Origin of the sequence: Nocardioides eburneus (genome assembly GCF_040838215.1) — a bacterium.
Lineage (GTDB): Bacteria > Actinomycetota > Actinomycetes > Propionibacteriales > Nocardioidaceae > Nocardioides > Nocardioides eburneus.
Window position 1 is genome coordinate 1 of sequence record NZ_JBFPJR010000001.1, and the last position, 218,478, is coordinate 218,478.

At 71.5% G+C, this 218,478-nt stretch carries 211 protein-coding genes, 4 tRNA genes and 2 pseudogenes; 74 read left to right on the top strand and 143 right to left on the bottom strand.

Annotated elements, in window-relative coordinates; all coding sequences use genetic code 11:
* Nucleotides 1-130: 130 nt before the first annotated feature.
* Nucleotides 131-925 (bottom strand): crotonase/enoyl-CoA hydratase family protein, encoded by a 795-nt coding sequence (locus AB3X52_RS00005; RefSeq protein WP_367990493.1) that lies wholly within the window; start codon nt 923-925, stop codon nt 131-133.
* A 29-nt stretch (nt 926-954) separates the two neighbouring features.
* Here AB3X52_RS00005 and pgm point away from each other — a divergent pair, with 29 nt between their 5' ends.
* The 4 genes from pgm (at nt 955) to AB3X52_RS00025 (ending at nt 5,597) form a co-directional block, all read left to right on the top strand.
* A complete protein-coding gene (pgm, locus tag AB3X52_RS00010) occupies nt 955-2,595 on the top strand; it encodes a phosphoglucomutase (alpha-D-glucose-1,6-bisphosphate-dependent) (protein WP_367990495.1) in 1,641 nt (546 codons plus the stop codon).
* A 95-nt stretch (nt 2,596-2,690) separates the two neighbouring features.
* Nucleotides 2,691-4,067, top strand: a complete 1,377-nt coding sequence (locus AB3X52_RS00015; RefSeq protein WP_367990497.1) for an MFS transporter — start codon at nt 2,691-2,693, stop codon at nt 4,065-4,067.
* Nucleotides 4,068-4,107: 40 nt separating this feature from the next.
* Nucleotides 4,108-4,851 carry an ArsR/SmtB family transcription factor gene (locus tag AB3X52_RS00020; protein WP_367990499.1) on the top strand — a complete coding sequence of 248 codons (744 nt, stop codon included), beginning with the start codon at nt 4,108-4,110 and terminating at the stop codon, nt 4,849-4,851.
* Nucleotides 4,852-4,874: 23 nt separating this feature from the next.
* On the top strand, nt 4,875-5,597 hold the full coding sequence (locus AB3X52_RS00025; RefSeq protein ID WP_367990501.1) for a Type 1 glutamine amidotransferase-like domain-containing protein: 723 nt from the start codon (nt 4,875-4,877) through the stop codon (nt 5,595-5,597).
* 41 nt (nt 5,598-5,638) lie between these two features.
* On the opposite strand, the gene AB3X52_RS00030 is transcribed toward AB3X52_RS00025, so the two are convergent.
* The 9 genes from AB3X52_RS00030 to AB3X52_RS00070 all read right to left on the bottom strand — a co-directional run bounded on the left by AB3X52_RS00030 (nt 5,639) and on the right by AB3X52_RS00070 (nt 17,216).
* Nucleotides 5,639-6,436: an ABC transporter ATP-binding protein gene (locus AB3X52_RS00030; protein WP_367990503.1), complete on the bottom strand. Its 798-nt coding sequence runs from the start codon at nt 6,434-6,436 to the stop codon at nt 5,639-5,641.
* Nucleotides 6,436-8,313, bottom strand: a complete 1,878-nt coding sequence (locus AB3X52_RS00035) for a branched-chain amino acid ABC transporter ATP-binding protein/permease (RefSeq protein WP_367990505.1) — start codon at nt 8,311-8,313, stop codon at nt 6,436-6,438. The genes AB3X52_RS00030 and AB3X52_RS00035 overlap by 1 nt, the downstream gene beginning before the upstream one ends.
* The gene (locus AB3X52_RS00040) at nt 8,310-9,194 is read right to left on the bottom strand and encodes a branched-chain amino acid ABC transporter permease (protein WP_367990507.1); all 885 of its coding nucleotides are present in this window, start codon (nt 9,192-9,194) and stop codon (nt 8,310-8,312) included. Before AB3X52_RS00040 ends, AB3X52_RS00035 begins: the two co-directional genes overlap by 4 nt.
* Nucleotides 9,191-10,414 carry an amino acid ABC transporter substrate-binding protein gene (locus AB3X52_RS00045; protein WP_367990509.1) on the bottom strand — a complete coding sequence of 408 codons (1,224 nt, stop codon included), beginning with the start codon at nt 10,412-10,414 and terminating at the stop codon, nt 9,191-9,193. Before AB3X52_RS00045 ends, AB3X52_RS00040 begins: the two co-directional genes overlap by 4 nt.
* A 189-nt stretch (nt 10,415-10,603) precedes the next feature.
* The gene (locus tag AB3X52_RS00050) at nt 10,604-12,949 is read right to left on the bottom strand and encodes an alpha-ketoacid dehydrogenase subunit alpha/beta (protein ID WP_367990511.1); all 2,346 of its coding nucleotides are present in this window, start codon (nt 12,947-12,949) and stop codon (nt 10,604-10,606) included.
* On the bottom strand, nt 12,942-13,493 hold the full coding sequence (locus tag AB3X52_RS00055) for a VOC family protein (protein WP_367990513.1): 552 nt from the start codon (nt 13,491-13,493) through the stop codon (nt 12,942-12,944). The genes AB3X52_RS00050 and AB3X52_RS00055 overlap by 8 nt, the downstream gene beginning before the upstream one ends.
* A gap of 18 nt (nt 13,494-13,511) precedes the next feature.
* Nucleotides 13,512-14,966 (bottom strand): NAD-dependent succinate-semialdehyde dehydrogenase, encoded by a 1,455-nt coding sequence (locus tag AB3X52_RS00060; RefSeq protein WP_367990515.1) that lies wholly within the window; start codon nt 14,964-14,966, stop codon nt 13,512-13,514.
* Nucleotides 14,967-14,982: 16 nt separating this feature from the next.
* Nucleotides 14,983-16,227: a M24 family metallopeptidase gene (locus tag AB3X52_RS00065; protein ID WP_367990517.1), complete on the bottom strand. Its 1,245-nt coding sequence runs from the start codon at nt 16,225-16,227 to the stop codon at nt 14,983-14,985.
* Nucleotides 16,227-17,216: an NAD(P)-dependent oxidoreductase gene (locus AB3X52_RS00070; RefSeq protein WP_367990519.1), complete on the bottom strand. Its 990-nt coding sequence runs from the start codon at nt 17,214-17,216 to the stop codon at nt 16,227-16,229. The genes AB3X52_RS00065 and AB3X52_RS00070 overlap by 1 nt, the downstream gene beginning before the upstream one ends.
* Nucleotides 17,217-17,358: 142 nt before the next feature.
* Here AB3X52_RS00070 and AB3X52_RS00075 point away from each other — a divergent pair, with 142 nt between their 5' ends.
* Nucleotides 17,359-18,375: a LacI family DNA-binding transcriptional regulator gene (locus AB3X52_RS00075; RefSeq protein WP_367990521.1), complete on the top strand. Its 1,017-nt coding sequence runs from the start codon at nt 17,359-17,361 to the stop codon at nt 18,373-18,375.
* Between the two features lie 6 nt (nt 18,376-18,381).
* Here the strand turns inward: AB3X52_RS00075 and AB3X52_RS00080 are convergent, their stop codons facing one another.
* Nucleotides 18,382-19,605, bottom strand: a complete 1,224-nt coding sequence (locus tag AB3X52_RS00080; protein ID WP_367990523.1) for a fatty acid desaturase family protein — start codon at nt 19,603-19,605, stop codon at nt 18,382-18,384.
* Between the two features lie 92 nt (nt 19,606-19,697).
* Complete coding sequence (locus AB3X52_RS00085; RefSeq protein WP_367990525.1) at nt 19,698-20,891, bottom strand: ferredoxin reductase; 1,194 nt, start codon at nt 20,889-20,891, stop codon at nt 19,698-19,700.
* Between the two features lie 96 nt (nt 20,892-20,987).
* Here AB3X52_RS00085 and AB3X52_RS00090 point away from each other — a divergent pair, with 96 nt between their 5' ends.
* Nucleotides 20,988-22,151, top strand: a complete 1,164-nt coding sequence (locus AB3X52_RS00090; RefSeq protein WP_367990527.1) for a PucR family transcriptional regulator — start codon at nt 20,988-20,990, stop codon at nt 22,149-22,151.
* Nucleotides 22,152-22,359: 208 nt separating this feature from the next.
* Here AB3X52_RS00090 and nagB read toward each other — a convergent pair whose 3' ends face one another.
* From nagB to AB3X52_RS00110, 4 genes are read right to left on the bottom strand one after another with little or no spacing between them, the layout of a single operon-like run.
* On the bottom strand, nt 22,360-23,157 hold the full coding sequence (gene nagB, locus AB3X52_RS00095; protein WP_367990529.1) for a glucosamine-6-phosphate deaminase: 798 nt from the start codon (nt 23,155-23,157) through the stop codon (nt 22,360-22,362).
* Nucleotides 23,158-23,166: 9 nt separating this feature from the next.
* Nucleotides 23,167-24,087, bottom strand: a complete 921-nt coding sequence (locus AB3X52_RS00100) for an ROK family protein (protein ID WP_367990531.1) — start codon at nt 24,085-24,087, stop codon at nt 23,167-23,169.
* Nucleotides 24,084-25,565, bottom strand: a complete 1,482-nt coding sequence (locus AB3X52_RS00105) for a glycoside hydrolase family 3 N-terminal domain-containing protein (protein WP_367990533.1) — start codon at nt 25,563-25,565, stop codon at nt 24,084-24,086. Before AB3X52_RS00105 ends, AB3X52_RS00100 begins: the two co-directional genes overlap by 4 nt.
* 39 nt (nt 25,566-25,604) lie before the next feature.
* The gene (locus AB3X52_RS00110) at nt 25,605-26,603 is read right to left on the bottom strand and encodes a cation diffusion facilitator family transporter (protein ID WP_367990535.1); all 999 of its coding nucleotides are present in this window, start codon (nt 26,601-26,603) and stop codon (nt 25,605-25,607) included.
* 84 nt (nt 26,604-26,687) lie between these two features.
* Between AB3X52_RS00110 and AB3X52_RS00115 the strand changes: the two genes are divergently transcribed.
* On the top strand, nt 26,688-27,575 hold the full coding sequence (locus AB3X52_RS00115; protein ID WP_367990537.1) for an SGNH/GDSL hydrolase family protein: 888 nt from the start codon (nt 26,688-26,690) through the stop codon (nt 27,573-27,575).
* 171 nt (nt 27,576-27,746) lie between these two features.
* On the opposite strand, the gene AB3X52_RS00120 is transcribed toward AB3X52_RS00115, so the two are convergent.
* Together AB3X52_RS00120 and AB3X52_RS00125 are read right to left on the bottom strand one after the other, a co-directional pair.
* On the bottom strand, nt 27,747-28,271 hold the full coding sequence (locus AB3X52_RS00120; RefSeq protein WP_367990539.1) for an RNA polymerase sigma factor: 525 nt from the start codon (nt 28,269-28,271) through the stop codon (nt 27,747-27,749).
* Nucleotides 28,272-28,276: 5 nt separating this feature from the next.
* On the bottom strand, nt 28,277-29,101 hold the full coding sequence (locus AB3X52_RS00125) for a hypothetical protein (protein WP_367990541.1): 825 nt from the start codon (nt 29,099-29,101) through the stop codon (nt 28,277-28,279).
* Between the two features lie 381 nt (nt 29,102-29,482).
* On the opposite strand from AB3X52_RS00125, the gene AB3X52_RS00130 reads away from it, so the two are divergent.
* The 3 genes from AB3X52_RS00130 (at nt 29,483) to AB3X52_RS00140 (ending at nt 31,488) form a co-directional block, all read left to right on the top strand.
* Entirely contained in the window at nt 29,483-30,709 is a 1,227-nt protein-coding gene (locus tag AB3X52_RS00130) for an HNH endonuclease signature motif containing protein (RefSeq protein ID WP_367990543.1), read from the top strand.
* A 202-nt stretch (nt 30,710-30,911) separates the two neighbouring features.
* Nucleotides 30,912-31,106, top strand: a complete 195-nt coding sequence (locus AB3X52_RS00135; protein ID WP_367990545.1) for a helix-turn-helix transcriptional regulator — start codon at nt 30,912-30,914, stop codon at nt 31,104-31,106.
* Nucleotides 31,093-31,488, top strand: coding sequence for a hypothetical protein (locus AB3X52_RS00140; RefSeq protein WP_367990547.1), 396 nt, complete (start codon nt 31,093-31,095; stop codon nt 31,486-31,488). The genes AB3X52_RS00135 and AB3X52_RS00140 overlap by 14 nt, the downstream gene beginning before the upstream one ends.
* A 223-nt stretch (nt 31,489-31,711) precedes the next feature.
* Here AB3X52_RS00140 and AB3X52_RS00145 read toward each other — a convergent pair whose 3' ends face one another.
* Nucleotides 31,712-33,253: an amidohydrolase gene (locus tag AB3X52_RS00145; protein WP_367990549.1), complete on the bottom strand. Its 1,542-nt coding sequence runs from the start codon at nt 33,251-33,253 to the stop codon at nt 31,712-31,714.
* A 45-nt stretch (nt 33,254-33,298) separates the two neighbouring features.
* Nucleotides 33,299-35,095, bottom strand: a complete 1,797-nt coding sequence (locus AB3X52_RS00150) for an ABC-F family ATP-binding cassette domain-containing protein (RefSeq protein WP_367990551.1) — start codon at nt 35,093-35,095, stop codon at nt 33,299-33,301.
* An 87-nt stretch (nt 35,096-35,182) separates the two neighbouring features.
* Here AB3X52_RS00150 and AB3X52_RS00155 point away from each other — a divergent pair, with 87 nt between their 5' ends.
* Entirely contained in the window at nt 35,183-35,860 is a 678-nt protein-coding gene (locus tag AB3X52_RS00155; RefSeq protein ID WP_367990553.1) for a hypothetical protein, read from the top strand.
* 94 nt (nt 35,861-35,954) lie between these two features.
* Here AB3X52_RS00155 and AB3X52_RS00160 read toward each other — a convergent pair whose 3' ends face one another.
* Nucleotides 35,955-37,661 (bottom strand): serine/threonine-protein kinase, encoded by a 1,707-nt coding sequence (locus AB3X52_RS00160; RefSeq protein WP_367990849.1) that lies wholly within the window; start codon nt 37,659-37,661, stop codon nt 35,955-35,957.
* Nucleotides 37,662-37,789: 128 nt separating this feature from the next.
* Between AB3X52_RS00160 and AB3X52_RS00165 the strand changes: the two genes are divergently transcribed.
* The 3 genes from AB3X52_RS00165 to AB3X52_RS00175 all read left to right on the top strand — a co-directional run bounded on the left by AB3X52_RS00165 (nt 37,790) and on the right by AB3X52_RS00175 (nt 40,338).
* Entirely contained in the window at nt 37,790-38,365 is a 576-nt protein-coding gene (locus tag AB3X52_RS00165; RefSeq protein WP_367990555.1) for an RNA polymerase sigma factor, read from the top strand.
* A gap of 73 nt (nt 38,366-38,438) precedes the next feature.
* The gene (locus AB3X52_RS00170) at nt 38,439-39,947 is read left to right on the top strand and encodes a carboxyl transferase domain-containing protein (RefSeq protein ID WP_367990557.1); all 1,509 of its coding nucleotides are present in this window, start codon (nt 38,439-38,441) and stop codon (nt 39,945-39,947) included.
* 100 nt (nt 39,948-40,047) lie between these two features.
* Nucleotides 40,048-40,338, top strand: a complete 291-nt coding sequence (locus tag AB3X52_RS00175; protein ID WP_367990559.1) for an EthD family reductase — start codon at nt 40,048-40,050, stop codon at nt 40,336-40,338.
* Nucleotides 40,339-40,403: 65 nt separating this feature from the next.
* Here the strand turns inward: AB3X52_RS00175 and AB3X52_RS00180 are convergent, their stop codons facing one another.
* Genes AB3X52_RS00180 through pdhA form a run of 3 tightly spaced genes read right to left on the bottom strand, consistent with a single transcriptional unit; the run spans nt 40,404 to nt 44,105 of the window.
* Complete coding sequence (locus tag AB3X52_RS00180; protein ID WP_367990561.1) at nt 40,404-41,900, bottom strand: dihydrolipoamide acetyltransferase family protein; 1,497 nt, start codon at nt 41,898-41,900, stop codon at nt 40,404-40,406.
* An 11-nt stretch (nt 41,901-41,911) separates the two neighbouring features.
* Entirely contained in the window at nt 41,912-42,955 is a 1,044-nt protein-coding gene (locus AB3X52_RS00185) for an alpha-ketoacid dehydrogenase subunit beta (protein ID WP_367990563.1), read from the bottom strand.
* 1 nt (nt 42,956) lies between these two features.
* The gene (gene pdhA, locus AB3X52_RS00190) at nt 42,957-44,105 is read right to left on the bottom strand and encodes a pyruvate dehydrogenase (acetyl-transferring) E1 component subunit alpha (protein WP_367990565.1); all 1,149 of its coding nucleotides are present in this window, start codon (nt 44,103-44,105) and stop codon (nt 42,957-42,959) included.
* A 327-nt stretch (nt 44,106-44,432) separates the two neighbouring features.
* Between pdhA and AB3X52_RS00195 the strand changes: the two genes are divergently transcribed.
* On the top strand, nt 44,433-45,629 hold the full coding sequence (locus AB3X52_RS00195) for a glycoside hydrolase family protein (RefSeq protein ID WP_367990567.1): 1,197 nt from the start codon (nt 44,433-44,435) through the stop codon (nt 45,627-45,629).
* Between the two features lie 223 nt (nt 45,630-45,852).
* Here the strand turns inward: AB3X52_RS00195 and AB3X52_RS00200 are convergent, their stop codons facing one another.
* From AB3X52_RS00200 to AB3X52_RS00215, 4 genes are all read right to left on the bottom strand, one after another.
* On the bottom strand, nt 45,853-46,833 hold the full coding sequence (locus tag AB3X52_RS00200) for a glutathione S-transferase family protein (protein WP_367990569.1): 981 nt from the start codon (nt 46,831-46,833) through the stop codon (nt 45,853-45,855).
* A 46-nt stretch (nt 46,834-46,879) separates the two neighbouring features.
* On the bottom strand, nt 46,880-47,338 hold the full coding sequence (locus AB3X52_RS00205; RefSeq protein ID WP_367990571.1) for a hypothetical protein: 459 nt from the start codon (nt 47,336-47,338) through the stop codon (nt 46,880-46,882).
* Nucleotides 47,339-47,483: 145 nt separating this feature from the next.
* Nucleotides 47,484-48,584: a histidinol-phosphate transaminase gene (locus AB3X52_RS00210; RefSeq protein WP_367990573.1), complete on the bottom strand. Its 1,101-nt coding sequence runs from the start codon at nt 48,582-48,584 to the stop codon at nt 47,484-47,486.
* A 5-nt stretch (nt 48,585-48,589) separates the two neighbouring features.
* The gene (locus AB3X52_RS00215; protein ID WP_367990575.1) at nt 48,590-49,501 is read right to left on the bottom strand and encodes a dimethylarginine dimethylaminohydrolase family protein; all 912 of its coding nucleotides are present in this window, start codon (nt 49,499-49,501) and stop codon (nt 48,590-48,592) included.
* 113 nt (nt 49,502-49,614) lie between these two features.
* Here AB3X52_RS00215 and AB3X52_RS00220 point away from each other — a divergent pair, with 113 nt between their 5' ends.
* From AB3X52_RS00220 to AB3X52_RS00240, 5 genes are all read left to right on the top strand, one after another.
* A complete protein-coding gene (locus AB3X52_RS00220) occupies nt 49,615-50,295 on the top strand; it encodes a GntR family transcriptional regulator (RefSeq protein ID WP_367990577.1) in 681 nt (226 codons plus the stop codon).
* A 60-nt stretch (nt 50,296-50,355) separates the two neighbouring features.
* On the top strand, nt 50,356-50,745 hold the full coding sequence (locus AB3X52_RS00225) for a phage holin family protein (protein WP_367990579.1): 390 nt from the start codon (nt 50,356-50,358) through the stop codon (nt 50,743-50,745).
* Entirely contained in the window at nt 50,742-51,230 is a 489-nt protein-coding gene (locus AB3X52_RS00230) for a low molecular weight protein-tyrosine-phosphatase (protein ID WP_367990581.1), read from the top strand. Before AB3X52_RS00225 ends, AB3X52_RS00230 begins: the two co-directional genes overlap by 4 nt.
* Nucleotides 51,227-52,084, top strand: a complete 858-nt coding sequence (locus AB3X52_RS00235; protein ID WP_367990583.1) for a fructosamine kinase family protein — start codon at nt 51,227-51,229, stop codon at nt 52,082-52,084. Before AB3X52_RS00230 ends, AB3X52_RS00235 begins: the two co-directional genes overlap by 4 nt.
* Nucleotides 52,085-52,160: 76 nt before the next feature.
* Complete coding sequence (locus tag AB3X52_RS00240; protein ID WP_367990585.1) at nt 52,161-53,423, top strand: MFS transporter; 1,263 nt, start codon at nt 52,161-52,163, stop codon at nt 53,421-53,423.
* On the opposite strand, the gene AB3X52_RS00245 is transcribed toward AB3X52_RS00240, so the two are convergent.
* Entirely contained in the window at nt 53,407-55,275 is a 1,869-nt protein-coding gene (locus AB3X52_RS00245; protein WP_367990587.1) for an acyltransferase family protein, read from the bottom strand. The genes AB3X52_RS00240 and AB3X52_RS00245 overlap by 17 nt on opposite strands.
* A gap of 172 nt (nt 55,276-55,447) precedes the next feature.
* Between AB3X52_RS00245 and AB3X52_RS00250 the strand changes: the two genes are divergently transcribed.
* On the top strand, nt 55,448-55,930 hold the full coding sequence (locus tag AB3X52_RS00250; RefSeq protein ID WP_367990589.1) for an acyl-CoA thioesterase: 483 nt from the start codon (nt 55,448-55,450) through the stop codon (nt 55,928-55,930).
* A 51-nt stretch (nt 55,931-55,981) separates the two neighbouring features.
* Here the strand turns inward: AB3X52_RS00250 and AB3X52_RS00255 are convergent.
* The 3 genes from AB3X52_RS00255 to AB3X52_RS00265 form a co-directional block, all read right to left on the bottom strand.
* A tRNA-Ser gene (locus AB3X52_RS00255) sits at nt 55,982-56,069 on the bottom strand.
* Nucleotides 56,070-56,159: 90 nt separating this feature from the next.
* Nucleotides 56,160-56,597 carry a nucleoside deaminase gene (locus AB3X52_RS00260; RefSeq protein ID WP_367990850.1) on the bottom strand — a complete coding sequence of 146 codons (438 nt, stop codon included), beginning with the start codon at nt 56,595-56,597 and terminating at the stop codon, nt 56,160-56,162.
* A gap of 26 nt (nt 56,598-56,623) precedes the next feature.
* Nucleotides 56,624-57,118, bottom strand: a complete 495-nt coding sequence (locus tag AB3X52_RS00265) for a tRNA adenosine deaminase-associated protein (RefSeq protein ID WP_367990591.1) — start codon at nt 57,116-57,118, stop codon at nt 56,624-56,626.
* 177 nt (nt 57,119-57,295) lie between these two features.
* Here AB3X52_RS00265 and upp point away from each other — a divergent pair, with 177 nt between their 5' ends.
* The gene (gene upp, locus AB3X52_RS00270) at nt 57,296-57,937 is read left to right on the top strand and encodes a uracil phosphoribosyltransferase (protein ID WP_367990593.1); all 642 of its coding nucleotides are present in this window, start codon (nt 57,296-57,298) and stop codon (nt 57,935-57,937) included.
* Nucleotides 57,938-57,969: 32 nt separating this feature from the next.
* Here the strand turns inward: upp and thpR are convergent, their stop codons facing one another.
* From thpR to AB3X52_RS00295, 5 genes are all read right to left on the bottom strand, one after another.
* The gene (thpR, locus tag AB3X52_RS00275) at nt 57,970-58,524 is read right to left on the bottom strand and encodes an RNA 2',3'-cyclic phosphodiesterase (RefSeq protein WP_367990595.1); all 555 of its coding nucleotides are present in this window, start codon (nt 58,522-58,524) and stop codon (nt 57,970-57,972) included.
* Between the two features lie 11 nt (nt 58,525-58,535).
* Nucleotides 58,536-59,267 (bottom strand): VIT1/CCC1 transporter family protein, encoded by a 732-nt coding sequence (locus AB3X52_RS00280; protein WP_367990597.1) that lies wholly within the window; start codon nt 59,265-59,267, stop codon nt 58,536-58,538.
* A gap of 125 nt (nt 59,268-59,392) precedes the next feature.
* Nucleotides 59,393-60,538, bottom strand: coding sequence for an acyl-CoA dehydrogenase family protein (locus AB3X52_RS00285; RefSeq protein WP_367990599.1), 1,146 nt, complete (start codon nt 60,536-60,538; stop codon nt 59,393-59,395).
* Nucleotides 60,539-60,559: 21 nt separating this feature from the next.
* Complete coding sequence (locus tag AB3X52_RS00290) at nt 60,560-62,074, bottom strand: MDR family MFS transporter (protein ID WP_367990601.1); 1,515 nt, start codon at nt 62,072-62,074, stop codon at nt 60,560-60,562.
* 60 nt (nt 62,075-62,134) lie between these two features.
* Nucleotides 62,135-64,006, bottom strand: a complete 1,872-nt coding sequence (locus tag AB3X52_RS00295; protein ID WP_367990603.1) for a sulfatase family protein — start codon at nt 64,004-64,006, stop codon at nt 62,135-62,137.
* A 238-nt stretch (nt 64,007-64,244) separates the two neighbouring features.
* On the opposite strand from AB3X52_RS00295, the gene glgX reads away from it, so the two are divergent.
* The 3 genes from glgX to treZ are packed head-to-tail and all read left to right on the top strand — an operon-like array spanning nt 64,245 to nt 70,628.
* A complete protein-coding gene (gene glgX / locus AB3X52_RS00300; RefSeq protein ID WP_367990605.1) occupies nt 64,245-66,434 on the top strand; it encodes a glycogen debranching protein GlgX in 2,190 nt (729 codons plus the stop codon).
* Nucleotides 66,435-66,450: 16 nt separating this feature from the next.
* Nucleotides 66,451-68,847 carry a malto-oligosyltrehalose synthase gene (gene treY / locus AB3X52_RS00305; protein WP_367990607.1) on the top strand — a complete coding sequence of 799 codons (2,397 nt, stop codon included), beginning with the start codon at nt 66,451-66,453 and terminating at the stop codon, nt 68,845-68,847.
* Entirely contained in the window at nt 68,844-70,628 is a 1,785-nt protein-coding gene (gene treZ, locus AB3X52_RS00310) for a malto-oligosyltrehalose trehalohydrolase (RefSeq protein ID WP_367990609.1), read from the top strand. The genes treY and treZ overlap by 4 nt, the downstream gene beginning before the upstream one ends.
* 45 nt (nt 70,629-70,673) lie before the next feature.
* On the opposite strand, the gene AB3X52_RS00315 is transcribed toward treZ, so the two are convergent.
* Both AB3X52_RS00315 and AB3X52_RS00320 read right to left on the bottom strand, forming a co-directional pair.
* The gene (locus AB3X52_RS00315; RefSeq protein WP_367990611.1) at nt 70,674-71,426 is read right to left on the bottom strand and encodes a hypothetical protein; all 753 of its coding nucleotides are present in this window, start codon (nt 71,424-71,426) and stop codon (nt 70,674-70,676) included.
* Nucleotides 71,427-71,446: 20 nt separating this feature from the next.
* Entirely contained in the window at nt 71,447-72,133 is a 687-nt protein-coding gene (locus AB3X52_RS00320; RefSeq protein ID WP_367990613.1) for an NAD-dependent deacylase, read from the bottom strand.
* A gap of 63 nt (nt 72,134-72,196) precedes the next feature.
* On the opposite strand from AB3X52_RS00320, the gene AB3X52_RS00325 reads away from it, so the two are divergent.
* Entirely contained in the window at nt 72,197-73,726 is a 1,530-nt protein-coding gene (locus AB3X52_RS00325; RefSeq protein ID WP_367990615.1) for an FAD-binding oxidoreductase, read from the top strand.
* A 24-nt stretch (nt 73,727-73,750) separates the two neighbouring features.
* Here the strand turns inward: AB3X52_RS00325 and AB3X52_RS00330 are convergent, their stop codons facing one another.
* The 3 genes and pseudogenes from AB3X52_RS00330 to AB3X52_RS00340 form a co-directional block, all read right to left on the bottom strand.
* On the bottom strand, nt 73,751-74,359 hold the full coding sequence (locus tag AB3X52_RS00330; protein WP_367990617.1) for a PepSY domain-containing protein: 609 nt from the start codon (nt 74,357-74,359) through the stop codon (nt 73,751-73,753).
* A 430-nt stretch (nt 74,360-74,789) separates the two neighbouring features.
* Nucleotides 74,790-74,957: pseudogene (locus AB3X52_RS00335) on the bottom strand (IS256 family transposase); the annotation flags it as partial.
* A gap of 308 nt (nt 74,958-75,265) precedes the next feature.
* Complete coding sequence (locus tag AB3X52_RS00340) at nt 75,266-75,409, bottom strand: hypothetical protein (RefSeq protein WP_367990619.1); 144 nt, start codon at nt 75,407-75,409, stop codon at nt 75,266-75,268.
* Between the two features lie 85 nt (nt 75,410-75,494).
* Between AB3X52_RS00340 and AB3X52_RS00345 the strand changes: the two genes are divergently transcribed.
* The 4 genes from AB3X52_RS00345 (at nt 75,495) to AB3X52_RS00360 (ending at nt 79,049) form a co-directional block, all read left to right on the top strand.
* Nucleotides 75,495-76,352, top strand: coding sequence for a restriction endonuclease (locus AB3X52_RS00345; RefSeq protein WP_367990621.1), 858 nt, complete (start codon nt 75,495-75,497; stop codon nt 76,350-76,352).
* A 67-nt stretch (nt 76,353-76,419) separates the two neighbouring features.
* Nucleotides 76,420-77,043: a hypothetical protein gene (locus tag AB3X52_RS00350; RefSeq protein ID WP_367990623.1), complete on the top strand. Its 624-nt coding sequence runs from the start codon at nt 76,420-76,422 to the stop codon at nt 77,041-77,043.
* Nucleotides 77,044-77,087: 44 nt separating this feature from the next.
* Nucleotides 77,088-77,966 carry a hypothetical protein gene (locus AB3X52_RS00355; RefSeq protein WP_367990625.1) on the top strand — a complete coding sequence of 293 codons (879 nt, stop codon included), beginning with the start codon at nt 77,088-77,090 and terminating at the stop codon, nt 77,964-77,966.
* 288 nt (nt 77,967-78,254) lie between these two features.
* A complete protein-coding gene (locus AB3X52_RS00360) occupies nt 78,255-79,049 on the top strand; it encodes a DUF8611 domain-containing protein (protein ID WP_367990627.1) in 795 nt (264 codons plus the stop codon).
* Nucleotides 79,050-79,067: 18 nt separating this feature from the next.
* On the opposite strand, the gene AB3X52_RS00365 is transcribed toward AB3X52_RS00360, so the two are convergent.
* Both AB3X52_RS00365 and AB3X52_RS00370 read right to left on the bottom strand, forming a co-directional pair.
* Nucleotides 79,068-79,793: a hypothetical protein gene (locus tag AB3X52_RS00365; RefSeq protein WP_367990629.1), complete on the bottom strand. Its 726-nt coding sequence runs from the start codon at nt 79,791-79,793 to the stop codon at nt 79,068-79,070.
* Nucleotides 79,794-80,124: 331 nt separating this feature from the next.
* Nucleotides 80,125-80,253, bottom strand: coding sequence for a hypothetical protein (locus AB3X52_RS00370; RefSeq protein ID WP_367990631.1), 129 nt, complete (start codon nt 80,251-80,253; stop codon nt 80,125-80,127).
* A 177-nt stretch (nt 80,254-80,430) separates the two neighbouring features.
* On the opposite strand from AB3X52_RS00370, the gene AB3X52_RS00375 reads away from it, so the two are divergent.
* Nucleotides 80,431-81,234 carry a hypothetical protein gene (locus AB3X52_RS00375; protein WP_367990633.1) on the top strand — a complete coding sequence of 268 codons (804 nt, stop codon included), beginning with the start codon at nt 80,431-80,433 and terminating at the stop codon, nt 81,232-81,234.
* Between the two features lie 167 nt (nt 81,235-81,401).
* On the opposite strand, the gene AB3X52_RS00380 is transcribed toward AB3X52_RS00375, so the two are convergent.
* The 9 genes from AB3X52_RS00380 to AB3X52_RS00420 all read right to left on the bottom strand — a co-directional run bounded on the left by AB3X52_RS00380 (nt 81,402) and on the right by AB3X52_RS00420 (nt 86,514).
* Nucleotides 81,402-81,581 carry a hypothetical protein gene (locus tag AB3X52_RS00380; RefSeq protein WP_367990635.1) on the bottom strand — a complete coding sequence of 60 codons (180 nt, stop codon included), beginning with the start codon at nt 81,579-81,581 and terminating at the stop codon, nt 81,402-81,404.
* A gap of 376 nt (nt 81,582-81,957) precedes the next feature.
* Nucleotides 81,958-82,188: a hypothetical protein gene (locus tag AB3X52_RS00385; protein ID WP_367990637.1), complete on the bottom strand. Its 231-nt coding sequence runs from the start codon at nt 82,186-82,188 to the stop codon at nt 81,958-81,960.
* A gap of 449 nt (nt 82,189-82,637) precedes the next feature.
* Nucleotides 82,638-82,973: a HepT-like ribonuclease domain-containing protein gene (locus AB3X52_RS00390; protein WP_367990639.1), complete on the bottom strand. Its 336-nt coding sequence runs from the start codon at nt 82,971-82,973 to the stop codon at nt 82,638-82,640.
* Nucleotides 82,970-83,410, bottom strand: coding sequence for a helix-turn-helix domain-containing protein (locus AB3X52_RS00395; RefSeq protein ID WP_367990641.1), 441 nt, complete (start codon nt 83,408-83,410; stop codon nt 82,970-82,972). The genes AB3X52_RS00390 and AB3X52_RS00395 overlap by 4 nt, the downstream gene beginning before the upstream one ends.
* Nucleotides 83,411-83,618: 208 nt before the next feature.
* Nucleotides 83,619-83,909: a hypothetical protein gene (locus AB3X52_RS00400; RefSeq protein WP_367990643.1), complete on the bottom strand. Its 291-nt coding sequence runs from the start codon at nt 83,907-83,909 to the stop codon at nt 83,619-83,621.
* A gap of 5 nt (nt 83,910-83,914) precedes the next feature.
* Nucleotides 83,915-84,418 (bottom strand): hypothetical protein, encoded by a 504-nt coding sequence (locus AB3X52_RS00405; RefSeq protein WP_367990645.1) that lies wholly within the window; start codon nt 84,416-84,418, stop codon nt 83,915-83,917.
* A gap of 119 nt (nt 84,419-84,537) precedes the next feature.
* A complete protein-coding gene (locus AB3X52_RS00410) occupies nt 84,538-85,362 on the bottom strand; it encodes a nucleotidyl transferase AbiEii/AbiGii toxin family protein (RefSeq protein ID WP_367990647.1) in 825 nt (274 codons plus the stop codon).
* A complete protein-coding gene (locus AB3X52_RS00415; RefSeq protein ID WP_367990649.1) occupies nt 85,359-85,901 on the bottom strand; it encodes a type IV toxin-antitoxin system AbiEi family antitoxin domain-containing protein in 543 nt (180 codons plus the stop codon). Before AB3X52_RS00415 ends, AB3X52_RS00410 begins: the two co-directional genes overlap by 4 nt.
* Before the next feature lie 40 nt (nt 85,902-85,941).
* Nucleotides 85,942-86,514 (bottom strand): hypothetical protein, encoded by a 573-nt coding sequence (locus tag AB3X52_RS00420; RefSeq protein WP_367990651.1) that lies wholly within the window; start codon nt 86,512-86,514, stop codon nt 85,942-85,944.
* A 61-nt stretch (nt 86,515-86,575) separates the two neighbouring features.
* On the opposite strand from AB3X52_RS00420, the gene AB3X52_RS00425 reads away from it, so the two are divergent.
* On the top strand, nt 86,576-87,193 hold the full coding sequence (locus AB3X52_RS00425) for a tyrosine-type recombinase/integrase (RefSeq protein ID WP_367990653.1): 618 nt from the start codon (nt 86,576-86,578) through the stop codon (nt 87,191-87,193).
* Nucleotides 87,194-87,220: 27 nt separating this feature from the next.
* Here AB3X52_RS00425 and AB3X52_RS00430 read toward each other — a convergent pair whose 3' ends face one another.
* Complete coding sequence (locus AB3X52_RS00430; RefSeq protein ID WP_367990655.1) at nt 87,221-88,168, bottom strand: 1,4-dihydroxy-2-naphthoyl-CoA synthase; 948 nt, start codon at nt 88,166-88,168, stop codon at nt 87,221-87,223.
* Between the two features lie 123 nt (nt 88,169-88,291).
* Here AB3X52_RS00430 and AB3X52_RS00435 point away from each other — a divergent pair, with 123 nt between their 5' ends.
* Nucleotides 88,292-88,753: a nitroreductase family deazaflavin-dependent oxidoreductase gene (locus AB3X52_RS00435; protein WP_367990657.1), complete on the top strand. Its 462-nt coding sequence runs from the start codon at nt 88,292-88,294 to the stop codon at nt 88,751-88,753.
* A 122-nt stretch (nt 88,754-88,875) separates the two neighbouring features.
* On the top strand, nt 88,876-89,484 hold the full coding sequence (locus tag AB3X52_RS00440; protein WP_367990659.1) for an ACT domain-containing protein: 609 nt from the start codon (nt 88,876-88,878) through the stop codon (nt 89,482-89,484).
* Between the two features lie 83 nt (nt 89,485-89,567).
* Here the strand turns inward: AB3X52_RS00440 and recD are convergent, their stop codons facing one another.
* The 9 genes from recD to AB3X52_RS00485 all read right to left on the bottom strand — a co-directional run bounded on the left by recD (nt 89,568) and on the right by AB3X52_RS00485 (nt 105,643).
* Nucleotides 89,568-91,352 carry an exodeoxyribonuclease V subunit alpha gene (gene recD / locus AB3X52_RS00445; RefSeq protein WP_367990661.1) on the bottom strand — a complete coding sequence of 595 codons (1,785 nt, stop codon included), beginning with the start codon at nt 91,350-91,352 and terminating at the stop codon, nt 89,568-89,570.
* Nucleotides 91,349-94,678, bottom strand: a complete 3,330-nt coding sequence (locus AB3X52_RS00450; protein WP_367990663.1) for a UvrD-helicase domain-containing protein — start codon at nt 94,676-94,678, stop codon at nt 91,349-91,351. Before AB3X52_RS00450 ends, recD begins: the two co-directional genes overlap by 4 nt.
* Before the next feature lies 1 nt (nt 94,679).
* Nucleotides 94,680-98,045, bottom strand: a complete 3,366-nt coding sequence (gene recC / locus AB3X52_RS00455) for an exodeoxyribonuclease V subunit gamma (RefSeq protein WP_367990665.1) — start codon at nt 98,043-98,045, stop codon at nt 94,680-94,682.
* Nucleotides 98,046-98,143: 98 nt separating this feature from the next.
* Complete coding sequence (locus tag AB3X52_RS00460; RefSeq protein WP_367990667.1) at nt 98,144-99,316, bottom strand: PQQ-dependent sugar dehydrogenase; 1,173 nt, start codon at nt 99,314-99,316, stop codon at nt 98,144-98,146.
* A 60-nt stretch (nt 99,317-99,376) separates the two neighbouring features.
* A complete protein-coding gene (locus AB3X52_RS00465) occupies nt 99,377-99,889 on the bottom strand; it encodes a PGPGW domain-containing protein (protein ID WP_367990669.1) in 513 nt (170 codons plus the stop codon).
* Nucleotides 99,890-99,948: 59 nt separating this feature from the next.
* Complete coding sequence (locus AB3X52_RS00470) at nt 99,949-100,938, bottom strand: TerC family protein (RefSeq protein ID WP_367990671.1); 990 nt, start codon at nt 100,936-100,938, stop codon at nt 99,949-99,951.
* Between the two features lie 185 nt (nt 100,939-101,123).
* Nucleotides 101,124-102,494: an LLM class flavin-dependent oxidoreductase gene (locus AB3X52_RS00475; protein WP_367990673.1), complete on the bottom strand. Its 1,371-nt coding sequence runs from the start codon at nt 102,492-102,494 to the stop codon at nt 101,124-101,126.
* Between the two features lie 349 nt (nt 102,495-102,843).
* Complete coding sequence (locus AB3X52_RS00480) at nt 102,844-103,650, bottom strand: PHP domain-containing protein (RefSeq protein ID WP_367990675.1); 807 nt, start codon at nt 103,648-103,650, stop codon at nt 102,844-102,846.
* A 148-nt stretch (nt 103,651-103,798) separates the two neighbouring features.
* Complete coding sequence (locus AB3X52_RS00485; RefSeq protein WP_367990677.1) at nt 103,799-105,643, bottom strand: phosphoenolpyruvate carboxykinase (GTP); 1,845 nt, start codon at nt 105,641-105,643, stop codon at nt 103,799-103,801.
* 149 nt (nt 105,644-105,792) lie between these two features.
* On the opposite strand from AB3X52_RS00485, the gene AB3X52_RS00490 reads away from it, so the two are divergent.
* From AB3X52_RS00490 to argJ, 5 genes are all read left to right on the top strand, one after another.
* Nucleotides 105,793-106,128 (top strand): ArsR/SmtB family transcription factor, encoded by a 336-nt coding sequence (locus AB3X52_RS00490; RefSeq protein WP_367990679.1) that lies wholly within the window; start codon nt 105,793-105,795, stop codon nt 106,126-106,128.
* 165 nt (nt 106,129-106,293) lie between these two features.
* Nucleotides 106,294-107,049, top strand: a complete 756-nt coding sequence (locus AB3X52_RS00495; protein ID WP_367990681.1) for a (Fe-S)-binding protein — start codon at nt 106,294-106,296, stop codon at nt 107,047-107,049.
* Between the two features lie 22 nt (nt 107,050-107,071).
* A complete protein-coding gene (locus AB3X52_RS00500) occupies nt 107,072-108,541 on the top strand; it encodes a LutB/LldF family L-lactate oxidation iron-sulfur protein (protein WP_367990683.1) in 1,470 nt (489 codons plus the stop codon).
* The gene (locus AB3X52_RS00505; RefSeq protein ID WP_367990686.1) at nt 108,538-109,179 is read left to right on the top strand and encodes a LutC/YkgG family protein; all 642 of its coding nucleotides are present in this window, start codon (nt 108,538-108,540) and stop codon (nt 109,177-109,179) included. The genes AB3X52_RS00500 and AB3X52_RS00505 overlap by 4 nt, the downstream gene beginning before the upstream one ends.
* A 184-nt stretch (nt 109,180-109,363) precedes the next feature.
* Nucleotides 109,364-110,518: a bifunctional glutamate N-acetyltransferase/amino-acid acetyltransferase ArgJ gene (gene argJ, locus AB3X52_RS00510; RefSeq protein ID WP_367990688.1), complete on the top strand. Its 1,155-nt coding sequence runs from the start codon at nt 109,364-109,366 to the stop codon at nt 110,516-110,518.
* A gap of 110 nt (nt 110,519-110,628) precedes the next feature.
* Here argJ and mftE read toward each other — a convergent pair whose 3' ends face one another.
* From mftE to AB3X52_RS00575, 13 genes are all read right to left on the bottom strand, one after another.
* Nucleotides 110,629-111,339 carry a mycofactocin biosynthesis peptidyl-dipeptidase MftE gene (gene mftE / locus AB3X52_RS00515; protein ID WP_367990690.1) on the bottom strand — a complete coding sequence of 237 codons (711 nt, stop codon included), beginning with the start codon at nt 111,337-111,339 and terminating at the stop codon, nt 110,629-110,631.
* 13 nt (nt 111,340-111,352) lie between these two features.
* Complete coding sequence (locus tag AB3X52_RS00520; protein ID WP_367990692.1) at nt 111,353-112,438, bottom strand: ABC transporter ATP-binding protein; 1,086 nt, start codon at nt 112,436-112,438, stop codon at nt 111,353-111,355.
* Nucleotides 112,435-113,646 carry an ABC transporter ATP-binding protein gene (locus AB3X52_RS00525; protein WP_367990694.1) on the bottom strand — a complete coding sequence of 404 codons (1,212 nt, stop codon included), beginning with the start codon at nt 113,644-113,646 and terminating at the stop codon, nt 112,435-112,437. Before AB3X52_RS00525 ends, AB3X52_RS00520 begins: the two co-directional genes overlap by 4 nt.
* The gene (locus AB3X52_RS00530; protein WP_367990696.1) at nt 113,643-114,524 is read right to left on the bottom strand and encodes an ABC transporter permease; all 882 of its coding nucleotides are present in this window, start codon (nt 114,522-114,524) and stop codon (nt 113,643-113,645) included. Before AB3X52_RS00530 ends, AB3X52_RS00525 begins: the two co-directional genes overlap by 4 nt.
* A complete protein-coding gene (locus AB3X52_RS00535; RefSeq protein WP_367990698.1) occupies nt 114,511-115,542 on the bottom strand; it encodes an ABC transporter permease in 1,032 nt (343 codons plus the stop codon). Before AB3X52_RS00535 ends, AB3X52_RS00530 begins: the two co-directional genes overlap by 14 nt.
* The gene (locus AB3X52_RS00540) at nt 115,539-117,182 is read right to left on the bottom strand and encodes an ABC transporter substrate-binding protein (protein ID WP_367990700.1); all 1,644 of its coding nucleotides are present in this window, start codon (nt 117,180-117,182) and stop codon (nt 115,539-115,541) included. Before AB3X52_RS00540 ends, AB3X52_RS00535 begins: the two co-directional genes overlap by 4 nt.
* A gap of 299 nt (nt 117,183-117,481) precedes the next feature.
* Nucleotides 117,482-118,495, bottom strand: a complete 1,014-nt coding sequence (locus tag AB3X52_RS00545) for an amidohydrolase family protein (RefSeq protein ID WP_367990702.1) — start codon at nt 118,493-118,495, stop codon at nt 117,482-117,484.
* 11 nt (nt 118,496-118,506) lie between these two features.
* On the bottom strand, nt 118,507-119,613 hold the full coding sequence (locus AB3X52_RS00550; RefSeq protein ID WP_367990704.1) for a zinc-dependent alcohol dehydrogenase: 1,107 nt from the start codon (nt 119,611-119,613) through the stop codon (nt 118,507-118,509).
* Entirely contained in the window at nt 119,610-120,662 is a 1,053-nt protein-coding gene (locus AB3X52_RS00555; protein WP_367990706.1) for a hypothetical protein, read from the bottom strand. The genes AB3X52_RS00550 and AB3X52_RS00555 overlap by 4 nt, the downstream gene beginning before the upstream one ends.
* Before the next feature lie 23 nt (nt 120,663-120,685).
* On the bottom strand, nt 120,686-121,258 hold the full coding sequence (locus AB3X52_RS00560) for a UGSC family (seleno)protein (RefSeq protein WP_367990708.1): 573 nt from the start codon (nt 121,256-121,258) through the stop codon (nt 120,686-120,688).
* A gap of 22 nt (nt 121,259-121,280) precedes the next feature.
* Nucleotides 121,281-122,405, bottom strand: coding sequence for an NDMA-dependent alcohol dehydrogenase (locus AB3X52_RS00565; RefSeq protein WP_367990710.1), 1,125 nt, complete (start codon nt 122,403-122,405; stop codon nt 121,281-121,283).
* Nucleotides 122,406-122,441: 36 nt separating this feature from the next.
* Nucleotides 122,442-123,965, bottom strand: a complete 1,524-nt coding sequence (locus AB3X52_RS00570; RefSeq protein ID WP_367990712.1) for an aldehyde dehydrogenase family protein — start codon at nt 123,963-123,965, stop codon at nt 122,442-122,444.
* A gap of 14 nt (nt 123,966-123,979) precedes the next feature.
* Nucleotides 123,980-125,095, bottom strand: a complete 1,116-nt coding sequence (locus AB3X52_RS00575) for an NDMA-dependent alcohol dehydrogenase (protein WP_367990714.1) — start codon at nt 125,093-125,095, stop codon at nt 123,980-123,982.
* Nucleotides 125,096-125,446: 351 nt separating this feature from the next.
* Here AB3X52_RS00575 and AB3X52_RS00580 point away from each other — a divergent pair, with 351 nt between their 5' ends.
* The 9 genes from AB3X52_RS00580 (at nt 125,447) to AB3X52_RS00620 (ending at nt 133,736) form a co-directional block, all read left to right on the top strand.
* Entirely contained in the window at nt 125,447-126,805 is a 1,359-nt protein-coding gene (locus AB3X52_RS00580) for an ABC transporter substrate-binding protein (RefSeq protein WP_367990716.1), read from the top strand.
* Nucleotides 126,806-126,809: 4 nt separating this feature from the next.
* Nucleotides 126,810-127,589, top strand: coding sequence for an ABC transporter ATP-binding protein (locus tag AB3X52_RS00585; RefSeq protein ID WP_367990718.1), 780 nt, complete (start codon nt 126,810-126,812; stop codon nt 127,587-127,589).
* Nucleotides 127,586-128,344, top strand: a complete 759-nt coding sequence (locus AB3X52_RS00590; protein WP_367990720.1) for an ABC transporter ATP-binding protein — start codon at nt 127,586-127,588, stop codon at nt 128,342-128,344. Before AB3X52_RS00585 ends, AB3X52_RS00590 begins: the two co-directional genes overlap by 4 nt.
* Nucleotides 128,331-129,206, top strand: coding sequence for a branched-chain amino acid ABC transporter permease (locus AB3X52_RS00595; RefSeq protein WP_367990722.1), 876 nt, complete (start codon nt 128,331-128,333; stop codon nt 129,204-129,206). The genes AB3X52_RS00590 and AB3X52_RS00595 overlap by 14 nt, the downstream gene beginning before the upstream one ends.
* Complete coding sequence (locus AB3X52_RS00600) at nt 129,203-130,261, top strand: branched-chain amino acid ABC transporter permease (protein ID WP_367990724.1); 1,059 nt, start codon at nt 129,203-129,205, stop codon at nt 130,259-130,261. Before AB3X52_RS00595 ends, AB3X52_RS00600 begins: the two co-directional genes overlap by 4 nt.
* A 179-nt stretch (nt 130,262-130,440) precedes the next feature.
* Nucleotides 130,441-131,193 carry a CoA transferase subunit A gene (locus AB3X52_RS00605; RefSeq protein ID WP_367990726.1) on the top strand — a complete coding sequence of 251 codons (753 nt, stop codon included), beginning with the start codon at nt 130,441-130,443 and terminating at the stop codon, nt 131,191-131,193.
* Nucleotides 131,193-131,888, top strand: a complete 696-nt coding sequence (locus AB3X52_RS00610) for a 3-oxoacid CoA-transferase subunit B (RefSeq protein WP_367990728.1) — start codon at nt 131,193-131,195, stop codon at nt 131,886-131,888. The genes AB3X52_RS00605 and AB3X52_RS00610 overlap by 1 nt, the downstream gene beginning before the upstream one ends.
* The gene (locus tag AB3X52_RS00615) at nt 131,885-132,811 is read left to right on the top strand and encodes an amidohydrolase family protein (protein ID WP_367990730.1); all 927 of its coding nucleotides are present in this window, start codon (nt 131,885-131,887) and stop codon (nt 132,809-132,811) included. The genes AB3X52_RS00610 and AB3X52_RS00615 overlap by 4 nt, the downstream gene beginning before the upstream one ends.
* 1 nt (nt 132,812) lies before the next feature.
* Nucleotides 132,813-133,736, top strand: a complete 924-nt coding sequence (locus AB3X52_RS00620) for an SDR family NAD(P)-dependent oxidoreductase (RefSeq protein WP_367990732.1) — start codon at nt 132,813-132,815, stop codon at nt 133,734-133,736.
* 158 nt (nt 133,737-133,894) lie between these two features.
* Here the strand turns inward: AB3X52_RS00620 and AB3X52_RS00625 are convergent, their stop codons facing one another.
* Genes AB3X52_RS00625 through AB3X52_RS00640 form a run of 4 tightly spaced genes read right to left on the bottom strand, consistent with a single transcriptional unit; the run spans nt 133,895 to nt 136,729 of the window.
* The gene (locus AB3X52_RS00625; RefSeq protein ID WP_367990734.1) at nt 133,895-134,137 is read right to left on the bottom strand and encodes a hypothetical protein; all 243 of its coding nucleotides are present in this window, start codon (nt 134,135-134,137) and stop codon (nt 133,895-133,897) included.
* Nucleotides 134,134-135,024: an SDR family NAD(P)-dependent oxidoreductase gene (locus tag AB3X52_RS00630; RefSeq protein WP_367990736.1), complete on the bottom strand. Its 891-nt coding sequence runs from the start codon at nt 135,022-135,024 to the stop codon at nt 134,134-134,136. Before AB3X52_RS00630 ends, AB3X52_RS00625 begins: the two co-directional genes overlap by 4 nt.
* A complete protein-coding gene (locus tag AB3X52_RS00635; protein ID WP_367990738.1) occupies nt 135,021-136,151 on the bottom strand; it encodes a hypothetical protein in 1,131 nt (376 codons plus the stop codon). The genes AB3X52_RS00630 and AB3X52_RS00635 overlap by 4 nt, the downstream gene beginning before the upstream one ends.
* Entirely contained in the window at nt 136,148-136,729 is a 582-nt protein-coding gene (locus AB3X52_RS00640; protein WP_367990740.1) for a UGSC family (seleno)protein, read from the bottom strand. The genes AB3X52_RS00635 and AB3X52_RS00640 overlap by 4 nt, the downstream gene beginning before the upstream one ends.
* A 316-nt stretch (nt 136,730-137,045) precedes the next feature.
* Between AB3X52_RS00640 and AB3X52_RS00645 the strand changes: the two genes are divergently transcribed.
* Nucleotides 137,046-137,834, top strand: a complete 789-nt coding sequence (locus AB3X52_RS00645; RefSeq protein ID WP_367990742.1) for an IclR family transcriptional regulator — start codon at nt 137,046-137,048, stop codon at nt 137,832-137,834.
* Between the two features lie 259 nt (nt 137,835-138,093).
* Here the strand turns inward: AB3X52_RS00645 and AB3X52_RS00650 are convergent, their stop codons facing one another.
* On the bottom strand, nt 138,094-139,440 hold the full coding sequence (locus AB3X52_RS00650) for an MFS transporter (RefSeq protein ID WP_367990744.1): 1,347 nt from the start codon (nt 139,438-139,440) through the stop codon (nt 138,094-138,096).
* A gap of 204 nt (nt 139,441-139,644) precedes the next feature.
* Between AB3X52_RS00650 and AB3X52_RS00655 the strand changes: the two genes are divergently transcribed.
* The gene (locus AB3X52_RS00655) at nt 139,645-141,105 is read left to right on the top strand and encodes an aldehyde dehydrogenase family protein (RefSeq protein WP_367990747.1); all 1,461 of its coding nucleotides are present in this window, start codon (nt 139,645-139,647) and stop codon (nt 141,103-141,105) included.
* Nucleotides 141,106-141,176: 71 nt separating this feature from the next.
* Here the strand turns inward: AB3X52_RS00655 and AB3X52_RS00660 are convergent, their stop codons facing one another.
* Nucleotides 141,177-141,983 (bottom strand): hypothetical protein, encoded by an 807-nt coding sequence (locus AB3X52_RS00660; protein ID WP_367990749.1) that lies wholly within the window; start codon nt 141,981-141,983, stop codon nt 141,177-141,179.
* 91 nt (nt 141,984-142,074) lie between these two features.
* Between AB3X52_RS00660 and AB3X52_RS00665 the strand changes: the two genes are divergently transcribed.
* From AB3X52_RS00665 to AB3X52_RS00675, 3 genes are read left to right on the top strand one after another with little or no spacing between them, the layout of a single operon-like run.
* Nucleotides 142,075-142,728: a DedA family protein gene (locus AB3X52_RS00665; protein WP_367990751.1), complete on the top strand. Its 654-nt coding sequence runs from the start codon at nt 142,075-142,077 to the stop codon at nt 142,726-142,728.
* Nucleotides 142,729-142,771: 43 nt separating this feature from the next.
* Nucleotides 142,772-143,461, top strand: coding sequence for a response regulator transcription factor (locus AB3X52_RS00670; RefSeq protein ID WP_367990753.1), 690 nt, complete (start codon nt 142,772-142,774; stop codon nt 143,459-143,461).
* Entirely contained in the window at nt 143,458-144,906 is a 1,449-nt protein-coding gene (locus AB3X52_RS00675) for an ATP-binding protein (RefSeq protein ID WP_367990756.1), read from the top strand. Before AB3X52_RS00670 ends, AB3X52_RS00675 begins: the two co-directional genes overlap by 4 nt.
* Nucleotides 144,907-144,923: 17 nt before the next feature.
* Here AB3X52_RS00675 and AB3X52_RS00680 read toward each other — a convergent pair whose 3' ends face one another.
* From AB3X52_RS00680 to AB3X52_RS00695, 4 genes are read right to left on the bottom strand one after another with little or no spacing between them, the layout of a single operon-like run.
* Complete coding sequence (locus AB3X52_RS00680; protein WP_367990758.1) at nt 144,924-145,880, bottom strand: catechol 2,3-dioxygenase; 957 nt, start codon at nt 145,878-145,880, stop codon at nt 144,924-144,926.
* Nucleotide 145,881: 1 nt separating this feature from the next.
* Nucleotides 145,882-146,961: a 4-oxalomesaconate tautomerase gene (locus tag AB3X52_RS00685; RefSeq protein ID WP_367990761.1), complete on the bottom strand. Its 1,080-nt coding sequence runs from the start codon at nt 146,959-146,961 to the stop codon at nt 145,882-145,884.
* Entirely contained in the window at nt 146,961-147,668 is a 708-nt protein-coding gene (locus tag AB3X52_RS00690) for a 4-carboxy-4-hydroxy-2-oxoadipate aldolase/oxaloacetate decarboxylase (protein ID WP_367990763.1), read from the bottom strand. Before AB3X52_RS00690 ends, AB3X52_RS00685 begins: the two co-directional genes overlap by 1 nt.
* Before the next feature lie 19 nt (nt 147,669-147,687).
* On the bottom strand, nt 147,688-148,416 hold the full coding sequence (locus tag AB3X52_RS00695; protein WP_367990765.1) for a PIG-L deacetylase family protein: 729 nt from the start codon (nt 148,414-148,416) through the stop codon (nt 147,688-147,690).
* A 231-nt stretch (nt 148,417-148,647) separates the two neighbouring features.
* Between AB3X52_RS00695 and AB3X52_RS00700 the strand changes: the two genes are divergently transcribed.
* Entirely contained in the window at nt 148,648-149,301 is a 654-nt protein-coding gene (locus tag AB3X52_RS00700; RefSeq protein ID WP_367990767.1) for a GntR family transcriptional regulator, read from the top strand.
* A gap of 50 nt (nt 149,302-149,351) precedes the next feature.
* Here AB3X52_RS00700 and AB3X52_RS00705 read toward each other — a convergent pair whose 3' ends face one another.
* The 3 genes from AB3X52_RS00705 to AB3X52_RS00715 form a co-directional block, all read right to left on the bottom strand.
* Nucleotides 149,352-150,617 carry a Bcr/CflA family efflux MFS transporter gene (locus AB3X52_RS00705; protein WP_367990769.1) on the bottom strand — a complete coding sequence of 422 codons (1,266 nt, stop codon included), beginning with the start codon at nt 150,615-150,617 and terminating at the stop codon, nt 149,352-149,354.
* Nucleotides 150,614-151,429, bottom strand: coding sequence for a DUF1932 domain-containing protein (locus AB3X52_RS00710; RefSeq protein ID WP_367990771.1), 816 nt, complete (start codon nt 151,427-151,429; stop codon nt 150,614-150,616). Before AB3X52_RS00710 ends, AB3X52_RS00705 begins: the two co-directional genes overlap by 4 nt.
* Before the next feature lie 100 nt (nt 151,430-151,529).
* Entirely contained in the window at nt 151,530-152,303 is a 774-nt protein-coding gene (locus tag AB3X52_RS00715; protein WP_367990773.1) for an IclR family transcriptional regulator, read from the bottom strand.
* Nucleotides 152,304-152,413: 110 nt separating this feature from the next.
* On the opposite strand from AB3X52_RS00715, the gene AB3X52_RS00720 reads away from it, so the two are divergent.
* The 4 genes and pseudogenes from AB3X52_RS00720 to AB3X52_RS00735 form a co-directional block, all read left to right on the top strand.
* Complete coding sequence (locus AB3X52_RS00720; RefSeq protein WP_367990775.1) at nt 152,414-153,550, top strand: cupin domain-containing protein; 1,137 nt, start codon at nt 152,414-152,416, stop codon at nt 153,548-153,550.
* A complete protein-coding gene (locus AB3X52_RS00725) occupies nt 153,550-154,392 on the top strand; it encodes a fumarylacetoacetate hydrolase family protein (protein WP_367990777.1) in 843 nt (280 codons plus the stop codon). The genes AB3X52_RS00720 and AB3X52_RS00725 overlap by 1 nt, the downstream gene beginning before the upstream one ends.
* A 1-nt stretch (nt 154,393) precedes the next feature.
* Entirely contained in the window at nt 154,394-155,020 is a 627-nt protein-coding gene (locus tag AB3X52_RS00730; protein WP_367990779.1) for a maleylpyruvate isomerase family mycothiol-dependent enzyme, read from the top strand.
* Nucleotides 155,021-155,029: 9 nt separating this feature from the next.
* Nucleotides 155,030-156,109 (top strand): annotated as a pseudogene (locus AB3X52_RS00735) (FAD-dependent oxidoreductase); the annotation flags it as partial.
* 248 nt (nt 156,110-156,357) lie between these two features.
* On the opposite strand, the gene AB3X52_RS00740 reads toward AB3X52_RS00735, so the two are convergent.
* The 13 genes from AB3X52_RS00740 to AB3X52_RS00800 all read right to left on the bottom strand — a co-directional run bounded on the left by AB3X52_RS00740 (nt 156,358) and on the right by AB3X52_RS00800 (nt 170,175).
* The gene (locus AB3X52_RS00740; protein WP_367990781.1) at nt 156,358-156,711 is read right to left on the bottom strand and encodes an arsenate reductase family protein; all 354 of its coding nucleotides are present in this window, start codon (nt 156,709-156,711) and stop codon (nt 156,358-156,360) included.
* A 46-nt stretch (nt 156,712-156,757) separates the two neighbouring features.
* Nucleotides 156,758-157,558: an alpha/beta hydrolase family protein gene (locus AB3X52_RS00745; RefSeq protein ID WP_367990783.1), complete on the bottom strand. Its 801-nt coding sequence runs from the start codon at nt 157,556-157,558 to the stop codon at nt 156,758-156,760.
* 175 nt (nt 157,559-157,733) lie between these two features.
* Nucleotides 157,734-159,458 (bottom strand): CocE/NonD family hydrolase, encoded by a 1,725-nt coding sequence (locus AB3X52_RS00750; RefSeq protein ID WP_367990785.1) that lies wholly within the window; start codon nt 159,456-159,458, stop codon nt 157,734-157,736.
* On the bottom strand, nt 159,451-160,374 hold the full coding sequence (locus tag AB3X52_RS00755) for an MBL fold metallo-hydrolase (RefSeq protein WP_367990851.1): 924 nt from the start codon (nt 160,372-160,374) through the stop codon (nt 159,451-159,453). The genes AB3X52_RS00750 and AB3X52_RS00755 overlap by 8 nt, the downstream gene beginning before the upstream one ends.
* 2 nt (nt 160,375-160,376) lie before the next feature.
* Nucleotides 160,377-161,270: an alpha/beta hydrolase gene (locus AB3X52_RS00760; protein WP_367990787.1), complete on the bottom strand. Its 894-nt coding sequence runs from the start codon at nt 161,268-161,270 to the stop codon at nt 160,377-160,379.
* A gap of 6 nt (nt 161,271-161,276) precedes the next feature.
* Nucleotides 161,277-162,389 (bottom strand): FAD-dependent oxidoreductase, encoded by a 1,113-nt coding sequence (locus AB3X52_RS00765; RefSeq protein WP_367990789.1) that lies wholly within the window; start codon nt 162,387-162,389, stop codon nt 161,277-161,279.
* A gap of 23 nt (nt 162,390-162,412) precedes the next feature.
* Complete coding sequence (locus AB3X52_RS00770) at nt 162,413-163,411, bottom strand: phosphotriesterase family protein (protein WP_367990790.1); 999 nt, start codon at nt 163,409-163,411, stop codon at nt 162,413-162,415.
* A gap of 3 nt (nt 163,412-163,414) precedes the next feature.
* Nucleotides 163,415-164,365, bottom strand: coding sequence for a phosphotriesterase family protein (locus AB3X52_RS00775; protein WP_367990791.1), 951 nt, complete (start codon nt 164,363-164,365; stop codon nt 163,415-163,417).
* A gap of 103 nt (nt 164,366-164,468) precedes the next feature.
* On the bottom strand, nt 164,469-165,254 hold the full coding sequence (locus tag AB3X52_RS00780; protein WP_367990792.1) for a GntR family transcriptional regulator: 786 nt from the start codon (nt 165,252-165,254) through the stop codon (nt 164,469-164,471).
* Nucleotides 165,255-165,348: 94 nt separating this feature from the next.
* Nucleotides 165,349-166,467 (bottom strand): ABC transporter substrate-binding protein, encoded by a 1,119-nt coding sequence (locus AB3X52_RS00785; protein WP_367990793.1) that lies wholly within the window; start codon nt 166,465-166,467, stop codon nt 165,349-165,351.
* Between the two features lie 35 nt (nt 166,468-166,502).
* Nucleotides 166,503-167,366 carry an ABC transporter permease gene (locus tag AB3X52_RS00790; RefSeq protein WP_367990794.1) on the bottom strand — a complete coding sequence of 288 codons (864 nt, stop codon included), beginning with the start codon at nt 167,364-167,366 and terminating at the stop codon, nt 166,503-166,505.
* Between the two features lie 2 nt (nt 167,367-167,368).
* On the bottom strand, nt 167,369-168,187 hold the full coding sequence (locus AB3X52_RS00795; protein ID WP_367990795.1) for an ABC transporter ATP-binding protein: 819 nt from the start codon (nt 168,185-168,187) through the stop codon (nt 167,369-167,371).
* A 269-nt stretch (nt 168,188-168,456) separates the two neighbouring features.
* Nucleotides 168,457-170,175, bottom strand: coding sequence for an MFS transporter (locus AB3X52_RS00800; RefSeq protein WP_367990796.1), 1,719 nt, complete (start codon nt 170,173-170,175; stop codon nt 168,457-168,459).
* Nucleotides 170,176-170,382: 207 nt separating this feature from the next.
* Between AB3X52_RS00800 and AB3X52_RS00805 the strand changes: the two genes are divergently transcribed.
* The gene (locus tag AB3X52_RS00805) at nt 170,383-170,991 is read left to right on the top strand and encodes a TetR/AcrR family transcriptional regulator (protein WP_367990797.1); all 609 of its coding nucleotides are present in this window, start codon (nt 170,383-170,385) and stop codon (nt 170,989-170,991) included.
* A 21-nt stretch (nt 170,992-171,012) separates the two neighbouring features.
* On the opposite strand, the gene AB3X52_RS00810 is transcribed toward AB3X52_RS00805, so the two are convergent.
* Genes AB3X52_RS00810 through AB3X52_RS00825 form a run of 4 tightly spaced genes read right to left on the bottom strand, consistent with a single transcriptional unit; the run spans nt 171,013 to nt 174,457 of the window.
* Nucleotides 171,013-171,936, bottom strand: a complete 924-nt coding sequence (locus AB3X52_RS00810) for a LysR family transcriptional regulator (RefSeq protein ID WP_367990798.1) — start codon at nt 171,934-171,936, stop codon at nt 171,013-171,015.
* A gap of 15 nt (nt 171,937-171,951) precedes the next feature.
* On the bottom strand, nt 171,952-173,085 hold the full coding sequence (locus AB3X52_RS00815; RefSeq protein ID WP_367990799.1) for an NAD(P)/FAD-dependent oxidoreductase: 1,134 nt from the start codon (nt 173,083-173,085) through the stop codon (nt 171,952-171,954).
* On the bottom strand, nt 173,082-173,270 hold the full coding sequence (locus AB3X52_RS00820) for a ferredoxin (RefSeq protein WP_367990800.1): 189 nt from the start codon (nt 173,268-173,270) through the stop codon (nt 173,082-173,084). Before AB3X52_RS00820 ends, AB3X52_RS00815 begins: the two co-directional genes overlap by 4 nt.
* The gene (locus tag AB3X52_RS00825; protein ID WP_367990801.1) at nt 173,267-174,457 is read right to left on the bottom strand and encodes a cytochrome P450; all 1,191 of its coding nucleotides are present in this window, start codon (nt 174,455-174,457) and stop codon (nt 173,267-173,269) included. The genes AB3X52_RS00820 and AB3X52_RS00825 overlap by 4 nt, the downstream gene beginning before the upstream one ends.
* Nucleotides 174,458-174,615: 158 nt before the next feature.
* Here AB3X52_RS00825 and AB3X52_RS00830 point away from each other — a divergent pair, with 158 nt between their 5' ends.
* On the top strand, nt 174,616-176,001 hold the full coding sequence (locus AB3X52_RS00830) for an NAD-dependent malic enzyme (protein WP_367990802.1): 1,386 nt from the start codon (nt 174,616-174,618) through the stop codon (nt 175,999-176,001).
* Between the two features lie 58 nt (nt 176,002-176,059).
* Here AB3X52_RS00830 and AB3X52_RS00835 read toward each other — a convergent pair whose 3' ends face one another.
* From AB3X52_RS00835 to AB3X52_RS00845, 3 genes are all read right to left on the bottom strand, one after another.
* A complete protein-coding gene (locus AB3X52_RS00835; RefSeq protein WP_367990803.1) occupies nt 176,060-176,869 on the bottom strand; it encodes an IclR family transcriptional regulator in 810 nt (269 codons plus the stop codon).
* Nucleotides 176,870-176,966: 97 nt separating this feature from the next.
* Entirely contained in the window at nt 176,967-178,136 is a 1,170-nt protein-coding gene (locus AB3X52_RS00840; protein WP_367990804.1) for an enolase C-terminal domain-like protein, read from the bottom strand.
* A 140-nt stretch (nt 178,137-178,276) separates the two neighbouring features.
* Nucleotides 178,277-178,349, bottom strand: a tRNA-Arg gene (locus AB3X52_RS00845).
* Between the two features lie 191 nt (nt 178,350-178,540).
* On the opposite strand from AB3X52_RS00845, the gene AB3X52_RS00850 reads away from it, so the two are divergent.
* Nucleotides 178,541-179,551 (top strand): LuxR family transcriptional regulator, encoded by a 1,011-nt coding sequence (locus AB3X52_RS00850; RefSeq protein WP_367990805.1) that lies wholly within the window; start codon nt 178,541-178,543, stop codon nt 179,549-179,551.
* Between the two features lie 79 nt (nt 179,552-179,630).
* On the opposite strand, the gene AB3X52_RS00855 is transcribed toward AB3X52_RS00850, so the two are convergent.
* The 7 genes from AB3X52_RS00855 to AB3X52_RS00885 form a co-directional block, all read right to left on the bottom strand.
* On the bottom strand, nt 179,631-179,768 hold the full coding sequence (locus tag AB3X52_RS00855; RefSeq protein ID WP_367990806.1) for a hypothetical protein: 138 nt from the start codon (nt 179,766-179,768) through the stop codon (nt 179,631-179,633).
* A gap of 312 nt (nt 179,769-180,080) precedes the next feature.
* Complete coding sequence (locus AB3X52_RS00860) at nt 180,081-180,650, bottom strand: hypothetical protein (RefSeq protein WP_367990807.1); 570 nt, start codon at nt 180,648-180,650, stop codon at nt 180,081-180,083.
* A gap of 111 nt (nt 180,651-180,761) precedes the next feature.
* A complete protein-coding gene (locus AB3X52_RS00865; protein WP_367990808.1) occupies nt 180,762-181,064 on the bottom strand; it encodes a hypothetical protein in 303 nt (100 codons plus the stop codon).
* Nucleotides 181,065-181,265: 201 nt separating this feature from the next.
* The gene (locus AB3X52_RS00870) at nt 181,266-181,745 is read right to left on the bottom strand and encodes a hypothetical protein (protein ID WP_367990809.1); all 480 of its coding nucleotides are present in this window, start codon (nt 181,743-181,745) and stop codon (nt 181,266-181,268) included.
* 59 nt (nt 181,746-181,804) lie between these two features.
* On the bottom strand, nt 181,805-182,155 hold the full coding sequence (locus AB3X52_RS00875) for a hypothetical protein (protein ID WP_367990810.1): 351 nt from the start codon (nt 182,153-182,155) through the stop codon (nt 181,805-181,807).
* A gap of 173 nt (nt 182,156-182,328) precedes the next feature.
* Nucleotides 182,329-182,422: transfer RNA gene (locus AB3X52_RS00880), tRNA-Ser, on the bottom strand.
* A 90-nt stretch (nt 182,423-182,512) separates the two neighbouring features.
* Nucleotides 182,513-183,001 (bottom strand): hypothetical protein, encoded by a 489-nt coding sequence (locus AB3X52_RS00885; protein WP_367990811.1) that lies wholly within the window; start codon nt 182,999-183,001, stop codon nt 182,513-182,515.
* Between the two features lie 100 nt (nt 183,002-183,101).
* On the opposite strand from AB3X52_RS00885, the gene AB3X52_RS00890 reads away from it, so the two are divergent.
* Nucleotides 183,102-183,482, top strand: a complete 381-nt coding sequence (locus tag AB3X52_RS00890; RefSeq protein WP_367990812.1) for a hypothetical protein — start codon at nt 183,102-183,104, stop codon at nt 183,480-183,482.
* Nucleotides 183,483-183,581: 99 nt separating this feature from the next.
* Nucleotides 183,582-183,669, top strand: a tRNA-Ser gene (locus AB3X52_RS00895).
* Nucleotides 183,670-183,873: 204 nt separating this feature from the next.
* Here AB3X52_RS00895 and AB3X52_RS00900 read toward each other — a convergent pair.
* The 3 genes from AB3X52_RS00900 to AB3X52_RS00910 form a co-directional block, all read right to left on the bottom strand.
* Nucleotides 183,874-184,104 carry a biotin/lipoyl-binding carrier protein gene (locus AB3X52_RS00900; RefSeq protein WP_367990813.1) on the bottom strand — a complete coding sequence of 77 codons (231 nt, stop codon included), beginning with the start codon at nt 184,102-184,104 and terminating at the stop codon, nt 183,874-183,876.
* Nucleotides 184,105-184,283: 179 nt separating this feature from the next.
* Nucleotides 184,284-185,642, bottom strand: a complete 1,359-nt coding sequence (locus AB3X52_RS00905; RefSeq protein WP_367990814.1) for a hypothetical protein — start codon at nt 185,640-185,642, stop codon at nt 184,284-184,286.
* An 11-nt stretch (nt 185,643-185,653) separates the two neighbouring features.
* Nucleotides 185,654-186,439, bottom strand: a complete 786-nt coding sequence (locus AB3X52_RS00910; RefSeq protein WP_367990815.1) for a carbon-nitrogen hydrolase family protein — start codon at nt 186,437-186,439, stop codon at nt 185,654-185,656.
* Nucleotides 186,440-186,488: 49 nt separating this feature from the next.
* Here AB3X52_RS00910 and mobA point away from each other — a divergent pair, with 49 nt between their 5' ends.
* Genes mobA through AB3X52_RS00930 form a run of 4 tightly spaced genes read left to right on the top strand, consistent with a single transcriptional unit; the run spans nt 186,489 to nt 189,044 of the window.
* The gene (gene mobA / locus AB3X52_RS00915) at nt 186,489-187,067 is read left to right on the top strand and encodes a molybdenum cofactor guanylyltransferase (protein ID WP_367990816.1); all 579 of its coding nucleotides are present in this window, start codon (nt 186,489-186,491) and stop codon (nt 187,065-187,067) included.
* Entirely contained in the window at nt 187,068-187,421 is a 354-nt protein-coding gene (locus AB3X52_RS00920) for a DUF6457 domain-containing protein (protein ID WP_367990817.1), read from the top strand.
* Nucleotides 187,422-187,453: 32 nt separating this feature from the next.
* Entirely contained in the window at nt 187,454-188,437 is a 984-nt protein-coding gene (locus AB3X52_RS00925; RefSeq protein ID WP_367990818.1) for an NAD(P)H-quinone oxidoreductase, read from the top strand.
* A 22-nt stretch (nt 188,438-188,459) separates the two neighbouring features.
* Complete coding sequence (locus AB3X52_RS00930; RefSeq protein ID WP_367990819.1) at nt 188,460-189,044, top strand: bacterial proteasome activator family protein; 585 nt, start codon at nt 188,460-188,462, stop codon at nt 189,042-189,044.
* 36 nt (nt 189,045-189,080) lie between these two features.
* On the opposite strand, the gene AB3X52_RS00935 is transcribed toward AB3X52_RS00930, so the two are convergent.
* Together AB3X52_RS00935 and AB3X52_RS00940 are read right to left on the bottom strand one after the other, a co-directional pair.
* A complete protein-coding gene (locus AB3X52_RS00935; protein WP_367990820.1) occupies nt 189,081-190,238 on the bottom strand; it encodes a zinc-binding dehydrogenase in 1,158 nt (385 codons plus the stop codon).
* Nucleotides 190,235-191,140 carry an alpha/beta fold hydrolase gene (locus AB3X52_RS00940; RefSeq protein WP_367990821.1) on the bottom strand — a complete coding sequence of 302 codons (906 nt, stop codon included), beginning with the start codon at nt 191,138-191,140 and terminating at the stop codon, nt 190,235-190,237. The genes AB3X52_RS00935 and AB3X52_RS00940 overlap by 4 nt, the downstream gene beginning before the upstream one ends.
* Before the next feature lie 45 nt (nt 191,141-191,185).
* Here AB3X52_RS00940 and AB3X52_RS00945 point away from each other — a divergent pair, with 45 nt between their 5' ends.
* Together AB3X52_RS00945 and AB3X52_RS00950 are read left to right on the top strand one after the other, a co-directional pair.
* The gene (locus AB3X52_RS00945) at nt 191,186-191,608 is read left to right on the top strand and encodes a VOC family protein (protein ID WP_367990822.1); all 423 of its coding nucleotides are present in this window, start codon (nt 191,186-191,188) and stop codon (nt 191,606-191,608) included.
* 78 nt (nt 191,609-191,686) lie between these two features.
* Nucleotides 191,687-191,947, top strand: coding sequence for a hypothetical protein (locus tag AB3X52_RS00950; RefSeq protein ID WP_367990823.1), 261 nt, complete (start codon nt 191,687-191,689; stop codon nt 191,945-191,947).
* A 167-nt stretch (nt 191,948-192,114) separates the two neighbouring features.
* Here AB3X52_RS00950 and AB3X52_RS00955 read toward each other — a convergent pair whose 3' ends face one another.
* Entirely contained in the window at nt 192,115-192,756 is a 642-nt protein-coding gene (locus AB3X52_RS00955) for a LysE family translocator (RefSeq protein WP_367990824.1), read from the bottom strand.
* Between the two features lie 193 nt (nt 192,757-192,949).
* Between AB3X52_RS00955 and AB3X52_RS00960 the strand changes: the two genes are divergently transcribed.
* Nucleotides 192,950-193,588 (top strand): hypothetical protein, encoded by a 639-nt coding sequence (locus tag AB3X52_RS00960; protein WP_367990825.1) that lies wholly within the window; start codon nt 192,950-192,952, stop codon nt 193,586-193,588.
* A 247-nt stretch (nt 193,589-193,835) separates the two neighbouring features.
* Here AB3X52_RS00960 and AB3X52_RS00965 read toward each other — a convergent pair whose 3' ends face one another.
* On the bottom strand, nt 193,836-194,465 hold the full coding sequence (locus AB3X52_RS00965) for an NUDIX hydrolase (RefSeq protein ID WP_367990826.1): 630 nt from the start codon (nt 194,463-194,465) through the stop codon (nt 193,836-193,838).
* A gap of 8 nt (nt 194,466-194,473) precedes the next feature.
* On the bottom strand, nt 194,474-195,721 hold the full coding sequence (gene lhgO / locus AB3X52_RS00970; protein ID WP_367990827.1) for an L-2-hydroxyglutarate oxidase: 1,248 nt from the start codon (nt 195,719-195,721) through the stop codon (nt 194,474-194,476).
* A 286-nt stretch (nt 195,722-196,007) separates the two neighbouring features.
* Between lhgO and AB3X52_RS00975 the strand changes: the two genes are divergently transcribed.
* On the top strand, nt 196,008-196,568 hold the full coding sequence (locus AB3X52_RS00975; protein ID WP_367990828.1) for a TetR/AcrR family transcriptional regulator: 561 nt from the start codon (nt 196,008-196,010) through the stop codon (nt 196,566-196,568).
* Between the two features lie 84 nt (nt 196,569-196,652).
* On the opposite strand, the gene AB3X52_RS00980 is transcribed toward AB3X52_RS00975, so the two are convergent.
* Nucleotides 196,653-197,336 carry a histidine phosphatase family protein gene (locus AB3X52_RS00980; protein ID WP_367990829.1) on the bottom strand — a complete coding sequence of 228 codons (684 nt, stop codon included), beginning with the start codon at nt 197,334-197,336 and terminating at the stop codon, nt 196,653-196,655.
* 170 nt (nt 197,337-197,506) lie between these two features.
* On the opposite strand from AB3X52_RS00980, the gene AB3X52_RS00985 reads away from it, so the two are divergent.
* The gene (locus AB3X52_RS00985; protein ID WP_367990830.1) at nt 197,507-198,508 is read left to right on the top strand and encodes a helix-turn-helix transcriptional regulator; all 1,002 of its coding nucleotides are present in this window, start codon (nt 197,507-197,509) and stop codon (nt 198,506-198,508) included.
* On the opposite strand, the gene AB3X52_RS00990 is transcribed toward AB3X52_RS00985, so the two are convergent.
* Nucleotides 198,463-199,866 (bottom strand): cytochrome P450, encoded by a 1,404-nt coding sequence (locus AB3X52_RS00990; RefSeq protein WP_367990831.1) that lies wholly within the window; start codon nt 199,864-199,866, stop codon nt 198,463-198,465. The two genes, AB3X52_RS00985 and AB3X52_RS00990, sit on opposite strands and share 46 nt — an antisense overlap.
* Before the next feature lie 145 nt (nt 199,867-200,011).
* Entirely contained in the window at nt 200,012-200,239 is a 228-nt protein-coding gene (locus AB3X52_RS00995) for a hypothetical protein (RefSeq protein WP_367990832.1), read from the bottom strand.
* Between the two features lie 113 nt (nt 200,240-200,352).
* On the opposite strand from AB3X52_RS00995, the gene AB3X52_RS01000 reads away from it, so the two are divergent.
* Together AB3X52_RS01000 and AB3X52_RS01005 are read left to right on the top strand one after the other, a co-directional pair.
* Nucleotides 200,353-201,180, top strand: a complete 828-nt coding sequence (locus AB3X52_RS01000) for an alpha/beta hydrolase family protein (protein ID WP_367990833.1) — start codon at nt 200,353-200,355, stop codon at nt 201,178-201,180.
* 55 nt (nt 201,181-201,235) lie between these two features.
* A complete protein-coding gene (locus AB3X52_RS01005) occupies nt 201,236-201,592 on the top strand; it encodes a TraR/DksA family transcriptional regulator (RefSeq protein WP_367990834.1) in 357 nt (118 codons plus the stop codon).
* Here AB3X52_RS01005 and AB3X52_RS01010 read toward each other — a convergent pair.
* The 16 genes from AB3X52_RS01010 to AB3X52_RS01090 all read right to left on the bottom strand — a co-directional run.
* A complete protein-coding gene (locus tag AB3X52_RS01010; RefSeq protein WP_367990835.1) occupies nt 201,578-202,630 on the bottom strand; it encodes a phosphotransferase in 1,053 nt (350 codons plus the stop codon). The genes AB3X52_RS01005 and AB3X52_RS01010 overlap by 15 nt on opposite strands.
* Nucleotides 202,631-202,637: 7 nt before the next feature.
* On the bottom strand, nt 202,638-204,059 hold the full coding sequence (locus AB3X52_RS01015) for an MFS transporter (protein WP_367990836.1): 1,422 nt from the start codon (nt 204,057-204,059) through the stop codon (nt 202,638-202,640).
* Nucleotides 204,060-204,123: 64 nt separating this feature from the next.
* Entirely contained in the window at nt 204,124-205,008 is an 885-nt protein-coding gene (locus AB3X52_RS01020) for an LLM class flavin-dependent oxidoreductase (RefSeq protein WP_367990837.1), read from the bottom strand.
* 70 nt (nt 205,009-205,078) lie between these two features.
* Complete coding sequence (locus AB3X52_RS01025; RefSeq protein WP_367990838.1) at nt 205,079-205,237, bottom strand: hypothetical protein; 159 nt, start codon at nt 205,235-205,237, stop codon at nt 205,079-205,081.
* 186 nt (nt 205,238-205,423) lie between these two features.
* On the bottom strand, nt 205,424-206,839 hold the full coding sequence (locus AB3X52_RS01030; RefSeq protein ID WP_367990839.1) for a phospholipase D-like domain-containing protein: 1,416 nt from the start codon (nt 206,837-206,839) through the stop codon (nt 205,424-205,426).
* Nucleotides 206,840-207,001: 162 nt separating this feature from the next.
* A complete protein-coding gene (locus AB3X52_RS01035) occupies nt 207,002-207,553 on the bottom strand; it encodes a hypothetical protein (protein WP_367990840.1) in 552 nt (183 codons plus the stop codon).
* A complete protein-coding gene (locus AB3X52_RS01040; RefSeq protein WP_367990841.1) occupies nt 207,550-208,197 on the bottom strand; it encodes an Rv1363c family protein in 648 nt (215 codons plus the stop codon). The genes AB3X52_RS01035 and AB3X52_RS01040 overlap by 4 nt, the downstream gene beginning before the upstream one ends.
* Entirely contained in the window at nt 208,194-209,372 is a 1,179-nt protein-coding gene (locus AB3X52_RS01045; RefSeq protein ID WP_367990842.1) for an MlaD family protein, read from the bottom strand. Before AB3X52_RS01045 ends, AB3X52_RS01040 begins: the two co-directional genes overlap by 4 nt.
* Before the next feature lie 4 nt (nt 209,373-209,376).
* Entirely contained in the window at nt 209,377-210,849 is a 1,473-nt protein-coding gene (locus AB3X52_RS01050) for an MCE family protein (protein WP_367990843.1), read from the bottom strand.
* Entirely contained in the window at nt 210,846-211,889 is a 1,044-nt protein-coding gene (locus AB3X52_RS01055; RefSeq protein WP_367990844.1) for an MCE family protein, read from the bottom strand. The genes AB3X52_RS01050 and AB3X52_RS01055 overlap by 4 nt, the downstream gene beginning before the upstream one ends.
* Nucleotides 211,886-212,911 carry an MCE family protein gene (locus AB3X52_RS01060; RefSeq protein ID WP_367990845.1) on the bottom strand — a complete coding sequence of 342 codons (1,026 nt, stop codon included), beginning with the start codon at nt 212,909-212,911 and terminating at the stop codon, nt 211,886-211,888. Before AB3X52_RS01060 ends, AB3X52_RS01055 begins: the two co-directional genes overlap by 4 nt.
* 1 nt (nt 212,912) lies before the next feature.
* Nucleotides 212,913-213,920 carry an MCE family protein gene (locus AB3X52_RS01065; protein ID WP_367990846.1) on the bottom strand — a complete coding sequence of 336 codons (1,008 nt, stop codon included), beginning with the start codon at nt 213,918-213,920 and terminating at the stop codon, nt 212,913-212,915.
* Complete coding sequence (locus AB3X52_RS01070) at nt 213,917-215,221, bottom strand: MCE family protein (RefSeq protein ID WP_367990847.1); 1,305 nt, start codon at nt 215,219-215,221, stop codon at nt 213,917-213,919. Before AB3X52_RS01070 ends, AB3X52_RS01065 begins: the two co-directional genes overlap by 4 nt.
* Nucleotides 215,218-216,102 carry an MlaE family ABC transporter permease gene (locus AB3X52_RS01075; RefSeq protein ID WP_437440519.1) on the bottom strand — a complete coding sequence of 295 codons (885 nt, stop codon included), beginning with the start codon at nt 216,100-216,102 and terminating at the stop codon, nt 215,218-215,220. The genes AB3X52_RS01070 and AB3X52_RS01075 overlap by 4 nt, the downstream gene beginning before the upstream one ends.
* A 1-nt stretch (nt 216,103) precedes the next feature.
* Nucleotides 216,104-217,873: an ABC transporter permease gene (locus tag AB3X52_RS19395; RefSeq protein WP_437440520.1), complete on the bottom strand. Its 1,770-nt coding sequence runs from the start codon at nt 217,871-217,873 to the stop codon at nt 216,104-216,106.
* Nucleotides 217,874-218,109: 236 nt separating this feature from the next.
* A partial coding sequence (locus tag AB3X52_RS01090; RefSeq protein WP_367990848.1) for a hypothetical protein occupies nt 218,110-218,478 on the bottom strand: 369 nt, incomplete at its 5' end.

Genomic DNA, 218,478 nt, shown 5'->3' on the forward strand with positions numbered 1-218,478 from the left:
GGTACGTGTGGGAGCGCCACAACCGACATCTCGCGTGGATGAAACCGACATCTCGACCCGTCCGAACCGACATCTCGCGCGGGTGGGGGTCAGCGGGTGGGGGTCAGCGGGTGGGGGTCAGCGGGTGGGGTCAGCGGGCGCGCGGCTTGTAGGCCGGGGTCTCGCGCTTGAAGGCCGCCTTCTGGGCGATCTTGACGTTGGCGCCGGCGAGCAGGAAGACCTGCTCGAGGCGCTCGCGCGCGAAGGTGGCGCGGGGCGAGCGGTGCCAGGTGGAGTTGAAGAGCCGCTTGGCGGAGGCGAGGGCGTCGGGCGACTTGGTGGCCAGCTCGTGGGCGAAGGCCGTCGCGGCGGCCACGGGGTCGGAGGTGACCTCGGTGACGAGGCCGAGGTCGTGCGCCTCCTTGCCGCTGAGCATCGCCGCGGTCATGGTGAGTCGCTTGGCCTGGTCGATGCCGACGACCTCCGCGAGTGAGCGGATGCCGGTCATGTCGGGGATGATGCCCCACTTGCCCTCGAGGACGGACCAGGTGGAGTCGGGCGCCGCGAACCGGAAGTCGGCACCCAGGGCGATCTGGACGCCGCCGCCGAGGCAGTGACCGGAGACGGCCGCGATCACGGGCGCCGGCACGCGCCGCCAGGCCCAGGCCGCCTCCTGGAAGGTGTTGGTGCCCCGCCACGGCCGCGGCACGAAGGCCGTCCACATCCGGCGCGGCTGCTTCATCACCGAGGCGAAGTCGAGCCCGGCGCAGAACGAGTCGCCCGCGCCCGCGAGCACCACGGCCCGCACCGTCCGGTCGGCCCGCAGCCGGTGGGCGGTCTCGGCCAGCTCGGCGAGGAGGTCGAGCGTCAGCGCGTTGAGCTTGTCGGGCCGGTTGAGGCGGACCTGCGCGATGCCGTCGATGATCTCAGTGGTGACGAGGGACATGGCGTCAGCGTATTGGCAGGATGGGGGACATGGCCGACCCCCGCGCAGGAACCCCCGCCACCTCGGACGACCTCGTCGACGTGCCCCACCTCGTCACGTCCTACTACGCACTCGAGCCGGATCCGGAGGATCCGGCCCAGCAGGTCGTGTTCGGGACGAGCGGCCACCGCGGTTCCTCGCTCAACGCTGCCTTCAACGAGACCCACATCCTCGCGACGACGCAGGCGATCTGCGACTATCGCCGCGAGCAGGGGTACGACGGCCCGCTGTTCCTCGGCCGCGACACCCACGGGCTCTCGGAGCCGGCCTGGACCACCGCGCTCGAGGTCCTGATCGCGAACGACGTGGCGGTGCTCGTCGATGACCGCAACGGCTACACCCCGACCCCCGCGGTGAGCCATGCGATCCTCCGCGCCAACCGGGGCCGGACGACGGGCCCCGGTCTGGCCGACGGCATCGTCGTCACCCCGTCGCACAACCCACCGACCGACGGCGGCTTCAAATACAACCCGCCCCACGGCGGCCCCGCGGACAGCGACGCCACGCAGGTCATCGCCGCCCGCGCCAACGACCTGATCGCGGCCGGCCTCGACGGGGTGAAGCGGGTCCCGTTCGCCCGCGCGCGAAGCCGGGTGGCGTCGTACGACTTCCTGGGGACGTACGTCGACGACCTCCCCCACGTGGTGGACCTCGACGCGATCCGGAGTGCCGGCGTACGGATCGGCGCGGACCCGCTGGGGGGCGCGAGCGTCGCCTACTGGCACGAGATCGCCGAGCGGCACCGGCTCGACCTGACCGTCGTCAACCCGTCCGTCGACCCGACCTGGCGCTTCATGACGCTCGACTGGGACGCGAAGATCCGGATGGACTGCTCGAGCCCCTACGCGATGGCGAGCCTCATCGACAAGCGCGCCGACTACGCGATCGCGACGGGCAACGACGCCGACTCCGACCGGCACGGCATCGTCACCCCCGACGCCGGTCTGATGAACCCCAACCACTTCCTCGCGGTCGCCATCGACCACCTCTTCGGCGGCGCCCGCCCGGACTGGCCAGCCACGGCCCGGATCGGCAAGACGCTGGTGTCGAGCTCGATGATCGATCGGGTCGCGCAGGCCGTCGGCAAGCCCCTGGTCGAGGTGCCGGTCGGCTTCAAGTGGTTCGTCCCCGGCCTGATCGACGGCAGCTTCGGCTTCGGCGGCGAGGAGTCGGCCGGCGCGTCGTTCCTGCGTTTCGACGGCACGGTGTGGACCACCGACAAGGACGGCATCATCCTCGCGCTGCTGGCCTCGGAGATCCTGACGCGCACCGGCAAGACGCCGAGCCAGCGCTACGCCGAGCTGGTGGCGCAGTTCGGCGACCCCTCCTACGCCCGGATCGACGCGCCGGCGTCCCGCGAGGAGAAGGCCAAGCTGGCGGCCCTCTCCCCCGACGACGTGACCGCGACGGATCTCGCCGGCGAGCCGATCACCGCCAAGCTCACCGAGGCGCCCGGCAACGGCGCCGCGATCGGCGGGCTGAAGGTGACCACGGAGTCGGCGTGGTTCGCCGCGCGACCGAGCGGCACCGAGGACGTCTACAAGATCTACGCCGAGTCCTTCCAGGGTCCCGACCACCTCGCGCAGGTGCAGGAAGAGGCCAAGGCGGTCGTCTCCGCGGCGCTGGGCTGAGGTTGTGAGTGTCAGCGCGGGCCATCGGCCTCGCTGACACTCACAACCCGCACGATTCGTCCGGCGCCGAACCGTTCCGGCACGACGATGGAGACATGCCCGAGGACCTGATCGACGACGTATGCCCGGAGTCGACGATGGCGCCACCACTGCGGACGCTGACGTTGGTCGCGCTCTCGCTCACCTTCGGTCTCGTGCAGCTGGACGCGACCATCGTCAACGTCGCGCTGCCGACGTTGCGCACCGATCTCGGCGGCGGCGTGGACGCGGCCCAGTGGGCCGTCGACGGGTACGCCGTCCCGTTCGCGGCGCTGCTGCTGTCCGCGGGCGCCGTCGGCGACCGGTGGGGACATCGCCGGTCCTGCGTCGCCGGCTTCGCGCTGTTCGGCGCGGCCTCGGTCGGCGCGGCCCTAGCGAGCGGCTGGACCATGCTCATCGCGGCCCGCATCGCCCAGGGCGTGGGCGCCGCCGCGATGCTGCCGGCCTCGCTGGCGATCATCACCCGGCTCTACCCGGACAGCAGGGAACGCTCCCGGGCGCTCGGCCTCTGGGGCGGCGTCGCAACCCTGGGCTTCGCCTCCGGACCGCTCCTCGGTGGACTGCTCATCACCCACCTCGGCTGGCCGGCCATCTTCTGGGTCAACCTCCCCGTCGCCGCGGTCGTGGGCGGCACCATCGCCGTGCTCGCACCCGCCGACGAGCCCACGGCCCGCCGACTCGACCCGCGCGGCACCCTGCTCGGCGTGGTGGCGCTCGCCGCCGTGACCGCCGGCTTCATCGAGGGCGGCCAGGCACGGCTTCCCCTGACCGTCGTCCTGCTCGCCGGAGGCGTCGTCGCGGGCGGGCTGTTCGCACGGTCCGAGCACCGTGCCGCAGAGCCGCTGGTCCCGGCGGCGCTGGTCGGCTCGGCCACGTTCCGGTGGGCCCTCGCGACCGGCTTCGCCTTCAACTTCGCGATGTACGGGGCCCTCCTGTGCGTCTCGCTGGCCCTGCAGGGGCCCTACGGCTTCTCCGCGCTGGCCGGCGGTCTCGCCGTTCTTCCGATGGCGGTCGTGGTGAGCGTCGGAGCGACCGCCAGCGGGCACCTGGCGGCGGCGCTCGGGCCGCGGCTCCCGATGCTCGCCGGCTTCTCCTGCGCCGGCGTCGGTGCGCTCGTCATCGCGATCGGCGCGCTGGCGTCCTCACCCACCACGATCATCGTGGGCCTCGCCGCCGTGGGGCTCTGCTCCCTGGCGATGCCCGCGATGACCTCGGTCGCGCTCGACACCGCACCGTCTGGGCACGCCGGCCTGGCCGGCGGCTCCCTCAACACGGCGCGACAGGTCGGTGGCGCCGTGGGCGTCGCACTCCTGGGCGCCGTGCTCAACGTCGGCGGCGACCGTGCCGGCTTCGCGCTCGCACTCCTCCTCGCCGCGGGGACGTGCGCGGCCGCGCTGCTGAGTACGGTGAAGGCGACCGGAGACGAGGCATGATCACCGCAGTGACCACCGGAACGACCACAGGAGCGCGACGATGAGCGGGGACGCCGACCTCGCCCGGGTCGCCGAGTTGATGGCCGACCGGGCGCGCAGCCGAATCCTGCTGGCGCTCACCTCCGGCAGAGAGCTGTCCGCCAGCCTGCTGGCGGACGAGGCGGGCGTGAGCCGGTCGACCGCCAGCGCCCACCTGCGCAAGCTGACCGAAGGAGGGCTGATCGCCGTCCGTGCCGACGGCAAGAACCGCCACTACCGCCTCGCCGGCCCGGCCGTGTCCGAGGTCCTCGAACGCCTCATGGAGCTCGCCCCGCCCGAGCCGATCACCTCCCTGCGGGCGAGCACGCGCGCCAGCCAGATGCGCCGGGCGCGCTCCTGCTACGACCACCTGGCCGGCCAACTGGGGGTCGGCATCATGCGGAGCATGCTCGAGCGCGGGTTCCTCCTCGGTGGGGACGGCGGGTTCCACCCGGGCGGCGAGGGCGCGGACCGGCCCGCGGCGTACGGGCGCGACCTCGACTACGAGCTGACCGGCAGCGGTCGCGACTTCCTCGACGACGTCGGCGTACGGCTGCCTGGGGGCCGACGGCCGCTGGTCCGCTACTGCGTCGACTGGACCGAGACCCGGCACCACCTCGCCGGTCAGGTCGGCCGCGGCCTCCACGACCGGTTCCTCGAGGCCGGCTGGGTCGAGCAGCGGGCGTCCAGCCGCGCGGTCCGGGTCACCTCGGCCGGTGCCGCAGCGCTCGACCGGCTCTTCGGGCTGGTCGTGGAGCCGGGCTGAGACGGGCGGCTAACCTCGCGCCCATGCTCCTCGGCACCGGCACGGTCCTCACCCTCGGCGGCGGTGGCTTCTCGATGCCCGAGGTGCACGGCGCCGACGTCTCGCCCCTGGACGCCTTCCTGCTCTCGCTCACCGGCAAGAAGCGACCGAAGGTCTGCTTCGTCGGCACGGCCAGCGGCGACTCGGCGAGCTACGCGCGGCGCTTCCTCGACGCGTTCGCGGGCCGGGCCGAGGCCAGTGTGCTCACCCTGTTCGGCCAGGCCGACTTCCCCTTCACGCCGCCCGAGCATCTGCTCACCCAGGACGTCGTGTACGTCGGCGGCGGCTCGACCGCCAACCTGCTCGCGATCTGGCGGCTGCACGGGCTGCCGGAGATCCTGCGGCGCGCCGCCGCGGACGGCACGGTCCTCGCCGGCATCTCGGCCGGCATGAACTGCTGGTTCGAGGGCTCCTCCACCGACTCGTTCGGTCCCCTCGCCGCGCTCCGCGACGGGCTGGGGTTCCTGCCCGGCTCCGCGTGCCCGCACTACTTCGGCGAGGCCGACCGCCGGGCGGCGTACCACCGCATGGTCGCGACCGGCGAGCTTCCCGACGGCCACGCCGTCGACGACGGCGTTGCGCTGCTCTGGCGCGACGGCGAGCTCGTCGAGGCGATCAGCGAGCGCCCCGACGGGAGGGCGTTCCGGGTGGCGCGCACCGGCAGCCGCGTCGTGGAGACACCGCTGCCGGTGCGCGAGCTCAGGTGAATGAGTGACCTCTCGACGGGAACGGGTGACCTCTCGGCGGTTCACTCCCCCTTGCGCGGCTCGGGAGCGTGGGCACCGAAGTACATCGCGGCCAACTCGGGATCGTTGATGATCGAGGCGGCGTCGCGCTGGGTGACGACCTTGCCGCTCTCCATGACGATCCCGTCGGTGGCCATCCGCATGCCGAAGCGGACATTCTGCTCGACGATGAGGATCGTCTTGCCCGACTTCTGCAGGACCATCACCGACTCGTGCAGCGTCTGCAGTGACTTCGGATCGAGCCCGAGGGAAGGCTCGTCGAGGAGCAGGAGGACCGGGTCGAGCATCAACGACCGGGCGAACTCCACCATCCGGCGCTGACCGCCCGACAGGTTGCCGGCGCTGTCGTGCGCCCGCTGCGCCACGATGGGGAAGAGGTCGGCGACCATGTCGAACCGCTGCCGCACCAGTGCCCGCTGCCGCCGGATGATGTAGGCGCCGAGCAGGACGTTCTCCCGGACGGTCATGGTCGGGAAGAGCGCGTTGGCCTGCGGCACCTGGGAGATTCCGCGGCGGAGGATCTCGTCGGGGCCGATCCGGTGGACCGGCTCGCCGTCGAGGTGGATCTCGCCCAGCCGTGGGCTGAGCAGCCCGCTGACCGTCTTGAGCACGGTGGACTTGCCGGCGCCGTTGGGCCCGACGATGCAGGCCACCGATCCCTTGGGGACGACGATGTCGACCCCCTGGAGGACGTCGCCGCCGCCGTACCCGGCCACGACACCGGAGATGCGCAGCATCTCGGGGGCGGTCGCCGTCGCGGTGTCGCCGGCGGGGGTGGAGGCGGTCTTCGGTGTGGTCATCACAGCGTCACCTTCGGTTCGGGGGCGGACTCCGGCTCGAGCAGGAAGTCGTCGCCGAGGTAGGCGTCGATCACGGCCGGGTCGGCCTGGATCTCGGCCGGGGTGCCGGTCGCCATCGTCCGCCCGCGGGAGAGCACGTGGACCGGGTCGCAGAGCCCCAGGACGAACGGCATGTTGTGCTCGACGATCAGGAAGGTCTTCCCGTAGGAGTTGAGCTCGCGGATCATCTCGCCCATCCGATCGATGAGGACCGGGTTGATGCCGCCGGCCGGCTCGTCGAGCAGGATCAGCCGCGGGTCGAGCATGAGCACCTGGGCAAGCTCGACCATCTTCTGCTGGCCGTAGGAGAGCGCCCTGGCCTTCTGGTCGCGATAGGCGCGCATCCCGACGTACTCCAGGAGCTCCTCAGCGGCCTTCGCCTCCGGGCCGCTCACCGCGATCCGGCCGAGCTGCTCGAGCGAGAACGAGCGCTGGGCCGCCACGACGTTCTCCAGGACCGTGAGGTCTCCGAAGAGCCTCGTGATCTGGAAGGTCCGGCCGAGCCCGCGGTGGGCGCGGGCCCAGGACGGCAGGCCGTCGATCCGCTCGCCGGCGAGCCACACCTCGCCGCTGTCGGCGTGGATGGTGTCGTCGATGAGGTTGAACAGCGTGGTCTTCCCCGAGCCGTTGGGGCCGATCAGACCGGTGATGGAGCCCTCGGGTACGACGAGGGAGGCGCCGTCCACCGCAGCGAGCCCGCCGAACGACTTCGTGAGCCCCTTCACCTCGAGCAGCGGCTTCGCCTGCGCGGCCGGCTCCCGCTCGACCACGGTGAGGCTCGCGGTGAGCGAGGCCAGGCTGCCGCCGGTGCCGATCCGGGCGCCGGAGAGACCCGCACGGCCACGGTTGCGGACCTTGTCGATGAGCTCCTCGATCGCCGGCAGGATGCCCTGCGGCAGGAAGACCACGACCGCGATCAGCAGGCCCCCGAAGAGGAAGAGCCGGGTGTTGCCGCCGCCGAGGTTGTTGTTGGCGATCTCGTTGAGCGGCTCGATGATGAACGCGCCCAGCACCGGGCCCCACAGGCTCGCCTTGCCGCCGATGAGCAGCGCCAGCACGATCTGGACGCTCAGCAGGATGCTGAACATGCCGCGCGGGTCGATGAAGGTGAGGTAGTAGCCGTAGACCGCGCCGGCCATGCCGACGAAGAACGAGCTGGCGACGAACGCGATCACCTTCTCCACCGGCAGGTTGATGCCGATGGTCGCAGCCTTGGTCTCGTCCTCGCGGATCGCGATGAGACCCATGCCGAGCTTCGTCCGCCGGATCCACCAGGCCATCAGCAGCTGCAGCCCGAGGATCGCGACCAGGGCGTAGTGGAAGGGCCAGTTGAGCATGTCGCTGCTCCACGACGGCAGCGGCAGCGTCAGTCCGGCGGTCCCGCCGGTCAGCGAGGACCAGTTGACCGCGATCACCTGGACCAGGAAGAGGAACGCGACCGTGATGATCACGAACGACGGGCCGCGCGAGCGGAGCGAGACCAGCCCGAGCACCAGGGCGAGGAGACCGCCGACCACACCGGCGAGCGGCACCCACCACCACGGGCTCACGCCGGGCACCCGGGTCGCGAGCACACCGATCGTGTAGCCGCCGACGCCGATGAAGGCGCCCTGGCCGAGGGAGATGTAGCCGGCATAGCCGGCGATGATCGACAGCCCGCTCGCCCCGACGGCGAAGACCAGGCTGAGGATGATCATGTTCTGGTAGTAGCGGTCGTCGCTCAGCAGCGGGAAGAGCACCAGCAGGAGCCCGGCCAGCGCCGCGAGGCCGCGGCCGGCCCAGCGGACCGGGTCGGAGGACGTCGTACGCGTCTTGACGGAGGTCGTCGCGGTCGTCATGCCGTCACCGCGTCCTCTCGGAGACGGGCGCCCAGCAGGCCCTGCGGCCGGAAGAGCAGCACCGCGAAGACGATCGCGTAGGGCACCGCGGTGGCCCACTCCGGCGAGACGTACGCCGAGGTGAGCACCTCGGCCAGGCCGAAGATCACCGCGCCGAGGACCGCGCCGTTGAGGCTTCCGAGGCCGCCGAGGACGACGATCGCGAGCATCCGGGCGATCCACTGGTAGTGGGAGCCCGGCACGAACGGATAGAGCACGCCGGTGATCGAGCCGCCGGCGCCGGCCGCGGCGATCCCGAGCCCGAAGACGGCAGCGGCCACGGCACTGACCTTGATGCCGACGAGCTCGGCCGAGGCGGGGTTGGCTGCGGCCGCCCGGATCGCCCGGCCGAGCCAGGTCTTGGTCAGCACGAGCCACAGCGCGACCAGCACCACGATCGCCAGCAGGCCGCCGTAGAGCTGCGCCTTGGGGACGAAGATCGCCCCGATGGTGAAGGACTCGTCGGCGTACGACGGCCGGATCGCCGTCGAGCTGTTGCCCCAGATCTCCCCCATCGCGCCCTCGAGCACCAGCGCGAGACCGAAGGTGAGCAGGACCGTCGAGGACATCGGAGCGGTCCGGATCGGCCGCACCAGCAGGTGGTAGGTCACCCAGCCCAGCGCGAAGACGATGACCATCGTCAGCACCGTGGCGAGGAGCGGGTCGATGCCGAGCGCGTCCCAGAGCGTGTAGGTGATGAACGCTGCCAGCACGAGGAACGCGCCGTGGGCGATGTTGATCACCCGCATCACCCCGAAGATCAGGCTCAGACCGGCCGCGGCGAGGGCGTAGACCCCACCGAGGAGGAGGCCGAGGACGAGGTTCTGGACGAGCTCGCTCACTGGGCACCGCCCGGGGTCCAGGCCGGCTTGATCTTGGCGGTCGCGGCACCCTCCGGGAGCACGATCCGGGCCTGGCCGCCCTGCCACTGGCCGATCAGGTAGGAGCCGATCGGGGCACCGGTGTCGTCCCACTTGAGCGGGCCGAGGATGGTCTGCACGGTGTGGCCGCGCAGCCAGTCGGCGAGCTTGGTCTGGTCGTCGGCGCTGCCGACCCCCGCGACCGCGGCCTGGAGCACCTGGCCGGCGGCGTACGCGTCGGCGGCGTCCTCCGCCGGCAGCTCGCCGTACTTCTTCTTGAAGGCCGCGACGAAGTCGGTGTTGCCCGGCGTCTTGGCCTGCGGTGAGTAGCTGACCGCGAAGGTGACGCCCTCGGTGTTCTTCGCGCCGATGCCCTTGGCGTACTGCTCGCCGAAGGAGGGCGCATTGGTCTCGAAGTACATCTTCGGAGTGAACCCGGCCTTCAACATCGCGCGGGTCAGGCCCACGCCGTCCTCGAACTGCGCGCCGTGGAAGACGAGGTCGGGCTTGACGTTCTTGATGGCCGCGGCGATCGTGTCGAAGTTCTTCGTGTCGATCGCGTAGGTCTGCTTGTAGACCGTCTTGACGCCCGCCTTCTCCAGCGCCTTCCGCGCCCCCTCGACCACCGGCGCGGCGAACGGATCGTCGAGCGTGGGGTACGCCGCCGTCTTGGGCCGCTCGTCGGCCGGCAGCGACGCGATGTACTCGGCATACGGGATGCCCTGCTGGTCGGAGACCGCCTGCTGGGAGAAGAAGAGGTACTTGAAGCCGCGGCTGAACATCTCGGGCGACCCGCCGGCGGGCTCGACGTAGAGCATCTGGTTCTTCTCCGCGACCGCCGAGGCCGGCAGATTGAGCAGTGAGGAGAACGTGCCGAGGAGCAGGGAGACCTTGTCCTGGCTGATGAGGGCGTTGTAGTCGGAGACGATGGTGTTCTGGTTGGACGCGTCGTCCTTCACGACCAGGTCGACATCCTTCCCGAGCAGGCCACCGTCGGCGTTGACCATCTGGCGCCAGATCTCGTAGCCCTGCTTGGCCGCCGCACCGGGTTGCGAGAACTCACCGGTGAGCGGCAGCGAGGTGCCGACCTTGATCGTGTCGCCCGAGGCGCCGGAGCTCTGGCCGCAGCCGACCAGCCCGAGGCCCACCAGGCCGGCCAGTGCGACCGCGGTGACACCACGGCGCAGGGAGTCGTGCCACATGCTTCCTCCTGAGGTTCTTCCGCAATCGTTTGCGGCGGTTTCTAGTGTGTGATCCGTGCCACACCCTGTCAAGGTCAGGGCAGAAGAGCGGCGGCCTTGAGGGTCGACAGGGCAGCAGATGACGCGAGCTTCAGCAGCAGGTCATGCAAACGGTTGCCATCTCGAGCGCGGCGAAGCGGCGCGAGCAGCTCAGCGGTTCCCTCCTCCGGGGCGCCCCTCGACGATGTCAGCAAGGGCGGAGAGGAGCCGCGCGACCGCGTCCGTGGAAGCGCCCGCGTCCGGGCCCGTCGGCCGCGGCACCGCGACGCCGGTCAGCGTGGCCGGAGCCGCCGGGCGCGCTGTCGCCCCGGGGCTGAAGTCGGCGAGTGCTGCAAGAACCTCCTCCTTCCCCGCGATCGCGGCGCGCTCGAGCACCTTGCTGATGCTCGGGGAGGCCTCGCCGGCGGTGACCCGGTGGACCGGGCCGTCGAGCAGGTCGGCGAAGCGGCGGTGGAGCTCGTCACCGAGCCAGCCGCCGTACGACGTCCCCACCGGCCCCTGCTCGGCGATCAGCACCCGGCCGGTCTTGGCGATGCTCTGCTCGACCGTCTCCCAGTCGAACGAGGCCCGGTCGAGCCAGCGCAGATCGATGACCTCGGCGTCGACGCCCCCACCGGCGGCGGCGAGCTCCTCGACGGCGTCGAGCACGTGCCGTGTCATCCCGAGGTAGGTGAGGATGGTGAGGTCGGAGCCGGAGCGGCGCACCGCCGCCTTGCCGACGGGCAGGCAGTAGTCGAAGTCGTCGACCGGGCCGAGGCCGCGCGAGGTGTAGAGGTCGACGTGCTCGAGGACGACCACCGGGTCGTCGCACGCCAGCGCGGCGTTCATCAGCCCGACGTAGTCGTAGGGCGTGGTGGGCGCGACGATGCGCCAGCCCGGCGCGGTCGCGAAGATCCCGGCCGGGTCCATGGAGTGCTGAGAGCCGTAGCCGGTCCCCATCGCCACCTTGCTCCGCAGCACCAGCGGGACGCCCTCGCCGCCGCCGAACATGTGCCGGGCCTTCCCGATCTGGTTGAAGATCTGGTCGGCCGCGACCCACATGAAGTCGGCGTACATGAACTCCACGACCGGCCGGTAGCGACCGTCCATGGCAATCCCGCCGCCGAGGCCGGCGAAGGCGTTCTCGCTGATCGGCGTGCCGAGTACGCGCTCGGGCCACCGCTCGGCCAGGCCGCGGGTGGCGCCGTTGGTGCCGCCGTTGAGCCGGTGCACGTCCTCCCCCAGGACGACGACGCGCGGGTCGGTCTCCATCCGGCGCCGCATGACCCCGGAGATCGCGTCGATGAAGCGGACCTCCTCCACCGGCACGGCATGCCCCTCAGCGGGCACGATCCGCGCCCCGGCGAGCTCGCTGAGGTCACCCCGGACGCCGACGTCGACGAACTCCGGCGAGGGCCACTCGCTCTCCCGGATGCGTCGCTCGTTGGGCTTCCCTCCGGGCAGCGGCTCGAGGATCACGCTGCCGAGCTCCTCCATCAGGGCCTTGGCCTGCAGCTTCGCCTGGGCCGTCTCGGCGGGGGTCATGAGGCCGAGGCGCTCGAGCTGAGCAGCGGTCTGCCGCAACGGGTCGCGGTCACGCCAGCTCTTCTCCTCCTCCTTCGTCCGATAGCCGAACGCGCTGCCGGGGAACGTCCCGCTCTGGTGGAAGAAGCGGTAGGTCTCGGCCTCCACCACGGCCGGCCCGCGCCCCCGGCGCATGTGGTCGACCGCCTCGGTCGTCGCCAGGTGCACGGCCAGCGGATCCATGCCGTCGACCCGCCAGCTGGCGATGTTGAAGCCCAGGCCACGCGCCGAGAGCCGCGGCTCGGCGGTCGCCTCGCCGACCGCGGTGGAGACGGCGTACTGGTTGTTCTCGATGAAGAAGCAGAGCGGCAGGTCCCAGGCCCCGGCGAGGTTCATCGACTCCAGGGTCGAGCCGATGTTGACCGCGCCGTCGCCGAAGTAGGTCACCGACACCGCGTCGGTGCCGGCCTGGCGATGGGACCAGGCGTAGCCGGCCGCGAGCGGGACGCCGCCCCCGACGATCGCGTTGGTGCCGGTGCAACCGGCCTCCTTCCACTGCAGGTGCATCGAGCCCCCGCGGCCATGGCTCCAGCCGCGCTCGAGTCCACAGATCTCCCCGAGGGTCCGCAGCAGCACCTCGCGTACGCCGTCGGAGGGCGGCGCGAGCGGGTCGAGGCCCTTCGGTTCGACGTGGTGGAGCGCCTTGGCGAGGAACTGGTGGTGACCGCGGTGGGAGCCATTGATGGTGTCCTCGCTGGTGAGCGCGAGCGCCGAGCCGACGGCACCGGCCTCCTGGCCGATGCTCGAGTGCGCGGGGCCGTGGACGAGCCCGGCGGCGGCGAGCTCGAGGACGTACTGCTCGAAGGCGCGGACCAGCACCAGTTGGGCGTAGATCGTCCGCAGCAGGTCGGGGTCGGCGGCGTCCCAGTCGGCCTCGGTCGCGGTGATCTCCACCCACGGCGCGGCGGGGGTCAGGGGGTGGTGCTCAGGCATCGGTACTCCTTTGTCGGGGTGCCGCCACGGCGGCGTGCTCGCGGTCCCAGGCCTTGCCGCCGGGGTAGGAGACCAGCTCGAACTGCATCCCCCACGGCGCCAGGAAGTAGATCCAGCGGTTGCCCTGCGCGGGCCCGCTGCTGGCGGTCGGCCCTGCGAGCACGCGCACGCCGTGCGCGCGCAGATGCTCGACCGCGGCGTCGAGGTCGTCGACGTAGAGGGCGACGTGGTGGCCGCCGATGTCGCTGTTGCGCGGCACCGCGTCGCGCTGGTCGGGTGAGCGGTAGTGGAAGACCTCGAAGACCGCCTGGTCGCCGCAGCGGTACCACCGGTTCTCCACCATCTCGGCCCGCGGGTGGATGTTGAGGTGGGTCGTCATCCAGTCGGGGTCGCCGCTGTCGACGTCGTGACGGAAGGGGCCGAGCGAGTAGAGGTACTCACACCCCAGGACCTCGACGAGGAAGCGATCCGCCTCGTCGAGGTCGGGCACGGTGAACCCGAGGTGGTCGAGCCTCCTGAGGCCGGGCAGTCCGGGGTGCGGCATCGCAGGCACGGTTCCTCGTCACCAGCTGGTGGCGATGTACTTCGACTCGGTGTAGTCGAGCATCCCCTCGTGGCCGCCCTCGCGGCCGATGCCGCTCTGCTTCGTGCCACCGAAGGGCGCGGCCGGGTCGCTGACGATGCCTCGGTTGAGGCCGACCATCCCGGAGTCGAGCGCCTCGCTCACCCGCAGCCCGCGGGCGAGGTCGCGCGTGTAGACGTAGGAGACCAGCCCGAACTCGGTGGCGTTGGCCATCCGGACGGCCTCGGCCTCGTCGGTGAAGGTGACGATCGGCGCCACCGGTCCGAAGATCTCCTCCGCGAGGATCCCTGAGCCAGTCGGTACGTCGAGCAGGACCGTCGGGTCGAAGTAGAACCCCTCACGCTCGGGGCGGGTGCCACCGGTGACGACCCGCGCGCCGTCGGCGACGGCGGTCGCGACCAGCTCGGCGACCTTGTCGACCGCCTCGACGTTGACCAGTGGCCCCACTTGGGTGTCCTCGGCGATGCCGGGGCCGACGCGCAGGGCGGCCATCCGCTCGGCGAGCCGCCGGGAGAACTCCTCGGCGACCGACTCGTGGACGTAGAACCGGTTGGCTGCGGTGCAGGCCTCACCGGCGTTGCGCATCTTGGCGACCATCGCCCCCTCGACGGCGGCGTCGAGGTCGGCGTCCTCCAGCACGAGGAACGGGGCGTTGCCGCCGAGCTCCATCGAGCAGTTGACGACCTGGTCGGCCGCCTCGCGGAGCAGGAGCCTGCCCACCTCGGTGCTGCCGGTGAACGACAGCTTCCGCACCCGAGGATCGTGCAGCATCACGCTGACGACCGTGCCCGAGGACCGGGACGGCACGACGTTGACCACCCCGGCGGGTACGCCGGCGTCCTCGAGGATCTTCGCCATCAGCAGCGCCGTCAGCGGGGTGTCGCTGGCGGGCTTGAGGACGACGGTGCAGCCTGCCGCCAGCGCGGGCCCGATCTTGCGGGTCGCCATCGCGGCCGGGAAGTTCCACGGGGTGACGAGGACCGCGATGCCGACCGGCTGCCGGACGACCAGGATGCGGTTCGCCCCGGAGGGAGCGGTCATGACCGACCCTTCCGCGCGCACCGCCTCCTCGGCGTACCACCGGAAGAACTCGGCGGCGTAGGCCACCTCGCCCTTCGCGTCGCTGAGCGCCTTGCCGTTCTCCAGGGAGATGAGTGCGGCGAGCTCGGCGGAGCGGGCCTGCATGAGCTCGAAGGCGCGGCGGAGGACTTCGGCACGCTCGCGCGGCGCGGTCGCTGCCCAAGCCTCGGCCGCCGCGTCCGCGGCGTCGATCGCGGCGATGGCGTCCTCGACGGTGCCGTTCGCAACCGCCGCGATGGAGCCGCCGGTCGCCGGGTCGAGGACGTCGAAGCGACCACCGTCGGCCGCCGGAACCGGCTTCCCACCGACCCACAGGTCAAGGGGCAGGTCGGGGATCTGGTCAAGGGAGAACATGGGACCTCTCAACGGATCAGTAGGGGTTGGCGACGACGAGCTCCTGCGCCGGGAACAGGGTGAGGACCTTCGGACCGTCCTCGGTCACGACGATCTCCTCCTCGATCCGGGCCGCGGAGAAGCCGTCGGAGGCCGGGCAGTAGGTCTCCAGGGCGAAGACCATCCCGACCTGGAGCTCGATCGGCTCCTTCATCGAGTTGAGCCGGGAGATGATCGGCCGCTCGTGCAGCCCGAGGCCGAGACCGTGGGCGAACTGCAGACCGAAGGCCTCCATCTCGCTCTCGAAGCCGAACTCCTCGGCCTTGGGCAGCAGGGCGGCGACCTCGTCGGTCCCGACGCCGGCCTTGATGCCGTCGATCCCTCGGTCCATCCACTCCCGCGCGCGCTGGTAGGCGTCGCGCTGCGCCGGCGTGGCGCTGCCGACCGCGAAGGTGCGGTAGTAGCAGGTGCGGTAGCCGTTGTAGGAGTGGATGATGTCGAAGAACGCCTGCTCGCCCGGGCGGATGATGCGGTCGGTGAAGTTGTGCGGATGCGGGTTGCACCGCTCTCCGGAGATCGCGTTGACCGCCTCGACTTGGTCGGAGCCGAGGTCGTAGAGCCGCTGGTTGGCATGGGCGACGATCTGGTTCTCCCGGACGCCGGGCTTCAGCATCTCGTAGATGTCCTGGTAGACGCCGTCCACCATCGCCACCGCCTGGGTGAGCAGCATGATCTCGTCGGGGTTCTTGATCACCCGCGCGTCGAGCATGTGCTGCTGCGCGTCGACGACGCGGAGCCCCTGCCGCTCCATCTCGAAGAGGAACGGCGGCTCGACGATGTCGATGCCGACGGGCATGTCGGCGACGCCGGCCTCGACGAGCAGCGACTTGATCTCGGCCACGGCGTCGGCCATCAGCCCGACGGTCGGAGCGACCGCCCCGCGGAAGCCGAGGAAGCCGGCGCGGTAGTTGTCGGTCGGCGTCCAGCGCGAGTAGAGCTTGTGATGCTTCACCGCGGAGCCGAAGTCCCAGAGCAGCGGCTCCTTCGCGCCACGGGTCAGCAGGGCGTAGCGGATCATCTTGTCGCCCAGCGCCCCGCCGATCCAGGTCTGGGTCGTGTAGCGGATGTTGTAGAAGTCGAAGAGCAGGAAGGCGCCGCACTCGCTCGCCTCGAGGGCCTGCTGGGCGCGGCCGAGCCGGTAGCGGCGCAGCCGGTCGAAGTCGACCCGCTCCTCGTAGTCGACCCCCATGTGGCCCGGGGCGGGCAGAGGTCGGGAACTCATCAGACGCCGTCCGCTGCGCTCAGCCCGTCGTCGACGGCGACCCCTTCGGGCTTGAGCGTGATGCCGGAGTTCATCGCCTGCAGCTCGAGCAGGATCGCGAAGTCCTCCTCGTTGCGGCCCTGGCTGACGCTCGCCTGCACCGCGGCCGCCGTGGTCGAGACGACGGGCATCGGGACGTCGAGGTCGTGGCCGGCGGCGAGACCGAGATCGAAGTCCTTACGCAGCAGGATCGGGGTGAAGGTCGGGGTGAAGTCGAGGTTGACGAACGCCGGCGACTTGTAGCGGGTGAAGGTCGACCCCATCACCGAGTTGTTGAGGAACTCCAAGAACGCGTTGCGTGGCACGCCACCCTTCTCGCAGAGCACGGTGATCTCCGCCATGCACTGGGTGACGACGCCGAGCATCAGGTTGTGCGCGATCTTCACCAGCCGGGAGACATCGCCCTCACCGACGTACGTCGCGCCCTTGCCGAGCCCCTCGAGCAGATGGCGGACTCGGTCGAAGGCCTCCTCCGGCCCCGAGACCACGAGCGAGAGACCGCCGGCTTTCACCACCTTGCCGTTGCCGCTCACCGGGGACGCGAGGAAGGAGATGCCACGCGCCGTGCAGGCCTCACGCATCGCGGCCGAGGAGTCCACCGACACGGTCGAGCAGTCGACGACGATGCCCGGCTGCTCGTCCCCGACCAGGAGACCGCCCTCGCCGAGGAGCACCTGCTCGAGATCGGCCGGCGTCGAGACCATCGTGAAGACGACGTCGTGGCCGCGAAGATCGGCGATCGACTCGGCGACCTGACAGCCGTGCTCCGTCAACGCCTCGGCCTTCTGCCGGGTGCGGTTCCACACCGTGACGTCGTGACCGGCACGGGAGAGTCGGGAGGCCATCGCCGCGCCCATCCGGCCGGCGCCGATCCAGCCGATCCGCAGCGGCTCTCCGGAGCCTACGGTGCCGGCGTGCTCGGTGGTGGCGGTGTTGTCTGGCTTGTCCATGTGCGCCTGCCTCTGTGGGTCGTGTCAGGGAGGGCGTGTGCCCGTTTCTGCAAACGTGTGCAGCGTGCCTCATCGCGCAAGCATGTGTCAAGAGTCACATCATGACCGCAAACGAATGCAGCGGTGCCGTAGGATCCGGCACGTGCAGACTCCGACGCTCCGGGACGTCGCCGACGCCGCCGGCGTACACCCCGCCACCGCGTCGCGCGCGCTCAACCCGGCGACGCGGGGACTGGTCAACGCCGAGACGGCCAAGCGCGTCATCAAGGTGGCCGACTCACTCGGCTACCGCCCGAACCCGATCGCCCGCGGACTCAAGACGGCGAAGTCCGGCACGGTCGGGATCGTCATCCCCGACCTCACCAACCCGCTCTTCCCGCCGATCCTGCGTGGCATCGAGGACGTCCTCGAGCCGGCGGGCTACTCCGGCCTGATCGTCAGCACCGACAACGACTCCGACCGCGAGCGCACCCTCATCGAGTCGCTCCGCTCCCGCCAGGTCGAGGGCCTGGTCGTCGCGACGGCGCTGCTCGACCACCCGCTGCTCGAGCAGCTCCACCGCGAAGGCGTGCGGATGGTGATGGTCAACCGCCGCCCGCGCGACCTCGACGTCAGCTCGGTGACACCGGACGACGCGTTGGGCATCGAGCTCGCCGTACGCCACCTGGTCGAGCTCGGCCACACACGCATCGCCCACCTCGCCGGACCGTCCAGCACCTCGACCGGCGTCGCGCGCGCGAAGGCGTTCCGCAACGCGGTGCGCGATCTGGGGCTGACCGACGAGCCGGCGCTCGCCCGGGAGTGCGCGGCCTGGACGGAGGAGGCCGGCGCCGCCGCACTCCGCGACCTGCGCGCCGCGGGTGCCGACTTCACCGCGGTGGTCGCCAGCAACGACCTGATCGCCCTGGGCTGCTACGACGTGCTGGCCGAGTGTGGGCTGCACGCACCCGACGACCTCAGCGTCGTCGGGTTCAACGGCATGCCGTTCCTCGACAAGCTGGCACCGCCGCTGACCACGGTCACGATCGCCCACCACCGGCTCGGCGGGGAGGCGGCCCGGCTGCTGCTCGAGGCCATCACCGAGCCGGACCGGCCGGCGCGCTCGGTGCTGCTGCCGCCGACCCTGGTGGTGCGTGCGTCGACGGCAGCGCCGCGCTGACCTGGGTCAGGCCGGCTGGGCGCTCGCGGCCGCCTCGAGCTCCTTGAGGATGCGCCGCCGGCTGCGGGCGTCACCGCGCGCGGCGGTGTAGAGCTTCTTGAGCTGCGAGGGCAGGTTGCGGCGGTTTGTCGTCTCGAGCCAGCCGTTGGGGAACGAGAGCCGCAGCACCTTGTGCCAGGCCGACGCGACCTGCTTCGGCAGCGGCGCGGAGTGGTAGTTGAGGCCGTACTTCTCGAAGAGCGCCTGCACCTTGGGTGCGATCTCGGCGTACCGGTTCGAGGGCAAGTCCGGGAAGATGTGGTGCTCGATCTGGTGCGACAGGTTGCCCGTCATGATGTGCATCAGCTTGGAGCCGGAGATGTTGGCCGAGCCGAGCATCTGGCGCAGGTACCACTCCCCGCGGGTCTCCTTCTCCGGGATCGCCGCGAGCTCGAACGTCTCGACGCCCTCGGGGAAGTGGCCGCACATGATGACCGCGTGGCTCCACACGTTGCGGACGAAGTTCGCAGTGACGTTGGCGGCGAACGTGGTCAGGAAGGACGGGCCGGAGAGCAGCGGGTGGACGACGTAGTCCTTCGTCGCCTGCTTGCGAATCTTCTGCAGCGTCCTCTTGAGCTCCTCGTGGAACCTCGCCGGGCGGCGCTCCTTCGGCATCTTGAGGTACTTGCCGAGCTCGACGTCGTACATCGCGATGCCGTACTCGAAGATGCACATGTTCACGAAGTTCTTCAACGGCTGGTAGAGACAGGACGGCGTCCAGGGCTGGTCCTCGTCGACCCGCATGACGCCCCAGCCGAGGTCGTTGTCCTTGCCGACGATGTTGGTGTAGGTGTGGTGCTCCTCGTTGTGGCTGCGCTTCCAGCCCTCGGCCGTCGACGCGCTGTCCCACTCCCAGGTCGTCGAGTGGATCTTCGGGTCGCGCATCCAGTCCCACTGGCCGTGGAGGATGTTGTGACCGATCTCCATGTTGTCGAGGATCTTGGCCACCGACAGGCCGGCGGTGCCGAGGATCCACGCCGGCGGGAAAAGGCTCGCGAGCAGGACAGCGCGGCTGCCGAGCTCGAGCGAGCGCTGCACCTTGATGACCCTCCGGATGTAGGCCGCATCGGACTCACCGCGCGTGTCGATCACCTGCTGGCGGATCGCGTCCAGCTCGCGGCCGAGCTGCTCGACGTCCTCCGGGGTCAGGTGGCCGACCGGGGTCTCCGGCTTCTTGGTCATCGCGGTCATGGACTTCCCTCCGATGTGCTGGGTCGTGCGGGGTGATGCGTGGGGTGATGCGTGGTGGTCTGCGACGCGGGGCTCGCGCCTCGAGCACCGGGTCAGTGGTCGATGGTGCACTCGCCGGCGGCGGCGCTGATGCAGGTCTGGATGGGGACGCCGTCGGGGCCGGTCTCGCCCGGAGTCGCGATGGTCACCTCGCCGTTGCGGAGGTCGCGGACGGCGCCCTCCTTCAGCGGGACCACGCAGCCGAAGCAGATGCCCATCCGGCAGCCGCTCGGCATCAGAACGCCGGCGGCCTCGGCGACGTCGAGGATCGGGGTGTCGCCGGGCGAGTCGAGCGTCGTACCGCCGCCGGTCGGGCCTGCGAAGGCCACCGTCCCGCCCTCACCGGCCACGACGCGCTCGGTGCGGAACCGCTCGGTCTGCAGCGGCAGGCCGTGACGGTCGTGATGCTCCTCGAGCGCCTCGAGCAGCCCCGCCGGGCCACAGGCGTACGTCGCCCGCTCGGCCAGGTCGGGCACGAGATCGCCGAGCTGGTCGGTGTCGAGCCGTCCGTGGACGTCGGTGTAGCGCGACACCAGGCGGATCGCGCCGGCCGCGTCGAGTTGCTCCAGGTTGCGGATGAAGATCGACGACGGTCGGCTGGGCGCGACGTGGACCACGACGACGTCGAGACGCGCGCTGCGCGCCAGGCGTACGACGCCCTCGTCCGTGACGGGGAAGAGGTTGCGCAGCATCCCGATGACCGGGGTGACACCGGATCCGGCCGTGACGAAGAGCAGCTTGGCGCCGTCGCGGTGGAGGTCGCCCGGCAGCACGAAGTCGCCGGCCGCCTGCTCGAGGTGGACGAGCGTGCCGGGGCGCGCACGGTGGACCAGGTGGGTGCTCACGACGCCGCCGGGGACGGCCTTCACGGTGATCGAGATGTGGCCGTCGGCGCGCGGACCATGGGTGAGCGAGTAGGCGCGCCACTGGCGGACGCCGTCGACGTCGATGCCGACCCGGACGTACTGTCCCGGCGTGTGACCGGCCCAGTCGGCGCCCGGCTTGATGAGGATGGTCGCGGCGTCCGTGGTCTCCGGAGTCACCTTGACGATCCGGCCGCGCAGGTCGGCGCCCGGCCGCAACGGCCGGAAGAGGTCGAGGTAGTCGCCGGGGACGAACGGCGTCGTCGCCGCCTCCGCGACCTTCCAGAGCCGCTCGCGCAGCACCTTGCCGAGCGCGCTCGCGCCCGCGCCGGAGGTCGACACGGGAAGGCCGAAGCGGCCGGAGGGCATGGGCAGGGAGACCATGACATCGAGCCTGCTACACGTCAGACGTAAACTCCTGTGCTGACGACGTGAAACTCGGCGTCACATTTGTTCGCTGGAGACAGAAACGGAGCGGTGATGGCTCGGCGCGCTGCCCGACTCGCGACCTACGACGTCCAGCTGAGTCCCGAGATCCTCGCCCGGATGCGGGAGATCCTGCCACGTGTCGGCGAGGACGTCGTCGCCTCCATCATCGCCGAGGTCCCGAGCTATCAGGACGCGCTGGCCGGACCGATGGGCGAGACGATCCGGACCGCCGTACGCGTCGCGCTCGGCGGCTTCCTCTCGATCGTGTCCGGCCGCACCGCCGACGTGCCCGCCGCGACGCCGCCCGCCCTCGAGGGCGCCTACGAGCTCGGCCGCGGCGAGGCCCGCAGCGGGCGTACGACGGAAGCGCTCCTCGCGGCCTACCGCATCGGCGCGCGGGTGGCGTGGCGGGAGCTGTCCACCACCGCCGTGAAGGGCGGGATGAAGCCGGAGGCGATGGTGGAGTTCGCGGCGCTCGTCTTCGCCTGGATCGACGAGGTCTCCGATGCCTCCGCCGCCGGCCACGCCGACGAGCTCGCCACCACCGGCCGGGTGCAGCGCCAGCTCATGGAGCGGCTCGCCCGGCGGCTGCTGTCGGGCGCCCCGGCGGACGTGCTCGACGACGCCGCGGAGCGGGCCGACTGGGCGACACCGACGACGCTCTCCGCCGTACTCCTCCCCAAGGCGCAGATCGGTCCCGTCCTCGCCCAGGTCTCCCCGGCCACTCTCGTGCTCGAGGACCCGCCCGACCTCGAGGACCTCACGCTGCTGCTCGTGCCCGACGCCCACGGCCACCGCCGCCGCGTCCTGCTGCGCACGCTGGAGGGCCGCGGCGCGACCACAGGCCCCGCGAAGCCGTGGCGCGAGGCACGAGTCTCCTTCGAGCGCGCCCGCCGCGCGCGGCTCGCGGGGCTCGGCAGCGACACCGAGCAGCATCTCGTCGAGCTCGTCCTCTCCGCCGACCCCGAGGCCCGCGCCGACCTACGCGCCCAGGTCCTCGCGCCGCTCGCCGACCTCCGGCCCGCCACCGCCGAGAAGCTCACCGAGACGCTCCGCTCCTGGCTGCTCCACCAGGGCCGCCGGGACGAGGTCGCCGCCGACCTCTTCGTCCACCCCCAGACCGTCCGCTACCGGATGGGCCAGCTCCGCGACGTGTACGGCGACCGCCTCGACGACCCCGCCACGCTCCTCGCCCTCACCGTCGCCCTCGGGTGAGCGCGAGATGCGCCTTGTGACCGGGCGAGATGCGCCTTTGTAGCCGCCCGAGATGCGCCTTGTGACCGGGCGAGATGCGCCTTGTAGCCGCCCGAGATGCGCGTTATGGCTCGTGGCTCGCGGTCACAACCAACATCTCGGCGAGCCACAACCAACATCTCGGCGAGCCACAACCGACATCTCGCGCGGCCCGAACCGACATCTCGGCTCAGAGCACCTGCCAAGCGGGCTTGACGGCGTACACGTGCCGGTAGTGGTCGCGGCGGACGAGGCGGGCGGCGGCGGGCTCGTCGAGGAGGATCGAGGCGTGCGGGTGGAGCTGCAGGACGCTGGCGGGGCACGAGGCGGAGAGCGGCCCCTCGACGGCCGCGGCGACGGCCTCCGCCTTGCCCTCGCCGGTGGCGAGCAGGAGCAGGTGGCGGGCCCGGAGGATGGTGCCGAGGCCCTGGGTGAGGACGTGCTGGGGCACGGCGTCAGGTGAGCCGAAGAACCGCGCGTTGTCGCGTCGGGTCTCCTCGGTCAGGGTCTTGAGCCGCGTCCTCGAGCCGAGCGAGGAGCCCGGCTCATTGAAGGCGAGGTGGCCGTCGGAGCCGATGCCCAGGACCTGCAGGTCGATCCCGCCGGCAGCCTCGATCTCCGCCTCGTAGCGCTCCCCCGCCTCCGGGAGCCCGTCCGGGCTCGGGTCGGGGCCGTGCACCTGCTCGGGGGCGAGGCCGAGCGCGTCGGTCAGGTCGCGGCGGATGGTCGTGAGGTAGCTCTGCTCGTGACCGGCCGGCAGGCCGACGTACTCGTCGAGGTTGAAGGTCTGCACGCCGGCGTACGACGGTCCGGTGCCGGCCCGGTGGCGCGCGACCAGCTCGGCGTACGTCGGCAGCGGGCTGGACCCCGTGGCGAGCCCGAGCACGGCGGGCCGCTCCGTGCCGGTCCGGCGCCGGACGAGCGCCTCGACGGTGTCGGCGGCGAGGCGGGCGACGTCAGCGGCGGTGGCGAGCGGGACTACTTCCATGGCAGCCCCTCAGCGGGGCGTCCTTCCGAGTCGGGCCGCCCCGAGGGCGGCGACGGGGCGGTCGGGCGGCACGAGGCGGAGCCGCGCCGCGAGGTCGAGGGAGGCGAGGAACGGCGACTCCGCCGCCTGCGCGCGGAGCGCCGCTCCGACCGCCGTCAGGAGGGGCTCTCCGACCTGGGCCACGCCACCGCCGAGGACGACGAGGCGCGGGTCGACGGCCAGCCCGAGGACGCGTACGCCGGCGGCGACCCCCGCCGCGAACCGATCCCGCACGGCAACGGCCCGAGCGTCACCGGCCGCGGAGGCGGCGAAGACCGCCGCGGCCGCATGCCCCTCCTCGACCGGCCAGGCGCGTTCCAGGGCGCGGCCGCTCGCCACCAGTTCGAGGCAGCCGTGCTGACCGCACTGGCACCGCTCCCGCTCCACGCCGAACCCGCCGAGCGGCAGATGGCCGACCTCGCCCGCGGCGCCGGCGATGCCGCGGCGGAGCCGCCCGTCGAGCACGACCCCGGCGGCGAGCCCCGTGCCGAGGCCGAGATAGACCAGGTCGGCGACGCCCTCGACCAGCCGCGCGCCGAGGGTGGCCGCGTTGACGTCGTTCTCGACGACGACCGGCACGCCGAGACGGTCGGCGAGGAGGTCGGCGAGCGGGTACCACTCCCCATGGAGTCCGAGGTTGACCGCATGCTTCACCGTCCCTCGCCGGGGATCGACGATGCCGGGGATGCCGACGCCGATCGGGGCACTGACCTGCCGGCCGGTCCGGGCCCGCAGGGCCTCGACGACGGCGGCCGCGCCACGCGCCACACCGTCCGGACCGAGCGCGGTCGCCACCCGTTCCCGGGCGAGGACGTCGCCGTCCGCGGTGACCGCGACGCCGAGGATCTTGCTGCCGCCGATGTCGAGGCCGACGTCCACCGGGGCGGTCAACGGCCCCAGCCCGCCGCGCGCAGGGCCTCGGTCACGGCCACGGCGCCGGGGCGCGACCAGCCGTGCGGACAGATCCGGCCGCCGTCGTACGCCCCGGGCCAGCCCCACTCCACCACGACCGCGGGCGCGAGCGCGGCGAGCAGCGCCCCGACCTCGGGACGACGGTGGGCGTCGCGGACCTGGACGATCAGCGGCCGCCCCTCGGCCTGAGCGGCGGTAACGGCCGGCGGGGGCTCCTCACCGACCCGCGCGATCGCGTCCGGCTCGAGACCCCACGGCACCTCCCCTACGGCGACGTTCGCCGTCGTCGGGACCGTCACGACCATCGCACCCTGCAGGTCGGGCAGCGTCCCCTCGATCCTCAGCGCGCGCCGTGCGCCAGCCACCTGGGCGGGGTCGAGGGCGGCATTTCCCCGGCTGACCGGGGAAATGGTCACGTGTCGGGGAGAATCTCCCCTGACATCCCGCCAGGTTCCCTGACAGGTCTCGACCCGTCCCGCCGCCTCCTCGAGCCGCTCGCGAGCCAGCCGTCCGTCCGCGACCGCGGCGACGATCGCCGCCTGGATCTCCCGGACGAGCGCGGCAGGCTTCGCGGGGCCGACGCAGAGCAGGTCGGCGCCCGCGACCAGCGAGAGCACCGCTGCCTCCGGGATCCCCCGCCCACCGGATGCACCCGCCATGTCGAGGGCGTCGGAGACGATCACCCCACGGAACCCCAGCCGCTCCCGGAGCAGCCCGAGGACCGGCGCGGAGAGGGTGCCCGGAAGGTCCGGGTCCAGAGCGGGTACGACGATGTGGCCGGTCATCACCGCGGCGACACCCGCCTCCACAGCGGCGGCGAACGGCACCAGCTCACGCTCCGCCATCACCGCGAGCGGGACATCCAGGGTGGGCAGCTCCAGGTGGCTGTCCTGCCCGGTGTCGCCGTGGCCGGGGAAGTGCTTCGCGCACGCCGCGACGCCCGCGGACCGCAGCCCCTCGACCCAGGCGGCGACGTGGGCGGCCGCCGGGGCCGCGTCGGCGGAGAACGACCGGGTGCCGATGACCGGGTTGTCGGGGTTGCTGTTGACGTCCGCGACCGGCGCGAGGTCGAGGTCGATGCCCGCAGCGGCGAGGTCGAGCCCCACCGCCCGGCCGGTCGCCCGTGTCAGGCCCAGGTCGTCCACCGCGCCGAGCGCGGCGGGTCCCAGCACCGGCGAGCCCTGGGCGGCGTGGAGCCGGGTCACGTCGCCGCCCTCCTCGTCCACCGCCACGACCGCTCCCGGCCGGACGGCGTGGATCGCGTCGGTCAGCGCCCGGACCGACGCCGGCCCCGCCGCGGTGTTGGTGCCGAACAGGCAGATCCCGCCCAGTCCCTCGGCGAGCAGCGCGGCGTAGTCGGCCGGCAGCGTCGTGCCCCGAAACGACGGCATCAGCACGCCCAGCGCCAGCGTGGCCACGTCCCGCTGCTGGGTGGCGAGGACGGTCGCCGTGGGCATGCGGCTAGTTCATCCGGCGCGCGCATCCGCGTCAAGGGCTCACTGTGGCGGCACGGAGTCGGCGGTGAGCGCCGGTTCGTCCGGCGGCGCCGGGGTGAGGACGGCGTCCTCGATCAGCTCAGAGCGCTCGATATCGGCCTCGACCCGTCGGAAGCGGAGCGCGAGGTGGCCCTCGGTGTCGTCGCCGACCAGGTCGACGGCGGCCACCACGAAGAGCCGGCTGGGGCCGACGTACTCCACGTGGAGGTAGGTGATCCGGTCGATCTGCGGGTGCGAGAGGAGGATGCGGAGCACCTCCTGATACATCGCCGGGCTCAGCCCGACACCGAGCAGGTAGGCCATGTTGCGGCGCATCAGGAACACCGCGACCACACCGAGGAGCAGTCCCACCGCGATCGAGCCGCAGGCGTCGTACGCCGGCTGCCCGGTCAGTTGGTGGAGCCCGATGCCCGCCCCGGCCAGGACCAGGCCGAGGAGCGCCGAGGAGTCCTCGAAGAAGACGGCACGGAGGGTGGAGTCGGAGGTGCGGGAGACGTATCGGATCGGGTGGAGCCCGATCAGCCGCGCCTTGCCGTGGACCTGCCTCAGCGCCTGCAGGAACGACGACCCCTCGAGCACGAAGGCGATCCCCAGGATCACGTAGTTGACCGTGAAGCTGCCCGCGTCCTCGCCGCCGGAGCGCAGGGCACTGATGCCGTGCCACACCGAGACGACCGCGCCGGCGGAGAAGAGCCCGAAGGCGGCGACGAGCGACCAGATGTAGGTCGACCGGCCGTAGCCCCGCGGGTGCGTCGCGTCGCGTGGGCGACGGCCGGAGCGTTCGGCGATGACGAGGAAGACCTCGTTGCCGGTGTCGGACCAGGAGTGGGCGGCCTCGGCGACCATCGCCGCCGACCCGGTCACGACGGCGGCGACGCTCTTCGCGATCGCGAGCAGCGCGTTGGCCGTCAGGGCGACGAGGACGGTGAGCGTCGACTCGCCGCCCTTGCCGCTCTGGTCGCGCGCCTCCTGCTCATAGACCGTGGCCTGCTCCGCCATGACGCGACGGTACCCATCCGGACCCCTCCCGCCGCTTCTGCCGTTCGGCCACGGTGTTTCGCCGCGCCGCCTACCGTGGCTGACATGCGCCGCCTCGCCGTCCTCGCCGCGACCGCCCTCAGCGCCGCGGTCCTGCTCGCGGGCTGCGCGGGGACGGCGGCGCCCGGGCCCTCGCAGCCGTCCGGGCCGGCTACGTCGGGCGGGGCGGCCGGGCTGACGACGTACGTCGCCCTCGGCGACTCCTACTCCGCCGCCCCCGGCAACCCGACCACCTCGACCGCGGGCGGGTGCGTGCGCTCCGACCACGACTACCCGCACCTCGTCGCCGCCCGGCTCGGCATCCCGAAGCTCGTCGACGTCACCTGCTCAGGCGCGCAGACGAAGGACTTCACCGGCCGTCAGCAGCCGTACGACGGCAGCGATCCGGTCGCGCCGCAACTGGACGCGGTCACCTCCTCGGCCGACCTGGTGACGGTCAGCATCGGTGGCAACGACCTCAACCTGGTCGGGCTGCTCTACGACTGCGGGACGATGACGCAGTCGACGACGACCGGGTCGCCGTGTGCCGACAAGTACGCCTCCGACGTCGACAGCGGGGTGCCCGAGGTGCGTCAGCGGGTCGTGGCGGCGGTCGGCGCCGTACGCCGCAAGGCGCCGCACGCCCGGATCCTCGTCGTCGGCTATCCGCAGCCGTTCCCCACCGGTCACACCTGCCGCGCGCTGCCGCTCACGACCGGCGACTCCGCCTTCGCGGCCTCGATCATGGACCGGCTCAACCAGATGCTCGAGGCCGCCGCGAAGGCGGCGAGCGCGACGTACGTCGATGTCGCCTCTCCCAGCCGCGGCCACGACATCTGCTCCGCCACTCCGTGGATCGACGGCGCTGAGGCCACCGACGATGCCCAGCCTCTCCACCCGTTCCCGCGCGAGCAGGCCGCCGTCGCCGGGCTCATCGCCGATGCGCTGGGCTGAGGCGGCCGCACGGGCAGGCCACTCTTCGATCCTCACCTCGGAGGGTTCCTCGACCAGGCGGCATCCACCGGGGATCTCGGCGACGCGACGGGAGCGCGGCGAGAACTGAGGTTCCTCTTCTTCGCCGTCAAGCCCGCTGAGCCGGGATCCGGTCGGCCAGCACGGTGAGTCCTATCGCGGTATCGCGGTCGTCGTGACCAACGCCGCTAACTCAGGATCTTGCGCCAAGCGGGTGCGAGCGCGGTGTAGGCGGACTCGAGCCGTGCCTGGCTTGAGCCCGGTCGCGACAGCGGCCTCGGTGATCGAGAGCTGCTCCCACTCGGTGAGTTGGATGAGCTCGCGGTCGATCTCAGCCAACCGCATCAGCGCGGCACGAACGGTGGCCCCGACGCTCTGCTCGGGCTCGTGGGGCGGTTGGCTCGCCAGGAGGGCCGCCCCCACCTCGGCGGCAGCATCACGGGACGTCTGACGGCTGTGGCTGAGCAGCAGGCGCCGTGCCATCCCGAAGAGCCACGCACGTCGCAGCCACTCCGCGGGAAGTTTGTCGCGCTTCTCCCACGCCAGCACGTACACGTCCGCGAGCAGGTCCGGCGCCTCGTCGCCGACGCGTCGCCGGAGAAACCCCAGCACCTCCGGCGACGTACGGCGATAGAGCGCCTCGAAGGCCTCCGCAGTGACAGTCGCCGGTCCCGTCATGGCCGTCACGGTGTCGGGACTGCCTGCGGCAGGTCCGGCATCAGGGCAGGGATGCAGAAAACGTTCTCGGCCAGCGCGGAACCGAGTGCGTCGACGTCACCGGCATTGATGTCCTTCTGGACCAGCCTGAGGAAACCGAACCGGCTGCTGTCGTCGGCCTTCTGCGGCGGCGACCCATCCTTGAAGTGGACGATCGTGGTGCGCATGACAAGCTCCGTGTCGAGTGCCCGGACAGCCGGCCACGTGCCGGCTCGCCTGAGCTCATCGGCGGCGGCCTTGGCTGCCGCGTCGTCACCATCGGCGACCGCCGCCGCCCAGGCATTGGACCACGAGCAGATAGCGTCGTTGGCGACGAACCCACGCAAGGCACCGGTCGTCACCACGCCCGGGCCCTTCAGGTCATCGATCTGGAACTGCGCCGAGATCGAGCGTGCCTTCTCGGACGGGAACGGGATGTCCGCCGTCCCCTTCAGCACCACCGTGGGGAAGTCCTCACCCTTGGGCTTGAGAAACTCGCCGGGGCCGCCCTGCTTGATGTCGTGGCCGCTGGCGTACCTGCCGGTGTGAGCACTGAACACGCCAGTCGCTGCGGCAGCGGCGGTGCCGCCGCCGGCCAGCACCGCGGACGCCGCCACGATCGCCACCGCACGCCTGCGCCCGCGACCCCTCGGCGCGTTGTCGATCCGGCGAGCGACCTGGTCCCAGGTTGCGTCCAGGTCGACCTCGTCGGCCGCTGCATCGGTGGCGGCAGCCTCCATCAGCGCGCTGTGCGCCTCGGTCCAATCCCCAGCCTTCATGGTTCCTCCATCGACAGTCGTGCTCTCACCCATGTAATGCCAGCGCGTTACACGCCGCGGGAGTCTCGCTGCCTACATGACCAGCACGAGGCCACGTCGAAGGCTCAATGTCCGGCGTCTCAATGTCCGGCGTCTCAGGCAAGGCGGTCCGGACCCTCCTGAGGTGGCCGGCCGCCCGGCTGGCGCCGTTGTACGGACCCGCGCCGGTCAAGTCCGCCAGCTGGGCAAGACAGTTGAACGACCGTCCGACAGGACGTCAGTCGGCGCACCTGAGCCGCGACCCCCGAGGCTCTCGTCATTTCTGGTCGGTGGTCGGGTCTAGCGTGATCTTCGACGACGAGACAACCGAACATCCACCGCTGCAGTGACCGCTCGGGGCGGTCGCTGCGCACCGTCCCTCGAGGTTGTCCGCCCATGTCCCAGCCGTCGCTGCACCCCATCCGGGGATGCGTCGCGTCCATCGAGGCCGCGCTCGACGAGGTGTCCGGCGTGGACCCGATGTTCCTGGCGACCGCGGAGAAGGAGACGGCGCTGCGCGAGTTGGCCCGGGCGGAGGCGCGGCTGGCCGCGCTGCGGCTGCGGGTCATGGCGTCCGCCGACGACGTCGCCGCGTCGGCCGGGGCGCGCGACGCGGGTGCGTGGTGGGCCGATGCCGTGCACGCCGACATCCGGGCCGCGCGCGCCGACCTCCGGCTCGCCCGCGCCCTCGAACGCCGGCCCGCACTCGACGCCGCCCTCCGGGACGGACGTGTTCCGGTCGAGCACACCCGGGTCATCGCCAGAGCCCTCGAGATCCTGCCCCCAGAGCTGACCGACGAGCAGCGGGCCAAGGCCGAGCAGATCCTGCTCGACGAGGCGACCCGGCTCACGCCCACACAGCTGCGCCGCGTCGGCGACCACCTCCTCGAGATCCTCGACCCGCAGGCCACCGACGACGCCCTCGGCCGCAGGCTCCAAGCCGAGGAGGACCGCGCCCACCGCCGCACCTGGCTCACCCTCACCGATCCCGGTGACGGCACGGTCCACCTCAAGGGCCGGATCCCCAAGGTCGCCGGCGCTCGGCTGCGGACCTACCTCGAGGCGTTCACGCAGCCCCGGCTCGCGGCGCTCGAGGACCGCGGACAGCGGGTGCCCTATGACCGGCTGCTCGGCCAGGCGTTCTGCCAGCTCCTCGAGCGCTACGATCCCGACCAGCTGCCCCGCCACGGCGGTGACGCCACCACGCTGGTGATCACGATGCCCCACGACCAGCTCACCCGGGAGCTCGGTGTCGCGACCCTGCCTGACGGCACCCCCGTCACGGCCGCCGCGGCCCGCCGCCTGGCCTGCGCCGCCGGCCTCCTGCCCGCCGTCCTCGGGGCGCAGGGCGAGGTCCTCGACCTCGGCCGCCAGATCCGGCTCTTCACCCCCGTCCAGCGCAAGGCCCTCCGGATCAGACATCGCACCTGCGCCGCCGAGGGCTGCACCATCGCCGCGACCTGGACCGAGGCGCATCACCTGCGGCCCTGGGCCGCCGGAGGCAGGTCCGACCTGAGCAACGCTGTGCTCCTCTGCGGCCACCACCACCGTCTCGCGCACCACCCCGGCTACGACCTGCGCCGCCTCGCCAGCGGCGAGCTCCGCTTCCACCGGAGGACGTGAGGGGCAGTGCAGCGGTCGACGTCCACGATCGACCCGGCGACCGACCCGGGGACCGACACTCGGTGGCCACTCGGGAAGCACGTCCTGTCCTGGCAGCGCATCCGCTCCGCTTCGGCCGCTGCGGTCCCTTTCTCGCCCTCTGCCCGAGAGGTGATGTCAAGCAACCTTGACATCAGGAACCCGTGTCAAGCACCCTTGACATGTGAAGAACGTCGTACGACAGCTGCGCGGCGCGCGCGATCTGTCCCAGGCCGACCTGGGCGCGGCGCTGGGGGTGTCACGACAGACCGTGAACTCGATCGAGACCGGGCGTTACCTGCCCTCGCTGCCGTTGGCGATCGCCATCGCGAGGTTCTTCGGGACGACCGTGGAAGAGGTGTTCGATGTCGACAGCTAAGCGCTGCCTCCAGAGCCGGTGGGCCACGCCGGTGGTCTGCCTGGTGGCCGGACTGGCCTATTTGGGCGCCGGACTCGCCGGCGGCGAGCCGGCGTTCGCCTGGGTGGGGTTCGGGATCATGGTCGTCTTCGGCGCGGCGATGCTCGCCGCGAGCCGGTTCAGTGAGACCGCGAAGGGCCTTCTCGACCGCCGGGACGAGCGGATCAACGCCCTGGACCGGGACGCGACCGTCATCGCCGGCGTCGTGGTGATCCTCGCCATCCTCGTCATGGCGATCGTCGAGATCGCCCAAGGGGAGGACGGGTCGCCGTACTTCCAGCTCGCCGCGCTCGCCGGCGTCTCCTACGCCGTCGCACTGCTCTGGCTCCGCTGGCGGCGCTGAGCCGCCCGGGCGACCGTGCCGGACTCGGCGCGCAGCGCGCCGCAGCGGTCGCGGCCGTCAGTGATCCCGGGCCGTCGCGGCGGTCACTGAGCCCGGCGGTCGCGGCCGTCGCTGGCAGGGCGTCGCTGACCCGGGGCGTCCCCGCAGCCCTGCCAGCCACCTCGGCCATTGCTGAGCCTCGCTCTCCGGACAACCGACCAGGGAGCTCTGAGGCGGGACCGAATCAGGCGCGGTGCACGACCCACCCGGCGACGACGGTGAGCGCGACGGCCGACCCGAGCGTCCGCAGTTCCGTGACCGGCATGCCGAGCGGGTCGCGGTCGAGGACCACGAGATCGCCGCGCGAGCCGACCCGGACCGTCCCAGCGCCGTCGACGGAGGCGGCGAGCGCCTCGCGGACGGTGAGGGCCTGTTCGGGATGCCACGGGTCGCGCTCGTCGGCGGAGCGGTGGACGGCCGCCGAGATCGCAAGCCAGGGGTCGAGCGGCGCGACCGGGGCGTCGGACCCGAGCGCGAGCGGGACGCCGTCATCGGCCATCCATCGCAGCGCGAAGCAGCGGTCCGACCGCCCCGGCCAGACCCGCTCGGTGACGTCGCGGTCGTCGAGCAGGTGCGCCGGCTGGACGCTGGCACGCAGCCCCAGCCGCGCCATCTCGCGGACGTCGGCGCGGCGGACCAGCTGGGCGTGCTCGATGCTCCCGCGCGCACCGGTCGCCGCGTACGCCGCGAGCGCCTCGGCCACGGCCCGGTCGCCGATCGCGTGCGTGGCCACCTCGAGCCCGTGGGCGGTCGCGGTCGCGAGCAGCGCACGGAGCTCGTCGGGCGACTGGTTGGGAGCACCGTGGGAGCCGCTGTCGGCGTACGGCTCGCAGCACCACGCCGTCCGCGTCCCCAGCGACCCGTCGCTGATGATCTTGAGCGGGCCGACCGTGAGCAGACCGCTCTCCACCTCCGGCACCGGGTCGCCGGTCCGCAGTCTGGCGGACAGCAGGCCGTCGAGGCCGTCGGCGTACGTCGCCGCCCGGATCCGCAGCAGGTCGCAGCCCTGCGACCAGCGCGCCGCCCAGGCGTCGTACGTCGCCCGGAACTCGAAGTCGACGAGGCCCACCACTCCCAGGGCGGCGGTGCGCTCGAGCATCGCGCGGTACGCCGCCGGCGAGGCACCGGGCGAGGCGCTCCCGAAGGCGACCGCACCCGCGCTCGGACCACCGCCGCCGAGCCGGTCGAGGTGGGGGTAGGCGGCGTACCACTCGTTCTCCCGGACCACCCCGTCCCGCCACGGCAGGCCGAGGACGGCGAGAGCGGCCGAGTTGAGCCACCCGTGGTGGAAGTCGTGGTTGATCAGGACGACCGGCGTGGCGCCGGTGACCGCGTCGAGCTCGGTGACCGTGACGGGCCTGCTCCAGGAGCCGGCCGAGTGTCCGTTGGCAACGATCGGGATCCCCGGCGCGGCCGCGACGGCGGCACCGACGACCGCCAGGACGTCCTCCGGCGAGCGGGTGCCGTGCAGGTCGAGCCGGCTGGCCGCGAGCGTCCACTGCCCGAGGTGGGTGTGCTGGTCCCACAGTCCCGGCAGCAGCCAGCGGCCGCCGGCGTCGTACTCCTCGACGACCTTCGATGCCCCCGTCCGGCGGCCCTCCGACGCGGTCGGCGACGGCCCGATCGCGGTGACGATCCCGTCGCGGACGAGCACGTCGACGGGGCCGTCCGGCGCCGCTGTCGTGAGCGGGACCAGACGCGCGCGGCGCAGCAGCAGATCGGGCACGGCGCCAACCTAGTGGCCCCTCTCAACACGCGCCCGATCGGCGCGTCACCCGGCCGGCCCCGAGGCGGAGCGCTCGGTGACCTGCCCGTCCTCGACGTGGAGGTGCCGGTCGAGGCGTACGGCGGTCAGCATGCGTCGGTCGTGCGTGACCAGCAGCAGGGTGCCCGGGAAGCTGTCGAGCGCCTGCTCGAGCTGTTCGATGGCCGGCAGGTCGAGATGGTTCGTCGGCTCGTCGAGCACCAGCAGGTTGACGCCACGCGCCTGCAGCAGCGCCAGCGCCGCCCGGGTCCGCTCCCCCGGCGACAAGGTGGCCGCGGGGCGCGTGACGTGGTCCGCCTTGAGGCCGTACTTCGCCAGCAGGGTGCGTACGTCGGCGGGGCTGGGGCCGTCCGGGCCGGTGCCACCGGCATGCTGCTGGAACACGTCCACGAGCGACGGCCCCGTGCCTGACGAACCTGCACCTGACGAGCCCGCACCTGACGAGCCTGAGCCCGCGCCTGACGAGCGATCGTCTCCCACGGCGAAGAGGTGCCGCGCCTGGTCGACCTCACCGACGACGACGCCGGGGCCGAGCGCCGCATGCCCGGAGTCGAGCGGGATCCGACCGAGCAGCGCGCCGAGCAGTGTGGACTTCCCCGCCCCGTTGGGGCCGGTGACGGCGACCCGCTCGGCCCAGCCGATCTCGAGGTTGACCGGGCCGAGGGTGAAGCCCGGCCCGGCGGGCGCCGGCCGGTGGACCACCGCATCCCGCAGGGTCGCCGTCACCGCACCCGAGCGAGGCGCGACCGCGATCTCCATCCGCAGCTCCCACTCCTTGCGCGGCTCCTCGACGGCCTCCTTCTCGAGCCGCTCGATCGCGCGCTCGGACTGCCGGACCTTCGAGGCCTGCTTCTCGCTCGACTCGGCGCGGAAGCGGCGGATCGACTTGTCCGGCTCGTCGTTGATGGAGCGGCGGGCGTTGCGCACCCCCTGCGCCGCCCAGGCCCGCTGGGTGGTCATCCGGCCCTGCAGGCCGGCCAGCCGGTCGGCGTACTCCTCGTAGGCCTCGCGGGCGTGCTGGCGCGCGACCTCGCGCTCGTGGAGGTAGGCGTCGTAGCCGCCGCCGTAGACGTTGACCCGGTGCTGGTGGAGGTCGAGCTCGACGACCCGGGTGACGACCCGCGCCAGGAACTCACGGTCGTGGGAGACGACGACGGCCGCGGCCCGCAGCTCGCTCACGAACCGCTCCAGCCGGTCGAGACCGTCGAGGTCGAGGTCGTTGGTGGGCTCGTCGAGCAGGAAGACGTCATAGCGGGAGAGCAGCAGCGACGCGAGCCCCGCCCGGGCCGCCTGACCGCCGGAGAGCGCGGTCATCTCGTGGTCGAGATCGACCCGGAGCCCGACGTCGGCGGCGACCGCCTCAGCCCGCTCGTCGAGGTCGGCTCCGCCGAGGGCGAGCCACCGCTCGAGCGCCTGGGCATAGGCGTCGTCCGCGCCGGGCGCCCCCGCCGAAAACGCCCCCGCCGAGATCGCCTGGGTCGCGGCGTCGAAGGCGACCTGCGCGTCCGCGACGCCGGTACGCCGGGCCAGGAACTGCCGCACCGTCTCGCCGGGCCGCGACGCGTCGGCCACGGTCTCCTGCGGGAGGTAGCCGACGAGCGCGTCCGCGGGACTCGTGACGACACTGCCCTCCTCGGGCGCGAGCTCGCCGGCGAGCACCCGCAGGAGCGTCGACTTCCCGGCGCCGTTGGGCCCGACGAGGCCGACCACGTCGCCCGGCGCGACGACGAGGTCGAGGCTGTCGAAGAGGGCCCTCGGCCCGTGTCCGGCGGCCAGTGCCCTGGCCTGGATCGTCGCGCTCACCCGTCCGACCCTACGGAGCCCGTCCACCGAATTCGGACCGGGCGGAGGGCACCGTTGCAGCGGGCCGGTCGCCGGTAAGTTGGACGCATGCGTGCCCGCACCGTCGCCCTGGCCTCCGCCGGTGTCGTGGCTGCGGCGGTGGTGGGCATTGGAGGCGGGTACGCCGCGGGGCAGCTCGACGACCGGGGGACGCCTCCGACGCCCACCCCGTCAACGCTGCGCGCCGCCGAGCCCCTCCCCGCGATGCCCGAACTGCCGATCGCGAAGGACCTTCCCTACAACGACGACCTCGACTATCCCGCGCTCGCGGTCGGGCTGCCCTACGTCTCGACGACCGTGCGCGGCGCCGGTCACAGCTGGCGGCTGCTCGTGCCGCAGGGCTGGAAGAAGTACCCCGGCTCGGGCCAGGACCCGGCCGGCACAGTGCGCTGGCGGCCTCAGGACGAGCCGACGACGGGCGGTTACGTCCTCCGTGTCCTGCCGCTGCAGGCACGCGACACCCCGACCGAGCGGCGCGACCTGCTGCAGGAGAAGTTCGACACGAGCTACCGCGACGTCCACGTGGTCAAGATCGAGCCCGACTCGATCTGGTTCGCCTACCGCACCGGCGACAACTTCCGGCGCTTCAACTACTTCGCGTGGGTGGTCGCCGACGGCGAGACGAACGCGGGCTTCGAGCTCTCCGTCGCCGGCCGGAGCGCCGACCAGGACGGACTCGCCGACCTCCTCGACAAGGTCGCTCGCAGCGCCCGCCGAGTGCGCTGACGCGACGAGGCGAGGTAGTCCGGGACCTTCCGGTCGGTCTACTCACCAGTAACCGACGCGAACGTCCCGGACTACCCGGCACGACGGACCGCGCTCAGCTCTCACCGTCGGTCGGCGGCTTCGCCTGGACGGTCGCCAGGACGTCGTACGCCGCGGTGGCGGTGTCGCCGTGGACCTGGACCCACAGCAAGTGGCTGCCGTCCAGCTGGGTGAACTGCTCGACGACCACACCGCCGGGGCAGGCGGTGAAGAGCTGCCCGATGACCGGCTGTCCGGCGTCGGTCGTCGATCGGCTCGGGGTCGCGGCCGTGCAGCGCGGGTGACCGGGCAGATGGGTGGGGAAGCGGTCGCCCGGGATGATCGACGCGAAGACCCCCCGGCCGTCGACCGTGGCGCTGTTCCAGACGTCGCTGGTGCCAACCGAGACCGCCGGGTAGGTGTCGGGGGTCTTCGGCTGGTGGATCGGCGGGGCCCACCCGTCCGTGGCTTCGACCTTCGCCCACGACGCCGGCACGGTCACCGAGATGAGGCCCTCGGCGTCGGTCACGGTCACGCCGCGCGGCCCGGGAGGACCGGGCCGGGTGGCGGCATAGGTCGCGTAGCCGGCCCCGGCCGCGACGACGGCCAGCGCGGCGACGACACCGAGCCGGCGCCGGCCGCGTCGACCGGTCCATCCGCGCCGGCCCCCGCCGGCGGGCGCATGCCCCGCCGCCGGGCCGGGCTCCTGGTCCGCGGCCGAGGTCACCAGCCGGGTCGCGACCCCACCGGCCCCCGCGTCGACCTCCCTGGCGTCGACCTCCCTGGCGGCGGAGAGCCGCTCCGGGTCGCGGGGATGCGGCAGGCCGGTCGCCCCCGGCGACGCGGGCGTGACACTGGCGGGCGCAGCAGCGGCAGGCGACGCCGTCGGCCGCGCCCCGGGCAGGGTGAGGTCGTTGTTGATCGCGAGCCATGGGTCTCCGGCTGTCGTCACCGCGGGGGCGTCGCCGGTCGACTCGAGCATCGCCGCCGCCAGGGCGTCGGCGAAGTCGGTCACGGAGGCATAGCGGTCGTCCCGCTGCGGAGCCAGGCCCCGGCGTACGACGTCCTCGACCGACGCCGCGAAGGGCCGCTCCTCGGTCGACAGCGCCGGCACGGGTCCCGGCGCGGCGGCGGCCCGCAGCGATGCGTGGTCGAACGCCGGACGCCCGGTGAGCAGGAGGTAGGCCAGCGCGGCGAGGGAGTACTGGTCCGCCCGCGGGTCGAGCGGCTCGGCCTGGGCCTGCTCCGGTGCGACGTACGACGGCGTGCCGGCGACGATCGTGAGCCGCGAGGACATGTCGAGTGCCTTGCCGAGGCCGAGGTCGCCGAGCATGGCGCGGATGTCGCGGCCGCTGCTGGTCGAGCGGAAGAGCACGTTGGCGGGCTTCACGTCGCGGTGGAGGATGTCGCGGTCGTGGAGCGCCTGGAGCCCGTCGGCGACCTGCCGGACCACCTGCAGCGCCTGCGGCGGGGTCAGCCCACTCAGCTCGAGACGGTCGGCGAGGGTGCCCTGGTCGGCGTAGGTCATCACGAGGTAGGGCCGGCCGTCGTCGAGCTCGCCGGCGTCGTAGACCGTGACGACATGGGGCGACTCGACCCGGCGCAGATAGCGTCCCTCCTCCACGAACCGGCGCCGGACCTGGGCGTCGGCCGACCAGTTGTCGGCGAGGACCTTCACGGCGACCGGCGAGTCGAGCTGCTCGTCGTAGGCGAGCCACACCGTCGCGAATCCGCCCGCGCCGATGCGCCGCTGGACGGCGTAGCGACCGAGACGGTGGGGCATGGACACCCCGGCATTATCGTCGTCACGACACCGACGCGCTGCGCGGTTGAGACATCAACGAACGCATCACGACGCTCGGACGGCGCTCCTGTGCCGTCATGGGACCAATGACCGGGGGGATCGGCAGCATGAGCGGCCACACGACCGAGGCGATGACGCCGGACGAGATCGACGACCTCGCCCGACGCGCGCGCGACGGCGATCGCGACGCGCTCGAGCACCTGCTCGGCGCGATCCGGCCGCGCGCGCTCAACGTCTGCCGCGGCGTCCTGCCGTTCCTGCCCGACGCCGAGGACGCCTGCCAGGAGGCGCTGCTCAACATCGCCACCAAGGTCGGGTCGTGGCACGGCAACGGGCGGTTCACCACGTGGATGCACGTCGTCGCGCTCAACGCCGCCCGGTCGACCTACCGCCGGCTGCGCAACCAGGCCGTCGCCGCCGACCCGCAGGAGGTCGGCCCGCTCGACCGGCCCGACCCGCGCACCACCTCGGTCATCGCCGGCACCCGGCTCGACCTCCTCGACGCCATGGAGACGCTCGAGCGCGACCACCCGAAGTACGTCGAGCCGCTGGTCCTCCGCGACGTCTACGGGCTGGCGTACGACGAGATCGCCGCGCTCCTCGGCCTCCCGCTCGGCACGGTGAAGGCGCAGATCCACCACGGCCGCCAGCTCACCCGGCCGCTGCTGCGCGACCTGTCCTGAGCACGCCCGACGCCGTCCTCCCACGCCATGGACGACAAGTGACCAGCCAGTAACCTCCGTCTAGGGTCGGCCCATGGCCGGTACGACATCGGGTGGGCGGCTCGGCGCCCGCGACCTCATCGACCTCGTCCTCGACGACGGCTCCTTCACCTGCTGGGACGCCCCGCCGGCGTACGGGCCGATCAGCGAGGCGTACGCCGCCGACCTGGCCGCCGCGCGGGAGAGGAGCGGCGTCGACGAGTCGGTCGTGACCGGCCGCGGCACGATGAAGGGCCGGCCGGTGGCGGTCGTGGCGAGCGAGTTCCGCTTCCTGGCCGGCTCCATCGGGCTGGCCGCCGCGGACCGGCTGGTCGCCGCGATCCAGCGGGCCACGGCCGAGGGGCTGCCGCTGCTCGCGGCACCGAGCTCGGGCGGCACCCGGATGCAGGAGGGCACCCCGGCGTTCGTCCAGATGGTGCGCATCACCGAGGCGGTCGGCGCGCACAAGGCCGCCGGGCTGCCCTATCTCGTCTACCTGCGCCACCCCACCACCGGCGGCGTGATGGCCTCCTGGGGGTCGCTCGGTCACGTGACCGTGGCCGAGCCCGGCGCACTGCTCGGCTTCCTGGGCCCGCGGGTCTACTCCGCCCTCTACGGCGAGGAGTTCCCCGAGGGCGTCCAGACCGCGGAGAACCTCTTCGCCCACGGCCTGATCGACGGCGTCGTCCCTCCCGATGGCATCGCCGACCTGCTCGACCGCGCGCTCGCGATCCTCAGCGACCGCCCCGCGGCCCGGAAGATCGCCGAGCCGGAGCCGGTCGCGCCCGAGCTCGACGCCCGCCTCGACGCATGGGAGACGATCACGCTCAGCCGCCGCGAGGACCGGCCCGGCGTACGCCGCCTGCTGAGGTATGCCGCGACCGACGTCATCCCGCTCAACGGCACCGGCGAGGGCGAGGCCGATCCCGGGCTGCTCATCGCGCTCGCGCGGTTCGGGGATGCGCCGTGCGTGTTCCTCGGGCAGGACCGGCGCGGCCAGACCGCCGTCCACCCGATGGGGCCGGGGGCGCTCCGCGAGGCCCGGCGCGGGATGCGGCTGGCCGTCGAGCTCGGCCTGCCGCTGCTCACCGTCATCGACACGCCGGGCGCCGCGCTCTCGGCCGACGCGGAGAACGGCGGGATGGCCGGCGAGATCGCCCGCTCCCTCGCCGACCTGGTCATGCTGGCCGCGCCGACCCTCTGCCTGATGCTCGGCGAGGGGAACGGCGGTGGCGCGCTCGCGCTGCTCCCGGCCGACACGATCGTCGCCGCGCAGCACGCCTGGCTCTCGCCGCTGCCGCCGGAGGGCGCCTCGGCGATCGTGCACCGCGACACCGCCCACGCACCCGAGATGGCCCGCGCCCAGTCGGTGCGTGCCGTGGACCTGCACCGCCTGGGCGTGGTCGACCGGATCATCCCGGAGCACCCGGACGCGGCCGAGGAGGCGGAGGCGTTCTGCCGCCGCGTCGGCGACGTCCTGGCCGACGAGCTCACCGCGCTCATCGGCTGCGGCCCGGGCTCCCCCGCCGACCGGGTACGCCGCTACGCGCCGGGTTCCGCCTGACGGCGGGTCGGGCCACCGCCGACCGGCACGCCACTAGCGTGAGCCCGGTCACAGCGCAGCCGCCGCGGCGCGCCTCGAGGACGGAGGATCCATGTACCGCATGACGATCGAGTACGACGCACCCGCCGACCCGGTCGCATTCGAGACCCGGTACGCCGACGAGCACATCCCGCTCGTGCGCACCATCCCAGGCCTGCGCCGCTTCGTCCTGAGCCACCCGCGTGCGGCGGGCGGCAGCGCGCCGTACCTCGTCGCCGAGCTGTGGTGGGACGACGAGGCCGCCTTCAAGGCCGCCCTCGCGACCCCCGAGATGGCCGCCACGGGCGAGCACGCCCAGGGCTCCGGGACCACCTGGCGCAGCTTCGTCGGCGAGGTGCAGGACTGTCTCTGACCCCACGAGTTGGTCAGGGCAGCACAGCGGGCCAGAACAGCAGCGGGGTCAGAACAGCAGCGGGGTCAGAACAGCAGCGCGGTGGCCGGGTCCTCGAGCACGTCGGCGACGTCGGCGAGGAACCGTGAGCCCGCGGCGCCGTCGATGTGGCGGTGGTCGAAGCTGAGCGCGAGCGTGCAGACGTCGCGCGGCACGATCCGCTCGTCGGCGCCCGTGCCGACGACCCACGGCCGCCGCTCGATCGCCCCGAAGCACAGGATCGCCGACTCGCCCGGGTTGATGATCGGCGTACCGGCCTCCATGCCGAACGGCCCGACGTTGGTGATCGTGAACGTCCCGCCCGCCAGGTCCGCCGGGGGCGTCTTGCCGTCGCGGGCGGTGGCGACGAGCTCGCCGAGCGCGCCGGCCAGGTCGGCCAGGGACATCGCGTCGGCGCCCTTGACGTTAGGCACGACGAGCCCGCGCGGCGTCGCCGCGGCGATGCCGAGGTTGACGTACTCCTTGAAGACGATCTCCTGGGCCGCGTCGTCCCAGACCGAGTTGACGATCGGCGTACGCCGCAGCGCGAGCAGGCACGCCTTCGCGACGACCAGCAGCGGGCTGACCCGCCGATCGCGGAAGTCGCGGTGGCCCTTGAGCCGCTCGACCAGCGCGATCGTCGCGGTGACGTCGACGGTCTTCCAGATGCTCACGTGGGGCAGCGTGAAGGCCGACTCGACCATCGCCTGGCCCATCATCTTGCGTACGCCGCGGATCGGCTCGCGCCGCTCGCGACCACCGCTCGTGACGACCGCGGGGGCGGGCACCGCGCCGGTCCCTTCCGCCGGGGCCGCCTGACGGCCCGCGGCGGCCGCCTCCACCTCGGCCCGGGTGATCACGCCGTCGGGCCGACTCGGAGTGAGGGTCCGCAGGTCGACGCCGAGGTCCTTCGCGAGCTTGCGCACCGGCGGCTTCGCGAGCGCCACCACCGCCGCCCCCGAGAGGTCACCCGTTCCGCTCGCGAGGTCACCCGTTCCCGCCGAGGAGTCACTCACTCCGCCCGAGACGTCACTCGTCGCCACCGAGTCGCCGTTGGCGGCCTCGACGTGCGGCGACGGCAGGCCGGGCTCGAACGCCGCCTGGGTCTGCATGTGGGCGGCCTGCGCGCCCGAGGGGACCTTCCGCGGGCGGCGTACGAGCGCCCCCTCCTTCGGTCCCGAGCCGACCAGCGTCAGCGGCTGGTCCTCGTTCCCCGACGTCTCGGCGGGATTCCCCGACGTCTCGGCAGGATTCGCCGCCGTCTCGGCGGGAACCGGTGACTCTTCGGCGGGAGCGGGCGACTTCTCGGCGGGGTCGCCGATGGCGATGATCGGGGTCCCGACGGCGACGGTCTCGCCCTCGGGCACGAGCAGGGCGGCGACGACGCCGGCGTACGGCGAGGGCAGCTCGACGACCGACTTGGCGGTCTCGATCTCGCAGACGATGTCGTTGATCTTGACGGTGTCGCCGACCTTGACGTGCCAGGCGACGATCTCGGCCTCGGTGAGGCCCTCCCCGACGTCGGGAAGCTTGAACTCACTCATACTCGCTCCGCTCAGAAGGCCAGCGATCGGTCGACGGCGTCGAGGACGCGGTCGAGGTCGGGCAGGAAGTGCTCCTCCGCGCGCGCCGGCGGGTAGGGCGTGTCGAAGCCGCCGACGCGCAGGACCGGCGCCTCGAGGGAGTAGAAGCACTCCTCGGTGATCCGGGCGGCCACCTCGGCCCCCATGCCGAGGTTGACATGCGCCTCGTGGCAGACGACGGCGCGGCCGGTACGCCGGACGGACTCGACCACGGGCCCCATGTCGAGCGGCGACAGGGTGCGCAGATCGATGACCTCGACCGACTTGCCCTCGGTCGCGGCCGCCTCAGCGGCGGCGAGCGCGGTCTTCACGGTGGGCCCGTAGGCGAGCAGGGTGAGGTCGGTGCCGCGGCGCGCGACCCGCGAGGCGAAGAGCGGGAGCGGGGTCGCGGCGGTGTCGAGCTCGGCCTTGTCGGCGTGGTACTGCCGCTTGGGCTCGAGGAAGATCACCGGGTCGGGCGAGGCGATGGCCTGCTGGATCATCCAGTAGCCGTCCACCGGGTTGGAGCACGCGACCACCTTGAGGCCGGGCGTGTGGGCGAACTGCGCCTCGGGCGACTCGCTGTGGTGCTCGACCGCACCGATGCCGCCGCCGAACGGGATCCGGATGACCATCGGCATCGGCGAGCGGCCCTGCGAGCGGTAGTGCATCTTCGCGACCTGCGACACGATCTGGTCGTAGGCCGGGTAGACGAAGCCGTCGAACTGGATCTCCACGACGGGTCGGTAGCCGCGCAGGGCGAGCCCCACGGCGGTCCCGACGATCCCGGACTCGGCCAGCGGGGAGTCGATCACCCGGTCCTCGCCGAAGTCCTTCTGCAGGCCGTCGGTGATGCGGAAGACCCCGCCGAGGCGGCCGATGTCCTCGCCCATGAGGAGGACCTTCGGGTCGTCCTCCATCGCCTTGCGCAGCCCGGCGTTGAGCGCCTTGGCGAGCGTCACCTTGGGGAGCTTGGCAGCGGCGGTCCCCGTCGCCGCCGTCGAGGTCGCGGTCGCCGTCGAGGTCGAGGTCGTCATCTCAGGCCACCCCTTCGAACGACGCGAGGTAGGCGGCGTAGCCGTCGCGCTGCGCGGCGAGCTCCTCGGTGATCTCGGCGTACACGTCACCGAACAGGGCGACCGGGTCGGGCTCGGGCAGCGCCCGGCAGCCCTCGCGCAGCCGCGTGCCCAGCTCCTCGGCCTCCGCCTCCACGCCGGCGAAGAAGTCGTCGCCGGCGAAGCCGCCGCGGCGCAGGTAGGCCTCCACGCGCGCGATCGGGTCCTTGAGCTTCCAGGTCTCGACCTCGTCCGAGAGCCGGTAGCGGGTCGGGTCGTCGGTGGTCGTGTGGGCGCCCATCCGGTAGGTGTAGGCCTCGACGAGTGTCGGGCCGCCGCCTTCGCGCGCCCGCTGCAGGGCGGTCTGCATGACGGCGTAGGTCGCGAGGACGTCGTTACCGTCGACGCGGACGCCGGGGAAGCCGAACCCCTCGGCACGGCGGTAGAGCGGGATCCGGGACTGTCGCTCGAACGGCTCCGAGATCGCCCACTGGTTGTTCTGGCAGAAGAAGACGACCGGCGCGTTGTAGGACGCGGCGAAGACGAACGACTCGTTGACGTCGCCCTGCGACGAGGCACCGTCACCGAAGTGGGCGACCACGGCGGCGTCGCGCTCGGGGTCGCCCGTGCCGACGACGCCGTCGCGCTGCATCCCCATCGCGTAGCCGGTCGCATGCAGCGTCTGGGCGCCGATCACGATCGTGTAGAGACCGAAGTTGGTCGCCTCGGGGTCCCAGCCGCCCTGGTCGACGCCGCGGAAGAGGCCGAGCAGGCGGAGCGGGTCGACGCCGCGGCACCACGCGACGCCGTGCTCGCGGTAGGTCGGGAAGACGAAGTCCTGCGGTCGCAGCGCCCGGCCGGCGCCGATCTGCGCGGCCTCCTGGCCGAGGAGCTGGGCCCAGATCCCGAGCTCGCCGTGGCGCTGCAGCGCGGTCGCCTCGACATCGATGCGCCGGGTGAGCGCCATGTCGCGGTAGAAGCCGCGGATGACCTCGGCCTCATCGGCGCCCTCGGGGACCGTGAAGCGGTAGTCGGGGTGGTCGACACGCTGACCCTCCGGGGTCAGCAGTTGGACGAGGTCGGGACTCGCCGACGTGTCCCAGGGCGTCTGCGGGCCGAACAACTCACTCATCGCGAACTCCTTCGTACGTGGCGCCGGGTGGGTTCTCCACCACCGCACGGACCCGCGACCCGGGAGTGTGACCCGGGCCACATGAGGGTGTTTCAAACCTACCGGCCCGCGGGAGTTACTCACGAGTCCGTGGGGCGAACTCGCGAAGCATTGGCCGTACGCCGGCACGAATCGGCGTGTTCTGCCACAGCGGGCCCTGCGCTCGGGAGATGCTTCCACCTCGTTCGGAGGGGCAGGTCACGAGTGGTGCAGTGGGGACCGCGCGCGCGGGCATCGCGTCGCGCGTTGATGGCGTTCGTCGTGACGGTCATGGCGGGGGTGACGCTGGTGACCGGAACCGTCGGAGAGGCGGCCGCCCGGCCCGTCACGCAGCCCCTCACGGGGCCCGTCACTGGTCCCGTCACGCGGCCCGTCACTCGTCCCGTCAGCCAGCCCGTCGTCCGGGCGACCGCCGCCGGGCTGCCCGCCAACAGGGTCGACACCCCGCGCAGCGGCCGCGTCTTCCCGGACCCGGCGGTGGCCGCCTACCGCGGCGGCCTCGTCGCCGTCGCCACCGGCCCCGACGCCCCGCGGATGGTCGCCACGGCCGCCAACGCGCCGTGGCACCGTGCCGGACGCGCCCTCGCCCGCAAGCCGGACTGGGCGAGCGGCGCCGGCGTGTGGGGCGTGGACCTCGTCCATGTCGGACACCGCTGGCTGCTCTACTTCGCCGCGCCGGTGCGCGGCCTGGGCGCCGAGGGGCGGTGCGTCGGCGTCGCGGTGAGCCGGACTCCGCTCGGTCGCTTCACCCCGGTCGGCCGTCCGTTGGTCTGCCCGCGCGGCGCCCGCAAGGCCGGCGGGCGGCTCATCGCGCCGGCCCCCGACCGGGTCCGGAGCGCCGGGAGCCGGCTCCCCCGGCGCGGCGTCATCGACCCGTCCGTCTTCCGCTCCGGTCGCCGGCTCTTCCTGGTCTACAAGACCCAGGGCATCCCCTCCACGATCCGGCTCGTCCGGCTCACCGGCGGCGGGCTCCACGCCGTCCGCACGAGCCACGAGCTGATCCGAGTCGGTCACATCGTCGAGAACCCGGTCCTGCTGCGGCAGGGCCGGCGCTTCGTCCTGCTCACCTCCGAGGGGTCGTACGCCGACTGCGGCTACCGCACCACCTGGCGCGCGTCGACCCGGCTGCTGCCCTGGTCCGGCAGCCGCCCGCGCGTCCTGCTCGGTCGCGGCTCGGGCGTCTGCGGACCCGGCGGAGCCGACGTCGTCGTGCGCCATGCCGGGCCGGTCGTCTTCTTCCACGGCTGGGCCTGCGGGCGGTTCGCCGCGGTCTGCCCGCCGCGCGCCCTCGCCACCGCGCGGACCCAGAGCCGCCGGACGTTGTACGCCGCCCGCCTGGTCTGGCGCCAGGGCCGCCCGCACCTGCGCCCGCTCCCGGCGCGGCGCCGCGCCGCCGACGCCCCGACCCCGATGATCCAGGTGAAGGTCCACCGCCCGCACCGGGCGAAGCACGCCCGCCACCCGCGTCACGCGAGCCGCCGCTGACCCGGCCGCTGCTGAACCGGCCGCCGCTGACCCAGCCGCCGCCGGGCCCACCGCAGCGAGGATGGCGGCCGCGGGGGCCTGTCCCATGGAGCAGGCGTCGCGGTGGCGCGCGAGCACCCGAGCCGAGCGGCCCGGCCCGGCCCGAACAGAAATCTGTTCGGGCCGGCGGGGACGAGCGGGCCGGTCCGGTCAGCCGGTCGTCACACCGGACCTGCGGCGCGGGTCAGCCCAGCGACTCCCGCCCGTGCGGCTCGAGCCAGCCCGAGGTGTCCGGCCCCTTGGGGATGATGCCGGTCGGGTTGATGTCCTTGTGGACGACGTAGTAGTGCGCCTTGATCTGGTCGAAGTCGATGGTCTCGCCGATGCCCGGAGTCTGGTAGAGGTCGCGGGCATAGGCCCACAGGTTCGGGAACTCGATGAGCTTCTGCCGGTTGCACTTGAAGTGGCCGTGATAGACCGCGTCGAAGCGGGCAAGCGTGGTGAAGAGCCGGATGTCGGACTCGGTCAGCCGGTCGCCGACGAGGTAGCGCCGCGTCGCCAGCCGGTCCTCGAGCCAGTCGAGCGCGGCGAAGAGCCGGTCGTAGCCGCGCTCGTAGGCGCGCTGGGTGCCCGCGAAGCCACAGCGGTAGACGCCGTTGTTGACATCGCGGAAGACCCGGTCGTTGACCTCGTCCATCTCCGCACGCAGGTCGTCGGGCCACAGGTCGGGCGCGCCCTCACGGTGGAACTCCCGCCACTCGGTGCTCAGGTCGTGGGTGATCCAGGGGAAGTCGTTGGTGACGACCTTCCCGGACGACACCTCGACGATCGCGGGCACGGTGATGCCGCGCGGGTAGCCCGGGAAGCGCTTCTCGTAGGCGTCCTTGAGGAAGTGGATGCCGAGCACGGGGTCCTTGCCGTCGGGGTCGAGGTCGAACGTCCACGACCGCTCGTCGTGGGTCGGCCCCGGCGCGCCCCACGAGATCACGTCCTCCAGCCCGAGGAGGTTGCGCACGATGATCGCGCGGTTGGCCCACGGACATGCCTTCGCCGCGACCAGGCGGTAGCGGCCCGGTTCGACCGGCCACAGCGGCACGTCCTGGGGACCGTGCTCCGGCGTACGCGCGTCCTTCGTGATCCGGTCCGGGATGTAGTGCGTGTCCCGGTTGAACTCGCCACCGGGCTGGACGTACCCCCGGTGCTCCTCCGCGGTCTGGTCGGCCATGGGTCCATCCTGACAGGCACGCCCGACGAACCCGAGGATGCCGCCGTCAGGAGGCCAGTCCCCAGCGGTCGACGAGCCAGCCGTCGCCGTGCGGGCGGAGTACGACGACCACGGTCTCATCGGGCAGCGCCCGGCCCCGCTCGGTGTAGTGGGCGGTGAAGCTCACCTCGGTCTCGTCCTCCCGTTCGACGGTCCGCCCGAGGGCGAGGGTGCGCGTCAGGTCGCGGCTGCGGTCGGGGTCTGCGAACGTACGCCGCCCGCGGGCCCCGTCCACGATCGCGCCGCAGTCGCTCTCGGTGATCGTCGCCCGGTAGTCGGGATCGGCGAGCTCCTCGACCCGCGAGCAGGATCGTGCGTCCAGGAAGTCGCGGGCGACGTCGGCGGGCGCCGGCCCGCCGCGGTGGGAGAGCCACAGCACCACGACGACGACCGCCGCGACGATGAGCAGGAGGACGGCTGCCGCGGACATCCACCACCGGCGGCGACCGGCGTCCAACAGGTCCACGCATCACTCCTGAGGGGTCGAGGGCGACTGTGGGGTGAGTCCGCAGCTCCCGCCGCGCGATCCCCGTGGGGGCAAGCCTGCCAAGTCTCGCGCGTTTCGGCGCCATCCGAACGTGGCACCGTCGATGTTTGCCCCCTTCTCGGGGTCAGTGCGGGAACGACCCGGCAAGGGAGATCAGCCGACTGTTGGCCTCCTCCTCGCCGATCGAGACCCGGACGCCGTCGTCGCCGAGTGGGCGCACCATGATCCCGAGCTCGTCGGCCGCCGCAGCGAAGGCGGCGATCCGGTCGGGCGCTCCGGCGAGGTCGAACCACACGAAGTTGCCCTGCGCGTCCGGGATCTCCCAGCCGGCGGCCCGCACGCCCTCGACCACGCGGGTGCGCTCGGCGACGAGCGCGTCGACCCGCGCGAGGAGCTCGGCCTTGCGGTCGAGCGACTCGACCGCCGCCGCCTGCCCGACCAGGTTGACCCCGAAGGGCAGGGAGACGGCGCGCAGCGCGGCGGCGATGGGCGCCGGCGCAACGGCGTACCCCACCCGGAAGCCGGCCAGGCCGTAGGCCTTGGAGAAGGTCCGCAGCACGGCGACGTTGCGGTGCGCCCGGTAGGTCGCGATCCCGTCGACCGCGTCGGCCATCCGCACGAACTCGCAGTAGGCCTCGTCGAGGATCACCAGGACGTGCGGCGGAACCCTCGCGAGGAAGGCGTCCAGCTCCGTCTGCGTCAGCGCCGGTCCGGTCGGGTTGTTGGGCGTGCAGACCATGACGACCTTCGTCCGCTCGCCGATGGCGGCCACCATGGCGTCGAGATCGTGGCGTCCGCCCGCCGCCAGCGGCACCGGCACCGCCGTCGCTCCGGCGGCGAGCACCGCGATCGGGTAGGCCTCGAAGCTGCGCCAGGCGTGCACGATCTCGTCACCGGGCTCGCAGAACGCGGTGAGCAGCTGATAGATCAGCCCGGTCGAGCCGGTCGCCACCGCCAGGTCCGCGACCGGCACGTCGTAGGTCTCGGCGAGCTTCGCGTAGAGCGCGACGTTGCCCATGTCGGGGTAGCGGTTGGCGCCCTCCAGCGCCTTCGCGGCAACCTCCAGCACGCCCGGCAGCGGCGGGTAGGGGTTCTCGTTCGACGACAGCTTGTAGGTCGTCAGCCCCGGCCGCGCCACCGGCGGCCTGCCGGCGACGTACGGCGGCATCGCGGCGACACTGGCACGGGGCTGCGGGCTCTCGGGGGTCGCGGGGGTGGGGGTCACGGCGGTCAGACTATGACCTCGCCACCGGGCACGAGGGGGAGATCGCGGCCGAGCGTGACGTCCACCGGGTTGGTGAGGCAGCGGACGGAGCCGCCACCCTTGTGGAACTCGCTCACGCCGACGATCTCGACCGCGAAGCCCCAGGACTCCAGCCGAGCCCGCACCCGGTCCGGACAGCCCGGCACGACGACGGTGTGGCCGACGACCACCGCGTTGGCGCAGAAGGTCGTGAGCGCCTCCGCCTCCGTGATCACGAGCGGCTCCTCGACGAGGTCCAGCAGCGCCGCGGCCGAGCGGGCGTCGAACGCGTCGGGGCACACGATCGCGCGCCGCGCGTCCAGGGGACAGAAGGCGAGGTCGAGGTGATACATCGCCGGGTGCGTCGTGCGGACGCCGCGGACCCGGACGCCCAGCTCGGCGGCGAGCGCCTTCAGCGCGAGCTCGTCGGTGCGCGGCCCATAGCCGACGACGAGCGCGTCGGCGCAGGGGAAGGCGTCGCCGGCCTCGAACGCCGGGCCGACGCCGTCGCGTCCGAGGTACGACGTCCGCCAGCCGCGGGCGCGGAACCACCGCTCCGCGGTGCCGGTCTCGACGCGCCGCTCCGGGAAGCGCATGTGGGACATCACCACGTGGCGAGCGCCGCCGTCGTCCGCCCGCCCGGACCGGACGACGGCCGGCCGGACGACGGCGAGGCCGAGGTTCATCGCGTAGACCATGTCGGGCGCGTCGGGACGCTGGTCGAGGACGTCGACCCGCGCGCCGAGGCGTCGCAGGGTCGCGACCAGGGCACGCCACTGCGCCATCGCGAGGACGGGATCGGGCTGCACCGCGGGGTCCATGAACGGGTTGATGGCGTAGTCGATCCGGAAGTGCGTCGGCGCGACGGCGACATACTCCCGACCCCAGGCGAGCTCCATGACGACCCCTTCCTGTCACCCATCCACGTCCACCTATTGTCGGATTGTCTGACAATCAGGCGACAGGCGCCATCGTAGCCGCTCCCGCACACCAGAGGGAGGATGATGGACCCATGACGGCCGACAGCAGCCCGTTCGCCACGCTCAGCCTCGATGAGCCCGCCTCGACCGTGGAGAGGGTGGCCGAGGAGCTGCGCCGGGCCCTCTTCGAAGGCGAGCTGGAGTCCGGCACGCCGCTGCGCGAGCAGGGCCTGGCGGCCTCGCTCGGGGTCGCGAGGTCGACGGTCCGCGAGGCGCTGACGATCCTGGTCGCCGAGGGGCTCGCCATCCGGGCGCCCAACAAGGGCGTCACGGTCGTCTCGCCCGAGGCGGGCTCGGTCCGCGACGTCTGCGTCGCCCGGTGGGCGCTCGAGGGCGCCGGCGTACGCCACTGGCGGGAGGCGTCCGCGGAGGCCCGCGACGCCGTGCACCGCACGCTGCGCGCCTATATCGACGGGGTGCGCGCCGGCGCGTCCTACCAGGAGCTCAACGAGCGCCACCTCGCCTTCCACGTCTCGCTCGTCGGGCTCACCGGCTCCCCGCGGCTGGTCGCGATGGAGCAGCAGCTGGTGACCGAGCTCAAGCTCGCCCTCGCGCAGGTCGAGCGGATCCGGCGCAACGCTCACGACCAGGCCGAGTCCCACGCCGCGCTCGTCCAGCTCCTCGACGACGACGACGTCGCCGGCGCGGAGGCGTTCCTCGAGAAGCACCTCGCCGATGCCGCGGTCGAGATCTGCGAGGCCCTCGGGCTCTGAGGCTCTCGGGCTCTGGCGCCGGCGAGTGCCGGACTTGCGCGACCGTGTCACGATCAAGCCGTGAGGTTCCTGACCTGGCTGCTGACCAACGCGGTGGCGCTCGCCGTGGCGCTCTGGCTCGTGCCCGGGATCTGGCTGGGCGGCCCGACCTCGGGCTCGGAGGAGATCAAGCACAAGCTCTGGCGGCTCATCGTCGTCGCGCTGATCCTCGGGATCGTCAACTACCTGGTGAAGCCGGTGATGAAGGTCCTCTCGATCCCCTTCATCATCCTCACCCTCGGTCTGTTCCTGCTCGTCATCAACGCCGCCATGCTCGGCCTGACGGCCTGGATCCTCTCCGGGACCGACGTCGGCTTCCACGTCGACGGCTTCTGGGCGGCCGTGCTGGGCGGTCTCATCATCGCGGTCGTCGGGGCCGTCGTACGCCGGGCGCTGGAGGACGAGCGGTGAGGATCGCCGTCGTCTGCCTCGGCAACATCTGCCGCTCCCCCATGGCCGAGGTCGTGCTGCGCGAGCGCCTCGACGAGGCCGGCCTGACCGACGTCGAGCTGGTCTCGGCCGGCACGGGCGACTGGCACATCGGCGAGCGGATGGACCGGCGCGCGGCGGCGACGCTGCGCGGAGCCGGCTATGACCCCGACCGCCACCGCGCGAAGCAGTGGCCCGTGGGCGACCTGGCGTCCTACGACCTGGTGCTGGCCATGGACCAGCAGAACCTCGCCGACCTGCTCCGGCTCGCCGGCGACGACGAGGTGGACGCGGCGCGCGTGCGTCTCTTCCGCGACTTCGACCCCGACGGCGCGGGGCTGGACGTCCCGGACCCCTACTACGGCGGCAACGACGGCTTCACGAAGGTGCTCGAGATCGTCGAGCGGACGAGCGACGCCCTCGTCGGGCGGCTGGTGCGCGACCGCGCGGAGGTCGCCGAGCGGTGACCCGTCAGCCGGCGATCGCCCGCCGTGCCGAGCAGCTGCTCGGCACCGCCGTCGTGAGCACGGCCCCGGTCGCCGGCGGTGACGTCGCGACCGCCACCAAGCTGCGCCTCAACGACGGCTCGATGGCGCTGATGAAGACGATGCCGCGGCCTCCGGAGGGCTTCTTCGCGGCCGAGGCGCGCGGCCTGCGCTGGCTCGCCGAGCCCGGGACCGCCCTCGTGCCGGAGGTCCTCGCCGCCGAGCAGGACTGCCTCATCATCCGCTGGGTCGAGCCGGGCCGTCCCTCGACGGAGGCCGCCGAGGCGTTCGGCCGTGCCCTCGCCGGGCTCCACCGTGCCGGCGCCGATGGCTTCGGCGCGGAGCAGGACGGCTTCATCGGACGCCTCCCGATGCCGAACCGGAGCGCGCCGACGTGGGCGGAGTTCTACGCCGTACGACGCCTGCTGCCCTACCTCAAGCTCGCCCACGACCGCGGCGCGGTGGAGTACGACGAGGCCGCGGCGATCGAGTCGCTCATCGGACGCCTCACCGCGCTGCTGCCCGAGGAGCCGCCGGCGCGGCTCCACGGGGACCTGTGGAACGGGAACGTGCTGTGGGACCGCGAGGGCGGCGCCTGGCTCATCGATCCGGCGGCGTACGGCGGCCACCGCGAGGTCGACCTGGCGATGATGGCGCTCTTCGGGCTGCCCCACCTCGACCGCGTCATCGGCGCCTACCAGGACGTCAACCCGCTCGCGGCCGGCTGGGAGTCCCGCGTCGCGCTCCACCAGCTCTTCCCGCTGCTGGTCCACGCCGCCATGTTCGGCGGTGGCTACGGCGCCCGCGCGGCCGAGGCCGCGCGGCGCTACCTGTAAAGCCGCACCAGCGCCCCCGCGACCTTGACGCCGCCATGCGCGACCTCCTCCCCGATCGTTTAGCATTGCTAATGAGATGACCGAGACCAGAGATCCCGTGACCGGACCTGAGACCGCGGCCGCCGTCCTCCGCCGGATCGCGCCCTCTGCGCTCCTGCCGGCACTGGTCTATGAGATCGGCAACGGGGCGATCGCGCCGATCATCGCGCTCGTGGCGCTGGCGGAGGGCGCCTCGACCGCCGTGGCCGGCCTGATGCTCTCGATGCTCGGCATCGGGCGGATCCTCGGCGACGTCCCGGCCGCGCGGCTGGCCGATCGGCTCGGCGACCGCAGGGCGATGGTCTGCGCCAGCACCGTGACGGCCGCGGGGCTCGCCGTCTGCTGGGCGGTCCCGTCGATCGTCGCGCTCGCGCTCGCGCTGCTGGTCATCGGCGCCTGCAACGCGACGTTCTACCTCGCCCGGCAGACCTACATCTCCGACGTCGTCTCGATCGAGCTGCGCGCCCGGGCGCTCTCCACGCTGGCGGGGTCGCACCGCATCGGGCTCTTCATCGGCCCGTTCCTGGGCGCCGCGGCGATCGCGGTCTGGGGCACGCGCGCGGCGTTCGGCGTCGCCATCCTCAGCACGGTCGCGACCGGCGTACTCCTGCTGCTCGTGCCCGACCAGGAGCACGCCGGCGACCGTCCGCCGGCGCACCGCGGCGGCGGGAGTACGACGGCGATGTACCGCGCCCACCAGCAGCTGTTCTGGACGCTCGGACTCGCCGTGCTCGCCGTCGGCGCCGTGCGCGCCGCGCGGCAGACCGTCCTGCCGCTCTGGGCCGAGCACATCGGGCTCGACGCGGCCACCACGAGCCTCGTGTTCGGCGTCGCCAACGCCGTGGACATGTCGCTCTTCTATCCGTCCGGCCACGTGATGGACCGGCTCGGCCGGCTCGCGGTCGCGGTGCCGTCGATGACGCTGCTCGGGGTCGGGATGATGCTGCTCCCGCTCTCCCACGACGCCCTGCTCCTCGGCGTCATCGCGGTCGTGATGAGCATCGGCAACGGCATCGGCTCGGGCATCATGATGACCCTCGGCGCCGACGCGGCGCCCGCCCGCGGCCGCACCACCTTCCTCGCCATCTGGCGCCTCCTCAGCGACAGCGGCAACGCCCTGGGTCCCCTCGTCCCCGCCGCGGTCGCGGCCACCGCCACCCTCGCCGTCGGCGTCTCCGTCACCGGCCTGCTCGGCCTCGCGGCCGCCGCCGGCCTCGCCCGCTGGGTCCCGCGCCACTCCACCTACGCCACCCCCGCCATGGTCCGCGCCCACCACGCGACGATCAGGCGAGGCGGGTGACGACCTTCGCGACGGTGGCGGCGTAGCGGTTCGCGCCGGACGGGCCGGGGTGGATGTGGTCGGGCCCGAGGTCGCGGAGGTGGTGGCGGATCGCGTCCCGCCAGTCGACGAGGTGAGCGTGGCTGTCATGAGCGACGTAGGCCGCCAGGTCGCGGTTGACCTCGCCCGCCCAGGGCCGGTCGACGAAGACGTTGACGAACACCAGCTCGCGCGCCGCCCCGACGCTGCGGCGGATCTCGGCCAGCGTCCCGCGCGCCAGCGCACCGTTGGTGCCGACCCCGATGAGGACGATCGGGCGCAGCCGGTGAGCGCGGGCGAGCCCACGCAGCAGCGCAGGTACGACGGCGGCCTGGCGTCCCACCTTCGCGTGGATGTCGATCCCGGGGAACCGGTGGAGCAGCCCCGGCGCCGAGGCGAGCATCACGGAGTCGCCGACGGCGGTGATGCGGCGCCCGACGGGGACCGGCGTGGCATGCCGCCCGGCGTCCGGCCGCCCGTGCGCGGAGCCACGCGCCGACGCAGGCCGTGCCGCCTCGGCCTGCTGGGCGAGCGCGATGGCCTGCTCCCCCGCGCGGACCTGCGCCTGGGCCGCGGTGGTCGCCGGCGCGTGCAGTGCGGAGACGGCGGTGGCCGCAACACAGACGACGGCCACGAGACCGGCGGTGACCACGCCCATCCGGGCCGGACCGGGCCAGCGCAGCCGGCGCATCACCGCGGCGGCGTACCGCCGGAAGCCGTGCTCGTGGATCGGCCGCTCGAGCAGGAGGTACGACGCCGTGGCGGCCGCACCGGTGAACCCGAACGCGACCACGGCGCACTGCCCAGGATGGTCGAGCGCCCAGTCCGGCCAGCGGGCCCGGAGCAGCACGAGGACCGGCCAGTGCCACAGGTAGAGGCCGTAGGAGACCAGGCCGGTCCGCCGCAGTGGCGACCATGACAGGAGACGGGTGACCGGCCCGCGCCCGGTCACGACGGCCGCCAGCACCAGCGTCGTGCACGCCACGACGGCCGGCAGCCCGACGACGTAGGTGATCCGGTCGGCGCCGTCGAGCAGGACACCGGCGAGGACGAGGAGGACCAGCGCCGTCCCCGCGACGCGCTGGGCGAGCAGCCGGCGCGGCAGGCGCGCACCGGCGAAGGCGAGCAACGCGCCGGCGAGCAGCCCGAAGCAGTGCGTGTCCGAGCCGTAGTAGGCCCGGCCGGCATCGCCCACCATCCCGACGACGGCCATCGCCACGGTCGACGCGGCGGCCAGGCCGGCGACGACGATGCACGTCGTCCGGAGCGGGCGACGCCGGTGGCGTACGACGACGAGCAGCCCAGCCAGCAGGAGCGGCCACACCACATAGAACTGCTCTTCGACCGCCAGCGACCACAGGTGCTGCAGCAGCGGTGGCGAGCTCTCGGCGAAGTAGCCGTTGCCGGTCGCGACCAGGTGCCAGTTCGTCACGAAGGCCGCTGCCGCGACGAGCTGACCGCCGAACCCGACACCGGTGTCGCCACCGACCAGGAGCGCCCCGAGCCCGCAGGCCAGGACCACGGCGACCAGTGCCGGCAGCAGCCGCCGGATCCGCCGCAGCCAGAACCGCCCCGGCGCCACCGTCCCCGCCGCATGCTCGCGGACCAGTCCGCCGGTGATGAGGTAGCCGCTGAGCACGAAGAAGACGTCGACCCCGACGAAGCCGCCCGGCACGGCCCGCGGGAAGGCGTGGAAGAGCATCACGCCCAGCACCGCGATCCCACGGAGGCCGTCCAGTGCCGCCAGCCGCGAGGGGCGGGACGGACGAGGCCGACGGGCTGGGCGCGCCGAGGGCAGGCGTACGCCGTCCGGCCGGGTCATCGTCGCGGTCATGCTGTCCTTGCTGGTCTCGCGGCCTTGCTGGTCTCGCGGGCGGGGAGAGGCTAGGCCATCCGCCGTTCCAGGGCATCACGGACACGCGGCCGGGCCGCGGCGGCGCGCCGCTACGGTGCTGGTGAGCAGCCGAAACGCAGCAGCCACCCGCCGTCGTACCCCTGGAGCACGCATGCCCGCCGACAACGCGACCGCCCGCACGAGCACAGCCCCGGCGACCCCGAAGGCCGAGCGGCCGTCGCTGGCGGCGTACGCGCACGTCTCGTCCTTCACGACCCGCTGGATGGACAACGACGTCTACGGCCACGTCAACAACGTGACCTACTACAGCTACTTCGACTCGGTGGCGAACGCCTACCTCATCGAAGCGGGCGGCCTCGACATCCACACATCGCCGGTGATCGGGCTGGTGGTGGAGTCCGGGTGCCGCTACCACGCCCCGGTCGCCTATCCGGCGCGGCTGCGCGCCGGGCTGCGGGTCGACCGGCTCGGCAACCGGGCGGTCACCTACGGCCTCGCCATCTTCACCGAGGACGACGACCTCGCCGTCGCGGACGGCCACGTCGTGCACGTCTTCGTCGACCGGGAGACGCGGAGGCCGACCGCCATCCCCGACCCGATCCGGGACGCCCTGGCGCGGCTCGTCCGCGCCTGAAACGTCGGCGAAATGCCACGGATCCCGGCCCTGTCAGGACCGGGATCCAGTTGGCGGTGGCGGTGGGATTTGAACCCACGGTAGGTTTCCCTACACAGCATTTCGAGTGCTGCACCATCGGCCGCTCGGACACGCCACCGCCGGGAAGGCTACCGGAGAGCCCGCGGCGGGACGAAATCGCCCGTCGCCCCCTGTGACACCCGCGGTGCGCTCCAGCGCACGCCGCGTGTCACATCGCTCGGTGGTCGCGGAAGAAGTCGGTGAGCAGCGCGGTCTGCTCCTCGGCGTACACCCCGCTGACGACCTCGGGACGGTGGTTGAGCCGCCGGTCGCGCACGACGTCCCAGAGCGAGCCGACGGCGCCGGCCTTGTCGTCGAAGGCGCCGAAGACGACCCGCTCGACGCGAGCCAGGACGCTGGCGCCGGCGCACATCGTGCACGGCTCGAGGGTGACGACCAGGGTGCAGCCGTCGAGCCGCCACTCGCCGCGGGCGCGGGCGGCCTGCCGCAGCGCCACCACCTCGGCATGACCGGTCGGGTCGGCCTCGGCCTCGCGGACGTTGCGGCCGCGGCCGAGGACGTCGCCGGAGGGCGAGAGGACGACCGCGCCGATGGGTACGTCGCCGGTCGCCAACGCAGCGCGCGCCTCCTCGAGAGCCACGCGCATCGCAGGGCCCCAGCGCTCCTGGAGCGTCACGCCGAGGTCAGGCCGACGGCGTCGTCGAAGAGCTCGCCGAAGCCGACCTTGCGGGCCACCTCGGAGAGCATCTCGTCGGGGTAGAGGTCGAGGTCGTCGAGCAGGATGCCCATGTCCATCGCGCTCATCCCGGCGTCGGCGAGGATGCCGAGGTCACCCGCGGGCTCCGCCTCGTCCTCGTCCTCGGGCAGCGGCAGACCGAGGTGCTCCACCGCGGAGGCCGCGAGCTCCCACTCGTCGGCCGCGGTCACGTCGGAGAGCAGCACCCGCGTCGTCGCGCCGACCACCCGCACGATGACGAAGAAGTCCTCGTCGACCGCGACCAGGCCCACCGCACCGTTGTCACCGGGGAAGCGGCGCAGGGCGTGCGCCAGCGTCTCGACGTCGGTCAGCAGGTCGTGGGCGATCTCCTGGACCGTCCAGACCCCCTCCTCGCGGTAGGCCGCGAGAGCGAAGTCGACTCCCTCGATCTGGTCGGACTGCTCGGACACATCACCCAGAGTGACAGAGGACCCGGCCAGCGCCAACCCCCTTTCGGCCCCTGACGTCTGCCCGTCATCGACCGTCACACGCCGTTCACCACCCAGGCCCGACCGCCGCTCACCACAGGCCGGGGCGCGACGATCGCCGACGCGGCACGTGGGACGCCCACCGCATAGGGTGCGACCATGCAGACGCTCGTCGTGGACCACCCGCTGGTCACCCACAAGCTCACCGTGCTGCGCGACCGCGAGACCGGGTCGCCGACGTTCCGCAAGCTCGCCGACGAGCTCGTGACGCTCCTCGCCTACGAGGCCACCCGCGACATCCGGGTCGAGCCGGTCGACATCCACACGCCGGTCGCTGCCACGACCGGCGTACGCCTGGCGTCTCCGCTCCCCCTCGTCGTCCCGATCCTGCGCGCCGGGCTCGGCATGCTCGACGGGATGATGCGGCTCCTGCCCACCGCCGAGGTCGGCTTCCTCGGCATGGTGCGCAACGAGGAGACGCTGGAGGCGACGACGTACGCCGAACGCCTCCCGGCGGACCTCTCCGGCCGGCAGTGCTACGTCCTCGACCCGATGCTCGCGACGGGCGGCACCCTGGCCGCGGCCATCGACTTCCTCGTGCAGCGGGGCGCCGACCACATCACCGCGGTCTGCCTGCTGGCCGCCCCCGAGGGCGTCGCCGCGCTCGAGACCGCGCTCGCCCACATCGACGTCCCGGTCACCATCGTCACCGCCGCCGTCGACGAGCAGCTCAACGAGAAGGGCTACATCGTCCCGGGCCTCGGCGACGCCGGCGACCGGTTGTACGGCGTCGCCGGCTGACCGGCGTCGACCGCTGACCGGGCAACACCGCCTCACCCGCCGAGCAGGAACTCCTCGCGCACCTCATAGCGCGGCCGACCGCGCGGCCCCTCACCGAGGTGCGACTCGACGAGGGTGATCCGGTCGACCGTCCAGGCCGGCCCACGGTAGGCGTCGAGCAGCCGCACCCAGTTCGTCATCTCCTGCGGCCGGTTGACCCGGGCGAGCGTGACATGCGGGCGGAATCGGCCGCCGTCGACCTCGATCCCGGCCTTCGTCGTGGCCGCGCGGACGCCGGTCGCGAGCCGGTCGATCTCCACCCGGCCCTCCTCCGCCAGCGCGAGCCCCGCCCAGAGCACGCGGCCGCGCGCGACGTCGGGGAACGCGCCCCCTCCGGTGATCACCGCCTCGAAGGGCGTACGACGCCGGGCGGCTCGCTCCAGGCGCTCGACCCAGTCGTCGTAGGACCGGTCGGGCACGGCCGCCGCGAAGGCGAGGGTCACGTGGAGCTGCTCCGCGGGGGCCCACCGGAACGCCGCCGCCTCGCGGCGTACGTCCAAGAACGCGTCGAGATCCTCGACCACCGCCGCCGGCGGCTCAACCGCCACGAAGGCCCGCATCAGACCTGGGTGCCGATCAGCGTCCCGATCAGGTAGGTGACCCCCATGGCGAGGAGGCCGCCGGCGACGTTGCGGAGGAGCGCCCGGCCGGGCTTCGCGTAGCCGAGGCGCGCACTGGTCCAGCCGGTGAGCGCGAGGGCGAGCGCGACGGCGACGACAGTGCCCCAGATCCGGGCCGTCCCCGGGATCAGCAGGATGGTGAGCAGCGGCAGGACCGCCCCGATCGTGAACGACAGCATCGAGGCGAACGCGGCCGACCACGGGTTGGTGATGTCGTCGGGGTCGATGCCGAGCTCGAGCACGGCGTGCGCGCGCAGCGGGTTGCGGGCGGTGAGCTGCTGCGCGACCTCGCTCGCGACCTCGGGCGTGAGGCCCTTGGACTCGAGCAGGCCTTCGAGCTCCTCCAGTTCCTCCTCGGGCATCTCGGCCAGCTCCCGGCGCTCCTTGTCGAGCAGCGCCAGCTCGGCGTCGCGCTGGGTCGAGACGGAGACGTACTCCCCCGCCGCCATGCTGATCGCGCCCGCGACGAGACCGGCGACGCCGGCGATGAGGATGTTGCTGCGGTCGGCCGTCGCGCCCGCGACGCCCATCACGATGCCGGCGGTCGACACGACGCCGTCGTTGGCCCCCAGCACCCCGGCGCGCAGCCAGTTCAGCCGGTTGTTGAGGCCCTCCTGGGGTTGCTCCTGTGCGACGTGGGCAGCCGTGCTGTCCGCAGCTTCGGTTGTCACGGTCCTATCGTCCCGCCGTACGCCGCACGCCCGCAACGAAGGGCAGGCTACCTACGCCGCCGGGCGCCCACCGGCGAGGATGGGCGCCCGGCATTGGACGATCTGGGGCGATCGCGCTCAGTCGCCTACAGCCCCAGATCGCGGCCGATGAGCTCCTTCATGATCTCATTGGAGCCGGCCCAGATCTTGGTGACGCGGGCGTCGCGCCAGGCGCGGGCGACGCGGTACTCGTTCATGAAGCCGTAGCCGCCGTGGAGCTGGACGCAGTGGTCGAGCACCTCCGACTGGGCCTGCGAGGACCACCACTTCGCCTTGGAGGCCTCGACCGGGCTCAGCTCGCCCTTGCTGTGGGCGAGCACGCAGCGGTCGATGTAGGTCTCGGCGACCTCGATCTGGGTGAACAGCTCCGCGAGCAGGAACTTGTTGTGCTGGAACTGCCCGATCGACTGACCGAACGCCTTGCGGTCCTTGGCGTACTGCAGCGTCTCCACGAGGATCTGCTTGGCGTGCGCGACGTTGGCGACCGCGCAGGAGACCCGCTCCTGGGGCAGCTTCTGCATCATGTGGATGAAGCCGTTGTCGAGCTCGCCGACGATCTCGGCGTCGGTCACCCGGACGTTCTCGAAGAAGAGCTCGGCGGTGTCGGACTCCTCCATCCCGACCTTGTCGAGCTTGCGGCCCCGGCTGAAGCCCTCCTTGGTCGCCTCGACGGCGAACAGCGTGATCCCGCGGGCCTTCTTCTCCGGGGAGGTGCGCGCGGCGACGATCACCAGGTCGGCGGAGTAGCCGTTGGTGATGAACGTCTTCGACCCGTTGATCACCCATTCGTCACCGTCCCGGACGGCGGACGTCTTCAGCGCGGCGAGGTCCGAGCCGCCGGAAGGCTCGGTCATGCCGATCGCGAGCAGGATCTCACCCGCCGCGACGCCGGGGAGCCAGCGCTTCTTCTGCTCCTCCGTGCCGAGCTCGACGAGGTAGGGCGCCGTGATGTCGCTGTGGATGCCGACGCAGGTGGGCAGCGCGGCGTTGACTCCTGCGAGCTCCTCGGCGAGGACGGCATTGAAGCGGAAGTCGTCCGCCCCGGCGCCGCCGTACTCCTCCGGGATGCCGAGGCCGAGGAAGCCGTTGGCGCCGGCCTCGAGCCAGAACTCACGCGGGAGTGCCTTGTCGGCGACGTACTTCTCCGCGTTGGGGATGACGGACCGCTCCAGCCACTGCCGCACGGAGGCGCGGAAGTCCTCGTGGTCCTCGTCGTAGATCTCGCGCTTCATGCCCCCAGTGTACGACGTAAGTTACTGGTCCGTAACCGTGGTCACCGGCTGGGCCGCCGGCTCCTTCAGCGGGTCGGTGACCGGGGCGGCCGGGAGCGTCTCCGCAGGCGCTGTGACGCGGCGCGGCATGAGCGCGCCGGCGAGCAGCAGCGCCACGGAGATCGCGGCACCGACGACGAAGACGGTGTGGAGCGCCGGCTCGAGGACGTCCGGGTCGAGCTGCTCCAGCGCGGGCACCTTCCCGCCGAGCCGGCCGGCGACCACGCCGTTGGCCACGGCGCCGAAGATCGCGACCCCGACGGCCGACCCGACCGAGCGGGCGAACATGTTGGCGCCGGTCGCGACGCCCCGGCTCTGCCAGGCGACGCTCGACTGCGCCGCGACGACACCGGGGCTCACCACGAAACCGAAGCCGAGACCGATGACGAAGCAGGGCGCCGCGAGATGGAGGAAGGAGCTGTCGCCGTCGACGGTGAGCAGCAGCAGGCTGCCGACGACCGCGAGGGCCGCGCCGAGGAGGACGGTGACCCGGAAGCCGAGGGTGAGATAGATCCGCCCGGACAGCGAGGCGGCGATCGGCCAGCCGAGGGTCATCGCGGCGAGCGCGAGCCCCGCGACGACAGCACCGTGGCCGAGCACCTGCTCGCCGAAGAGCGGAACGTACGACGACAGGCCGAGCATCACGCAGCCCACGACGAGGCTGCCCAGGTTGCCGGCGTTGAGCGTCCGGCGGCGGAAGACCCAGAGCGGGAGCACCGGGTCGGTGGCGCGGGTCTCGGCGTACACGAAGCCCACGAGCGCGGCCGCGGCGACCACGAAGAGCGCGATCGAGGTGCCGGAGTCCCAGGCCCAGCGTTGGCCGCCCTCGAGCAGCGCGAGCAGCAGGAGCAGCCCGCCGGCGGTGAGGAGCGTGGCGCCCGGCCAGTCGACGGTCGTACGACGCCGGGTGACCTGCTCCGTGAAGCGACGCTGCAGCATCCAGAACGCCGCGATGCCGACCGGGAGGTTGACGAAGAAGATCGCCCGCCAGGAGAGGTAGTCCGCGAACGCGCCGCCGAGCGTCGGGCCCACGAGCGACGAGATCGCCCAGACCGAGGCGATGTAGCCCTGGACCTTGGCCCGCTCCTGCATCGAGTAGATGTCACCGACGATCGTCATCGCCATCGGCTGGACCGCGCCGGCGCCGAGCCCCTGCAGGGCACGGAAGATGATGAGCGCGGTCATGCCCCAGGCGAAGCCGCAGAGCACCGAGCCGAGCACGAAGAGCGTGATGCCGAGCAGCATCACCGGCTTGCGGCCGAGCAGGTCGGAGACCTTGCCGTAGATCGGCACGGTCACCGCCTGCGCGAGCAGGTAGACCGAGAAGAGCCACGGGAACTGTGTGAACCCGCCCAGGTCGTCGACGACACTCGGGACCGCGGTCGCGAGGATCGTCGAGTCGATCGCCACGAGGCCGGTCGCCAGCATCGTGGCGAGCAGGATCGGGCCGCGCTCGCTGCGCAGGCCGACGGAGGAACGGGTGGTCGGCGGGCTCACGGGACTGGACACGTTGCTTAGCAAGGCTCAAGAACCCGAGAACATTCCCGCCGCGCCCGGCTAGCTGACCCGGACCTTCACCGTCTTGTCGCTCCGGCCGGAGAGCAGGTCGGGCGAGCCGCCGTCGTACTGCACCCGGACGACGTGCACGCGGCGGGCCGTGGAGGCGGGCGGGTCCCAGGAGACGGTGGCCCGACCCTGGGTGTCCACCGCCACCGCCGCGCCGCGCGGGACGCCGTCAACGACGAGCCGGACGTGGCCGCGGTGGGCCTTCACACCCGTGACCGGCGCGCCGACCCGGACGGCGAGGCGGATCGCCTTGGCCCCGCGGGCCGGCACGGTGCGCGCGGCGGGCCGCATGATCGGGAAGCGCGGCTCGTACTGCGCACGCGGCCCGGGAGGCGTCGCCGCCGCGGGGCTGCACTCCGCCTCGCCGACGCAGAGGTGGAGGTCGGCGTACACGCTCTTGAGGCGGGCCAGGACCCCGGCGTACCGCGGGTTGTGCAGGAGGTTCTCCTCCTGCCAGCGCGAGCGGTTGGTGTCGTAGAGCTCCTGGCCGCCGTGCCAATAGCGGATGTAGGTGTAGCGGCCCCAGAGCACGCCCTGCCACCCCCACGCGTGCTCGTAGATGTGACGCTGGACCTCGCCCTCGATCGGGATCGGGCGGGCACCGGTCTTCGCGACACGGCCGACAACGGACTGGCCGTCCGTGACACGCCCGGGCGTCGCACCGGCGAGGTCGACGATCGTCGAGGCCAGGTCGACGGTGGTGACCGGGTGGGCGCTGCGGCGGTGGCCGAACCCGGGACCCTTGATGATCAGCGGGACGTCGAGCGACTCCTTGTAGCCGAGCAGTTTGTTGGAGTAGCGGTGCTCGCCGTTCATGAACCCGTTGTCCGAGGTGAAGATCAGCTCGGTGTTCGCCAGCTCGCCGGTCTCCCGCAGCTTCTTGACGATCGCCGCGACGTGGTCGTCGACCGAGCGCAGTGCCCGGATCCGCCCCAGGAACATCGCCTGGTTGTAGGCCGGACCGGCGTGCTTCCCGCTGAGCCGCGCCTCGACCGGGACGTCGGAGACGTTCGGGTCCTGATAGGCGGCAGAGCGGGTCGCCGGGTTGACCGCGTGCGCGTAGAGGTGGGCGTACTTCGGCTCCGGCAGCGCCGGCCCCGCCTTGGTGTCGCTGATCCCGCCCATGTGCGGCGCGAGCTCGGAGTCGAAGAGGAAGAAGGGCTGGTCGGACCCGGAGAACTCGCCGATCCAGCGCTTCATGATCGTCGTCATGGCCCGCGTGATGTAGCCGCGACCCTGGGCGTCACGCCCGATGTTGGCCTGGCTGAGGTTGTTGTGACCGTCGTTGGAGAAGCGGTACTTCGTGTAGCGGTAGACGTTGGCCGTCGTCGCGTCGAAGTGCGTCCACCCCGCGGGGACGCCGTCGCGCGGCAGCGACCAGGTGTTGAGGTACTTCCCGAGGTACGCCGTCTTGTAGCCGGCGTTCTGCAGCCAGACGCCGAGCGTGTTGTCGCGATCCTTCAGCGCATGGAACCCACCCCACTGCCCGCCGTTGCTGTGCACGCCGTTGTTGTGGGTGTATTCCGCGGTCAGCAGCTCGGCACGCGCCGGGCAGCACAGCGGGTTGGGCGAGACGGCCCGGGTGAACGTCGTCCCGGAACCGCCGAGGAGGCGCCGCGTCTGCGGCATCCAGCGGATGTCGTCGGCACGCATGTCGTCAGTGAGGATCAGCACGATGTTGGGCCGCGCGTGGCTCCCGGTGGAGGCCTGGGTGGCCACCTGGGCCACGGCCCGGGCCGGCGCGTCCGGGACGACGACCACGGCGAGGGCCGCGACGAGGGCCGCCACGACCAGGGCGAGCAGGTTGACGGCGTACGGCGGCAGCGGGCGCAGGTGGCTGGTGCGCGGGCGGGGAAGCAACACGGATCCTCCGAGATGAGTCAGCGGCGCCGGGCGACTCGGGACAGGATCCGGCGTTCGAGAGTGGATCTTGACCTATCACACCGCCCGCCGGAGCCGAAACGCCGCCACCGTGACCGATCGGTGACCTATCTCTCGCTCCCGGCGTTCCGAGAACGTCGGCGGGGTACTGCGCGATGTGACCGAGCGTGCTTTGATCGATCCAACGATCCGCCAGACCGACCCGTCCGAGGGGGAACCGATGGAGATCTGGCCCGGCACGCCGTACCCGCTCGGCTCGACGTTCGACGGCAACGGCACCAACTTCGCGCTCTTCAGCGAGATCGCCGAGAGGGTGGAGCTCTGTCTCTTCGACCCCGACCCGGGCGGCGGCCTCACCGAGCGGCGCATCGAGCTCACCGAGGCCGACGCCTACGTGTGGCACTGCTACCTGCCCGCCGTCCAGCCCGGCCAGCGCTACGGCTACCGCGTGCACGGCCCCTGGGATCCCGAGAAGGGCTTCCGCTGCAACCCGGCCAAGCTGTTGCTCGACCCCTACGCGAAGGCCACCTCGGGTGACATCGACTGGGACCAGAGCCTCTTCGGCTATCAGTTCGGCTCGCCCGACGTTCGCAACGACGACGACTCGGCGGCGCACATGACGCACGGCGTCGTGGTCAACCCGTTCTTCAACTGGGAGGGCGACCGGCAGCCGCGCTACCCCTACAGCGACACCGTCATCTACGAGGCGCACGTCAAGGGGCTCACCCAGCTCCACCCCGACATCCCCGAGGAGCTCCGCGGGACCTACGCCGGCCTCGCGCACCCCGCCGTCATCGAGCACCTCACCAAGCTGGGCGTCACGACGATCGAGCTCATGCCCGTGCACCAGTTCGTGCAGGACAACAGTCTGCTCGAGAAGGGGTTGCGCAACTACTGGGGCTACAACACCCTCGGCTTCTTCGCCCCGCACGCGGCCTACGCCAGCCAGACCGGCCCGGGGCAGCACGTGCAGGAGTTCAAGCAGATGGTGAAGACCCTGCACGCGGCCGGGATCGAGGTGATCCTCGACGTGGTCTACAACCACACCGCCGAGGGCAACCACCTGGGGCCGACGCTCTCGTTCAAGGGCATCGACAACCCGGCGTACTACCGGCTCGTCGAGGACGACCAGCAGTACTACATGGACTACACCGGCACCGGGAACAGCCTCAACGTGCGCCAGCCCCACAGCTTGCAGCTGATCATGGACTCGCTGCGCTACTGGGTGAGCGAGATGCACGTGGACGGCTTCCGCTTCGACCTCGCCGCGACCCTCGCCCGGGAGTTCTACGACGTCGACCGGCTCTCGAGCTTCTTCGAGCTCGTGCAGCAGGACCCCGTGGTCTCGCAGGTCAAGCTGATCGCGGAGCCGTGGGACGTCGGGCCGGGCGGCTACCAGGTCGGCGGCTTCCCGCCGCTGTGGACGGAGTGGAACGGCAAGTTCCGCGACACCGTGCGCGACTTCTGGCGCGGCGAGCCGAACCTGGGCGAGTTCGCCTCGCGGCTGGCCGGGTCGAGCGACCTCTATGAGCACTCCGGGCGGCGCCCGTTCGCCTCGATCAACTTCGTCACCGCCCACGACGGGTTCACGCTCTGCGACCTGGTGTCCTACAACGACAAGCACAACGAGGCCAACGGCGAGGACAACAACGACGGCGAGTCGTTCAACCGCGGCGACAACCACGGCGCCGAGGGGCCGACCGACGACCCCGAGATCCTGGCCGCGCGGGCCAAGGCGCAGCGCAACTTCCTCGCGACGCTCATCCTCAGCCAGGGCGTGCCCATGATCCTGCACGGCGACGAGCTCGGCCGCACCCAGCAGGGCAACAACAACGTCTATGCCCAGGACAACGAGCTCTCCTGGGTCCACTGGGACCAGGCCGACAAGCCGCTCGTCGAGTTCACCGCCGCGCTGATCCGGCTGCGGCGGGCCCATCCCACCTTCCGGCGCAAGCGCTTCTTCACCGGCACCACGGTGCGCACTCCCGTGCCCGGCGGCGAGGGCGACCGGCTCAACGACATCGTCTGGCTCGATCCCACCGGGACGCCGATGGAGGAGGGCGACTGGACCGATGACGAGAGCACCCAGACAGTCGGGATGTACCTCAACGGCCTCGGCATCGCCGGCACCGACGCCCGCGGTCAGAAGATCGTCGACGACCACTTCCTGCTCTACTTCAACGCCGACGGCGAGTGCGACGTGACGCTGCCACCCGACGAGTACGCCGCCGCCTGGGACGTCGTGATCGACACCGGCGCCTCGGTGGAGGGCCGGGAGCCGCTCGCGGCCGGATCCTCCTGTCGGCTGGCGGCCAGCGCGGTCGTCGTACTCCGGGAGCACCACGAGCCCGAGGGCGAGCCGGACCACTCGGTGGCGGCGTCCGTGGCCGCCCTCTCGACGACCACCTGACCGAGACGGAGCGCCGATGCGGATCCCCACGAGCACCTACCGCCTGCAGATCACGGCCGACTTCGACCTCGCCGAGGCGAGCCGGCGGCTGGCCTACCTGCACCGGCTCGGCGTCGACTGGGTCTACCTCTCGCCGCTGTTGGCCGCGGAGGAGGGCAGCGAGCACGGGTACGACGTCGTGGCGCACGACCACGTCGACGACGCCCGCGGCGGGGCGGAGGGGCTGGCCCGGCTGTCGTCCGAGGCACGCCGGCTCGGGATGGGCGTCCTCGTCGACATCGTCCCCAACCATGTCGGGGTCGCGACGCCGCGCCAGGACCCGTGGTGGTGGGACGTCCTCAAGAACGGCCGCTCGTCCGAGCACGCCGCCGCCTTCGACGTCGACTGGAACGCCGGTCACGACCGGCTGCAGATCCCCGTCGTCGGCGACGACGACCAGCTCGTCGAGGGCGGCGCGATCGCCCACCTCGAGGTCGTCGCGGACCCTGACGACCCCGACGGCCAGCCGGTGCTCACCTACCACGACCACGTCTATCCGATCGCGCCCGGCACGGCCGACGACCTCGGCGCGCCGCTGCCGGACTCCGGTCCGGGTGAGGGGCCGGTGGTCGACGCAGAAGTCGTCCACGGCCGCCAGCACTACGAGCTGGTGGGCTGGCGCCACGCCGACGACGCGCTGAACTACCGGCGCTTCTTCGCCGTCAACACGCTCGCCGCGGTGCGGGTGGAGGAGCCGGAGGTCTTCGCCGAGACCCATGCCGAGATCGGCCGGTGGTTCCGCGAGGGGCTCGTCGACGGCCTGCGGGTCGACCACCCCGACGGGCTCCGCGACCCGCAGCGCTATCTCGACGACCTCGCCGAGCTGACCGGCGGCGCCTATGTGCTCGTGGAGAAGATCCTCGAGCACGGCGAGGACCTGCCGCGCTCATGGCGGACCGCCGGCACGACCGGGTACGACGTGCTCGGCGCGATCGACCGCGTGCTGACCGACCCCGCGGCGGAGCAGCCGCTCGACGAGCTCGAGACCACGCTGCGCGGCGCGCCGGTCGACTGGGGCGGGATGGTCCACGACCGCAAGCGCGAGGTCGCCGACACGATCCTGCGATCCGAGGTCAAGCGCATCGTGCGCGACCTGAGGCGGCACCTGCCCGTCGTACCCGCCTATCGGGCAGAGGACGCCGTGGCCGAGCTGCTGGCCTGCTTCCCGGTCTACCGGAGCTACCTGCCGGAGGGGCGCGAGCACCTCGACGCCGCGTTCGCCGCGGCGCGGGCCCGGCGACCGGAGCTCGGGCCGGTCTTCGACGCGCTCGAGCCGTGGCTCTTCGACCCCGACCTTGCGGCGGCGAAGCGCTTCCAGCAGACCAGCGGGATGGTGATGGCGAAGGGCGTGGAGGACTGTGCGTTCTACCGCTGGTCGCGGCTCACCTCCCTCAACGAGGTCGGCGGCGACCCGGCGGTCTTCGCGGTCTCGGTCGCAGAGTTCCACGCGGCGATGGCGCGGCGGGAGGCGGAGTGGCCGCACGCCATGACGACCACCTCCACCCACGACACGAAGCGCGGCGAAGACGTCCGCGCCCGGATCGGGGTCCTCGCCGAGATCCCCGAGGTCTGGGCGGGCCACCTCGTCGAGCTGCTGACGATCAACCCGGTGCCCGACCGCGGCTTCGGCGGGCTGCTGGTCCAGGCGGCGCTGGGCGCCTGGCCGCTCCCCCGCGAACGCCTGCACGCGTACGCCGAGAAGGCGATGCGCGAGGCCGGCGACCACACCACGTGGACGGATGTCGATGCGGACTACGAGGCGGCGGTGCACCGCTTCGTCGACGCTCTCTACGACGAGGAGCCGGTGCGGGCCGTCTTCGCGGAGCTGCTCGCGCACGTCGTGGCGCCCGGCTGGTCCAACGCGCTGGCGGCCAAGCTGCTCGCGCTGACGATGCCGGGCGTTCCCGACGTCTATCAGGGCAGCGAGCTGTGGGAGCAGAGCCTCGTCGACCCCGACAACCGCCGGCCGATCGACCTCGACCGGCGGGAGGAGCTGCTGGCCGCGCTGGTCGATGGCGCGGGCGCGCCGCTCACCGCCTCGGCCGACGACCCGGGCGTGGCCAAGCTGCTGCTCACCCACCGGGCGCTCACCCTGCGGCGCGAGCGGCCGGAGCTCTTCTCGTCCTATACACCCGTGCGTGCGGTCGGGCCTGCCGCGGACCACGTCGTCGCCTACGACCGCGGCGGCGCCATCGCCGTCGCCACCCGGCTGCCGGTGGGTCTCGTCGGCGCGGGCGGCTGGCGGGACACCCGGCTCGACCTGCCGTCCGGGCGGTGGCGCGACGAGCTGACCGGCGCCGAGACGACCACCGGCCAGCTCGGATGCCTCCTCGCGACCTATCCCGTCGCGCTGCTCGTGCGGGTGCAGAAATGACGGCGGCACGCAGGCAGCACGGGCCCTACGACGTGTGGGCCCCCCGGGCCGAGCGGCTGCGACTGTCGGTGGGCGATGACATCGTCGAGATGAGCAAGGGTCCGGACGACTGGTGGTCTCCGGAGGGTCCCGTCCCCGATCCCGCCCTGGAGGTGGACTACGGCTACCTGATCGATGCCTCGGACGCGCCCCGACCCGATCCCCGGTCGCGGCGCCAGCCGGCGGGCGTCCACCAGCGCTCGCGAACCTACGACCCGGGTTCCTTCGCCTGGTCCGACCAGGACTGGACCGGGCGCCAGCTCGCCGGGTCGGTGATCTACGAGCTCCACGTCGGCACGTTCACGCCCGACGGCACGCTCGACGCCGCGATCGAGCGGCTCGACCACCTCCGCCGGATCGGCGTCGACCTGGTCGAGCTGATGCCGGTCAACGCCGTCAACGGGACCCACAACTGGGGCTACGACGGCGTGCTGTGGCACGCCGTCCACGAGGAGTACGGCGGCCCGGCCGCCTACCAGCGGTTCGTCGACGCCTGCCACGTCGCCGGCCTCGGCGTGATCCAGGACGTGGTCTACAACCACCTCGGCCCGTCCGGGAACTACCTGCCGCTCTTCGGGCCCTACCTCAAGGAGGGCACCAACACGTGGGGCGAGTTGGTCAACCTCGACGGCCCAGGGTCCGACGAGGTCCGGCGCTACATCCTCGACAACGTCCGGATGTGGCTCGACGACTACCACGTGGACGGCCTGCGGCTCGACGCCGTGCACGCGCTCGCCGACTCCTCCGACATCCACCTGCTGGAGGAGATGGCGATCGAGGTCGCCGCGCTCTGCGCCCACCAGCGGCGGCCGCTGACGCTGATCGCCGAGTCCGACCTCAACGACCCGGTGATGGTGACGCCGCGCGAGGCGCGCGGCTACGGGCTCGACGCCCAGTGGAGCGACGACTTCCACCATGCCCTCCATGTCGCGCTCACCGGCGAGACGCAGGGCTACTACGCCGACTTCGCACCTCTCTTTGCGCTGGCGAAGGTGTGTGAGCGCGGGTTCTTCCACGACGGGACGTACTCGTCCTTCCGCGGCCGCGACCACGGCGTCCCGGTCGACACCGAGGCCATGCCGACCTGGCGGCTCGTGGTGTGCAGCCAGAACCACGACCAGGTCGGCAACCGCGCCACCGGCGACCGGCTCTCGGATCCCTCGCCGGGCCACCTCGACGACGACCGGCTCGCCTGCGCCGCGCTGCTCACCCTCGCCGGCCCGTTCACGCCGATGCTCTTCCAGGGCGAGGAGTGGGCGGCGAGCACACCCTTCCAGTTCTTCACCTCCCACCCCGAGCCGGACCTGGGTCGGGCCACCGCCGAGGGGCGGATCGCGGAGTTCGCCGAGCACGGCTGGGACCCCGACACCGTGCCCGACCCGCAGGCCCCGGAGACCTTCGCCCGCTCGAAGCTCGACTGGTCGGAGGCGACCCGCGGACGCGGGGCACGGCTGCTCGCGGTCTACGAGCGCCTCGCCGCACTGCGGCGGACGCTCCCCGCGCTCAGCGACCCGGCCTTCGGCCACGTCACGTCAACCGCCGACGAAGCGACCCGGCTGTTCACGCTGCGACGCGGGACGGCGACGGACTCCGTGCTGGTCGCGGTGAATTTCGGCGACGACCCGGTCACGCTCGAGCTCGCCGAGGAGCGCTCCGAGGTGTTGTTCGAGACGCCGGCCGGCGTACGCCTGACGAGCGGGCGGCTGATGTTGCCGCCGCATGCCGGGGCGCTCCTGCGCTGAGGCCGGAGCCGGGACGAGCCCGGGTCCCGGGCGCGTCCGCCGCGGCTACTTCCCGGCGGTCTCGGGGTTGAAGATGTCCTTGGTCGCCGGCACCTCGACGGTGAACTTCTGGTCGAAGGCGCTGAAGTCGACCTGGCCCGCCGCCTTGCCCGTTCCGCGCACGATCCGGAGGACGTAGTGGGGGTCGGAGGCCTTGACGTACGCCGTGCTGTGCAGATCGCTCTGGCCGGTCGAGTTCTGGCCGGTCGAGCTCTGCTCGATCGAGATCCGGGCGGTCGGCGTGGTGCCGACCATGGCCGCACCCTGGGACTCGTAGGACGCCTTCGCGCCCAGCATCTGGCTGGTGAGCGAGTCGATCCGGCAGAACGAGCGCAGCGAGGCGAGGTCGCCTGAGAGGACCACCCAGCGGTCGCCGACCGCCTTCGCGACCTCGGCGGCCTCGCTCCCGACCTCGGCCTTCCAGAACGCGAGATCGGCTTTGTACCACGCCCGGCCGCCCGCGCTGCGCAGCTCGATGCTGCCGTCACCGACGCCGATCGTGCCGGCGCAGGAGCCGTCCTGGGACACCGACAGGTCGAGCGCGATCGTCTCGCCGCCCTGGGTGATGGTGCCGGCGACATGCATGGTCCGGAGCCTGCCCATCGCGGCGCGAGCGTCCTTGGCGATGTCGGCACCGTCGGTCTTGGCGTAGTCCTTCGCGTGCCCGATCGAGTCGTCGTCACCACCGCACCCAGAGGTCGCGAGGAGCAGGCCGGTGACCACGAGGCAGCCGGCAAGGGTCCGGGACACACGCAGCATGCCGCACATCGTGTCAGATCTCAGGCGTGCAGCTCGTCCACCCAGGCGGGCACGAGCGTGCCGGCCGGGCCGTAGCGGCTCTCGTCGAAGAAGTGGCTGCCCGCGGAGGGCTCGAGGTTGAGCTCGAGGGTCGCGGCGCCGTACGCCGTCGCGGCGCGCACGAATCCGGCGGCCGGATAGACGGCGCCACTGGTGCCGACGGAGACGAACAGGTCGGCGTCCTGCAGCGCCCGGTCGATGAGGTCGAGCTCGTAGGGCATCTCCCCGAACCACACCACGTCCGGGCGCAGGCCGGCGTGACCGCAGCCGGGGCACGGCGGCTCGTCGACGAGGTCGCCGTCCCAGGCGAACCGGCCCTCGCAGGAGACACAGAGCGCGGAGAGCAGCTCGCCGTGCATGTGGAGCACACGGCGCGAGCCGGCGCGCTCGTGGAGATCGTCGATGTTCTGCGTCACGACGAGCAGGTCGGACCCGAGGAGCTGCTCGAGCCGGGAGAGCGCGGCGTGGGCGGCGTTCGGGCCGACCTGCTGCAGACTGCGGCGCCGCTCGTCATAGAACCGGTGGACGACCTCCGGCGCGCGCTCGAAGGCCTCCGGCGTTGCGACGTCCTCGACCCGATGGCCCTCCCAGAGGCCGTCGGCGTCGCGGAACGTCGGCACCCCGCTCTCCGCGGAGATGCCGGCCCCGGTCAGCACCACGATCTTCATCTCGCACAGGCTAGTGCCGCGCCGTGCTCCGGGCGGCCCTTGTGGCCTGCGCAGAATGGGGGTGTGAGCCCGTGGAGCCGTCGGTCCGTCCTCGCCGCTGCCGTGACCGCCGGCCTCAGCGGCTGCGGTTCGACCGAGCAGCCCGCCGGCTCCGGGTCACCGTCGGGGACGACGTCACCGGCGACCTCACCGGCGACCTCACCGGCGACCTCACCGGTGACCTCACCGGCAGGGCCGTCCGCGTCGTCCGGCGCGATCCCCTGGGACCAGCTGGCCCGAGCCGCCTCCGGGGACCTGGTGCGACCGGGGTCGGCGGCGTACGACCGGCTGCGGAGGACGCCGAACCCTCGGTACGACGCCGCCCGGCCGCTCGCGCTGCTGGAGGTGGCGTCGGCCGACGACGTGGCGATCGGCCTGCGCTTCGCGGCGGAACACGGCGTGCCGGTCGCGCTGCGGTCCGGCGGCCACTCCTACCCGGGCTGGTCGTCCGGTGGCTCGCCGCGGGCGCTGGTGATCGACTGCCGCGGACTGTCGCGGGTGCGCTGGCAAGGCACGTCGGTGACGCTCGGGCCAGGCGCGATGCTGGGTGATGCCTACGCCGCCGTCGCCGGCCGCGGCCGTGCGCTCCCCGGCGGCTCCTGCCCGACCGTCGGGATCGGCGGTCTCACTCTCGGCGGCGGCGTCGGGGTGGTCACCCGGGCCTACGGGCTGACCTGCGACCGGCTGACCTCGGCCGAGGTCGTCCTGCCCGACGGCAGCACCGTGACCGCGTCCGCGGACGCCGAGCCGGACCTCTTCTGGGCGCTCCGCGGAGGCGGTGGCGGTCACCTCGGCGTCACGACGTCGCTCACCTTCGCGACCGTGCCGGCCCCCACGCTCAGCACCACGTATCTCACCTGGCCGGCGTCGGCGGCCGCCGACGTCGTACCCGCGTGGTTCGACTGGCTGGACCACGCCCCGTCGGAGCTGTGGTCGACGCTGAAGCTTCTCGCCGGCGCCATTCACCCCGACGGACCGTCGCTCGGCGCGACCGTGACCTGGGTCGGTGCGGCCGACCGGTTCGAGGCGGTGCTCGCGCCGATCCTCGCCACCCGACCACGTGGTCGCACCGACCACCGGCGCGGCTTCCTCGACACGATGCGGGCGTACGGCGGCAGTGGCGCACGGGAGGCCTTCGCGGCGACCTCGCACATCGCCGACGACGCCCTCGACGCGTCGGCGGTCTCGACGCTCTCGGACCGGGTCGCCGCCACCCCGAGCGGCCTGAAGGAGGCCGGTGTCTCGATCGACGCCCTCGGCGGCCGCGTCGCCGACCTCGGTCCCGGCGACACCGCGTTCGTCCATCGCCGCGCCCGGGCGACGGTGCAATACACCGCCACCTGGGACGGCACCGGTCAGGCCGGGCGCGCGAGCACCTTCGTCCATGGGCTCCGAAGCGCGATGATCCCCGCGTGGGGCGACCACGCCTACGTCAATTACGCCGACCCCACGCTGCGCAGTCCCGGGCCGGCGTACTTCGGCGACAACTGGCCCCGGCTGCGTCGGGTCCGGGCGCACTACGACCCTGACGGGCTCTTCACGCAGCCGCAGTAGCCGACGACGTCGCGCAGCGACAGATCAGCCCACGTCGCGGCCGACCCTGAGCACCTTTCCGCTCGTCGCATCCACGAGGACGGTGGTCCCGGAGTCACCGCCGAAGCTGATCTGCCAGAGCACCGTCCGTCGGTCGGAGTCGATCTCCAGCGACGACAGCTTGCCTTGGCCCTGCGCCCGGCCCGCCGCGATCGCGATCGCGCGCTCCAACGGGACTGCCGCGGACTTGAGCTTCGCGACATCGTCGTCGGGTGTCTTGTCCTGGCGTCGATCGACGACCTTGGCGCCGTCCGCGGTGATGTCGAGCTCGTACTGCCGCTGGCCGCTAGCGACCTTGACGTCCCAGCGCCGCTGCCCACCCGCGGAATCGCTCTCGAGATCGAAGACCTTCCCGCCCGGCACCGACCGCTCGGCCGTGGCGATCGCCGCCAGTGCGGTGTCCGTCTGGGCCGACCTGCTTGGCGCCGGCGAGGTGGGTGGCTCGGTCGAGGTGGGCGCGGGCGAGGTCGGCATCCCCGAGGCCCGCGGGCTGGTTGTGCCGCCCGGGCTCTGCGCCGACTGGGCGGGAGTCGTCGGCTGCGAGCCGCTGTCCCCGCTGTCACTGCCGCAACCCACGACGGCTGTCGCCGCCATGGCGGCGGCTCCCACCGAGAGGACCCTCCTGGCGGACCGGTGACGCATGCGATCGGCCTCCTGTCATCTCACAGACGCTGGAGACCCTTGGTACCCGCCTCGCCCCTGGCGATGCATCGCCGCTCGCCGCCCGTTCGGCCCCGGCCGCGCTGCCTCGAGTCGCCTCAGTAGTACCAGGGGAGCCTGTACGCGCTCGATGGTCAGAGCGATCCGGGTGGCCCCCGGTCGACGCCGTGCGCTTCGTCAACGACGACATGTACGGCAACGGCACCGACATCCAGTGGAAGCAGTAGCGGCGCGCCGGCCGGATGGAAGCCTCAGGGGCACCAGGTCTCGGACGGGGCACCCGTGCCGTACTTCGGTAGTCCTGTCGTGGCGTCGAAGATGCCCCAACCGGCTGGTGTGTCCCCGGTGTACTCGACAACGCAGACTCGGTAGTTCTTCTTCGGGAAGGTCTTGCGCCGACCACCGCGTCGGCATCCGCGGACAGCAGGGCGTTGATCACCGTCTGCAGCAGACTGCGCATCAGATCAGGGCTGGCTTCGGCGAGGGCTTCGCCGAGCAGGCCTGCGGGGTCGACAATGTGAGGAGCGGTCATCGTGATGTTCCGTTCGAGAGTGCTGTGGAAGGTTCGCTCGAAGGATCACGCGGTGGCCGCGTCTTCGTCCGACGTACACGCCGGCGACGACTCGGCGACCGCGCTACACCACTATCGGGGACTCAACTGCGGCATCGCCGTCCCTGTCCTCAACGGTGCGCTGCGCGGGGCCCAACCGGAGGACGGGGCGACGAACGGAGTGAGTGAGCGGGCTGGCCGCCCGAACCCGCTTCGGGTGCGGACTGTCGGCGGCGATGAGACTCATGTTGATGGCAACCGGTTCGCCGGGTGCGATGACGACGGCGTGGTCACCGAGCGGCGTGACGGCCTCGGGCGCCGCGTGACTGTCGGTGACGGCGCTGGAAGTCTGCAAGGTGCAGAAGATGCAGGAGGATCTCGAGGGCCAGCTTGATGATCTCGAGGGCCTCGGTCAGCGTGTTGATGTCGGTCATGCGGGACACCTCCGCGGCGCCGCACGGAGTCCGTGCGGCGCCCGATCAGCAGCGCGGATTGCTGGTGTCCGGCAAGCTAGGAAGGGTGGACACCCCTGACATCCCTCGGTACCAAGACTTGCTATGGCCAGCAGTGGTGGCGATGCGCGAGCTCGGCGGCTCCGGCTCCATCGAGGAGATCGTGGAACAGGTGCTGGCCAAGGAGCAGTTCACCGACGAGCAGCAGGCAGTACTCCACGGCGATGGTCCCAACACCGAGATCGAGTATCGGCTGGCATGGGCACGTACCTATCTGAAGGGCATGGGCCTCGCCATCAACTCTCGGCGTGGTGTCTGGTCTTTGACCGACGAGGGCCGCGTGGTCACCAAGGATCAGATGGAGCCACTGCGACAGGAGCACATCCAACGGCTCCGGTCTGAACGGCGTGACCGCAACACGTCTAAGGAAGCGGACACCGACGACACCGCGCCTGAGGAGATGACCTGGCGGGAGAGGCTGCTCGACGCTCTCATGGCGATGAAGCCTGATGCCTTCGAGAGGCTGGCCCAGCGCCTTCTCCGAGAAGCCGGGTTCGTCTCGGCGAGCGTCACGGGTAGATCGGGTGACGGCGGTATCGACGGCTTGGGCGTGTACCGCATGTCGTTGGTGTCCTTTCCCGTCTTCTTCCAGTGCAAGCGGTACGTGGGCTCCGTTGGCGCCGGAGCCGTCCGGGACTTCCGCGGCGCTATGGCTGGCCGGGGCGACAAGGGCTTGCTGATCACGACGGGGACCTTCACCGCCGACGCGAAGGCCGAGGCCACCCGAGACGGCGCCCCGCCGCTGGACCTGATCGACGGCACGCGGCTTTGCGAACTGCTGAAGGAGTACGACCTCGGGGTACGCACCACCACCCGCTCAGTCGAGGACGTGGAGATCGACCCCGGGTTCTTCTCAGATCTTTGACCTGTTTCGACCAGTGCCGTCGGCCTCTGGCCTTACATCACGTCGCGCTCGACACCGGAGGAGACCAGTGATCCGACAATCCACATTCTTCATTCCGCCGGACATCGAGGCCCGCTTGCTCACGGGAGAACTTGTCAAGCACGGCGGCATCGTTCGCACCACGACTGGTCAGATCTACAAGCACCTGAAGGAGATCGACCTTCCGAGGGGCGGTGACTCCGTTGCGGCTCGGGCAATGCAGATAGCCCGAAACCCCAAGGTGATCGTGGGCAGCGTCGCGATCGTCGCAACGATTGCTGCCGGAGGCGTCACGCTCGCAGCCAGCAGGGCGCGGAAGCGGTCTGCCGTTCCCGAGTGCGTCAACGAGTACAAGGTATCCCTGACTGAGTACCTCGATGCCGTTCGTGAAGGTCGCCTCGACGCGGGCATCATCGACCGACTGATCTCCGTCCTCAATGCCCTAGATGAGTATTCGGCTACCAACAGCAGCGTGACGATCGAGCTGTCGCCGCAACAGGCTGCGATGCTGGTGCAGGTGGTGGTGGACTCCACCAAGCAGTTGACGGACGAGAACTCGATCGACATCGCCGCGCTCCAGGCGCAGGTACCGGCCACCCACAACGGCAATGTGTTCGTTGATCTCCGAAGGCGCCTTGAGGTCCAGAAGCAGATCTTCGATCAGGCTTCTTGACTAGCGCACGTCCACGACCCACCGGATGACCGACTGAGGACTTCATGAGCTGGCGCTGCCCGCACCCCGACCTATGCGGGTCGCAACTACACCTGACCACGCAGTCCCGCGCCGAGTGTCGGCGGCTTGGTGAGGAGGCCACGGCAATCAAGGACCAGCCGGCGCCCTCGTCGCTCTCGCAACTCCGGCCATACCGGGACAGCTTTCGCCAGCGAGAGGAGGAGCGTTCGCTCGCCGAGGCACGGTCGCACGTGCCTGCGGCGGCGCCGGACGGGCGAACAGCCCGCCTCAACGAGATCGGGGAACGACAGCTGGCTGCGCTCGCTGATCACCTGTCGCCGATCGACACGCTAACGGCGTCGATGCTGTACACGGCCAATCGCGGGCTTCGGCTGGGCCACCTTCCCGGGCCAGACGATTGGCTGACAATGATGGCGGGCTACGAGACCTATGCCGACTTCCTCGCCGAGGTGGATGCAGCGTTCACGGCCCTCGGGACGATGATCAAGGTGGCAACCCGAACGAGGGTCTGCCGCGGGATCCGCATCGGCCTAGGCGCCGACTTCGACCCGGCCAACCTCCATGCGCACGTCACGAGCGGTGCGCCGCTCACGTACACCTTCGTCGACCCGGGCTTCGGCTTCGCGACCTTGGACGTGAACGATGCGCTGTACTACGCCCAGGAGGAGAGGGTTGGCCAGGGCACCAACCCACGCCCGGTGTTGATGGTGATGGACCTCCACTCGGCGCTGTACATCCCTGCACCTGAGCAGCGGAGCACCGAGCTTGCCGTTCTGCTCGCACAAAAGACGTGGCTGAAGGACGCCTGCGCGCAGTTCGTGATCCCCCGCGACAGCAGGTGGCGAATCACGTCCGTCGACCTGTCCCGGAAGGTTCCACTGGTCTCACTCACGCAACTCTGACGCTTCGCACCAGCGACCTGTGGAAAACGCGCTCCAGAGTGTCGGTGCGCGGGTGCATCATCAGAAATGTGAAGCTGCGCAACGAAGCCCGCCATCTCCGGGCAAAGCTCTGTCCTCGATGAGGTCCGCGATGACGGCCTTCAACTCGCTGAAGGAGGACGGTCGGCCCACACGGGTCCTGCTACACCTACAGAATGCCTTCGAGATGCTCCTCAAGGCGGCGCTGGTGCAGGACAGGCAGACGGTGTTCGACGAGGACACCGGGAGGAGCAGCACTGGTACACCATCGTGGACGAGGGACTGCTGTACCTCTACACCCGCGCCGGGGTGACTCTGTTCGATGACCTGCTGCACCGGGTGTTCGGTGACCGACTGGCCGACCACCTCCCGGTCAGAGTGTTGCCGGTGGGCACGGAACCGCCCCAGGACTTCCAGACCCTGGTGGACCGGGAGTACGCCAACATCGCGGACCTGCCGAAGCCAGGGCGCCGTGCCCGCGCCGAGGCAGATGCGAGGGTTCGGGCGCTGCTGGCGGAGGCGCAGGTGGGTCCGGACGCCGAGGTGTCCGACGCTGATGATGTCCGCCGCGTGGTCCGTGGCATCAAGGCCGGCAAGGCGAGGGCTGCGGTCTTTCCTCGGCTGTCCGATGTGGCCACCTCGGTCGAGGGGGCGGGCCTCTCGGTGGAGGTGCGGTTCGTCAAGAAGGAGTGCGTCCCGGTCCGGTTGGTGAAGGACGACGAGCAGGTCGACGCCGCCGCGATCCGGCTGGTGCCGTTGCAGAAGAAGTACCACTGGGGTGCCTTCGACCTCGCGGACAAGCTCGGGCTCTCTCGTCCTAAGGCTGCCGCGCTGCGGTGCCACCTGGGCATCGACGCCGACCCGGACTGCGCCTACACCTTCACGTTCGGCTCCCAGAGCCACGTGCGCTTCTCAGACAACGACTACACCCGGATGCGGCATGCCATCGCCGGCGGCATCGACATGGACGCGATCGGGAAGTCCCACGGCGCGGGACGCCACAGAGGACCGAGGCCGGAGTGCAAGCAGGCGGGCTGCCAGGCGTCCGAGTCAGCGGTCTCGTAGGCCGACAACCAGCGGCGGTTACGCCACGCGGTCGTCAGGGAACCAGTCAGGACGGGGCACGCGGAAGCCGGTGCCGAGCGTGTCGGTGTACTCGGCATCCCGGGCGGCGAAGTACCTGCGCTCGCCCTCCTCGACCGCATCCACCCCGTTGACCTCGATGAAGGCGTCGCGGACCGCATCCACCCCGTCCCGCTTGTAGTCGCCGCGGTACTCGGTCCAACTGAGGTAGTAGCTGCTTCCTCGGCTCTCGGAGTCCCACTCCTGGAACCAGTCGCCACGGAGGTCCTCAACGAAGAGGTCCCCGAGGATTCCGGTGATGAAGGAGTGCTCGCTGGTCTGACGCCGCCAGGTGCCGGAGGTTCCGAGAGCGCGGACCACATCCCAGAGCCGAGTACCGATGACCAGATGCTGCCGGCCGGCCTCAACGTCCCAGGCCCCGAATGACGTGTTCGAGTGGTGCTCTGCTGTCACCACCAGTCCGCCCTCGCCGCGCAGCGCCAGTCCCGGAGCATCCATGATCTTGAACCACGTTCCCGGCTTGCGGAGGTCCTCTGCCGCTCTCTGAGCAGCGTCGAGGGAGCCGAACAGGCCACCGGCGCCGTTGTACCGGCGGCTGGTCGTGGAGTGCCAGGCGTTGCGATTGGCGAGCAGGACGTACAGGCGAACGGGCCGGATGCTGAGCAACTCGCCGTCCATCAGACGTCGGTCGCGCATCTTGACCTCTCGGGCTTGGGCGAAGGACATGGCGGAAACCATGGATCTGAATCACCACAAGTCGCAAGTGACTCACCTACTGAGTCACTCCGCTCTCCGCATGCAGCCAAATCTGTCGGCGGTCCCCTCTACGGTCCCTCGTGGAGGTCGAGATGAAGCAGATCAAGCGGTACCAGCCGTGCGGGAAGGCGCGGTATGCCACCGAGCGGCAGGCGATCCGGGTGGCGATGTCGTCGTCACGTCGTTCAGGGTTGCCCCTACGGGTCTACCGATGCCCGGAGTGCAAGGGCTGGCACCTGACCAAGCGGCCCACCTGGAGTCCAGCACCTCGCAAGTCGACTGCTCCAGTCAAGGTCACCGATCAGGCACCGTGCACCTGTGGCCGCTGCACCTGGACCTCCGAGTTCACCCCCACACCGACGAGGAAGGCGGTCTCCTGTTGGCCGAGGGCAAGAAGCGCCGCCGAGGAGGAGGCCTCAGTGACAAGCATGGTCGCCCCGAGCTGGTCGCTGCACCGTTCATTGCCAAGGGCACTGCCAGTTGGCGCGTGGTGGCAGAGCCCGACGAGGACCATTCAGACGAGGACGACAAGTAGATGACTGAGCCAGCGAGCCAATCCTGTGATTTCGCCACGAGCCACCGCGACCCGGCGCTACGGTCCCGCCACGTGAATCGCCTTGCTTTGTCCGCTGCTGGAGCAGCCCTGATCGCCCTGACCCTCACCGCCTGCGGGAGCAACTCCGACGACACCGCATCCAAGGGTGACCAGCCCAGCGGCGGGTCATCGGCGGTCGTGATTACCCCGACGCCCTCCCCCACGCCGTCGGTCACGATCAAGCCGTTCAACGCCAGCGGATACCTGGCCGGCAACGCCAAGCCGACATTCCCTGCCGGGGAGCCGGGCCAGGTGTCCATCGTCGCCCAGGGTCCACTGAACGAGGACGTGGCGGGCGGAGCTGTCCTGCCCATCGCCTACCGGAACAACACCGGGGCTGCGATCTCTCACGTCGACCTCTCGGCGACTGCCCGACTGAACGGGAAGCTGGTGGCCAGCGGCCAGAGCCAGGGAGCCGCACCGGCACAGGTACAACCGGGTGAGGTCGGCCTCGCCTTCATCTACTTCGAGGACTCCAAGTCGATGCCGGACAAGGGGCTGAAGTACGAGTTCACCGCGGACACCATGCCTGCGGACACCTCCTCGTACAACACGGCTCCTCTGACCGTCGGCGAGGCGACCTACAACGGCAGCTCCATCGTCGGGACGGCGGACAACAAGACGGGCAAGCCGCTGACCGGGCCCTACGACGTTCAGGTGTACTGCTTCGCGGGCAACAAGCTGACCGCTGAGGTCGGGTCGTACGCCGATCAGGACAACGACATCAACGCCGGAGCCAAGGTGTCCTTCACCGCGGACCTCTACGACACCAAGTGTGACAAGTTCACGGTCGGGGTGTCGGGCTACTTCCAGTAATCGCGGACGTCTTGCGTCGTCACGGGGCCCTGAATCGGCCTGGGATTGATGGAGGGCATGATCTAACACGCGGAGGAAGGGATCATGCCTGCACCGAAGAAGTACGACGAGGAAACCCAGGCCCGGACAGGTCACGCCATATGGGGAGAACTCCCCGCTCGGCCCGATCAGCCGCGCTGGCGGACCTGGTGGCGCAGGCGCGCGGCGGTCCAGCTCAGGAACGCCGTGAAGAGGCCGCAGAAGACGGCTCCGCCCCAGGCTCGGCTCAGCAGGAGTCCGAGCGTGACCAGGGCCAGGAGCACGAGCATGGCGACGCTGATCCACAGACCGACCTTCTTGCGCCACATGAGCTGTGCGTGCTCCAGGCTCTACCTGGTCTCGGGCGCCGTCCCGGCCGCAGCGACGGGACTGCCCTTGGACCACGCTCGCCTCGCCCGCCAGTCGACGATCAGGAACGGCACGATCGCCACCACGATGACGAGCAGCGCCCCGACGGGGGGCGTGGTTGAACGTCGGGTTGTAGAGCAGCGGCTCAGCGAACATCGGCGCTCGTCGTTCCCTTCATTGGTGGCGGTCGTCGACGCATACTGCTCGGCCCTGTCCCTGCTGCAACTCCGTGGCCAGGCGGTTTCCGAGGCTGTCGACGGCGGGGGAGCCCTCGCCGGGATGCGGATTCACTCTGACGGTAGCGCCACCCGGCGAGATCGCGAGCCCTGCCGATGTTCACTCGGCCGGTCCCCCCGCGCTGGGGATCGGGATGGTGGCGAAGGGAGCACCGATCTGGTGGGCGAGCTGTCCAGGTCGATGTCTCGCCTCACGTACCGGCCCGAAGGCAACCTCGTGCTCGGTGGTGAGCGGCATCCCGGAGACAGACAGCACCTGCTTGATGGCGCTGACGTTCTCCTCGCGGATCTCCCGGTCGCGGGCGCAGCTCTCGCAGAGCACCCGCTCCATCGGCCCTCCCCGGCTGGGTCCGGGGCCGGCCATGTGCTGCACGTAGCCGCAATCAGAGCATCTGGTGGCGTTACCCATGACTGCTCCGGCGGGACGCGGGCCGGGCTATGTGTCTCCAAGCATGGGCAACTCCTGATGGGGGTCGATCGTCCGTAGCGACTCGCGAAAGTAGCCCCGGCATCCCCTCAATCGACGCCTGATTCGATCCGCAGAATGGCCGCATAGAGAGTGGAGCGGAGACGGCTCGGGAAGACGCGGACTCCACTGACGCCCATCTGAGAGCTCGTCGTCTCGTCGGCGTACTCGCGTCGCTCGCAGACGTCACCGACGCTCACGGGCCCCCTTGAACGCGTCAGTGGAGTCCCTGACGACGTCGGCGCTGTATCGCCTCGCCGCTGGCCAGCACCTCTGGATCCGCTATCCCGTAACGCTGGAGCGACTACCAGACCTCAGCTGATCAAAGCGACGATGTAGGCCCGGATCTGGGGTAGATCAGTCACCAGCGTGTCCCACACCGCGCCGTAGTCGGTGCCCTCGTAGTGGTGCGCCAGCCGGTCCCTCATCCGCTTGATGGCGGACCACGGCACCTCGGGATGCTGTGCCATCGTCTCTGGGTCTATCCGGGCCACGTTCTCGCCGATCTTGATGATCACCGACTCGGCGGCCAGGCCGGGCACGTTGTCCGCGTCACCGAGGTACCAGTCGTGACCCCGGGCCACCAGGTTCCCGCCAAGGTCGCAGAGGCGGACGATCTCCCGCAGGAGACGATCCTCGCCTCCGCTCACACCGCCACCGCCGTGGTGAGGATCTCGTGGTCCGCGGACAGCCCCCCGTCGGTGACCACGTCCACCTCCACCCCCAACAGCTCGGAGGCTTCCTCGGCGAAGGCGGCCAGGCGAAGCAGCCCCACACCGTCGGCGCGAGTCACCAGCACGTCGAGGTCGGAGCCGGGGCTGTCGGTACCGCGCATCGCCGAGCCGAACACTCGGATGTTGGACAGGCCATATCGACCAGCCAACTCCACCAGGGCATCGCGGTGAGCTGCCAAGGCGTCATGGGGCAGCGGTCGGACCGCTCGCCGGATCCGGTCCATCGTCTGTGCGGAAGGCCGACGGCGTCCGGTCTCATAGGCAGCGATGTTGGGCTGCGCCACTCCTGAGCGCGCGGCCAGCTCATGCTGACTCAGGCCCGCAGCCTGTCGGAGCGCCCGAACGTCGTCCATAGCGACGATTATATCGCCCGATATCAGAGTGGATCGGCGCTCCAGCCCTGGTGCGGTAGGACAACGCCATCAACCGGCGCTGGCGAGCCACCCGCGATGGTGCCGGACTCTCAACGCCTACTCTCACCTGTGGCCCGCAACCGAAGACCGAACCCGCGGAGCGGCGTCCGTACTGGCGAAGGTTGTTCTTGGGGCGCGGACGCCAACGTCAGGCGTCGGCGGAAAAGCGGCCCACGATCCGCTGGAGGGTCTCGATGTGCGTCCGGGTGAGCATGCCCTTGCTGGCGTAATCCTCGACCGCCGCCAGATAAGTAGTGACGTTCTGCTCGGCCGATCGGTCCCGCCTGGCCTCGCGCTCCTCGTCTCGCCTCTGCTCAGCCTCCTGCGCCCAAGCCGCGGCCTCGGTGGCGGTGGGCGCCGTGCGCGTCGACCGCCGACCGTTGTCGAGCAGGACCGACGCCTGCCAGTTTCCGGACGGCAGTTGGCGAAGGGATGCCACGTTCGTTAGCCCCGATTCCGCGTGCGGTTGCCGTCGGCGTCGACCATCTCGCCGGTCTCCGAGTCGTAGATCGGCTCGCCCAGTGCCTCGGCATGTTTGCGCAGCGTTCCCTCGCGTTCGGCCTTCTCGCCGCCTTCCATGATCATGAGCGAGTCCGGCACGTCCTCGCGCTGGTTCGAGTTGCGGAAGACGCCCAGCGGGGTGCTGCACTCATTGAGCCACGGCATGAGGAACCCGACGATGAAGTTCGTCATCAGCTCCTCTGCGTCGTGGTCGAAGCCACCAACCTCGTTGCGGTGCTTCTCGACGTCCAGGTACAGGTGTCGCGGCTTTCCGGGGAACTCGCGGGCGCACTTCGAGACCATCTGGAGCAGCCGCTCGGCCGTGTCGTCGAAGCCCTCGTCGGCCAGCATTTCGTGGTAAATCGCCACACCCCTGCCAGACTCGGCCTGCTTGTCCTGCTCAGCGCGCTTCGCCGGGTTTCCGCTACGGCCCTTCTTGTTCACCATCTAGGTCTTCCCCTCTTCGGAGCCGCGCCTCGGCTGCACCCCAACGATAGCGCATGCGCAGCGCATGCGCAGCGCATGCGCAGGATCCAACCCGTTGAGGCGATGACCCAACTCAGGGGCTACGCGCTCGCGATTCGCTTGACGAAGCCGTTGACCCAATCGAGCGCGGCGTCGATATCGCCCACGACATCGACGTCCTCGGTCGCCGCCTGGTACAAGGTGGCCCACCCGGCGCCGCCCGCGATGACCGGGGGCCAAGCCTGCTGACGCCGATATTCGAAGAGCCGCTCGCACGTCGCTCGGATCTGGCGCAGGTCGAGATCCTCGCCTCGCTCCAGCAGTTGCAGATCGACAAGGTCGCGCACGCGTTCGCTTCCAGGCTCCGAGACGGCGTGGAGCTTCTGTGCAACCTGGTGGTCCGCGCGCATCACAGGCACTGGCCTAGGTGCTTCGAGCCCGACCTCGGTGAACAACTGCGCGAGGTCGTCGGCGAGCTGGTACTCCGGCTCGTCGGCGTCGCCGATCTCGTTGTGCCCGAGCTCGAACTTCACGGTGCACCACGGTCGGCCGCGGTAGTCGAGTTTCACCTCGAAGGGCTGCATGACGTATGCCGCGGGCACGCCTGTCGGACGAGGTGCGGCCTTCTCGATGAGTCGCCCGGTGAAGCCGGCCCATCCAGCAGCAAGCGAATCCTCGAAGTCGCTACGAAACCTGGCCAGCGGCTGGACCCTTGCGGCGTCAAGGTCCTGGGTGAACCTTGTTCCGCGGCCGTACCGCAGAGCCATCGCGCTCCCGCCCTTGATCGCTCCCTCGGGAAGCATCTGGCCGACGACGACCAACGCCATGCCGATCCGCCTCCGAAGGGCGAACTGTTCGCTGCCTTCCAGGTTGCGGATGCGCTGCTCCAACGACCGGACACTGGTCGGCGCGCTGCCGTAGCTCACGACCGGAGTTCCTTCCTGACCTGGCGCCACTCCTTGGTGGCCATCAGGCCCTCCTTCCGCGCTTCCTCGGTCGCATCCAACAAGCGGCTCCGCTCGATGCGACCGCGGCACTCGAGGATCGCGTCAGCGAGGCGCTGCGACCGCAGACCTTCATACACCGTCGTGTCGACACGGTCCTTGACCAAGGTCAGCTCGATGAACGGCGGTAGCTTCGGCCGAGTGCGCCTCCGGACGGCGACCCTGATCCGCCGCGGATTCACGTCGGCAAGTCCGAACAGGGCCAGCACCGAGTCGCCGTGCAGGTACGACTCGTCTCCCGCACGCATGAGTGCCTCAGCGAACTGGACGAATCGTCCAGCAGGTCCGTCCGTCAGCCGGTACAGGCCGTAAGCGACGTTCTCCAGGCCGCCCCTTGCGGCAAGTTTCGGAAGTTCGACGGCCGGCACTCCCGCTTCCGCGGCCTGCTTGGTGGTGATGTATCCGTACTGATCGAGCGCGATCTCGCGCACGATGTCCCGGTACTTCGCCTCGGCTGTCATGTCACAACTATACCGAAAACGGTAGTGTTGTGACACACGTTTACATCGGGCCGATGGCGGACTGTCTGCCCACCGCCCAGGCTCTCCATTTGGGGGCGCCAACCTGCGACTCCCGCTGCGCCTCGACACTGAGTCGCTCGTCGCGTGCATAGAGAGCGTCCCACTGGCGGACATCGTCGGCGATGAACGTCTCGATGGGAATCTTGCGCTCGTCGGCATCGAGCACCGCAAGGTCATCGAACGTGACCGCGCCCTCGATGCAAAATCCCTCGGTCTCGCCATCCGTCTCGACGCCGCACTCGTTGAACCAGTAGAACGAGTGCGCGCCGCCGTCTGCTCGAACCGAGATGCGGAGACTCGGCTCGGTCGGCCAATCACTGGTCAGCGAAGGATCGTCGAAGAAGCGCCAGCCGTAGATCGAGCCGCCCCACGCCAGCGACTCGAAGAAGTCCTCTACTGCCGCCTCGTCAGCCAGCGGGATGGCTGGCTGGGCCGCCGCCTGCGCACCAACCGGATCACGTCGCAACAGGAACCGGAGTTCGGCAGGCCGCGTGAGCCGCATGATCCGGCGACCGTCCTTCATGAGCGTGCCGGACCCCGGAAGCGCGATCACGTGGAGCAGGACATCGACGTGCCTGCCGGCTGGGTCCAGCCGGATCCCGACCACCGACGAGATGGCGAAGCTGCTCGCCCACCCCGACCAGGACAAGCCGGTGTCCACCAGGAAGGGGTTCCGCGCCTACGTGGCCCTCTGCGCCCTGGCAGGCCTTCGAAAGGGAGAGGCAGCCGGCGTCCAGGTTGGTGACATCGACTTCCTCCGACGCAGCCTGCGAGTGCAGCGACAGATCCAACGGGACAGATCCAGCTTCAAGGTGGTGCCGCCGAAGTACGGCTCCGAGCGGACCGTCTACCCACCCGACGAGCTGGTGCTCATCCTGAGCCAGCACATCAAAGAGCACACCCCTGAGGGCGAGCCGGACCGCTGGATGTTCACCGTTGGAGACGGACCGCTCTACGACAACGCCATCACCTGGCGCTGGCGAGCCACCCGGGATGCTGCCGGGCTCTCAACCAGGTTGCACGACCTGCGGCACTTCTTCGCCTCCGGTCTGATCGCCTCCGGCTGTGACGTCGTGGCGGTGCAGACCGCGATGGGCCACGCCTCGGCCACCACGACGTTGAACACCTACTCCCACCTGTGGCCCACAGCCGAGGACCGGACCCGCGGAGCAGCCTCCGTGCTGGCGAAGGCTGTTCTTGGGGACTCCCTGAGGACTGAGCAGGCCAACTAGTGCTCTGACCTGCGCAAACAGGTCTGATTAGTAGTACCAAGGGTACGGCGACCAGTCCGGCTCCCGCTTCTGAAGGAACTGGTCGCGGCCCTCCTGCGCCTCGTCGGTCATGTAGGCCAGCCGGGTGGTCTCGCCGGCGAAGAGCTGCTGCCCGACGAGACCGTCGTCGAGGAGATTGAAGGCGTACTTCAGCATGCGCTGCGCCGTCGGGCTCTTGCCGTTGATCTTGCGCCCCCAGTCGAGCGCGACCGCCTCCAGCTCTGCGTGAGGGACGGCCTTGTTGACGGTGCCCATCCGGACGCCGTCCTCGGCGGAGTATTCGTCGGCGAGGAAGAAGATCTCGCGGGCAAACTTCTGACCTACCTGGCGCGCCAGGTAGGCGCTGCCGTAGCCACCGTCGAAGCTGCCGACGTCGGCATCGGTCTGCTTGAAGCGGGCGTGCTCGAGGCTGGCGAGGGTGAGGTCCGCGACGACGTGGAGACTGTGGCCGCCGCCGGCCGCCCAGCCCGGCACCACACAGATGACGACCTTCGGCATGAACCGGATCAGTCGCTGACACTCGAGGATGTGCAGCCGGGCGAGCTTGGCCTTGTCGATGACCGAGGGCTCCTCCGCACCGGTCCGGCCGGCGGCGTACGCCTCGGTCGCCTCGTACTGGTAGCCGGCCTTGCCGCGGATCCGCTGGTCGCCACCGGTGCAGAACGAGTGCTTGCCGTTCTTCGGCGAGGGCCCGTTGCCGGTGAGGAGGACGCAGCCGACGTCGGCGCTCGTGCGCGCGTGCTCGAGCACACGGAGCAGCTCGTCGACGGTGTGCGGGCGGAACGCGTTGAGCACGTCGGGGCGGTCGAACGCGATCCGGACCGTGCCGTGGGCCTTCGCGCGGTGGTAGGTCAGGTCGGTGAGGTCCTCGAAGCCGGGGACGGCGTCCCAGGCGTCGGGATCGAACGTGTCGGAGACTCCCTCGATGGCGCTCATGGCCCGTGAGGCTATCGGGCGGCGTACCACCGCGGGTCCTCAGACGCGTCGGGCACGTCTGAGGACCCGCGGTCGGGCCCGGAGGACGGAATACCTCACCGTCGATCGGGCATTGGACCTCACATGGCTGATCTTCTCGAAGGCGAGTACGTCGAAAGCTCCGCGCAGTGGGTCCGCGACCAGGTGGCGCTCTACGAGCGCACCGGCGGCAAGGAGGGCTGGCACCTTCTTGACCGCGAGGACTGGCCGATCGTCGTCATCACTTCGAAGGGCGCTAAGTCCGGCAAGCTTCGCAAGAACCCGGTGATGCGCGTCGAGCACGAGGGGAAGTACCTCGCCGTCGCGTCGAAGGGGGGCGCCCCGGAGAACCCGGTCTGGTATGCCAACTTCCTCGCGAACCCGGTCGTCCAGCTCCAGGACGGGCCGGAGCCGAGGCTCTACAAGGCCCGCGAGATCTCCGGCCGTGAGTACGACGAGTGGTGGGAGCGGGCGGTCGCGGTCTACGAGCCGTACGCCGAGTACAAGCCGCGCGCGGAGGCGGCGGGCCGCACGATCCCCATGTTCGTGCTCGAGCCGCTCGACTGACATCCGACAGCGCCCGCCACGGGTCGAGGCAGTCCTCGGCGGCCCCGACCCGCGGCGACGCGGTGCCGCCCAGGAAATGACAGAGTCACGATCTGGTCACGGAGCGGCGCTAAGGTCGGGGGATGCCCTACCTGCTGCGCGTCGAGCTGCCCGACGTCCCCGGTTCGCTCGGGCGTCTCGCCTCCGCCATCGGTGAGTCCGGGGGCGACATCGAAGCCATCGAGATCGTCGAGAAGAACCACGGCGACTCCGCCGTCGACGACGTACTCCTCGAGACCACGCCCGGCACGATGCCGGACTCGATCGTCTCCGCCTGCAACCAGCTCGACGGGGTTCGGGTCATCTGGATCAGCAGGTACGCCGCCGGCGGCAACCTCTTCCTCGACCTCGAGGCCGTCGAGGACCTCACGGAGCGACCCGACGAGGCGCTCGACCGGCTCGTCGACGTGCTCCCCCTGACGTTCCGTGCCGACTGGGCCGTCCGGGTCCACCGCGTTCACGGCGCCGGCCGACGCACCGAGGGCGCGCCCGACGACCTGCCGTTCATGGAGATCGAGCGACCCTGCCGGATCGACGTCGAGGGCGACGAGGAGAACCTCTACGCCGGAGCCCGCATCGACGGCAACGAGATCGTCATCATCAGCCGACGCGGCGGCCCGGAGTTCCTCGACTCCGAGCTCGCCCGGCTCGGTCACCTCGTCTCACTCGCCACCTCCATCGCGCGTCCCTGACGACCACAACCCGCAACTCGACCCGCCACAACCCGCGACTCGAACCGCCACAACCCACGACTCGACCCGCCACAACCCACGACTCAACCGCGTCGGGTCAGGCGGGGCCGCAGGCCGGTCGCGCGGAGGGCGCGGCGGGTGACAGCAGCGGCGACCGAGGCAGGTGTGCCGACGACGCGGACGCGCTCCTGGGCGCGCGTGACGGCGGTGTAGAACAGCTCGCGGGTCAGCAGCGGCGAGTCGTCGGGCGGGAGCAGGACGGTGACCGCCCGCGCCTGACTGCCCTGGCTCTTGTGGACCGTCATGGCGTGGAGCGTCTCGATGTCGCCGAGCCGGGACGGCGCGAACGACGGCAGCGCCGCGCCGGCGATCACCACGCGCAGCTGGTCGCCCTGCTGGACGACCACGCCCGTGTCGCCGTTGAACAGGCCGAGGCCGTAGTCGTTGGCGGTGACGAGGACCGGCCGCCCGGCGTACCACTCATGGCCCCAGGCCGCCCCGATCGGGGCACCGGTGGCCTCGCCGAGCCAGCGCTCGACCTGGCGGTTCCAGTGCTGGATACCCCACGGGCCGTCCCGGTGGGCGCAGAGCAGGCGGTGCTCGTCCGCCAGGCGTACGACGGCGGCCGGGTCGCCCGTGAGCGCGGCCGCCCGGAGCGCGACCGCGTGACCGGCCAGGTCGGTCTGGAGCCGCGCCATGCCGGCGACATCCTCCGGGTCGACGAGCTCGAGCGCGGGGTCGCCGGAGCCGAGCAGGGTGAGCGCGCGGTCGGCGTCGCCGTCCCGGAGCGCCTCGGCGAGCGCGCCGATGGCGCCGCCGAAGCGGTGGGTGGTGCGGAGGGCGGCCACCGTGCCGGGCTCCCGCGCCGCGAGGCCCCCGACGAGGTCGGAGAGGACCGCGCCGGCCTCGACCGAGGCGAGCTGGTCGGGGTCGCCGACGAGGATCAGCCGGGTCTGTGGCCGCACGGCCTCCACCAGTCTCGCCATCATCGTCAGCGAGACCATCGAGGTCTCGTCGACGACGATCACGTCGTGGGGCAGCTTGTTGCCGCGGTGGTGCTTGAAGCGGGTGGACGACCCGGGCCGCCAGCCCAGGAGGCGGTGGAGCGTGGCGGCCGTCAGGCCGCCGAGTCGGGCCCGGTCGGTCGCCGTGAAGCGGTCGGCCAGCTGGGCCTCCTCGACGGCCTCCTGGAGACGCGCCGCGGCCTTCCCCGTCGGCGCGGTGAGTCCGATCCGCAGCCCGCGACCGTCGGGGTTGCTCGCCGCCTGCTCGGCCAGCAGCGCCAGCAGACCCGCGACGGTCGTCGTCTTGCCGGTCCCCGGGCCGCCGGTGAGCACCGTCGTCCACTGGCGGGCGGCCGCGAGCGCGGCGGCCCGTTGCTCGGCGTACCCCTCACCGGGGAAGAGCCGCTCCGCGCTCGCCACGAGCGCGGCGTCGTCGACGTCCGGCGGGACCGCCCCGAGGCGCGCGACCAGGTCGTCGCGGACCTGCCCCTCCTCGCGCCAGTAGCGGTCGAGGTAGAGCAGTCCGCTCTCCACCTGGACGACGGAGTGCTCGCGCAGAGGGCTGCCGGTGACCGCGTCGAGCCAGCCGTCGGCGTCGGGCCACGGCAGATCGGCATCGGCCGCATCGGCGCCGATCTCGCGCAGGTCGACACAGACCGACCCCTGCCGGGCGGCACGGACCGCGAGCGCCACCGCGAGCCGGACGGCCTCGTCGGTCTCCCCGACCAGCTCGGCCGTCCGGGCGGCGACGTGGACATCGGCCGCGGTCAGGACACCGGCCGCGTTGAAGGTCCTCAGCAGGCCGGTCGCCGTCGTGGCGATCCGCGCGTCGGCCGCGTCCTCGCTCTCCCACCGCTCGATCATCGGCCTACCTCCGCGCCGGCCGCATGCGCCGTCGCCTGCCCCGTCACGGCCCCGTCGAGCAGCTCGGAGAGCGCCGTGACCAGCGCGGCCGGCGGCTGCCACGAGAACACGCCGGTCGGGTGGCCGTCGACCACCGGCGTCGCAGGGCCGCACAGGCCGCGCAGGTAGAGGTAGAGCACGCCGCCGAGGTGGACCGCAGGGTCGTAGCCGGGCAGACGCCAGCGCAGGAAGCGGTGGACGACGACGGAGTAGAGCAGCGCCTGCAGCGGGTAGTGGGAGTGGAGCATCGCCTCGGTGAGCCGGTCCGGGGTGTAGTCGAGCGCGTCGGCTCCCAGGTGGTTGGTCTTGTAGTCGACCACGACGAAGCGCCCGTCCGGGAGCCGCAGCACGACGTCGACCGAGCCGGAGAGATAGCCGCGGAGCAGTTGGTCGCCGAGGGCCGGCTGCTCGAGCCGGTCGGCATACGGCGCGAGCGGGTCGCCCTCCGGGAGGTGGGCCCGCAGGAGCGGCGCGAGGTCGCGCAGGCGTACGTCGGGCGCCCCGGGGCCGCGCAGGTCGCCGCCGGCGAGCGGCAGCTCGAAGTCGAGCTCACGGAGCCGGTCGCGCAGCGGCACGTCGGCGAGGGTCAGCCCACCGGTGAGCGGACCGAGCGGCGTGCGGTTGAGCGGCAGCAGCCCGTCGGCGAGGGTCTCGGGCTCCGCCTGGACCGGCCACCAGCGCAGCTGCTCGCGAATGCGGGCGAGGAGCTCCTCGCGCAGGTCCGGCGCGTCGGGGTCGGCATGCTCGAGCACGGCGTGGACGAGCGACCCGAACGTCGCTCCGGCCGGCAGGTCGGCCATCGGCGAGACGACCACCTCCCCCGACGGCGGGGCCGCGACCTCCTCGGCCACGGGCGACACATCCTCGTCGTCCTTGCCGGCCTCCTCCGGCTCACTGGTCACGCCCGGGGCCGCCTCCTCGACCCGGATCAGGCCGGAGTAGGACGTCCGACGCCACGCCGTGTCGACCACGCGGTCGAACGAACGCACCTCCAGGGTCACGCCATCGTCGGGCACCGCCGTCGTGGCGACGGACACGACCTCGGAGACCTCGGCCACCGGCCCGCCGAGCTCCTCGACCGTGGCCAGGACTCGGGCGGCGTACTCGTCGTCCTTGACCTCCTGCTGGTCGGGCACCTCGGCCGTGCCCGGCCGCCGTCCGAAGAGCATGCGGTGGAGGCCGCCGCACTCGGTGTTGCGGGTCGGTGCCCACCACGCCACCACCTGGGACTGGGCGCGGGTCAGCGCGACGTAGAGCTTGCGCAGCTCCTCGCCGAGCTCCTCGGCGATGTGGCGGGCGGCGTGGTCGGCCCACGGACCACCGCTGCCGCTGACGTCGAGGGTCCGTCGGCCGTCGTCGTGGAACCGGGCCGTGTCGGGGGTGCGGACGAAGTTGTCGTAGGCGAAGGGGAGGTAGACGACGGGGTACTGCAGCCCCTTGCTGCCGTGGATCGTCACGATCTGCACCGCCGCGGCGTCGGAGTCGAGCCGGCGCGGCCGCTCGCTGGCCGCCGTCCGTCGTCGCTCCTCGCGGAACCACGCCAGCAGGGCGGTGAGCCCGAGCGACTCACGCACGCTGACCTCGTGGAGGAGCTGCCCGAGGTGGCGCACGTCGGTCAACAGCCGCTCGCCGTCGCTCCTGCCGAGGACACGACTGGTGAGCCCACGCTCCTCCGCGGCCTCCACCAGCGCGGCCACACCGCGGCCGCGGAGCAGCAGCGCCCAGCCACGCAGGGTGTCGGCGACGCGCGCGGTGAGCGCCTCGCCCTGAGCGTCGAGCTCGGCGGCCGTCGCGCCGAAGAAGCAGGTGAGGGCCGCGGCCCGGACTAGGCCCGAGCGGTGGGGCGACTCCATCGCCTCGAGCAGCGTCAGCCACTGGTCGCCCGCGGGCGTCTGGAACACGTCGCCCCCGCCGGCCATCACCGCGGGCACGCCACGCGCCCCGAGCTCGCGCTGGACCATCAGCCCGTGGTCACGCTGCCCGACGATCACCGCCACCTGGCCGGCCTCCAGGGGGGCGTCGCACCAGGTGGCGCCGGAGCCCAGCAGCGCGGCGATGTCGGCCGCGCAGTCGCGGGCGATGTGGGCACGCGCGTCGCCAGCGCTGATCTGGCGGCCCCTGGTGAGCCGGAAGCCGTCGCGGGCAACCCGGCGCAACCGGAACGGCGCCGGGTGCGGCGCCCCGGTGAGGCGGGTGCCCGGATGGTGGGCCTCGACGTCACGGACGACGATGTCGGGATCGCCGAGCGCCGCCCCGCGGAGCAGGACCAGCAGCCGCTCGACGAGGTCGCGGTCGCTGCGCCAGTTGGTGCCGAGCGTGGCCTGCGTGTGCGCGGTCCGGGCGGCGGCGAGGTAGGTGGCCACGTCACCACCGCGGAAACCATAGATCGCCTGCTTCGGGTCACCGATGAGCACCATGTCGGCGTGGCCGCCGAAGGCACGCTCCAGCACCTGCCACTGCACCGGATCGGTGTCCTGGAACTCGTCGACCAGCACGATGCGCCAGCGCTGCCGCATCCGCGCTCGCGCCGGGGCGTCGGGGTCCTCGAGCGCGTCGGCGAGGCGGCCGAGCAGGTCGTCGTAGGAGAGGATCCCGAGCCGCCGCTTGCGCCGCTCGACCTCTGCCCGCGCCGCGGTGGCGAAGGCCACCCGTGCGCCCGCGCCCGGATCGGCGGGATCGGCGTCGGCGAGGCGGGCGCGCGGGTCCTCCACCGCGGTCCGGGCCAGGGCGAGTGCCGACGCGCGGTCGAACGGCGGCTTCTCCCGCTCCCTCCCGAACTGCGCGAGGTAGAGGTCGTCGACGACCTCCACCACCAGCTCGTCGAGCGACTCCACCAGCTCGGCCCCCGCATCGGTGTCGCCCGCCACCCCGAGCGACCGCAGCACGAGCTGGCAGAACTGGTGGGTCGTCGCGATCGTCGCCGCGTCGAACGCCGCCAGCGCGTCGCGCAGCCGCCGCCGGCGTACGACGACCTCGGCCCGCTCCACGTCGAGCAGCTGCGCCAGCACGTCGCTGTCCGTGACGGGCTCGCGCCCGGCCTCCACCGCCGCGAACGCCCGCTCCGCCTCGACGAGATGGGCCCGGACGCGGTCGCGGAGCTCCTGGCTCGCCGCACGGCCGAACGTGATGACGAGCATCTCGTCGAGTGCGGCGACGCCCTCCGCGACGTAGCGGGTCACCAGCGCGCCGATGGTGAACGTCTTGCCGGTCCCGGCCGACGCCTCGAGGAGGGTCGTCCCGGTCGGCAGCGACCCGCAGACGTCGAACGGCTTCATCTCTCGCGCCATGTCACCAGCTCCCCTGCTCGGCAGTGAGGAGCGGGGCCCAGAGCCGCAGCGCAAGCGCGCCGAAACGGGTCGTCTCCCCCGGGAAGTCCTCCCCCGCTCCGGGCGGCGTGTCGAGCCCCGGCAGCGCCGCCTTGGCGCCCCACGCCGCGACCTGCTCGACGTCGGAGCACTCGCCCGGGAACCGGCCGTCACGCCACTCCCAGCCGACCTTCTCCAACGCATGCTCGACCGTGGCGCGGGTGCGCCGCTGGCGGGCATAGACCAGCGAGCTCTTCAGCGGCAGCGGGAGCGGCGCGGTCAGACCCGTCTCGCGCATGGCAACCAGGTCACGCAGCACGTCGCGCGCGGTGTGGTCGAGCGGACCGAGCTGGCTCAGAGAGTAAGGCGTGCGGGACCGGCTGTTGGTCGGGCGGCCGACGGTGAAGGCCGACCAGGCGCGGTCCTCGTCGGACGCGGCCAGAGCGAGGAGCTGGATCCACGACTGCAGCCGGTGGGTGGCCCCGAGGCGGCTGTAGGTCACCGGGACGAGCCGGTCGCCGTAGACCTGCGGGACGGTGCCCCGCAGGCGCCGGCCGTCGCCCAGGTCGACGTCGACGTCGACCGCACCGACGGGACGGGTCCGCAGCCGGGCGGCCTCCTCGGCGATGGGCGTCGCGCGGCCGACGACGTCGTGGAGGAGACGCCAACCCAGCCAGCCCGGTGGGAGGACGCCACGGCGCCACTCCTGCTGACGGGCGTGCTCGGGCGCGAGGCCGCGGAGCAGGTCGTGGAGGACCCGGTCGCCCACCGACCACTGCGCGAGGTTGTCGATCTCGACCGGCAGCCCGTCGGAGAGCGGCTCCTCCTCACGCGGCAGGGCGAGGTCGAGCCGGTCGCGGAAGAAGCCGCGGACCGGCGACCTGAAGAACGCGAGGAGGTCCTCGAGGGAGACGTCACCCGGGGCCGGCGGCGGCAGGGGCTCGGCCAGGAGGACCGGCGGCGTCACGCGTGGACCGTCGGCGGCCCGGGCGCCGGCCAGGGCGGCGCGGTCGAAGGTGAACGGCCGGCCGGGCACGAGCGCGCCCGTCGTCAGGTTGCGTCGGTCGAAGGGCTGGAGCGGATGGCGCACGGTGACCGCCGCGGAGACGGTCGTCCCCTCCGGCGCGCTGGCCGTCACGTCGAGGGAGTCCAGCAGCTCGCCGAGCGGCACCGCCGGCGGCCGCGGCTGGCCGGAGAACTCGTTCGCGCCGGTGTAGGTGACCACCAGCGTCTCGGTCGCCGCGAGGATCGCGTCGAGGAAGAGCTGACGGTCCTCACTGCGCAGGTCGCGCTCGCCGGTCACGGGGTCACGCGCGAGCACGTCGTCGCCGTCGGTGATCCCGACGCGCGGGAAGACCCCGTCGTCCAGCCCGAGGAGGCACACGACCCGGTGCGGCACCGACCGCATGGGCACGAGCGTGGCGACCGTGAGCGTGCCGGTGCGGAAGTTGGCGCGCGTCGGACGGCCGGCCAGGCGGTCGCCGAGCATCGCGCGCACGTCGGGCAGCCGGAGCTCCCCGACCGTCCGTCCGTCGCTCGCCTCGCGGACCGCGCCGAGCTCGCGCTGGACCTGGCCGGCCTGCCACGCGTCGCTCGCCGACACGGACGTGAGCGCGCCGATCCCGTCCTCGAGCACGCTCAGCCAGTGCTCGAGCGGATGCGCGCCGACGAGCCGGTCGGTGACGTCACGGAGGCGGTGGACGAGCTCGGTCAGCCGCCCCACGAGCTCGACCTCGCCGCTGCCGACGTCGTCGAGCGGCAGCGTCTTGTCGAGCCAGGTCGCGGTGTCCTCCGACATCGCGACCCCCGAGAGAAGCCGGTCGAGGCCGAACTGCCAGGTGTTGGCGACGTAGTCCGCGAGCCCGAAGTCGGCCCGGTGCGCCGCGTCGAACCCCCAGCGGATCCCCGCCTCCCGGGCCCAGTCGGTGAGCTGCTGGAGATCGTCGTCGCGAAATCCGAACCGGCGACGGACCGGGTCGAGGTGGGCGAGGTCGAGGACGTCCCCGACGCCGGCACGCCCGCCGGCGAGGTCGAGCAGCCGGGTGGCCACCGCCAGCAGCGGGTTGGTGCGGTCGAGCGCGCGGTCGGCCAGCCGGACGCGGAGCCGGTGCGCCGGGTGGCCGCCCTCCCCGACCACCTCACCGAGACCGAAGCCGGCCTCGATCAGCGGCGCGTAGGTCTCGATGTCGGGACACATCACCAGGACGTCGCGCGGCTCGAGCGTGGGATCGTCGTCGAGCAGCCCGAGCAGCACCTCACGCAGCACCTCGACCTGACGCGCCGGACCGTGGCACGCGTGGACTTGGACCGAGCGGTCCTTCGGGTCCAGCGGCCGCGTCACCGCGTCGCCGGTCGCGTTGGCGCGCAGGTCCTCCTGGAGCCAGCGCAGGAGCGAGAGCGGCGCCTCGCCCGGTGGCGCCTGGGGCTCGGCGACGGTGGCCTCGACCACCGGCAACACCGCGAGCGAGCGCTGGAGCTCCCGGGTGTCGCGCCCGAGGGTGGCGAGGAGCGGATGAGCGACGAGGTCGTGGGAGCGGTCGTCGGCCCGGGCGACGGGGCCGCCAAGGCCCGCGAGCGCCTCCCACAGCGCCGTGGAGGGGTGCGGCAACCAGAGGTGGACCTCGCGCTGCTCCCCGAGGGCACCGAGGAGCTCGATCTCGGTCGACGGCAGACGGGTGTGACCGAAGAGGGAGAGCCGGGCCGGCAGGTCGAACGACTCCGGCGCCTCACGCAGCGCCGCGAGCGTCGCGTCCTGCCGCTCCGGAGGCGGTGGCGCGTCGACCCGCTCCGCCAGCGCGCGCCACAGCGGCGGCTGCCACGCGAGGTCGTGGGCCAGGGCGCGGCCGAGCCCGTCGGTCGAGCCGCCCGCGGCCCAGTCGCGGACGAGGGCCGGCCGCTGGGCGGCGTACGACGCGAACAGCCGCGCCAGGCGACGCGCGAGCGCGAAGCGGCGACCGCGCCGCAGGTCGCCCTCCTCGCCGGGCAGGCCGTGCCCGAGGTGGGCCGCGAGCGGCGTCGCCCATGGCTCGTCGACCGCGGCGTCGAGGGCGCTGAGCAGCGGCCACACCAGCGCGTCGGGCGACCAGGGGTCCTCCTCACGCGTCCCCGTGACCTCGGCGAAGAGCGACCACGGGGTCCGGAAGTCGACCCCCGCGCAGACCCCGTCACCTCGCCCGGGCGCGGCGCCGAGCCGGTGGGACAGCCGCTGGGAGAGCCAGCGCTCCACCCCCTTGGCCGGCACCACCACCACCTCGGTCGCGAAAGGGTCGGGCAGCGGCGCGCCGAGCAGCTCGCCGAGGGCGTCGGCGAGCAGGTCGGTGCGCGGCGCGCGGTGGAGGTGGACGGGCACAGGCCCGAACCTAGCGTCCGCCACCGACAAGGAGACGGCCCCGTCCCCAGGGCCGCCCCCCCCGACCCGGCTTGCGCCCGACGCGGCCCGCGCCCGGCTCAGAGCGTGACGCGGAAGATCCGGTCGTCCCCCGAGCGCGGCGTGGCGCGACCGTCGCGGTTCGAGGTGCCGACCCACAGCGAGCCGTCCGGAGCCGCGGCCGCGAGCCGCAGCCGGCCGTGACCGTGGAGGTGGCGCGCGGTGGCGCCGGTGGCGAGGTCGACCGACCAGACGCACTGGCCCTGCAGGGCGCCGAGCCAGGCCCGGCCGCGCGCGATCGCGATCCCGGAGGGCGAGCAGTCGCTCGTGGGCCACTGGGCGAGCGGGTCGCGGTAGCCACCCTTGCCGTCGCTGCCCTCCACCTCCGGCCAGCCGTAGTTTCCGCCCTTCACGATGCGGTTCAGCTCGTCGTACTCGTGGTCCCCGAACTCGCTCGCCCACAGCTGGTCGCCGTCGAGCGCGAGCCCCTCCACGTTGCGGTGGCCGTAGGACCACACCTCGTTCCCGAACGGATTCCCGTCCGGGACGCCGCCGGTGTCGGTGATCCGCAGGATCTTCCCGTTCAGGGAGGCCTTGTCCTGGGCCGAGTCGCGGTCCTCCGCGTCACCGGTCGAGACGTAGAGATGACCGTCGGGCGCGAAGCGCAGCCCGCCGCCGTTGTGGTGCAGCGACGTGTGGATGCCGGTGAGCACCTCCTGCGGTGCCCCCAGCCGGAGCCCACCGCGCTGCGTCAGCCTCATCCGCACGACCCGGTTGTCCTGCCCCGTCGAGTGGTAGGCGTAGAGCCAGGGCTCGTCGGGATAGCCCGGATGCAGCGCGAGCCCGAGCAGGCCGCCCTCGCCGCCGATGTCGACCGTGGTCACGACGCCGGGGACCTTCCCGACGACGGTCGTACGACGCCCGCCGACCCGCACGATCTCGAAGCTGTCGCGGCAGGAGACGAGCGCGCTGCCGTCGGGCAGGAAGGCGATCCCCCACGGCACGTCCAGGCCGGTCGCGAGCGTCTCCGCGATCCGGGGCCGGGGTGGCGCCGAGGGAGACGACGAGGGCGACGGCGACGAGGCGCTCGAGGAGCGTTCCGGCGACGGGCTCGACGGCGACGCGGACGACCCACCGGCGGAGGCGGTCGCCGACGGCGTACGGCTGGAGGGCTCGCCACCGCCGCACGCGACGAGCCCGGCGAGCGGTGCGACGGCCGCCGCGCGGAGCAGGACCCGCCGGTCGAGGGGCATAGCCCTCACGGTAGCCCCGACGCGAAGGACCCCAACGGGCATCACGGGCATCCTGCGGCGTCAGTCGTGCGCCTGGTCGTACTCCTCCTCGTCGTCGTCCGCCGCCCGGATCTCCCGGTCGAGCTCGCGGACCGCGTCGGGCTTCTTGTGGAAGCGGCGGTAGGAGTAGACGATGAGCGCGAGCGCGATGAGCGCGGACAGGATCAGCGTGACGCCGGTCCAACGGCCGCCGAGCAGCCAGTAGGCCTTCTCGACCGGCCACCACTCCGGCGCCGGCGGCTGCACGGACCAGAGCACGCCGAAGCCGCCGATGACGAGCGCGCACACGACGGACAGCACGATCCGCGGCCAGGTCTCCACGCTCTCCGCGGCGCCTCGCAGGGCGCGCAGGCGCACCGGTTCGACGCGCCGCTCGGCCCAGGCATACTGCTGCGAGAGCAGGGCCAGGCCCGCGAAGATCATCAGCAGTCCAGGGCCCGGCAGAACCAGCGCGGCGATCCCCGCCACGACCAGCAGCCAGCCGAGCGTCTCGAGCACCAGCCGCTTGAGCGCGGCTCCGGCGGGAAGCTTCATGGTGACGAGACTGCCATTCCCGGGCGGCCGGGAAACATGGTCCGGGGCGATCGAGCCGGCTACTGACGGGTAAGCCGACGCGATCGTCTGGGACCACCTCCCGGCTCGCCGGCGGGGTCTCCCTCACCATCGTCGACGCCCGCTGCCCCGAGGCGGTCCGCCCTCCGGGTCGCCAGCAGGCTGGTCAGGACCGTGGCCGCGAGGATCCCGACGATGATCGCGAGCGAGAGGATCGTCGGAACGGCGGGGACGTCCGGCCACTGCTCGTGCGCCCAGTGCAGCCCGAGCTTCACGCCGATGACGACGAGGATCGCGGCCAGTCCGTAGCCGAGGTGCACGAGCCGGGCGAGCGCCCCGCGCAGCACGAAGTAGAGCGCCCGCAGGCCCAGCAGGGCGAACGCGTTGGTCACGAAGACGAGGTAGGGGTCGCCGGTGATGCCGTAGACCGCCGGCACGGAGTCGATCGCGAACACCACGTCGGTCGCGAGCACCGCCACCACGACCACCGCGAACGGGCTCAGGCCCGCCCGACGGGCGAGCCGCACGACCCGCATCCGGTCCGGATCCGGGCCGTGCCCGACCCCGCGCACCGTGTCGCGCAGAAGCCGGAGCCCGGTGAGGACCAGCACCGCGCCGAAGAGGAGGAAGACGACGTCGTACGCCGCCAACGCGGCCGCCCCGAGGACGATGAGGACGCCGCGGAGCACGAGCGCGCCGGCGATGCCGTAGAGCAGCACCTTCTGCTGCCGGTCGCTCGGGACGGCGAACGCCGCGAGCAGCAGCATGAACACGAAGAGGTTGTCGATGCTGAGCGTCTTCTCGACGAGGTAGCCGGCGTAGAACTCCGTCCCGGTCGCGGAGCCATGGGCCAACCACAGCCAGCCGCCGAAGAGCGCGGGCAGGGCGAGGTAGACGCCCGTCCAGCCGAGCGCCTCCCGCATCGTGACCTCGTGCGGCCGGCGGGTGAGCGCGAGGTCGAGCACGAGCAGCGCCACCACGCCGCCGATGGTGAGCGCCCACAGCGTGGGCGAGGCGAACGAGTCGAGCATCCGGGGTCCCCTCAGACGATGGTGTCTGAGGTCTCCCCCACCTGCGCCGACGAGGCGGCGAGGCGTCCTCCGGGACGGCCACCGGGCCGTCGTCCTGACCGGAGGAGCTTGACGAGGTACTCCCCTCACCCAGCAGGCTACGGGGGCCGGTCAAGGCCGACCGCAGCCTGCCGGCCGCGGATCGCTCAGGCGCTCACGCCCCTGACCGCATCGCCCCGCGGGAGGTCGAACTGGTTGGCCGGCCGCGGCAGCCCGTAGCGGTCGCGCAGGGTGCTGCCCTCGTAGTCCGTGCGGAACCGACCACGCTCCTGCAGGATCGGGACGACCTTGTCGACGAAGGCCTCCAAGCCGGACGGCAGGACCGCCGGCATGATGTTGAAGCCGTCGGCGGCACCATGGTCGAACCACTCCTCGATCGCGTCGGCGACCTGCACCGGCGTCCCGGTGAACGTGCGGTGGCCACGACCGCCGCCGAGGCGGGCGATGAGCTGTCGGACGGTCAGCCGCTCGCGGCGGGCCAGCTCGACGACGAGTGTGTAGCGGCTCTTCGCTCCCTCGATCTCGTCCTCGGTCGGCAGGTCGGCCGGGAGCTGCTCGTCCAGCACGAGGGCGTCGGGATGGACGCGGAGGGTCTTGGCGAGCTGGAGGCGGGCGTACTCGGGGTTGATGAGCCGCTCGAGCCGCTCCTCGAGCTCGCGGGCCTCGGCCTCGGTGTCGCCGATGACGGGGACGATGCCCGGCAGGATCTTGATGGTCTCGGGGTCGCGGCCGAGCGCGGCGGTGCGCGCCTTGAGGTCGGTGTAGAACGCCTGCGCCTCCTCGAGCGTCTGCTGGGCGGTGAAGACGGCCTCGGCCCAGCGGGCGGCGAACGCCTTGCCGTCCTCCGAGGAGCCCGCCTGGACGAGGAGCGGCCAGCCCTGCGGCGTACGCGGGGAGTTCAGCGGGCCGTCGACGCGGAAGAAGCGGCCGCGGTGGTCGATCTTCCGAACCTTGTCGGCGAGCGTGTGGATGCCGTTCTCCTTGTCCCCGACCGTCGCGTCGTCGGCCCAGCTGTCCCAGAGCTTGGTGGCGACCTCGACGAACTCGTCGGCGCGCTCATAGCGCTCCTTGTGGAGCGGCACGTCATCGAGCCCGAAGTTGCGGGCGGCGTCGGCGCCGGCGGTCGTGACGATGTTCCAGCCGGCGCGTCCCCCGGACACGATGTCGAGGGAGGCGAACCGGCGGGCGAGGTTGAAGGGCTCGTTGTACGACGTCGACGCGGTCGCGATCAGGCCGATGTGCTCGGTCGCGCCGGCGAGGGCGGTGAGGAGGACGGTGGGCTCGATCTTGCCCGGGGGCCGCCGGCCGGGGTCGGTCTGCAGCACCGGACTGTCGGCGAGGAAGAGCGAGTCCAGCTTCCCGCGCTCGGCGATCCGGGCGAGGTTCTTGAAGTGCTCCACGTCCCAGACGGCGGCGGGATCGGCGTCCGGGAGCCGCCAGGCGGCTTCGTGGTGGCCGACGTCCCAGAGGAAGGCGTTGAGGTGGAGCGGCCGGGGGTTGGGTGTCGCGGTGGTCATCAGGACTCCTGTCGCGGTCGGTTGGACTAACTAATGTAAGTCACTCGACTTTAAACACTAGTGGGTTCCAGGTGCCGGACGCGCGCTCCGGACCGCGTGTCGGCACGAGGCGTGGAGCGTGGGCCCATGAGCTACGTCCCCGCCGCGACCCGCGACGACTCGATGACCTATCGCTGCGCCGGCGCGCTCGCCGTCCTGGGCCTCGCCGACGAGGAGCCGGCCCTCATCGACGAGCACGCCGTCGCCGCGTCCGCCCAGGGGCGGCATCGACCTGTGGAAGACGGCCCGCGCCGAGGGCGACGACGCCGGGCTGCGGATCTGACGCCCGGACCGTCCCCCCTTCGCGTCGCTATGCGCGGCGCCAGAAGTCCAGCGGGTCGCGCCCGGGCCGGAAGCCGGCGGCGGAGGCGACCGCGACCGCCTCGCGGAACCCGTGGGCGAGCGCCTCGGGACGGTGGGCGTCGCTGGCGAAGCTGACCGCGTCGCCGCCGACCTCTCGCCACCAGTCGAGAACGAGCGGGTGGAGCGGCACCCGGGTGTTGAACTCGAGGACGCGGCCGGTGCCCGCGAGGGTGCGCAGGACGTGGCGGTACTCCTCCTCGCACTCGCGCGGGTCGAAGAGCGCCTTGTCCGACCGGCCGCCCGACGACGGCGTCGGGGTGAGCGGCCAGCGGCGGGCGGGATAGTCGATGTGGGCGAGCACCTGGAAGCCGTCGAAGGCCGTGATGAGCTTCTCGATCTCGGCGAGGTAGTCGCGGAGCACCTGCGCGCGCGGCTGGGTGTCGTAGAGCACCGCCATGTCCGGGTGGCCCGGCAGCTCGGGGACGGAGTGGAGGGAGGCCAGGACCCGCTCGAAGCGCCCGCCGGCCAGCAGTGCCTCCGTGTCGGCGGGGTCCCAGTGGGCCTCGCCGATCTCCACGCCCGTGAGGATCCGCAGCGACGGGAAGAGGTCGCGGCAGCGATCGACGGCGGCGAGGTAGCCCTCGGCGTCGAACGGCCCCGACCGCGCGGTGTGGTCGACGTGCTCGGTGAACGCGATCGACGGCAGCCCCAGCGCGACCGCTCGCGCACACGTGGCCTCCATGTCGCCCTTGCGGGTGTCCCAGGACCACTCGGAGTGGACGTGGTTGTCGGCGGGGAGGCTCTCCTCGGGCACCCGCCCAACGTAGGCCACGGCCGTGGGCCGCCATCGTCCGGGGCACCTCGACAACCCGCGAGTGGCCGACCCTCTGCGCCGACTCGGCGGCGAAATGCAGCTCGAGTCGGCGTACATGTACGCCGACTCGAGCTGGTGGATCAGTGGCTCAGGCCTGAGCTGCCCTCTCGAGCGCCTCGGCGACGCGGCGGTGGGCCGCCCAGATCTCCTCGGGGAGACCGTCGAACTGCTTGAGGTGCTCCTCGCGGAACTCGATCTCCTGGCGCCAGCGCTCGACGTCGATGGAGAGGATCCGGTCGAGGTCCTCCTGCGGCAGGTCGAGACCGTCGAGGTTGAGCTCGTCCTGGGTCGGGATCACGCCGACCGCCGTCTCCTGGCCCTTGACCTCGCCCGCCTTGAACTGCAGCAGCCAGAGCAGCGCGCGGACGTTCTCGCGGTAGCCGGGCCACAGGAAGTGGCCGTCCTCCGGGTCGCGCTGGAACCAGTTGACGTGGGCGAAGATCGGCGGCTGGCTCGCGCGGCCGATGATGTGCAGCCAGTGCGCGGCGTACTCACCCTCGGAGTAGGCCATGAACGGCCGCATCGACATCGGGTCGTAGCGCAGCTGACCGTCGACGCCCTCGGCGGCGAAGGTCGCCTCGGCGCCGAGCGTCAGGCCGTCGTACACGCCCTCGGCGATGTCGGTGATGGCGCGGATCAGCGGCTCGCGGTCGCGGGTGCGGCCACCGAAGATGATCGCGTCGACCGGGACGCCGGCGGGGTTGTTGTAGTCCTCCGCGGCGTTCGGCACCATCGAGATCGGCGCCGTGAAGCGGCTGTTGGGGTGGGCCCAGGGCTCGTCGGCCTGCTCCGGGGTCCGATCGGCGATCGGGTTGCCCTTCCAGTCCAGCCAGCCGGTGACGTCCTCGGGCGGGTTCTTGGTCTTGCCCTCCCACCAGACGTCCTGCGTCTCGGGGTTGTAGGCGACGTTGGTGAAGATCGCGCCCGAGCCCGGCTTGATCGCCTCGACGGCGCCCGGGTTGGACGCCTCGTTGGTGTCCTTGGCGACGCCGAAGACGCCGTTCTCCGGGTTGAACGCCCAGATCCGGCCGTCGTCGCCGACCCACAGCCAGGCGATGTCGTCGCCGTAGAACTCGACGTAGTAGCGGTCGCCCAAGGCGTCGGGGGCGAGCGTCATCGACAGGTTGGTCTTGCCGGAGGCGGACGGGAAGCCGCCGACGACGTGGAACTTCTTGCCGGTCTGCTTGTCCGTGATCCCCAGGAGCAGGAACTGCTCGGCGAGGAACACCTCGGAGTCCTTGCCGTCGTAGCAGGCCTGGCGCAGGCCGTGGGCGATCTTGCCGAGGAGCGCGTTGCCGCCGTACGACGAGCCGAAGTGGAGGATCGTGCGCTGGTCGGCGACGGTGGCGAAGAGACGCTGGTCGTCGGGGGTGCCCTGACCGAGGTTGGGCAGGTCGCCGGTGACGTGGACGGCTCGGACGAAGCTGCTCTGGTCCTTGAGCTCGTTGATGTAGTCGACGCCGACGCGGGCCATCCGGATCATCTGCTGGACGACGGGGCGGCTGTCGGTGAGCTCCACGCCCGCGGCGTACGCCTCGAGCGGGCTGCCCTGCGGAGCCATGAGGTAGGGGATGACGTACATCGTCTTGCCCTTGGACGCGCCGCGCATGCGCTCGGTGAGCGTCGCGACGGTCTCCTCGGCGGGCTTCCAGTTGTTGTAGACGCCCTTGTCGCTCTCCTTGGAGGTCGCGACGACGGTGCGCTCCTCCGAGCGTGCGGTGTCCTTGAAGTAGGAGCGCGAGTAGTAACGGCCGCCGCTCACCGGGAGGAGCTCGCCCGCCTCGAGGGACTCCTGCAGGAGGCGCTCATCGTCCTCGGCGCTGACCACCTCGATGGCGTCGGCTCCGGTCACCTGTGCCCAGTACGCAACGAACTCGCGCACATGGGGGTTCTTGAGCCCCGCTTCGTCGAGGACCTGGTCCACGTCAACCATTCCGACACCCTTCGCTCGTCGATTGCAGGCACGTTACCGGACTTGAAGAAGTCTTCAAGTCATGTACCGTGCACCAAGACTGAGTCATTCCTCACGACTTGGGACAATTGATCGATCCAACTCTCATCCCAGGCCGAACAGGGGGTCCGATGCCCGGCAGCGTGCCGCTTTATGAGGCTAAGGCCGAGCTCTTCCGCACGTTGGGGCACCCCACCCGTATTCGCGTTCTGGAGCTTCTGCAGGACGGGCCCATGCAGGTCCGCGACCTGCTCGCCGAGCTCGACCTGGAGGCCTCCAACCTCTCCCAGCAGCTCGCCGTCCTGCGCCGCGCCGGCCTGGTGACATCTCACCGCGAGGGCTCCGGTGTGCTCTATGCGCTCAGCACCCCGCACCTCACCGCGCTCCTCGCCGCCGGCCGCTACATCCTCGCCGCCAAGCTGCACACCTCCGAGGAACTGCTCGCCGAGCTTCGGTCCGGCAGCTGAGGCCACGGGAATCGCCGACCTCTCGGCAGGAATCACCGACCTCTCGGTCTCGCGGGTCAGAAGTCGACCATCGTGCGTAAGGTGATCGGTGGCGTCGGGGATGCGCTGACCCTGTGCCTACTGGTCGCCGGTCGACACCCGTGCTCGAGTGGATGGTGAAGTGACATGAAGGTCGCGCTGTTCGCCACGTGCTTCAACGACACGATGTGGCCCGAGACGCCGAAGGCGGTCGTCCGGCTGCTCGAGCGGCTGGGCTGCACCGTCGAGTTTCCGCTCGAGCAGACCTGCTGCGGGCAGATGTTGACCAACACCGGCTATGTGCGGGAGGCGCTGCCGCTGGTGGAGCGGTTCGCCGACGTCTTCGCGGCCTACGACGCCGTGGTGGCGCCGTCCGGCTCGTGTGTCGGCTCGGTGCGCCATCAGCACGGCATGATCGCCCGCACGTGCGGGCGGCCGGCGCTGGCCGAGCGCGCGGTCGAGGGATCACGGAGGGTCTACGAGCTCAGCGAGCTCCTCGTCGACGTCCTCGGCGTGACCGACGTGGGCGCCACCTTCCCCCACCGCGTGACCTACCACCCCACCTGCCACTCGCTGCGGATGCTGCGGGTCGGCGACAAGCCGCTCCAACTCCTCCGCAAGGTGCGTGGCATCGATCTGGTCGAGCTGCCCGAGGCGGAGTCGTGCTGCGGGTTCGGCGGCACCTTCGCGGTCAAGAACGCCGACACCTCGGTCGCGATGGGTGCCGACAAGGTGGGCCACGTGCGCGCCACCGGGGCCGAGGTGCTGGTGGCGGGCGACAACAGCTGCCTGGCCCACATCGGCGGCCTGCTGCACCGCCAGCGCGCCGGCGTACGCGTCATGCACCTGGCCGAGGTGCTGGCCAGCACCGAGGAGGACGTCGCGAAGGAGATGGCTCTGTGAATCACCCCAATCGAGGACTCCGATGACCGGTGAGGCGAGCGGGACGTACGTCGGGATGCCGACGTTCCCGACGGCGGCCAGGGAGGCGCTCGGCAACTATCAGCAGCGCAAGAACCTCCACCACGCCACCCACACCATCCGCGACAAGCGAGCGAGGGTGGTCGGGGAGGTCGAGGACTGGGAGGCGCTGCGGGTCGCCGGGGCGGCGATCAAGGACGAGGTGCTGACCCATCTCGACGATTACCTCGTCCAGCTCGAGGAGTCGCTGACCCGGGCCGGCGCGAGGGTGCACTGGGCGCGCGACGCCGCCGAGGCCAACCGGATCGTCACCGGCCTGGTCGAGGCCAAGGTGGCCGGCGATGAGCACCGCGAGGTGGTCAAGGTCAAGTCGATGGCCACTCAGGAGATCGAGCTGAACGAGGCCCTCGAGGCCGCCGGGATCCATGCCTGGGAGACCGATCTGGCCGAGCTGATCGTCCAGCTCGGCCACGACAAGCCGAGCCACATCCTGGTGCCCGCGATCCACCGCAACCGCGCGGAGATCAAGGAGATCTTCACCCACGAGATGGGCAAGGTCGGGCAGCCGGCGCCCGAGGGCCTCACCGCGGAGCCGCGAGTCCTCGCCGAGGCGGCCCGGGTGCACCTGCGTGAGAAGTTCCTGCGCGCGAAGGTGGCGATCTCGGGGGCCAACTTCGCCGTCGCCGAGACCGGCACCCTGGTGGTCGTCGAGTCCGAGGGCAACGGCCGGATGTGCCTGACGCTTCCCGAGACGCTCATCTCGGTGGTCGGCATCGAGAAGGTGGTGCCGAGTGTCGCCGACCTCGAGGTCTTCCTCCAGCTGCTGCCGCGGTCCTCGACCGGTGAGCGGATGAACCCCTACACCTCGATGTGGACCGGCCTCACGCCCGGTGACGGCCCGCAGGAGGTCCACGTGGTGCTGCTCGACAACGGCCGCACCTCCGTGCTGGCCGACGAGCTCGGGCGGCAGGCGCTGCGCTGCATCCGCTGCTCGGCGTGCCTCAACGTCTGCCCGGTCTACGAGCGGGTCGGCGGCCACGCCTACGGCTCGGTCTACCCCGGCCCGATCGGGGCCGTCCTCAACCCGCAGCTGCGTGGCACCGGCTCCGAGATCGACAAGTCGCTGCCCTACGCCTCCTCGCTGTGCGGCGCCTGCTTCGACGTCTGCCCGGTGCGCATCGAGATCCCCGAGCTCCTCGTCCACCTGCGTGCGCGGGTGGTCGAGGAGAAGCGCGGCGGTCTGCCCTCTGGTGAGGAGCTGGCGATGAAGGGCGCGGCCTGGCTCTTCTCCGACGCCACCCGCTGGGAGCGCGCGCAGAAGGGCGCCGAGCTCGGCGGGCGCGTGCTGCGCAAGAAGGACACGCTGGGCCGGATCCCGGGCCTCGGCGCCTGGTCACAGGCCCGCGACGCCCCGAGGCCACCGACCCAGACGTTCCGGAGCTGGTGGAAGCGGGAGAAGGGGAGCCAGGCGTGAGCGCGCGTGAGGAGATCCTCGGCCGGGTCTCGGCCGCACTCTCGGGGGTGCCGCGGTCCGCGCCGGGCGCGACCCAAATCCCGCGGGAGTACGCCACGACGAGCGCGGCCCGCGTCGACGACGTCGCCGCGCTCTTCGTGGAGCGCGTCGAGGACTACCGCGCGGTCGTCACCCGGGTCAGCGAGGACGCTCTCCCCGCGGCGGTGGCGGCCGGGCTCGGGCAGGCGCGCCGGATCGTCGTACCCGCCGGCCTGCCGTCCTCCTGGCTCGCCGTCCTCGACGGGGTGGAGACCGTCACCGACGACGGCGCCCTCTCACCGGCCGACCTCGACGCCTTCGACGGCGTCCTCACCGCCGCCGCCGTCGGCATCGCCCTCACCGGCACGATCGTGCTCGACCACGGCCCCGACCAGGGCCGGCGCGCCCTCACGCTCGTGCCCGACCTGCATGTCTGCGTCGTGCGCACCGACCAGCTCGTCGGCGACGTCCCCGAGGGCGTCGCCCGGCTCGCCACGGCGGTCGCCGCGGGCAGCCCGCTCACCTGGATCAGCGGCCCCTCGGCCACCAGCGACATCGAACTCGAACGGGTCGAGGGCGTCCACGGCCCACGCACCCTGCACGTCCTGCTCGTCGGCTGAATCAACGGGCTGAGTCAGCGGGCCGGGTCAGCGCGCCCGGGTGGCTGGCGGCGCGTTCGGGACCCTCGGCCCGGCGTCGCGACGCCGGGCCCGCGCCCGCACGCACCGTCGCAGCGCGGCAGACTAGGGGCCGCGACGGCCGCCGGCCGTCGTACGACCGACAGACCGGAGAACGGAGAACCTCTTGCCCAGCCCTCAGGGATTCGTCGGCACGACCGCCAACCTCGGCCTCAAGGAGGGCGCTGACGACTTCGCCGTCGTCGCCTCGAGCGCCCCGACGACGAGCGCGGCGGTGTTCACCCGGTCACGCTTCGCCGGCGCGAGCGTCGTGATCAACCGTGAGGCGGACCTCTCCGCCTTCCGCGGCATGGTGACGATCTCGAAGAACGCCAACGTCGCCACGGGTGAGGAGGGGCGTGCGAACGCCCTGGAGGTACGCCGCCTGGCGGCCGAGCTGGTGGGCTGCCGCCCCGAGGAGCTACTGGTCGCGTCGACCGGGGTGATCGGCGTGCAGTACCCCATGGACCTGCTCCGCTCCTCGCTCGGCACGCTCGCCGGCACGGTCGGTCCGCTCGACGCCGACGGCTTCGCCGCGGCGGGCGCGGCGATCATGACGACCGACACCCACCCCAAGGTGGAGACCCGCGCGGTCGGGGCCGCGACCCTCACCGGCGTCGCGAAGGGCGTCGGGATGATCGAGCCCAACATGGCGACGATGTTGGCCTATTTCTTCACCGACGCGGCCGTGCCGGCCGCCGACCTGGACGCGATCTTCCGGCGGGTCGTCGACCGCACCTTCAACGCGGTCAGCATCGACACCGACACCTCCACCTCCGACACCGCGGCCGTCTTCGCCAACGGCCTCGCCGGCGAGGTCGACCTCGCCGCGTTCGAGGAGGCGCTGCACGACTGCGCCCTCGCGCTGGTCAAGCAGATCGCCTCCGACGGCGAGGGCGCCTCCAAGCTCATCTCGGTCACCGTCGCCGGCGCCCGCGACGACGCCCAGGCCAAGCGGGTGGCCAAGACGATCGTCAACTCGCCGCTCGTGAAGACCGCCGTCCACGGCGCCGACCCCAACTGGGGGCGGATCGCCATGGCGATCGGCAAGTGCGAGGACGACCTCGACATCGAGCCCGAGAACGTCGCGATCGCGTTCGGCGGCACCCGGATCTATCCCGGTTCCGTCTCGCCGGAGACCCTCGCCGGCCTGTCGGCCTACCTCCAGGGCAGCGAGGTCTCGATCGAGGTCACGCTCGGCATCGCCGAGGGCGCCTTCACCGTCTACGGCTGCGACCTCACCGAGGGCTACATCCGGATCAACGCCGACTACACGACCTGAGTGCGGGGCCGTCGATTCCCGGGAAAGTGGCCAGTTGTCAGGGAACGAGCCACCTGACAACGGCAGATCTCCCCGGCCGGCCGGGGAAAATCCGATGCGCCGGCCCCTCCTCAGCGGTCGAGCCGGCGTACGACGTCGTCGACCATCGCCTCGAGGACGTGACGGCCGTGCTCGGCGGAGGCACCGGCCGGGTCGCCGAGCACCCCGTTGGGCGAGACCGCGCCCACGCCGCCGGCCATCATGGCCGGGAGGATCTCGGCGAGCGGTGCCGTGTTGCCCGCGGCCGCCCGCTCGAGGCGTACGTCGCCAGGCCGGATGTGCAGCATGAGCGAGGTCTCCGTGTGGCCGGCGTGGAGGTCGACCTCCTCGGTCGCGCACGGCACCCAGGCGACGTCGTGCCCCTCGCCAACCAACTGCTTCACCGCGTCGGCGAGCGTGGGCGCGTTGCCGCCGTGGGCGTTGACGAAGACGACCCGGCCAGCCCAGGTCGCCAGCGACCGGACCAGCTCGACGACGACCAGCCGCAGCGCCTCGGCGCCGATCGACATCGTGCCGGGGAAGCTCTGGTGCTCGCCGCTGTTGCCATAGACCAGCGGGGGCGCGACCAGCCCGCCCGACCGCTCGGCGACCCCCGCCGCGACGGCGGCGGCGATGGCCGAGTCGGTGTCGAACGGCAGGTGCGGCCCGTGCTGCTCGATCGAGCCAACCGGGACGAGGACGAGCGGCTGCTCGGGGACGTCGGGCCAGGCCTGTCCGGCCAGTGCCTGGGTAGTCAGTGCCTGGGGAGTCAGTGCCTGGGTGTCCAGTGCCGGTGTGGTCATGCCGCCCAGGCTGTCACTCGGCGCCGGCCGCGAGACCGACGGTCCCCTCGCGCGGTCCCGGGATGGTGGCCGCGAGGTCCTCGAGCGGGAAGTGGCACGCGACGTGGTGGCCGTTGCCGTGGTCGGTGAGCAGCGGCTCCTCGACCGCGCACTTCTCCTGCGCCCGCGGGCAGCGGGTGCGGAAGCGGCAGCCGCTGGGCGGATCGAGCGGCGACGGCGGCTCACCGGCGAGCGGCACCGGACGGCGAGCGGCCCCGGTCTCCGGGTCGAGGCCGGGGATCGAGTCGAGGAGCGCCCTCGTGTAGGGGTGCCGCGGCGTGAGGTAGAGCTGCTCGGCCGGCCCGACCTCGGCGAGCTGACCGAGGTGCATGACGGCGACCCGGTCGCTCACCTGCTTCACCGTCGCGAGGTCGTGCGCGATGAAGAGGTAGGACAGCCCGAGCTCGGAGCGCAGCTTCTCGAAGAGGTTGAGCACCTGCGCCTGGATCAGCACGTCGAGCGAGGAGATCGCCTCGTCGCAGATGATCAGGGCCGGGTTGAGCGCGATGGCCCGCGCGATCGCGACGCGCTGCGCCTGGCCGCCCGAGAGCTCGAGCGGACGCCGCCGGCAGTACGTCGCCGGGTCGAGCCCGACCAGATTGAGCAGCTCGTGCACCCGCTCCCGACGCGCGTCACGGGAGAGCCCGCCCTGCGCCAGCAGCGGCTCGGCGACCACGTCCTCCACCCGCCAGCGCGGGTTCAGCGAGCCGAACGGGTCCTGGTAGACCATCTGCATGTCGTGCCGGGCCTTCTTGAGGCCGTGGTGCGACAGGGTCATCAGGTCCTGACCGCGGAAGACGACCTCGCCCGACTTCGCCCGGGGCGCCTGGATGATCGAGCGCGCCAGCGTCGACTTGCCCGACCCGGTCTCGCCGACGATGCCGAGCGTCTCCCCCGGCATCAGGTCGAAGGACACGTTGGAGACCGCGTGCACGACACCCGTCTTCACGCCCCCCACGCCCCGGCTCACGAACTCCTGGACGAGGTTGCGGACGCTGAGGAGCGGCTCCGTGGTCGCGGCGGCGTGCGCGCCGGTCTTCTCCTGCTCGACGACGCTCACGCCTCGCCTCCCTTGCTCAGTGGGTTGCCGGTCGCGGCCGGCGTACCGGTCGCTGCGGTCGATCCGTTGCGTGCGGCCTCCGCCGCCGGCGTACGACGGCTCTCGGCCGGGTGCCAACAGGCGAACCAGTGCCCCGGCTCGTGCTCGTCGAGGGTCGGCGCCACGGCGCAGTCGTCCTGGGCGTTGACGCACCGCGGGCGGAACGCGCAGCCCTGCGGCAGCGCGCTCAGGTCCGGCGGCTGGCCGCCGATGACGGGCAGCAGGCTGTGGGCCTGGGTCGTCAGCTGCGGGATCGCGCCGAGGAGCGCCCGGGTGTAGGGCATCCGGACGTTGGAGAAGAGATCCTCGGTCTCGGCGTACTCGACCGCCTTGCCGGCGTACATGACGAGCACCTCCTGGGCATAGCTCGCCGCCAGCCCGAGGTCGTGGCTGATCATGATGACCGCCATCCCGAGCCGCTCCTGGAGGTCGACGAGGAGCTCCATGATCTGCGCCTGGGTGGTCACGTCGAGCGCTGTGGTGGCCTCGTCCGCGATGAGCACCTTGGGGTCGCCGGCGAGCGCGATCGCGATCATGACGCGCTGACGCATGCCGCCGGAGAGCTGGTGGGGGTACTCGTGGAAGCGTCGCTCCGGCGCGGGCAGGCGGACGAGCTTGAGCAGCTCGATGGCCCGCGCCTGGGCGCCCTTCTTGTCCAGGCCGTTGCGCTCGCTGTGGGCGCGGATCGCCTCGACGATCTGCGCCCCGATCCGCATGGTCGGGTTGAGCGAGCGCGCCGGGTCCTGGAAGACCATGGCGAGGTCGCAGCCACGCAGGCGTCGCATCGCCTTCTCGCTCATCCCGACCAGCTCGGTGTCGCCGAGCCGGGCCGAGCCCGTGACGCGCGCGCTCGGCGGCAGCAGACCCATCAGCGCCCGCGTGCTCACGCTCTTGCCCGAGCCGGACTCCCCGATGATGGCGAGCATCTCGCCCGCCCTCACCTCGTAGGAGAGTCCGTTGACCGCGTGCACGGTCCGGCCCTCGCGGGAGAACGCGACCCGCAGGTCGGTCACCTCGAGGACCGCCTCACGGGTCTCCCCGCGCCCGGCCTTGCGCCGGGGCGAGGGCCGGGAGCCGGGGACCGTGAGTCCTTCGGGGGCCACGGCCGGTCCGCGGGTCGCCACCGGTGCGCCGGTGAGGTCGCTCAGGGTCTCGTGCGAGGCGTTCATCGGCCGCTCCATCGGGCTCGGAGGTTCTCGCCCAGCTGGTTGAAGGCCAGCACCGTCACCAGCAGCGCGATGCTCGGCCAGACCACCTCGAGCGGTGTCGCCGACATGCTCTGCTGCCCGTCGAAGATCATGTTCCCCCAGCTGGGCGCGGGGGCCGGGATCCCGAGGCCGAGGAAGCTCAGCGCACCCTCGGTGACGATGACGATGCCCATGCCGAGCGCCGCGAAGCTGATCAGCTGCGGCGCGACGTTGGGGGCGACGTGGCGCAGCAGGATGCGCCATGTGGGACTGCCGCACAGCTGTGCGGCCTGCATGAACGGCATCTCCCGCAGGCGGAGCGTCGAGGAGCGCGCGATGCGCGCCACGGCCGGGACCGAGAAGAACGCCAGCGCGAAGATCGTGTTGCGCTTGCTGGGGCCCAGGCTCTGCGCCACCGCGAGGGTGAGGACGAGCGAGGGGAACGCGATCAGCACGTCGAGGAGACGCATGACGATCGTGTCGAACAGCCCGCCGACGTACGCCGAGACGGCGCCGATCGTCCCGCCGATGACGATGCCGATCACGTTGACCGAGATGCCGATCAGCAGGGACGCCTGTCCACCGCTGAGGAGACGGGAGAGGACGTCGTTGCCGTTGGAGTCGGTCCCGAGCAGGTGCCCCGGCGAGAACGGCCCCTGACCGGACTCCAGGACGTCGCCACCGGTCGCCCCGGGGATCGGCAGGACCGTGGGTCCGAGGAAGCAGATGGCCAGGATGAAGATCACCGTGCCGGCGGGGATCCAGGTGCGCATCCAGGCCCGCCACCGTCCGCGGGGCTTGGCCCCCGCGGCGACGACGGCGCTCTCGAGCTGCGCACTGGACGCGTCAATGACTGCCATAGCGGATCCTCGGGTCGAGTACGGCGTACAGGACGTCGACGAGCAGGTTCGCGAGCACCGCGATGGCCGCGAAGATGATCACCAGGTCCTGGACGACCACCGTGTCGCGGGTGTTGACCCCTTGCAGCAGCAGCTGCCCGAGGCCCGGGAGGGCGAAGATCTGCTCGATGATGACGGTGCCTCCGACAAGGGTCCCGATGTTGAGACCCACGATCGTGATGAGGCCGAAGGAGGAGTTGCGGAACGCGTGGCTCCACAGCACCCGCCAGGGGCCGACCCCCTTCGCGCGGGCGGTGTCGACGTAGTCCTCACCCTGCATCTGGTCGACGATGTCCCCCCGCAGGAAGCGGGTGTAGAAGCAGAACAGCGGGATCGCCATCGCCAGTGTCGGCAGGATCATCGACTTCAGGTTGCCGCCGATCCCGTCGGAGATATGGACGTAGCCGATCGCCGGCAGCCAGCCGAGCTCGACGGCGAAGACCAGGACCAGGAGCAGCGCGAGGACGTAGTTCGCGACCGCCAGCCCGGTCATCGAGCAGACCATGCTCACCCGGTCGAAGAGACCACCGGGCCAGCGGGCCGCCAGCAGCGCGACCGGGACGGCCACGCCGAGCGAGACGATGAACGAGAGGACGACGAGCTCGGCGGTGACCGCCCAGCGGTCGCCGAGCATGCTGCTCATGGACTGGCTGCTCACCATCGAGATGCCCAGGTCGCCGTGCAGCGCCCCGGTCAGCCAGTCCCAGTAGCGCGCCGGTCCGGACTTGTCCAGGCCGTACTGCTGGCGGAGCGCCTCGACCTGCTGGTCGGTGGCGTTCATGCCGAGCATGGCCCGGGCCGGGTCCCCGGGGATGAGGCTGAGCACCCAGAAGGTCAGCACGCTCACCCCGAAGAGGATCGGGATGGCCATGACGACCCGCTTGACGATCAGCCTCAGCAGCGGGGAGCCGGCCACCCGGCCGAGGCGGCCGAAGCCGCTCCCGGACCGGGTGGGCAGGAGACCCGAGACTGCGCTCACTGCTCTCTCCAGACCTCGTCCCAGAGGACCTGGGTGTTGACGGCGAGCGCCGGGATCGGGGTCGTCAGACCCGGACCGTGGACGCCCTTGGCGGCGACGTTCGCCGGGCTGAACGCGAACCCGAACGGGGCGTAGGCCTTGTCGGAGATGTACTTCGCGGCCTGCTGGTAGAGCTCGTCACGCTTGGTGCTGTCGGTGGTCGCACCGGCCTGGGCGAACAGGTTGTCCAGCTTCGGGTCCTTGACGCCGGTGAACGGCGAGGTCGAGGCGAAGCGGAACGCCACGCCGACGCCGGCGGCCGGGTCCCAGGCGCCCGCGGTCTGCAGCATCGCCTGCCAGTTCCCGCCGGTGAAGGCCTGGATCACGCCGGTGAGCTGCAGCGAGTTGGTCTTGACCTTGATGCCGGCCTTCTCCCACTGGGTCTGCAGCGCGGTCATCACCTGGTTGGCGGTGTAGATGTTCGTGGTGCCCAGGTTGATGGTGAGCCCGCCCAGCTCCTTGACCAGCTGCTTGGCCTTGGCGAGGTCGTAGTTGCGGTAGCCCGGCACGCTCTTGTGGTAGAAGAGCCCGCCCGGACCGGCGAAGGAGCCGCTGACCGGCAGGTCCTCCTTGAAGAGGCCCTTGCTGATCGCCGAGAAGTCGGTCGCGTAGTAGATCGCCTCGCGCGCCTTGATGTTGTTGAACGGCGCCTTCATCGTGTTGAGCTGGACGACGTACGGCGAGGTCGGCGGACCGAGCGTGATGGTGAACTTCGAGTTCTTCTGCGCCTGGTTGATCAGCGGCACGGTGCTCATGCCCTCGTAGGCGTCGGCCTGGCCGGCCTCGAGCGCCTGGTAGGCGGGCTGGTCGCCGCCGATCGACTTGAAGGTCAGGTTGTCGAGGTAGGGCTGCCCGGACTTGAAGTAGTTCGGGTTCTTCTTCAGCACGAGCTCCGAGCTGAGCTGGTCGCTGACGACGGTGAACGGGCCCGCGCCGACCGGGGCCACCTTGAACTTCGCGGCACCCATCTTCTCGAACGCCGTCTTCGAGGCGATCCAGTTGATGTTGCTGATCGGGAAGTTGCTGATCAGCGCGCCGTTCGGCTGCGCCATGTGGATGACGACCGTCAGGTTGTCCTTGGCGACGATCGGGTCCTTCTTGGCCAGCTGCCAGGTCGGGGCGCAGCTGCACGGCGACTTCGAGTCGCGCAGCATGTTCCACACGACGGTCTTGGCGTCCATCGGCGTGCCGTCGCTGAACTTGATGCCGGGCCGCAGCTTGATGGTCATGGTCTTGCCGCCGTCGGAGAACGAGTAGTTCTCGGCCTGGTTGGGCACGATCTTGGCGTTCTCGCCGTTGTCGTCGGCCTCGAGCAGGAAGAGTCCTCCGAAGATGGACTGCATCTGCGGCAGGTTGGCACCGCCGGTGGTGTTGGTGGCGGGGTCCAGGCCGGAGGCGAAGCCGCCGGCGAACCCGCTGTCCTCCAGGACGGTCAGGCTTCCGCCCGCCTGGGGCTTGCCGACGTTGACACCGGCCTCACCGTTGTTGCTGTTGGTGTTCGAGGACGAGCCGCAGGCGGTGGCGGCCAGGGCGACGGCGAGCAACCCGGCGACCGGGCCGAGCAGCCGTGCCCTCCGGTTGACATTCGCGATTCTTCTCACGTGATGCTCCGCTCCGGAGTAGGACTCAAGTGGGTGGTCGGGGTCGGCCCGAGCGACACCCGTCCCGGTCCTGTGACCGGGATCACGTCGTCAGCCTCGCGGGGTGCGGCATCGCGTTCCACGCCGCTTCCGTCCGACGAAAGGGAAGTCCGGCGAGTCGGCTCCGCCGCGGACGAACCCCGGTTTCTCTTCCGTACGACGGCAAGAACGCGCCTCCATGAAGGTGCCTGTCGGCCCGGGAAACGAACGACGCCGGCCCACCGCGGGAGCGGCGGGCCGGCGTCGTCGGGATGTGCAGGTCAGGCGGTCGGGACCGGTGCCTCGAGGCCGAGCCAGCGGTAGGCGTTGCGCCAGCCGATGTCGTCGAGCTGGTCCGCAGGCAGGTCCATCGACTTCAGCGTCCGGGCGGCCGGGTCCTCGCGCGGCATCGCCGGGAAGTCCGAGCCGACCAGCAGCCGGTCCGCCCCGAAGAGGTCGATGAGGTAGCGCAGCGTGCGCCGGTCGAAGACGAGCGAGTCGTAGTAGAACCGGCGGGCGTACTCCAGCGGCGAGGGCCCGTCGTCGGGCATCACGGCCCGCTCCGGGTTCTTCGGCTCCTCGTTCCACGAGCCGCCCCAGAAGTAGTTCGCCCGCGGCAGCATCATGGCCAGCCCGCCGGCGGCGTGGCTGAAGGAGATCCGCAGGTCCGGACACTTGGCCGCCGTGCCCCCCAGGATCATCGAGGCCGCGGCGTACACGCCCTCGATGCCGACGACGTAGGTGCCCATGGCCGACATCGGCAGCCGGTCGTTGGGTGACGGCATGGCGTGGACGAAGACCGAGAGGCCGAGCCGCTCGACCTCCTCGAAGAACGGCAGGAACTTCTCGTCGCCGATCGAGGAGCCGAGGATGTTGGAGGCGATCTCGACACCGCGCAGGCCGAGGTCCTTGACCGCCTTGAGCTCGGCGGTCGCGGCGTCGGGGTCCTGCATCGGCACCATGCCGAGACCGTGCATCCGCTGCGGGTCATGGGCGACCACGCCGGCGGTGAACTCGTTGACGTGGCGCGCCAGCGCGAGCCCGTCGGCGACGTCGAGGTCGTAGCGCAGCAACGGCGGCATCGGCGTCAGCACCTCGGCGTCGACGCCGGCGGCGTCCATCGCCTCGATGCGTCGCTCGGCCTCGAAGAAGACCTCCTTGGCCGGGAAGCGCATCTGCCCGAAGACCAGCAGCCGGTCCTTCGAGCCCTCGATCGGCTCCATCGACGGGAAGCACTCGGGGGCGTCCGCCGGATAGTCCTTCGGCAGCAGGTGGGCGTGAGCGTCGACGATCACGGAGGGCCTCCTCAGGCGAAGTTGGGGTGGATGGAGACGTGGACGGGGGGTACGTCGGAGGGCGCATCGCCACTGAGCGTGTCGATCGCCAGCGCGGCGTCGTCGAGCCCGAACGTGTGGGTGTGGAGACGCTCGAGCGGGAAGGCGCGCGACTCGATGAGCCGGATCGCCTCCTCATAGCCCCGGTAGTCCACGCCGAACGCGCCCTTGATGGAGAGCGCCCGGTTGATGATCAGGTCGGTGACCAGCGGGATCTCCCGGTGACCCTTGAGCCCCGCGAGGACGACCCGGCCGCCGTGCTTGACCACCTTGAACGCGTCGGTGATGGGACCGGCGGCCATCGGGGTGAGCTCGAGCGCGACGTCGGCCATCCGGCCGTCGGTGAGGTCGGCGACGACCTCGACGATGTCCTGGCCGCCCTCGCCGACGACGACCGTGTGGTCGGCGCCGAACTCCTCGGCGAGCGCCAGCTTGTGGGCGTCGGACTCCAGACCGGTGACGATGATCTTCCCGGCCCCGGCCGCCTTCGCGGCGATGACGGCCATCAGTCCGCGCTGGCCGGCGCCGAGGACGACGAGGGTGTCGCCCAGGCCGACCTCTCCGAGGTGGACGGCCCAGCGGACGCCGGCGCCCATCGGGTTGTACATCGCGGCCACCTCGGCCGGCAGGGTCTTGTCGATCTTGTGGACGACGGAGGTGGGCGAGAGGTACATGTACTCGGCGAAGCCGCCCCACAGGATCGGCTCGACGTCGATGCCGGTGACCCCGTGGCCGTACTTCCGGTTGCGGCAGGCCTGGTAGCGCCCGGTCAGGCAGTCCGCGCAGGCGCGGCAGGGCACGACGACCTCGAGCGCGACCCGGTCGCCCGGCTCCACGCCGAACCGCTTGGCCGCCTCCTCGCCGATCTCCTCGACGATGCCCATCGGCTCGTGGCCGGGGATGAACGGCTTGGAGTTCATCCCCATGTGGCCGCGGTAGGTCTCCACGTCGCTGCCGCAGATCCCGTTGGCCTCGACCCGGATCAGCCCGTCGTCGGGACCGATGGTCGGACGCCGGAACTCCCGCATCTCGATCTGCTTGGGTCCGACCTGTACGGCCGCGCGGACCAGGTCACTCATGCTTGCGCTCCTGTGGTGAGGGGGTCGGGGATGGCGAGCGAGGTGCCCGACCAGTCCGCGAAGAACCGCACGACCATCGAGATGCCGGCGTTGCGCGCGCCGGCGACCGCGATGAGGAGGTTCTTCGGGTCGGCGCTGGCGAGCGTCCGCTGGAACTCGTCCGGCGGGAGGGTGCCGTCGGGCGCGCGGACCCCCTGCTTGGCGTCCTTGCCCACGGCGGCGAGCTGGGCCGACGTACGCCCGGCGTGCTCCCAGAGCCATTCCCGGATCCGGTCCCGGTCATAGCCGGCGTTGGCCAGCAGCTGGGCGTGCTCGGGGCAGAAGATGATGCCCGCGCCGGCGTGGGTGAAGATCCACGACCCGGAGCGGCCGATCGTGTCCGCGAAGTCGGCGAGCAGCTGCTCGGCACTGTTGGTGTGACGGTTGTCGACGTACTCGCAGGTGCGCAGCAGCGTCGTCGTGACCGCGTTGCCGGTGACGCCGTGGGTCTCGGCGAGGGGCGCCCACGGGCTCTCCTCCTCGTTCTCCCCCAGGCAGATCTGCCAGCGGCCGGGGAGGCCCTGGGTCGCCTGCTCGAGCTCGTGCGGGTGGATGCCGTAGCCGTTGCGGACGATCAGCCCGATGGCCCGTGCGATCGTCATGTTGGGCCGGAAGCCGGGCCCGAACACGCCGCCGGCGGAGTTGAAGCCCAGCTCCTTGCGGATCGGGCCGTTGACGATGATCAACGGCGCCGGGCCGCTGGTCGACTGCCAGCCACCACCGGTGGTGGTGCGCTCACGGCAGAGCGACTCCCACACGGCGAGCACGATCGGGAAGTACGACGGCAGGCAGCCCGCCATGGCGGCGTTGATCGCGGCGGTCTCGACGGTGAGGCTCCGGTCGAGCTGCGGCAGGTGGCCGATCACCTCGTCGGGTGCCTTGTCGACCGTCGCCAGGAACCGGTCGACCAGCGCCCTCGTCGCGGGGACGAGCGGCAGCCCGTCGGACCAGCCCTGGGTGTAGCAGTGCTCGATCGCGAGCTGGGCGGCGTCGGGGTCGAGCTCCGTCACCGGAGCCCCCTCGGGAGCGGCGGTCACCGATCGCCTCCGCTCGTCGCGGCCTGCTCGGTGAGCGTGGCGACGATCTCCGGCAGCAGCTGCTTGGCGCGGGCCGCGACCTGGTCGGGCTCGAGGATCGCCATCGGGTGCTGGGTGACGATCCACTCGTAGTCGGGCGCACCCTGCATGTTCGCCATCGTCTTGCCGGTCACCACGAAGGCGTCGGTCAGGACGACGGCGGCGGGCAGCCCGGCACGCTCGAAGTTGATCCCGTCCGCCACCGCGGCGGCGCTGCAGGAGCCGCAGTCGCCGACGCCGGTGATGACGACGTCACAGCTGGTCTTGTAGCGGTCGACGATGTCCTGGTCGACCGGCACGGAGAAGCTGCGCTTGGTCTCGACGATGCCGACCTCGGCCGCCCCGTGCTCGGAGACCAGCAGCCTGCCGACCTCCTGCAGGAACAGCATGGCGTTGTGCTTCGTGTTGTCGAGCAGCCCGATTCGGGCGCCCTTGAGATCGGTACGGCGGGGCGCCAGCCCCTCCAGCGAGGGCTTGTCGCCCTCGCCGGAGCGCGCCCGGCCGGTCGGATCGAGGATCGCGTTCGGCATGGATCTCCTCCTCTGCGGAGTGTCAGTTCTCGTGGACGATCACGCCGCGGATGTTCTTGCCGGCGTTGAGGTCCTCGTAGGCCTCGTTGACCTGGTCGAGGGAGTACTTGCGGGTGATGAGCTCGTCGAGCTTGAGGTCCCCCGACCGGTAGAGGCCGAGCAGCTTGGGGATGTCGTAGAGCGGGTTGCAGTCGCCGAAGAGGGCGCCGCGGATCTGCCGCTGATAGCTGATGAGCATCCCGGCGTGGACGTGGACGGCCTTCTCGTCGATGTGGCCGACCGCGGTGATGGTGGTCTTGCCGCCCTTGCCCGTCATGGCGACCGCGGCATTGACCATCTCCTCGGTCACCGCGTTGGGCGTCATGATGCAGTGGTCGGCGAGCTGGCCCCAGGTCTCGGCGACGACGAAGTCGCGCGCCTCCTCGTGGGACGCGAAGGCGTGGGTCGCCCCGAAGATCTTGGCGTGGTCCCGCTTGAACTCCACCGGGTCGACGACCACGACGTTCTTGGCGCCCGCGTAGCGCGCACCCTGGACGGCGTTGCTGCCCACGCCGCCGGCCCCGAAGACGACGACGGTGTCGCCCGGCTTCACGCCGGCGGCGTACACCGCCGAGCCCCAGCCGGTCGGCACGCCGCAGCCCACGAGCGAGGCGACCTCGAACGGGATGTCGTCGGCGAGCGGCACGACCGCCCACTCCGAGACCACGGCGTACTGGCTGAAGGTGCCGAGCGAGCAGAACCCGCCCAGGTCCTCGCCGTCCTGGGTGTGGAAGCGGAAGGTCCCGTCGAGGAACATTCCGCTGCCGGCGTTCAGGCCCTTGACGCACATGTTCTGGTGGCCGGTCGAGCACGGCCGGCAGGCGCCGCAGGCGGGGATGTAGGAGCAGACGACCCGGTCCCCGGGCTTGACCCGACGGACGTTCGGGCCGACCGACTCGACGTAGCCCGCGCCCTCGTGGCCACCCACCATCGGGAAGCGCACGGGCGCGTCACCGGCGGTGATGTGGTCATCGGAGTGGCACAGCCCGGAGGCGACGAACTTGACCCGGACCTCGTGCTCCTTGGGGTCGTCCAGCAGCAGGTCGGTCATCTCCCAGCCGATGTGGGGTCCGCGGGCGACGGCGGCGTGCGTGGTGATGGTGCTCATGACTCTCCTCTTCCTGGCCTCTCTGGCTCTCGCCCGTCAGTCCTGCGCCTGCTCGGCGCGCAGCGGGGTGCGCGGCGCCGGCGGGACGGCGCCCCGCATCGACACCGTCTTGACCTGGGTCCAGTCGAGGACCGAGTCGGCGCCCATGGTGCGACCGAAGCCGCTGTTCTTGTAGCCGCCGAACGGGCCGCCGATGACGCCGGCGCCCAGGGCGTTGTTGACGCCCACCTGGCCGGCCTGCAGCTTCCGGCTCATGCGTACGGCGGTCCCGACGTCGCGCGTCCAGACCGAGGCCACCAGGCCGTAGTCGGTCCCGTTCGCGACCTCGACGGCCTCGGTCTCGTCGTCCACGGCGATGACCGACAGGACCGGGCCGAAGATCTCCTCCTGGGCGATCCGCATGTCGGCCGAGACGCCCGCGAACAGCGTCGGCTCGACGAAGAAGCCCCGGTCGTAGCCGCTCGGCACGCCACCACCGGTGACGACCTCCGCGCCGGCCTCGCGGCCGAGGTCGATGTAGCCGAGCACCCGCTCGTGCTGCCTGGCGCTGATGAGCGGCCCCATGTTGACCGACTCGTGCCAGGCGCCGACGCGGACCTGCCGCATCTCGGCGGCGAGCCGCTCGACCAGCTCGTCGTGGATGCTGCGCTGCACCACGACGCGCGAGCCGGCGGCGCAGATCTGGCCGGTGTTGAGGGTGATGCCCTGGACCATCGCCGGGACGGCGGCGTCGAGGTCGGCGTCGGCGAAGACCACCTGCGGCGACTTGCCGCCGAGCTCCAGGTGGAGCGGGATGAGGTTCTTCGCGCAGGCCTCCATCACCGCGGCGCCCGTCTGCGGGGAGCCGGTGAATCCCATCCGGCGGATGCGCGGGTGGGCCGGGATCGCCGCACCCGCCTCGCCGCCGTACCCGGTGACGACGTTGATGACGCCCGGCGGGATACCGGCCTCGAGAGCCAGCTTGGCCAGGGCCAGCGGGGTCAGCGGCGCGTCCTCGGCCGGCTTGATGACGATCGTGTTGCCGGCGGCGATCGCGGCGCCCACCTCGGTCGCGAACATCGGACCCGGGGCGTTCCACGGGATGATCGCGCCGACGACGCCGTACGGCTCACGGAGCGTGAAGCCGACCTGCTCGGGCGAGTACGTCGGCAGGCTGACGCCCTGGACCTTGTCGGCCTGGCCGGCGATGAAGCGGAGCTGGCCGGCCATCGGCGGCGGGCCCCAGCTCGGGCGGCCGACCTCCTGGGACTCGATCTGGTCGAGCTCGGCGTTGTGCTGCTCGATCAGGTTCGCCCAGGCGAAGAGCAGGTTGGCGCGGACGGTGGCCGGCAGGTCGCGCCAGGCGGGGAAGGCCCGCTCGGCGGCCTGGACGGCCGCCTCCACGTCGTCGGCCGTGCCGCGCGGGACCCGGGCGAGGAGCTCGACCGTGGCGGGGTTGATGACGTCGATGGTGTCGCCGCTGCTCGACGGGACCCAGTCGCCGCCGATCAGCATGGCGCCGTCGACGACGAGCGAGGAGTCGAGGGTGGGGCGTCCGGTGGTGTTCTCGGTGATGGTCATGTGTGTCGTGGCCCTCAGTGCTCGTGGATGATGACGCCGCGGATGTTCTTGCCGTTCAACATGTCGTCGTAGCCCTGGTTGACGTCCTCGAGCCGGTACTTCCTCGTGATCAGCTCGTCGAGCTTGAGGTGGCCGGTGCGGTAGAGGCTCAGCAGGCGCGGCACGTCGTAGAGCGGGTTGCAGGCGCCGAAGATCGCGCCCTGGATGCGGCGCTGGTAGCCGATCAGCATCCCCGGGTTCTCATCGATCCAGCCGTTGCCGACGGCGGTGATGGTGACCTGGCCGCTCTTGCCGATCATGTCGATGGCGTCGTGGATGACCTCGTCGTGGAGGATGCCGACGGTGATGATCGCGTGGTCGGCGAGCTCGCCCCAGGTGGACTCCACCACGAAGTCCTTGGCCTCCTTGGCCGAGGCGAAGGTGTGGGTCGCGCCGAAGGTCATCGCCATCTCGCGCTTGAACTCGACCGGGTCGACGACGATGACGCGCTGCGCGCCGGCGTACGCCGCTCCCTGGACCGCGTTGCTGCCGACGCCGCCGGCACCGAAGATGACGACGGTCTGACCGGCGCGTACGCCGGCGGCGTGGACCGCCGAGCCCCAGCCGGTCGGGACGCCGCAGCCGACGAGCGAGGCCACCTCGAACGGGATGTCCTCGGGGATCGGGATGCAGGAGTTCTCCATGACGACGCCGTACTGGCTGAACGTGCCGAGCACGCACAGGCCGCCGTAGTCCTCGCCGTCCTTGTGGAAGCGGAAGCCGCCGCCACCGGTGAGCATCTCGCCGATGCCCGCGTTCTTGCCCTCGTCGCAGAGGTTCTGGTGGCCGGTGGAGCAGTAGCGGCACTCGCCGCACGCGGGGATGAACGAGCAGACCACGTGGTCGCCGACCTTGACCCGCGTCACCCCCTCGCCGACGGCGTCGACGATGCCGGCCCCTTCGTGGCCACCGACGACGGGCAGCCGCATGGGCGCGTCGCCCTTCTGGATGTGGTCGTCGGAGTGGCAGAGGCCGGAGGCGTAGTACTTGATCCGGACCTCGTTGGCCCTCGGCTCGTCGAGCTCGAGCTCGGTGATCTCCCAGGGCTGGCCCGGTGCAAGGCACACGGCGGCGCGGGTGGTCACGGTCATGTGGACCCCCTTCTGAGGTGCTCAGTGGTGATTGGGGTGGAGTCGGTGATGCTGCAGCGGCGCGGCGCACGATCCGGAGGACGGCTCCGCAGCCGATCACCACCGTCTCCCGCGTGACCTGTGCCACACCACGTTCCTTTCGTGGCACGGAAGGACCGGCCGAAGAAGGAGCCATGGCGCGCGGCGCCCAGCCCCGCCGGACGGCGGGCTTCTGCGCCATGGAAGAGACCCGACGCGCGCGGGACCCGACAAAGGGCCATTGACCAGTGTGACCTGAGTCACTACCTTGCTGAGGGAAGAGCCGGGCGCCGCGCATCCTGCCGACGGTGTGCCGGCGCACGAGGACACGGCATGGATGGTCAGGACGCGAGCCGTTCGGCTCCGGGAAATCGCCAGGTCACCAGACGCTCCCTCCTGCGGGGCGCGGGGTTCAGCGCTGCGGCCCTCGGCACGAGCAGCGCCCTGGCGGCGTGCGGCTCGGGCATCAAGGGCGCCAGCTCCGGCGGCTCCAAGAGCGTCACCATCGGCTGGGTCCACCCGATCACCGGCTCCCTCGCCGGCTTCGGCGCCCCGGACCGGTGGCTGACCTCCCAGGTGATGAAGACGTCGCAGTTCGCGAAGGGGATGAAGATCGGCGGCAAGACCTTCGACGTCGTCATCAAGTCCTACGACAGCCAGTCGGACCCCACCCGCGCCGGCAACCTCGCCCGGCAGGCGATCCTGCAGGACCACGTCGACCTGCTCTTCGCCTCGTCGACCCCCGAGACGGTCAACGCGGTCGCGAGCCAGGCCGAGACCCTCGGCACGCCCCTGGTGTGCGCCAACGTGCCGTGGGAGTCGTGGTACATCAACCTCGGCGGCAACCCTGCGAAGCCGACGCTGAAGCCGACCTACACCGTGATGTACTTCCTCGGCGCCGAACACCTCATCCAGTGCTTCGTGCCCATGTGGAACCGCATCCACGACAGGCTCCACACGGGCAAGGTGGTGGCGGCCGCGTTCCCGAACGACTCCGACGGCAACGCCTTCCGCGAGGTTTTCCCACCGATCGCGAAGGCCGCGGGCTACCAGATGAAGCTGTCCTCGGCCTACACCGACGGGCTGACGAACTATTCATCGATGATCGCTCAGTTCAAGGCGGCGAAGGCCGACTTCTTCACCAACGTCCCGCTGCCGCCGGACTTCGCCACGATGTGGAAGCAGTCGGTCCAGCAGGGCTTCCGACCCCGGCTCGCCACGGTGGCCAAGGTGCTGCTCTTCCCGCCGGACGCCTATGCGCTCGGCTCCCTCGTGGAGAACGTCGCCACCGACTCCTGGTGGGTGCCCACCCTGCCGTGGACCTCGTCGTTCACGGGACAGACCTGCCAACAGGTCGCCGACGCGTTCACCGCCGCCGGGCTGGGCCAGCCGAACGCCAACATCAGCAACTACAGCCTCTTCGAGATCGCCCATGCTGCGCTGACCGCCGTCGACGACCCGCACGACAAGTCGGCCCTGGCGGCCGCCCTGCACGAGGTCAAGGTCGACGGGCTGGCGGGTCCGCTCGACTTCACCTCGAGCAAGAACCCCGCTCCGGGCGTGGTCATCACCCCGCCCGTGGGGATCCAGTGGCAGAAGGGCGGCAAGTACCCGTTGGAGGCGAAGGTCGTCGACAACACCCTGCAGCCGCAGGCGAAGATCAACGGCGACCTGCTCCCGACCTTCGCGTGACCCGATGGCCGGCGCGCTGCTCGAGCTCGACCGGGTGACGAAGCGGTTCGGCCGGGTCGTCATCGCGGACGACCTCTCGCTCGCCGTCGCGGCCGGAGACACGGTCGGGGTCGTGGGCCCGAACGGCGCCGGCAAGACCAGCCTGTTCGGCCTCATCTCGGGTGACCTGGCGCCGGACGCCGGCCAGGTCGTCTTCGACGGAGCCCCGGTGACCCGTCTCGACGCCGCGGCCCGCTGTCGGCTCGGGATCGGGCGGACCTACCAGGTGCCGCGACCCTTCGGCGACATGACCGTGTTCGAGAACGTCCTCGTCGCCGCCCAGCAGGGCGGCGGCCTGCGGCGACGGGCGAGCTACGCCGCCGCGGCCTGGGCGCTCGAGGCGACCGCCATGACCCGTCAGGCGAACGTTCCGGCCGGCAGGCTCGGGCTGCTGCAGCGCAAGCGGCTCGAGATCGCGCGGGCGGTCGCGTCCCACCCCCGGCTGCTGCTCCTCGACGAGGTCGCCGGCGGGCTCACCGACCCCGAGGTCGCGCAACTCGTCGGGATCGTGCGCGCCTTCAACGCCGAGGGGATGGCGGTGGTCTGGATCGAGCACGTGGTCCGTGCCCTCACCGCCGTCGTCGACCGCCTGATCTGTCTCGCCGGCGGCGTCTTCGTCGGCGACGGCGACCCGGCCGCCGTCCTCGCCGACCCGCGGGTGCGCGAGGTCTTCCTCGGCAACGACGTGACCCGGGGCCTCGACGGCTCGCCGCACCCCGACGAGGCCGTCGGGAGCGACCGATGACCCAGCCCGCCGTCGTACGCCCGCTGCTGGAGATCCGCGACCTCACCGTCTTCCACGGCCAGCTGCGAGCGCTCTCCGGCATCTCGCTGGAGGTCCAGCCCGGCGCGGTCGAGGCGATCATCGGCGCGAACGGCGCCGGGAAGTCGACGCTGCTGCGCACGATCGCCGGTCTGCACCACCCGTCCCAGGGGTCCGTGCTCCTCGACGGGGAGGACGTGACCCGGACCCGGCCGGCGCGACGGGCCCGCGCCGGGATCGCGATGGTGCCGGAAGGCCGACGGCTCTTCCCCTCGCTGACCGTCGAGGAGAACCTGCGGGTCGGCGCAAGCTACGCGCGGCGCGGCCCCTGGAGCATCGACAGCGTCTACGACCTCTTCGGCTGGATGCGCGAGCGCCGGCGGCAGAAGGCCGCGCAACTGTCCGGCGGCGAGCAGCAGGCGGTCGCGATCGGGCGGGCGCTCGTGGCCAATCCGCGCGTGCTGCTGCTCGATGAGCTCTCGCTCGGACTGGCGCCGGTCGTGGTCGAGCGCATCTACACCACGCTGCCGCAACTCCTCGCCGCAGGGCTGACCGTGCTGCTCGTCGAGCAGGACGTCGGCCAGGCCCTGCAGGTGGCGTCGCGGGTCCACTGCCTGCTCGAGGGGCGCACCACCCTCACCGGGCTCCCCTCGCAGCTGACCAGGGAGCAGGTCGAGGCGGCGTACTTCGGACTCCGCGGGGCGACGACGGGAGGCGTGGGTCATGGCGTGGCTTGATGCCGTCCTCCAGGGGGCGCTGACCGGTGGCCTCTACGCGCTGTTCGCCTGCGGCCTCTCCCTGCTCTTCGGGGTGATGAAGGTGGTCAACCTGGCGCACGGCGACCTGGCCGTGGTCGCGGGGTACGTCGCGGTCGGCATCATCACGGTGACCCACGTCCCCGTCCTGTGGTCCTTCCTCATCGTGGTGCCGGTGATGGGCGTGGCCGGCTACCTGCTGCAGCGCTCGGTGATCCAGGCCGCGCTCGCGCGCGGCGAGCTCACGACGCTCATCGTCACGTTCGGGCTCTCCGTCGTCATCGAGAACGCACTGCTGCAGTTCTTCACCGCGAACAGCCGTGGACTGGGCGCCGGCGAGGCGCTGGTGCGCAGCTCCCTCCACCTCGGTCCCCGGCTGCAGGTCGCCTGGCTCCTCGTCGTCATCTTCGCGGTGGCCGTGCTGGTGCTGCTCGGTCTGCAGTACTTCCTCTCCCGATCGCAATACGGCCGGCTCATCCGTGCCGTCGCCGACGACCGTGAGGCGGCCCAGCTGGCCGGCTGCGACGACCGGCACGTCTTCGGGATCGCCGCGGCGATCGCGTTCGGGACGGTCGGGCTCGCCGGCATCGCGTACGGCATGTACTCCCAGCTCTCACCCAGCACGGGCACCGACACGATCCTGCTCTTCGCCTTCGCGGCCGTCGTCATCGGCGGACTGGGCTCGCTGTGGGGCACCCTGCTGGGCGGCGTCGTGCTCGGCGTGGCCCAGCAGATCGGGGCCCAGATCGACATCTCCGACGACGTCCTGGCGGGCTACCTCGTCTTCCTCGCCGTGCTGGTGCTGCGCCCGCAGGGCCTGACCACACGGAGGGCGGGGTCGTGAGCGCCGCAGCCACCACGATCGACGCCGCCGGCGTACGCGTCACGCGGGGGCGGCGGAACGTCGCCTGGACCGGCGTCGGCGCGCTGCTGGTGGTCGTCGTGCTCGCAGCGTTCCCCTACCTCGTCCACTCCGGCACCACCTCGATCATGGTCCAGGGCTTCATCGTGTTGACCCTCGCCAGCATGTGGAACCTCCTGGCCGGATACGCCGGCCTCGTCTCGGTCGGGCAGCAGGCCTTCGTCGGTCTGGGGGCGTACGGCGTGCTGATCGCCGCCACCCACGGCCTCTCCCCGTTCGCGGCGGTGCCGATCGCGGCGATCGCCAGCGGGGTGGCCGCACTGCCGCTGTGGTGGCTCGTCTCCCGGCTGCGCAGCGGCTACTTCGCCATCGCGACCTGGGTCCTCGCGGCCACCGTCATGCTCATCATCGAGAAGTTCTCCTCGATCGGCGGCGGCACCGGCATGCCGTTGACCGGGCTGTCCGACCTCGGCCCGACGCTGCTCGCCGCCGACACCTACTGGGTCGGCCTGGCGGTGACGGTCGCGGCCCTGACCGGCACCTACCTGCTGCTGCAGGGCCGGCTCGGTCTGGCGCTCACCGCGATCCGGGACGACGAGACCGCCGCCCGCAGCTCGGGGGTTCGGGTCGGGCTCGCCCGGCTGGTGGTCTTCGTGGTCGCCGGTGTCGGCTGCGGCGCGGCGGGCGCCGTCCTGGCGATCAGCCAGCTGCAGGTGCAGCCACGGGCGGTGTTCAGCGTGCAGTGGACCGCGGAGATGGCGTTCGCCGTCATCATCGGCGGCCTCGGCACGATCGAGGGGCCGATCGTCGGCACGGTCGTCTACATGGTCCTGCAGCAGACGCTGCAGTCCTACAACGCGTGGTACCTCATCGTCCTCGGTCTCGTCGCGATGCTCGTCGCGCTCTTCGCCCGGCGCGGGCTGTGGGGACTGGTCGAGAGCCGGCTCGACGTCCGGCTGTTCCCCGTCGGCTACTGGCTGCGTGCCCCGGCAGGCGGCACCGGTGCGCCGCCGATCGTCCCCGACGAGGTCGGCTGACGCCTCGCCAGCCCTCTGCGGCAGGGCTTCTGTGGCGTGGAAGTGGCGGTCCGAGCCGGCGTACGCCGTGGATAACGTCGCGGCATCCGGGGGTGTTCTCCCCCGACGACAGGGCCCGGCACACGGGCCGGCGGCCGGCTCAGCCCGGCGCCCCTCGCCGCTCGGCGGAAGGAAAGAGAGTGATCGACAAGTTCCGTGAGGACCTGTTGGCCGCGCTGGAGGTCATCCCTGACGGCGCCAGCCTCGCCGTCGGCGGGTTCGGCAGCTCAGGCCGCCCGAACGCGCTGCTCGACGGCCTGTGCGAGCTCGGCCGGCGCGACCTGCACGTCTATGTGAACAACGTGGGCGACGACTTCAGTGGCATCGGCCGGCTCCTCCACGAAGGCCGGCTCCGGCGCTTCACCGGCTCGTTCCCGGTGCTGCCGGAGTTCTATGAGGAGTACTTCAAGGGCAAGGTGGAGCTCGAGCTCATCCCCCAGGGGACGCTCGCGGAGCGCATGCGCGCCGGCGGCTCCGGCATCGCGGCGTTCTTCACGCCGTCCGGCGCGGGCACGATGCTCAGTGACGGCACCTTCCCGGTGTCGTACGACGGCGACCAGCGCCCCGCGGACCACCTGCCCGCCAAGGAGGCCCGCGAGTTCGACGGGATCCCGCACGTCCTGGAGTACGGCATCAAGGCCGACTTCGGACTGGTGAAGGCCCAGAAGGCCGACCGGATCGGCAACCTCCGGTTCCACCTCTCGGCCCGCAACTTCAACCCGCTCGCCGGCATGGCGGGCGCCCACACCTTCGCCGAGGTCGAGCAGATCGTCCCCGTCGACGAGCTCGGCCCCGACGACATCCACCTGCCCGGCGTGTTCGTCGACGACATCGTCATGACGAAGCCGTCGATCAACATCCCGCGGCAGGCCAGCCTCGCCGGGAGGGCATGATGGCGACACAGACCGAGACCCAGACCACGCCGCCGCCGACCGCGAGGGCCGGCTGGACGCGCGACCAGATCGCCGAGCGGCTCGCCGCCGACCTCGAGGACGGCTTCTTCGTCAACCTCGGGGTCGGCATCCCGCTCGCCGTGCCGAAGTACCTCCCGGCCGACAAGGAGGTCTTCCTCCACGCCGAGAACGGCGTCCTCGGCCTCGGGCCGCACCCGGGCCCGGGCAAGGAGGACCCGGACCTCACCGACGCCGGCAAGCAGCCGATCAGCCTGGTCAGCGGCGCGTCGATCGTCGACTCCGCGACCTCCTTCGCGATCATCCGCGGGGGTCACCTCGACGTGACCGTCCTCGGTGCGCTGCAGGTGTCGCAGGAGGCCGACCTGGCCAACTGGTACGTCCCCGGTCGCAACCCCGCCGTCGGCGGGGCCATGGACCTCGTCGCCGGTACGCCGGAGGTCTGGGTCTGCATGGAGCACGTCGACCGCAAGGGCCGCTCCAAGGTCGTGACCGAGTGCACGATGCCCCTCACCGGGCGCCGCTGCGTCACCCGTGTCTACACCGACCTTGCCGTCTTCCACGTCCGCGACGGACGGCTCGTGCTCGTCGAGTGCGCGCCCGGCGTGACCCCGGAGCAGGTGCGGAAGTCCACCGAGGCGGCATACGACGAGGACCTGGCAGGAGAGGGCGCATGAGCAGCAGGTACGAGATCGGGATCGACCCCGAGGCGATCGTCGCGTTCGACGTGCACACCCACGTGCACAAGTCGGTCCACGCGGAGAGCCAGCACGAGGCCGGCGGCAACGAGGAGATGGGGGCCTACTTCGGCATCGGGTCGATGCCGCACTACAGCGTCCCCGAGCTGGCCGACTACTACCGCGAGCGGAAGATGGCCGCCTGCGTCTTCACCGTCGACAGCATCTCCCTCGACGGTGAGGAGCCCGAGCCGGCCAACGAGGAGATCGCCGAGCTCGCCGCGGAGCACAACGACGTGCTCATCCCGTTCGCGAGCATCGACCCCCACCGGGGCGCCGCCGGCGTACGCCTGGCTCGGCGACTCATCGAGGAGTACGGCGTCCGCGGGTTCAAGTTCCACCCCAACTCGCAGGGCTTCTTCCCCAACGACCGGCTGGCCTACCCGCTCTACGAGGTGATCGCCGAGCACGGCCTGGTCGCGCTCTTCCACTCCGGCCAGACCGGTGTGGGCGCGGGCGGCACCGGCGGTGGCGGGATCCGGTTGAAGTACTCCAACCCGCTGCACGTCGACGACGTCGCGGTCGACTTCCCGGATCTGGACATCATCCTCGCGCACCCGTCGTTCCCCTGGCAGGACGAGGCGCTCTCCGTCGCCAACCACAAGCCGCGGGTCCACATCGACCTGTCGGGCTGGTCGCCGAAGTACTTCCCGCCCCAGCTCGTGCAGTACGCCAACAGCCTGCTCAAGAAGAAGGTGCTCTTCGGCTCCGACTTCCCCGTCATCACGCCGGAGCGGTGGATGGCGGACTTCGAGAAGCTCGAGGTCAAGCCGGAGGTCCGGCCGCTGATCCTCAAGGAGAACGCGCTGCGGCTCTTCGGCCTCACCAAGGACGACGCCAAGAGCACCGAGAAGGGAGCCTGACGTGCAGGACGTGGAAGGCAAGGTCGCCGTCGTCACCGGCGGCTCCAGCGGCATCGGCCGGGGCATCGCCCTGGCCTTCGCTCGCGCCGGGATGACGGTGGTCGTGACCGGTCGCCGCCCCGAGCACCTCGAGGAGACGGTCGAGGTCTTCGCGCAGCACGGGCTCGACGTCCACACCCGTCGGGTCGACGTCACCGACCTCGAGGCCATGACGGCGCTCGCCGACGAGGTCGAGGCGACCTTCGGCAAGGTGCACGTGCTGGTCAACAACGCCGGCATCGGCCTCACCGGGCCGGTCGCCGACGCCACCCCCGACGACTGGCGCTGGATCGTCGATGTCAACATCCACGGCGTCGGCAACGGCATCATGGCGTTCCTGCCGAAGCTGCGCGCCCACGGCGAGGGCGGCCACATCGTCACGACGACGTCGATGGCCGGCCTGATGCCGGTCGTCGCCGGGCTCTACTCGATGACCAAGGCCGGCGTCATCGCGCTCTCCGAGGCGCTCCACATCGAGCTCGCGGCCGAGGGCATCGGGGTCTCGGCGTACTGCCCCGGACCGGTCCACTCCAACATCGCGGCCGGCGTCGCGGCGCGCCCCTCCGAGTACGGCGAGTCGGGCTACACCCCGCCGCCCGCGGAGTTCCTCGAGGTGGCCAAGCAGCAGCCCTACATGAGCGCCGAGGAGGCCGGGGAGCGGGTGCTCGCCGGCGTACGACGCGGGGACCTGTTCATCCTGACCCACCCCGAGTTCCTGGCCGGTCTCCAGGACCGGCACGCGACCATCGAGGCCGCCTTCCCGGACGAGCCGATCAACGAGGAGCGCAAGGCGGTCATCCCGTTCCTGCTCTCCTCGCCGGTCTACGCCCCCGAGAACCGGCTCCCCTCCCCGACCCCGCCGGTCATGTCGGAGTTGTCCACCTGACCCACCTCCGGCGGCACCCGAAAGCGCAGCGGCCCGGCTCCCTGGGGAGCCGGGCCGCTGTGCGTCGTGGGCGTTGGTCGAGAAACCATCCGCCCGACGACGAAGGAGCGTCAGACCCACATGCTGGGTCTGACGCTCCTAGGATCGGTGCCGCGAGACTACTTGTGGTCGCCCGGGAACTCGGTGGGGTAGGTGAGCGCGATGCGCTCGGCGTCGACGCCGAGGACCGGCGCAAGCATGGTCGCCATCATCGTCTTGGGGACGAGGCACTCCGCGCAGGCGTCGGGGCCGGCCTTGATCCGGACGTCGGCAGCGCCGTCGGTGACGTCGACCTCCAGGTGGTAGTCGTCGGCGGCCATCGTCTTGCGGAAGTCCTCAAGCTGGGCCTGGTCGATGCTCATGCGGTCTCCTTGGTGGGTTCGGTCGCGGCCACGGTGAGCGGGGCCGGCTGGGGCAGCGGGAAGGGCGTCAGCCCGCCGCCGTCGATCGGGATGGCCTGCCCGGTGATGTAGCCGGAGCCGGGCGACGCCAGGAAGCTCACCGCCGCGGCGATGTCGTCGGGCTGCCCGACGCGACCGACCGGGATCGCGCGCCCGCGGGCCGCGAGCGTCGCGTCGACGTCGAGGTCGGGCGAGGGGTCCAGGATGGCGCGGCTGGTCGCGACGAGCCCGGGGCAGAGGGCGTTCACCGTGATGCCCCACGGCCCGAGGTCCATCGCCAGGGAGCGGGTGAGGCCGATGACGCCCGCCTTGGAGGCGGAGTACGCCGCCGAGAACGGCGCGGCGGTCAGCCCCGCCATCGAGGAGATGTTGACGATCCGGCCATAGCGGCGCGCCCGCAGGTGCGGGATCGCCGCGCGGCACATCAGGTAGGTCCCGGTCAGGTTCACCCCGATGGCCAGGTGCCAGGCCTCGAGCGGCACGGCCTCGACGTCACGCCGGTCGGCGCCCTGCGGGGCCGCGGCGGTGTTGACGAGGACGTCGAGGCGGCCGTACTCCTCGACGGCCGTGGCCACCATCCGGTCGGCGTCGTCGGGATCCGAGATGTCTCCGAGAGCCGCCACGACGTCGTACCCCTCGGAGCGGAGCGACTCCGCCAGGTCCTCGAGGCCGCCGGGCGGCTGCTGGCCGAGGAGCCGCTGACGGTCGTTCGGGACGCCGCGGGACTCCTTGTCGGTGATGACGAGACGGGCGCCGTCGGCCGCGAGGGCGCGCGCGATCGCCTGCCCCATGCCGTCGGGTTTGCCGCAGCCGGTGACGACCGCGACCTGGTCCTGCAGGGGGCTCACGCCTCCACCTCCGGATCGACGAGTGAGAGAGGGACGGGTACGTCGGCCGGGCAGCTCTCGACGCGTGCGGAGATGCGCGGCCAGCTGGTGAAGAGGCGGACGACGCTCGAGATCCCGGCGTTGCGGGCGCCGGCGACGAGGATCGGCAGGTGCTGCGCGGTGTCGGTGGCGAAGACACGGTCCTCGCCGGACCGCTCCTCGTCCGGCCGGTCCACGCGGACGCCGCGGCCGCCGAGGTCGGTGAGGCCGTTCTTGCCGACGGCACGCAGGTCCGCGACGCTGCGGCGGGTGTGATCGGCCAGCCAGCGGCGTACGTCCTCCTTCGCCATGCCGGCACGCGCCAGCAGCTGGGCGTGCTCGGGGCAGAGGACGAGCCCGGCGGCGGCATGCTCGAAGATGAGCGCGCCGGTCCGGCCGAGGGTGTCGGCGAGGTCGGCGAGGAGCTTCTCCGGGTCGGCGGTGTGCCGGTTGTCGACGAACTCGGTGTCGCGCACGAGCATCGCCGAGACCGCGTCGCTGCCGGGAGCGAGACCGCCGTCGACGGCGATCGGCTCCCAGGGGCTCTCCTCCTCGTTCTCGGCCAGGCACATGCCCCATCGACCCGGGATCCCCTGGGTCGCCTGCTCGAAGACCTGGGGGCGGACGCCGAGGCCGTTCCTCACCAAGAGGCCGATCGCGCGGGCGATGGTGGCGTTGGCGCGGAAGCCCGGGCCCAACGCACCGCCGCCGCCGTTGAGGGCGAGCCGCTCACGCACCGGGCCGTTGACGACGATGAGCGGCGCCGGGCCGCTCGTGCTCTGCCAGGCGCCGACCGCCGTGGTCGGGTCGAGCATGAGGGCGTCCCAGGCGGCGAGGACGACGGGGAAGTACTCCGGCCGGCAGCCCGCCATCACCGCGTTGACCGCGGCCGTCTCGACGGTGACCTCGCGGCGCAGCGGCTCCAGCCGGCCGATCACCTCGTCGGGGTGGCGGTCGGTCGTCGCCAGGAACGCGTCCGTGCGCTCGCGGGTCGCCGGCACCACCGGCAGACCGTCCGACCAGTCCTGGTCGTAGGCATACTCGACCGCGGCCTGGACGATGCCCAGCTCCTCCGGAGTGTCGGCGCCGAGGCGGCGCGGGCCGGTCACGACGCCGCCCCCTCGGCCTGGACGATGAGGCGGGCCACGACGCCGGGGAGCAGCTGCTCGGCCCGTCGTACGACCTGCGTCTCGGCGAGCACCGCGATCGGGTGCGGCGTCGTCAGGAACGGATAGTCCGGGTCGCCCTGGACCTCCGCGGTCGCCCGCGCCGTGACGTCGAACGCGTCGCTGCAGATGACCGCGGCGGGGATGCCGTGGCGCTCGAGCGTGATGCCGTCGTTGATCGCCGCGGCCGCGCACGACCCGCAGTCGCCGACGCCGACGACCGCGAGGTCGCAGCTGTCGATGAGGGAGTGCAGGTCCGGCCCGTCGAGGGGGACGGCGTGGGCGTACGGCGCCTGGCGGGCCGTCACCTCGGCGCCGTACTGCTCGATGAGCAGCCGGCCGAGCTCCACGAGGAGGAGCTCGGCGTTGCGCTTGGTGTTCCACAGCAGCCCGACGCGGGCGCCGGCGAGCGCGGCGACCCCGTCGAGCCGGGCGGCGCGCACGAGGTGCCCCTGCGGACCGCTGGCGCGGCCGTGCGGCGACAGGAACGCGCCGAAGAGCGCCTGGTGGTCGAGAGTCACCGGTCCTCCTCGCGGTCTCGGGCCCGGTCGGACCCGGCTCGGGGCCACCACCCGAGTGGCCCTCTGACTCGAACGTAGGCAGCACGCCAGGGACCCGCTCGGCACTTGCCACGTGGCGGAAGGTGGACGGCGACCGGCGAACGGGACACGCGGTCGACGACGACGGGACCAAGGGCCTCTTCCGCGAGGCGGAAGGGACCCTGTTGCGGCGGCCCCGGGCATGACCACGATGTGAGCGCCATCACATTGGAGGTCAACGATGACCGTCAGCCCTCTTCATGGGCCTCGGCCAGAACGCCAGACGGCGGCGCAGCGGATGCTGTCCGTCCTCGATGCGTTCGATCCCGATCACATCCTGCTCACGCTCAGCGAGATCAGCCGCCGCTCGGGACTCAGCCTCAGCACCACCCACCGGCTCGTCGGTGAGCTCCGCGACTGGGGCGCCCTCGATCGCGCGCGCGACGGTCGCTACTCGGTCGGCCTCCGCATCCTCGAGCTCGGCGGGCTCGCGCCGCAGGGCCTGCACCTGCGCGACGTCGCGCTCCCCTACCTCGGCGACCTCCAGCACGCGACCCACGCCAACGTGCACCTCGCGGTGCGCGACGGCCACGACGTCGTGTACGTCGAGTCGCTGCACGCGCGCGACGGCGTCCGGGTGCTCAGCCGACTGGGCGGACGCTGGCCCATGCACGCGACCGGCACCGGGCAGGTCCTCCTCGCCTTCGCCTCGGCGGAGTTCCGTGACGAGGTGCTGGCGACGAAGCTGCGCCGCTTCACCCCGAGCACGCTCAGCGATCCCGAGGACCTCCGGCGCGCGCTCGCGCAGGTGCGGCGTACCGGCGTCGCCATCGCGGAGGACCAGCTCACCCCCGAGGCGCTCGCGCTCGCCGTGCCGCTGCGCGGTCAGCGCGACCGCGTCGTCGCCGCCCTCGGCGTCACCGTGAAGACCGGCAGCGTCTCGCCGCACGCCGTCCTGCCGGCGCTCTCGGCGACCGCTCGCGCCATCTCCCGCGCACTCGGTGCGCCCTCGGCGATGACGCCGCCCGCCGGGACCGCCGGACCCCGCGGCGGCGTCGCGCCGCCGCGCCCGCGCGAGGGTCGCTGAGGCTCTCGCTCGGTCCGTCGGCCCCTCACCCGTCGGTCTCCCACCCGCGGTCGCGCGGCTGTCGGCTGCGGGGAGGGCCGCCTTCGCCGCGGTGGAGACCCGAGCGCGGCCGACCCTGGCGCTGTCGATCCTGGCGCTGTCGATCCCGACACGGCCACCCCGGACACCCGGACACGACCGACCCCCGGTCTGACTGACGCGTCAGTCAGACCGGGGGTCGGTGCGTGCGGAGGAACTCAGCCCCGCGGCGCGGAAGAGCTCAGTCGCGGATGGCGCGCTTTCCGGCGACGACGGTGGCCGCCTCCCCCCGCGGTCCGGGGACGGCGGCGGCGGCCCGGGTCGGAGCGATCCGCTTGAGGCCGAGGACGCCGACGAGGCTGACGAAGCCGCCGATGATCATGTAGATCACGATCGGCGTGGAGGAGTGGTAGTTGTCGTAGAGCGCCGTGGCGAGCAGCGGGGTGACGGCGCCGCCGACCATGCCGCCGAACTGGTAGGCGACCGAGATCGCGCTGTAGCGGACCTCGGGGTGGAAGATCTCGGTGAAGAGACCGCCCTGGGCGCCGGCCATGATGCCCTGCACGATCGCGGCGACCATGAAGGCGAGGCACGCGGCGCCGGTGTTGCCGCTGTTGACCAGCGCGAACATCGGGAACGGCCAGACGATCGCCGTGATCACACCGGCGACGTAGACCGCCTTGGCGTCGTAGCGGTCCGAGAGCATCGCACAGCCCACGATCGCGAGGATCCAGACACCGGTGGAGAGCAGGATCAGGGTCAGCAGCGTGGTGCGGTTGTAGCCGACGACGGCGGTGCCGTAGGTGAGCATGTAGATCATCACGGTGTAGCCCACGAGCGGCGGCGCGATCGCGGCGAGACCGCCGAAGACCAGGTTGCGCGGCTGACGCTTGACCAGGTCGGCGAAGGGCAGCTTGCTGACCTTCTCGCTCTCCTTGAGCTCGGTGAACTCCCGACCGTCGTCCACCTTCCGACGGACCACGAACCCGACCGCCACGAGGACCGCGCTCAGCAGGAACGGGATGCGCCAGCCCCACGAGGTGAAGCTGTCGTCGTTGAGACGGGAGACGATGAGGAACGCCAGGTTGGAGGTGAGGACGCCGAGCGGGACGCCGAACTGGGCGAAGCTGCCGTAGAAGGCGCGCCGGCGCGGGCTGGCATGCTCGCTGGAGATCAGCACCGCGCCGCCCCACTCCCCGCCCACGGCGAAGCCCTGGATGAGCCGGAGGAGGACGAGCAGCAGCGGTGCGGCGAGCCCGATCTTGGCGTACGTCGGCACGACACCGATCAGGAACGTCGATCCGCCCGTGACGAGGAGCGTCAGGACGAGCATGGACTTGCGGCCCAGCCGGTCACCGTAGTGTCCGACGACCGCGGCGCCGATCGGGCGGGCGACGAAGCCGACGGCGTACGTCGCGAAGGACGCCAGGGTGCCGGCGACCGCGGAGTAGTGCGGGAAGAACACCGTGCCGAACACAAGGGCGGCGGCGGTGCCGAAGATGTAGTAGTCGTACCACTCGATCGCGGTGCCGATGGAGCTGGCAGCGACCAGGGTGGGGATCGACGGGGTCTTCCGTGCGGAAGTCACGGGGGTCTCCTCTAGACGAGCGCGCGCCCATGTGATGGGCGTCTCAAACAGTCGCGGCAATGAAACCTTCCATCGGGAGGTCGTGCGGTCCGCTTCCGTCTGGCGGGAGAGCGCTGTCGAGCCCTCCCCCGGCGCCGCCCCGCCCACCTACTGTGTGAGCAACGTCATCCCGCTCGGGCGGGCCCTCCGAGCCAGGAGTCGATAGTGGACCTCGACACGCTCCCCGAGATCAGGACCGATCTCTTCATCGACGGCCACGACGTGGCCAGCGACGACGCCCTCCACGTCGTCGACCCCGCCGACCCGTCCAAGACGGTCGGATACGCCGCCGCCGCCAGTGCCAAGCAGGCAGAGGCCGCCGTCGCCGCGGCCCATCGCGCCTTCCCGGCCTGGGCGGCCCTCGCCCCGGCCGAGCGCGCCCGCCTCATCCTCGAGGCGCTCGCCCCGCTGGAGGCCGACCGCAACGACACCGCGGCCGTGCTCACCCGGGAGAACGGCAAGATCATCATGGAGTCGGTGATCGACTCGATCGTCTTCTCCCACCGCTTCCAGCTCGCCGCCGAGCTCGCGGACCGGATCGAGGAGCGGATCGAGCTGCCCGCGCCGCCGTACAACACCTCGGTCGGCTACCTGCCGCTCGGTGTCGTCACCATCATCGTGCCGTTCAACTGGCCGCTCGCGATCCTCGCCGCCTCGCTGCCGCAGGCCCTCGTCGCCGGCAACACCGTCGTCGTGAAGCCCCCGCCGTCCGCGCCGCTGGCGACCGTCCGCACGGTCCAGCAGGTCGCGAAGCTGCTGCCGCCGGGTGTCGTCAACGTCGTCACCGGCACCGACCCCGAGATCGGCCCGACGCTCATCCAGGACTCGCGGGTCAAGAAGGTCTGCTTCACCGGCTCGCCCGGTGGTGGCGCCCGGATCATGGAGATGGCCGCGCCCTCCCTCACCCGCGTCGCGCTCGAGCTGGGCGGCAACGACCCGGCGCTCGTCCTCGCCGACGCGCGCCTCGACGACGCCGCCTTCGACGCGATGTTCTCCGGCATCTTCGACTCCACGGGCCAGGTCTGCATGGCCGCCAAGCGGCTCTACGTCCACCGCTCGCGCGTCGACGACGTCTTCGAGGGGCTGGGCGCACGGCTGTCGGCGGCGCGGCTCGGGCACGGGCTCGCCGAGGGCGTCACGATGGGCCCGCTCCACCACCCGCGCCAGAAGACCTACATCGAGGAGCTCCTCGCCGACGCCCGCTCCCGCGGCGCCGAGGTGCGGGAGTACGGCGAGGCCGCTGCGGGCGAGGATCTCTCCCGCGGCCACTTCCTGCGCCCCTCGCTCGTCCTGGGTGCCCCGGAGGACTCCCGACTCGTCAACGAGGAGCAGTTCGGGCCCACCATCCCGATCCTCGCGTTCGACGACGAGGAGGACGCGATCGCCCGCGCCAACGACACCTGGTCGGGCCTGTGCTCCTCGGTCTGGTCGGCCGACCTCGACCGCGCGTCCGCCGTCGCCGCGCGGCTGCGCACCGGCTACACGTTCGTCAACGCGCATGGAGCCGCGTTCCTCGACGAGCGCGCCCCGTTCGGCGGCTTCGACCGCAGCGGCATGGGGCGTGAGATGGGCATCGAGGGCGTCCGGGAGTTCATGGACACCCACTCGGTCGGCCTCCCCGCCTGACCGAGAAGTCACCCGTTCCCCGCGAGGAGTCACTGATTCCCCGCGAGTGGTCACCGAAGGCCGCCGAGACGTCACTCCAGTGACGTCTCGGCGGCCTTCATCAGGTCCAGCGACTGCAGCACCCAGAACACCGCGAAGAGGGCGAGCTCGCCGATCTCGACGCCGAGCAGGGCGTAGTCCCACGCCCACAGCGCCGCGAAGACGACGGCGACAAGGGCCATGCCACCGGCGATGCCCCAGTACGCCGCGTCGTACCGCGTCCGGCTCGCCGGTCCGCCCGCGACGACCCGCACGCCCCAGTCGGTGTTGAGCACGACGACGCCGGCGAACGGCAGGAACGTGAAGACGGCGGCCAGGGCGTGGGCGTGCGCCGCGAACGACTCCTCGTCGAGGGCGATCCAGATGACGCCCACCACCCAGGCGGCCGCGGTCGAGACCAGGCCGACCGCGCCCCACGGGCTCGGCCACGACTCACCGCGGGCACGGCGGCGCAGGCCGCGCACCAGCACGACGGCGTACCCCACCGCGAGCACCGTCCAGAACGTCGCCGCGTTGTTGGCGATGGCGTGGACATCGGGTGCCTGCCCCTCCTCGGGCGTCGGCACGAAGGCCACCATCGGCGCCGAGATCCCGGCGAGGTTGAGGCACACGTCCTCCGCGTCGGTGCCGCCGCGCAGCGCGATCAGGCAGACGCCGACGCTGGTCAGCACGCCGACGAAGACCGGACCGGCCGCGGTGTAGTAGTAGCTGCTCAGCGACGTCTCCCAGCCCCTGCGCAGGGTCTCCACGGCCACCGAGACGGCCAGCGCGAGCAGGAGCGCCAGCAAGGCGGCGCGGAGATAGCGGTACGTCGTCTGCTCGGTCCCCGAGGCCGTCATGGCCCCCACCGTAGAGGTCGGCGCCACCCGGCGAGCGCCGCCGCACGCCGTTTCACTCTTCCTTCATGCCGCGCTCCGTAGCGTCCACGGCGTGACGTCCGTGATCGCCCACCTGCTCACCGTCCCCGCCTGGCTGGCGGTGGCGCTCGTGTTCGCGCTGCCGGCGCTGGAGTCGGCCGTCTTCGCCGGCTTCGTCTTCCCGGGCGAGCTGGCGCTGCTGCTCGGTGGCGTCGTCGCCCACGAGGGCCATGTCCCGCTGCTCGTGATGATCGCGGCGGGGGTCTCGGGGGCGGTGGCCGGCGACGCGGTGGGGTACGCCGTCGGCCGCCGCTGGGGTCGGCGGATCCTCGATCTCTCGGTGGGTCGGCTGGTGAAGCGGGAGCACCTCGACCGCGCCCGGGCCGCGCTCGCGAAGCACGGCGGCAAGACCGTCTTCCTCGGCCGGTTCACCGTCGCGCTCCGCGTGCTGGTCCCGGGCCTGGCGGGGATGTCGGGCCTGCGCTACCGCCGGTTCGCGCTCTTCAACGTGGCCGGGGCGCTGGTGTGGGGCACCCTCATGGTCGTCGCGGGCTACCTCGCCGGCGCGAGCTGGCAGTCCGCCCAGCACCTGGTCTCCCACCTCGGTCTCGCCGTCACCGGTGTGGTCGTGCTCGTCGCCGGCAGCACCCTCTGGGTCGGTCGCCGCCGCAGCGCTGCCCGGCGTGCGCGGTCCTCGTCCGCACACGGCACTACGGTGAGCAGATGACGTACGGCGGCCGCCGGCCCCGGCGCGCGGAAGGAGCACACCGGTGAGGATCCTCGTCGCCGAGGACGACGTCCGGCTCGCGGCGCTCCTGGAGGAGTCGCTGACCGAGGCCGGGTGGACGGTCGAGGTCGTGCACGACGGCCGGACGGCGTACGACCGCCTCCTCAGCGACGTCGGGATCGACGTGGCGCTGCTCGACTGGATGCTGCCGGGGACGGACGGCGTGACGGTGACCCGGCGGCTGCGCGACCTCGGGCTGACGACGCCGGTGCTCATGCTGACCGCGCGCGGGGCCGTCCGCGACCGGATCGACGGCCTCGACGCGGGCGCGGACGACTACCTGCCGAAGCCGTTCGACCTCGACGAGCTACTCGCCCGGCTCCGGGCGCTCCACCGGCGCGGCAGCAGCAGCCTCGAGGCGCCGGTCCAGGTGGGCGGCCTGCTCGTGGAGCCGGCCTCTCGCCGGGTGAGCCGCGATGGCGTCGAGATCGTGCTCTCGGCACGCGAGTTCGACATCCTCCACCTGCTCGTCTCCCATGCGGGTCGGGTCGTCACGCGCCTCACCATCCTCGATGAGGTGTGGGACGGCGAGACCGATCTGCGCAGCAACGTCATCGACGTCCACCTGGCCTCGATCCGCGCCAAGATCGACCGGCCCTTCGGCACCGACACGATCACGACGCTGCGCGGCGTCGGCTACCGCGTGGATCCCTCTCCCGGGGCGGTGCGGTGAGGTCGCTCCGCTCCCGGGTGGGTCGGCTGCCGCTCCGGGTGCGGCTCGTCGCAGGGTTCGCCGTCGCGATGCTCGTCGTCCTCATCGGCGCCGGTGCCTTCGTCTACTGGCGGGTCGACTTCGCGCTCGACCGCGGCCTCGACACCGAGCTCTCCCAGGCCACGACGACGCTTCGGCCGCTGGTCGGCGCGGACGGCCGGGTCGAGCGGCGCACGACCGCGGACGCGACCGGCGCTGCCTGGCAGGTGCTCGACGAGTCCGGGTCGGTCCGCGACCACGGCGGGCCGGCGGGTGCCGACGCCATGGTGGGCACACGCACCCTCGCCCGCGCGGCACGGTCGCCCCAGACCGTCAACATCGGCGACTTCCTGCCCGCCTCCCACAAGCCCTACCGGCTGCAGATCACCCAGGCTCGGTCAGCGCCGCGCCTCTTCCTGCTCGTCGGCGTACGCCGCGATCACCGTGACGAGGCGCTGCGAGAGCTGCTCGTGCAGCTCTCCGTGGCCGGCCTCGGCGCCCTGCTCGTCACCTCGTTCGTGGGCGACCGGCTCGCGCGGGCCGCTCTGCGCCCGGTCGAGCGCTATCGCCGCCGGGCCGAGGACATCGCCGCCGGCGCGTCCGGGTTGCGGCTCGACGTACCCCTTCGGCGCGACGACGAGGTGACCCGCCTCGGGCACACCCTCAACGACATGCTCGCCGCGCTCGAGCGGGCGCTGGACCGGGAGCGGCAGTTCGTCAACGAGGCCAGCCACGAGCTGCGTACGCCGATCACGCTGCTCACCAGCCGCATCCAGCTCGCCCGGCGCCGCCCGCGAACGCAGGCCGAGCACGAGCGGATCCTCGAGGAGCTCGACGTCGACCTGGGCCGACTCGCCCGGCTCGCCGAGCAACTGCTCGACCTCGGCGCGTCCCACGCCGACGACGCCGGCGGCCCCGGACGCACCGCGGACCTCGCCGCCACAGTGGGCCGGGTGATCGAGCAGCGCCGTCTCGCCGACCCCGGCTGGGCCGGCGAGACCCGGGTGGAGCTGCCCGCGGAGCAGGCACGGACCGCCGTGTCGGACGGCGCGCTCGAACGGATCCTCACGAACCTGCTCGACAACGCCCGGGTGCACGGGACGCCGCCGTACGCCGTTCGCGTCGACGCGCCGGCCGACGGGTGGACTCGGCTGATGGTCACCGACGCCGGCGGCGGCATGCCGCCGGCGCTGCTGGCGACCGCCACCCGCCGGTTCGCCCGCGCCGACGAGGCGCGCAGCCGCCCGGGCGCCGGTCTCGGACTCGCCCTCGTCTGGGCACTGGTGGCGGACGCCGACGGCGAGTTGCGGCTCTGCTTCGCCGGTCAGCACGCCCGCAGCGGCGCCACCGCGCCGGTCGCGTGCGACCACGGCCCGGAGATGACCGTCACGGTGCTCCTGCCCGCCGCGCCCGACGACGCCGGCTGACGACCTGACGCGGCCGCTCAGGCCTTGGCGACCGGCGGCGTGCCGTGGGTGTGGAAGGTCTCGATGGTCTTCAGACCCCACGCCTGCCCCTTGGCCCGCTCGGCCTCGGTCCAGGTGACGACCTCCCAGTCGGGTGCCATGACGAGCCGGGTGAGCGGGTTGCACAGCTCGATCCGGTTGCCGCCGGGCTCGTAGAGGTAGAGGAAGAACGTCTGCTGGATCGCGTGCTTGTGCGGCCCGGTCTCGATGTGGACCCCGTGGTCGAGGGCCAGGTCGGCGGCGCGCAGGATGTCGTCGCGCGAGTCGGGGGCGAACGCGATGTGGTGCAGGCGACCGGTGGAGCCGGTCCAGTCGGCGGAGTAGACGACGTCGTACGACTTGTGCGTGAAGGTCGTCCACCGGCCCGAGATCTCGCCGGTGTCGAGCTGGATCTGCTCGGTCGGCCGCGCGCCGAGCGCGTTCTCGAGGAAGTCGGTGTTGGCCTTGACGTTCTTGCCGAGGTAGTTGACGTGGTCGAGCCGGCGCACGCCGATGCCACGGTTCGGCTTGGCCTGCGGCTGGTTCTTCAGGCCGGGCTTGAGGTCGTCGGGCGCCTGGTACCACTCGGTCTCGTAGTAGAGCGCGATGTCGTGGCCGTCGGGGTCCTGGGTGAGGTACGTCGGGCCGGTGCCCGCCACCCCGTCGACCCACGAGCCGGACATGCCGAACTCCTCGACCGCCTTCACCCGGCGGGCCAGCGCGTCCTCGCTGGAGGCGCGCAGCGCCATCTTCTTGATCCCCGAGGTCTCGTGGCCGGTGAGGATCAGGCTGGTCTGCTCGTAGTTGTCGAAGGTCCGCAGGAAGACCGAGTCACCCTCCCGCTTCGTCTCGGTCATCCCGAGGATCTCGGTGAAGAACCAGACGGACTCGTCCAGCTTGGGGGTGAGCAGCTCGACGTGGCCGAGGTGGGCGATGTCGCCGAGGGGGTTGGGCATGTCATCTCTCCTGAACGGTGCGTACGGGGCTGGCGGGTCGAGCGGGACCGGGATAGACGGTGCCGTCGAGGATCATCCGAGCGGTGCGTACGACGGCGGTGCGGCTGATCCGGTCGCCCTCCGTCGTGATCTGCAGGTCGAGGAAGCCGGTCGGGTGCTCGACGCGCACGCGTGAGCCCCCGGCGTGGTCCGCGAGGTCGTGCGCCACCGTGCCGGGCAGCGCGGCGGCGGCCGCGATGGAGGCACCACCGAGGACGCCGACGGCCTGGTGCACGCGGACCGGGATGAAGCTGCGGGTCGCGAGGGTGCCACCGGCGGCGGGCGGTGCGACCAGGACGATCTTCGGCACGGTGGTGGCGTCGGGATCGGGGTCGAGCCCCATCAGCGGCAGGGCGGCGAGCCGGATCTCGCGGACCCGCGCGGTGAGCTTGTCGTTCGCCTCGAGCTCGGCCGGCGTCTCGGTGCCGGTGACGCCGAGGTCCTCGGCCCGGACGACGACCGACGGCATCCCGTTGTCGATGAGCGTCGCCTCGACACCGGCAAGCTCGTCGACGAGGTGGCCCGTCGGCAGCAGCGGCGTGTCGCTGGGCTCGACGACGATCTCCACGGGCGCCGCCGTGCCGGGGACGCCGGAGAGCTCGGTGTCGCCGTCGTAGGTCACCGCAGCCCCCGGCGTCTGCACGCGCAGGGTCGCCAGACCGCCGGTGTTGACCATCCGGACCCTCACCTCGGTGACGCCGTCCTCGGCCGCCACGAGACCGCGCTCGAGAGCGAACGGCCCGACCGCGGCGAGGATGTTGCCGCACGTCTGGGCATCGGTGACGACGGGCTGGTCGACGACGACCTGCAGGAAGAGGTAGTCGACGTCGACGCCGTCCTGCGCGGACGGGCTGATCACGCCGACCTTGCTGGTGAGCGGGTGGGCGCCCCCGAGCCCGTCGATCTGGCGGGGGTCGGGGCTGCCCATGACCCGCAGCAGCAGGTCGTCACGCGCGGCCGCGTCGGCGGGCAGGTCGTCGGCGAGGAACAGCGCACCCTTCGACGTACCGCCTCGCATCAAGGCCGCCCGCACGCCTGCCATCAGTACCGGTCTCCTGCCTCCAGGTCGGCGTACGAGACGTACTCGACGCCCAGCTCCTTCAGCGTCTCGCGCAGGCCGTAGCGATCCAACCCGAGTTCCCCCTGCCGGAAGGCGGCGCGTGTCGCCTCCTCCTTCTCGACCCGCGCCTGCGACCTCGCGACGGCGTCGGGGACGTCGAGGCGGGGTACGACGACCACGCCGTCGTCGTCGGCGACGATGACGTCACCGGGGCAGATGCGCTGGCCGGCGATCACGACGGGGAGGTTCACGTGACCGGCCGTGGCCTTGACGGTGCCCTCGGCCGACACGTGGCGCGACCAGGCACCGAAGCCCATCTCGCGCAGCTCCCGGGTGTCGCGGACGGCGGTGTCGCTGACGACCGCGCGGACGCCCCGGTGGGCGAGGGCGGTCGCGAAGAGCTCACCGAACATGCCGTGCGTCGAGGGCGCCGCGGCGGCCACGACGAGAACGTCGCCCTCGCCGCACTGCTCGACGGCCGCGTGGATCATCAGGTTGTCCCCCGGCCAGCACAGCGCGGTGACGACGCTGCCGGCGATGGTCAGGCCCTGCTGGCGGGCGACGATCTGTGGACCGAGACTGCCGACCCGGCCCATCGCCTCGTGGACGGTCGCGACGCCGTACTCCTCCAGCTTCGCGATGTCGGTGGCGTCCGCCCGGGGGACGCCGGTGACGACGAGGTTCCGCATGTCCGCTCCTCCTCCGGCCTCAGGCCAGCCGCTCGGTGACCTGCGGGTAGAAGCGCATGTAGGCCTCGCCGTAGGTGCTGCTCGGGAAGCCCAAGTTGGGGCCGGCGTTGCGCTTGAGCTGGACGCCGCGGCGCTTGCCCAGGTCGGTGTAGTAGTCCCACAGGTGCTGCTGCGCCGACAGGCACTCCATCGCCTTGCGCTTGGTGTCCCAGACCTCGGTGATGTCGAGCAGCACCTCGGGCGTGAAGCCGCACATCTCGGGCTGGTGCGGCTCGAAGGCGAACACCGGCGGCGCGCCGACGACCTCGCCCTCGGCCGGGTAGCCGATCGCCCCGGCCAGCACCCGCGCGTCGAGCGCCATCCGCGCCGCGGCCGGGTGGTCGCCGTTGTAGGGGTCCTCGAGCGTGTGGGTCAGCACGACGGTCGGCTGGGTCGCGCGGTAGAGCTCGATCAGCTGGTGGGTGAGCTCGTCGCTCACCTTCAGGGGGTAGTCGCCGGCGTCGAAGAAGCGTACGTCGGCACCGAGCACCGCCGCGGCGGCCTCGGCCTCCTCGCGGCGGCTGGCCTTGATCTCCTCCAGGCCCTTGCCGGCGCGCCACTCGGCGGCGGACTCGCCGCGCTCGCCGAAGGTCAGACAGGCGATGGTCACCTTCTCGCCGCGGGACGCCGCGAGCGCGATCGCGCCGCCGGCCCGCCAGACGAAGTCGCCCGCGTGGGCGGTGACGACCAGGGTGTGCTCCTCGGTCACGGAGGTCCTCTCTCTGCGCACGTCGGTCGAGCCCCGCGAGCGCCGCGACCTGTCTCGAGCGAGCGAGACGGGTCGAGATGTCGGCGTCGAGACCAACGCGTCCGGGTGATGTGTTCCCACACCGTAACGATCGTCCGACGAAATCGTCAACAATCTTGAGATCAAAAGTCGGCGACACCCGCGCACCACGGGCGCCGTAGGATGCGGCCAGTCACCACGAGAGGGGGGCCGGTGAGCACCGACACGAAGGTCGTCTCGCAGGCAGACGTGGCCACCGCCGTACGCCGCGGCATCCTCGCCGGTGAGCTGGTCGCCGGCCAGCGACTGGTCGAGGCCGAGCTGTCCGAGTCACTGGGCGCGAGCCGCGGCGCCGTCCGCGCGGCACTGATCGACCTCACCCACGAGGGTCTCGTCGAGCGGATCGCCAACCGCGGCGCCCGGGTGCGCGTGGTCAGCGTCGAGGAGGCGCTCCACATCACCGAGGTCCGCATGGCCGTCGAGGGGCTCTGCGGCGCCAAGGCCGCCGAGCGGATCACCGACCAGGAGATCTCCGCGCTGCGGGCGCTCGGACAGGAGATGACCGAGGCGGTGGAGAACGGCGACGTCGTCGGCTACTCCCAACTCAACCAGCGGCTCCACGAGTCCGTCATCGCGATCGCGGCCCAGCCGGTCGCGGCCGAGGTGCTGAGCCGGCTGCGGGCCCGCAACGTGCGCCACCAGTTCAGGCTCGCCTTCCGGGCCGGCCGTCCGCAGGTCTCGCTCCCCCAGCACCTCGCGATCATCGAGGGCGTCTGCGCTCGCGACCCCCAGGCCGCCGAGGCCGCCGTCCGCGCCCACCTCGGCTCCGTCCTCGAGGCGCTGGCCGAGAGCGACGCGCCCGCGTAGGGCGCGGCTCCGGACGCCCTGCGCCCGAATCCGTCTGGCCCGAATCCGTTTCAGACGGACGCGTCGACCGCGACGCGCTGGAAGGACCGCTCGAGGTCCGGGTGGCGCCGGACGTAGCCGCGGGTGAGCACGAAGACGCCGAGCGCGCAGGCCGCGGAGCAGAGCATGACGAGCGCGAAGGGCACGGCGGTGTCGTCCCCCTTGAGGCCGCCGAGCGGCGAGACCACGCCGGCGAAGAGGAACGTCAGGCCGCCGACGACCGCGCTGCCGGCTCCGGCCACGTCGCGGCTCTGCTCGATGGCCAGGGTCTGGACGTTGCCGATCACGAAGCCGACCGCGGTGACGATGAAGAAGAGCGGCACGATCAGCAGCCACTTGGTCACGTCGGCGGAGGCGATCAGCAGCAGGAACACCGCACCGACGACGATGACCGGCAACGCCCGCGACACCGTGCGCGCCGGGTGCACCTGGTGGCGCGCGAGCCTTGCCGAGGCCGCGCCGCCCGCCATCAGACCGACCGCGTTGAACGCGAACAGCAGGCCGTAGCCGAGCCCGCTGGTCCCGATGACGCTCTGGTAGACGAACGACGAGGAGGAGATGTAGGCCATCATCGCGCCGAACGCGAACATCGAGGTGACGGTGTAGCCGAGGTAGGCGGGCCGGGCGAGGAGGCGCCCGATGTAGGCGTACTGCACCCGCGGCGTGCGCCGCGACGCCGGCAGCGACTCCCGGATCACGAGCACGATCCCCACCAGCTGGACGAAGTAGACCGCCACGATGATCCCGAGCACGCCCCGCCACGGGACATGACCGGCCAGGGCACCGCCGACGACCGGAGCCGCGATGGGCGCGAGCCCGTTGATCGTCAGCATCAAGGACATGGCCCGGGCGGCGGCGTACCCCTCGAGCAGGTCGGCGATCACCGCCCGGCAGATGACGATGCCGGCGGCCCCGGCGAGCGCCTGGACGAAGCGGGCGGCGATGAGGATGCCGATCGTCGGGGCGAGCGCGGCGCCGGCCGCCGCGATCGTGCCGATGGTGGCGCCGATCAGGAGGGGGCGCAGGCGGCCGTACCGATCCGAGATCGGCCCCCAGGCGACCTGGCCGACGCCGAGGCCGAGCAGGAAGCCGGTGAGCGTGAGCTGCACCGTGGAGGCGTCGGTGTGCAGCGAGGACCGCACCTCGGGGAACGACGCGAGGTAGAAGTCGACGGACAGCGGCGCGGTCGCCGCCAGGAGGGCGAGCACGAGGAGGAGGCGTACGCCGAGCCCGCGCGCCGCGCCGACCGCCGTCCCCTCGACCGCGGGGGCGCTCACGCGCGACCCTCCCCGGTCCCGGCAGCCTCGGTGGTCTCAGCAGCGTCGACGACCTCGCCTGCGAGCTGCTCGAGCCAGTCACGGCTGGCGGCGGAGACCCGCGACGGGACGCCGAGGCCGTCGAGCATCTCGACCGCCGCAGCCATCTCGTGCGACCGGCGTACGGCGTGACGCCGGCTGCCGTCGACGAGCCGGTCGACCGTGGCGGCGGTGGCGCGCTCGAGCTCGCGCGCGATCTCGGCGCGCGTCTCGATCTCCAGCCCGGCGGCCCGGGCCGCCTCCAGGCTCTCGACCACCGCGGCGGCGAGGCCCTTGAAGAAGACGCTGCGCAGCAGCTTGCGGCCCGCCGCCTCACCGGCCGGACCGTCGACGACCGTGACGGTCGCACCGACCACGGTGAGCAGCTCGGCCGCGCGCCCGGCCGCCGGGCCGCTCGCGACCATCGGCACCCTGATCCCCAGCCCGGGCACCGTCGACATCAGCGCCACGTCTGCGAACAGCGCGCCGTCGGGCAGGGCGGCGGCGATCTCGCGCTTGCGCGCCGGCGAGGAGGTGTTGGCGTCGACGTACACGGTGGACGGCGCCAGCCCTGTGCCCGCCCGGGTGGCGGCGGTGACGGCGTCGGCGGCGCTGTTGGCGCTGATCACCAGGTCGGCGCCGGTCACGGCGTCCGCCTCGTCGCGGCAGTCGAGCGCGCCGTCGGGCGCGGTCACCTTCGGGTCATAGGCGCGCAGGGTGACCCCCGCGGCGAGGAGGTCGGCCGCGAAGGCCGACCCGGCCTCGCCGAGGCCGAGCAGGGCAACAGTCGTCATGGTTCTCAACCTAGAGAGCCGGGCCACGTGTCGCTGCCCCTGCTTCGTCTGATGGATGCCTTCCTCGGCTCGGACCGGCTGCGGCGGTCACCGCATCGGCTCATCCTCCGCCGAGGTCCGCCTCGAGTGCACGCGCGGCCATCGAGAGGGTGGCGACGAGCAGGCGCAGCTGCTGGCGGTCGTAGCGCACGCTCGGGATCGACACCGAGATGCCGGCCAGTGCGGTCCCGTCGGTGTCGCGGACCGGGACGCCGACGGCGACGACACCGCGCTCGGAACGGCCCTGGTTGACCGCGAAACCGTTGCGCCTGATGGTGGCGAGCTCCCTGCGGAGCGCCTCGAGGTCGGGACGGTCCGCCGGATGGTCGGCATAGCGCTCGGGGGCATAGACCGCCTCGAGCTCGTCGTCGGGCAGCTCGGCGAGGAGCAGCAGGCCCGCCGTCGTACGGTGAGCGGGGAAGACCATCCCCTCGCGCGAGGTGACCCGGAGCGTCTGGCCAGACTCGATGCTGGCGATGAAGCGCGCGGTGTCGCCGGTGCGCACGGTCAGGTTGGCCGACTCGTCCAGGAGGTCGACGAGCCGGCGCAGGTGGGGAAGCGCCGCGGACCGCAGCCGCGAGGCCGCCGACCGGGAGTGGGTGGCGAGCTCGAGGACCGGCCCGGCGCGGTAGACCTTGTCGTCGTCCTGGACGGCGAAGTCGCGGTAGACGAGCATGGCGAGGAGACGGTGGGCCGTCGACCGCGCGACCCCGAGCCGTTCGGCCGCCTCGCTCACGGTGAGCGCACCCTCGAGCTGGAGGATCGTCGCGATCCGCAGCGCATGGTCGACACTGGTGATCGCGTACGCCGGAGGCGTCTTCAACTGGTTGGCCATCCGACTCCGTCCTCCACGGGGATCCGCCCGGACCGGCGGTCCCGCCCAGCATGTTCTGCAGAACAGAATTGTCTGTTCTGCAGCTCGTGATGGGAGTCACTCTAGACCACATGAGCACTGTCGACACCCCCGTGCGGCTCCAGGCGGTCTCGGCGCCTGACCAGCCCGACGTCACCCCGGCCCTCGAGTCCCTCTACCGCGGCTTCGAGGAGGAGCTGCTCATCCCGCTGTGGACGGAGATCGGCGACCTGATGCCGGCCCACCCCCGCTCGCGCGCGCTGCCGCACGTGTGGAAGTGGGAGAACCTCCTCAAGCTGGCCGAGCAGGCCGGCGAGCTCGTCCCCGTCGGCCGCGGCGGCGAGCGCCGCGCGATCGCGCTGGCCAACCCCGGCCTCGGCGGTCGTCCGTTCGCGACCCCGACCCTGTGGGCCGCGATCCAGTACCTCATGCCGGGTGAGGACGCCCCCGAGCACCGCCACACCCAGCACGCCTTCCGCTTCGTCGTCGAGGGCTCGGGCGTGTGGACGGTTGTCGGCGGCGACCCCGTTCCGATGAACCGCGGCGACTTCCTCCCCCAGGCGGGCTGGAACTGGCATGCCCACCACAACGCCACCTCCGAGCCGATGGCGTGGATCGACGGCCTCGACATCCCGTTCCAGTACACCAACGAGGCGCAGTTCTTCGAGTTCGGTCGCGACGAGATCAGCGACGCCGAGCGGACCACGCCGGAGCGCTCCCGCTCCGAGCAGCTCTGGGGCCACCCGGGCCTGCGCCCCGTGTCGGCCACCGCGGGCGCCCCCGGCAGCCCGCTGCTCAGCTACAAGTGGTCGTTCACCGACGCGGCGCTGAACGACCAGCTCGCGCTCGAGAAGGCCGGGTACGCCGGCACCGTCGAGCCCGGCCACGCCGCGGTCCGCTACACCAACCCGGCGACTGCGGGCGACGTGCTGCCGACCATCCGGACCGAGTTCCACCGCATCGTCCGCGGCGCGGAGACCGCGCCCGTCCGTGAGACCGGCTCCTCCGTCTACCAGGTCTTCGACGGCGCCGGCACCGTCACTGTCGGCGACAAGTCCTGGTCCGTCACCCGCGGCGACCTGTTCGTCGTGCCGTCGTGGGAGCCGTTCTCCGCGAAGTCCGAGGCCGGCGCGTCCGACTCCGACTCCGGCGCCCTCGACCTGTTCCGCTTCTCCGACGCGCCCGTCTTCGAGGCGCTCCAGCTCAACCGAATCCAGAAGGACGCCTGATGACCAAGCTCGCCACCATCCGCCTGACCGACGCGAACGCGGCCGAGGGCACCCGTGCCGTCAAGCTCGAGAACGACCGGCTGGTCGACCTCGGCTACGCCGACCTCGGCGCCTACCTCGCCGCGGGCTCCCCCGCGGCTCCGGCCGACGCCGCGACCTACCCGGTCGAGGGCGCCGACTTCGCGCCGGTCGTCCCGAACCCGTCGAAGGTCGTCTGCGTGGGGCTCAACTACAAGAGCCACATCGAGGAGATGGGTCGCGACCTGCCGGAGTACCCGGTGCTGTTCGCGAAGTTCGCCGACACCCTCGCCGGCGCGAACGACGACATCGTCAAGCCTGCCGAGACCGAGCAGTTCGACTGGGAGTGCGAGCTGACCATCGTCGTCGGCAAGACGGTCCGTCACGCGAGCGCCGAGGAGGCCGCGGACGCGATCGCCGGGTTCACCGCCGCCAACGACTACTCGGTGCGCGACTGGCAGTTCCGCACCCGCGAGTGGCTGCAGGGCAAGATGTGGGACTCCTCGACGCCCGTGGGCCCCTACGTCGTCACCCCGGACGAGCTGCCCGGCGGCGTACGCCCCGAGCTCGACACCAAGCTCACCGTCGACGGCGTCGTGAAGCAGACCGCGAACACCTCCGACCTGCTCTTCGACCCGGTGCACCTGGTGGAGTACGTCTCCACGATCGTCACCCTGCGCCCGGGCGACCTCATCCTCACCGGCACCAACGGCGGCGTGGGCCACGCCCGCAAGCCGCAGGAGTTCCTGTGGGGCGGCGAGACCGTCGAGATCACCATCGACGGCATCGGCACCCTCACCAACGCGATCGTCAAGGACGCCTGAGGTGGCTGACCGCTCGTTTGACGACGCGCGCCGCTGGATGCGCGACGGCACGAAGCTCCTGCTGGAGGCCGTCGCCGACCTGGGTGCGGCGGAGCTCGCCGCACCCAGTCTCCTGCCCGGCTGGAGCCGCGCACACGTGGTCTCCCACGTCGCCGCGAACGCGGACGCGCTCGGCAACCTCGTGCACTGGGCGCGCACCGGCGAGGAGACCCCGATGTATGCCTCCGCCGAGGAGCGCGCCGCCGGCATCGAGCGCGGCACGCAGCTCTCCGCCGAGGAACTGCTCGGCTGGCTGAGGACCGGCGCCGAGGCGCTCGAGGAGGCCATGGCGGCGCTGACCGACGTGCAGTGGCAGCACCCGGTCGTGACCGCCCAGGGCCGCACCGTCCCTGCGACCGAGACGCCGTGGATGCGGTCCCGCGAAGTCTGCGTCCACGTCGTCGACCTCGCCACCGGCGTGAGGTTCGGCGACCTGCCGACCGACTTCCTCGAGGCGCTGGTCGCGGAGATCAGCGCCAAGCGGGAGCTGACCTCACTCCCCGACGGCCCGCTCCCCGAGGTCGCCGCCTGGCTGGCCGGCCGCCCCCACTCGCTGTCCGACGCGCCCGAGCTCGGGCCCTGGCTCTAGGAGAAAGACATGAGCGACCAGAAGACCGACGTCATCGTCGTCGGCGGCGGCATCGGCGGTCTCGCCGCGGCCTTCGCCCTGAGCCGCGAGGGCCTCACGGTCCGCCTGCTCGAGCGGGCCCCGGAGTTCGGCGAGGTCGGCGCCGGCCTGCAGATCGCGCCCAACTGCACCCGCATCCTCGACGAGTACGGCCTGCTGGACGAGGTGAAGAGCCTCGGCGTCCTGCCCGACGACATGATCATGTTCGACGGGCTCGACGGCACCGACGGGCACGCCGCCGAGCTCACCCGCCTCGACCTGCGTGACCTGGAGAAGCGCTACGGCTTCCCGTACGTCGTGATCCACCGCTCCGACCTGCATGCGGTGCTGCTGCGCGCCTGCCAGCGCGCGGGCGTCGAGCTGGTCAACAACGCCACCGCGGTCTCCTACGAGAACGAGTCGACGCAGGGTGGCCAGCAGGCCACGGTGGTCCTCGAGGACGGCACCCGACACACCGCACCGGTGATCATCGCCGCCGAGGGCATCCACTCCCCCGCGCGCTACCAGTTCGTCGGCGACGCGCCGGTGTCGTCGTCGTACGTCGCCTATCGCGGCGCCATCCCGATCGAGGACGCCCGCGAGAACGCCATCCACGAGAAGGCGGTCGTGGTCTACCTCGGCGACAACAACCACTTCGTGCAGTACGCCCTGCGCGGTGGCGAGATGTTCAACCAGGTCGCCGTCTTCGAGTCGCCCAAGGCGCTCGCCGGCGAGGAGGACTGGGGCACGCCGGACGAGCTGGACGCGTCGTTCGACAACGTGGTCAAGGACGTCCAGGACGGCTTGAAGTTCATGTGGCGCGACCGCTGGTGGCGGATGTATGACCGTGAGCCGATCCCGAACTGGATCTTCGGTCGCGTCGCCCTGCTCGGTGACTCCGCGCACGCGCCGCTGCAGTACATCGCCCAGGGCGCGATCATGGCGATCGAGGACGGCTGGGCGCTGGCCAAGCACGTCGCCCGGAACACGAGTGTCGGCACCGACGGCGCGAAGGAGATCGACTGGGACACCGCGCTCGCGGCCTACAGCGCCGTGCGCACGCAGCACACGGAGCGCGTCCTCGCGACCTCGCGCGAGTGGGGCAAGCTGTGGCACCACCCGATCGGCGAGAAGCGCGAGCAGCGCAACGTCATCCTGAAGGCCCGCGACGTCTACGACTACTCGTTCGTCGACTGGCTCTACGGCCCGACCGCGCTCGTCCCCGAGGACGAGCCGGCGATGTTCACCACCATTCCGCTCTCCTCGGCCGAGGTGACCCCCGCGCCGGCTCTGTGTCTCTCCGGGTCTGCGTGGTCACCTCACAGCACCGAGCGCACGGCCTCGTCCGTCCGCGCCACGACCGTCGTGCCGTCGTCGGCGGTGATGATCGGCCGCTGGATCAGCTTCGGATGCCGAGTGAGCGCCTCGATCCACCGGTCGCGGTGGTCGGCGTCGCGGGGCCAGGTCGTGAGCTCCAGCTCCTTCGCCACCGGCTCACCGGTCCGGGTGATGTCCCACGGCTCGAGCCCGAGCCGGTCGAGCACGGCGCGCAGCTCCTCCACCGTGGGTGGCTCGTCGAGGTAGCGGCGGACGGTGTAGGTCGCGCCCTCCTCGTCGAGGATGGACAGCGCCGTACGGCACTTCGAGCAGGCGGGGTTGATCCAGATCTCCATGATGAGGAGATCATGCCCGCCTCGGCTCGGGGTCGCATTGCTGCGGTCAGGCCGTCGCGAGCTCGCGTCGCGCAGCGGCGGCCGCCAGGTAGGGCCCGGCCCAGGCGCTGATCACCTTCGCGGCCCGCTGCGCGCGGCCGGGCCGGGTGAGGAGGTGGTCGGCCTCCTCCAGGGAGACGAAGCTGCGCGGGTGGTGTGCGGCGCCGAAGATCCGGCCGGCGTGCGCGATGTCGACGGTCTCGTCCACCGGCGAGTGCAGGACGAGCAGCGGGCGATCAAGCGCCGTCACGCTATCGAGCACCCGTGCCCGTCGTACGTCGTCGACGAACTGCCTGGTGAGGCGCAGCGTCCGGCCACCGACCGTCCAGCTCGCCTCCCCTTCGGCGAGCACACGGTCGAGCAGCGGCGCGAAGTGCTTCTGGACGTGGCTGGGGTCGCTCGGCGCCGCCATGGTCGCCACCGCGCCGACCGCCGGATGTCGGCGCCCCGCCGCGATCGCGGCCGCACCGCCCCAGGAGTGGCCGACCAGCAGCACCGGCGACGACGCCCGCTCCGCCATCACCTCGACCGCCCGGAGCGTGTCGGCCACCTTGACCGTGAAGGAGCCGTCGCCCCAGTCGCCGCCGGAGTCGCCCAGTCCGAGCGCATCGAAGCGAAGCATGCCGATCCCCTTGGCGGCCAGCTGGCGGCAGGTGCGGGCCGCCGCCGGCGAGTCCTTGCCGAGGGTGAAGCCGTGCACGAAGACGCCCCAGCCGCGGACCGGCCCCACCGGGTGATCGATGACGCCGGCGAGCTGCGGGCCGGTCGAGCTCGCGAACCGGACGGGTTCAGACCTACGGGTGTTCACACCACGACTATGGCCGAACCCAGATGTGAACCGAGCAAAACCTTCCTCACCGCTTCACTTGTGCGGGCCTTCACAATCCGGCCGCGGAGGCAGCTCGGCGAGAGATTGGTGACGCCCCCGGCCGCGTCCTCTCGGGGGACGCGACCGGGGGCGTGGTCGGAGGGGCGGGTGGCCGTCAGACGCGCGTGACGAACGGCAGCACGAGCCGGGAGGGGTGTTGGGCGTCGCGGTAGATCTTGTGCGTCGTCGGGCGCCCGATGGGCAGGTGGAACGAGTCGGGCGGCAGCAGCGCGTTGTGCTCGTCCTGCATCGGCTCGTTCGCCGACAGCTCGACCACGAGACGGTGGCCCGGGAGGATCGTCGCCGCGAACGGGTAGATGCGCAGCACGTACTCGTTGATCTCGCCCGGCACGACCGGCACCTTGCGGGTGTGCGGGTGGATCGGGCTGCCCTCGGTCGTCCTCTCCGGGTCGAGCTCGCGCTGGCTGGCCTTGAGGTACGCGGTGCTGACGAGCTGGCGCTTGCCGTTCGGCGCGTAGTCCCAGAAGCGGGCGACGAAGTTCGTGTCGTCCTGGTCGATCTCGGCGAACAGGTGGAACGCGCCGGTGCCGATCAGCTCCATCGGCTCCTCGAGCACCGGAGTCGACCAGGTGAGCATCGCGATCTGGTCGGTCGTGATGATCGGGGCCTGGAAGTACCCCTCGTAGCCGGCGACGTCGGCCCCGAAGCGCTCCGGTTCGGTCGACAGCTTCTGGCGTCCGCGCAGGTAGAGCGATTTGTACTCGACGTCCTTGGGCGGCCAGGTCTCGGCCGTGACGTACTCGCGGGTGCCCTCGACGAAGACCTCGACGGCGGGCTCGGTGTCCACACCGTTGTCGATGCCCTTGAGCCACTTGTCGTACCAGCGGAACATCTCATCGTGGTCCTCGACCCAGGGGCGGGACTGCATCGGGGGGTAGGGGCCGATGGTGAGCTTCTTGCTCTTCGCCGGGATGTTGAGGAACGTCTCGATCGTCGAGTCGAGTGTCCAGCCGCGCCCCTGCTCCATCTTGAGCCAGACCGGGATGTCGATGTTCTTGGCGAGGTTGACGGGGTTGCGCTCCTCGTACCACTCGCCGTCGAGGTCGTTGGTGACGATGTCGAACCAGGCCTCGTGATGGACCGGGTAGTGCAGCGTGTGGACGAGGTTCGGCCAGGCCTGGACGTCCGGGTCGGCGAGCCGCTCGGCGACCTTGGCCTTGAGCTCCTCGGGCGAGTAGGTCTCCAGCATCCGCGACTTGATCCGGTCGGTGAACGCCCAGCCGGAGTCGCCGCCTCGACCCTCCCGCGCAGCGCGCGGCATGAACCACATGACGCCACCGTGATAGGTCGTCTCATAGAAGTCGTAGTGGCCGCCGGAGACGAAGATCGCCTTCAGCGACGGCGGCCGCTCGGCGGCGGCGAGCACCTGCATCGACCCGAAGTAGGAGATGCCGATCATGCCGACGTTGCCGTCGCACCACGGCTGCGCCGCCACCCACTCGATGAAGTCGTAGGCGTCCTCACCGAGCGGCACACCACCGGCGTTGTAGTTGCCGATGTGCTCGCCCTCAGAGCCGCCCGAGCCGCGCAGGTCGCCGATGACGTGGACGTAGCCGTTCTCGACGACGCGGGCGATGTCGCCGGCCTCGATGCAGCCGTCCCAGAGCGGAGAGGGACGGCGCTGGGGCGGGATGGTCAGCGCGAGGGCCTGCAGTTCCTTGCCGTACGGCGACAGCGCGACGAGCGCCGGCCGCGGCGTCGCGAAGTCTTCGGCGTAGGCGTCACCGACGAGCTTGACGCCGTCGCGCATCGGGATCTCGAGGTCCTTGTGCACCTCGATGGCGCGACCGCCGGCGTCGATGGAGCGGATGTCAGCCATGGTTCTCCTGTCTCGTGCGATAGCCGTGCATCGTCGTGAAGAACGGCGACGGCTCGAGCGTGGGGTCGCCGGTGTAGCCGACCTTCTCGGCGACAGCAGCGAAGGGTGAGTACGGCGAGCCGGTCTCGACCGGGGTGTAGCCGTCGAGGGCCGCGCGGATCTCGGCCTCGCGCGCGAGGCTGCCCTCGAGCGCCTCCCGGGCGCCGGCGGCGTCGAGCGCCACCGGGAACGGGGTTCCGTCGGCGCGGCGGTAGGGATGCCCGAGATAGAGGTGCGCGGGGGCCAGGGCGAGGACCTTCTCCAGCGACGCGCGGTAGGCGTCCGGGTCCTCAAAGCCCGGGAAGCCGCTGGCCGCGCCGTAGCACTGGGCGGCGTCTCCGATGAAGACGTCGGGGCCACCGGGGCCGTCCTCGACGACGTAGGCGACCGCGCCCGCGGTGTGCCCCGGGATCGCGACGACCCGGACGCGGACCCCGCCGAGGTCCAGCAGGTCACCGTCCGCAACGGTCACGTGCGGCTCCATCTCGCCGGAGATCGCCTCGAGCACCTCCGCACCCTTCGCCGCCTCCAGGGCCGCCGCGTCGACGTAGGGACCACGCAGGTCGAGCGCCTCGTCGACGTGGGCCTGCCGGGAGCGCAGGAAGTGGGCGTCGGTCTCGGAGATCACGACCTTCGCCTGTCGGCCGGTGGCCTCCCACAGGGCGTGAGCGCCGCCGACGTGGTCGATGTGGCCGTGGGTGAGCAGGATCCACTTCACGTCCTCGATCCGGCGGCCCAGCTTCTCCAGCTCGGCCGGGACGCCGGCCGCGGACGCAGTGACACCGGTGTCGACGATCGCCAGCTCCGGCGCGTCGATGAGGAAGCTGAACAGCGCGAACCGGCCCCACGGGGCAGCGATCGGGTGGACGTCGACCATCGTCACGCCCCCTTCAGGAAGGCGGCCGTCTCACCGAAGACTGCGCCGAACTCGGGCAGCCAGCTGAAGTGCTGGACGAAGCCGTGAGCCGCCCCGGCGACGCGGGTGACGGTGACGTCGACGCCGGCGGCCTTCAGCTTCTCACCGTAGAGCTCGCCCTCGTCGCGCAGCGGGTCCATCTCGGCGGTGACGATCAGGGTCCTCGGCAGACCGGAGAGGTCCTCGCGCAGGATCGGGCTCACCCGCGGGTCGGTCGGGTCAGCGCTTCGCAGATAGAACGAGTTGAACGGCAGGAGGCCGGCGGTGGTGAGGCCGTTGCCCTCGGCGTTCTCCTTCAGCGACGGGTAGCGGCCGGATTCGATCGACTCGGCGAACCGCAGGTCGAGCGAGGGGTAGTAGAGCACCTGGTGGCTCAGGCCGGGCAGACCCGCGTCGGTGACCAGGCCCGCGACCGCGGCGGCGTAGGTGCCCCCCGAGGAGTCTCCGGCCACCGCGACGGTGCGGCCGGCGTCGAGGAGGTGCTTCACCACGGCGAAGCAGTCGTCGAGGCCCGCCGGGAAGGGGTGCTCCGGGGCCAGCCGGTAGCCCACCGACACGACCTGCCGCCCGGTCGCGTCGGCCAGCGAGCGCGCGATGTGGTCGTGGGTGTTGAGGCTGCCCAGGAAGAACGCGCCGCCGTGGAGGTAGACGAGAACATCGTCGCTGGCGTCGGCCGGCGTGTAGACGCGCACCGGCACGCCGGCGTACGACGTGTCCTCGACCGAATCGATCGGCAGCCGCTCCTCGAGCGGAGCGACCTGGGACTCCTCGAAGCCCCGCATCGCCACCGGGTCGAGCTCGGCCGGCGGAGGCGGGAGCGTCGCGAGGATCTCGGCGACCTTGGGGTGGAGAGGCATCGGCGCTCAGCCCTGAGCGGCGGCCATCGTGGCCGGCTTCTGGCCGGGGAAGACGTCGTTGACCTCGTCCTCGTTCCAGCCCTGGCGGGAGATCCGCTGCAGCTCGTCGGTGACCGGCTTGCGCTTCGCGGTGTAGGCCGCCAGCGCCTCCGGCACCGAGGCAGCCTCGGTCAGCGCGTCGGCGATGGCGCCGGCGTCGAGGATGGCGGAGTTGGCGCCCTGGCCCTGGTGGTGACACATCGCGTGCGCCGCGTCGCCGAGCAGCACCACGGAGTCGCTGTGCCAGACCTCGACCGGATCGATGTCGTAGACCGCGCGCATGTTGACCGCCGAGACGTCGAGGCGCTTGGTGATGTTGACGATCCGCTCGTCGAAGCCCTTGACCGTGTTGACGATGTAGTCGAGGTCGACCTGCGGCGCCCAGGTGCTGTCGGCGTCGAGGGCGGTGATGTCGAAGGAGACCTGGCCACGGGAGAGCAGCGGGAGGAGGTAGACCTTGGTGCCGTGGCCGAGGTACATCCGCAGCTTGCCGTCGGCGACCATCTCCAGGCACTCCGGGTCGTCGATGACGACCCGGTAGGCGTGCTCGCCGGCGAAGACCGGCTGCTGGTCGGAGAAGAGCTGCTCGCGAACGACCGACTTGATGCCGTCGGCGCCGATCACCAGGTCGGCGGTGGCGGTCTCGCCGTTGGCGAACTCCAAGGTGGCGTTGGCGCCGTTGTCGGTGATCTTCTCCAGGCGGTGGCCGAGCTTGACCATGCCCTCGGGCAGGACGCTGTAGAGGGCGTCGATGAAGTCACCGCGGTGGATCAGGTGGGTGGTGACGCCGAAGACGTCGGCCTCGGGCCAGGTCTCCTCGGCGATCGGGTGGGCGTCGGCGGTGAGGATCTCGAAGGACTCCGACGGGTTCGAGACACCGGCGACGGCGTCGAAGGCCCCCCACCGGCGGAACTGGTCCATCGACGAAGGCCGCAGGCCGATGCCGGCGCCGACCTCCTTGATCTCGCTCGCCTGCTCGTAGACGGTGACGTTCGCGCCGGCGACGGAGAGCGCCTTGGCCGCGGCGAGACCGCCGTAGCCGCCGCCCACGATGGCGATGGTGAGGTTCGATGAGTCCATGGTCGTCTCTCTCGGTAAGGCCGTCAGGCGGTGGCCGCGGCGCGGGTCTGGGTGGAATGGGGCTGCATGGTGAGGAAGTCGGCGGGAAGCTCGACGAAGATCCGGTGGATCGTGGCCTCGTCGACGCCGTTCTCACGCAGCGCGGGGAAGAGCGTCTCGAAGAGGTAGTTGACGGTGTGGCCCTTGACGCCGGGCCAGCCCAGCGGGCTGCAGTTGGCGTCGGCCGAGGCGAGGACGCTGTCGACGAGACCGTCACGGAGGTAGCCGAGGAAGTGCTCGAGCCGCTCCTGGCGGGGGCGGCCCCAGAACGGCGGGTCGGGCAGCTCGAGGTCATAGCCGAAGGTGTCGAAGCCGATCCGGCCACCCTGCTCGGCGATCCAGCGGTCGCGCACCTTGCCCTGGCTGACGCCGTCGTCGGCGTGCCCGAAGAGGACCCGGTCGAGCGGGAGGCCCTCCTCAGCGAAGATCTCGACCGCCGGCTCGGCGTCGACCGCGAGGTGGGTGAAGATCGGGACGCCGGTCTCGAGCGCGGCCCGAGCGGCAGCGCGGTAGATGCGGAGGTCGAGCTCCTTCATCTTGAAGCCGCGGCTCACGCCGACCTTGATGATGCCGGCCTTGCCGCCGGTGTTGCCGATGCCGACGGTGATCTCGTGGATGAACTGCGCGGTGAGGTAGTCGACGCTGGCGCGCTCGAAGAACGGCAGCGCGGTGTCGCCGCCGACGAAACCGGTCGAGGCGACGATGTGGACACCGGTCTTCTCCGAGAGCGACTGGTAGTAGTTCACGTCGCGCCCGTTGCAGATGCCGGTCGCGTCGACGAACGTGGCGCCGCCGTAGGACAGCGTGTTCTCGTGGAACTTCCGCAGCTTCGGGACGGTCTCCTCGTAGCGCTGCTCCGGCGTCTTCCACCAGGTGGTGTCGAGCTCGGAGCCCGGCATGCCGTAGCCGATGTGCTCGTGGATGGCGACGAAGCCGAGCTCCTCGGGTGCGATCGGGCCGAGGACGGTGTTGATGGTGGTCATGGCTCAGGCCTCCTTCACGGCGAGCAGGGCGGCAGGGTTGGCGGTGAGGAGGCGCGGCGCGAGCTCGGCCGGCACCGCGGACACCAGGGCGTCGTACGACGTCTCGGGCATCTCACCCTCGTCGTAGCCGAACGCGAGGGCGGCGCCGCCGGTGGCGACGAGCGTGTTGTCGGCGCCGCCCGCCTGGGCGAACGCCACGCCGGCAGCGACATCGGTGAAGACGACGTACGCGCCCTTGCCGGCAACCTCGCCGGCCTTGTCACCGGCGTTGACGACGGCGATCCGATCGGCCGCCAGCCCCTCGTCCAGGGCGACGGCGAGCTCGGCGACAGGGTCACTGCCGGCACGGAAGGTGAGCGCGACACCGGTCTGCTTCGCGGCACGGGCACAGCCGCGCAGCTGGCTCTCGTCCGTCGGCGTCATACCGTCGGCGGTGATCGCGGTGGCGATCAGGCCCGCGGAACCACGGCGCTCGACGCGCGGCACGACCATGCCCTCGGTGACCTCGGCCGCGTAGAGCGCGGCGAACTTCTCCGCAGGCCACGGCGTGGGCGGGTTGGTCTGCGGGGTGAGGAAGTAGCCACCGAGCATGCCCTCCTCCATCTGGCCCGCCGAGGCGACGATGTGGACGCCGGTGGCGCGGGAGAGGGCCTCGAGGAGCGGGACGTCGCGGCCGGCGAACATGCCACCGGCGTCGACCACGGCCCCGCCACCGGCCGCCTTGAAGGCCCGCAGCTTGTCGGCGATCGCACGGAAGATGACGGCGCGGTCCATCTCGATGTCATGGGCGTACTGCGCGCCGGGGAGCACCGCGAGCAGTGCCTCGTGGACGGCGACGACGCCCAGCTCAGCGGCCGGCACGGGGCCCAGCACGGTGTTCACGGTGTTGCTCTTGACGGTCATGCCTGCCTCACGGGTCGGGAAGGGCGCGACGCACCCTGTGGCGGTGGTCACAGTAATCCTACGGTTTACACAATGTCAAGCAAACAGACGTTGTGGTTGTAACCCATTCGATCTGTTCGTCGCCCTAGCCGCCCGCGACAGCTCGCGGCCGACGTCAGTGCTGGGTGGTGAAGCGGAACTTGAACTGGTCCGGCCGGTGGACGTTCAGGCGCCAGCCGCTGAGGCGCCCCTCGCGCGTGTAGAAGATCGACTCGACGTCGAGGACCGGCGTTCCATCAGCGACCCCGAGCAGCTCAGCGACCTCAGCGGCAGCTGCGGTGGCCCATGCCTCGTGCTGCACTCGCGCCACGACGATCCCGAACTCGCGCTCGAGAAGAGAGAAGGCGGAGCCGCTCTCCTCGAGCTCGGCCACGCTCGGGCGGAACTCTCGAGGCGCCCGCAGCCAGATCTCCCCGCAGGCCAGCGGCTCGGTGTCGACCGAGATGAGCCGGGTGAAGTGCAGCACCTGCTCGTCGTCTGCGAGCTTGAACCTGTCCGCCTGGTCAGCCGTCGGCGTCACCCACTGGACGCCCCACACCCTGGAGACGGGATCCAGGCCAGTCTCACGCAGGTACGCCACGAGACCACCCGGACGGACGGTGTCCGGGCGATGGACCTCGCGACTGAGGCCCGCCACCGGGAACGTGCCCCTGGCACGCTCCCGGTAGACGTAGCCCTCAGCTGCCAGCTCCTTGAGCGCCTGACGCACGGGCGCACGACTGACACCGAACCGGTGGATGAGCTCTTCCTCTGTCATCGGCTCGTCTCCGGGCCGCGCGCCCGACAGGATCTCGTCGCAGAGGATGTCCTTGATCTGCCGGTAGAGCGGAACGCCCGAGGAGCGGTCGAGCGACCTTGCGGTGGGAGTGGTGGTCGAGCCGAGGGGCGATGCAGTGGTCATGGAGTAGGCCTCATCCGAGTCGGGGACGGCGGTCGGCAGACAGGTCATGGGTCGGCTGGCCCGGGCGCGCCGACCCTGACCACAGCGTGCCGGATCAGTCCTTCCAGGCGTCAGCCTGCTTCTTCACAGCGGCCGCGTCGAAGTCGTTCGCCGTCGCGAGGAGCGAGTTGTCGTAGAGCTTGGCCGGATCCGCGACCTTGCCCTTCAGACCGAGGTAGTCGATGTACGCCGCCCAACGGTCCGGCGCGAGGTAGCCCCACTGACCGTTGACGCCCTTCTTGAACTGTTCCACCGTCGCGAGCAGTGCGTCCTTGGCCTGGGCCATCGCCTGGTCGTCAGGAACGTTCTTCGGCTTGCTGGCCGGGTACTTCTCCCAGTTCATCCTGACCGCCGCCTCAGGGTTCTCCTGGGCGAAGATCGCAGCCTTCATGTACGCGCGCAGGTACTTGCCGTACGCATCCATCTGGGCGGGACTGGCGTCACGACGAACGATGAAGCCGGCGGCGAAGATCTTGGCGACGGCCGGAGGGAGTGGAAGCTTGCGCACGGTGATTCCGCTCGCCGCCGCGGACTGGTCGATCTCGGAGTTGTTCGCCACGACAGCGTCGACCGCACCCTTGCTCATCTGCTCCATCGCCGCCGTGACCGGCATGGTGACCGGTGACAACGCCTGGCCGTCACCGCCGTCGGCGGTGACGTTGGCGCGAGCGAAGGTCTCGAACGGCGCGCCGAGCGCGCTCATGCTGACCTTCTTGCCTGCGAGCTGCTTCGCGGAGGTGATGGGCGAGTCGTCCGGGACGACGATGCTGAAGCTGGGCGCCTGGTAGGGCGTGAAGATCCAGGTGAGACCGTTGTCCTTGCCGCTCGCGGCCGGGACGATGAGCGTGTCGGGCGCCGCGTTCACGATGTCGGCCCGGCCGGCCGACACGAGGCCCACGGCCGCGGAGGGCTGGCCTGCCAGCGAGACCACCTTGACGTTGATGCCCTCCTCCTTGAAGTAGCCCAGCTTCTCGCCGAGCCAGTTCGGGATGGCGCCCGGCGTCCCGTCCGGGAAGGGCGTCGCCAAGGTGATGGTGGTGACGTTCGAGCCGCCGCCCCCGGACGCGGTGTCAGCACCGGCGCCGCAGGCAGAGGCGCTGAGCCCGAGCGTCAGCGCGGCCGCGCCCATGGCGGTGGTGCGGAGGAGCCGCCGTCGGGAGAGTGCAGTAGTCATCGGATGAAGCCCTTTCATGAGATGCGTGGGAGAGATCAGTGGCCGCGGCGCCGGCTCTCGGCCGACCAGAAGACGAGGCGCTTGCGCAGGGTGACGAGGACCAGCACGAGGACCCAGCCCATGACGCCGAGGAGCACCATGACGGCGAAGATGCTGGCGGTGTCGAGGACCTGCTGCATCTGCACGATGAGGACACCGAGTCCCGCCGTCCCGGAGAGGAACTCAGCGACGATCGTGGCCGTCATCGCTTGGACAAGGGAGATCTCAAGGCCGGTGAACAGATACGGCAGGGAGTTGGGCAGCACGAGCTTGCTGAACCGCTGCCACGGCGAGGATCCGAGCGAGCGCATCACGTCGAGGCGCTCGGGCTCGACGGACTTGAATCCGGCCAGGCCTGCGACGAGGACCGGGAAGAAGGTAACCAGCGAGACGAGCATGATCTTCGACTCCGAGCCGAAGCCGAACCAGATGATGAAGAGCGGGGCGACGGCGATCTTCGGCACCGACTGGAACGCGACCACGATGGGGTGCACGATGCGCTCGAGGAGGCGGATCTGAGAGAAGACCAGCGCGAGTACGAGCCCGACCGCCGCGCCGAGGCCGAAGCCGGCGAGGATCTCCACCAGCGTGACGCGCGCGTGGTAGAGGTAGCCCGCGGGGTTGGTCGGGCTCGTGGACAGTCCGTCGACCAGGGCCTCCCACACCGCCTTCGGCGTCGGCAGGATCACGGAGCGCACGTCGAAGAGCGCGACGTACGCCGCCCAGGCCGCGATGACGAGGATGACCACCGCGGGGATCCCGATGATCTCGGGGAGCGAGCTGCGCCACTCGAACCGCTTCTCGGCCGTGCGCGTCGGCACCGGTGCGGTCGGGACCGTCGGACGGATATCGATCGCCATGGTCAGTCTCCCGTCTTCGCGCCGAGCAGCTGGCGGAGGTGGTCGGCGGCCTGGCTGAACTCGGCCGTGGCCATCAGGTCGAGCGTCCGTGGGCGCGGCAGCGCGACCTCGTGCACCTCGGCGATGCGACCCGGACGCGCCGCCATGACGACGACTCGGTCGGCAAGGAAGAGCGCCTCATTGACGCTGTGGGTCACGAAGACGACCGTCTTCTTGGTCGATTCCCAGACCCGGAGCAGCTCCAGGCCCATGGACTCGCGGGTCAGGGCGTCGAGGGCACCGAACGGCTCGTCCATGAGCAGGATCTTCGGGTCGTGGAGCAGGGCGCGGGCGATGCCGGCACGCTGCTGCATGCCCCCGGAGAGCTCGTAGGGATACAGGTGCGTCGCATGCCCGAGACCGACAGTCTCGAGCAGCTCTTTCCCGCGCTCCTCGGCAGCCTTCTTCGGCAGCTTGAGCACCTCGGCCGGCAGCGTGACGTTGCGGAGCACGCTGCGCCACGGGAACAGCGCCGGCTGCTGGAAGACCATGCCGACCAGCGGGCTCGGTCCGCTCACGGGCTCGCCGTCGATGCGCGTCTCACCACTCGTCGGGCTCGCGAGGCCTCCGATGATCCGCATCAGCGTGCTCTTGCCGCACCCTGAAGGGCCAAGCACGGAGACGAACTCACCGTCGCGGATCTGGAGGTTGACGTCGTCGAGGGCGACCACCTCGCCGCCGGACTGCGTCCGGAACACCTGGCGGACGTGACCGAGGTCGATGAAGGGATCGGGATTTCGCACCGCGGCCGTCACGGCCTCGGGGTGCAGATCTGCAGGCATGGGGGTCCTCGTGGGGGCTCGGCCACCGCGTTCCCGGCAAGGCCGCAGCGGCGATAGATCGGTTCGCTCCGGGCCAGCGGTTCCAGAGATGACTGCACTGTGTCCGGCGTCACATCATACTATTATTTTGTTATACTTTTTGCACGGTCCGAAACCCTCCTTTCCCGCCCGGATTCCCGTTGCGCTCCGCCCCGCCGTCGTACCAACCCACGAGCCCGGCTCGCGACGGTGCGCGGGCCGGGCTCGTTCTTGGGTTGAGGGGCGGGCTCTCAGACCGGTGCGACGTCCTCGGCGACGCCGGCCACCTCGTGGAGCACGTCGGTGCCGAGCTCGACGGCCTCGGCCGAGGCACTCTTGGCGCCGGCCAGACCAACCACGCAGAGCACCGCTGATCCGAGGGCGCAGATCGCGGCCGCCAGGAAGGTCACGTTGAACGCGTGCGACAGCGAGCTGAACGCCAGGTCGTGCAGAGCGAAGGGCATGTCGACGAACGGCTTGCCGGTCTTCGGGTCGGTCAGCACCGGCACCGAGTTGACCGCGACCGAGCCGCCACCCTGAGCGAGGCCGTGCAGGGCGCCCATCACCGACTCCGTCGGCACATGCGGATCGAGCGGCTGGCCGAGGACGGTGAAGCCCTGCTGCCCGGCCTTGTCGAGCGCGGCATCGAGTCCGGCGTCGAGCTTGCGGTTCGCGATCGAGTTGTAGATCGCGCCACCCAGGACCGGGCCGAGCGCGAAGCCGAAGTCGCGCAGCAGATTGGTCGTCGCCGACGCCATTCCGGCCAGGCGCAGCGGGACCGAGTTGATCGCGACCGCGGTGATCGACCCGACCGTCAGGGCGAACCCGATGCCGTTGAGGATCATCGGCACGATGAACTTCACGAACGCGGCGTCATGCGGGGCACCGTGCGCGTCGAGGAACGAGTGCGCGTCGAAGCGCGAGGCCCAGAAGCCGGCCGCGCCGATGCAGAGGAAGCCGAGCGTCAGCACCCACTGCGGGCTCACCGAGTGGATCAGCTTGGCGACCAGAGGGACCAGCAGCAGCGCGGGGATCTGGATGACGAGGAAGAGGAGGCCGATGTAGACCGCCCCGATGTGGATGACGGTGCCGAGGAACATGGTCATGGAGAAGCAGATCGCCAGGTAGGCGAACATGCCGATGATCGCGACGATGCCGGTGATCGCGAACGAGCGGTTGGCGAACAGGTTGAGGTGCACCAGCGGCGAGGCGGTCCGCAGCTCGATCGCGACGAAGGCAGCCAGGAACACCGCGGCGATGACGAAGCCGACGACGATGTCCCTCTGCCCGTAGCCGCCCTGAGAGCCCTCGGTCAGGGCCCAGACGAGCGCGAGCAGACCGATGACGAGCGTGACCTGACCCGGCAGGTCGAGCGTGCGCCCTTCGGGCGCCGAGGAGTTCGTGGCCTTGAGCGCGACGATGATGGCTACGACCGCGAGCGCGACCGGGATCCAGAACGAGTCCTTCCAGTGGCCGTTCTCCGCGAGCGACCCGGCGGCGATCGGCGAGACCGCCGCGCCGATGGAGAGGAAGCCGGCCCACAGCGCGATCGACCGTGCGCGGGTCACCGCATCCGGGGCGAGCGCCGCGATCATCGTCAGTGAGATCGGATAGAGCGCGCCCGCACCGATGCCGGCGATCGCCTGCCCGGTCCACAGGGCATGCACGTTGCTGGCACCCGCCAGGGTGATCACCTCGCCCAGGATCAGCAGCCCCAGGCCACCGAGCAGCAGCTGCTTGCGGCCGAAGATGTCACCGACCACCCCGAAGGTGAGCTCGAAGATCACCATCGCCGCGGCGAAGGACGCGCTCACCCAGGTGAGCTGGGATCCGGAGATCCCGAGGTCGAGCTGGATGGTCCCCAAGACGGAGGCCGGCAGCGAGTACGCCACCTGGGCCACGAAGACGCCGAGGCAACCGGCGATCAGAGTCGGGATGTAGCCGCCACCCCGGACTTGGGCGTCACTCATCGAGTGCTCCTTGTGTCTGTGTCGGGCTGTCGCGCGCCTGCCCCGGGTCGGGTACAGCGAAGAACCAGCCGTTGATCGGCGTGATGACCGTCACGCGAATGCGGTGAACCGTGTCACACGACTTACAGCCTGTCAAGTGATTGTCCGCTCCGTATGTGATTCGGATCGCGCGTCCGATCTGCGAAGGCGCCGCCGTAGAGTGCTCCCATGGCAAGCCTCAGGGAGCAGCAGAAGCAGATGACCCGACAGCTCCTCGTGGACGCCGGCCTCGAGCTGTTCACGACGAAGGGGTACGCCGCCACGACCGTCGACGACATCGCGACCGCCGCCGGAACGACCCGCGTGACCTTCTATGCCTACTTCCCCTCGCGCGGAGAGCTGATGAAGGCACTGATCGACGAGCGCCTCAACGAGGCGCTGCAGCGCGACCGGTCGGCCGAGCACGGCTCGACCGCGCAGGACCTGGTCGCCACCATCACCGAAGGCACCCGGGAGGCGATCGAGGCGTGGATCCGGCGCACCTCGGAGTCGTGGCCGCAGATCCATCCGATCATCCGGATCGGACGCGACGCCGCCGCGATCGAGCCCGAGCTGTCCAAGCTCGTCGAGGGCTGGCTCGAAGAGGCGATCGGCGACATCGAGGACGGCCTCACCAAGGCGGACAGGTTCGCGCCTCACCAGCGCCATTTCCGCGGCGTCCTGGCGATGGCCCAGCTCGACTACGTCGCCCAGAACTGGGGCGAGTCCGACTGGAAGCTCACCCGCGACCAGATGCTCGACGAGCTCGCCGCGAGCTGGACCCAACTCCTGACCTGAGCCCGGATCCGGGCTCAGAGGTCACGACCCCGCGACGGCGTCGAAGAGTGCCTGTCGCAGCCAGGCGATGAAGTACTGGTCGCTCAGGTGCGGATTCCACACCATGTCGATCCCCAGCCCCGGAAGCGGGAAGGGGAACTCCTCGATCCGTACGTCGACCAGGCTCCGCATGGCCGCCGCCACCCGGTAGCGCAGCAGCGCGACCCCACCCCCGCGCGCGACCAGATGGGGCACGAGCAGGTAGTCGGAGACCAGCTGGCCGACGCGGTAGCCGACGCCCTGCTCCTCGAGCACGGAGTACGGGAAGACGCGACGGTCGGTGTCGACGACGACGTGCGGCTGGGTGGTGATGAGATCGAGCGCCGTCGCCTCCGGCGGCGTCTGGGAGGAGGCCAGCACGACGATGCGGTCGTCGTACAACCGCTCCCGCGGATGAGGCGAGGCGAACGCCTCGGACATCAACACGACGTCGACGCCATGCTCGGTGAAGGTGGACTCGGTCGGCACCGTGATCGTCCGCACCCGCAGGGTCGCGTGCGGGGCCTGCTCGGCGACCAGCCGACCGAGCCGGGGCCCGACCACGAAGGCGGTGCTGTTGGTCATCGCCACCGTGATGATGCGTCGGTCCGTCGCCGGGTCGAAGCTCGGGAAGTTCACCACGCCCGCGGCGTGCTGCAGCGTCGCGCGCACCGGCGCGATCAGCTCCTGGCCACGTGGCGTCAGCGCGATGCTTCCCCCCTGGCGTACGACAAGGTCGTCACCGAGCAGCCGCCGCATCCGCGCCAGCGCGTGGCTCATCGCCGGCTGGGTGAGTCCGACCCGCTCGGCGGCCTTCGTCACCGACCGCTCCTCGAGCACCGCCAGGAGTGGCACCAGCAGGTTGAGGTTGACCGACGCCAGGCGGTCCAGGCCCGAACGCGTCACCTGCCGCCCGTCGTCGCTCATCGCCTCGAACCTTACTCAGGCCTCCCGGGCCGCCCGACGCAGTCGCGGGATCGGGATCCGGTAGTTCACCGCGACCGCGGTCCCGGAGCCGTCCTCGTGCCGCCAGCGCAGCAGTCCGCTGTGCGGCTCACCGTCGACGACCTCGGGCTCCCCGACCACAGGCAGCCAGCCACAGGCCTTCACCGTCAGGCCGAACCCCTCGGTCCAGAAGTACGGCGAGAAGGTGAGCTCGGGCGCGTCGTCCCCCTGCAGCAGGGTGGTCGCGGCGACCCTGCTCTGATCGATCGCGCTGGTCCACAGCGGCACCCGCCGGAGCCCGTACGCCGTCGGGAAGGCCGCCACATCGCCGGCGGCGACCACGTCCGACCGCCCGCCGACCCGCCCGCGACTGTCGACCGCGAGCACGCCGTCGACCAGAAGACCGCTGTCGGCGAGCCACTCGGTGTTGGGCACATCCCCGATCGCGCTCACCACGAGCCCGGCCTCGAGGACCGCGCCGTCGCGCAACTGCACCTGCACGACGTCGCCGGCGTCGGTGACGCCGGCAGCGCCGGTGGTGACGACCTTGAGGCCCTGCGCGGTCGCGGTGTCGGTGAGGACGCCGGCCAGGTGCTCGCCCAGGACGGCGACGAGCGGCTGCCCTTCGGAGACGAGCGTGACCTCACACCCCTGCTCGAGGCAGCCCGAGGCCACCTCCATGCCGAGCGGGCCACCGCCGATGACGACCACCGAGGGAGACTCGGCCAGCGCGCTGCGCAGCGCGAGCGCGTCCTCGATGGTGCGCACGCAGCGCTCCCGCTCACCGCCACCGAGGGTGCGCGGCCGCGCGCCGCTGGCGATCACCAGGCCGTCGTACGCCAGCCCGCGGCCGTCGCTGAGCGCGACCCGGCGCTGCTCGGGGTCGAGAGAGACCGCGCTCACGCCGAGGAGCTCGGTCGCGCCGTGGCCGGGGGCGGGCAGCTCATGGGCGCTGAGCTCGTCGCGCAGGAGCGCCTTGGACAGCGCCGGACGGCTGTAGGCGGCGTGGCGCTCGGCGCCGACGACGGTGAGCTCGCCGGTGAAGCCACCGGCACGGAGGGTGTCCGCGGCGGTGACTCCGGCGATCCCGTTGCCGACGATGACGATGCGCCGCATCGCAGCACCGCTCATCGGAGGCTGAGTGCGGCAACCGGGCAGACCCGGACCGCCGCCTGGGCGGCCGCAAGGTCGGCGCCGTCGACCTCCTCGCGGTCGAGGACCAGCTCACCCTCGTCGTCGAGGTGCATCAGCGCGGGCGCGGCCTCTTCACACAGGCCGTGTCCCTCGCAGCGCGGCCGGTCGAGCAGGATCTTCATGCGGGCACCACTTCCAGGACAGGGAGCTCCTCGATGCTCCGGGTGATGTTGCTGGGGACGCGGACCTCCGGTCCGACGACGAGGCGCTCGACCCGGCGGGCCAGCGCGTCGATCACGGCGTGGGCCTCGAGGCGGGCCAACCCCTGGCCGGCACAGCCGTGCGGGCCGTAGCCGAAGGCGAGGTGGTCGACCGGGTTGCGCTCGACCATGAAGGCGTCGGGGTTGTCGTAGTGGCGCGGGTCGCGGTTGCCGGCGCCGAAGATGATGGCCACCTGAGAGCCGGCCGGCACGACGACCCCGTCGATCTCGACATCACGGGTGACCCGGCGGCCCCAGGCGTGGACGGGTGCCCAGAAGCGGAGCGCCTCGTTGAAGGCGGCCGGCACCAGCGCCGGGTCCTTGCGGATCAGGGCCAGCTGCTCGGGGTGGGCGGCGAACAGCGCGACGATGTTGCCGATCGCCGCAATGGTGGTGTCGACACCGGCGCCGAGGTACTGGTGGATGATGTGGCCGGCCGTCCCCTCCGGGATGGCGCCGCGCTCCTCGGCGTCGAAGATGCCGCGACCGACCGAACCGGGCGCAAGGTCAGCCGCCGTCACGGTCGAGCACCACTCGTAGAGCTCGCCGGCGATCGGGAAGTTCTCCGCGGTGCGCTGATTGAGAGGACCGATCACCTGCATCGCGGCCTGGCCCCAGCGCAGCATGTTGTCCCGCACGTGGCCGGTGAACCCGATCAGGTCGGCGACGACCTCGAGCGGGAAGGCTCGCGCGAGGGCGTCGATCGCGTCGAAGGGTTCCGCTCCGTTCAGACCCTGCTCCACGAAGGCGGCGACGAGCGCGTCGGCCTTGGCGTCGATCTTCCCCTTGAGCCCGCGCAAGGCACGGGGCGTGAGGTTCTCGGTCAGGGCGGCACGCAGCTGGGTGTGCACGGGCGGGTCGGAGGCGAGCGAGGTGCCGGTCAGCGCCTCGTTGACCATCGGGTTGAAGCCGATCGCGCCGGCCGAGGAGAACGTCTCCCAGTCCCCGAGCGCCGTCCGGATGGCCTCATAGCGGGTCAGGGCGTAGACGTCGTTGGCGGGCAGGTGGACGACCGCGCCGAGCTCACGCAGGACGGCGTAGGTCGGATACGGGTCGAGAAGGACCTCATCGTCGAAGAGATCGAGCTCGGACACGGCGGGGATGGACATGGTCACCTCGGTGTGGTCGGGAACACAGGCAGTGTGTGTGACGACCAACACATGTGACCAACACATTGTGTTCATGCCTTGTCATGCGCGCCATGCATAACCGCAGGTGAAGCCCGAGCGACTTCTCAGTAACCCGCCGTCGGGCGGATAGTCGGAGCATGTCCGCTGTCAAACATGCCACCGCGTCGTCCAACTCGATCACCATGCGGCTCTACACCGCTCCCGACCACGGCGTCGTCGGCGCCGTGGCCACCGCTATCGCCGACGCGGGCGGCATCGTGACCGGCATCGACGTCACCGACTCGCGGCACGACCGCCTGGTCGTCGACGTCACCTGCTCCGCGGCCGACGCCGAGCACTCCGCCGAGCTGGAGAAGGTCGTCGCCGCGATCGACGGCGTCGAGGTCCACAAGGTCTCCGACCGGACCTTCCTGGCTCACCTCGGCGGCAAGATCGCGATCTCCTCGAAGGTCCCCCTCAAGACCAGGATGGACCTCTCCATCGCCTACACCCCGGGCGTCGGCCGGGTCTCCAAGGCGCTGTCCGAGCATCCTGAGGATGTCTCCCGGCTCACGATCAAGGGCAACACCGTGGCCGTGGTCACCGACGGGTCCGCCGTCCTCGGCCTCGGCAACATCGGCCCCGGCGCCGCCCTGCCGGTCATGGAGGGCAAAGCGGCCCTCTTCAAGCGCTTCGGCGAGATCGACGCCTGGCCGATCTGCCTCGACACCCAGGACACCGATGAGATCGTCCGGGCGGTCGAGCTGATCGCGCCTGGTTTCGGTGGCATCAACCTCGAGGACATCGCGGCCCCCCGCTGCTTCGAGATCGAGGCACGGCTGCGTGAGCGCCTCGACATCCCGGTCTTCCACGACGACCAGCACGGCACCGCCATCGTCGTCCTCGCCGGACTCACGAATGCGCTGCGGGTCGTCGGCAAGTCGATCGAGACCGTCAAGGTGGTCGTGTCCGGAGGCGGCGCCGCAGGTACGGCGATCGTCAAGCTCCTGCTGGCAGCCGGCGTGTCCGACGTGGTGGTCTACGACCGCAACGGCACCCTCGTCGCCGGTGACGACTCCCTCAGCCCCGCCCACGCCGAGCTGGCCGCGGCCACCAACCCTCGGCGCGTCGCGGGCGACCTGCGCGCCGCTCTCCAGGGCGCCGACGTGTTCGTCGGCGTCTCCGCCCCGGGCATCCTCCAGCCCGCGTGGATCGCCGAGATGGCCGACCAGCCCATCGTCTTCGCGATGGCGAACCCCGACCCCGAGGTGGACCCCGCCGAGGCCGCGAAGTACGCCGCGATCGTCGCCTCCGGCCGGTCCGACTTCCCCAACCAGATCAACAACGTGCTCGCCTTCCCCGGCGTCTTCCGCGGTCTCCTCGACGCCCGCGCGAGCGAGGTCACCGAGGACATGATGATCCGCGCCGCGCAGGCCATCGCCGCGGTCGTCAGCGACGACGAGCTCAACCCGAGCTTCATCATCCCCAGCGTCTTCCACCCCGAGGTCCACCAAGCCGTCGCCTCGGCGATCTCCGGGCAGTGAGACCTCCGGCGGCGGTGTAGCGCCGGTGGCGCGCAACAACGCGCCACCGGTGCGGACCTCAGCCCGGCTGCCGCATCCGCGGGACGCTCGCCCCGCGATAGCCGAGGTTCTGCGAGACGCTGCGGCTGGCGGCGCGCACCGCCGGGATCAGCGCCGACGGCCTCGTCGGCCCGTCCGCGGGCACGACCAGCGACAGCGCCGCGATGACCGCCCCGTCGGAGTCGTGGATCGGACAGGCGATCGACACGGCGGGGACCGACGAGGTCACCTGCCGGTCCGCGATCGCGACACCCGTACGGCGTACCTCCGCCAGCATCGCCCGCAAGCGACGCGGGTCGGTCACGGTGTGGGCCGTCCAGGCCTTGAGCGGCCCGCGCAGCACCTGCTCCTGCACCTCGGTCGGCGCATGGGCCAGGAGCACGAGCCCGACGCCGGTGGCGTGCAGCGCGAAGCGGCCGCCGACGGTCGTGAGGACGCGTACGGCGCCCCGGCCGGCGAAGCGCTCGACGTACACGACCTCGAGGCCGTCGCGCACGGCGAGCTGGACGTTCTGGTGGGTCGCCTCGTAGAGGTCCTCCATCGCGGTCAGCGCCGCCTCGCGCAGCGCGGGACCGCGGGGCGCCCGCGTCGCGGTCTCCCACAGCCGGATGCCGACCTGGTAGCCGGCCGAGGTCTCCTCGAGCGCACCCCAGCGCTGCAGATCGGTGACGATCCGGTGGGCGGTCGAGAGCGGGAGCCCCGTCGCGCGCGCGATGTCGGAGAGGGTCCGTCGCGGGTGGCGGGCGTCGAACGCCGCCAGCACATCGAGGGTCCGGGTGCTCAGCGAGCGCCGGTCCTCTTCGCCCGTCCTGATCTTCTTGCCTGTCAACGCCGCCGTCCGGGGTTGCGCACCCGCTGCGTGCCCGAGCCCGCCGCGCGAGTGACCTTCGCCATAGTGTCTCCACCATAGCCGCTCATGCCAACGCTCAGCGCGCGACGAATGTCTCGACCTCGTGCGCCGCGACCCAGTCCTCGTCGAGCGTGACGCCGAGGCCAGGGCCGGTCGGAACACCCACGGTTCCCTCGGCGTCGACCGACGCGAGGTCGTCACGGAAGTCGGCGTACACCGGGAACCCGGCGCTGACGCTGGGCAGGCTCGGCGCGACGAGCCCGAGCTCGTAGAAGTTCGTGTTGCGGATCGCCGCCATGCAGTGGCGGTGGGCGGGGCCCGGGCCGTGCAACTCGACGTCGAGACCGAGACCCTCGGCGGCATGCGCGAGCTTCATGACGCCGGTGATGCCTGCGTCGAGCCCCGCGTCGGCCCGCACGAAGTCGGTGCCACCGGCGACGACCTGGTCGACGTGGGCGCTGAACCCGCGGACGTGCTCGCCCATGAGCAGCGGCGTCCGCAGCAGCTCGCGCAGCCGCCGGTGGGCGTGCGCCGAGACACCGCCCTCCTGGTAGGGGTCCTCGTACCAGTAGTAGCCCGCCTCGTCGAGCGCCCGGCCCACGGTCAGCGCGTCCGCGAAGGTGGTGTACGCCGATCCCGGGTCCAGCATCAGCGCCACGTCCGGCCCGACCGCCGTCCGCACCGCATGGACGGTCTCGATCTCCCGGCCGAGCGGTCCCGCGGCCCACCCGTGGATCTTGAAGGCGCGATAGCCGAGCTCGGTGCACGCCACCGCGAAGTCGGCGTAGTCCTGCGGCGAGGAGAGCGGACCGGTCTCGTCACCGTGGAGCGTCGAGGCGTACGCCGGCAACCGGTCCTTCCAGCCGCCCAGGAGCTGCCACACGGGGACGCCGTACGCCTTGCCCGCGATGTCCCACAGCGCGATGTCGATCGGCCCGATGCCGAGGCGGTCGTACTTCCGCCAGGCTCGCTGGAGCGTGGTCCAGATCAGCTCGCGCCGAAACGGGTCCTGGCCGACCAGCCACGGCGCGATGGACTCGATCTGCGCCGCGGCAAGCCCGTTCACTCCGGTGGTCCAGGTGTGCTGGCCCCAGATGCCGGCGTCGGTGTCGATCCGGAGCACGACGCCGGTCGCGGTGCGCACCGCACCGTCGGCCGCCACCGGGTAGAAGCCGCTGGGATCCATCCCGCGCCCGGCCTGCTCCCAGCGCAGCTTCGTCAGCGACACCTGAGTGATGACGGTCATCGGGCGGCTCCTCGGGACGGCAGCTCAGCGTCCTCCCGGTCGTCAAGAGCGACAAGGCGGGCTCCCACCCACCAGAAGCGAGACGTCCGGGCCCACGAAGGCCGAAGGCCCCGGTCATCGACCGGGGCCTTCGTGTCTTGCGCGCCCGTAGGGATTCGAACCCCAAACCTTCTGATCCGTAGTCAGATGCTCTATCCGTTGAGCTACGGGCGCAGCGTCATGCGACCTGAGAAGAGTAGCGGACGGATCCGCCGGAGCCGAAATCGCGGCCGCGGCGTCGGTCGGGCGCAGGTCGACGACCGGCCCCGGCGGCTCCGCAGCCCGCGGAGTCGCCGCACCTCTCGGCGCGGACGCGATCGCTGTGGAACGATGACGACCACCGGTTCGAGTGGAGGTGGGGGCGCGTGAACAGCCTGGGGCCCGACGACCGTGCGCTCTTCGAGGACGCCGGGATGGCGCTCTACGAGGCCGTCGTCAGTGCCGGGGGCATCGCTGGGGACGATCCCCGCATCGCGCCGGACGGCCCGTGGGCGGCCGCCTTCGCCCTGCTGGTCCGGCTCGGCCTGCTGCAGCGGAGCTCGGAGGAGCAACCCGGCCATTGGACCGCGGAGGACCCGGCCAGCGTGCAGTCACGGATCGTCTCGCCGTTGAGCGTGCAGGGCGCCCGGCTGCTCGAGGAGTCGTCGCAGTGGGCACACGACTTCGCGTCCGTCACGCAAATCTGGCGCCGCGCCCCCGAGGCGAGCGGCCGGGGTCCGTTCACCTATGTCCACGGGGACCACATCAGCCCTTTCATCGAAGGGCTCGTCGCGGAGTGCGAGGTCGAGGTCCTCACCGCGCAGCCGCAGACCGGGCGTGACACGGACGGCCTCGCCCTCGCGATCCAGCGCGAGAGCGCACTGCTGGGGCGTGGGGCGACGATGCGCACCCTCTACCAACACGCCGCGCGGCGCAGTTCCGTGACGCGGGAGTACGTCGCCGCCGTAACCCGACTCGGCGCGGAGGTCCGCACCCTCGACGAGTTCTTCAACCGGATGCTCGTCTTCGACCGGCGCATCGCCCTCATCCCCGCACCCGACACCTTCGACGCCGCGCTGGCGATCCGGGAGCCGACCGTCGTGGCCTATCTGGTCGACGTCTTCGAGCGCTCCTGGGAGCGTGCCCGGCCGTTCACCAGCAGCGACGCGTCCGTACTCAAGGACATCGCCGCCGAGCAGCGCGCCATGACGATGCGCATGCTCATCGAGGGGCATTCCGACCCCGCCGCCGCCAAGCGCCTGGGGGTCAGCCCGCGCACCTACGCGGGCTACGTCGCGGATCTGAAGGACGAGTTCGAGGCCGAGACCCGCTTCCAGCTCGGCTACATGATCGGTCGACTGGGGATCACCGGCTCGGGTGACGCCGAGCAGGCCTGACGCCAGAGGTCAGCGACAGAAAATAGACGGCGGACCGGGGCCCGAGGCTCCCCGGTCCGCCGACGATCCCAGCGCGACGTCAGCGCCCGATGAACTGGCCGACCGCGTTGCGGCCCCACGTTGTGTCAGCGTGGGCAGGGGCCGAGATCCCCATGACGCTGATGCCCACGGTTGCCGAGGCCGCAAGCGCGAGGGCGATCCTGCGAACGATCTTCATGATGTGTCCTTGTTGTCTCGGGAATCCCGGCCGGCAGAGGGGCCGGGCCCTCAAAGTGTGCCTGCCAACGGCAGCGATCCCCTAGGCGGATGCGGGCTCATCATTTTGCATTGCACAAAGGTGCAGGGCTGGGGTCCTTGCACATCCAGGCAAAAAAGGGTGCCCTCCCTGTGGGAGGCGACCACTCGCAGACCGGGCCGCGCTTGTCCGCGCCCGCGTCGCAGCAGGTCAGCGGTGGTTCGGCACGGTCCTTGAACCCCGTTCCTCGCCGAGAGCCGTTTCCGCAGGTTAGACGCGACTGTTCGCGTCGGGTCAGCGGCGTCCGCCGACTTCGCGGTGCCAGTAGGCCGCATCATCGCTACCCGTCCTGACGACCGCGTCCGGCTGGACAGGGGCGGGCCAGAACTCGACTAGATAGAAGTCGACGACGCCCTCGTCGAACTCTCCCGCACGCCCCGCGTCTCGCCCGCGTGCGCTCACGCGCACGCGGTACGTGCCCGGTTGGAGGGCAAGCGCGCCGCTCTCCTCCCCTGACCATGTGGACCACGATGATGCTGCACCGGCGGGGATGGTCACCGAGACCTCAACAACGTCCTCCCACTCCGCGTCGAGAGTGGGCTCGGAGTCGCTGGACACGACGCGGACATGCGAGCCGCCCGAACGACGGGCAAGGTTGAGGTAGAGACCCGCTTTCATGCCAGCGCCGACGAGTCCGTTGATCTGTCCGGCGAAGAACCGATCGAAGTCTCCATCGAACCCATAGCCGTCGCCCCAACCCAGGTCGAACTGCCCGTAGTCGGTGTCCACGACCTCATCGAACAAGACTCGCTCCACAGTGGCTTCATGCCTTTCAGTCAGACGAGGCGGGGTCGGGTTGATCATGAGGGCTGGGCTACCGTCCCTCAACCGAGCCAGCAGCGTGGCCCTGGTCGACGAGCGGGTGACGCTACGCGTTCTGGGGCCGCTCCCCACCCGGCCTTCTTCGCGCACCGCTCAGAAGTTCGCCGGGAACGTCACGAACAGGGTGAAGGCAAAGAAGAGCGCCTGCAGCGCCAGCGCGCCTGCGATGAACGCTAGCGCTGTCCAACCGACGACACGCGGGATGGTTCGACGGATGAGGCCGGTTGCGATCAGGCCGAGGAGCGCCGCCTGCAGAAGCGGCGAGACATAGTCCTCAACCCACAGAGGAGCCGGAGGAATGACCGAGGGAGGCGCCATCGCCCACAGCAGCGAACTCACAACCGTCACGAGGCCGATCCAAGCGATCGACTGCGAGAAGAACCAGCGGCGCGTCATATCAAGAGCCTAAGTCAACCGCGAGTTCGGAGAGGCTCAATCGCGAGATCCTGTCGGACTTGAACGGGCGCAGCCGCAGCGGTCGTGACTGCAGGATGTCATGGGTTGGTTCTCGCGATGGCGGTTGATTGCTGGGGGCTGTATCGGCGGATGGGCGGGTCATCTTGATGCTGCCGGTGATCCTGGCGCGTTCCTGGTCGGTCACCGCGCACCTTCGAGGGCGTGCAGCATGGCCTCTGTGGTGCGGGCCAGACGCTCGCGAGTGCGGGTGGTGTCGGGGCCTTGTACACCGAGCAGTTTGAGCCTCTTGCTGCCGTGGATAACGTGCAGCGTGATCCGGTTGTAGAAGGCGCCGGACCCTGGGCCGAGGCGGATGTCGTCGATCTGGTCGGCGGGCAGGGTCCGGCGCCGGAGCCCGTACCAGTAGATGAGCCGGGTCGAGTCAACGCGGACCACGGAGAGGGGCAGCGAGAGCCCGAGGAAAGCGACGAGCGCGCCGAAGAGGATCATCAGCACGGACGCGTCGGGGTCGCCGGCGACGTCGGGCACACCGGAGAGCGCGAAGATCAGCCCGACGATGCCGAGTGCGCAGCCGCCGACGCGGATGTAGATCGGTGCACGGAGGATGACCTCGGCGACGGCCTCCTGGGCTGGCGTTTCGGGCGGGTATGTGCGGGTCATGTGCGGCCACTCGGTCACGGTCGGCGGGTCCTGCAGGGCTGGAGTTTGGCACCCGGCGTCTATAGGCCACCGCCCATGAACATGACCGCGATGAACGCGATCACGCCGGTTCCGGCAGCCCATTCCGCGCCCGCCAGCAGCGTCGTAGTCCACGCATCGCCGCGTCGGTGACCGCGCCGCAGAACGCGCGCGGCCGCCGCGAACGGTGCCAGGCCCGCCATGGAGATCAGGGTCAGCAGCACGATCCCGGTGGGCGTGATCGTCGCCCGCTGCACCGGATCGAAGAGATTGAAACACAACCCTGAAACAGCGAATCCGGAGGTCAGCCAACCGGGGAGCAGCGCCAGCGCGAAGAGAGTCACCGCGACGACGGGTCGGGGCGACACCGGGCGCGGCTCAAGGAACGTCACGACCTCATTATCGGTTGTCACCCGGACAAACGGTTGGGAATCATTCCTCCGTTGAGGTGTCTGCCCTCTCACGCGAGTACTCGACGACGTCGGGCATCCTGAAACGGCGAAAGCCGCCCTCGGTCCCGGTTCCCCGGGCCTCAGGCGGCTCTCCCGACTTCGTCGGGAGCCTCTGGCGGAGGCGGAGGGATTTGAACCCTCGATGGGGTTGTAGCCCCAAACCCGCTTAGCAGGCGGGCGCCATAGACCTGACTAGGCGACGCCTCCCCGACAGCCCCGACAGGTTACAAGGGATTCGGCTGCAACGACGAATCTGAGCCCGAAACGCCCCGGACGCCCCGAGCTCGCCGCGACCCGTCACCCACGGCGACGGCCTCCACCGCCGGCGGCGCGGACGCTCGCGCTGAGCCTGGCCTTGACCTCATTGACGAACTCCTCCCGGTCGATCGCCAGGATCGCGACCGGGATGGTGGTCGTCCCGCCATCCTTGAGGCGGAGGATCAGGCATGGCGAACCGTGGGCCGTGGTCGTCGCCACCTCCGCGACGTCGCTCCACCGCGCCTCGCGGACGCCGGCGCCGCGCACGAGGCGCACCGAGTAGCCCTGGGGCGTGGCCCGGACGACGTACGCCTTGGTGCGCAGCCACCAGCCGAAGCTCAGGACGGCGACGAGGCCCACCACCGCGGCCAGGAGCAGCCAGCCGAAGTCGAGGCCGGCCAGACCGACGACCGCCGTCGCGACGAAGACGAGCACGGCCAGCGCCACCACGGAGACCCCGAGGAAGCGCGCCGCGATGGGGCCGGCGAGGTGGTAGTGCGTGAGGTCGGTACTGCCCTGAGCTGACACGGCGCCATTCTCCCCGACCCGGCGGAGAGGTGCCGCATCGCCGTCTCCGTGCAAGGTCGGCACCCTTGTCCGGGACCGTGACCTGGGTCACACTCGACCCATGACGGGGGTCACTACTGCGATGACCGACGCGCTGCGCGCGCTGGAGCAGGCGATCGCGCCGCCACGGCCGGGGACGCCGGTCGGCAACTGGCGTTGGTCGGTGCGGCAGCGGCTCACCGGCGTACGCGAGGCGCTCGTCATCGAGGACGCCGGCATCGACAACACCTGGCTCGCCGCCCGGACCGGCACCGCCCTGCGGGAGCGGCACACCCTCGTCAGCCGCGTGGTCTCGCTCGGCAGCGACGTCCTCGACCGCCCCGACATGGACCGGCTGCGGCTCGAGCTGCGGCGACTCGTCACCGACCTCAACCACCACCTCCAACACCTCAACGATCTGGCGTACGACGACGTGGAGCTCGAGCTCGGTGGCGAGGACTGACGCGGCGGACCGACCGGGCGCGCCCGCGCAGCGACCGGGTCGGCGGCGCGGGGAGCCTGCGCCCTAGACTCGGGGCCGTGGCCGGTCGCGACCGGCCTCGGAGGGGTGCCGGAGTGGCCGATCGGAACCGCCTTGAAAGCGGTCGTAGGGAGACCTACCGCGGGTTCGAATCCCGCCCCCTCTGCCAGCGAGCGCCAGCGAGCGCCGCAGAGGGGGCGTGGCCGGGCCTGGCGGCTGCCAGCGAGCGCCAGCGAGCGCCGCAGAGGGGGCGTGGCCGGGCCTGGCGGCTGCTGAAGCGCGCGAGGAACGAGCGCGCGAAGAAGAGGGGCGTGGCCGGGTCCGGCGGCTGCCAGCGAGTGCCAGCGAGCGCCGCAGACGCGGCAGCGTGCGCTCAGCGGGTGATCTCGATGAGCACGTCGCCCTCCTGGACGACGTCGCCCGGCGCAACCTTGACCGCGGAGACGGTGCCGGGCTCCTCGACGAGCACCGGGATCTCCATCTTCATCGACTCGAGCAGCACCACGGTGTCGCCCACGGCGACGGCGTCCCCGGGAGAGACCGCCACGCTCATGACGTTGGCGACCATCTCAGCGGTGACAGTGATGAGCGAGTTGCGGGCCATGGGCCGAACGTATGCCCTACCGAGCGGTAAGCCGATTCACCGCGCGGTGGAGCCGCCGTGGCCGGTCCTGCCGACTGGCATAGGCCGCCCGCGCCGCTGAGCCCGGCGCCCGGCCCACGCTCAACGGGCCGTCCGGCAGGACGTTCTCGAGCACCTGTGCCGGTGAGGTGACCGCTCGGTCAGAGGAGCGCGCGGGCGCGCCCCGGCTCCGGGCGTACGGCGGAGGCGTCCTCGGCCTCCCGCGCGGCCCGGCGCCCGACGGGGCGATGCGCGTCGCCGCGCGAAGGGTATCCGGTGAACGCCAGGTCGACGCGGATGACCACGAACCCGATGACGAGTCCCACGACGAGGCTGTAGCCGACCGACACGAGCGACTCCAGGATCCCGATGTCGGCGTTGAGGAGCGTGCTGGCGACGGGAGCAGTGACCCCGACCCCGAACGCGCAGACCCACCAGCCCTGTCGCCGCCGCGCCCGCATGTGGGTGCCCCAGGCGAGCGAGGGAATGCCGAGCAGCGCCTCGATCGGCCGCGGATAGCCACCGAGGTGGTCGCGGCACCACACCACCCCGTCGTGGACGGAGCCGACGAGGCCGGGTGTGCCGTAGCGACGGATCAGCTCGGCGTAGAGCAGCGTGACCGCGAGCATCACGCCGCCGACCACGACGACGAGCATGCCGCGCCGGCCGAGTCCGTGGAGACCGGCGCCGAGCCGGTAGACGAGGAAGAACGCACAGACCATGGCGCAGGCGAGGACGGCGTACTGGAAGCGCGCGACGTCCACGACGGGCCGGTAGCCGAGCGCCGCGAACGTCCCGATGCCCGCGATGACGACGGCGACCACCGTCTCGCGCACGACCTGCGGGAAGCGGCGTGCCGGGACCGTGAGCATCACGCCGAGCACGGCCGCCACGGCCGCGGTGAGGACCGCGGCGCCGGTCCTCAGCTCGTCCTGGTCGAGAGCCAGCACCGCCGCGCCAACGGCGAGCGTGAGCGCCGAGAAGATCACCGGACGTCCGCCGGTGCGGGCCGCGAGCGCCCAGGTGTACGCCGTCGAGACGATCACCGCGCCGATGCCACCGACGGCGTCGGGCCCGACGTCGAGGGCGGACGCCGCGAGGGCCAGCAGACCGAGCGCCAGGGCCGTGAGCCACAGCGTCACGAAGCCGACCACGCCGAGCCGCCCCATCCGAGGCGTACGACGCGGCATGACGGACGCGGAGGCGGAGGCTGCGGCCTCGCAGTGCTCCTGCGATGCCGGCGACGCTGCCGCCGCCGGGGCGACTGTCTCGTCACCGCTCGCCTCGCGGTCGGGCGTCGGCCGCGACGTCGGGCGGGCGTGGGCGTAGCGGCGCGCATCGCGCCGCGCGTCACGACGGTCGCCGGCGGGCTGCTCGGCCGCACGGCCTGCGTCCGCCCCGCCCGGGGTGGCCCCGACGGCGTCGGGCGAGCTGGGGTCGACGTAGGCCGGGACGCGCTCGGCGACCCGACGACCGCGCCGCTGGGTGTCCGCGCGACGGCGGGGAGCGGCTCGGGTCATGGCGCCCAAGGCTACAGGCGCCGGTTGGCCAGCGACGGGTTGACGCTGCGCGCCTTCTCCAGCCGCGCCCGGTCGATCGTCACGGTCAGCACCTCGTCGGCGTCGCCGCCCTCAACGAGCACGTCGCCGAGCGGATCGGCGACCAGCGAGTGGCCGCAGTAGCGCGGCGTGGACTGCGCCGCCGCGGCGACGTACACGGTGTTCTCGATCGCCCGCGCGCGCAGCAGGGTGCGCCAGTGGTCCACCTTCCGCGGCCCGGCCACCCACGCGGCGGGGACGAGCAGGATCTCCGCCCCCGCGTCGACCAGCCGGCGCGCGAGCTCGGGGAAGCGCAAGTCGTAGCAGGTCATCAGCCCCACCGGGACGTCGTCGCCGGCGACGGTCGGCACCGTGACCACCACCGGCTCCAGCGGACCGCCCGTGAGGGCGTCGGACTCGCGGTAGCCGAAGGAGTCGTAGAGATGGATCTTGCGGTACGACGCCTCCGCGCCGCCCCGCGCGACCACGGTGTTGTAGGGCCGCTCGGGGTCGTCGGACGTCTCGAACATCCCGGCCACCACGGTGGTGCCACGCTCCTTGGCGACCCGCCCGACCTCGGTCGCGAAGGGACCGTCGAGCGGCTCGGCGAACGCGGAGACGTCCGAGCCCGCCTTGCCGAAGTCGCGGGCGAACGCCTCGGGGAACACCACCAGGTCGGTGTCGGTCGGCGCCAGCGCGTCGAGCAGCGCCCGGTTGTCGGCCGGCTCGAGGGAGGAGGCGTGCTGCACCAGTCCCATCCGCAACGTGTCCCAGGTCATGCTCCCAGCGTGCCACGGGGGCTCCCCTCGGCGGGCGGCCGCTGGCACGATGGCGAGCGTGTGGGAGCCGTGGAACGCGATCGTCCTCGCCGGCGGCCGAGCCGTCCGGCTCGATGGTGCCGACAAGGCGAGCGTCGAGGTGCACGGACGGACCCTGCTCGCCTGGAGCCTCGACGCCGTCATCGACGCCAGCGAGGTGGTCGTGGTCGGTGACCCGGTCCCGACCGAGCGGCCGGTGACCTTCACCCGCGAGAGCCCCCGTCACGGCGGCCCGGTCGCCGCCGCGCTCACCGGGCTCGACGCCCTCCTCCGGCCGACGGCGTACGTCGCCGTGCTGGCCGTCGACATGCCCCGCCTCACGCCGCACACGCTGCGGCGGCTCCTCGACGCGGCCCGCGACCCGGCCCACGCCGCGGACGGAGCGGCCCTGGTCGGACCGGACGGACGCCGACAGCTCGCGCTGGTCCTCGCCACCGACCGGCTGCAGGAGGTCCGTCCCGACCTCGAGGCGCAGCACGGCATGGCGCTGCGTGCGCTCCTCGAGCCCCTGACACTGGTCTCGGTGGCCGCGGTCGCCGACGAGCACCGGGACATCGACACATGGCGCGATCTGCGCGACATTGGGTGAGTGAACCTGCACGACTGGATCGATGAAGTGTGCGACACGCTCGACGTCGACGCGGAGATCGACGAAGGGCTGGTCCTCGACCTGACCAAGACCGTGGCCGACAACGTGCAGCGGCCCGCGGCCCCCGTGACGGCGTACCTCCTGGGCTTCGCCGCCGGTGCCGGTGAGCTCGACCCGGACGGGATCGAGCGCCTCGCCGCGCGGGTGCAGACCCTCGCGGAGGGCTGGGACCGGCCCGCCACGGTTCCCGAGCCGCGCGCGTCCGACGACGACGGTGAGAGCGAGGCGGATCCGGTCCCCGACGACGTGGTCCACGACTTCGAGGAGGATCTCGAGGACGCAGAGGTCGACTGACGGCCCTCCCGGCACCTCCCTAGGCTGGGGGCATGCGCGCCGTCACCGCTGCCCAGCCCGGAGGACCCGAGGTCCTCACCGTCACCGAGGTGCCTGACCCTGTGCCCGGCCCCGGCGAGCTTCTGGTCGAGGTCGCGGCCGCCGGGCTCAACCGTGCCGACCTGCTGCAGCGGCAGGGGTTCTACCCGCCGCCGCCGGGCGCCTCCGAGATCATCGGCATGGAGTGCAGCGGCACGGTCGCCGCGCTCGGCGACGGGGTGGACGGCTGGAAGATCGGCGACGAGGTCTGCGCGCTCCTCGCCGGTGGTGGGTACGCCGAGAAGGTGGCCGTCCCGGCCGGTCAGGTCATGCCGGTGCCGGACGGCGTCGACCTGGTGAGTGCCGCGGCGCTCCCCGAGGTGGCCTGCACCGTGTGGTCCAACGTGTTCATGATCGGCGCCCTGCAGCCCTCGGAGGCGCTGCTCGTCCACGGCGGTGCCGGCGGCATCGGCACGATGGCGATCCAGCTGGCCCATGCGCTCGGGTCGCGGGTCTTCACCACCGCTGGGACGCCGGAGAAGCGCGCATTCTGCGCCGAGCTGGGCGCTGACGTGGTCATCGACTACCACGAGGAGGACTTCGTCGAGGTCGTCGCCGACCAGACCGGCGGCCGCGGTGTCGACGTCATCCTCGACAACATGGGCGCGAAATACCTCGCCCGCAACGTCACCGCGCTCGCCACCGAGGGCCGCCTCGTCGTCATCGGGCTCCAGGGCGGCACCAAGGCCGAGCTCGACCTCAACGCGCTGCTCCGCAAGCGCGCCGCCGTCATCGCCACCAACCTGCGCGGCCGGCCGGTCGAGGGCAAGGCGGCGATCTGCCGCTCGGTCGTCGAGAACGTCTGGCCGCTCGTCGCGGCCGGTGACGTGCGGGCGGTCGTCCACGACGTACTTCCCCTCGAGCGGGCCGCCGACGCCCACCGGCTGATGGAGTCGGGCGACCACAGCGGCAAGATCCTCCTCAGCACCGCCGGATGAGCCGCTGGCTAAGGTTGCCCTCATGACGGAGCAGCAGCCTCAGCCCGGCCAGATCCTGGTGATCGGGCCCGACGGACAGCCGATCGCCGCCCCGGCACCCGAGCCGGAGGGCGACGGGAACGAGGAGCGCGACCTCACCGAGCTGGTCGAGCAGCCGGCGAAGGTCATGCGGATCGGCTCGATGATCCGCCAGCTCCTCGAGGAGGTGAAGGCCGCGCCGCTCGACGAGGCGTCGCGCAACCGGCTCCGTGAGATCCACCAGGCCTCCATCAAGGAGCTCGAGTCCGGTCTCGCGCCCGAGCTCGTCGAGGAGCTCGAGCGGCTCTCGCTGCCGTTCACCGAGGACCACACCCCCTCCGAGGGCGAGCTGCGCATCGCGCAGGCGCAGCTGGTCGGCTGGCTCGAGGGCCTCTTCCACGGCATCCAGACGGCGATCTATGCCCAGCAGGTCGCCGCTCGTGCCCAGTTCGAGCAGATCCGCCGCGGTCTCCCGCCCGGCGTGCAGCTTGCCCCCGACGGCCCGCAGCCCCCGGCGCCGCACGGTCACGGTCATCCGCAGGCCGCCGGCGAGGAGAGGCACGGCGAGTCTGGCGGCATGTACCTCTGACGGTGGCCCGCGGACCGAGGTGAGCGAGATGAGCCCTCAGAGGGTGGCGGCGCTCCCCGGGTCGACGAGGATCTTGGCGTGCTTCTCCGGGTCGCCGAGCGCGTCGAAGGCGCCCGCGACGCCGTCGAGGCCGACCGTGCCGGTGTGCAGCGGCGACGGGTCGACCTTCCCGGCGGCGATGAGGCCGAGCACGTGGGCGAACTCGGCGGGGTCATAGCCGAACACGAACCGCAGGTCGAGCTCCTTGTGGATCCCCATCGCGGGCCGGAAGCGGTCGGCCTCCATGCACACGCCAACCACGACGACGCGGGTGTGCAGCGGCGCGGCGCCGGCGATCTGCTCGATCATGCCGGGGACGCCGACGCACTCGAAGACCACCGGGCCGCTGGGCGTCGCACCGAGGGTGTCGGCGACCCGCATCAGCCGCTCCCAGGGCAGCAGCGGCACCCGGCGCAGCCTGCTCATCGTGTCGATGCCGAAGCCGAGGTAGTCCGGCAGCGTGCGCACCGGCCCCTTCTGGTCGTACGCCGCGAACGGCTGCCGCTCGCGGGGGTCGACGACCACGTCGGCACCGCACGCGCGGGCCAGCGCCCGCCGGCCGGCCGACAGGTCGGAGGCGATCACCTGCCGGACCCCGGAGGCCTTGAGCATGAGGATCACGGCCAGCCCGATCGGCCCGCAGCCGACGACGATCGCCGGCTGGTTGCGGCCGACCGCGCCACGGCGTACGGCATGCCAGGCGACCGCCAACGGCTCGGTGAACGCCGCCCGGTCGACCGGGGTGCCGTCCGGGACGGGGAACGTGAACGCCTCCTGGACGACGGTCTGCTCGGCCAGACCACCCGGCGCTGCGGTGTCGAAGCCGACCAGGTGGACCTCACCGCCGGTCCGGACCACGGGCAGGGCGACGACGAGGGCGCCCGGCTTCCAGCGGCGGCGGGTGTCGGGACCGTACGACGCCACCCGGCCCACGATCTCGTGGCCGAGGACGACGCGGTGGCCGGGGCGCATCGCGGTGGTGTAGCCCACCTCGGCCACCACGTCGGAGAGCTCGTCGGCATGGTGGCGCGCGTGCAGGTCGGAGCCGCAGATCCCGCAGCGCGCGACGTCGAGGAGCAGTTGCCCGGGCCCGGCCGCCGGGGCCGGGACGTCCTCGACGCTGAGCGTGCCCTGGTGGCAGACGACCGCCCTCATGCGCCGGTCACCCCGCCGCGCTCCCCGCCATGCGCCGTGACGAAGCCGGCGACGAGCTCGGCGATGCGGTCGGGCTGCCGGAGCACCACCCAATGGCGCGCGTCGACCTCGACGACGGTCAGGTCGTCGACATAGGGGACCGGGGCCTCGGTTGCCATCGCCGGCGACACGTAGACGTCGCGGGTGGGCGCGATGACCTGCACCGGGACCGTGACGCGCCGCGGCGTGGGCCGCCCGAGACGGCCGAGGATGTTGGCGCGGTAGAGCTCGATCCCGTTGATGGTGTCGCGCTCCCGACGCTCCGGCACCGACTCCACGCCGCGCACCTCGCGCGCCAGCAGCTTCTCGAGGAGGCCGCTGCGCCACGCGGCCTCCGGCAGCCCCGGCGCCTGGAAGAGGAAGACGTAGTAGGACTCGGCGAGCTGCTTCAGCCGTTTCCGCGCACCCGCGAGACCATGCGTCGCGAGCCCGCGCAGCCAGACGCCGGCCTGGTCGAGGTCGGGCCCGGAGATCGAGGTGTACGACGCGATGCGCGCCGCCGGGATGTTGCCGCTGACGGCGGCCCAGGTCTGGATCGAGCCCCAGTCGTGGGCGAGCAGGTGGACGGAACGGTCCGGGCTCACCGCGTCCATGACGGCCGCGAGGTCGGCGTTGAGCTGCGGGATGCGGTAGCCGCGGCGATCGGCCGGGGCGTCGGAGTCGCCGCACCCGCGGACGTCGTACGTCACGACCCGGAAGCGTCGGGACAGCCGGGTGGCGACCGGCGCCCAGACCGACTGGTTGTCGGGATAGCCGTGGACGCAGACGATCATCGGGGCGTCCTGCGGGCCGGCGTACTCCGTCACCGCCAGCTCCAGGCCGTCGGTCGTCGCCACGCGTCGGGTCGTCGTCGAGGTGGTCACGAGCGGTGACTGTAGCCGCCGCGTCGGGGGCGCTAGCGTCGGAGCATGACGCACATCCTCAATCCCTACCTCTCCTTCGGCGGCAACGCCCGCGAGGCGTTCGAGTTCTACCAGGGCGTGTTCGGCGGCGACCTCACCCTCAACACCTACGGCTCCATGGGCCAGGGCGGCGGCGCAGGTGCCGATCCCGATCGGATCATGCACGGCCAGCTCACCACGCCCGCCGGCCTCGTCCTGATGGGCGCCGACTCCCCCTCCGGCGAGGAGATGCCGGCCACCAGCCGGATCATGATCAGCCTGTCCGGCGACGACGCCGACGCCCTGAAGGGCTATTGGGACAAGCTCTCCGACGCCGGCACGGTCGCGATGCCGTTGGCACCGCAGGCGTGGGGCGACGAGTTCGGCATGCTCACCGACCCCTTCGGGATCGACTGGATGGTCGACATCGCGGTCGGTCAGGAGGGCTGACGTTTGGCGTCATAGCCCTGCGGGCACCGCGTCTCCTCCCTCGACGGCCGCAGCCGCGGCCGGACGGAAGGAGTCCCCATGGCCGCGAAGCTCGCCCGTCACCGGTCGACCCAACCCGGTTCGACGCAACCCGGTTCAACGCAGCCCGGTTCGACCCAGTCGGGACCGACCCAGCCCGGTTCGACCCAGCCCGGCTCGACCCAGCCCGGCTCGTCCACCGCCCGGATCGGCGCGAAACCGCAGCACCGCAGCGGCGTACGTCCGGCCGTCGGGACCGGCCTGCTCGCCGTCGCGGTCATCACCGCGCTCGGCATCGTCGTCCTGGGCGTGCTCCGCTGATGCGCCTCCATCTGCGCTCGCTGGGGCAGGTGCTCGGGCTGTGCCGCGAGGCGGTCGCGGGACTGTTCCACCAGGCTGACTGACGCGTCAGTCAGCCGACCCGCGGCAGCTGCACCGCGCTCGGGGGGAACACGCAGCAGGCGGCCGATAGGGCGTCGTGTCGGCGATCAGCTGCTGTGACCCGAGACCGCAAGGGTGGCGCCGAGGCCGATCATCATCATGCCGCCGGTCGCGCCCAGCGTGTCGAGCCGCTCGGGCCGGCGGGCGAACCAGTCCCGGGCGCGGCCGGCGAGCACCGCCCAGCAGGAGTCCGAACACACCGCGAAGGCCGCGAACAGCAGCCCGAGGAGCAGCAGCTGAGGGCCGGCGGCCGCGTCGTCGTCGACGAACTGCGGCAGGAAGGCGGCGAAGAAGACGATCGTCTTGGGGTTGGTGACCCCGACAGTGAGGCCGGTGCGCACCGACCCCCAGGCGGAGGTACGACGGACGGCGACCCGCGCCGCGAGCGCCGCCCGCGCATCGGCGCGATGCCGGATCGCCTGGACGCCGAGGTAGAGGACGTACGCCGCGCCCACCAGCTTGAGGACGGTGAACGCCTCGGCCGAGGCTGCCACGACCGCGCCCAGACCGGCGGCGACCGCGGCCACCTGGACGAGCAGGCCGAGAGCGTTGCCGACCACGGAGAGCAGCGCGTCACGGCGTCCCACCGTGAGCGCGCGGCCGATGGTGAAGAGCAGGCTCGGCCCCGGCACCTGGATGAAGAGGATCGACGCGACGGTGAACGCGAGCAGCTGGCTGAGCGACGGCACACCGGCGATTGTGGAGCCGCAGGCGGCGTACGCGCACATCGGTTTCGGCCGCCGCCAGGGGCTGACATCGACTGTGTCCTGAGTCACTTTCACCGGCGTATGGCGTCACTCCTGGTCTGGACAACCGTTTCGTCACTGCTGCAGATCGCAGTCGGCGCCCTCTCGGCGCCGAGATGACGAAAGGTTTGTGAACATGCGACACACACGACTGATCTCGGCAGCCGTCGGTGCCCTGTTCGTCACCGCCGCCGTGACGGGTTGCTCCAGCGAGGACGTCAAGAGCGCTGCGAAGAGCAAGGCCGACCAGGTCAAGGCCTCCGCCGCCGCCAAGGCCGGCGACCTGGCGAAGGACAAGGCCGGCGACCTCGCCGACGGCAAGCTCGGCGACCTCGCGAAGCAGAAGGCCGGTGAGCTGGTCAAGAAGCTCTCGCCCGAGGACCAGCAGAAGCTCGAGTCCGCCCTCAAGAGCGCCGGCATCACCATCGACACCGGCGACGGCGCGAAGAGCGACGGCGCCACCGGGGACGACGCCGCGGCAGACCCGACCGCGACCATGGCCGCCGACTTCTTCGCCGCCCGCCAGGCTGCGCTCAAGGACGGCGACGTCTCGCTGCTCAAGCAGCTGACCGGCCCGAAGAAGTTCACCCAGGTTTCGCGCTGGGTGAAGAAGCACGCCGGTCAGGCCGACAAGCCGTTCAAGGTCACCGTCGTCGGCAGCCAGGGCAACAAGGCCGACGTCTGCGTCGGCACGAAGGGCAAGACCGCCAGGACCGTCGTGCTCAACAAGAACGGCAAGGTCATGGCCGTCCGCCCGGGCACGCACACCTGCTGACCCGCCTGCCGCTCCCGCGCCGCTGCTGACAGCGGCCCACCGTGCACGACCCGCCGTCCCCACCACCGGATGGCGGGTCTGCGGCATCTCGGGGCGCCGATGAGCCGGTCCCCTCGCCAGTCGCCGCCCGCGTGGGACTTCCAAACTGTCACGGTGACAGCTTGCGGCGTCAGTGACACTTCGGAACTTTCACCGCAGCGCCAAAGTGACACCGTGACAGTTTGGCTCCGTGAGTCGGGCGCCGCGGTCAGGCTGGGACGGTCGACTCCTCCACCGTGCCGCCGTCGGCCGGGGGCGCCGGGGCCCGACCGGCGGCGGCCGCGTGGCGGCGTACGTCGGCGTCGGCCCAGAGCTCGAGGAGTGTGGCCGGCCAGATCTCCTCGTCGGCGGCGGCCAGCTCGGCGCGGGTCCACCAGCGGTGCTCGGCGAGGGTGAGCTTCTCCTCCTCGGTGTGGCCCGCGTCGGACACCTCGAAGGCCGGCACCCAGCACGCGTAGAAGACGTCCTCCTGGTCGATGACCACGTCCGTGTAGCCGTGGACCACGCGTCGCACCAGGACCGGGCCGAGCAGCTGCGCAGGCTCGACCCGGAGCCCGGTCTCCTCACCCACCTCGCGCACGGCGGCCTGCACGTCGCTCTCGCCCGGGTCGATCCCGCCGCCGGGCGTCATCCACCAGCGTCGGCCCGGCAGGCCCGGGTCGCTGTCGGCGAAGAGCAGGGTCCGTTCCCGGTCGTCGATCACGAGCACGCGCGCCGTCCGCCGGGTCCGACGCGGCCGCTCCTCGGGCGGGACCGGCACGAACGTCCGCACCGACGTCGGGTCGTGCGCCTGCGCCTCGCGCAGGCGGGCCAACTGCTCCGGGCTCAGGTCCTCCACGTGGCCATTCAACCCGAGACGACGGCGGCGACGTCGGGGGCGGGGGTGCCGTCGTACGCCTCGCGCGCCAGGCCGGCGACGTACCGCCCGATGAGCAGGCTGGAGGTCGCTGCGGGGGAGGGTGCGTTCAGCACGTGCACAGCCCCCGGGGTCGCGCGCACGACGAAGTCGTCGACGAGACGACCGGCGTCATCGACCGCCTGGGCGCGTACGCCGGCACCCGCCCGCCGCAGATCGTGGCTGCGCACCTGGGGCAGCAGGCGGCGTACGTCGGCGACGAGCATCGGCTTGCTGAGCGACCGCACCACCTCCCGCGCGCCGTCGCGCCAGTAGGAGCGCGCGAGCCGCCGCATCCCCGGGTCGCGCCACCAGGCACTGATCGTGCTCGCGTCGAGGTCGCGCCAGCGGTAGCCGGTGCGGGAGAACGCCGGGACCGCGTTGGGGCCGACGTGGACGGTGCCGTCGACGCCGGGGGTGAGGTGGACGCCGAGGAACGGCAGCTCGGGGTCGGGCACGGGATAGACCGGCCGGTGGACGGTCGTGCCGGCCCGCTGCGCGAGGGCGCTGTACTCGCCGCGGAACGGCTGCACCCGCACGCCCGGGTCGACGCCGCACATCCGCGCCACTCGGTCGGAGAAGAGCCCCGCGCAGTTCACCAGGACGGTGGCCTCGAGCTCCTCACCCCGTTCGGTGCGTACGACGACGGGCCCGCCGTCGCGCGCGCCCGGACGGTCGACCGCGGCGACTCGCGCCCCGAGGCGCAGGTCGACACCACGGGCGGCGAGCTCGGCGGCGTAGGACCGCGTGACGGCGGCGAAGTCGGTGATCGCGGTATCGGCGATGTCGAGGGCGGCGATGCCGGCGACGTCGGGCTCCAGCTCGCGGACCTCCTCCTCGCCGATCTCGCGGAGGGTCACCCCGTTGGCGCGGCCGCGGCGTGCGAGCTCGGCCATCGGCACCAGCTGTGAGGTTGCGGTGGCGACGACGAGCTTGCCCCGTCGGTCGACCGGGAGCCCGTGCTCCTCGCAGTAGCGGATCATCAGCTCACCCCCCTGCCGCGCCAGCCGGGCCTTGAGCGAGCCCGGCGGATAGTAGAGGCCGCTGTGGATCACGTTGCTGTTGTGGCCCGACTGGTGGACGCCGACGCGGTCCTCGGCCTCCAGCACGGTCAGGGGTACGTCGGGCAGCGTCTCGGACAGCGCCTTCGCCGTCGCCAGGCCCACGATGCCGCCGCCGATGATCACGATCCTGCTCACGACTCCACCGTCCCACGTGAATGGGTGCGCGTGGGTGGGTCAGACCGATCTACCCGATATCGGGCCCGCGTCGGGCCCACTCGTCGGGCAGAGTCGTCGGGCAGAGTCGTCGGGAACAGTCGTCGGGCGTTTGACCGATCGATCGGTCAAACGGGGGGGTGCCGTGTCACGGGCGCGGCAGCGTGGGCGCGCGGCAGCGGAGGCGCGCGGCAGCGGAGGAAGGACCCACGCGCGAGCCTGTGGATGACCGCGCGCACGCCGGGTCCCGACGTGCTGCGATGAGCGCATGCCGATCGACGACTTCATCCTCGACGAGACCAGCCTCGCGCTCGGGCGCGCGCTCCATCACCACGGGCTCGTCGCGCCGAGCCTGCGCCAGATCGCTGGTCAGATGAACACCGTCCCAGGCACGTTGCTCCACCACTTCGGTTCGAAGGATCGGCTGTTGACCTTCTCCGCGGACCGGCTCGGTGACCGCTGCCTGCGGGCGCTGAGGGATCGGATCACCTACCACCGCTGGGACGGCTTCATCCCGGACGGATCGAAGATCGACGACGTCTTCCTGACGCGGGCGCGGCTCGGCCTCGCCGCGATCGCACGCACCCTGCCCGGTGTCGGCCGCACGGTCGCCAGGCTGCGCCGTGAGGAGCAGGAGCTGATCTGGGACAGAGCGCGAGCCGACGGCGCCGACCTGGAGCCCGACAGCCCGCTCCTCCCGCTGTGCGCCGACTCCCTGGTCGGACTCTGGGAGGCGGTGTGCATCCCCGAACCCCCGCTCCTGGTCGCCGAGGCACGTGAGCGGTGGCGCGTCGTCGCCGACCTCCTGCGGAAGGCCACCGTGGTTTGACCGATCGATCGGTCAAACCACCGCTCTGGGGTCGCCACCCCAGTCCCGCCGGCGTCGCCGACCCTCAGTCGGCCTCGGCGACCGTCAGTCAGCCTCGGCGACCGCCTCGTCGCCGGTGTCGCCGGTAACGTCGTGGGCGGAGAGGTCTTCGAGGTCGAGGCCGCCGAGCGGCTCCTCGTGCCACTGCAGCAGCCGCCAGCCGGCGTCCGGTGAGCCGTCGAGCACGGCCATGCCGGTGTTCATGAGCCGCTGCTCGACGGCGTGCTCCGGGCCGACGTTCTCCGCACGGGTCGCCGTCCAGAGCCGGATCGCCGCGCCGTGGCTCACGACCACGACGCTCGCCTCACGGTGACGGGCGTGGATGTCGGCGATCGCGGCGTCGTACCGCGCGAAGAACGCGTGTCCGTCCGGCCCGCCGGGCATGGGATGGTCGAGCTCGCCGTGGGCCCATCGGCCCAGCGCCCCCACGTAGGCCTGCACGGAGGCCTTCTCGGTGTGCAGCTCGAGGTCGCCGGCGGCGATCTCCTCGAGCCCCTCGACGACCCGGACCTCGAGGCCGCGGTCACGGGCGAGCGGCGCGGCGGTCAGCTGCGTCCGGGTGAGGACCGAGGCATAGACCGCGGTGATCTCCTCGTCCGCGAGCGCGGCCGGGATCGCGCCGGCCTGCGCCTCCCCCAGCGCCGTGAGCCCGGCGCCGGGTCGGGCGGTGTCGAGCGCGCCGGCAACGTTGTGGGGAGTCTGGCCGTGGCGGATCAGCAGGAGACGCATCGCGGCCAGCCTAGAGCCACCGCGTGACCGGAACGCGGCCGGCACATGGCGTCTGACGCCGAGTCAGCGCGAATGGCTGCCGAGTTGGCGCACATGTACGCCTTGTCCCGACGCTAGGCTCGATTCCGGACGAGACCTATCCGGATCGGTCGCGAAGGCGGTGGACGACGATGGCGTACGACGAGAGCCCGACCGCCCGGGCGCTGCTCACGCTGGAGCTCATCCAGGGCACTCCCGGCATCACCGCCGACCGCCTTGGCGACCGGCTGGGCGTGTCGGAGCGCGCCGCCCGGCGCTATGTCGCCACTCTGCGCGACGCCGGGCTGCCGATCCTCGCCACCCGCGGTCCGTACGGCGGCTACCGGCTCGGCCGGGGCGTCCGGACGCCCCTCATCTTCACGACCTCCGAGGCGCTCGCGCTCGTGATGGCGCTGCTCGACGGCCACCACGACATCGCCGATCCCACCGGGCCGGTCGGCAGCGCCGTCGGCAAGATCAGCCGGGTCCTGCCCGAGTCGCTCGCCCGGACGGTCGAGGCGGTGCGCCGTACGATCTCCGCGGCTCCCGACCGCAGCGCCGCCCGCCCGGACCCCGACATCACGACATCGCTCGTCGAGGCCTGCGACGCGCGCCGCCGGGTCACGCTCGACTACCGCACTGAGAGCGGCCACCACCGCGTGATGGTCGTCGACCCGTGGGCGGTGGTCGTCCGCCACGCCCGGTGGTACCTCCTGTGCTGGTCCCACACCTCCGAGGCCAAGCGCGTGCTCCGGGTCGATCGCGCCGAGGCCGTCGCGGTCGGCGGCGAGACCTTCGTCCGACCCGACGTCGACCCGGTCGCCGACGTGGAGGCACATCTGGCCGAGGGCTGGAGATACGCCACCGAGGTGCTGCTGCACGCGCCGTACGACCGGATGGAACGCTGCACCCCACGCTCGCTGGGCCGCCTGGAGGAGGTCGGCGAGGACCGCTGTCGGCTCCGCGGATCGACGAGCAGCCCGCAGTGGTATGCCGAGGAGCTCGCCCGACTGGGCGTGCCGATGACGGTCGTGGAGGGTCCCGAGCTCCGGGACGCGGTCGCCGAGCTCGGCCGTCGCCTGCTCGCCGCCGCTGAAACTCCCGCGCCTCAGGCCCGCGCGTCGCGCCCCAGCGAAGCGGGCAGCGTCTCGTAGCCGCGCAGGATGCGCGTCGGCCGCCGCGTGCGCCCGGGAAGCAGGGCGAGGTCGGGGAACCGGTCGAAGAGCGCGCGCAGGCCGACCTCGCCCTCCATCCGGGCGAGCGAGGCGCCGAGGCAGTAGTGGCGACCCGATGAGAACGACACGTGCTCGCGCGCGTTCTCGCGGGCGATGTCGAAGACGTCCGGCTCGGCGAAGACCTCGGGATCTCGGTTGGCGGCGGCGAGGACCGTGGTGACGATGGCGCCCTCCCCGATGCGTACGCCGGCCACCTCGGTGTTGCGGGCGGCGACCCGCCCGGTGAGCAGGACCGGCGGATCGACCCGGAGGATCTCGTCCACGGCGTTGGGCCACAGCTCCGGACGCTCACGCAGCAACGCGAACTGGTCGGGATGGTCACGCAGCCGCGCGATGCCGTTGCCGAGCAGGTTGACGGTCGTCTCGAAACCGGCGGCGAAGACGAGGCCCGCGGTGGCGAGCAGCTCGCGCTGGTCGAGGCCGCGCCCGTCCTCACGGGCCGCGACGAGCTGGCTGAGCAGGTCGTCGCCGGGTTCGGTGCGCAGGCGCTCCAGGTGGTCGGTCAGCCAGCCGTCGAACTCCTCGAGCGACGCCTCGACCTCACGGAAGCGACGCCAGCCCAGCCCCATGTCGAGGCTGGACGCAGCTCCGCCACCGAGCTCGAGCATCCACTCGCGCAGCTCGGTCGGCACACCGAGGATCTCGGAGATCACGGTCACGGGCAGGAGCCCGCAGTAGCGCTCGACCAGGTCGACCCGCCCGCCGGTGCGCGCCCCCTCCGCGGCGAGGTCGTCGAGCAGCCCGGCGGCGATCTCCTCGACGCGACCGCGCAGCCGCTCGACGGCCTTCACCGAGAACACGCGGGTGACGAGCTTGCGGTAGCGGGTGTGGTCGGGCGGCTCGGTGACCAGGAGCGACGGCGGCTCGACCGGGTTGAAGACGTCGGTCGCGGCCCAGGCGCCGAGGCGGCCGAGGATGCCACTGCCGGCGACGATGCCGGTGCGGAAGTCGTTGCTGTTGAGGACCTCCTTGACCAAGGCGTGCGAGACGGTCATGTAGCTGAACCCGCCCTTGACGACCGGCCCGCTCGCGCGCACCTCGGCGAAGAGGTCGAGCAGCTCCTCGGGATAGGCGCCGGGCGACGTCGCGATCAGCCGTCCCTGGAGGTCGCCGCGCCGGGCGGCATTGCGCATCACCATCCGCGGGACGGCGTGACCGACGCCCCAGCGCACCAGCGGCTTCGCCTGCCCCTCGACGCGATCGACGATCGGCTGCCTCAGCCGGCTCGCGAGGCGGCCGGTCGCGTGCGGTGCCGAGACCGTGGAGAGCTTGAGCATGCGGGCCCCTTCCGTGACGTGCGCGAGTTCACACCTGCCTGCACAGTACGACGCCGCGCGGCCGCGCGGGAGGGGTAATTGACCATTGGGTCAGATCGCGACCGGGCGACGGTGGGTGCGCGGCCGGTTCACCCCCTGTTCGCGGTCAGCGGGGTGTGTCGCTCCGCGTGGGTGCCGGTGCGGGCGAGGCGCTCCGCTGGCGCGGCACCGACACGCGCGCCTGCTCCGCGCGCCGCTCCTCGGCGAGCCGATGTCGCCGAGCGCGCGTCTCCTTGGTGAACACGCCGTTGGCGCCGGCGATGCAGACGACCATGATCGCGACCGTCACCACCGCCTGGGCGAGGAACCAGATGAGATAGCCCGTGGAAGACATGGCAGGACCTCCATCTGTCGGTCTACCACTCGGGCGTCGGTCTCACCAGGGCCGTCGGTCCGTCACACACAGCACCGGCCCGGCGGGCGGCGCGATCGGGCAGACTGACGTCCGTGTCCGACCTGCCCGAGACGCTGACCCTCACCCGCCCCGACGGCACGAGCTCCACCGTGACGCTCGTGCGGGCCGCCGACCCGGAGGCACCCGTCGTGCTCGTGGTGCCGGCGATGGGCATGCGGGCCGGCTACTACCAGCCGCTGCTCGCGGCCCTGGCCGCGGCCGGTGTCTCGGCCGCGACCATGGAGCAGCGCGGCCACGAGGAGTCCGGCGGGCCGGTGCCCGGCTGGCGCCACGACTTCGGCTACGCCGACCTGGTCGACGACGTCGCGGCGGCGATCGACGAGCTCGAGCGGGTGGCGCCCGGGGCGCCGGCGTACCTCCTCGGACACAGTCTCGGCGGCCAGGTCGGCAGCGCCTACGCCGCCACCCACCCCGACCGGCTGGCCGGACTGATCTTCGTCGCGGCGTCATCGCCGTACTGGCGTCATTGGCGGCCCGGCTTCCTGCCGGTCAGCCAGGGCATGGGACTGCTCGCGCAGGTCGTGGGGCACTTCCCCGGCACGCACGTGAGGTTCGCCGGACGCGAGGCGCGCGGCGTGATGCGGGACTGGGCGCGCTTCGCCCGCACCGGCCGGATGCGCTTCGGGCGGCCCGCGATCGACCATACGCTGCCGATGCGCCGGCTGCGCCTCCCGGCGCTCGCGGTCTCCATCGAGGGCGACACGCTCGGCGTCCCCGCCGCCGTCGACGGCCTTCTCGCGCTCATGCCCGAGCTCGACCTGTCCCGGGTCCACCTCGACGAGGACGGTCTCGACCACGTCCGCTGGGCGCGCCGGCCCGACGCGGTGGTCACGACGATCACCGACTGGCTGCACCGCTGATCAGGCGCCATGGCGGCCACAACCCTTGCACTGGGCGGCAGGTCACACTGGAGGGATGGACGCCACCGTTGCGCGGGACCGCCTGCTCGCCGAGCGGGAGCGGACGCTGCGCCGGCTCAGCGAGCTGACGGGTGACTATCAGGGCTTCGTCGAGGCGTCGCGTGACACCAACGCCGACGACGAGCACGACCCCGAGGGCGCCACGATCGCGTTCGAGCGGTCCCAGGTCGGCGCGCTCGTCCGGGAGACGCACGACCGGCTCCGCGAGGTCGACGCCGCCCTGGCCCGGCTCGACGCGGCCACCTACGGCGTCTGCGAGCGCTGCGGACGACCGATCCCCGCGGAACGGCTCGAGGTGCGGCCCGCGGCCCGCACCTGTGTCGCCTGCTCCGGGCGGTCACCTCGACGGTGAGCCGACAGCGGTCTCGAGATCGTGGTACGCCGCCGCGAACCGCTCGAGCGTCGCGAGGCACACCTCGACCGGCTGGAACCCGCCGCCGGCGAGGGTCTGGAGCCAGCTGCCCAGCCCGAAGACAGGCGTACGACGATAGGCCGCCCAGGCGTCCTCGAAGGTCGGTGCCGTCCCGCCGTGGCGGGCCAGCGCGGACAGATAGCCGCCCAGCAGGTCGCGCTCGTGGGCGCGCCGGTCGGCGACTGTGAGGCCCGACACGAGGAAGTAGCCGACGTCGTGCACCCACGACCCCGACCGGACAAGCTGCCAGTCGTAGAAGCCGAGACGGCCGTCAGGGAGCGCGTAGGTGTTGCCCGGGTGCGGGTCACCGTGGAGCAGCGTCTGTGGACCGGCGGCAGCCAGCCGCGCCCAGCCGCGGAAGCCCCGCTCGATCGTCGCCGGGTCGGCGGGCATGAGCTCGGGCCGGTCGAGCGCGCGCAGCCGCCGCCCGGCATGCACGAACCCGGCCCAGGCGACCGGCGCCCAGGACGCCCCGAGCCGCCAGGGCCGGACGAAGCCGAGCGTGTCCGGCAGCGGGCGGTCCCAGTGGCGCGCGTGGAGTGCCGCCAGGCCGCCGAGCCCGCTCGCGACCTGCGCGGGTGTGAGCGGGACGGTCGCCGACCCGGGACGCGCACCCCGCAGCGTGACGTCCTCCATGACGACGACGGCCGCGAGTCGCCGCGCATCGGCGGCGCCCGCGAAGAGGGCCGGCGTCTCCAGCGGCAGCGGCCCGTGGGCGACCAGCCGCGCCTCGGCTTCGCGCGCCCCGAGCACGGAGAGCGCCACCCGGTTGACCCAGCGTCCCTCGCGCTTCACGAAGACCCGGGCCGGGCCGGAGCCGGCGCGATAGGTCAGCCGCACGTGGGCGCGGTCGTTGGTGCCGACGGCCACGTCGGCGACGTACGCCTGAGCGACGACGGCGCCGGGGAACGCGCCGGCCAGCGCCTCCGTCATCCAGGCGGGCGTCAGGTCGGACCAGGACCGCGGGACGCTCAGCACGCCGCGATCATGCCGGACCCTGCTCCGCGGGGAGCACGCGTGTCCCGCGCAGCCCGAGCCAGCCGGCGGCCCCGCCGAGGAGCAGCAGCGCGGCACAGATCAGCATGGCGGCGCGATAGCCGTCGGTGAGCGCGGCGGGGTCGTCGTAGTCGTCGCCCGACAGACCGACCGCGACCGGCAACGCGGCGACGGCGAGCAGGCTGCCGATCCGGGCGACCGCGTTGTTGACGCCGCTCGCGATGCCCGCCCAGCGGTCGGGCGCCGCGGCCAGCACGGTCGCGGTGAGCGGCGCGACCAGGCAGGTGAGCCCGAGGGCGAAGACGACCATGCCGGGCAGCACGCCGGTCCAGTACGACGACGAGCCGTCGACCCCGACGAGCATGACCGCCCCCACGGCGCACAGGGCCGGGCCCAGGCTCATCTGCAGCCGCGGCCCGATCCGGGAGGCGAGCGCCGCCGACCGCCCCGACAGGGCGAGCATGAAGACGGTGATCGGCAGGGTCGCGAGCCCCGCCGCCAGCGGGCCGAAGCCGGTGACGACCTGCAGTTGCAGGACGAGCAGGAAGGTGAGCGCGCCGAGGGCGCCGTAGACGACGAAGGTCAGCAGGTTGCTGGCCGTGAAGACCCGCGAGGTGAAGAGCGACGGCGGCACCATCGGGTCGCGCCGGCGCTGGCTGGCCACGAACGCGCCGAGGCCCACGACCCCGATGACGGCCGCGGCCGCGATCTGCACGGCGGGCCGGGAGCCGGCCTCGATGAGCGCGTAGGTGACGCCGCCGAGGCCGACCGCGCCGAGGGCCGCCCCGAGCAGGTCGAAGCGGCGCGCGGCCTGCGGGTCCCGGCTCTCGGGGACGTGGCGGAGCGTGATCACGACGATCGCGACGGCGATCGGGACGTTGATCCAGAAGACATAGCGCCAGCCCACCGACTGCACCAGGCCGCCACCGAGGAAGGGGCCGATCACGGTGAAGACGCCGGTCAGCCCGGACCACATCCCGATGGCGCGGGCGCGGTCCTCGCCGACGTACGAGCCCTGCATCATCGCCAGGCTCCCCGGCGTCACCAGGGCCGCGCCGATGCCTTGGACGGCCCGGGCCGCGATGAGGACGTGGACGTCCGGCGCGACCGCGCAGCCGAGGCTGGCGACGGCGAACCAGACCACCCCGATCGTGAAGACCCGCTTCCGGCCGAGCCGGTCGCCGAGCGAACCGCCGACCAGGATCAGCGACGCGAGCGCGAGCAGGTAGGCGTTGAGCACCCACTGCAGCTCGGCGAGGGAGGCGTCCAGGTCCGACCCGATCCGGCGTACGGCGACGTTGACGACCGTCCCGTCGAGGAACCCGAGCCCCGCCCCCATCACCGCGGCCGCCAGCAGCCACCGGCCCGCCGCGGAGTCGAGGACGACCGGATCCTCACACTCGTTGGTCATCCGCCGAGATTAGCCGCCGTGCCGGGCCGCTCGCCGCTCGTCGAGCCGCTCGCCGCTCGTCGAGTCAGAGCCGGTCGATGACCTCGGCCTTGATCCGGGCGACCCGGTCACTCCGCTCGGCAGCGGTGTCGCCGAGATTGCCGTCCGGCAGGATGAACTCGTCGAAGCCGGCCTCGGCGTAGGCGCCCATCCGGTCGACGAGCTGCTCGGCGGAGCCGGTCAGGATCGCCCGGCCGGTCGCTGGGGTCTCACCGTCGAGGTCGATGAGGGCGTTGACCGAGGAGTGCATGGTCGCCACGTCACGGCCGACCTTCTCGCAGGCCGCGACCAGGCCGGCGCGGCGCTCCGCCGCGACCTCGGGCGTGCCCCAGGTGTTCCACTCCTGCGCGTGGCGGGCGGTGATCCTCAGCATCCGCGGGCTGCTGGTGCCGACCAGGATCGGCAGCTGCTCCTGCACCGGCTTGGGGTCGCACGGGGCGTCGCTGATGGCGTACACCTTCCCCGCGAAGGTCGTCCGGTCCTCGGTGAGCAGCGACCGCACGATCCGGATCGCCTCCTCGAAGCGGGTGACCCTGGCGCCCGGCGGCTCGAGGTCGATGCCGTAGGCGGCGTGCTCGTTGACCTGCCAGCCCGCGCCGAGGCCCAGCACCATCCGGCCGCCGGAGAGGTGGTCGAGGGTCGCCGCGCGGTTGGCGAGCACGGCGGGATGGTGGACGGAGGTCGGCGAGACCAGCGTCCCGACGCGCACCCGCTCCGTCACCGCGGCGATCGCCGGCAGCAGTGCCCACGCCTCGTGGATCTCCCCCGCCGCCCGGGACTCGTCACCGGTGTTGGGCATGTAGTGATCGGCGACCCAGACGCCGTACCACCCGGCGTCGTCCACCTGCCGGGCCGCGTCCAGGATCTCCGAGGGTCGACGGCCGGCGTTCGGCCACAGCGAGAACTTCACGCTCCGACCTTAGATCCAGGCTCGTCCTACGCCGCCGACCGTCCGCCCCGGACCGGCCAACCGCGTGTCTTCAGCTCTGCGGGCTCTGCCCGCACTCCCGGCAGACACAGGTGCCGTCGTGCCCGGGCGGGAGGCCGCACCGGTGGCGCACGTCGGCGACGTGTCGCGCCGGGTGCTTCTCGTCGCGAGCGTCGAAGCTCCAGCCGTGATAGCAGATCTGCTTGGACATCGCTGGCCTCCTTGTGCCGCACGCGTCCACTACGCGTGCGGCACAAGGTTGCGCCTCGATGCCAATACGGGCCTGAGCGGTTGCTGAAGAAATCCAGCACCACGTACGCCGGCCGCCGGAGCCCACGCACGAGGGCGGGGATCCGGCGGCCGGTCAGGCGTGTCGATCAGTGTCGATCGGCGTCGTTCAGTCGGAGTCGATCAGCGCGTACGGGTCGACGACCTTGCCGGTCAGCGGGCTGACGACCTTGGTGCCGGGGGCGATGTAGCCATCGGACGCGGCGGCGCGGGTGCCCTGCGGCGTACGCAGCCGGGCGAAGCCGACGGCGTTCGGCGTCGTCAGACGGGCGGCCGCACCGGCACCACCGGTGGCGTACGCCGGCGCCTTCGGCGCGTGGTTGAACCAGTAGTTCATGTGCTCCTGGTAGCGGAGGACCGAGCGCGGCTTGGTGATCGTCGCGATGTTCTCGTCGGAGATCGTCGACAGGCCGGACGCGTTGGACGAGCCCTGGATCAGGCGGTAGGCCTTCCGGTTGGAGCCGATCACGCCGTTGATCGTGAGCGACTTGAGGTGGAAGTACTTGTCGAACTGCCCGTCGCCGTTGTTGTCGGCCGCCATGTGGTGGAGCGGCACCCGGCCGCGCTTGCCGGCGGCGGTGAGCACCTGGTGGGCCTTGTAGCTCATGACGGTGTAGCCGACCTTGACGTCGCAGCCGGCGTTCCACAGCGACTTGAGCTGCTTGGCGTTGCGCAGACCGCGGTTGCCGCGCATCACGTCGGGGAAGAACCGGATGACGGTGTGATGGTTGGCGTTGCCGTTCTTCGCGCCGGTGCACTTCACCGCGCTGAGCGCCTTGGTCACCGGGTCACCGTGGAACCGGTTGCCGCTCTCGGGCGAGAAGGCCAGCGTGAACGGCGAGACGGTGCGGTACTGCCACGGGTTCGCGACCTTCTTGTCGTGCCACATCTGGGCGAAGATCGAGACCGCGAAGTTGTAGAGCTTGGTGTTGCCGACCCAGGTGAAGATGTCGTTCCACTGGTTGGTCGCCGCCGCGAGCGTGAAGTTGGCCGAGCCCTCCATCACGATCTTCGCGTCCTTGCCACTCCAGGAGAAGAGATACATCTTCGAGTGCGCGGAGCCGCTGCTGCCCCGGCAGGAGCCGTGGCAGACCTTCGCGACGCTCTTCCGGTTGGCGGCGCGGCCCTTGTTCCCGGCGGCGAGGCCGTTCTTGAGCCGCCTGAACTGCGGGTTGGGGACGTCGTTGGACCAGTTGGAGGCGTCCATCAGGACGAGCACGCGGACGCCGCGCCTCTGCGCGCGCAGCAGCGAGTCCGTCGCCGCGCGGCTCATGATGTTCCACGACATGATCCGGATGGTGCTGCCGTGCGGGGCGTGGTTGATCGCGCCCTTGAGGTGGTTGTTGATGGCGTACTTCGCGCTGTTGGGCCCCGAGGCACTGTTGAAGATCGGTCCCGGGGTGACGTGGTAGCCCTTCGTCGCGGCACTCGCGACCTGCTGAGGGCCGGCCCACGCCAAGGTCCCGATGATCATGCTCAGCATCAGGAAGGCGCACCCGGAGACGACCCGGCGTCTCTTCGACATCTGCACTGACTCCAGACCGGTCGGCTCCGCGACCGAGTTGTGGGCTTTCCGGCGAATGCTCCGCCGGCTGTCCCGCCATACGTCGTGGCGACCGGTGCGACTTTACCTAACGCCGCTGTGTTGTCATCACGGGTCGCGCCGGCACGGCGAGCCGCCCGCGCCCTACAGCGGCTCGAGGCTGGAGATCCTCCAGGCGCCGTCGACCTTCGTCAGCGTGAGCGAGAGCTGGGCGGCGGAGGCGCTGGCCTGCTTGTCGCTGGCACGCTTCGAGGTCTGGTCGAGGAAGACGAGCAGGGTCGCCGAGGTATCGGTGAGCTCCTTGACGGCCACCGCCTGGACGGTGGCCGTGAGGGTCAGCTTCTGGTGCGGTGCGCGCTTCTGGAGCGCCGCGAACAGCTCGTCGTACTGCCTGCGCGCCTTGCCGGTCAACGCCTGCGCGGCCGCGGTCCTCGTGGCCGCCGGGTCGGTGTAGTCGTAGGTCAGGATCTGCTGGAGCGACCTCGTGACCGACGACTGCACCTCAGCGGTCGTGGCGGCGTCGGTGAGCGCGTGGTTCTGCCGGGCGGGGGCCGCGTTGTCGGCGTGGGCGCGCCAAAGGCCGAACACGCCGACGAGGAGCAGGAGGACGGCGAGGACGACCACGCTCGTGCGCACGACGTCACGGCGTACGCCGGCGGCGACCGCCGACACGGGAGCGAGGAGACGCGTGGTCATGACAGGTTCACCGCCACCTGCTGGAGGTTGTCGAGCAACCACCGGCCGTGCACGCGGACGAGGTCGGCGCTGAACCGGTTCCGCTTGACGGTCGGCTCCTTCCCGGGCTTGCTGGCGTCGGTCACCGTGACCTCGACCGCGGCGATCACCGTGGCGGTGTCGTCGTCGAGGCTGTAGACCGCGGCGTCGACGACGCGGCCCTTGGTGATCGTCTTCTGCTGGCCGAGGAGCTTGCGCTCGCTGGCGTCGACTCCGGAGAGCTGGTCACGCAGGGTGCCGGTCGTGACGGCGCGCCAGGCGGCCAGCCCATCGTCGACGTGGCGGTAGTCGAGCGTGTTGAGCGTCTCGATGTGGCGGGTGGCGGCGATCAGGACCGCGTCCCTCATCTGCGCACGATCAGTGGTCGGGTCGTGGGCCGCGCGGTGCCACGTCACCAGTCCGACGACCATGACCGCGCACGCCACGAGGAGCAGCGCGGCGAGGCGGAGCGGGTGTCGCCGGCGCGGCCCGGCGCCCTCGCCGCGGTCGACGATCGTGAGCGTCGGTCCGGCGCGCCCGTCGTCCTGGTTCTGCGCCTCGGCGTGCTCCTCGGTCATCCGACTGTGCTCCTCGCTGGCGGCGGCCGCGGTCGGGGGGATGTTCACTGCTGACCTCCCATCAGGTCGGCGAGCGAGTCGGGGACCGTCACCTTGGCCTTCACCTTGTCTGCCGTGCTCGTGGATGTCGAGGACGCGCCGAGGCTGGCCGGACCCATGACGTTGCCCTTCGTGGTGGTGCAGCCGGCCTGCAGGTTGAGCGGCTTTCCGGCGGTGGTGGTGAGGCCGGTGCGCATCTGGGTGCCGGCGTAGCCCTGGGTGCAGGGAAGCGGATCGAAGAAGGTCGGGATCAGGCCCATGTTCATCCCCTTCGAGCCGCTGATCGCCCAGCCGATGCTGAACGCCTCCGGTGCGCGGACCATCGTGTCGCGGATCCCGGCGGCATTGTCACCGAAGGTGGTCGCGGTCGGGACCAGGTTGTTCATCAGCAGGCCCATGGGCGTCCCGACGTCCTTGACCAGCTGGGTGAGCTGGTTGGCGGACCCCGGCGTACGCGTGAGGAGGGTGCGCAGGTCGCTGTCGGAGTCGGCCATCGTGCGGGCCAGCAGCGACAGGTCCGAGCTGTAGCTGCGGATGCTCGCCGACGAGCGCGCCTGGGTCGCGAGCACGGTGTCGGAGCTCTTGATCAGCGCCGAGGAGGCGAGGAAGTTGTCGTCCGCCTGCTTCTGGAAGGTCTGCGAGGTGGTGAGCAGCCGGCGCAGGTCGTCCGCGGCGGTGCCCTGGGCGATGTCATAGCCCTCGTCGAGCACCGTCTCGAGGTCTTTGGTCGGGACGGAGTCGGCGAAGTCGCTGGCGTCGCTGAGGAGATCGTTGATGTCGGGAGGGAGATCGGCGGCGGTGGCGGTCAGGCGGTCGCCGTCGCGCAGGTGGGCGCCCTTGGTGCTGCGGCCGGCGAGGTTGAGGTACTGCTCGCCGATCACGGACCGGTCCGCGACGCTCACGCTCACGTCGGCGGGCAGCGGCGGGGCGGACGCGTCGATCCGGAGGGTCGCGGTCACCCCGTCCGACGTGGCCTTGAGGCTCTCGATCCGGCCGACCGGGACACCGCGGTAGGTGACCTCGCCGTTGGTGAACAGCCCGCCGGCATCGGGGAGCGTGACGGTGACGTGGTAGCCGGAGTTCACCGGGTCGATGCCGACATAGCGAGCGGCGAGGTAGGCGGTCGCGAGCAGGCCCACGACCACGAAGGCGAGGAGCTTGAACTTGATCCCACGGGTCAGCACCGCGTCACTCTCCTTCGGGGTTCTCGGCAGAGGCCGACGAGGCGGACGGTTCGCTCGATGAGCTCGTGCCTGAGGGCGAGCCGGAGGCACCCGGCGAGTCTGACGACGACGGTGAGCCCGAGCCGCTCGGCGAGCCACCACCCGACGACGACGTCCCGGAGGGACCGCTCGTCGACCCGACACCGGACGACGAACCCGAGGAGCCGGGTGTGGCCGAGGAGGACGAGCCGGACGGCGTGCCGCTGGGCACGGCGACGGACGAGCTCGACAGGCCGGGCAGCGCGGAGTCGGTGGCCTGCAGCAAGGTCGGCGGGACCGAGTCATCCTGCTTCACATCGGAGGGAGATGTGTCGGGAGCAGAGCCGGATGTCTCGGTCTCCGCCGACCCGCTGCCCACCTGGGGCCACGCGCAGCCCTCTTCCGCACAGTTCGCCGGCAGCGTGCGGAAGTTGGTGGTCACGAAGACGTTGAAATAGTCGCCCTTGATGGCGCCGAGGACGGAGTCGGGGAAGGGATAGGTCAGGAGGATCTGCAACGAGTCGGGCAACGCACTGCCGGCGTCGGCGAGCTGCGTGAGGATCGGGTCGAGTCGCTTCAGGTCGTCGACGATGTCCTGCTGGGAGGCGTGGAGGGTCTTCACCGTGATCCCCGAGAGCCGGTCGAGGCTCTTCATCATCTTCACCAGCTGCGGGCGCTGGTCGGCCAGCACCTTCATGCCGGGGCTGAGTCCGTCGAGCGCCGTGGCGATCTTGCCCTCGTTGCGGTGGAGGACCTTGCCCAGCTTGTCGAGCCCGTCGAGCGCGCCGGTGATGGCGCTCTTGCGGTCGTCGAGCGTGGCGACGAACCGGTTCATCTCGGTCAGGAAGCTGCGGATCTCCTGCGGCCGGTCCTTGCCGACCTTCTGCAGCTCGCGGGAGATCTCCTGGAACTGCCCGATGTCACCACCGTTGAGGACCAGCGAGAGCGCCCCGAAGAGCTGCTCGATGTCGACCGCCTCGGAGGTCCGCGCGCGGGGGATGCGGTCACCGGTCTGCAGCATCGCGCCGGCATCCGCCGCGGTGACGGACGTCCCGGCCGTCACGGATGTCGGAGTCGACTGCGTCGGCGGGACGAGGGCGACGTACTTCTCGCCGAGCAGCGAGGTCTGGTCGAGGCGTGCCGACGTCCCCACCGGAAGATCGACGTCGCCGTTGACCACGAGCGTGACGTGGGCACTGTGGCCGTCGGGGTTGAGGCTGATCTTGGAGACTCGGCCGACGGCGACATCGTCGACCTTGACCGCCGACTGCGGCACGAGGTCGAGGACGTCGGTGAAGTCGGCGCTCAGCGTGATCGGGTGGTCGCCGACGTCGGCGCCGCCGGGGAGCGGCGCGTTGTAGACCGCTCCCGAGAGCGAGCAGCCCGAGACCAGCGCGCCGGTGGCCAGCGCGGCGACACCCGCAGCGACGCGACGCGGCGTCAGCGCCCGGGCGCTCACTGGTCGGCCCCCGTCGAGTCGGTCACGCCGGGCACCAACGTGGGCGGCGCGCTGTCGGAGGTGGCAGCGGTGAGGCCGTCCTTGCTCCACAGGGTGAGCTCGTTGAGGTCGCCTCGCCCCGAGATGGTGTTGGAGCCGGCGTCGTAGGCCGCCAGGAAGTTCTGCAGGGCCAGCGGGATCGTCTGGACCGTCTCCGCGAGCGCCTGCTTCTCCTTGACCAGGACCTGGGTCGGCCCCTGAAGGTTGGTGACGCTCGTCTGCAGCTTGCTCCGGTTGTCCTTGATGAACGACTGCAGGTCGGCCATCGCGCCGGACAGGTTGCGGACGGCGGCGGCCATGTCGGTCCGGTCGTCGGCGAGATACTTGCTGACCGTGGCGAGTTGCTTGTTGACGCCGGCGACCGAGCTGTCGTGCTGCTCGAGGGTGCTGCTGATCTTCTCCAGGTTGCCGATCGTGGCGAAGAGATCGTCGCCGGAGTCGGCGAGCGTGCCCGTGGCCTTCCCGAACTGGTTGATCATCGTGTTGATGTCCGTGCCGTTCCCCTGCAGGTTGTCGGCCGCGACGCTCAGGAACCGCGACAGCGCCCCCGTCTTGTTGGCGCCGTCGGGACCGAGCTGCTTGGTCAGGTCGTCGAGGCTGTCGTAGAGGTCGTCGATCTCGGCGGGCACGGCGGTCGCGGTGATGACGGCGCCGTCGGCGAGCTTGCGTCCGCTGGTGTAGGGCTTGGTGAGCTGGACGTAGCGGTCGCTGACCAGCGTGGGAGCGACCACGACGGCGGCCGTGTCGGCGGCCGCGGCCTGACCGTGGTCGAGCTCCATCGTGACCCGGACCTTGGCGCCCTCGGGCTCGACCTTCGTCACGTGGCCGATGGAGACCCCGAGGATCTCCACGTCGGAGCCCGGGTAGAGCCCGATGGTCGAGTTGAAGAGCGCGCTGAAGGTCGTCGTGTTGCCGCGGTAGGCGCTCGCGACCGCCGAGCCGGCGACCCCGACGACGACCACGACGACCGCCGCGACGAGGAGACGGCGCAGGGTTCTCACTTCGCACCTCCGGGGTGGCAGTTGCGGACCACGTCGTTGTCGAGCACGGGCGCCCCGGTGTCGTCGAAGAGGCCACACAGGTAGGCGTCGGCCCAGCGGCCGTTGCCCATCGCGGAGGCGAGCATCCGGTAGTACGGCGCCAGCATCCGCAGCGACGTGTCGAGGTTGTCCTGGTTGTCGTTGAGGATCTTGGCGACCTTGTCGAGCTTGGCCAGTGCCGGCGCGAGCTGCTTCTCGTTGTCGTTGATGAGGCCGCGGACCTGGGTGCCGAGCTTGCTGGTCCCGACGAGCATCTGGTGGATCGCCTTCCGGCGCGTGGCGAGCTCGGCGAGCAGCTTGTCGCCGTTGTCGGCGAGGCTCGCCAGGTCGGTGTCGTGGTCGGCGATCGTGTCGGTGACCTTCGTGCTCTCGTCGAAGAGCCTCGCCAGCTGCTTGTCGCGGCTGGAGACCGTCTTGGACAGCGCGGTGAGGCCGGTGACCATCGAGCGCACCGACGCCGGCGTGTCCTTGAACGCGTCGGAGAGCACGTCGAGGCTCCGGGAGAGCTGGTCGGTGTCGATGCTGCCGACCGTGGTGGAGAGGTCCTCGAACGCCGCGTTGACGTCGTACGGCGTCGTGGTGTGTGCCAGCGGGATCGGGCCGTCGAGCGGCGCGGTGCCGGCGGGGTTGAGGGCGAGGTACTTCCGGCCGAGGAGAGTCTTGATCTTGACCGAGGCCCGGGTCTGGTCGCCAAGGTGGACGCCCTTGGCGCGGAAGGTGACCTTCACCTTCTCCCCCTCGAGGGCGATCCCGGTGACCTTGCCGACCTTGACGCCGGCGACCCGCACCTCGTTGCCCTTCTTCAGGCCGCCCGCCTCGGCGAGGTAGACCTCGTGGCTGTCGCCGGCGCCGATGACGGGCAGCGACTCGGCCTTCATGGTGAGGACGAAGGCGGTGACGAGCACCGCCAGCGCGACGACGGCGATGACGACCTTGTTCCGCTCGGCGAAGGCCCGCGGATAGTGACGTTGGCTGCGGGACATGTCAGCGACACCTCTGTGCGACGGGGTTGGCGCCGAGATCGCCGTAGTAGCCCTCGGGCCTCGGGATGCGGCCGTGGATGGAGCAGACGTAGAAGTTGAGCCAGGAGCCGTAGCTGGCGGTCCGGCCGATCTTGTCCAGCTTCGTCGGCAGGTTCTCGAAGAACGCGTCGAGCTCGGGCTCCGCGTCGGCGAGGTTGCCGGAGAGCCGGCCGAGGTCGCGGATGTCGGCCTTGAGCGGGGCGCGGCCCTTCTCCAGGAGCCCGGAGACACTGGTGGTCAGCTCGCCCAGGCCGCCGATGGTGTTGCTGATGGTCGTGCGGTCCTTGGCGAGGCCGCTGACCAGTTGCTCCATCGTCTGCAGGGTGGTGCCGAGCTGGTCGGCATGGGTGTCGACGGTCTTCATCACCGAGCTGAGGTTGGTGATGACCTCACCGATGACCTGGTCGCGGTCCGCGAGGGTCGAGGCCAGGTCGGCGGTGCTGCTGAGCAGGTCCTCCACCGTCGGGCCCTCGCCCTGGAAGACGGCGATGACCTCGCTGGAGAGCGCATTGACGTCGTCGGGGTTGAGGAACTTGAAGAGCGGCTGGAAGCCGTTGAAGAGCAGCGTCAGGTCGAGCGCCGGCTTGGTCTCGTCGGTGTCGAAGCGGTAGCCGGGCGGGAGGTTCGGCCCGTCACCGTCGGCGGGCTGGAGCGCGACGTAGCGCTGCCCGACGAGGTTGCGGAACCGCAGCTGCACGGTCGACCCGGTCGGGAGCGGGGCGTCCTTGGCGACCGTGAACGTGACCTTCGCCAGATTGTCGTCGGTGACCGAGATATCGGAGACCGTGCCGACCTTGACGCCCGCCTCGCGGACGTCGTCGCCCTTGTTGAGGCTGGTGGCGTCGGTGAAGAGCGCGGTGTAGGTGCGGTTCGGACCGGAGGTCTGGTTGCGGATCACCGCGGCGAGCATCACGGTCGCCAGCACGGTGGCGAGCGTGAACGCGATCGACTTGACCAGGGTGAGCTTCACTTCAGGATCACCTCCGTGCCGCGCAGGACGGGGCCGAGCAGGAGACTCCCCCACTGGGGGTAGTCGGCGGGCGCGACGCCCGCGGACGGCGCCATCAGCTCGGCGATCAGCTGGTTCTCCGCCGGCGAGTTGGCCTGGCCGAGGCCGCCCGAGACCTGCGCGAGCTGCTGGTCCACCGAGGCGCTGGGTGGCGCCGGGATGGTCGCCGGCTGGTCAGTCGTACGGCGGGCGGCGGGTGCCGCCGTCGTACCGGTCTTGCCGGTCTCGTAGGGGCAGCGCGCCTCGGCGTCGGCGACGTGGGTCGGACGGTCGCGTCCGGCGACGTACTTCCCACGCGACGGCTCGACGTTGAGGACGACGTGGATCCCGGGCTCGTCGGTGCCCTTGCCGAGGTTCTTGTCCATGACCGGGATGAAGTCCTTCGCGGCCTTGAACAGGCAGGGGAACTCCGTGGCGTAGGGCGCCACCGCGTCCAGCGCTCGGCGGCTCTGGGAGGAGAGGATCCGGATCGTGCCGGAGTTGGCGTCCATCCAGCCTCGGCTGGTGTCGGAGGCGTCGATGACGCTCGCGAAGACCTGCTTGAGGTCGGTGCGCTCCTTGACGAGGGTTCGGGAGGTCGTGGTCATCGTGTCGAGCGCGTCCAGGAGGTCGGGCATGGCGTCGGCGTACTGGCTCGCGACGGTGCCGAGCTCGGCGAAGTCGTCGGCCATCTGCGGCACCAGCGGGTTGAGCTTGTGGAGGTAGTCCGCCCAGCTGGACATGGCGTCGCCGATCTCCGTGCCCTGGCCGCGCAGCATGGTCGCGAGGGCACCGATAGTGGCGGCGAGCTTGTCCGGGTGGAGCGACTGCAGGACCGGCATCATCTTGTCGAAGACCTGCTGCAGCTCCACCGCGCGCGCCGAGGCGTCCTGGTGGATCAGGTCGCCGTCGTGGAGACCGGCCGGGGTGCCGGTCGCAGACGTGGGCGGCTCGAGGGCGACGTACCGCTCGCCGAAGAGCGTCTTGGGCAGCAGCAGCGCACTGGTCTTGGTGGAGAGCCTGCCGGCCACGTCGGGGTCGAGGTCGAGGGTGAGCCGGGCACCGGTGCCGTCGGGCGTGATATTGCTGACCGTGCCGACCGGGACGCCGTGCAGCTTGACGTCGGAGCCCTTCTGCAGGGCGTTGCCCATCACCGAGGTCACCAAGGTGACCTGGGTGCGGTCGACGAACGCCTTGTCGTAGACGAGCACGGCCACCGCGACGAAGGCGACGAGGAAGGCGAAGTAGCCGATCCCGAGGACGGCGTCGAGCGCGCGCCTCATCCCGCGATCCTCACCGTCGTCGTGGAGCCCCACATCGCGAGCGAGAGGAGCAGGTCGAGGATCGCGACGGTGACGATCGTGCGCCGCACCGACCGGCCCACCGCGACGCCCACGGCGGCGGGGCCGCCGTTGGCGCGGTAGCCGAGCCGGCAGTGGATCAGGATGATCAGGATCGCGAAGATCATCACCTTGATGAAGGACAGCAGGATGTCGAGCGGTGGCAGGAAGAGATGGAAGTAGTGGTCGTAGGTCCCGGCTGACTGGCCGCGGAAGTAGACCGTCACGATCCGTGAGCCGGCGTACGACGTCAGCAGCCCGATCACGTAGAGCGGGATGATCGCGATGCAGCCGGCGACGACGCGGGTGGTCACGAGATAGGGCACCGCGGGGACGCCGATGACGCGCAGCGCATCGACCTCCTCGTTGATCTTCATCGCGCCGAGCTGCGCGGTGAAGCCGGCCCCGACCGTCGCCGACAGCGCGAGGGCCGCGACCAGCGGAGCGATCTCGCGGGTGTTGAAGTAGGCGGAGATGAACCCGTTGAGGGTCGCGGTGCCGATCTGGTCGAGGGCGGCGTAGCCCTGCATGCCGACGACCGTGCCGACGAAGAGGCACATCCCGACCATCACGCCGATGGTGCCGCCGATGACCGCGAGGGCTCCGGAGCCGAAGGAGACCTCGGAGAGCAGGGCCAGGATCTCCTTGGGGTAGTTCTTGATCGTGTGTGGGATGGCGGCGACGACGCGACCGTAGAACCGCAGGTCGGCGCCGACCTGCGCAAGGGAGTCGACGGGCTTCTCCCACGCGCGCTTGCGGCGTGCGACGGGCTGGTGCCGCTTGGGCCGCATCGCCTGGGTGGCGGGCAGTGGCTGGTCGGTCATGTCAGGCCGCCTTCCCGGGGACCAGCTGGAGGTAGAGCGTGGTGGCGACGAAGTTGACGAAGAAGAGCAGCAGGAACGTCACGACGACCGACTGGTTGACCGAGTCGCCCACCCCCTTCGGGCCGGGCTTGGTGCCGAGGCCGCGGTAGGCGGCGACGACGCCGGCGAGGAAGCCGAAGATCAGTGCCTTGACCTCGCCGACCACGAGGTCGGAGAACTGCGCCAGCGCGGTGAAGGAGGCGAGATAGGCGCCCGGCGTTCCGCCCTGGACGATGACGTTGAAGAAGTAGCCGCCCAGCACGCCCACGACCGAGACCAGCCCGTTGAGCAGGACGGCGGAGAAGACGCAGGCCAGCACGCGGGGCACGACCAGCGCCTGGACGGGTGAGATCCCGATGACCTTCATCGCGTCGATCTCGTCGCGGATCGTCCTCGCGCCCAGGTCGGCGCAGATCGCGGCGCCGCCGGCGCCCGCGATGACGAGGGTCGTCACGATCGGCGCGGCCTGCTGCACGACCGCGAGGACGCTCGCCGCGCCGGTGAAGGACTGGGCGCCGACCTGGACGGTGAGCGTGCCGAGCTGGAGCGCGATGACCGCGCCGAACGGGATCGCGACGAGCATCGCCGGGATCCAGGAGACGCTGGTGACGAACCAGAACTGCTCGAGCAGGTCCTTCGCCGGGAACGGCCGCTTCGGGATCGCGCGCAGCGTGTCGAGCGCGAGCGCGAAGAGCTCACCGACCTGGGTCAGCGCGCGGCTGACCGGGTCGGGGCGGCGTATCGGACGGACCGGGTCGGCCTCCTCGTCGTCGTCGACGACGTAGAGCGGCGCGGCGCCGGACGCGAGCCGGTCAGCGTGGCGCTCCGCGCTGGCCCGCCGGATGCCACCGCTGGGCAGGAGCTGCTTGGGCAGGACCTCGATCGCGCGGGCGCCGGGGCGGACCAAGGTGGCGGTGCCGCCCGGGTAGGTCGGGTCGGTGGCCTCGTAGTCGTCCGTCGTCGAGTGGTCGACCTCCTCGCTCATGCCGATCGGCCCGATCGGGTCGCCGGACATGAACTGGGAGACCACCGGGTGGTCGGTGAAGAGGAACTCCTCGCGCGGGCCGAACATCACCAGCTGGCGGCGGTAGAGCATGCCGAGGTTGTCCGGCAGCGTGCGGGCCAGCTCGATGTTGTGGGTGACGACCAGCATCGTGGCGTCGGTCTGGGCGTTGACGTCGAGGAGGAGCTGGGCGAGGTTCGCCGTCCGCACCGGGTCGAGGCCGGAGTCGGGCTCGTCGCAGAGGATGATCTCGGGGTCGGTCACCAGTGAGCGGGCCAGGCCGGCGCGCTTGCGCATCCCGCCGGAGATCTCGCCGGGGAGCTTGTGCTCCTGGCCGACGAGGCCGACCATCTCGAGCCGGTCCATCGCGGTCTGGCGGATCTCCTTCTCCGACTTGCGGGTGTGGCGGCGCAGCGGGAAGGCGACGTTGTCGAAGACGCTCATCGAGCCGAAGAGCGCGCCGTCCTGGAAGAGCACGCCGAACCGCTTGCGCAGATCGAGCCGCTGGGACTCGCGCGCCTTCACCATGTCGACGCCGTTGACGAGGCACTCGCCCTCCTCGGGACGGATCAGGCCCATCAGCGACTTGAGGAAGACCGACTTGCCCGTGCCGGAGGGCCCGAGCAGGGCGGTGATCTCCCCCGGCGGGAGGGTCAGCGTCACGTCGCTCCAGATGTTCTGGCTCCCGAAGCTCTTCGTGAGCCCCCGCACCTCGACTGTGCCGCCCATGCGTCCTCCGACTCTCTGACGACCGCGCCCGGCGCCCCGGTGGGCACTCTCGGACAGTGGCGGCGTCGACCCCGTCCGCTGGGGAGGTCGGCGCCGAGTCAGACGCTAGGTGTGATCGGCGACACGCGGTTTTGGCGAGCCCTCCAGGGGCCCGCCGTTATCGTTTCGTTACCTTCACTTGTCGCGGGGCTGACAAGTGGACGCACGGGCTCGGTGCCGAAGGGCCGAGCCCCGTCTCAGGAGGCCTCGGCGCGCTGAGCCTGCTCGACCAGCGGCTTGAGCCCGACGCCCAGGGAGTAGATCCGGTCGTCGAGATGCTGGATGTCGGACTTGAGCTCCGTGCGCAGGCTGGCGAACCCGTCCTGGAACTCGCTGCGCAGCTCAGTCCGAACACGATCGATCTTCTCTTCGAGACCGGACCGGGTGGCGTCGATCTTTTGATCGAGACCGCTGATCTCCCCACGCAGCCCCACCTCGACGCTCCCGATCCGCTCCTCCAGGCCCGCCCGGGTGGCGTCGATCTTCTGGTCGAGACCGCTGATCTCCCCACGCAGCCCCACCTCGACGCTCCCGATCCGCTCCTCCAGGCCCGCCCGGGTGGCGTC

Excerpts from the sequence above, each read along its gene's own strand:
- AB3X52_RS01015 (WP_367990836.1), bottom strand. The coding sequence starts at position 204,059 with ATGACCAACGAGTGTGAGGATCCGGTCGTCCTCGACTCCGCGGCGGGC.
- AB3X52_RS00760 (WP_367990787.1), bottom strand. The coding sequence starts at position 161,270 with ATGCCTCTCCACCCCAAGGTCGCCGAGATCCTCGCGACGCTCCCGCCT.
- AB3X52_RS00980 (WP_367990829.1), bottom strand. The coding sequence starts at position 197,336 with ATGCGTCTCCTGCTGATCCGCCACGGCCAGACTCCCCACAACGTTGCC.
- AB3X52_RS00855 (WP_367990806.1), bottom strand. The coding sequence starts at position 179,768 with ATGAAGATCGTTCGCAGGATCGCCCTCGCGCTTGCGGCCTCGGCAACC.
- AB3X52_RS00465 (WP_367990669.1), bottom strand. The coding sequence starts at position 99,889 with ATGAAGCTTCCCGCCGGAGCCGCGCTCAAGCGGCTGGTGCTCGAGACG.
- AB3X52_RS00435 (WP_367990657.1), top strand. The coding sequence starts at position 88,292 with ATGGCTGATCTTCTCGAAGGCGAGTACGTCGAAAGCTCCGCGCAGTGG.
- pgm (WP_367990495.1), top strand. The coding sequence starts at position 955 with ATGGCCGACCCCCGCGCAGGAACCCCCGCCACCTCGGACGACCTCGTC.
- AB3X52_RS00575 (WP_367990714.1), bottom strand. The coding sequence starts at position 125,095 with ATGACCGTGACCACCCGCGCCGCCGTGTGCCTTGCACCGGGCCAGCCC.
- AB3X52_RS00430 (WP_367990655.1), bottom strand. The coding sequence starts at position 88,168 with ATGAGCGCCATCGAGGGAGTCTCCGACACGTTCGATCCCGACGCCTGG.
- AB3X52_RS00740 (WP_367990781.1), bottom strand. The coding sequence starts at position 156,711 with ATGGAGATCTGGATCAACCCCGCCTGCTCGAAGTGCCGTACGGCGCTG.
- AB3X52_RS00840 (WP_367990804.1), bottom strand. The coding sequence starts at position 178,136 with ATGACCGTCATCACTCAGGTGTCGCTGACGAAGCTGCGCTGGGAGCAG.
- AB3X52_RS00685 (WP_367990761.1), bottom strand. The coding sequence starts at position 146,961 with ATGGCAGGCGTGCGGGCGGCCTTGATGCGAGGCGGTACGTCGAAGGGT.
- AB3X52_RS00495 (WP_367990681.1), top strand. The coding sequence starts at position 106,294 with ATGAAGGTCGCGCTGTTCGCCACGTGCTTCAACGACACGATGTGGCCC.
- AB3X52_RS00130 (WP_367990543.1), top strand. The coding sequence starts at position 29,483 with ATGTCCCAGCCGTCGCTGCACCCCATCCGGGGATGCGTCGCGTCCATC.
- AB3X52_RS00440 (WP_367990659.1), top strand. The coding sequence starts at position 88,876 with ATGCCCTACCTGCTGCGCGTCGAGCTGCCCGACGTCCCCGGTTCGCTC.
- AB3X52_RS00815 (WP_367990799.1), bottom strand. The coding sequence starts at position 173,085 with ATGAGCGGTGCTGCGATGCGGCGCATCGTCATCGTCGGCAACGGGATC.
- AB3X52_RS00825 (WP_367990801.1), bottom strand. The coding sequence starts at position 174,457 with ATGTCCATCCCCGCCGTGTCCGAGCTCGATCTCTTCGACGATGAGGTC.
- AB3X52_RS00550 (WP_367990704.1), bottom strand. The coding sequence starts at position 119,613 with ATGAGTGACCTGGTCCGCGCGGCCGTACAGGTCGGACCCAAGCAGATC.
- AB3X52_RS00005 (WP_367990493.1), bottom strand. The coding sequence starts at position 925 with ATGTCCCTCGTCACCACTGAGATCATCGACGGCATCGCGCAGGTCCGC.
- AB3X52_RS01070 (WP_367990847.1), bottom strand. The coding sequence starts at position 215,221 with ATGAGGCGCGCGCTCGACGCCGTCCTCGGGATCGGCTACTTCGCCTTC.
- AB3X52_RS00930 (WP_367990819.1), top strand. The coding sequence starts at position 188,460 with ATGACGGAGCAGCAGCCTCAGCCCGGCCAGATCCTGGTGATCGGGCCC.
- AB3X52_RS00155 (WP_367990553.1), top strand. The coding sequence starts at position 35,183 with ATGCGTGCCCGCACCGTCGCCCTGGCCTCCGCCGGTGTCGTGGCTGCG.
- AB3X52_RS00590 (WP_367990720.1), top strand. The coding sequence starts at position 127,586 with ATGACCCAGCCCGCCGTCGTACGCCCGCTGCTGGAGATCCGCGACCTC.
- AB3X52_RS00865 (WP_367990808.1), bottom strand. The coding sequence starts at position 181,064 with ATGACGCGCCGCTGGTTCTTCTCGCAGTCGATCGCTTGGATCGGCCTC.
- AB3X52_RS00770 (WP_367990790.1), bottom strand. The coding sequence starts at position 163,411 with ATGACCACCATCAACACCGTCCTCGGCCCGATCGCACCCGAGGAGCTC.
- AB3X52_RS00080 (WP_367990523.1), bottom strand. The coding sequence starts at position 19,605 with ATGACCGCGATGACCAAGAAGCCGGAGACCCCGGTCGGCCACCTGACC.
- AB3X52_RS00990 (WP_367990831.1), bottom strand. The coding sequence starts at position 199,866 with ATGCTCAAGCTCTCCACGGTCTCGGCACCGCACGCGACCGGCCGCCTC.
- AB3X52_RS00900 (WP_367990813.1), bottom strand. The coding sequence starts at position 184,104 with ATGGCCCGCAACTCGCTCATCACTGTCACCGCTGAGATGGTCGCCAAC.
- AB3X52_RS00810 (WP_367990798.1), bottom strand. The coding sequence starts at position 171,936 with ATGAGCGACGACGGGCGGCAGGTGACGCGTTCGGGCCTGGACCGCCTG.
- AB3X52_RS00185 (WP_367990563.1), bottom strand. The coding sequence starts at position 42,955 with ATGACGACCTCGACCTCGACGGCGACCGCGACCTCGACGGCGGCGACG.
- recD (WP_367990661.1), bottom strand. The coding sequence starts at position 91,352 with ATGATCGAGCGGTGGGAGAGCGAGGACGCGGCCGACGCGCGGATCGCC.
- AB3X52_RS00380 (WP_367990635.1), bottom strand. The coding sequence starts at position 81,581 with ATGTGGCGCAAGAAGGTCGGTCTGTGGATCAGCGTCGCCATGCTCGTG.
- AB3X52_RS00660 (WP_367990749.1), bottom strand. The coding sequence starts at position 141,983 with ATGACGGCCTCGGGGACCGAGCAGACGACGTACCGCTATCTCCGCGCC.
- AB3X52_RS00485 (WP_367990677.1), bottom strand. The coding sequence starts at position 105,643 with ATGGTTGACGTGGACCAGGTCCTCGACGAAGCGGGGCTCAAGAACCCC.
- AB3X52_RS00405 (WP_367990645.1), bottom strand. The coding sequence starts at position 84,418 with ATGGTGAACAAGAAGGGCCGTAGCGGAAACCCGGCGAAGCGCGCTGAG.
- AB3X52_RS00750 (WP_367990785.1), bottom strand. The coding sequence starts at position 159,458 with ATGGCTGACATCCGCTCCATCGACGCCGGCGGTCGCGCCATCGAGGTG.
- AB3X52_RS00425 (WP_367990653.1), top strand. The coding sequence starts at position 86,576 with ATGGCGAAGCTGCTCGCCCACCCCGACCAGGACAAGCCGGTGTCCACC.
- AB3X52_RS00890 (WP_367990812.1), top strand. The coding sequence starts at position 183,102 with ATGACGGGGGTCACTACTGCGATGACCGACGCGCTGCGCGCGCTGGAG.
- AB3X52_RS00355 (WP_367990625.1), top strand. The coding sequence starts at position 77,088 with ATGAGCTGGCGCTGCCCGCACCCCGACCTATGCGGGTCGCAACTACAC.
- AB3X52_RS00645 (WP_367990742.1), top strand. The coding sequence starts at position 137,046 with ATGCTGTCCGTCCTCGATGCGTTCGATCCCGATCACATCCTGCTCACG.
- AB3X52_RS00165 (WP_367990555.1), top strand. The coding sequence starts at position 37,790 with ATGAGCGGCCACACGACCGAGGCGATGACGCCGGACGAGATCGACGAC.
- AB3X52_RS00710 (WP_367990771.1), bottom strand. The coding sequence starts at position 151,429 with ATGACGACTGTTGCCCTGCTCGGCCTCGGCGAGGCCGGGTCGGCCTTC.
- pdhA (WP_367990565.1), bottom strand. The coding sequence starts at position 44,105 with ATGAGTGAGTTGTTCGGCCCGCAGACGCCCTGGGACACGTCGGCGAGT.
- AB3X52_RS00450 (WP_367990663.1), bottom strand. The coding sequence starts at position 94,678 with ATGGCGCGAGAGATGAAGCCGTTCGACGTCTGCGGGTCGCTGCCGACC.
- AB3X52_RS00680 (WP_367990758.1), bottom strand. The coding sequence starts at position 145,880 with ATGCCCAACCCCCTCGGCGACATCGCCCACCTCGGCCACGTCGAGCTG.
- AB3X52_RS00330 (WP_367990617.1), bottom strand. The coding sequence starts at position 74,359 with ATGGCGGCGACAGCCGTCGTGGGTTGCGGCAGTGACAGCGGGGACAGC.
- AB3X52_RS00415 (WP_367990649.1), bottom strand. The coding sequence starts at position 85,901 with ATGACAGCCGAGGCGAAGTACCGGGACATCGTGCGCGAGATCGCGCTC.
- AB3X52_RS00795 (WP_367990795.1), bottom strand. The coding sequence starts at position 168,187 with ATGCCTGCAGATCTGCACCCCGAGGCCGTGACGGCCGCGGTGCGAAAT.
- AB3X52_RS00170 (WP_367990557.1), top strand. The coding sequence starts at position 38,439 with ATGGCCGGTACGACATCGGGTGGGCGGCTCGGCGCCCGCGACCTCATC.
- AB3X52_RS00790 (WP_367990794.1), bottom strand. The coding sequence starts at position 167,366 with ATGGCGATCGATATCCGTCCGACGGTCCCGACCGCACCGGTGCCGACG.
- AB3X52_RS00050 (WP_367990511.1), bottom strand. The coding sequence starts at position 12,949 with ATGCCTGAGCACCACCCCCTGACCCCCGCCGCGCCGTGGGTGGAGATC.
- AB3X52_RS00805 (WP_367990797.1), top strand. The coding sequence starts at position 170,383 with ATGGCAAGCCTCAGGGAGCAGCAGAAGCAGATGACCCGACAGCTCCTC.
- glgX (WP_367990605.1), top strand. The coding sequence starts at position 64,245 with ATGGAGATCTGGCCCGGCACGCCGTACCCGCTCGGCTCGACGTTCGAC.
- AB3X52_RS00725 (WP_367990777.1), top strand. The coding sequence starts at position 153,550 with ATGACCAAGCTCGCCACCATCCGCCTGACCGACGCGAACGCGGCCGAG.
- AB3X52_RS00905 (WP_367990814.1), bottom strand. The coding sequence starts at position 185,642 with ATGACCCGAGCCGCTCCCCGCCGTCGCGCGGACACCCAGCGGCGCGGT.
- AB3X52_RS00565 (WP_367990710.1), bottom strand. The coding sequence starts at position 122,405 with ATGAGCACCATCACCACGCACGCCGCCGTCGCCCGCGGACCCCACATC.
- AB3X52_RS00570 (WP_367990712.1), bottom strand. The coding sequence starts at position 123,965 with ATGACCATCACCGAGAACACCACCGGACGCCCCACCCTCGACTCCTCG.
- AB3X52_RS00950 (WP_367990823.1), top strand. The coding sequence starts at position 191,687 with ATGGCCGCGAAGCTCGCCCGTCACCGGTCGACCCAACCCGGTTCGACG.
- AB3X52_RS00690 (WP_367990763.1), bottom strand. The coding sequence starts at position 147,668 with ATGCGGAACCTCGTCGTCACCGGCGTCCCCCGGGCGGACGCCACCGAC.
- AB3X52_RS00490 (WP_367990679.1), top strand. The coding sequence starts at position 105,793 with ATGCCCGGCAGCGTGCCGCTTTATGAGGCTAAGGCCGAGCTCTTCCGC.
- AB3X52_RS01030 (WP_367990839.1), bottom strand. The coding sequence starts at position 206,839 with ATGTCGAAGAGACGCCGGGTCGTCTCCGGGTGCGCCTTCCTGATGCTG.
- AB3X52_RS00110 (WP_367990535.1), bottom strand. The coding sequence starts at position 26,603 with ATGGCGGAGCAGGCCACGGTCTATGAGCAGGAGGCGCGCGACCAGAGC.
- AB3X52_RS00610 (WP_367990728.1), top strand. The coding sequence starts at position 131,193 with ATGGCGACACAGACCGAGACCCAGACCACGCCGCCGCCGACCGCGAGG.
- AB3X52_RS00240 (WP_367990585.1), top strand. The coding sequence starts at position 52,161 with ATGACCGAGACCAGAGATCCCGTGACCGGACCTGAGACCGCGGCCGCC.
- AB3X52_RS00125 (WP_367990541.1), bottom strand. The coding sequence starts at position 29,101 with ATGGGTGAGAGCACGACTGTCGATGGAGGAACCATGAAGGCTGGGGAT.
- AB3X52_RS00975 (WP_367990828.1), top strand. The coding sequence starts at position 196,008 with ATGCCGATCGACGACTTCATCCTCGACGAGACCAGCCTCGCGCTCGGG.
- nagB (WP_367990529.1), bottom strand. The coding sequence starts at position 23,157 with ATGGAAGTAGTCCCGCTCGCCACCGCCGCTGACGTCGCCCGCCTCGCC.
- AB3X52_RS00175 (WP_367990559.1), top strand. The coding sequence starts at position 40,048 with ATGACGATCGAGTACGACGCACCCGCCGACCCGGTCGCATTCGAGACC.
- AB3X52_RS00030 (WP_367990503.1), bottom strand. The coding sequence starts at position 6,436 with ATGACCACACCGAAGACCGCCTCCACCCCCGCCGGCGACACCGCGACG.
- AB3X52_RS00785 (WP_367990793.1), bottom strand. The coding sequence starts at position 166,467 with ATGACTACTGCACTCTCCCGACGGCGGCTCCTCCGCACCACCGCCATG.
- AB3X52_RS00715 (WP_367990773.1), bottom strand. The coding sequence starts at position 152,303 with ATGGCCAACCAGTTGAAGACGCCTCCGGCGTACGCGATCACCAGTGTC.
- AB3X52_RS00140 (WP_367990547.1), top strand. The coding sequence starts at position 31,093 with ATGTCGACAGCTAAGCGCTGCCTCCAGAGCCGGTGGGCCACGCCGGTG.
- AB3X52_RS01075 (WP_437440519.1), bottom strand. The coding sequence starts at position 216,102 with ATGACCGACCAGCCACTGCCCGCCACCCAGGCGATGCGGCCCAAGCGG.
- AB3X52_RS00615 (WP_367990730.1), top strand. The coding sequence starts at position 131,885 with ATGAGCAGCAGGTACGAGATCGGGATCGACCCCGAGGCGATCGTCGCG.
- AB3X52_RS00020 (WP_367990499.1), top strand. The coding sequence starts at position 4,108 with ATGAGCGGGGACGCCGACCTCGCCCGGGTCGCCGAGTTGATGGCCGAC.
- AB3X52_RS01035 (WP_367990840.1), bottom strand. The coding sequence starts at position 207,553 with ATGACCACGCGTCTCCTCGCTCCCGTGTCGGCGGTCGCCGCCGGCGTA.
- AB3X52_RS00260 (WP_367990850.1), bottom strand. The coding sequence starts at position 56,597 with ATGCGCGTGGCTCTCGAGGAGGCGCGCGCTGCGTTGGCGACCGGCGAC.
- AB3X52_RS00995 (WP_367990832.1), bottom strand. The coding sequence starts at position 200,239 with ATGTCTTCCACGGGCTATCTCATCTGGTTCCTCGCCCAGGCGGTGGTG.
- AB3X52_RS00315 (WP_367990611.1), bottom strand. The coding sequence starts at position 71,426 with ATGCTGCGTGTGTCCCGGACCCTTGCCGGCTGCCTCGTGGTCACCGGC.
- AB3X52_RS00935 (WP_367990820.1), bottom strand. The coding sequence starts at position 190,238 with ATGAGGGCGGTCGTCTGCCACCAGGGCACGCTCAGCGTCGAGGACGTC.
- AB3X52_RS00530 (WP_367990696.1), bottom strand. The coding sequence starts at position 114,524 with ATGGCAGTCATTGACGCGTCCAGTGCGCAGCTCGAGAGCGCCGTCGTC.
- AB3X52_RS00250 (WP_367990589.1), top strand. The coding sequence starts at position 55,448 with ATGCCCGCCGACAACGCGACCGCCCGCACGAGCACAGCCCCGGCGACC.
- AB3X52_RS00180 (WP_367990561.1), bottom strand. The coding sequence starts at position 41,900 with ATGAGTGAGTTCAAGCTTCCCGACGTCGGGGAGGGCCTCACCGAGGCC.
- mobA (WP_367990816.1), top strand. The coding sequence starts at position 186,489 with ATGGCGAGCGTGTGGGAGCCGTGGAACGCGATCGTCCTCGCCGGCGGC.
- AB3X52_RS00470 (WP_367990671.1), bottom strand. The coding sequence starts at position 100,938 with ATGCTCGACTCGTTCGCCTCGCCCACGCTGTGGGCGCTCACCATCGGC.
- AB3X52_RS00625 (WP_367990734.1), bottom strand. The coding sequence starts at position 134,137 with ATGAGCATCGACCAGGCCCAGCTTGAGGACTTCCGCAAGACGATGGCC.
- AB3X52_RS00500 (WP_367990683.1), top strand. The coding sequence starts at position 107,072 with ATGACCGGTGAGGCGAGCGGGACGTACGTCGGGATGCCGACGTTCCCG.
- AB3X52_RS00460 (WP_367990667.1), bottom strand. The coding sequence starts at position 99,316 with ATGCCCCTCGACCGGCGGGTCCTGCTCCGCGCGGCGGCCGTCGCACCG.
- AB3X52_RS01060 (WP_367990845.1), bottom strand. The coding sequence starts at position 212,911 with ATGTCCCGCAGCCAACGTCACTATCCGCGGGCCTTCGCCGAGCGGAAC.
- AB3X52_RS00060 (WP_367990515.1), bottom strand. The coding sequence starts at position 14,966 with ATGTTCTCCCTTGACCAGATCCCCGACCTGCCCCTTGACCTGTGGGTC.
- treZ (WP_367990609.1), top strand. The coding sequence starts at position 68,844 with ATGACGGCGGCACGCAGGCAGCACGGGCCCTACGACGTGTGGGCCCCC.
- AB3X52_RS00220 (WP_367990577.1), top strand. The coding sequence starts at position 49,615 with ATGACGGCCGACAGCAGCCCGTTCGCCACGCTCAGCCTCGATGAGCCC.
- AB3X52_RS00090 (WP_367990527.1), top strand. The coding sequence starts at position 20,988 with ATGGCTCGGCGCGCTGCCCGACTCGCGACCTACGACGTCCAGCTGAGT.
- AB3X52_RS00395 (WP_367990641.1), bottom strand. The coding sequence starts at position 83,410 with ATGGACGACGTTCGGGCGCTCCGACAGGCTGCGGGCCTGAGTCAGCAT.
- AB3X52_RS00070 (WP_367990519.1), bottom strand. The coding sequence starts at position 17,216 with ATGGACAAGCCAGACAACACCGCCACCACCGAGCACGCCGGCACCGTA.
- AB3X52_RS00525 (WP_367990694.1), bottom strand. The coding sequence starts at position 113,646 with ATGAACGCCTCGCACGAGACCCTGAGCGACCTCACCGGCGCACCGGTG.
- AB3X52_RS00385 (WP_367990637.1), bottom strand. The coding sequence starts at position 82,188 with ATGGAGCGGGTGCTCTGCGAGAGCTGCGCCCGCGACCGGGAGATCCGC.
- AB3X52_RS00580 (WP_367990716.1), top strand. The coding sequence starts at position 125,447 with ATGGATGGTCAGGACGCGAGCCGTTCGGCTCCGGGAAATCGCCAGGTC.
- AB3X52_RS00780 (WP_367990792.1), bottom strand. The coding sequence starts at position 165,254 with ATGACCACTGCATCGCCCCTCGGCTCGACCACCACTCCCACCGCAAGG.
- AB3X52_RS00870 (WP_367990809.1), bottom strand. The coding sequence starts at position 181,745 with ATGACCCGCACATACCCGCCCGAAACGCCAGCCCAGGAGGCCGTCGCC.
- AB3X52_RS00475 (WP_367990673.1), bottom strand. The coding sequence starts at position 102,494 with ATGACCACCGCGACACCCAACCCCCGGCCGCTCCACCTCAACGCCTTC.
- AB3X52_RS00960 (WP_367990825.1), top strand. The coding sequence starts at position 192,950 with ATGCGACACACACGACTGATCTCGGCAGCCGTCGGTGCCCTGTTCGTC.
- AB3X52_RS00120 (WP_367990539.1), bottom strand. The coding sequence starts at position 28,271 with ATGACGGGACCGGCGACTGTCACTGCGGAGGCCTTCGAGGCGCTCTAT.
- AB3X52_RS00370 (WP_367990631.1), bottom strand. The coding sequence starts at position 80,253 with ATGCTTGTCACTGAGGCCTCCTCCTCGGCGGCGCTTCTTGCCCTCGGC.
- AB3X52_RS01005 (WP_367990834.1), top strand. The coding sequence starts at position 201,236 with ATGGACGCCACCGTTGCGCGGGACCGCCTGCTCGCCGAGCGGGAGCGG.
- AB3X52_RS00115 (WP_367990537.1), top strand. The coding sequence starts at position 26,688 with ATGCGCCGCCTCGCCGTCCTCGCCGCGACCGCCCTCAGCGCCGCGGTC.
- AB3X52_RS00320 (WP_367990613.1), bottom strand. The coding sequence starts at position 72,133 with ATGAAGATCGTGGTGCTGACCGGGGCCGGCATCTCCGCGGAGAGCGGG.
- AB3X52_RS00200 (WP_367990569.1), bottom strand. The coding sequence starts at position 46,833 with ATGGCCGACCAGACCGCGGAGGAGCACCGGGGGTACGTCCAGCCCGGT.
- AB3X52_RS00015 (WP_367990497.1), top strand. The coding sequence starts at position 2,691 with ATGCCCGAGGACCTGATCGACGACGTATGCCCGGAGTCGACGATGGCG.
- AB3X52_RS00215 (WP_367990575.1), bottom strand. The coding sequence starts at position 49,501 with ATGGAGCTCGCCTGGGGTCGGGAGTATGTCGCCGTCGCGCCGACGCAC.
- AB3X52_RS00065 (WP_367990517.1), bottom strand. The coding sequence starts at position 16,227 with ATGAGTTCCCGACCTCTGCCCGCCCCGGGCCACATGGGGGTCGACTAC.
- AB3X52_RS00105 (WP_367990533.1), bottom strand. The coding sequence starts at position 25,565 with ATGCCCACGGCGACCGTCCTCGCCACCCAGCAGCGGGACGTGGCCACG.
- AB3X52_RS00160 (WP_367990849.1), bottom strand. The coding sequence starts at position 37,661 with ATGCCCCACCGTCTCGGTCGCTACGCCGTCCAGCGGCGCATCGGCGCG.
- AB3X52_RS00720 (WP_367990775.1), top strand. The coding sequence starts at position 152,414 with ATGAGCACTGTCGACACCCCCGTGCGGCTCCAGGCGGTCTCGGCGCCT.
- AB3X52_RS00035 (WP_367990505.1), bottom strand. The coding sequence starts at position 8,313 with ATGACGACCGCGACGACCTCCGTCAAGACGCGTACGACGTCCTCCGAC.
- AB3X52_RS00340 (WP_367990619.1), bottom strand. The coding sequence starts at position 75,409 with ATGACCGACATCAACACGCTGACCGAGGCCCTCGAGATCATCAAGCTG.
- AB3X52_RS00925 (WP_367990818.1), top strand. The coding sequence starts at position 187,454 with ATGCGCGCCGTCACCGCTGCCCAGCCCGGAGGACCCGAGGTCCTCACC.
- AB3X52_RS00755 (WP_367990851.1), bottom strand. The coding sequence starts at position 160,374 with ATGGTCGACGTCCACCCGATCGCTGCCCCGTGGGGCCGGTTCGCGCTG.
- AB3X52_RS00585 (WP_367990718.1), top strand. The coding sequence starts at position 126,810 with ATGGCCGGCGCGCTGCTCGAGCTCGACCGGGTGACGAAGCGGTTCGGC.
- AB3X52_RS00055 (WP_367990513.1), bottom strand. The coding sequence starts at position 13,493 with ATGCCGCACCCCGGACTGCCCGGCCTCAGGAGGCTCGACCACCTCGGG.
- AB3X52_RS00800 (WP_367990796.1), bottom strand. The coding sequence starts at position 170,175 with ATGAGTGACGCCCAAGTCCGGGGTGGCGGCTACATCCCGACTCTGATC.
- AB3X52_RS00830 (WP_367990802.1), top strand. The coding sequence starts at position 174,616 with ATGTCCGCTGTCAAACATGCCACCGCGTCGTCCAACTCGATCACCATG.
- AB3X52_RS00910 (WP_367990815.1), bottom strand. The coding sequence starts at position 186,439 with ATGACCTGGGACACGTTGCGGATGGGACTGGTGCAGCACGCCTCCTCC.
- AB3X52_RS00985 (WP_367990830.1), top strand. The coding sequence starts at position 197,507 with ATGGCGTACGACGAGAGCCCGACCGCCCGGGCGCTGCTCACGCTGGAG.
- AB3X52_RS19395 (WP_437440520.1), bottom strand. The coding sequence starts at position 217,873 with ATGGGCGGCACAGTCGAGGTGCGGGGGCTCACGAAGAGCTTCGGGAGC.
- AB3X52_RS00045 (WP_367990509.1), bottom strand. The coding sequence starts at position 10,414 with ATGTGGCACGACTCCCTGCGCCGTGGTGTCACCGCGGTCGCACTGGCC.
- upp (WP_367990593.1), top strand. The coding sequence starts at position 57,296 with ATGCAGACGCTCGTCGTGGACCACCCGCTGGTCACCCACAAGCTCACC.
- AB3X52_RS00595 (WP_367990722.1), top strand. The coding sequence starts at position 128,331 with ATGGCGTGGCTTGATGCCGTCCTCCAGGGGGCGCTGACCGGTGGCCTC.
- mftE (WP_367990690.1), bottom strand. The coding sequence starts at position 111,339 with ATGACCACACCGGCACTGGACACCCAGGCACTGACTCCCCAGGCACTG.
- AB3X52_RS00085 (WP_367990525.1), bottom strand. The coding sequence starts at position 20,891 with ATGGTCTCCCTGCCCATGCCCTCCGGCCGCTTCGGCCTTCCCGTGTCG.
- AB3X52_RS00820 (WP_367990800.1), bottom strand. The coding sequence starts at position 173,270 with ATGAAGATCCTGCTCGACCGGCCGCGCTGCGAGGGACACGGCCTGTGT.
- AB3X52_RS00560 (WP_367990708.1), bottom strand. The coding sequence starts at position 121,258 with ATGCCGAACGCGATCCTCGATCCGACCGGCCGGGCGCGCTCCGGCGAG.
- AB3X52_RS00765 (WP_367990789.1), bottom strand. The coding sequence starts at position 162,389 with ATGGACTCATCGAACCTCACCATCGCCATCGTGGGCGGCGGCTACGGC.
- AB3X52_RS00025 (WP_367990501.1), top strand. The coding sequence starts at position 4,875 with ATGCTCCTCGGCACCGGCACGGTCCTCACCCTCGGCGGCGGTGGCTTC.
- AB3X52_RS00860 (WP_367990807.1), bottom strand. The coding sequence starts at position 180,650 with ATGATCAACCCGACCCCGCCTCGTCTGACTGAAAGGCATGAAGCCACT.
- AB3X52_RS00285 (WP_367990599.1), bottom strand. The coding sequence starts at position 60,538 with ATGAAGCGCGAGATCTACGACGAGGACCACGAGGACTTCCGCGCCTCC.
- treY (WP_367990607.1), top strand. The coding sequence starts at position 66,451 with ATGCGGATCCCCACGAGCACCTACCGCCTGCAGATCACGGCCGACTTC.
- AB3X52_RS01025 (WP_367990838.1), bottom strand. The coding sequence starts at position 205,237 with ATGTCCAAGCAGATCTGCTATCACGGCTGGAGCTTCGACGCTCGCGAC.
- AB3X52_RS00365 (WP_367990629.1), bottom strand. The coding sequence starts at position 79,793 with ATGTCCTTCGCCCAAGCCCGAGAGGTCAAGATGCGCGACCGACGTCTG.
- AB3X52_RS00945 (WP_367990822.1), top strand. The coding sequence starts at position 191,186 with ATGACGCACATCCTCAATCCCTACCTCTCCTTCGGCGGCAACGCCCGC.
- AB3X52_RS00245 (WP_367990587.1), bottom strand. The coding sequence starts at position 55,275 with ATGACCGCGACGATGACCCGGCCGGACGGCGTACGCCTGCCCTCGGCG.